Annotated in this window: 201 protein-coding genes, 3 tRNA genes, 3 rRNA genes, 1 other RNA gene, 6 pseudogenes and 2 riboswitches (2 of these 216 cut by a window edge); of the genes and pseudogenes, 133 read left to right on the forward strand and 81 right to left on the reverse strand. The window is 31.8% G+C overall.

Features of this window, described 5'->3' with window-relative positions; translation table 11 throughout:
* The 11 genes from DTL3_RS03550 to tsaA all read left to right on the forward strand — a co-directional run.
* Positions 1-823, forward strand: the 3' portion of a protein-coding gene (locus DTL3_RS03550) for a pseudouridine-5'-phosphate glycosidase (protein WP_045087553.1). The gene continues 101 nt to the left of window position 1, outside the view; only the last 823 of its 924 coding nucleotides appear in the window; its start codon lies off the left edge, out of view; it ends in the stop codon at positions 821-823.
* Between the two features lie 33 nt (positions 824-856).
* Positions 857-1,729: a pyridoxamine kinase gene (locus tag DTL3_RS03555; RefSeq protein ID WP_045087554.1), complete on the forward strand. Its 873-nt coding sequence runs from the start codon at positions 857-859 to the stop codon at positions 1,727-1,729.
* Positions 1,730-2,032: 303 nt separating this feature from the next.
* Positions 2,033-2,818: an ATP phosphoribosyltransferase regulatory subunit gene (locus DTL3_RS03560; RefSeq protein WP_052670330.1), complete on the forward strand. Its 786-nt coding sequence runs from the start codon at positions 2,033-2,035 to the stop codon at positions 2,816-2,818.
* A gap of 6 nt (positions 2,819-2,824) precedes the next feature.
* Positions 2,825-3,430 carry an ATP phosphoribosyltransferase gene (hisG, locus tag DTL3_RS03565; RefSeq protein WP_144403525.1) on the forward strand — a complete coding sequence of 202 codons (606 nt, stop codon included), beginning with the start codon at positions 2,825-2,827 and terminating at the stop codon, positions 3,428-3,430.
* 35 nt (positions 3,431-3,465) lie between these two features.
* Positions 3,466-4,593 carry a histidinol dehydrogenase gene (hisD, locus tag DTL3_RS03570; RefSeq protein ID WP_045087556.1) on the forward strand — a complete coding sequence of 376 codons (1,128 nt, stop codon included), beginning with the start codon at positions 3,466-3,468 and terminating at the stop codon, positions 4,591-4,593.
* Positions 4,590-5,126, forward strand: a complete 537-nt coding sequence (gene hisB, locus DTL3_RS03575; RefSeq protein ID WP_045087557.1) for an imidazoleglycerol-phosphate dehydratase HisB — start codon at positions 4,590-4,592, stop codon at positions 5,124-5,126. Before hisD ends, hisB begins: the two co-directional genes overlap by 4 nt.
* A gap of 514 nt (positions 5,127-5,640) precedes the next feature.
* Positions 5,641-6,360 carry a 1-(5-phosphoribosyl)-5-((5-phosphoribosylamino)methylideneamino)imidazole-4-carboxamide isomerase gene (gene hisA, locus DTL3_RS03585; protein WP_045087559.1) on the forward strand — a complete coding sequence of 240 codons (720 nt, stop codon included), beginning with the start codon at positions 5,641-5,643 and terminating at the stop codon, positions 6,358-6,360.
* Positions 6,329-7,087, forward strand: a complete 759-nt coding sequence (gene hisF, locus DTL3_RS03590) for an imidazole glycerol phosphate synthase subunit HisF (RefSeq protein ID WP_045087560.1) — start codon at positions 6,329-6,331, stop codon at positions 7,085-7,087. The genes hisA and hisF overlap by 32 nt, the downstream gene beginning before the upstream one ends.
* A complete protein-coding gene (gene hisIE, locus DTL3_RS03595) occupies positions 7,074-7,718 on the forward strand; it encodes a bifunctional phosphoribosyl-AMP cyclohydrolase/phosphoribosyl-ATP diphosphatase HisIE (protein ID WP_045087561.1) in 645 nt (214 codons plus the stop codon). The genes hisF and hisIE overlap by 14 nt, the downstream gene beginning before the upstream one ends.
* 6 nt (positions 7,719-7,724) lie before the next feature.
* Positions 7,725-8,798, forward strand: coding sequence for a histidinol-phosphate transaminase (hisC, locus tag DTL3_RS03600; RefSeq protein WP_045087562.1), 1,074 nt, complete (start codon positions 7,725-7,727; stop codon positions 8,796-8,798).
* Between the two features lie 69 nt (positions 8,799-8,867).
* The gene (gene tsaA / locus DTL3_RS03605; protein WP_045087563.1) at positions 8,868-9,353 is read left to right on the forward strand and encodes a tRNA (N6-threonylcarbamoyladenosine(37)-N6)-methyltransferase TrmO; all 486 of its coding nucleotides are present in this window, start codon (positions 8,868-8,870) and stop codon (positions 9,351-9,353) included.
* 94 nt (positions 9,354-9,447) lie between these two features.
* Here the strand turns inward: tsaA and mgtA are convergent, their stop codons facing one another.
* Complete coding sequence (gene mgtA / locus DTL3_RS03610; RefSeq protein ID WP_045087564.1) at positions 9,448-12,153, reverse strand: magnesium-translocating P-type ATPase; 2,706 nt, start codon at positions 12,151-12,153, stop codon at positions 9,448-9,450.
* A gap of 493 nt (positions 12,154-12,646) precedes the next feature.
* Between mgtA and DTL3_RS03615 the strand changes: the two genes are divergently transcribed.
* The 5 genes from DTL3_RS03615 to DTL3_RS03635 all read left to right on the forward strand — a co-directional run bounded on the left by DTL3_RS03615 (position 12,647) and on the right by DTL3_RS03635 (position 17,000).
* Entirely contained in the window at positions 12,647-13,402 is a 756-nt protein-coding gene (locus DTL3_RS03615; protein WP_045087565.1) for an SDR family NAD(P)-dependent oxidoreductase, read from the forward strand.
* A gap of 688 nt (positions 13,403-14,090) precedes the next feature.
* On the forward strand, positions 14,091-14,465 hold the full coding sequence (locus DTL3_RS03620) for a DUF2089 domain-containing protein (RefSeq protein WP_045087566.1): 375 nt from the start codon (positions 14,091-14,093) through the stop codon (positions 14,463-14,465).
* Between the two features lie 11 nt (positions 14,466-14,476).
* Entirely contained in the window at positions 14,477-15,580 is a 1,104-nt protein-coding gene (locus DTL3_RS03625; RefSeq protein WP_045087567.1) for a DUF4097 family beta strand repeat-containing protein, read from the forward strand.
* Between the two features lie 3 nt (positions 15,581-15,583).
* A complete protein-coding gene (locus DTL3_RS03630; protein WP_045087568.1) occupies positions 15,584-16,531 on the forward strand; it encodes a hypothetical protein in 948 nt (315 codons plus the stop codon).
* Between the two features lie 274 nt (positions 16,532-16,805).
* Positions 16,806-17,000 carry a hypothetical protein gene (locus DTL3_RS03635; RefSeq protein WP_045087569.1) on the forward strand — a complete coding sequence of 65 codons (195 nt, stop codon included), beginning with the start codon at positions 16,806-16,808 and terminating at the stop codon, positions 16,998-17,000.
* A gap of 387 nt (positions 17,001-17,387) precedes the next feature.
* Here DTL3_RS03635 and DTL3_RS03640 read toward each other — a convergent pair whose 3' ends face one another.
* Positions 17,388-19,013 carry a hypothetical protein gene (locus DTL3_RS03640; RefSeq protein WP_045087570.1) on the reverse strand — a complete coding sequence of 542 codons (1,626 nt, stop codon included), beginning with the start codon at positions 19,011-19,013 and terminating at the stop codon, positions 17,388-17,390.
* Positions 19,014-19,367: 354 nt separating this feature from the next.
* On the opposite strand from DTL3_RS03640, the gene DTL3_RS09595 reads away from it, so the two are divergent.
* From DTL3_RS09595 to DTL3_RS03660, 5 genes are all read left to right on the forward strand, one after another.
* Positions 19,368-19,511, forward strand: a complete 144-nt coding sequence (locus tag DTL3_RS09595) for a hypothetical protein (protein ID WP_171820579.1) — start codon at positions 19,368-19,370, stop codon at positions 19,509-19,511.
* 717 nt (positions 19,512-20,228) lie between these two features.
* Positions 20,229-20,417, forward strand: a complete 189-nt coding sequence (locus tag DTL3_RS03645; RefSeq protein WP_045087571.1) for a hypothetical protein — start codon at positions 20,229-20,231, stop codon at positions 20,415-20,417.
* 140 nt (positions 20,418-20,557) lie between these two features.
* The gene (locus tag DTL3_RS03650) at positions 20,558-21,964 is read left to right on the forward strand and encodes a radical SAM/SPASM domain-containing protein (RefSeq protein WP_045087572.1); all 1,407 of its coding nucleotides are present in this window, start codon (positions 20,558-20,560) and stop codon (positions 21,962-21,964) included.
* Positions 21,964-23,682, forward strand: a complete 1,719-nt coding sequence (locus DTL3_RS03655) for an ABC transporter ATP-binding protein (protein WP_045087573.1) — start codon at positions 21,964-21,966, stop codon at positions 23,680-23,682. Before DTL3_RS03650 ends, DTL3_RS03655 begins: the two co-directional genes overlap by 1 nt.
* A 252-nt stretch (positions 23,683-23,934) precedes the next feature.
* Entirely contained in the window at positions 23,935-24,108 is a 174-nt protein-coding gene (locus tag DTL3_RS03660; protein WP_171820617.1) for a 2-oxoisovalerate dehydrogenase, read from the forward strand.
* Positions 24,109-24,303: 195 nt separating this feature from the next.
* On the opposite strand, the gene DTL3_RS03665 is transcribed toward DTL3_RS03660, so the two are convergent.
* Complete coding sequence (locus tag DTL3_RS03665; protein WP_045087574.1) at positions 24,304-26,025, reverse strand: hypothetical protein; 1,722 nt, start codon at positions 26,023-26,025, stop codon at positions 24,304-24,306.
* Between the two features lie 370 nt (positions 26,026-26,395).
* On the opposite strand from DTL3_RS03665, the gene DTL3_RS09600 reads away from it, so the two are divergent.
* From DTL3_RS09600 to DTL3_RS09850, 5 genes are all read left to right on the forward strand, one after another.
* Positions 26,396-26,536, forward strand: coding sequence for a hypothetical protein (locus tag DTL3_RS09600; RefSeq protein WP_171820580.1), 141 nt, complete (start codon positions 26,396-26,398; stop codon positions 26,534-26,536).
* A gap of 185 nt (positions 26,537-26,721) precedes the next feature.
* Positions 26,722-28,164 carry a B12-binding domain-containing radical SAM protein gene (locus tag DTL3_RS03670; RefSeq protein WP_045087575.1) on the forward strand — a complete coding sequence of 481 codons (1,443 nt, stop codon included), beginning with the start codon at positions 26,722-26,724 and terminating at the stop codon, positions 28,162-28,164.
* Positions 28,165-28,274: 110 nt separating this feature from the next.
* Positions 28,275-29,510: an MFS transporter gene (locus DTL3_RS03675; RefSeq protein WP_045087576.1), complete on the forward strand. Its 1,236-nt coding sequence runs from the start codon at positions 28,275-28,277 to the stop codon at positions 29,508-29,510.
* Between the two features lie 246 nt (positions 29,511-29,756).
* Positions 29,757-30,239, forward strand: a complete 483-nt coding sequence (locus tag DTL3_RS03680; protein ID WP_144403467.1) for a hypothetical protein — start codon at positions 29,757-29,759, stop codon at positions 30,237-30,239.
* Between the two features lie 19 nt (positions 30,240-30,258).
* Positions 30,259-30,381, forward strand: a complete 123-nt coding sequence (locus DTL3_RS09850) for a hypothetical protein (protein WP_269446384.1) — start codon at positions 30,259-30,261, stop codon at positions 30,379-30,381.
* A 313-nt stretch (positions 30,382-30,694) separates the two neighbouring features.
* On the opposite strand, the gene DTL3_RS03685 is transcribed toward DTL3_RS09850, so the two are convergent.
* Together DTL3_RS03685 and DTL3_RS03690 are read right to left on the reverse strand one after the other, a co-directional pair.
* Positions 30,695-30,940, reverse strand: coding sequence for a DUF2283 domain-containing protein (locus DTL3_RS03685; RefSeq protein WP_045087577.1), 246 nt, complete (start codon positions 30,938-30,940; stop codon positions 30,695-30,697).
* Positions 30,928-31,233 carry a PBECR2 nuclease fold domain-containing protein gene (locus DTL3_RS03690; protein ID WP_045087578.1) on the reverse strand — a complete coding sequence of 102 codons (306 nt, stop codon included), beginning with the start codon at positions 31,231-31,233 and terminating at the stop codon, positions 30,928-30,930. The genes DTL3_RS03685 and DTL3_RS03690 overlap by 13 nt, the downstream gene beginning before the upstream one ends.
* Positions 31,234-31,636: 403 nt before the next feature.
* Here DTL3_RS03690 and DTL3_RS03695 point away from each other — a divergent pair, with 403 nt between their 5' ends.
* On the forward strand, positions 31,637-31,855 hold the full coding sequence (locus tag DTL3_RS03695) for a hypothetical protein (RefSeq protein ID WP_045087579.1): 219 nt from the start codon (positions 31,637-31,639) through the stop codon (positions 31,853-31,855).
* Between the two features lie 160 nt (positions 31,856-32,015).
* Here the strand turns inward: DTL3_RS03695 and DTL3_RS09390 are convergent.
* Positions 32,016-32,129: pseudogene (locus tag DTL3_RS09390) on the reverse strand (zinc ribbon domain-containing protein); the annotation flags it as partial.
* Between the two features lie 74 nt (positions 32,130-32,203).
* Between DTL3_RS09390 and DTL3_RS03700 the strand changes: the two are divergent.
* Positions 32,204-32,377, forward strand: coding sequence for a 2-oxoisovalerate dehydrogenase (locus DTL3_RS03700; protein ID WP_171820617.1), 174 nt, complete (start codon positions 32,204-32,206; stop codon positions 32,375-32,377).
* A gap of 195 nt (positions 32,378-32,572) precedes the next feature.
* Here DTL3_RS03700 and DTL3_RS03705 read toward each other — a convergent pair.
* The 7 genes and pseudogenes from DTL3_RS03705 to DTL3_RS09605 all read right to left on the reverse strand — a co-directional run.
* Positions 32,573-33,880: pseudogene (locus DTL3_RS03705) on the reverse strand (hypothetical protein); the annotation flags it as partial.
* Positions 33,881-34,412: 532 nt separating this feature from the next.
* Positions 34,413-35,666: a hypothetical protein gene (locus tag DTL3_RS03710; RefSeq protein WP_045087581.1), complete on the reverse strand. Its 1,254-nt coding sequence runs from the start codon at positions 35,664-35,666 to the stop codon at positions 34,413-34,415.
* A 207-nt stretch (positions 35,667-35,873) separates the two neighbouring features.
* A complete protein-coding gene (locus DTL3_RS03715; RefSeq protein ID WP_045087582.1) occupies positions 35,874-36,842 on the reverse strand; it encodes a hypothetical protein in 969 nt (322 codons plus the stop codon).
* Between the two features lie 115 nt (positions 36,843-36,957).
* A complete protein-coding gene (locus DTL3_RS09755; RefSeq protein ID WP_045087583.1) occupies positions 36,958-37,236 on the reverse strand; it encodes a hypothetical protein in 279 nt (92 codons plus the stop codon).
* Positions 37,237-37,353: 117 nt separating this feature from the next.
* The gene (locus DTL3_RS09760) at positions 37,354-37,992 is read right to left on the reverse strand and encodes a hypothetical protein (protein ID WP_045087584.1); all 639 of its coding nucleotides are present in this window, start codon (positions 37,990-37,992) and stop codon (positions 37,354-37,356) included.
* A gap of 453 nt (positions 37,993-38,445) precedes the next feature.
* On the reverse strand, positions 38,446-38,907 hold the full coding sequence (locus DTL3_RS03730; RefSeq protein WP_045087585.1) for a hypothetical protein: 462 nt from the start codon (positions 38,905-38,907) through the stop codon (positions 38,446-38,448).
* Positions 38,908-39,065: 158 nt separating this feature from the next.
* Positions 39,066-39,206: a hypothetical protein gene (locus DTL3_RS09605; RefSeq protein WP_171820580.1), complete on the reverse strand. Its 141-nt coding sequence runs from the start codon at positions 39,204-39,206 to the stop codon at positions 39,066-39,068.
* A gap of 338 nt (positions 39,207-39,544) precedes the next feature.
* Here DTL3_RS09605 and DTL3_RS03735 point away from each other — a divergent pair, with 338 nt between their 5' ends.
* A complete protein-coding gene (locus DTL3_RS03735; protein WP_045087586.1) occupies positions 39,545-41,248 on the forward strand; it encodes a hypothetical protein in 1,704 nt (567 codons plus the stop codon).
* Positions 41,249-41,348: 100 nt separating this feature from the next.
* On the opposite strand, the gene DTL3_RS03740 is transcribed toward DTL3_RS03735, so the two are convergent.
* The 5 genes from DTL3_RS03740 to DTL3_RS03760 form a co-directional block, all read right to left on the reverse strand.
* Positions 41,349-43,067 (reverse strand): ABC transporter ATP-binding protein, encoded by a 1,719-nt coding sequence (locus DTL3_RS03740; protein ID WP_045087587.1) that lies wholly within the window; start codon positions 43,065-43,067, stop codon positions 41,349-41,351.
* Between the two features lie 749 nt (positions 43,068-43,816).
* On the reverse strand, positions 43,817-44,503 hold the full coding sequence (locus DTL3_RS03745) for an N-acetylmuramoyl-L-alanine amidase family protein (protein ID WP_084217131.1): 687 nt from the start codon (positions 44,501-44,503) through the stop codon (positions 43,817-43,819).
* A 44-nt stretch (positions 44,504-44,547) separates the two neighbouring features.
* Positions 44,548-45,072, reverse strand: a complete 525-nt coding sequence (locus tag DTL3_RS03750; protein ID WP_197539543.1) for a VanZ family protein — start codon at positions 45,070-45,072, stop codon at positions 44,548-44,550.
* 560 nt (positions 45,073-45,632) lie between these two features.
* The gene (locus DTL3_RS03755) at positions 45,633-46,214 is read right to left on the reverse strand and encodes a GNAT family N-acetyltransferase (RefSeq protein ID WP_231854045.1); all 582 of its coding nucleotides are present in this window, start codon (positions 46,212-46,214) and stop codon (positions 45,633-45,635) included.
* 205 nt (positions 46,215-46,419) lie between these two features.
* The gene (locus DTL3_RS03760; protein WP_045087590.1) at positions 46,420-47,586 is read right to left on the reverse strand and encodes an iron-containing alcohol dehydrogenase; all 1,167 of its coding nucleotides are present in this window, start codon (positions 47,584-47,586) and stop codon (positions 46,420-46,422) included.
* 232 nt (positions 47,587-47,818) lie between these two features.
* On the opposite strand from DTL3_RS03760, the gene DTL3_RS03765 reads away from it, so the two are divergent.
* The 15 genes from DTL3_RS03765 to trhA all read left to right on the forward strand — a co-directional run bounded on the left by DTL3_RS03765 (position 47,819) and on the right by trhA (position 63,919).
* Positions 47,819-49,798 carry a methyl-accepting chemotaxis protein gene (locus tag DTL3_RS03765; protein ID WP_045087591.1) on the forward strand — a complete coding sequence of 660 codons (1,980 nt, stop codon included), beginning with the start codon at positions 47,819-47,821 and terminating at the stop codon, positions 49,796-49,798.
* A gap of 11 nt (positions 49,799-49,809) precedes the next feature.
* Positions 49,810-50,400, forward strand: coding sequence for a hypothetical protein (locus DTL3_RS03770; protein ID WP_045087592.1), 591 nt, complete (start codon positions 49,810-49,812; stop codon positions 50,398-50,400).
* Positions 50,401-50,567: 167 nt separating this feature from the next.
* Positions 50,568-51,584: a 2,4-diaminopentanoate dehydrogenase gene (gene ord, locus DTL3_RS03775; RefSeq protein ID WP_045087593.1), complete on the forward strand. Its 1,017-nt coding sequence runs from the start codon at positions 50,568-50,570 to the stop codon at positions 51,582-51,584.
* Between the two features lie 13 nt (positions 51,585-51,597).
* Positions 51,598-51,900 carry a 2-amino-4-oxopentanoate thiolase subunit OrtA gene (ortA, locus tag DTL3_RS03780; RefSeq protein WP_045087594.1) on the forward strand — a complete coding sequence of 101 codons (303 nt, stop codon included), beginning with the start codon at positions 51,598-51,600 and terminating at the stop codon, positions 51,898-51,900.
* The gene (gene ortB, locus DTL3_RS03785) at positions 51,893-53,302 is read left to right on the forward strand and encodes a 2-amino-4-oxopentanoate thiolase subunit OrtB (RefSeq protein ID WP_045087595.1); all 1,410 of its coding nucleotides are present in this window, start codon (positions 51,893-51,895) and stop codon (positions 53,300-53,302) included. The genes ortA and ortB overlap by 8 nt, the downstream gene beginning before the upstream one ends.
* A gap of 22 nt (positions 53,303-53,324) precedes the next feature.
* Positions 53,325-53,711, forward strand: a complete 387-nt coding sequence (locus DTL3_RS03790) for an ornithine aminomutase subunit alpha (protein ID WP_045087596.1) — start codon at positions 53,325-53,327, stop codon at positions 53,709-53,711.
* On the forward strand, positions 53,692-55,875 hold the full coding sequence (gene oraE / locus DTL3_RS03795; protein WP_045087597.1) for a D-ornithine 4,5-aminomutase subunit OraE: 2,184 nt from the start codon (positions 53,692-53,694) through the stop codon (positions 55,873-55,875). The genes DTL3_RS03790 and oraE overlap by 20 nt, the downstream gene beginning before the upstream one ends.
* Before the next feature lie 366 nt (positions 55,876-56,241).
* Positions 56,242-57,354, forward strand: a complete 1,113-nt coding sequence (dnaN, locus tag DTL3_RS03800) for a DNA polymerase III subunit beta (RefSeq protein WP_045087598.1) — start codon at positions 56,242-56,244, stop codon at positions 57,352-57,354.
* A gap of 4 nt (positions 57,355-57,358) precedes the next feature.
* Positions 57,359-57,847: a 2-C-methyl-D-erythritol 2,4-cyclodiphosphate synthase gene (ispF, locus tag DTL3_RS03805; RefSeq protein ID WP_171820581.1), complete on the forward strand. Its 489-nt coding sequence runs from the start codon at positions 57,359-57,361 to the stop codon at positions 57,845-57,847.
* Positions 57,837-58,511 (forward strand): endonuclease V, encoded by a 675-nt coding sequence (gene nfi, locus DTL3_RS03810; protein WP_045087599.1) that lies wholly within the window; start codon positions 57,837-57,839, stop codon positions 58,509-58,511. Before ispF ends, nfi begins: the two co-directional genes overlap by 11 nt.
* Positions 58,508-59,641, forward strand: coding sequence for an MFS transporter (locus DTL3_RS03815; RefSeq protein WP_045087600.1), 1,134 nt, complete (start codon positions 58,508-58,510; stop codon positions 59,639-59,641). The genes nfi and DTL3_RS03815 overlap by 4 nt, the downstream gene beginning before the upstream one ends.
* 86 nt (positions 59,642-59,727) lie before the next feature.
* Entirely contained in the window at positions 59,728-61,221 is a 1,494-nt protein-coding gene (locus DTL3_RS03820; protein ID WP_045087601.1) for a YifB family Mg chelatase-like AAA ATPase, read from the forward strand.
* Positions 61,222-61,248: 27 nt separating this feature from the next.
* On the forward strand, positions 61,249-61,878 hold the full coding sequence (locus DTL3_RS03825; protein ID WP_045087602.1) for a pyroglutamyl-peptidase I: 630 nt from the start codon (positions 61,249-61,251) through the stop codon (positions 61,876-61,878).
* 194 nt (positions 61,879-62,072) lie between these two features.
* Positions 62,073-63,203 (forward strand): radical SAM/SPASM domain-containing protein, encoded by a 1,131-nt coding sequence (locus DTL3_RS03830; protein ID WP_171820582.1) that lies wholly within the window; start codon positions 62,073-62,075, stop codon positions 63,201-63,203.
* Between the two features lie 77 nt (positions 63,204-63,280).
* On the forward strand, positions 63,281-63,919 hold the full coding sequence (gene trhA, locus DTL3_RS03835) for a PAQR family membrane homeostasis protein TrhA (RefSeq protein ID WP_045088594.1): 639 nt from the start codon (positions 63,281-63,283) through the stop codon (positions 63,917-63,919).
* A 45-nt stretch (positions 63,920-63,964) separates the two neighbouring features.
* Here trhA and DTL3_RS03840 read toward each other — a convergent pair whose 3' ends face one another.
* The 14 genes from DTL3_RS03840 to DTL3_RS03905 all read right to left on the reverse strand — a co-directional run bounded on the left by DTL3_RS03840 (position 63,965) and on the right by DTL3_RS03905 (position 77,276).
* The gene (locus DTL3_RS03840) at positions 63,965-65,353 is read right to left on the reverse strand and encodes an MATE family efflux transporter (RefSeq protein ID WP_045087603.1); all 1,389 of its coding nucleotides are present in this window, start codon (positions 65,351-65,353) and stop codon (positions 63,965-63,967) included.
* Positions 65,354-65,602: 249 nt separating this feature from the next.
* Positions 65,603-67,765, reverse strand: a complete 2,163-nt coding sequence (locus DTL3_RS03845) for a Tex family protein (protein WP_045087604.1) — start codon at positions 67,763-67,765, stop codon at positions 65,603-65,605.
* Between the two features lie 17 nt (positions 67,766-67,782).
* Positions 67,783-70,002 (reverse strand): ribonuclease R, encoded by a 2,220-nt coding sequence (gene rnr / locus DTL3_RS03850; RefSeq protein WP_045087605.1) that lies wholly within the window; start codon positions 70,000-70,002, stop codon positions 67,783-67,785.
* Between the two features lie 16 nt (positions 70,003-70,018).
* Complete coding sequence (dnaB, locus tag DTL3_RS03855; RefSeq protein WP_045087606.1) at positions 70,019-71,392, reverse strand: replicative DNA helicase; 1,374 nt, start codon at positions 71,390-71,392, stop codon at positions 70,019-70,021.
* A 15-nt stretch (positions 71,393-71,407) separates the two neighbouring features.
* Complete coding sequence (locus tag DTL3_RS03860) at positions 71,408-71,617, reverse strand: hypothetical protein (RefSeq protein ID WP_045087607.1); 210 nt, start codon at positions 71,615-71,617, stop codon at positions 71,408-71,410.
* Position 71,618: 1 nt separating this feature from the next.
* A complete protein-coding gene (locus tag DTL3_RS03865; RefSeq protein WP_045087608.1) occupies positions 71,619-72,686 on the reverse strand; it encodes an alanine/ornithine racemase family PLP-dependent enzyme in 1,068 nt (355 codons plus the stop codon).
* A gap of 85 nt (positions 72,687-72,771) precedes the next feature.
* Positions 72,772-73,008, reverse strand: a complete 237-nt coding sequence (locus DTL3_RS03870; RefSeq protein WP_052670339.1) for a hypothetical protein — start codon at positions 73,006-73,008, stop codon at positions 72,772-72,774.
* Between the two features lie 18 nt (positions 73,009-73,026).
* Positions 73,027-73,383, reverse strand: coding sequence for an RnfABCDGE type electron transport complex subunit B (locus tag DTL3_RS03875; RefSeq protein ID WP_084217134.1), 357 nt, complete (start codon positions 73,381-73,383; stop codon positions 73,027-73,029).
* A gap of 55 nt (positions 73,384-73,438) precedes the next feature.
* The gene (locus DTL3_RS03880) at positions 73,439-73,879 is read right to left on the reverse strand and encodes a GatB/YqeY domain-containing protein (RefSeq protein ID WP_045087609.1); all 441 of its coding nucleotides are present in this window, start codon (positions 73,877-73,879) and stop codon (positions 73,439-73,441) included.
* A gap of 32 nt (positions 73,880-73,911) precedes the next feature.
* Positions 73,912-74,289 carry a hypothetical protein gene (locus tag DTL3_RS03885; protein WP_045087610.1) on the reverse strand — a complete coding sequence of 126 codons (378 nt, stop codon included), beginning with the start codon at positions 74,287-74,289 and terminating at the stop codon, positions 73,912-73,914.
* The gene (feoB, locus tag DTL3_RS03890; RefSeq protein ID WP_045087611.1) at positions 74,286-76,337 is read right to left on the reverse strand and encodes a ferrous iron transport protein B; all 2,052 of its coding nucleotides are present in this window, start codon (positions 76,335-76,337) and stop codon (positions 74,286-74,288) included. The genes DTL3_RS03885 and feoB overlap by 4 nt, the downstream gene beginning before the upstream one ends.
* A 25-nt stretch (positions 76,338-76,362) precedes the next feature.
* Positions 76,363-76,596 (reverse strand): hypothetical protein, encoded by a 234-nt coding sequence (locus DTL3_RS03895; protein WP_045087612.1) that lies wholly within the window; start codon positions 76,594-76,596, stop codon positions 76,363-76,365.
* Entirely contained in the window at positions 76,593-77,054 is a 462-nt protein-coding gene (locus DTL3_RS03900; RefSeq protein ID WP_052670341.1) for a FeoA domain-containing protein, read from the reverse strand. Before DTL3_RS03900 ends, DTL3_RS03895 begins: the two co-directional genes overlap by 4 nt.
* A gap of 148 nt (positions 77,055-77,202) precedes the next feature.
* Positions 77,203-77,276, reverse strand: a tRNA-Gln gene (locus DTL3_RS03905).
* A gap of 218 nt (positions 77,277-77,494) precedes the next feature.
* On the opposite strand from DTL3_RS03905, the gene DTL3_RS03910 reads away from it, so the two are divergent.
* Positions 77,495-78,592, forward strand: coding sequence for a GTPase (locus DTL3_RS03910; protein ID WP_045087613.1), 1,098 nt, complete (start codon positions 77,495-77,497; stop codon positions 78,590-78,592).
* Positions 78,593-78,615: 23 nt separating this feature from the next.
* Positions 78,616-79,221, forward strand: coding sequence for a phosphate propanoyltransferase (gene pduL / locus DTL3_RS03915; protein ID WP_045087614.1), 606 nt, complete (start codon positions 78,616-78,618; stop codon positions 79,219-79,221).
* Positions 79,222-79,261: 40 nt separating this feature from the next.
* Here the strand turns inward: pduL and DTL3_RS09400 are convergent.
* Together DTL3_RS09400 and ylqF are read right to left on the reverse strand one after the other, a co-directional pair.
* Positions 79,262-79,750: pseudogene (locus DTL3_RS09400) on the reverse strand (RRXRR domain-containing protein); the annotation flags it as partial.
* A 235-nt stretch (positions 79,751-79,985) separates the two neighbouring features.
* Positions 79,986-80,801, reverse strand: a complete 816-nt coding sequence (ylqF, locus tag DTL3_RS03920; protein WP_045087615.1) for a ribosome biogenesis GTPase YlqF — start codon at positions 80,799-80,801, stop codon at positions 79,986-79,988.
* Between the two features lie 341 nt (positions 80,802-81,142).
* Between ylqF and DTL3_RS03925 the strand changes: the two genes are divergently transcribed.
* The 11 genes from DTL3_RS03925 to DTL3_RS03975 all read left to right on the forward strand — a co-directional run bounded on the left by DTL3_RS03925 (position 81,143) and on the right by DTL3_RS03975 (position 91,963).
* The gene (locus DTL3_RS03925) at positions 81,143-82,114 is read left to right on the forward strand and encodes a PhoH family protein (protein WP_045087616.1); all 972 of its coding nucleotides are present in this window, start codon (positions 81,143-81,145) and stop codon (positions 82,112-82,114) included.
* Positions 82,115-82,137: 23 nt separating this feature from the next.
* Positions 82,138-83,565, forward strand: coding sequence for an HDIG domain-containing metalloprotein (locus tag DTL3_RS03930; protein ID WP_045087617.1), 1,428 nt, complete (start codon positions 82,138-82,140; stop codon positions 83,563-83,565).
* Positions 83,566-83,579: 14 nt separating this feature from the next.
* On the forward strand, positions 83,580-84,008 hold the full coding sequence (ybeY, locus tag DTL3_RS03935; RefSeq protein WP_045087618.1) for an rRNA maturation RNase YbeY: 429 nt from the start codon (positions 83,580-83,582) through the stop codon (positions 84,006-84,008).
* Between the two features lie 54 nt (positions 84,009-84,062).
* Positions 84,063-84,992 (forward strand): ABC transporter substrate-binding protein, encoded by a 930-nt coding sequence (locus DTL3_RS03940; protein WP_045087619.1) that lies wholly within the window; start codon positions 84,063-84,065, stop codon positions 84,990-84,992.
* Positions 84,989-85,723 carry an ABC transporter permease gene (locus DTL3_RS03945; RefSeq protein WP_045087620.1) on the forward strand — a complete coding sequence of 245 codons (735 nt, stop codon included), beginning with the start codon at positions 84,989-84,991 and terminating at the stop codon, positions 85,721-85,723. The genes DTL3_RS03940 and DTL3_RS03945 overlap by 4 nt, the downstream gene beginning before the upstream one ends.
* A complete protein-coding gene (locus DTL3_RS03950) occupies positions 85,708-86,412 on the forward strand; it encodes an ABC transporter ATP-binding protein (RefSeq protein WP_045087621.1) in 705 nt (234 codons plus the stop codon). The genes DTL3_RS03945 and DTL3_RS03950 overlap by 16 nt, the downstream gene beginning before the upstream one ends.
* Positions 86,413-86,487: 75 nt before the next feature.
* On the forward strand, positions 86,488-87,720 hold the full coding sequence (locus DTL3_RS03955) for a DUF1015 domain-containing protein (RefSeq protein ID WP_045087622.1): 1,233 nt from the start codon (positions 86,488-86,490) through the stop codon (positions 87,718-87,720).
* A 62-nt stretch (positions 87,721-87,782) separates the two neighbouring features.
* A complete protein-coding gene (locus tag DTL3_RS09405; RefSeq protein WP_045087623.1) occupies positions 87,783-88,217 on the forward strand; it encodes a PspC domain-containing protein in 435 nt (144 codons plus the stop codon).
* 383 nt (positions 88,218-88,600) lie between these two features.
* Complete coding sequence (locus DTL3_RS03965) at positions 88,601-89,020, forward strand: NADH-quinone oxidoreductase subunit NuoE family protein (RefSeq protein WP_045087624.1); 420 nt, start codon at positions 88,601-88,603, stop codon at positions 89,018-89,020.
* A gap of 22 nt (positions 89,021-89,042) precedes the next feature.
* The gene (locus tag DTL3_RS03970) at positions 89,043-90,254 is read left to right on the forward strand and encodes a complex I 51 kDa subunit family protein (protein WP_045087625.1); all 1,212 of its coding nucleotides are present in this window, start codon (positions 89,043-89,045) and stop codon (positions 90,252-90,254) included.
* Positions 90,254-91,963, forward strand: coding sequence for an NADH-dependent [FeFe] hydrogenase, group A6 (locus DTL3_RS03975; protein WP_084217136.1), 1,710 nt, complete (start codon positions 90,254-90,256; stop codon positions 91,961-91,963). The genes DTL3_RS03970 and DTL3_RS03975 overlap by 1 nt, the downstream gene beginning before the upstream one ends.
* A 27-nt stretch (positions 91,964-91,990) precedes the next feature.
* On the opposite strand, the gene DTL3_RS03980 is transcribed toward DTL3_RS03975, so the two are convergent.
* Positions 91,991-93,214 carry a sensor histidine kinase gene (locus tag DTL3_RS03980; RefSeq protein WP_171820583.1) on the reverse strand — a complete coding sequence of 408 codons (1,224 nt, stop codon included), beginning with the start codon at positions 93,212-93,214 and terminating at the stop codon, positions 91,991-91,993.
* Positions 93,215-93,357: 143 nt separating this feature from the next.
* Positions 93,358-94,026 carry a response regulator transcription factor gene (locus DTL3_RS03985; protein WP_045087628.1) on the reverse strand — a complete coding sequence of 223 codons (669 nt, stop codon included), beginning with the start codon at positions 94,024-94,026 and terminating at the stop codon, positions 93,358-93,360.
* A 172-nt stretch (positions 94,027-94,198) separates the two neighbouring features.
* Between DTL3_RS03985 and DTL3_RS03990 the strand changes: the two genes are divergently transcribed.
* Entirely contained in the window at positions 94,199-94,837 is a 639-nt protein-coding gene (locus DTL3_RS03990; RefSeq protein WP_045087629.1) for a PepSY domain-containing protein, read from the forward strand.
* A gap of 51 nt (positions 94,838-94,888) precedes the next feature.
* Here the strand turns inward: DTL3_RS03990 and DTL3_RS03995 are convergent, their stop codons facing one another.
* The gene (locus DTL3_RS03995; RefSeq protein ID WP_171820584.1) at positions 94,889-96,037 is read right to left on the reverse strand and encodes a glycerol-3-phosphate acyltransferase; all 1,149 of its coding nucleotides are present in this window, start codon (positions 96,035-96,037) and stop codon (positions 94,889-94,891) included.
* A gap of 454 nt (positions 96,038-96,491) precedes the next feature.
* On the opposite strand from DTL3_RS03995, the gene DTL3_RS04000 reads away from it, so the two are divergent.
* The 3 genes from DTL3_RS04000 to DTL3_RS04010 all read left to right on the forward strand — a co-directional run bounded on the left by DTL3_RS04000 (position 96,492) and on the right by DTL3_RS04010 (position 101,917).
* Positions 96,492-97,214, forward strand: a complete 723-nt coding sequence (locus tag DTL3_RS04000; protein ID WP_045087631.1) for a PIG-L deacetylase family protein — start codon at positions 96,492-96,494, stop codon at positions 97,212-97,214.
* Between the two features lie 187 nt (positions 97,215-97,401).
* Entirely contained in the window at positions 97,402-98,703 is a 1,302-nt protein-coding gene (locus DTL3_RS04005) for an MFS transporter (protein ID WP_045087632.1), read from the forward strand.
* A gap of 52 nt (positions 98,704-98,755) precedes the next feature.
* Complete coding sequence (locus DTL3_RS04010; protein ID WP_045087633.1) at positions 98,756-101,917, forward strand: hypothetical protein; 3,162 nt, start codon at positions 98,756-98,758, stop codon at positions 101,915-101,917.
* Here DTL3_RS04010 and DTL3_RS09765 read toward each other — a convergent pair.
* On the reverse strand, positions 101,873-102,265 hold the full coding sequence (locus tag DTL3_RS09765) for a hypothetical protein (protein ID WP_231854083.1): 393 nt from the start codon (positions 102,263-102,265) through the stop codon (positions 101,873-101,875). The two genes, DTL3_RS04010 and DTL3_RS09765, sit on opposite strands and share 45 nt — an antisense overlap.
* Here DTL3_RS09765 and DTL3_RS04015 point away from each other — a divergent pair.
* The 12 genes from DTL3_RS04015 (at position 102,183) to DTL3_RS04070 (ending at position 116,905) form a co-directional block, all read left to right on the forward strand.
* On the forward strand, positions 102,183-102,800 hold the full coding sequence (locus DTL3_RS04015) for a carboxypeptidase regulatory-like domain-containing protein (protein ID WP_231854062.1): 618 nt from the start codon (positions 102,183-102,185) through the stop codon (positions 102,798-102,800). The two genes, DTL3_RS09765 and DTL3_RS04015, sit on opposite strands and share 83 nt — an antisense overlap.
* A gap of 291 nt (positions 102,801-103,091) precedes the next feature.
* On the forward strand, positions 103,092-105,095 hold the full coding sequence (locus DTL3_RS04020) for a methyl-accepting chemotaxis protein (protein WP_052670344.1): 2,004 nt from the start codon (positions 103,092-103,094) through the stop codon (positions 105,093-105,095).
* 159 nt (positions 105,096-105,254) lie between these two features.
* Complete coding sequence (gene aglA, locus DTL3_RS04025) at positions 105,255-106,652, forward strand: alpha-glucosidase AglA (RefSeq protein WP_144403469.1); 1,398 nt, start codon at positions 105,255-105,257, stop codon at positions 106,650-106,652.
* Positions 106,653-106,803: 151 nt separating this feature from the next.
* Complete coding sequence (uxaC, locus tag DTL3_RS04030; RefSeq protein WP_045087635.1) at positions 106,804-108,168, forward strand: glucuronate isomerase; 1,365 nt, start codon at positions 106,804-106,806, stop codon at positions 108,166-108,168.
* Positions 108,169-108,259: 91 nt separating this feature from the next.
* Positions 108,260-109,417, forward strand: a complete 1,158-nt coding sequence (locus DTL3_RS04035; protein ID WP_045087636.1) for an ROK family transcriptional regulator — start codon at positions 108,260-108,262, stop codon at positions 109,415-109,417.
* A gap of 164 nt (positions 109,418-109,581) precedes the next feature.
* A complete protein-coding gene (locus DTL3_RS04040) occupies positions 109,582-110,742 on the forward strand; it encodes a tagaturonate epimerase family protein (RefSeq protein WP_052670347.1) in 1,161 nt (386 codons plus the stop codon).
* Between the two features lie 163 nt (positions 110,743-110,905).
* Positions 110,906-111,781 carry a dihydrodipicolinate synthase family protein gene (locus tag DTL3_RS04045; RefSeq protein WP_045087637.1) on the forward strand — a complete coding sequence of 292 codons (876 nt, stop codon included), beginning with the start codon at positions 110,906-110,908 and terminating at the stop codon, positions 111,779-111,781.
* Between the two features lie 41 nt (positions 111,782-111,822).
* Entirely contained in the window at positions 111,823-112,773 is a 951-nt protein-coding gene (locus DTL3_RS04050; protein ID WP_045087638.1) for a tripartite tricarboxylate transporter substrate binding protein, read from the forward strand.
* A 272-nt stretch (positions 112,774-113,045) separates the two neighbouring features.
* Positions 113,046-113,519, forward strand: coding sequence for a tripartite tricarboxylate transporter TctB family protein (locus DTL3_RS04055; RefSeq protein WP_045087639.1), 474 nt, complete (start codon positions 113,046-113,048; stop codon positions 113,517-113,519).
* 83 nt (positions 113,520-113,602) lie between these two features.
* Positions 113,603-115,084: a tripartite tricarboxylate transporter permease gene (locus DTL3_RS04060; RefSeq protein ID WP_045087640.1), complete on the forward strand. Its 1,482-nt coding sequence runs from the start codon at positions 113,603-113,605 to the stop codon at positions 115,082-115,084.
* Between the two features lie 45 nt (positions 115,085-115,129).
* Positions 115,130-116,080: a sugar kinase gene (locus tag DTL3_RS04065; protein ID WP_045087641.1), complete on the forward strand. Its 951-nt coding sequence runs from the start codon at positions 115,130-115,132 to the stop codon at positions 116,078-116,080.
* 99 nt (positions 116,081-116,179) lie between these two features.
* A complete protein-coding gene (locus DTL3_RS04070) occupies positions 116,180-116,905 on the forward strand; it encodes an IclR family transcriptional regulator (protein WP_269446388.1) in 726 nt (241 codons plus the stop codon).
* Positions 116,906-116,940: 35 nt separating this feature from the next.
* Here DTL3_RS04070 and DTL3_RS04075 read toward each other — a convergent pair whose 3' ends face one another.
* Both DTL3_RS04075 and DTL3_RS09610 read right to left on the reverse strand, forming a co-directional pair.
* Complete coding sequence (locus DTL3_RS04075; protein ID WP_045087643.1) at positions 116,941-118,521, reverse strand: Rqc2 family fibronectin-binding protein; 1,581 nt, start codon at positions 118,519-118,521, stop codon at positions 116,941-116,943.
* A gap of 99 nt (positions 118,522-118,620) precedes the next feature.
* On the reverse strand, positions 118,621-118,785 hold the full coding sequence (locus DTL3_RS09610; RefSeq protein ID WP_171820586.1) for a hypothetical protein: 165 nt from the start codon (positions 118,783-118,785) through the stop codon (positions 118,621-118,623).
* Positions 118,786-119,205: 420 nt separating this feature from the next.
* Here DTL3_RS09610 and DTL3_RS04080 point away from each other — a divergent pair, with 420 nt between their 5' ends.
* The 10 genes from DTL3_RS04080 to DTL3_RS04125 all read left to right on the forward strand — a co-directional run bounded on the left by DTL3_RS04080 (position 119,206) and on the right by DTL3_RS04125 (position 133,658).
* A complete protein-coding gene (locus DTL3_RS04080) occupies positions 119,206-121,569 on the forward strand; it encodes an HD-GYP domain-containing protein (RefSeq protein ID WP_052670351.1) in 2,364 nt (787 codons plus the stop codon).
* Positions 121,551-122,420 (forward strand): VIT1/CCC1 transporter family protein, encoded by an 870-nt coding sequence (locus tag DTL3_RS04085; RefSeq protein WP_144403470.1) that lies wholly within the window; start codon positions 121,551-121,553, stop codon positions 122,418-122,420. The genes DTL3_RS04080 and DTL3_RS04085 overlap by 19 nt, the downstream gene beginning before the upstream one ends.
* Before the next feature lie 138 nt (positions 122,421-122,558).
* Complete coding sequence (locus DTL3_RS04090; RefSeq protein WP_045087645.1) at positions 122,559-124,622, forward strand: methyl-accepting chemotaxis protein; 2,064 nt, start codon at positions 122,559-122,561, stop codon at positions 124,620-124,622.
* Positions 124,623-124,756: 134 nt separating this feature from the next.
* Entirely contained in the window at positions 124,757-125,947 is a 1,191-nt protein-coding gene (locus tag DTL3_RS04095; RefSeq protein WP_045087646.1) for a hypothetical protein, read from the forward strand.
* 38 nt (positions 125,948-125,985) lie between these two features.
* A complete protein-coding gene (gene secA, locus DTL3_RS04100) occupies positions 125,986-128,454 on the forward strand; it encodes a preprotein translocase subunit SecA (protein WP_045087647.1) in 2,469 nt (822 codons plus the stop codon).
* A 76-nt stretch (positions 128,455-128,530) separates the two neighbouring features.
* On the forward strand, positions 128,531-129,628 hold the full coding sequence (gene prfB / locus DTL3_RS04105; RefSeq protein ID WP_045087648.1) for a peptide chain release factor 2: 1,098 nt from the start codon (positions 128,531-128,533) through the stop codon (positions 129,626-129,628).
* A gap of 61 nt (positions 129,629-129,689) precedes the next feature.
* Positions 129,690-130,586, forward strand: a complete 897-nt coding sequence (rsmH, locus tag DTL3_RS04110; protein WP_045088602.1) for a 16S rRNA (cytosine(1402)-N(4))-methyltransferase RsmH — start codon at positions 129,690-129,692, stop codon at positions 130,584-130,586.
* Between the two features lie 25 nt (positions 130,587-130,611).
* Positions 130,612-130,887 carry a hypothetical protein gene (locus DTL3_RS04115; RefSeq protein WP_045087649.1) on the forward strand — a complete coding sequence of 92 codons (276 nt, stop codon included), beginning with the start codon at positions 130,612-130,614 and terminating at the stop codon, positions 130,885-130,887.
* 5 nt (positions 130,888-130,892) lie between these two features.
* Positions 130,893-132,590, forward strand: a complete 1,698-nt coding sequence (locus tag DTL3_RS04120) for a penicillin-binding transpeptidase domain-containing protein (RefSeq protein ID WP_052670354.1) — start codon at positions 130,893-130,895, stop codon at positions 132,588-132,590.
* Between the two features lie 75 nt (positions 132,591-132,665).
* Positions 132,666-133,658, forward strand: coding sequence for a DNA polymerase III subunit delta (locus DTL3_RS04125; protein WP_045087650.1), 993 nt, complete (start codon positions 132,666-132,668; stop codon positions 133,656-133,658).
* On the opposite strand, the gene DTL3_RS04130 is transcribed toward DTL3_RS04125, so the two are convergent.
* The 3 genes from DTL3_RS04130 to DTL3_RS04140 all read right to left on the reverse strand — a co-directional run bounded on the left by DTL3_RS04130 (position 133,655) and on the right by DTL3_RS04140 (position 136,432).
* Positions 133,655-134,890 carry a GAF domain-containing sensor histidine kinase gene (locus DTL3_RS04130; protein WP_045087651.1) on the reverse strand — a complete coding sequence of 412 codons (1,236 nt, stop codon included), beginning with the start codon at positions 134,888-134,890 and terminating at the stop codon, positions 133,655-133,657. The two genes, DTL3_RS04125 and DTL3_RS04130, sit on opposite strands and share 4 nt — an antisense overlap.
* A gap of 432 nt (positions 134,891-135,322) precedes the next feature.
* Positions 135,323-135,949, reverse strand: coding sequence for a hypothetical protein (locus tag DTL3_RS04135; protein WP_052670356.1), 627 nt, complete (start codon positions 135,947-135,949; stop codon positions 135,323-135,325).
* A gap of 406 nt (positions 135,950-136,355) precedes the next feature.
* Positions 136,356-136,432 (reverse strand) — tRNA-Asp (locus DTL3_RS04140).
* Positions 136,433-136,709: 277 nt separating this feature from the next.
* Between DTL3_RS04140 and DTL3_RS04145 the strand changes: the two genes are divergently transcribed.
* From DTL3_RS04145 to DTL3_RS04195, 11 genes are all read left to right on the forward strand, one after another.
* Positions 136,710-136,784, forward strand: a tRNA-Thr gene (locus DTL3_RS04145).
* A gap of 105 nt (positions 136,785-136,889) precedes the next feature.
* Positions 136,890-137,843, forward strand: a complete 954-nt coding sequence (gene tilS, locus DTL3_RS04150; protein WP_045087653.1) for a tRNA lysidine(34) synthetase TilS — start codon at positions 136,890-136,892, stop codon at positions 137,841-137,843.
* 83 nt (positions 137,844-137,926) lie between these two features.
* Positions 137,927-139,810 (forward strand): ATP-dependent zinc metalloprotease FtsH, encoded by a 1,884-nt coding sequence (gene ftsH, locus DTL3_RS04155; protein WP_084217307.1) that lies wholly within the window; start codon positions 137,927-137,929, stop codon positions 139,808-139,810.
* The gene (locus tag DTL3_RS04160; protein ID WP_045087654.1) at positions 139,770-140,207 is read left to right on the forward strand and encodes a thioesterase family protein; all 438 of its coding nucleotides are present in this window, start codon (positions 139,770-139,772) and stop codon (positions 140,205-140,207) included. The genes ftsH and DTL3_RS04160 overlap by 41 nt, the downstream gene beginning before the upstream one ends.
* Before the next feature lie 84 nt (positions 140,208-140,291).
* Positions 140,292-141,020 (forward strand): response regulator transcription factor, encoded by a 729-nt coding sequence (locus DTL3_RS04165; RefSeq protein ID WP_045087655.1) that lies wholly within the window; start codon positions 140,292-140,294, stop codon positions 141,018-141,020.
* Positions 141,021-141,152: 132 nt separating this feature from the next.
* Positions 141,153-142,439 (forward strand): sensor histidine kinase, encoded by a 1,287-nt coding sequence (locus DTL3_RS04170; RefSeq protein WP_045087656.1) that lies wholly within the window; start codon positions 141,153-141,155, stop codon positions 142,437-142,439.
* A gap of 2 nt (positions 142,440-142,441) precedes the next feature.
* The gene (locus tag DTL3_RS04175) at positions 142,442-143,752 is read left to right on the forward strand and encodes a thymidine phosphorylase (RefSeq protein WP_045087657.1); all 1,311 of its coding nucleotides are present in this window, start codon (positions 142,442-142,444) and stop codon (positions 143,750-143,752) included.
* A gap of 114 nt (positions 143,753-143,866) precedes the next feature.
* On the forward strand, positions 143,867-145,558 hold the full coding sequence (locus tag DTL3_RS04180; RefSeq protein WP_045087658.1) for a phosphodiester glycosidase family protein: 1,692 nt from the start codon (positions 143,867-143,869) through the stop codon (positions 145,556-145,558).
* Between the two features lie 21 nt (positions 145,559-145,579).
* Positions 145,580-147,655, forward strand: a complete 2,076-nt coding sequence (locus DTL3_RS04185; RefSeq protein ID WP_045087659.1) for an elongation factor G — start codon at positions 145,580-145,582, stop codon at positions 147,653-147,655.
* A gap of 238 nt (positions 147,656-147,893) precedes the next feature.
* On the forward strand, positions 147,894-148,421 hold the full coding sequence (locus DTL3_RS04190; RefSeq protein WP_045087660.1) for a cob(I)yrinic acid a,c-diamide adenosyltransferase: 528 nt from the start codon (positions 147,894-147,896) through the stop codon (positions 148,419-148,421).
* A gap of 10 nt (positions 148,422-148,431) precedes the next feature.
* Positions 148,432-148,713: a DUF503 domain-containing protein gene (locus DTL3_RS04195; RefSeq protein WP_045087661.1), complete on the forward strand. Its 282-nt coding sequence runs from the start codon at positions 148,432-148,434 to the stop codon at positions 148,711-148,713.
* 83 nt (positions 148,714-148,796) lie between these two features.
* On the opposite strand, the gene DTL3_RS04200 is transcribed toward DTL3_RS04195, so the two are convergent.
* On the reverse strand, positions 148,797-150,080 hold the full coding sequence (locus DTL3_RS04200) for an alkaline phosphatase (protein WP_045087662.1): 1,284 nt from the start codon (positions 150,078-150,080) through the stop codon (positions 148,797-148,799).
* Positions 150,081-150,354: 274 nt separating this feature from the next.
* Here DTL3_RS04200 and DTL3_RS04205 point away from each other — a divergent pair, with 274 nt between their 5' ends.
* On the forward strand, positions 150,355-151,536 hold the full coding sequence (locus tag DTL3_RS04205) for an MFS transporter (protein ID WP_045087663.1): 1,182 nt from the start codon (positions 150,355-150,357) through the stop codon (positions 151,534-151,536).
* Positions 151,537-151,702: 166 nt separating this feature from the next.
* Positions 151,703-152,290, forward strand: a complete 588-nt coding sequence (yqeK, locus tag DTL3_RS04210) for a bis(5'-nucleosyl)-tetraphosphatase (symmetrical) YqeK (RefSeq protein ID WP_052670360.1) — start codon at positions 151,703-151,705, stop codon at positions 152,288-152,290.
* Position 152,291: 1 nt separating this feature from the next.
* Here yqeK and DTL3_RS04215 read toward each other — a convergent pair whose 3' ends face one another.
* A complete protein-coding gene (locus DTL3_RS04215) occupies positions 152,292-153,137 on the reverse strand; it encodes a peptidoglycan DD-metalloendopeptidase family protein (RefSeq protein WP_231854049.1) in 846 nt (281 codons plus the stop codon).
* A 134-nt stretch (positions 153,138-153,271) separates the two neighbouring features.
* Complete coding sequence (locus DTL3_RS04220; protein ID WP_045087664.1) at positions 153,272-154,366, reverse strand: BMP family lipoprotein; 1,095 nt, start codon at positions 154,364-154,366, stop codon at positions 153,272-153,274.
* Between the two features lie 335 nt (positions 154,367-154,701).
* Between DTL3_RS04220 and DTL3_RS04225 the strand changes: the two genes are divergently transcribed.
* Both DTL3_RS04225 and glpK read left to right on the forward strand, forming a co-directional pair.
* The gene (locus tag DTL3_RS04225; RefSeq protein WP_052670362.1) at positions 154,702-155,628 is read left to right on the forward strand and encodes an inorganic phosphate transporter; all 927 of its coding nucleotides are present in this window, start codon (positions 154,702-154,704) and stop codon (positions 155,626-155,628) included.
* A 55-nt stretch (positions 155,629-155,683) separates the two neighbouring features.
* Complete coding sequence (glpK, locus tag DTL3_RS04230; RefSeq protein ID WP_045087665.1) at positions 155,684-157,174, forward strand: glycerol kinase GlpK; 1,491 nt, start codon at positions 155,684-155,686, stop codon at positions 157,172-157,174.
* A 92-nt stretch (positions 157,175-157,266) separates the two neighbouring features.
* On the opposite strand, the gene DTL3_RS04235 is transcribed toward glpK, so the two are convergent.
* Positions 157,267-158,373: an alanyl-tRNA editing protein gene (locus DTL3_RS04235; protein ID WP_171820588.1), complete on the reverse strand. Its 1,107-nt coding sequence runs from the start codon at positions 158,371-158,373 to the stop codon at positions 157,267-157,269.
* A 406-nt stretch (positions 158,374-158,779) separates the two neighbouring features.
* Here DTL3_RS04235 and DTL3_RS09770 point away from each other — a divergent pair, with 406 nt between their 5' ends.
* Both DTL3_RS09770 and DTL3_RS09775 read left to right on the forward strand, forming a co-directional pair.
* Entirely contained in the window at positions 158,780-160,027 is a 1,248-nt protein-coding gene (locus tag DTL3_RS09770; RefSeq protein WP_052670364.1) for a HAMP domain-containing protein, read from the forward strand.
* A gap of 210 nt (positions 160,028-160,237) precedes the next feature.
* Positions 160,238-160,786: a methyl-accepting chemotaxis protein gene (locus DTL3_RS09775; RefSeq protein ID WP_331709056.1), complete on the forward strand. Its 549-nt coding sequence runs from the start codon at positions 160,238-160,240 to the stop codon at positions 160,784-160,786.
* Positions 160,787-160,866: 80 nt separating this feature from the next.
* On the opposite strand, the gene secF is transcribed toward DTL3_RS09775, so the two are convergent.
* From secF to yajC, 3 genes are read right to left on the reverse strand one after another with little or no spacing between them, the layout of a single operon-like run.
* Positions 160,867-161,793, reverse strand: coding sequence for a protein translocase subunit SecF (gene secF / locus DTL3_RS04250; RefSeq protein ID WP_045087667.1), 927 nt, complete (start codon positions 161,791-161,793; stop codon positions 160,867-160,869).
* Positions 161,793-163,211, reverse strand: a complete 1,419-nt coding sequence (gene secD, locus DTL3_RS04255; protein ID WP_045087668.1) for a protein translocase subunit SecD — start codon at positions 163,209-163,211, stop codon at positions 161,793-161,795. The genes secF and secD overlap by 1 nt, the downstream gene beginning before the upstream one ends.
* Positions 163,212-163,264: 53 nt before the next feature.
* Positions 163,265-163,687, reverse strand: a complete 423-nt coding sequence (yajC, locus tag DTL3_RS04260; protein WP_045087669.1) for a preprotein translocase subunit YajC — start codon at positions 163,685-163,687, stop codon at positions 163,265-163,267.
* 237 nt (positions 163,688-163,924) lie between these two features.
* Here yajC and DTL3_RS04265 point away from each other — a divergent pair, with 237 nt between their 5' ends.
* Genes DTL3_RS04265 through mgsA form a run of 5 tightly spaced genes read left to right on the forward strand, consistent with a single transcriptional unit; the run spans position 163,925 to position 168,050 of the window.
* Positions 163,925-164,527 carry a septum site-determining protein MinC gene (locus DTL3_RS04265; protein ID WP_045087670.1) on the forward strand — a complete coding sequence of 201 codons (603 nt, stop codon included), beginning with the start codon at positions 163,925-163,927 and terminating at the stop codon, positions 164,525-164,527.
* Positions 164,528-164,553: 26 nt separating this feature from the next.
* Entirely contained in the window at positions 164,554-165,594 is a 1,041-nt protein-coding gene (locus DTL3_RS04270) for a M20/M25/M40 family metallo-hydrolase (RefSeq protein ID WP_045087671.1), read from the forward strand.
* Complete coding sequence (locus DTL3_RS04275; protein ID WP_045087672.1) at positions 165,591-166,637, forward strand: M42 family metallopeptidase; 1,047 nt, start codon at positions 165,591-165,593, stop codon at positions 166,635-166,637. Before DTL3_RS04270 ends, DTL3_RS04275 begins: the two co-directional genes overlap by 4 nt.
* Positions 166,621-167,625 (forward strand): M42 family metallopeptidase, encoded by a 1,005-nt coding sequence (locus tag DTL3_RS04280; protein ID WP_045087673.1) that lies wholly within the window; start codon positions 166,621-166,623, stop codon positions 167,623-167,625. Before DTL3_RS04275 ends, DTL3_RS04280 begins: the two co-directional genes overlap by 17 nt.
* A gap of 41 nt (positions 167,626-167,666) precedes the next feature.
* Complete coding sequence (gene mgsA, locus DTL3_RS04285; RefSeq protein ID WP_045087674.1) at positions 167,667-168,050, forward strand: methylglyoxal synthase; 384 nt, start codon at positions 167,667-167,669, stop codon at positions 168,048-168,050.
* 43 nt (positions 168,051-168,093) lie between these two features.
* Here mgsA and DTL3_RS04290 read toward each other — a convergent pair whose 3' ends face one another.
* Genes DTL3_RS04290 through DTL3_RS04300 form a run of 3 tightly spaced genes read right to left on the reverse strand, consistent with a single transcriptional unit; the run spans position 168,094 to position 170,583 of the window.
* Positions 168,094-168,732: a methionine ABC transporter permease gene (locus tag DTL3_RS04290; RefSeq protein WP_045087675.1), complete on the reverse strand. Its 639-nt coding sequence runs from the start codon at positions 168,730-168,732 to the stop codon at positions 168,094-168,096.
* 1 nt (position 168,733) lies between these two features.
* A complete protein-coding gene (locus tag DTL3_RS04295) occupies positions 168,734-169,732 on the reverse strand; it encodes a methionine ABC transporter ATP-binding protein (protein WP_045087676.1) in 999 nt (332 codons plus the stop codon).
* Positions 169,733-169,761: 29 nt separating this feature from the next.
* Positions 169,762-170,583, reverse strand: coding sequence for a MetQ/NlpA family ABC transporter substrate-binding protein (locus tag DTL3_RS04300; RefSeq protein WP_045087677.1), 822 nt, complete (start codon positions 170,581-170,583; stop codon positions 169,762-169,764).
* A 398-nt stretch (positions 170,584-170,981) separates the two neighbouring features.
* Positions 170,982-171,092: riboswitch (SAM riboswitch) on the reverse strand.
* Between the two features lie 359 nt (positions 171,093-171,451).
* Here DTL3_RS04300 and DTL3_RS04305 point away from each other — a divergent pair.
* From DTL3_RS04305 to pgl, 3 genes are read left to right on the forward strand one after another with little or no spacing between them, the layout of a single operon-like run.
* Entirely contained in the window at positions 171,452-172,648 is a 1,197-nt protein-coding gene (locus DTL3_RS04305; protein ID WP_045087678.1) for an FprA family A-type flavoprotein, read from the forward strand.
* 33 nt (positions 172,649-172,681) lie between these two features.
* Positions 172,682-174,238, forward strand: a complete 1,557-nt coding sequence (gene zwf, locus DTL3_RS04310) for a glucose-6-phosphate dehydrogenase (protein WP_052670368.1) — start codon at positions 172,682-172,684, stop codon at positions 174,236-174,238.
* Entirely contained in the window at positions 174,228-174,956 is a 729-nt protein-coding gene (gene pgl, locus DTL3_RS04315; RefSeq protein WP_045087679.1) for a 6-phosphogluconolactonase, read from the forward strand. Before zwf ends, pgl begins: the two co-directional genes overlap by 11 nt.
* Before the next feature lie 205 nt (positions 174,957-175,161).
* Here the strand turns inward: pgl and DTL3_RS04320 are convergent, their stop codons facing one another.
* The 6 genes and pseudogenes from DTL3_RS04320 to DTL3_RS09690 form a co-directional block, all read right to left on the reverse strand.
* Entirely contained in the window at positions 175,162-176,436 is a 1,275-nt protein-coding gene (locus DTL3_RS04320) for a glycogen-binding domain-containing protein (protein ID WP_052670371.1), read from the reverse strand.
* Between the two features lie 35 nt (positions 176,437-176,471).
* Positions 176,472-177,857, reverse strand: a complete 1,386-nt coding sequence (locus DTL3_RS04325; RefSeq protein WP_045087680.1) for a hypothetical protein — start codon at positions 177,855-177,857, stop codon at positions 176,472-176,474.
* Positions 177,858-178,580 carry a hypothetical protein gene (locus DTL3_RS04330; protein WP_045087681.1) on the reverse strand — a complete coding sequence of 241 codons (723 nt, stop codon included), beginning with the start codon at positions 178,578-178,580 and terminating at the stop codon, positions 177,858-177,860.
* Between the two features lie 79 nt (positions 178,581-178,659).
* Positions 178,660-180,069, reverse strand: a complete 1,410-nt coding sequence (locus tag DTL3_RS04335; protein ID WP_045087682.1) for an early set domain-containing protein — start codon at positions 180,067-180,069, stop codon at positions 178,660-178,662.
* 49 nt (positions 180,070-180,118) lie between these two features.
* The gene (locus tag DTL3_RS09980) at positions 180,119-180,457 is read right to left on the reverse strand and encodes an alpha-amylase domain-containing protein (protein WP_456236271.1); all 339 of its coding nucleotides are present in this window, start codon (positions 180,455-180,457) and stop codon (positions 180,119-180,121) included.
* 84 nt (positions 180,458-180,541) lie between these two features.
* Positions 180,542-181,512: pseudogene (locus DTL3_RS09690) on the reverse strand (alpha-amylase); the annotation flags it as partial.
* Between the two features lie 529 nt (positions 181,513-182,041).
* Here DTL3_RS09690 and DTL3_RS04345 point away from each other — a divergent pair.
* From DTL3_RS04345 to DTL3_RS04350, 3 genes and pseudogenes are all read left to right on the forward strand, one after another.
* On the forward strand, positions 182,042-182,731 hold the full coding sequence (locus tag DTL3_RS04345) for a DUF554 domain-containing protein (protein ID WP_045087683.1): 690 nt from the start codon (positions 182,042-182,044) through the stop codon (positions 182,729-182,731).
* A gap of 242 nt (positions 182,732-182,973) precedes the next feature.
* Positions 182,974-183,243, forward strand: a pseudogene (locus DTL3_RS09895) (RRXRR domain-containing protein); the annotation flags it as partial.
* Positions 183,244-183,451: 208 nt separating this feature from the next.
* On the forward strand, positions 183,452-184,240 hold the full coding sequence (locus DTL3_RS04350) for a flavodoxin domain-containing protein (RefSeq protein ID WP_045087684.1): 789 nt from the start codon (positions 183,452-183,454) through the stop codon (positions 184,238-184,240).
* Between the two features lie 124 nt (positions 184,241-184,364).
* Here DTL3_RS04350 and DTL3_RS09900 read toward each other — a convergent pair whose 3' ends face one another.
* The 4 genes and pseudogenes from DTL3_RS09900 to DTL3_RS04370 all read right to left on the reverse strand — a co-directional run bounded on the left by DTL3_RS09900 (position 184,365) and on the right by DTL3_RS04370 (position 188,473).
* A complete protein-coding gene (locus tag DTL3_RS09900; RefSeq protein ID WP_045088611.1) occupies positions 184,365-185,384 on the reverse strand; it encodes a tyrosine-protein phosphatase in 1,020 nt (339 codons plus the stop codon).
* Positions 185,370-186,299 (reverse strand): annotated as a pseudogene (locus DTL3_RS09905) (SAM hydrolase/SAM-dependent halogenase family protein); the annotation flags it as partial. The pseudogene DTL3_RS09905 and the gene DTL3_RS09900, both read right to left, overlap by 15 nt.
* A gap of 30 nt (positions 186,300-186,329) precedes the next feature.
* Complete coding sequence (locus DTL3_RS04365; RefSeq protein WP_045087685.1) at positions 186,330-186,956, reverse strand: ribonuclease H1 domain-containing protein; 627 nt, start codon at positions 186,954-186,956, stop codon at positions 186,330-186,332.
* A gap of 32 nt (positions 186,957-186,988) precedes the next feature.
* A complete protein-coding gene (locus DTL3_RS04370; RefSeq protein ID WP_045087686.1) occupies positions 186,989-188,473 on the reverse strand; it encodes a 5'-nucleotidase C-terminal domain-containing protein in 1,485 nt (494 codons plus the stop codon).
* A 733-nt stretch (positions 188,474-189,206) separates the two neighbouring features.
* Here DTL3_RS04370 and DTL3_RS04375 point away from each other — a divergent pair.
* From DTL3_RS04375 to DTL3_RS04390, 4 genes are all read left to right on the forward strand, one after another.
* Positions 189,207-190,718: ribosomal RNA gene (locus DTL3_RS04375) — 16S ribosomal RNA — on the forward strand.
* A 127-nt stretch (positions 190,719-190,845) separates the two neighbouring features.
* Positions 190,846-193,771: ribosomal RNA gene (locus tag DTL3_RS04380) — 23S ribosomal RNA — on the forward strand.
* A 42-nt stretch (positions 193,772-193,813) separates the two neighbouring features.
* Positions 193,814-193,926: ribosomal RNA gene (rrf, locus tag DTL3_RS04385) — 5S ribosomal RNA — on the forward strand.
* Together the 16S, 23S and 5S rRNA genes form the textbook arrangement of a ribosomal RNA operon.
* A 287-nt stretch (positions 193,927-194,213) precedes the next feature.
* Positions 194,214-194,750, forward strand: a complete 537-nt coding sequence (locus DTL3_RS04390) for a GNAT family N-acetyltransferase (RefSeq protein ID WP_045087687.1) — start codon at positions 194,214-194,216, stop codon at positions 194,748-194,750.
* On the opposite strand, the gene DTL3_RS04395 is transcribed toward DTL3_RS04390, so the two are convergent.
* Entirely contained in the window at positions 194,743-195,450 is a 708-nt protein-coding gene (locus DTL3_RS04395) for an aspartate/glutamate racemase family protein (RefSeq protein ID WP_269446389.1), read from the reverse strand. The two genes, DTL3_RS04390 and DTL3_RS04395, sit on opposite strands and share 8 nt — an antisense overlap.
* Before the next feature lie 574 nt (positions 195,451-196,024).
* Here DTL3_RS04395 and DTL3_RS04400 point away from each other — a divergent pair.
* The 6 genes from DTL3_RS04400 to DTL3_RS04425 all read left to right on the forward strand — a co-directional run bounded on the left by DTL3_RS04400 (position 196,025) and on the right by DTL3_RS04425 (position 201,336).
* Positions 196,025-196,441, forward strand: a complete 417-nt coding sequence (locus DTL3_RS04400) for a secondary thiamine-phosphate synthase enzyme YjbQ (RefSeq protein WP_045087689.1) — start codon at positions 196,025-196,027, stop codon at positions 196,439-196,441.
* 30 nt (positions 196,442-196,471) lie between these two features.
* Positions 196,472-197,047 (forward strand): nitroreductase family protein, encoded by a 576-nt coding sequence (locus DTL3_RS04405; protein ID WP_045087690.1) that lies wholly within the window; start codon positions 196,472-196,474, stop codon positions 197,045-197,047.
* A 91-nt stretch (positions 197,048-197,138) separates the two neighbouring features.
* On the forward strand, positions 197,139-198,821 hold the full coding sequence (locus tag DTL3_RS04410) for a phospho-sugar mutase (RefSeq protein ID WP_045087691.1): 1,683 nt from the start codon (positions 197,139-197,141) through the stop codon (positions 198,819-198,821).
* Positions 198,822-198,847: 26 nt separating this feature from the next.
* A complete protein-coding gene (locus tag DTL3_RS04415) occupies positions 198,848-199,435 on the forward strand; it encodes a hypothetical protein (protein WP_045087692.1) in 588 nt (195 codons plus the stop codon).
* Positions 199,436-199,456: 21 nt separating this feature from the next.
* The gene (gene truA, locus DTL3_RS04420) at positions 199,457-200,194 is read left to right on the forward strand and encodes a tRNA pseudouridine(38-40) synthase TruA (protein ID WP_045087693.1); all 738 of its coding nucleotides are present in this window, start codon (positions 199,457-199,459) and stop codon (positions 200,192-200,194) included.
* 83 nt (positions 200,195-200,277) lie between these two features.
* Positions 200,278-201,336, forward strand: a complete 1,059-nt coding sequence (locus tag DTL3_RS04425) for a hypothetical protein (protein ID WP_231854050.1) — start codon at positions 200,278-200,280, stop codon at positions 201,334-201,336.
* A 5-nt stretch (positions 201,337-201,341) separates the two neighbouring features.
* Here the strand turns inward: DTL3_RS04425 and DTL3_RS04430 are convergent, their stop codons facing one another.
* The 9 genes from DTL3_RS04430 to DTL3_RS04460 form a co-directional block, all read right to left on the reverse strand.
* On the reverse strand, positions 201,342-202,070 hold the full coding sequence (locus DTL3_RS04430; RefSeq protein WP_045087695.1) for an ATP-binding cassette domain-containing protein: 729 nt from the start codon (positions 202,068-202,070) through the stop codon (positions 201,342-201,344).
* A 10-nt stretch (positions 202,071-202,080) separates the two neighbouring features.
* The gene (locus DTL3_RS09620; protein ID WP_171820589.1) at positions 202,081-202,257 is read right to left on the reverse strand and encodes a hypothetical protein; all 177 of its coding nucleotides are present in this window, start codon (positions 202,255-202,257) and stop codon (positions 202,081-202,083) included.
* 154 nt (positions 202,258-202,411) lie between these two features.
* Positions 202,412-203,824 (reverse strand): MATE family efflux transporter, encoded by a 1,413-nt coding sequence (locus DTL3_RS04435; protein ID WP_045087696.1) that lies wholly within the window; start codon positions 203,822-203,824, stop codon positions 202,412-202,414.
* A 269-nt stretch (positions 203,825-204,093) separates the two neighbouring features.
* Positions 204,094-204,457, reverse strand: a transfer-messenger RNA (tmRNA) gene (ssrA, locus tag DTL3_RS09355).
* Between the two features lie 55 nt (positions 204,458-204,512).
* Positions 204,513-205,136, reverse strand: a complete 624-nt coding sequence (locus DTL3_RS04440) for a HEAT repeat domain-containing protein (RefSeq protein WP_231854051.1) — start codon at positions 205,134-205,136, stop codon at positions 204,513-204,515.
* 12 nt (positions 205,137-205,148) lie between these two features.
* On the reverse strand, positions 205,149-206,747 hold the full coding sequence (locus DTL3_RS04445) for a DNA repair protein RecN (RefSeq protein WP_045087697.1): 1,599 nt from the start codon (positions 206,745-206,747) through the stop codon (positions 205,149-205,151).
* A gap of 60 nt (positions 206,748-206,807) precedes the next feature.
* Entirely contained in the window at positions 206,808-208,226 is a 1,419-nt protein-coding gene (locus tag DTL3_RS04450) for a glycosyltransferase (RefSeq protein ID WP_045087698.1), read from the reverse strand.
* Positions 208,227-208,236: 10 nt separating this feature from the next.
* Complete coding sequence (locus tag DTL3_RS04455; RefSeq protein ID WP_045087699.1) at positions 208,237-208,764, reverse strand: dihydrofolate reductase family protein; 528 nt, start codon at positions 208,762-208,764, stop codon at positions 208,237-208,239.
* A gap of 13 nt (positions 208,765-208,777) precedes the next feature.
* Positions 208,778-209,710: a carbohydrate kinase family protein gene (locus DTL3_RS04460; RefSeq protein ID WP_045087700.1), complete on the reverse strand. Its 933-nt coding sequence runs from the start codon at positions 209,708-209,710 to the stop codon at positions 208,778-208,780.
* Positions 209,711-210,068: 358 nt separating this feature from the next.
* Here DTL3_RS04460 and DTL3_RS04465 point away from each other — a divergent pair, with 358 nt between their 5' ends.
* The 4 genes from DTL3_RS04465 to DTL3_RS04480 all read left to right on the forward strand — a co-directional run bounded on the left by DTL3_RS04465 (position 210,069) and on the right by DTL3_RS04480 (position 214,540).
* Positions 210,069-211,310 carry an ABC transporter substrate-binding protein gene (locus DTL3_RS04465; protein WP_045087701.1) on the forward strand — a complete coding sequence of 414 codons (1,242 nt, stop codon included), beginning with the start codon at positions 210,069-210,071 and terminating at the stop codon, positions 211,308-211,310.
* Between the two features lie 120 nt (positions 211,311-211,430).
* A complete protein-coding gene (locus DTL3_RS04470; protein ID WP_045087702.1) occupies positions 211,431-212,333 on the forward strand; it encodes a carbohydrate ABC transporter permease in 903 nt (300 codons plus the stop codon).
* A 14-nt stretch (positions 212,334-212,347) separates the two neighbouring features.
* Positions 212,348-213,199 carry a carbohydrate ABC transporter permease gene (locus DTL3_RS04475; protein WP_144403472.1) on the forward strand — a complete coding sequence of 284 codons (852 nt, stop codon included), beginning with the start codon at positions 212,348-212,350 and terminating at the stop codon, positions 213,197-213,199.
* Between the two features lie 15 nt (positions 213,200-213,214).
* Entirely contained in the window at positions 213,215-214,540 is a 1,326-nt protein-coding gene (locus DTL3_RS04480; protein ID WP_045087703.1) for a phosphoglucosamine mutase, read from the forward strand.
* Between the two features lie 66 nt (positions 214,541-214,606).
* On the opposite strand, the gene DTL3_RS04485 is transcribed toward DTL3_RS04480, so the two are convergent.
* The 7 genes from DTL3_RS04485 to DTL3_RS04515 form a co-directional block, all read right to left on the reverse strand.
* Positions 214,607-215,971: a Do family serine endopeptidase gene (locus DTL3_RS04485; protein ID WP_045087704.1), complete on the reverse strand. Its 1,365-nt coding sequence runs from the start codon at positions 215,969-215,971 to the stop codon at positions 214,607-214,609.
* A gap of 108 nt (positions 215,972-216,079) precedes the next feature.
* The gene (gene pyrE, locus DTL3_RS04490; protein WP_045087705.1) at positions 216,080-216,688 is read right to left on the reverse strand and encodes an orotate phosphoribosyltransferase; all 609 of its coding nucleotides are present in this window, start codon (positions 216,686-216,688) and stop codon (positions 216,080-216,082) included.
* A 362-nt stretch (positions 216,689-217,050) separates the two neighbouring features.
* A complete protein-coding gene (locus tag DTL3_RS04495) occupies positions 217,051-217,803 on the reverse strand; it encodes an alpha/beta fold hydrolase (protein WP_045087706.1) in 753 nt (250 codons plus the stop codon).
* Positions 217,804-217,821: 18 nt separating this feature from the next.
* Positions 217,822-219,147 carry a transcription termination factor Rho gene (gene rho, locus DTL3_RS04500; protein WP_084217142.1) on the reverse strand — a complete coding sequence of 442 codons (1,326 nt, stop codon included), beginning with the start codon at positions 219,145-219,147 and terminating at the stop codon, positions 217,822-217,824.
* 503 nt (positions 219,148-219,650) lie between these two features.
* Positions 219,651-220,592: a DUF1385 domain-containing protein gene (locus tag DTL3_RS04505; protein ID WP_407919242.1), complete on the reverse strand. Its 942-nt coding sequence runs from the start codon at positions 220,590-220,592 to the stop codon at positions 219,651-219,653.
* Positions 220,573-220,827, reverse strand: a complete 255-nt coding sequence (locus tag DTL3_RS04510) for a hypothetical protein (RefSeq protein WP_045087708.1) — start codon at positions 220,825-220,827, stop codon at positions 220,573-220,575. The genes DTL3_RS04505 and DTL3_RS04510 overlap by 20 nt, the downstream gene beginning before the upstream one ends.
* Positions 220,828-220,851: 24 nt before the next feature.
* On the reverse strand, positions 220,852-221,172 hold the full coding sequence (locus tag DTL3_RS04515) for a stage V sporulation protein S (RefSeq protein WP_045087709.1): 321 nt from the start codon (positions 221,170-221,172) through the stop codon (positions 220,852-220,854).
* A 128-nt stretch (positions 221,173-221,300) separates the two neighbouring features.
* Positions 221,301-221,474, forward strand: a riboswitch (cobalamin riboswitch).
* A gap of 73 nt (positions 221,475-221,547) precedes the next feature.
* Here DTL3_RS04515 and DTL3_RS04520 point away from each other — a divergent pair.
* Genes DTL3_RS04520 through DTL3_RS04530 form a run of 3 tightly spaced genes read left to right on the forward strand, consistent with a single transcriptional unit; the run spans position 221,548 to position 224,215 of the window.
* Entirely contained in the window at positions 221,548-222,438 is an 891-nt protein-coding gene (locus DTL3_RS04520) for an ABC transporter substrate-binding protein (protein ID WP_045087710.1), read from the forward strand.
* Positions 222,435-223,448 carry a FecCD family ABC transporter permease gene (locus tag DTL3_RS04525; protein ID WP_045087711.1) on the forward strand — a complete coding sequence of 338 codons (1,014 nt, stop codon included), beginning with the start codon at positions 222,435-222,437 and terminating at the stop codon, positions 223,446-223,448. The genes DTL3_RS04520 and DTL3_RS04525 overlap by 4 nt, the downstream gene beginning before the upstream one ends.
* Positions 223,445-224,215: an ABC transporter ATP-binding protein gene (locus DTL3_RS04530; protein ID WP_045087712.1), complete on the forward strand. Its 771-nt coding sequence runs from the start codon at positions 223,445-223,447 to the stop codon at positions 224,213-224,215. The genes DTL3_RS04525 and DTL3_RS04530 overlap by 4 nt, the downstream gene beginning before the upstream one ends.
* A 449-nt stretch (positions 224,216-224,664) precedes the next feature.
* On the opposite strand, the gene DTL3_RS04535 is transcribed toward DTL3_RS04530, so the two are convergent.
* Positions 224,665-226,854, reverse strand: coding sequence for a methyl-accepting chemotaxis protein (locus DTL3_RS04535; protein WP_045087713.1), 2,190 nt, complete (start codon positions 226,852-226,854; stop codon positions 224,665-224,667).
* A gap of 561 nt (positions 226,855-227,415) precedes the next feature.
* Here DTL3_RS04535 and DTL3_RS04540 point away from each other — a divergent pair.
* The 5 genes in view from DTL3_RS04540 to DTL3_RS04560 are tightly spaced (at most 36 nt apart) and all read left to right on the forward strand, a layout consistent with a single transcriptional unit that may run on beyond the window.
* A complete protein-coding gene (locus DTL3_RS04540; RefSeq protein ID WP_045087714.1) occupies positions 227,416-228,357 on the forward strand; it encodes an energy-coupling factor transporter transmembrane component T family protein in 942 nt (313 codons plus the stop codon).
* Between the two features lie 15 nt (positions 228,358-228,372).
* Complete coding sequence (locus DTL3_RS04545) at positions 228,373-228,741, forward strand: GntR family transcriptional regulator (RefSeq protein WP_045087715.1); 369 nt, start codon at positions 228,373-228,375, stop codon at positions 228,739-228,741.
* Entirely contained in the window at positions 228,722-229,312 is a 591-nt protein-coding gene (locus DTL3_RS04550) for a hypothetical protein (RefSeq protein WP_045087716.1), read from the forward strand. The genes DTL3_RS04545 and DTL3_RS04550 overlap by 20 nt, the downstream gene beginning before the upstream one ends.
* Positions 229,309-230,145 carry an ABC transporter ATP-binding protein gene (locus DTL3_RS04555; protein ID WP_045087717.1) on the forward strand — a complete coding sequence of 279 codons (837 nt, stop codon included), beginning with the start codon at positions 229,309-229,311 and terminating at the stop codon, positions 230,143-230,145. Before DTL3_RS04550 ends, DTL3_RS04555 begins: the two co-directional genes overlap by 4 nt.
* A 36-nt stretch (positions 230,146-230,181) precedes the next feature.
* Positions 230,182-230,686: the 5' portion of a hypothetical protein gene (locus DTL3_RS04560; protein WP_045087718.1), read on the forward strand. It continues 503 nt past the right edge of the window; only the first 505 of its 1,008 coding nucleotides appear in the window; it begins with the start codon at positions 230,182-230,184; its stop codon lies off the right edge, out of view.

Consider the following 230,686-nt stretch of genomic DNA (forward strand, 5'->3'; position numbering starts at 1 on the left):
GCCTTATCCACGAAATATCGAAGTTGCTAAAAAATTAGAAGAAACAATACGAGATAGAGGTGTAACTCCTGCTACTATAGCTATAATTGATGGCATAATAAAAATTGGTTTAAACGAAAAAGAGCTTGAATTTATGGGTACAGATAAGAATATATTAAAAGCTAGTAGAATGGATTTACCTATAGTAATAGCCAAAAAGTCAAATGCTGCTACAACAGTTGCAGGAACAATGATAGCTGCAAATCTAGCTGGAATAAAAGTATTTGTCACAGGGGGTATAGGTGGGGTACATAGACACGCTCAAGAAACATTTGATATCTCCGCTGATTTGCAAGAATTATCAAAGACGAATGTTGCAGTTGTTTGTGCCGGTCCAAAGGCCATATTAGATTTATCTCTTACACTAGAGTATCTTGAAACATTTGGTGTACCTTTGGTTGGTTACCAGACTGATGAATTACCCTCTTTTTATTCAAGAAAAAGTGGCATAAAAATCCCTTATCGGGTAGATACAGCTAAAGAAGCTGCTCTAATAATGAAAGCAAAATGGGATTTGGGACTTCAAGGTGGTGTTCTAATCACCAATCCTATTCCGGAAGAATATTCGATGAATGAAGAAGAAATAAAATCTATAATAAACAAAGCCATAGAAGATTCAGAAAAACTAGGAATAAAAGGAAAAGAATTAACTCCATTTCTTTTATCAAGAATAAAAGATTTAAGTAAAGGAGAAAGTTTACAGGCTAATATTGAACTTGTGCTTAATAATGCAAAAGTTGGAGCAGAGATAGCTAAAGAATTCTATAACTTATCCAATTTCTAAGAATAAGAATCTAGCAAAAAAGGAGGACTATATTTGAAAGAAAAACCTATTAAACGGGTTGCTGCTATCCATGATCTATCAGGGTTTGGTAAAGCTTCTTTAAATGTTGTTATCCCTATTCTATCCTCAATGAAGATACATGTATGTCCTGTACCTACAGCAATATTATCAACTCATACAGGTGGTTTTGAAAATTATACCTTTTTGGATTTAACTGATTACATGAAAGAGTACATAAATCATTGGAAAACACTAGATATATCATTTGATGCAATTTACAGTGGTTTTTTAGGTTCTGAAAAACAAATAGACATAGTTTCAGATTTTATTGACTATTTTTCAAAAAATAACGAATCATTAGTAGTTGTTGATCCCGTAATGGGAGATGATGGTGTTCTTTATCCTACAATAACCGCAGATTTAGTAAACCAAATGAGAAAGCTGATTAGTAAATCAGAAGTTATTACCCCTAATTTTACAGAAGCGTGTTTTCTTTTAGGAGAGCACTATAGAGAGTATGTAAACTTAGATATATTAAAAAAATGGCTCAAAGCGCTTTCAAAAAGTGGACCTAAAATAGTTATTATTACAAGTGTTCCAGAAAAAGATTCTACAAGAACCGGGGTTGTAGCTTACAACAGTTATGACGATCGATATTGGAAGGTTACAAATAGACATATAAGAGCATTATATCCTGGAACTGGGGACGCCTTTACTAGTGTAATTGTTGGAAGTCTTTTAAATGGTGATAGCTTATCAATAGCTATTGATAAGGCTACTCAGTTTGTTATTATGTCTTTGAAGGCTAGTTATGGATACAATTATCCAAAAAGAGAAGGAATTCTTCTTGAAAAGGTCTTAGATACGCTTAATATGCCTACGACTTTACAAAGTTATGAAATTTAATGTTGACAAAAGAATTTTTATAGTATATAATTAGAAAAATAAGTACCTTAATGGAGGAAAATGATTTGTCATCACAAGAACTGTGCGTTCTGAAAATTAATAATATATACAACATAAATATGCATCATCATACATGGCGTGGCCGAGTTAATACATGCCATGTATGTCGTTGTTTTAGATAACTTCATACAAGGCGTTGAATTAGCCGGTCACGAAATAACGTGACCGGTTTTTTGTTTTTAAAAAGCTGAAGTAATTAAAAGTATTGAAAACTAATATAAGGTGAGAAGAAAGGAGATTAATATGAAAAAAGATATATTTGCAGAATCAAAAACCTTATCGAATATTGTAAATAAAATGAGAAATATACTCATTCAAAATGGCTATTATGAGCTCTTTCCACCATCTGTAGCACAGTATTCTGAAAATCTGAAAAAAGGTATGAAGTTTTCTGATGGCAAAAACTTTTATTTATTAAAACCGGACGTTACTTCTTGGCTAATAGAAATGGATAAAGTTGAAGAAAAACAAAAGATTTTTTATGTTTCAGAAGTTCTTAACGAAAATCTTAACAGCACATGGCAACTAGGTTTTGAAATTTTGAATGGAGAACACCTAAAAGCAGAAGAAGAGATTATACGATTAACGATCGAACTTCTAAAAAACTTAGAGATAAGTAATTTTTTCGTAGATGTAAGTTCTATTAAAGTATGGAAAAATGTATTAAATAAGGTGGAAAGATACAAGCAAGAAGTTTTAAAAGCTATTGAGGTGAGGAATTTTGGTTTGATTGAGGCTCTGGAAATAGATCAAGAGATAAAAAATGAAATTGGAGAACTATTCAATTTTAGGGGGAAACAATCAAACATTAACAGTTTAAACACCCTTCTTAAATCCATAAATGACGAAAGAATATTCATAGACTTAGGCACAATAAAATATATGGATTATTACGAAGACATTGTTTTTGAGGTTTATGCGCCAGATAATGGTCATCTTTTAGGTAATGGTGGACAATACAGAATTAATGATAAATATGCGTGTGGATTAGCCTTTAATTTAGATGTAATAAAGGAGATGAAAAGATAAATGAAAATATCTATTGCATTGCCTTCCGGAAGATTACTAAAGGATACAAAGTACTTTTTAGAAAATGTTGGGATAAAGGTAAAAGAACCTGATAGCAGGGAACTTATTTCGTCCTTAAATGGTTATACTTTTTACTTTCCACGTGTTTTTGATGTACCTGTATATGTTGAGAACGGGGTTGATTTAGGTATATGCGGAAGTGATATAGTTTTAGAGAGAAAGAATGAGGTTTATGTACCAGTAGATCTTCCATTTGGTAAGTGTAGGATGAGCTTAATTGTACCGAAGGGGAAAAAAATCACTCCTGAAAAAATGGAAGGTTTTAAGATAGCTACAAAATATCCTGAGATTACACAAGACTTTTTTTTAGAAAGGGGAGTAAAAGTAAAAATCTTAAAGTTGAACGGTGCAGTAGAATTAGCTGCAAAGGTAGGTATTGCTGATGCAATTGTAGACATTGTGGATACTGGAAATACCTTAAGGGCTAACGATCTCGAAGAAGTGTATAAAATAATAGACATTTCAGCCGTTTTATTAGTAAATAGGATAACTCAAAAAACCAAGTTCGACTTTGTGAATGACTTAATAACGAAAATTCGGAAAATAAAATAAGACAACCTAAATCAAAAAACTGAGGAGGGATTATATTGAATTTACAAAGGTATGTTTCAGAAATATTAGAAGATTTAAAGATTAATGGACTTGATGCAGTAAAAAAATATTCTCAAAAGTTCGATAATTACCAAGATGAAATATTTTTGAGAGAAGAAGAATGGAATGTAGAATCAGAGATTCCACAAAGCGATAAAAATGCTATAAAACAAATCATAAAAAGATTGCAAGATTATCACTCAAAGCAAAAAACAGAAGACTTAATGTATAAGAATGAATATGGATCTATTTATGGATTAATAAAAGTCCCAATAGATAGAATAGGTGTTTATGTGCCAGGCGGGAAACCACTTCCTTCTAGTTTGTTAATGGTTGCTGTACCTGCTCAGATTGCTGGAGTGAAGGATATAATAATAACCTCATCGCCAAAAGAAGGAAAGGTAAATCCATATATTATATATATCGCAAAAGAACTGGGAATAAGCGAAATATACAAAGTGGGAGGAATCCAGGCAATTGCAGCTATGACGTATGGAATTGGGATGAAAAAGGTTGATAAAATTTTTGGGCCAGGCAATCAGTATGTAAACGAGGCAAAAAGGCAAGTATTTGGTGATGTAGGAATAGACAGTTTAGCAGGCCCGTCTGAAGTTTGTGTAATTGCTGATGAAACAGCAGACAAAGATTACGTATTAAATGATCTTCTTTCCCAGTTAGAACACGGAGCTGAATCAAAGGCATTTTTGGTCACAACTTCTAAACAGATATACGATTATTGTCAAAAAGAAGGTATTGATAGATATTTTTGCAAAGATATATTTGAGTGTGCAGACAAAGCAAATGAAATTGCTCCTGAACATCTAGAAATATTAACAAAAGAACCTGAATTGATCCTATCTTTAATACGAAATGCAGGAGCAGTTTATTTAGGAGAATACACCCCTGTTCCCGCTGCAGATTATTTTTTAGGGGTAAATCACGTTTTACCAACAGGAAAAGCAGCTAGATTTTCTTCTGTTCTAAACCTCAATGATTTTGTAAAGTATATGACGGTTGCAAAGGTTACTAAAGAAGAGTTCCTAAAGGAAAGGTATTTAGGTATTAGAATGGCTGAGATAGAAGGTATGTTACAGCATAAAAAGTCTATGGAGGTAAGAAAATGATAAGGAAAACTAATGAAACATATATAGAGATAATCAATTCAAAAGAAATGAACATTGAAACAGGAGATCCGGTTCTTAATCACCTTCTAAAAACACTTTTTTACTATATGGAAAGAGAAGTTGATATTAAAGCAAAATACGATTTAAAACATCATCTCTGGGAAGACGTGGGAATAACTATAGGAGATTTTTTAAAAGAGGAAATAAAAGATGCAAAGATTAAAAGATTTGGGACTTCTATTTTACCGATGGATGATGCGCTTATTCTTGTAGCAGTTGATATTTCAAGATCTTTTGCTAGTATAGAGCTAAATATTGAAAACCAAGAAGAAGGTTTTGAATTAGGAAACTTCAAAGAATTTGTTTTAGCCTTATCAAGAAGTTTGTCAGCTACAATTCATATGAAACAAATAAATGGTGAAAATGCTCACCACATAATTGAAGCTTGTTTTAAGTCGTTGGGGACAGCTTTAAAACAAGCATTAGAAAAAAGTGAAAGAATAGAAAGCACTAATAAGGTATATAGAGTATAATTAAAAAAGTTATTGAAACTTAAAACATTTCCATGGTACAAGTACCAAAAAGTTTCAATTGTTTATTACTGTTTTTGAATTAACAACGGGTCCAGGGCGAAGCCCTCTACTCCTAGGTACAAGTACCAAAAAAGTTTCAATTGTTTATTACTGTTTTTGAATTAACAACGGGTCCAGGGCGAAGCCCTCTACTCCTAGGTACAAGTACCAAAAAGTTTCAATTGTTTATTACTGTTTTTGAATTAATAACGGGTCCAGGGCGAAGCCCTCTACTCCTAGGTACAAGTACCAAAAAGTTTCAATTGTTTATTACTGTTTTTGAATTAACAACGGGTCCAGGGCGAAGCCCTCTACTCCTAGGTACAAGTACCAAAAAGTTAAAGAAATTAAGAATTAGCGATGATTAGAAGTAGGAAGGTATTTTGTGAAAATAATTAAATCCAAAACATACATATAATAAGCATTTTATAATTTCTAAAGTGAGTAAAAATACAAGAATAAGGAGGCGAAGAAAATGATAAAAAAAATACCTGCCATTGATCTTATGAATAAAAAGGTTGTAAGATTATATAAAGGAGACAAAAAATTTGTTAAAGAATATGGAGACCCCATAATGATTGCAAAAAAACTATCTCAATTTGTTGATCTAATTCATATAGTTGATTTAGATGGAGCTTTTGAAGGATCTCCGAAAAATCTTGATGTAGTTCAAGAGATAATAAAAGAAACAGGATTAAAAGTAGAAGTTGGAGGGGGATTTAGAACGTACGAAAGTATAGAAAAAGCATATAACATAGGTGTAACTTATGTGATCGTTGGTACAGCTGCTTTTGATCTTGAATTTTTAAGAAAAGTAACCCAAGATTTTACTAATATTACAGTAAGTTTGGACGTAGAAAAAGGAAAACTAAAAACCAAAGGTTGGCTCGAAAACTCTAATAAGAATTTAAAAGACGCCTTTGAGGTGTTTAAGCAATATACAAAAAGATTTATATATACTGATACAACTAAAGATGGTACTTTAGAAGGAATATCCTCATATATAAATAAATTTTGGAATGATGAGGAAGTAATATATGCTGGAGGCATTACTAGTGTTGAAGATATAAAGAAATTAGAAATAATTGGCTTTGATGGTGCAATAATAGGTAAGGCGTTGTATGAAGGAAAAATAAAATTAGAAGATTTGAAAGGAGATAAATATGAAGTCAAAGAGAATTATAGCCGCTCTTGACATAAAAGATGCTAAAGTATCAAAAGGAATAAAGTTTGACAAAATTAAAGAAGTTGGTGATCCGGTTGAATTAGCAAAAAAGTATGAAAAGGAAGGAATTGACGAAATTGTACTCTTAGATATTACTGCCTCAAACGAAAAAAGGAAGATAATCAAGGACTTAATTGAAAAGATATCTAAAGAAATATCAGTTCCATTTACTGTTGGAGGAGGCCTAAATACAGTAAGAGATATATTAGAAATAATAGAAAGTGGAGCAGATAAAGCCTTTATTAATACAGCAGCTGTTAAAGATCCTAATTTAGTAAAAGAAGCAGTTAATATTGTGGGTAGTACAAGAATTGTGGTAGCAATAGACGCAAAAAAGGATGAAGCAACGAATAAATATTATGTTTACACGAACGGTGGTCAAAAAAAGACTGATTTAGAGGCAAAAGAATGGGCAAAAAGATGTGAAGATTTAGGTGCGGGTGAATTACTAGTAACTTCTATTGACACCGATGGCATAAGAAAAGGATATGATTTGGAGTTAATTAAAACTATAACTGAATATGTTAAAATACCGGTTATTGCATCAGGTGGAGCGGGAAGTGTTAAAGATTTCTATGATGTTTTTCAAGTTGGAGCAGATGGTGCTCTTGCCGCCTCAATCTTTCATTTTGGCGTTTATACTCCTGTGGAACTAAAAAAGCAACTGAAGGAGATGGGGATTAATGTTCGATTATAAGAGTATTATCGAAAATATTGATTGGAACAAGAATAATGGATTAGTACCAGTAATAATACAAGATTTAGACGGAACCGTTTTAACTTTAGGATATATGAATAAAGAAGCTTTAAATAAAACTTTAGAGACCAATTTAGTCCATTACTATTCTAGAAGTAAAAATAGGATTAGGATGAAAGGAGAAACAAGTGGAAACTATCAAAAAGTCAAAGAAACTTATATAGATTGTGATAATGACACCTTGCTAATTAAAGTTGAACAAATAGGAGCTGCTTGCCATCTAGGTACTAAAAGCTGTTTTAGGAAAATCGAAGAAATAGAGCAACTTCCAGAATCTACTGTTGACTATTCCCTTGACTTTCTAAATGAGTTAAAAGAAACAATTAAAGACAGAAAAAACAATCCAAAAGAAGAATCTTACACAAGTTACCTATTTAAAGAAGGAAAAGAAAAAATATACAAAAAATTTGGAGAAGAAGCAGTAGAAGTCTTAGTTGCACCAAATAGAGAAAGGATTATATACGAGACAGCCGATTTGATTTACCATTTGCTTGTTTTACTTTGCTTTGAAAATATTGAATTTGGAGAAATTGTACAAGAACTCAAAAAAAGGCACAAAGAGGAGGAATAAAAAATAATGAGATTCAATAAAATTTTAAACAGTTTTCCTGAATATAATCCATCTTCAGCAAAATTGTCAAATGATTTGATAGATCTTAGCAAAAATGAAAATCCTTTTGATGTTTCTTATGAGATAAAGCAAATTTTTTACAATAAGATTAATCAAACAAGTTTAAATAGATATCCTGAATTAACTTCTGATAGCATTCGTCAAAGAATTTCAGAATTCTTAAACACGTATTTTAAATCATACTATTTAAATTTAGACAAAAACAATATAGTTGTGGGAAATGGAAGTGACGAATTAATATCATATTTAGTAAAAATATTTGATGGTGAAGAAGTGATTGTTTCTCCTCCAACCTTTGAAATGTACGAATTTTATTCAAAGCTACACAATTTAAATGTCAAAAAAATTCCTTTGGATGAAAACTATGAAATAAACAATTTAGATCAAAAAATAAACGAAAAAACAAGGATAGTTTTCATCTGCTCACCAAATAATCCAACGGGTAACATCCAACCAGAAGAAGAGATAATAAAAGTTCTAGAAAAAGGATTTCCTGTAGTTATAGATGAAGCCTACGCAGATTTTTCAAAAAAAAGCATGATTAAATGCTTAGAAAAATATCCAAACTTAATAATACTTCGAACTTTTTCGAAAGCTTTTGGTCTTGCAGGCATAAGGGCTGGGATTTTAATAGCTAATCAAGAAATAGTAAGACAAATCATGAAAATTAAATCACCATATAGTTTCAATATTTTATCTGAAAAAATGGTAGAAACAATAATAGAAAATTACGAAGATGTTTTAAAAACTATAGACTATATTATAGAAGAAAGAAATACTCTCAGTGAAAAATTAAAAGGGTATGCCTTAAAGAGTGATTCCAATTTCTTACTTATAGATTTAAGTAAGATTTCTGGGTTAAGTGCAGAAGACGCTTACAACTTTTTTCTAGAAAATAAAATAATTGTCAGAAAATATTCAGGTGTTTTAGAAAACAAAATTAGAGTTACTGTGGGTACTAAAGAAGAAAACAAGAAATTTTTAGACTGTTTCAATAGTCTGCTTGATAAGTATTATTGAATTAAAAAATCAGCTTAGATTTCAGGATTTCCAAAATGAATAGTAAAATAATTTAGGAGTGAAAAATTGATGAGAGAAATTATCTATAAGCCAATTGGAATAGTACATTCTCCCTTCAAAGATCCTATAGGAACGCCAATCCAGCCCTCTGCGGCTGCAGGTATTGCTGCAACAGTAGAAATCTTCCAAGAATATGAAGAAGGCTTAAAAGATTTAGAAGGATTTTCTCATATTATACTCTTGTATCATTTCCACTTATCAAAACCATATAAATTAATAGTAAAGCCTTTTATGGATGAAAATTATCATGGTGTTTTTGCCACACGAAGTCCAAGTAGGCCCAATCCAATAGGCATATCAACAGTTAAGTTATTAAAAATAGAAAAAAATATACTTTATATCCAAGATGTAGATGTTCTGGATGAAACACCTATTTTAGATATAAAACCTTATGTGCCAGAATTTGATATGAATGAAGATATAAAAAGAGGTTGGCTAGAAAATAATATACATAAACTTGGGTGTTCAAAAGATGATGGCAGATTTAGTGAATAAAAAATTGATGAAGCAAGTATTAGTATAAAGAAATTGGATATTTCTAATATCCAATTTCTCTCAAAAACTTATTAAATTTTAATGTTCCTTAAAATCATAACAAACTTCCAAATTTGTGTATAAATCTTTCCTTAACATATTGTGCAACTGTTAAATATGCTATTAAAGTGAACATCAAAAATAGGAAGTATATTCCAGGTAAAGGTACGAAACCAAAACTTTCTCCAATCGATGTAAATGGAATAATTGTTCCTATCGTAACGCCGAGTGATGTAAAAATCATAAGTGGCCAAGAAGCAGTACTCTGAATAAACGGCATTTTTTCTGTTCTAAGCATATGTACAACCATAGTTTGAGACCACAAACTTTCTACAAACCAGCCAGTTTGAAATAATGAGGCAAATTGGAGTTTTAGATATTCTGGTAATAAGAAATAAGAGTTACCAATTACCGCAGGACCAACTAAGAAGTACATTAAAATATAGGTAGTTATATCAAAGATAGAACTGATAGGTCCAAACCATATCATGAAACTACTTATTTTTCTAGCATCCCATTTTCTTGGCTTTTTTATATACTCTTTATCCAGCTTATCCCAAGGTACCGTTGACATTGAGATATCATAAACTAGGTTTAAAAACAGTATCTGTAACGGTTGCATTGGTAAAAAAGGTAAAAATGCACTTGCTACTAAAACTGAAAACACATTTCCAAAATTGGAACTTGTGGTTATTGCGAGATATTTCATAATATTTCCAAATATTTTTCGTCCTTCAATTACCCCTTCTTCCAAAACTGTTAAACTTTTTTCTAGAAGAATAATATCAGCAGATTCTTTTGCTATATCTGCAGCCGAATCAACTGAAATGCCCACATCAGATGCTCTCATGGCTGGAGCATCGTTTATTCCATCACCTAAAAATCCAACAACATGACCTTTACTTCTGAGTGCTTTAATTATTTGTGATTTTTGCATTGGGGAAAGTTTTGCAAAAATCGTTGTTTCTTCTACGATTTTTGAAAGTTCATCATCCGTCATCTTTTCAATATCATTGCCTAAAAGGACATTTTTTATTGATAACCCTACTTCTTTGCAGATTTTCTTTGTGACGAGCTCATTATCTCCTGTTAATATTTTGACATCAACGCCTAATTCAAGTAAAGCTTTTATGGCTGCGGGAGCCGATTCTTTTGGAGGGTCTAAAAAAGCTAAAAATCCCATCAAAACCATTTTGTTTTCATCTGCTACACTGAAAACATCTTCGGGAGGAACATCATTTTTTTGAGCAATTGCTAGAATGCGCATACCATCTTTGCTTAATTGATTAACAGTTTCCATTACTTCATTTTTAATTTCCTGGGTTAGTGGAACTACTTTTTCTTTGTATTCTACCCACTCACAAATTGACAAAATTTCCTCTACAGCACCCTTAGTTATAAGTTGCCTTTTGATTGTTTCGCCTTCACTCCTACTTTCTAGCACAACCGACATTCTTTTTCTAACAAAATCAAATGGGATTTCATCGATTTTTCTGTAAATTTTTTCCAACTCTGACCCTTTTATTCCTTTTTCTTCTCCATAATTAATAATAGCTTGATCCATTAAATTTTTTAATCCAGTTTGATAATAGCTATTTAAAAATGCGTGTCTCAATACTCTCTCATCCTCTTCTCCAGCTATATTTAAATGCTTTTCTAAAACTATTTTATTAAGAGTTAAGGTACCTGTTTTATCTGTACATAGTACATCCATTGCTCCAAAATTTTGTATGGAATCCAGCTTTTTAACTATCGTTTTTCGTTTTGCCATTGCTACTGCACCTTTTGCAAGATTTGTAGTAATTATCATTGGGAAAATTTCTGGTGTCAATCCTACTGCTACCGCCAATGCAAAAAGTAGTGCATCCAACCAGCTTCCTTTAGTCAACCAATTTACAATAAAGACAATTGGAAACATAAATGCCATAAACCTTATGAGTAATTTACTAACATCGTCGATACCTTTTTCAAAACTTGTTTTAGATCTTTTTCCTACCAAAGTTTTTGCCATTAAGCCTAAATAAGTATGTTGTCCTGTTAAAAGAACTACACCCATTGCAGAACCGCTGACAACACTTGTTCCCATAAAGCATATATTGTTTAAATCGGTTAAAGTTAAATTGTCTTGATTCAGTTTATCTTTTTTTAAATTTGGATATTTTTCTACAGGTTCTGATTCACCAGTTAAAGTGGCCTGATTTACAAAAAGATCTTTTGATGAAATGATTCTTAAATCGGCAGGTATCATATCTCCAGCAGCTAAATATACAATATCCCCTGGTACAATCTCTTCTATATTGATTTCTTTTACATCTGTTCCTTTTCTCTTAACTGCAGCTGTAGTGTGAATCATAGCTTTTAATTTTTCCGTTTCAATGCTTGAGCGATATTCTTGAATGAAATGCAAAAAACCACTTATTAGAATGATTACAAAAATAATTATAATTGTACTCCAATCTCTGTATTCAGGTGCAATAAAAAGAACGTCAGTAAGATAAGATACAATAGCAAGAAAAACAAGTATCCCTGTAAAAGGATTTATAAATGCTTTTGTAAGTTGAATATACCAGCGTGGAGGTTTTTCATGCGCTAGTTCGTTTCTCCCATAAATTTCAAGTTTTCTTTCGACCTCTTCTTGTGATAAACCATCTTTATCTGTATTCAACTGTCGAAATAATTCTTCAGGACTTTTTGTGGCAAAATCATATAATTGTTTAACAATCGAATGAGCAGTACCGTTTTTCTTTGGAATTTGTAACATTTTTCCACCTTCCAATCGTTATAAAATTATCGTTGTTGTTTTATTATTAATTTGAACTAGTCTATATAAGATTATGTATTAAGATTAAAGTTACAAACGAAAGTGAAAAAAGAGGAGAATTTATCTATGAAAAATAAAAGTAATAATATATAAAACCATCATACATATTTCATTCTATCAGAAAAAAAAGGAGTTAAGATATCATTTTGTTTTAGTCATGGTGACTGTTGAATGACTTTTATATTAAAAGATAAATTTGTGACAAAATGATAATTAGAGAAAAAATTCACAAAAACGAAAAATATTATCATAATTTCTTCATTAAAAAGTCTGTGAAATTTTTCATTAATTCGCTATAATAAAAATAAGAAATTTCAGAACTTTAATTTTTTAAATAAAAAGTGAAAAAAATAACAATCATATAAAAAATAAAAAATAATTTTAGCGTACTAAAAGTATCGAAGAAAGAAAACTAAAAGGAGGCTGGATATTTATGGCTGGAAGATTAAATGGGAAGGTAGCGATAATTACTGGTGCAGCAAGAGGTATGGGTAAAGTTGAAGCAGAACTCTTTGCTAAAGAGGGTGCAAAAGTTGTAGCGGCAGATATTTTAGAAGATGAAGTAAAGAAGGTAGCAGAGGACATTGTCAAGGCTGGACATCAAGCGATTGCTTTTAAACTCGATGTTTCCAAATCTGAAGATTGGAAAAAAGTCGTTGATAAAGTAGTCGAAAAATGGGGAAAGGTTGACGTACTAGTAAACAATGCGGGTATATTTCCAACTTCAGGGATAGAAACAGCTACAGAGGAAGAATGGGATAGAGTTATGAATATCAATGCTAAAGGTCAGTTTTTGGGTATAAAATATGTCTTACCTGCTATGAAAAAAGCTGGAAAAGGTTCAATAATTAATATTTCCTCTATTGCAGGATTGATAGGTACTGGAATGGCTGTTGCATATCATGCTTCAAAAGGTGCTTCAAGACTTTTAACTAAGACAGTTGCAGCCGAACTTGCAAAATACAATATCAGAGTAAATTCAATACATCCAGGCATAATTAGGACTCAAATGGTTCAAGACTTCTTAAAAGACGAAGAAACTACCAAACAAGCCTTAGGAACAACTGTTTTAGGTAGACCTGCAGAACCAATTGAAGTTGCATACGGGGCATTATTCTTAGCATCGGAAGAATCATCTTACATCACTGGAACAGAATTAGTTATAGATGGAGGATATACAGCACTTTAATTTAGAACAGAAATGAACTCGTCCTCTCAATTTTGAGAGGGCGAGTTTTTTTACTTATTTTGAAGAGGTTGAAAAGATTATTAATAACTTTCAATTTACAATTTTCTTGTGTTTTCATAATAAAAATAAAATAAGTCATCTGCTAGATAATCATAAGAAGTATAATAAGATTCAATCTTTTTAATTTTTTTATTGGGTTTTTTCAACATATTAAATCCCCCTTTAAATTTTCTTAGTTAACAATTATAATTCTAAAAAGATTCTATCATGATAAATTAAAAAAGTCAAGATATTATTCAAAATATTAAACATATAAACAAATTTAATAAATATGAAAAGGAAAGACATTGTTAGATAATAAGTAGTATTAATGGTATTTATTCATCAAAAAATATAATAAATTTTAAATATGTAAGTAGGCGGAATAAAATTGGAAAATAAAAATTTTTAAAATATATTGATTTTTTTGAATAAAGATGTTATAATTTTTGTAAGATATTGATTCATATGCTAAAAATTATCTATTTATTATTTAAAAATTTCAAATTACTTTTTTAAAATACTAATTTATCAAAGCTTTAAACAGTAGTTGACTTTTCGTAGTTCAGTGTTGTTGAAGGTGTATTAAATTGTGAATATATGAGTTTTAAAAGTATATAAAAATGTGTTTACTAAAAGGAGGGTCAATATGCCTAAGTATAGATTATCAAAATGTCCAGCATGTGGAGGAAAATTAGAGATTATTAAGTATCAATGTGAGGAATGTGGAACAGAAATTATAGGACACTTTGAACTAGAAGAATTTGCACGATTAACTGATCAACAATTATTATTTTTAAAAATGTTTGTAAAAACTCGGGGTAACTTGTCTGAACTACAAAAAGAACTAGGCATTTCATATCCTACAGCTAAAGCAAGATTAGAAGAATTAGCAATTGCAATGGGATATGAATCAGAAACTATTGAAAGTAGAGAAAAAACGCTTGAAATCCTTGAAAAGATAGAAAGGGGAGAAATTACTCCAGAGGAAGCAAAGGAGATATTAAAAAAATATAAAAAGTGAGGGGAAAGTTAATGCCTAAGCTAGATTTGAGCAAAGCAAAGTCTATCAAAATTGAAGCTAGAAATTTTCATGGAGATATAAAAATTCAATATGCACCAGTTACTAATTTAGAATATCCTGATTCAGACGTAGAAGTCAAAACAGTCTGGAATTCTGACAATAATAGTGTCATAGTCTATATGGATTACGAAAAAGGAGATTTTTTATCAAAGTTTTTCTCTTTTTCACGAACATTTCATGAGGTACCAGTTAATTTGTATATAAATGAAGAAGTAAGCGACTTTAAATTGGACCTTTCTGCTGCAGACTTAAATATTATTTTAAATTCTACAAATGTTGATGTTTTATCAATTAAAACATCAGCTGGTGATTTAGACATTAAAGGTTCTCCAAACTCAAAGTATATGGAAGCTTTTCTTGTTGATACTAAAGCAGGAGATGTTACAATTGATTTAGAAGGGACAAATATTGATGAATTTAAATTAAAAAGTGCAGCCGGTGATTTTGATATATTCAATATAAAAGCTACTAAAGGAGAATTCAGTTTCGCAAGTGGGGATATTTTAATTGAAGACAGTAAGATAGACGATTTATGTATGAGTATGGCCTCGGGCGATATATCAATAAAGAAATCAGTAATTACAAACGCAAAAATAAAAACTGCAAGCGGGGATATTTTAATTGATTCTTTATCCAAAAATTTCTATTGTGAAATAGATTCAGCCTCAGCTGATATAGAATTAATAGTGCAAGGAAAAGACGAAATTAATGTAGTAGGAGCAATAAAAAGGTTTTCATCTTCAATTAAATCAAATGTAGATTTAATTCAAAAGTCTGAGGTTTCTTCAACTCCTAAAGGAAGAATATTAAAAGTCAATGTGATGAGTGGGGATATAACAATTAGAGGGATAGAGTTAAAAGAAGACCCCGAAAAAGAAGGTCAATATGAAGCAGGGACACCTCGTGGAGATGAACTTTTAACTGCCGAAGAAAAGAAAATTTTAGAATTATTAAAGGAAGAAAAAATTTCAAGATCATTTGCAATAGAGCTTTTAGAAGAGCTTGGATATAGTCAAGAAGAAGCAGAAAAATTTTTAAAAGATAGGGGGTTATAGATTATGGAAGGAAGAATAATTCTAATTGCACTTGGAATACTAATATTTATATCGGTTTTATTTAATGAACTTTTTGTCAATTTTGGTTTGATAAAGTTCTTCTTTGGGGTTGTTTTTGTAGCCTTTGGAGTACCTTTTTACAAAAAAAAGAGTGCTGGAACCCTCGGAAACTTAATATTTGGAGCTATTTTAATATTAGATTCGTTTAGGCTTCTTCCTTCACCTCTTAATTTCTGGCAAATTGTATTATTGATGATTGCCTCATATATATTGGCAGCTGGTCTTAGTGGATTATTTCATGTAAGGAAAAAACCACATAAAAAAATAAATAAAGAAATTTTAATTTTTGATATTCCTCCAAATTTTACAGGAGATTCACTTGATCTATCAACAGAGGTTGATTGGAGTTATTTAACCGTAGAATCATCTAAAATTGATTATCCTGTAAGAGCGAAGGCAAGTATAGATGGCGAAATTTATTCATTTAAAAATAGTTATGATGGCGATAAAGTAATGGTTAATAACAAGCTTAAAGTTTCCAATGTAAAAGTACCTAGGAGAGCAAAGATTTCTATATATTTAAAAGAAGGTATTAGTTATAGTTATGTTGGTAAATTAAATGTGAGTGACGGTTTCTTAAACTTTAGACAAATTAACACAAAAGATGTCAGAATAGAAGCAACCGCGTCCAAAGTTGCTATAATACCGTCTGAAGTAGATAATTCAACAATAGATATAAATTCAGAGGTTTCATCAATAAATATAAAATTACCTAATGATGTAGCTTTGGTGTTAAATCAAATAGGAGAATTAAATTTTAAAGACTTGGAGTTGATGACTCAAAGAGAGGATGGGTCGTATGTATCAACTAACTTTTCAGAGGCATTATACACTTGTTACTTGAATATATCTTCGGAGATGTCAAAATTAAACATCGAATTTATAGACTAATTTTTTAAAACTAAACACGACAAGGGGACCCACCTATTGACGAGTTCTGAGTCCCCTTTTTAGAAAAATAAATAAGGGAATCTCATTTTTTCAAAAAAATCGTTTTTATATTAAAACAACTACTTGAATTATTCTCATAAACATTTTATTATATGCACTTGGTGTTATATAATTAAAGAACCATGTGACCTTAGGTTATGATAGAAGAGCATATAAGTGTTGTAAGTATAGGAAACATCTTCTATCCTTATCTTCCCTCCTTATTTTAGGAATTATGAGTGAAATTCTAAATATTAATGAAAATCTCATAATTCAAAGGCGAACAGCAACAGATGCAAGAGGAAAAGTCTTTGGCTTACGTTTCACTATTGGTAATTCTCTAATGCCTTTTTCTTTTGTATTAGCTGGAGTGTTAGCAACTGTATTTCCTTTACAAAGTTTTTTTATTGTTTTTGGGGTATATGTATGATAATAGGACTAATGTATATGTTTATTCCTATTCAATTAAAAAAACAAGAAATGTCGGCAGACTAAAAGCTTTTACGAAATCAATTCTTAAAATGGTTAAGTGGTTTCTTATTTTTCTTACCTTAGCAGTTTTATTAAGAAGTTAAGTTAAACGAATTATTTCTTTTCAATTGGTAGCATATAGTAGTATTAAGAGATGGAGAAATAATAGGAGAAGGAACCCACAACGAATTAATAAAAAGTTCTCCTGTTTACAAAGAAATCATTGAAAGTCAGTTAGTGGTGTGAAAAGAAGGGGTATTGTAGCATTTTAATTTTTTCTAAATTAACGTATGCGATATAATTTAATTGAGTTCATTAGTATAAGAAAGAAGATATAGTATATAAATCACTTAAACACCTTTAACGTTTCAAAAAGTTCTTCTCTTTCTTTTCCTTCAAAAACATAGAAAGAAATTGCTGAGGGTCTTCTTTTTAACGTGTATTTTTTCACAAATACATTGATTTCTTTTGGTACTTTTGGTCTTAATTCTTTTGGTATGTTTTTTATTTCATAATACCTTCCATAGTTCATTATGTACCTTTCTATTATATCTTTCTGCTTTGAATCAGCTTTTAGGTATTTTTCAATGAACTCTTGTAAATGTATCTTATTTAAGTCTTTCATGAACTTTTTTACAAGCTCTTTTCTTGCCAAATAAAAAGGATGTTCTTTGAAAGTTATATCTTTGTTTGTGTAAGTTTTTTGTTCTTGGTTGGTTGTTAGTAATGAATCAACATCTATATTTGGAGGTTTTTCAAATGTTGAGTTTATTAACTCTCTTGTGTAATAATCACATCTTCCTTTGATTAAACTTCCACTTTCTATGTCTTTAATTACTCTTTCTAATTTAACCTCTTGCTTGTAATAATGAACAAGATAAGAAGTAAAAAATTTAGTGAGTTGCTTTTCTACCTCTAACTCCATAAATTTGTAAAAGTTTTCTTCAAACTTCTTGTCTATATCTTTCTTTTTTAGTTCTTTTATTATTGGAATAGCAAGAGAACTGTTTATTTCAAATTCAAGATTGTCTATTATGTTTCTCAATGTATTTGGCTTTATTTGCTTTGTTATTCCAGATAAGAAATTATCTAATGCTCTTTTTGAGATATTTAGTTCTTTAATAGAAACTTGTTCTTTTTCTATTTCTTGTTTTAAAAAATTTCTTAATACCTTTGTGTTTAAATAATAATTGTTATCTAAATTAAAAACAAAGTATTTTAGGTGATTAATACTTTCTCCACATTTTCTTTTTAAAGTATTGTATCTTTCTTTATCAACCTTTGATAAACACTTTGAGAAAATAAAAGCTGTTTCATACATCATTGGATCGTTGCTTTCTTTTTGCACTTGAAAGATAGTATCAAGTGAATTGAAAACATTAAAGTTATCATCATCAAAATAATAACCAAGGTAAAATCCTAATGGAAGAGTAAAGTTTAAAGCAGTATTTTTATCTACATCTTTTAACCACCAACTTATGTTGTTTAAAGCTTGAACTACCCCAGATGGATGAGGTACATCCTTCAATGTCTTAAATGCTTGAATATTTAACTGAGTTGCTTCTACATATTTTTCTTCATTCTTTTTTTCTCTTGCATCAGCCATAAGGATAAATCCCTTATTAACAGGATTGTTTTCGTATGCTTCACTCCAATATCTAATCTTTTCCATACTTTCATTGGAGTCATAATACAATTCTCGTATGTTTCTTAAAGATTCTACAACGAGTCCTCTAACATATTGAGGAATATTACCAAAGTTATCTCTTAATTCTTTGTATATTACTTCAACTTCTTTGACATCTTTTAACCTATTTAAAATAATCAATTTTTGTTCTAAAAAAAGATAATACAAACCACCTTTTGATAATCCTTTTGTTGATTCATTCTTTAGATAATCAACAATATAATTCAAAAATGGCCTTGAAAATTGTCCATAGGTAATTATCTTCACTAAAGATTGAAGAGTCATTTTACTAACCCACCTTAGTCATCTAACGTTTACTATTTTGATACATTCATCTTTTATTGTTTGCTTAAATTCAACTTAGAGAATTTCTCAAAAAAAAGAAGTTTGTAACTCAAAATTAATTATAACATAATATTGATAAAAAGTAAAAAATGCAAGATAATTCCATTAAACAGAATAAAATTTGTCTTAATTAAAGTTTACATAAGCTTTTTTGAGGTAATCTCTAAAAATATATTCTAATCTATATTTGAGCTCAATAAAAAAATCACTTGCTTATCATATAGAAAAGGGTATGATAAACATAGAGTACAGAAGTTTTATTTATCAAAATAAGTTATGGGGGTGAAGAAAAAAGTGAAGAGACTTATTGTAATATTCTTAATCACTATTTTAGTGTTGGGGGGAATATTTGTTTTTGGAGGTGATAATACTTCAGAAGATAGAACAAATGGATTTAAAATTGGAGAAATTATAAGTTATATCGAAGAAAGTTGGTAAGTGTAGAATTTAAACTTTTAAAAAGTATTGTGAAAAGGATCAAAAAGATGAGAAGTGTTTGGTGACGTAGAAAATTATTAAATGGAGAATAAGAATTAAGGTTATTAGCCGGCATATATTAATCCTGCAGGGAAGTAAAATTTAAAACAAGAGGAGGTGTAGAAAGATGATGAAACTAAACACAAGTTCGAGAGTAGTGCCAGCTTGTGGTTGTGGGATCGGTTCTTGTGGAAATAAACCAAAAACTTAGTAATAAAATAAAGTAAAGATCAAGGATTCCTTTCCCGTAAGGAATCCTTGTTAGTGCACCTGGCATGTAACGATAGTTTGGCGGTGAAAGTCCGCTATGGGCTTGGCAGTGGGAAACATTAGCCAAAGGCAAGGGTGTCCACCGTGAGGTGGAATCTGAAGGAAGCTATAGGCAAAATCCTGGCCCGATGAACAAGAACCGCATATAAGGCTGAATTGGAATGGATGAGTTTGCCGAACAAAACGAAGTCCGACACTGCCCGAATTCCATACAGTAAATGCGGCGGGTAGATGGGATGAAAGCAATCGTACTTACCCGGGGAGGTCTGACAGAGAGCCAGGAAGCAGACAGCTACAACCGGCATGCGAAGATGGAGACATCGGAGCTAAAACTGTCAGAAGTCAGCAGAGGCCATAGTACTTAAAAAAAAGATAAGGAAGGGCCAAACGATAGGAGGTATCCAGAAATTGAGCAACACGAAGGGATATGCAGAAAGCAGGCAACTCTCAAAAGGAGGCTACCTGCAAGAAGTAGGGGTGGAACCCCGAGGTAAAGCAGGAGTGCTGAGTATTCCTTCCACGTCAGAAATGGATGGAAACGATGGCAATGAATACATTGGAAGGCTGGTAGAACAATCAGCTTACAATATTCATTAGTCCATTAATTCTATTGAACCGCCGTATACCGAACGGTACGTACGGTTGTGTGAGAGGACGGCTACTCAATTAATGGGTAGCCTCCTACTCGATTAAAGTTTTCAAATTATTAGAAATCATAATTTAAAGGATGTGAATGTATGAGGGAAACAAATGGTTTAAAGATCCCAAAGGAAAATCGGTTAAAAGATTTTTTCTTATTTCAAAAAGATGAATTCGGAATTTTGTGGGATAAATTAACTTTAAATATTTATTCTCTTGATCAAAAACATATAGAAATCTATAAACAACTTTTAAAAATAGAAGATGAAAAAGAAATTGAAAATTTTGTTATCAAAAAAATAAGTGAATTTCCACAATTAAAAAGTGAATTTAACGAATTGTTTCAAGAGTCAAGTTTTAAAGATGAAAGTAAGAATTTACGTAGACTCAACTTATTAATATCTCAACGATGTCCATTAGGATGTCTTTATTGCTACGCCCAGAAGGGAACTTATGGTAATTCTTCATTTATGGCGAAACAAATGGTAAAAAAGAGCTTAGAATCTTTTTTTTCAGTTTTTGATAGTGTAGAAATGGTTCAATTTTTTGGAGGAGAACCTCTATTAAATATAGATCTAATTGAATATACGATAAACTTATTTGAGGAATTGTTTCACAAAAAGATAATTCAAAGAAAACCGAATTTTCTTGTAGAAAGCGGATTAGGAATCTCTAAGGAAAACTTGGAAGAATTTATAGAATTATTAAAAGTTCATCCAGAAATAAAAGTTACGGTTAGCTGTGATGGCCCTGCAGAAATTCATAATTATTTAAGGCCATATGCGAATGGTAATCCATCTTATAACAAGGTTATAGAGAATCTAAATATTTTAAAAGGATATGGACAACCTCATGCAATTGAAGTAACTTATACAAAAATTCATTATGATGTCGGTATATTACCTTCAGATTTGATTAAATATTTTAAAAATGAGTTGGGCTTAAAAGATTCGTTAATATTTGTTGTTCCTGTAATATCAAAAGATCCCTCCTTATCCTTGCCCATAGATATTGAAACAAAGATTTTACATGAATACGAAGCAAATATGATAATGTCTTTAAGAGAAGGAAGTTTTGACGAGAAATACAGCTTAGAAGAACTTAATCAGCATATAGAATATAACATTTTAAGTGCTGCTCCCACAAAATATTTTTGTGATGGAGGAATAGCCAGTTATACGATAGATACATGTGGAAATATTTATCCTTGCCATATGTTGGTTGGGATAGAAAAGTTTAGAATAGGAAACATTAATGAGAGCATTGAAAAGTTTAAAATGGATTTAGTAAATTATGCAAATATGCAAAAAGCAATTGTTGAAAAATCGAAGTATGAACAATGCGAAGGATGTTTTTTACAAAATTATTGTTCAGGATGCCCATCAGCAAACTATTTATTAACTGGAAACATGGATCCCACATTCTCATGCTGTAATATTCAACGACAAGTTATAAAAGATTTATTATTTGAATATATTAAAAATACTGTAAAGGGTGAGAAATAATGAAAAAAGAAAAAAATAAAAGTTATATAAAACTTTTAAAATATTCTAAAAAATATATAAAATATCAAAAAATTCCTCTTATTCTTGCTCCATTATTATTGTTAGTTTCAATCATGACCCCTTTTTTAATTAGATATTTTATTGATGATATAATTGGTAAAAACAAATTTTCTCAGATATTGCCTTTCTTCTTCTTTTTTGTCCTTGTTGTTTTATTAGAAAGAATCATATCTTTTTTTGTTAACTATGGATATTACAAATCTATGAATTTAGTTGTGCGAGACGAACAAATATCCATGTTCAATAAAATTATGATGATTCCCTTAAAAGATTTTTCCCACAACAAAGTTGGGGACTTTATGTCAAGGGTTCTTTCTGACACTTTGGAAGCTTCTTTCTTTCTTGGAACAGGAATCTCTCTAATCTTTTATAATTTTATACAGTTGATCATTGTTTCTTTGGTTTTATTATTTTTAAACTGGCAACTTGCTCTTATCACATTCATTATGATGCCATTTTATTATTTTTCTCTTAGAGCGTTTGACAAAAGTATTCAAAAAAGTTCCGAGTTAGAGAGGAATACGTATAGTGAACTTACAGAAGAATTTAGAGAAAAAGTCGAAGGACTTTGGTCGATAAAGAGTTTTTGCAAAGAGACCTTCTTTTCGAAAGCGTTTTTCAAAAAATCAGAGAGTTGGGTTGGTGCAAAAAACAGATTAAGCAAATTAAATCAAGGTGCAGAAGATTTTATGTCATTTATGTATGAGTTAACTCCAGTTTTAGTATTAGGTTATGGGGGTTATCTAATACTTAAAGGGGATACTACTTTAGGGACCCTTATAGGTTTCTACGCTTATTTAGGATGGATATTTACTCCTATAAGAAATCTCAGTAATTTTTATATCCAAATGCAAAGGGCAGGACAAGTTTCCAATCGTATATTTGAGATACATGATATGCCAGTAGAAGACCGCGGAAAAGGGAAATCTTTTCCTGTCGATGAATATGATATCACTTTTGAAAATATTTGCTTTACATATCAAAATTTGCCTATATTAAAAGATATAAATCTAAGAATTAACGCAAAAGAAAAAGTAGCTATTGTAGGAACAAGTGGAGCAGGTAAATCTTCGCTCGTAAATTTGATACCAAGATTTTACGAACCATCCCAAGGATTGCTTAAGATAGGTAGCTTTGAAGTTAAAGAATATGATCTTGAACAATTGAGAAAAAATGTCAAGATAGTGAGACAAAACGATCCATTATTCAACATGAGTGTAAAAGAAAATATCATGCTAGGTGATGAATTCAGTGAAGAAGAGTTCAACAAAGCCGTCAAAAAAGCAAAGGTAGATAAATTTATAGACCTTTTAGATGAAGGATACGATACAGTAGTAGGAGAAAGAGGGAGTAAGTTATCAGATGGACAAAGACAGAGGGTAGCTATAGCAAGGGCATTGATAAGGAAACCAAAGATATTGATATTAGATGAAGCAACATCGGGAGTAGACTCACAAACAGAAGAAGAGATATTTGAAGAATTAAAAGAATACGATATGACGTTAATAATAATATCTCACAGGTTATCAACGATAAGAAAAGCAGATAAGGTAGTAGTATTAAAAGATGGAGAGATAATAGGTGAAGGAACCCACAATGAATTAGTAGAAAGTTCTCCTGTTTACAAAGAAATCATTGAAAGTCAGTTGGTGATGTAAATATGGGATTTTTTATCTATTACTTTTCATTTTCAAACTTTCTTTTACTAACATTGAGTATGGCATATTTACCTCTTGTAAGGACTGGCGAGTAAAACAAGATGAACATAGAAAAAACAAATCAACAGAACTTTCAATATATTTTCCTCCAATCCCTACAAGGGGTGATTATAATTTCACTCACATGTAGTAAAATATTTGTAAGAAAGAAATTTTTAATATAGTAATAGGTAATAGAAAGGAATGAATATAATGAAAATTAAAGAAATAATATTTTTAGTTGAAGAAGATCCTGAAGGTGGTTACACTGCAAAGGCTTTAGGAGAGTCAATATTTACAGAAGCTGATTCTTTAGAAGAAATAAAAGAAAACATTAAAAACGCAATTAGTTGTCACTTTGACAATGAAGAAGATTTACCTAAATAACATATCAGAATATTTAAAGGTTGCAAAAGAAGAATTAATAAACGAACTTTTTAATAATTAATTTTTTGTTTTCATTTATGTTTTGATGAAGGAAAAGTATAATAAAATATGAAAAATCTTTGTGAATTAAATCCATATAAAACGGTTTATCAAAGTAAAGAGTTTTAATTTCAGTAAAGTGAATTAATTTTATTTTCATTCAAACTCTTCTAAAATCTCAAAAAGTTCTTCTCTTTCTTTTCCTTCAAAAACATAGAAAGAAATTGCTGAGGGTCTTCTTTTTAACGTGTATTTTTTCACAAATACATTAATTTCTTTTGGTACTTTTGGTCTTAATTCTTTTGGTATGTTTTTTATTTCATCATACCTTCCATAGTTCATTATGTACCTTTCTATTATATCTTTCTGCTTTGAATCAGCTTTTAGGTATTTTTCAATGAACTCTTGTAAGTAAGCTTTATTTAAATCTTTAATGAACCTTTTTACAAGAATTTTCCTTGCTGAATAAAAGGGATGTTCTTTGAAAGTTATATCTTTGTTTGTGTAAGTTTTTTGTTCTTGGTTGGTTGTTAGTAATGAATCAACATCTATATTTGGAGGTTTTTCAAATGTTGAGTTTATTAACTCTCTTGTGTAATAATCACATCTTCCTTTGATTAAACTTCCACTTTCTATGTCTTTAATTACTCTTTCTAATTTAACCTCTTGCTTGTAATAATGAACAAGATAAGAAGTAAAAAATTTAGTGAGTTGCTTTTCTACCTCTAACTCCATAAATTTGTAAAAGTTTTCTTCAAACTTCTTGTCTATATCTTTCTTTTTTAGTTCTTTTATTATTGGAATAGCAAGAGAACTGTTTATTTCAAATTCAAGATTGTCTATTATGTTTCTCAATGTATTTGGCTTTATTTGCTTTGTTATTCCAGATAAGAAATTATCTAATGCTCTTTTTGAGATATTTAGTTCTTTAATAGAAACTTGTTCTTTTTCTATTTCTTGTTTTAAAAAATTTCTTAATACCTTTGTGTTTAAATAATAATTGTTATCTAAATTAAAAACAAAGTATTTTAGGTGATTAATACTTTCTCCACATTTTCTTTTTAAAGTATTGTATCTTTCTTTATCAACCTTTGATAAACACTTTGAGAAAATAAAAGCTGTTTCATACATCATTGGATCGTTGTTTTCTTTTTGCACTTGAAAGATAGTATCAAGTGAATTGAAAACATTAAAGTTATCATCATCAAAATAATAACCAAGGTAAAATCCTAATGGAAGAGTAAAGTTTAAAGCAGTATTTTTATCTACATCTTTTAACCACCAACTTATGTTGTTTAAAGCTTGAACTACCCCAGATGGATGAGGTACATCCTTCAATGTCTTAAATGCTTGAATGTTTAACTGAGTTGCTTCTACATATTTTTCTTCATTCTTTTTTTCTCTTGCATCAGCCATAAGGATAAATCCCTTATTAACAGGATTGTTTTCGTATGCTTCACTCCAATGTCTAATCTTTTCCATACTTTCATTGGAGTCATAATACAATTCTCGTATGTTTCTTAAAGATTCTACAACGAGTCCTCTAACATATTGAGGAATATTACCAAAGTTATCTCTTAATTCTTTGTATATTACTTCAACTTCTTTGATATCTTTTAACCTTTTTAAAATAATCAATTTTTGTTCTAAAAAAAGATAATACAAACCACCTTTTGATAATCCTTTTATTCCTTCTTCAATTTTTTCAAGTGCTTCTTCATATTTTGCATCCCATTTTAATTTCAATACATCAATGTAATCAATAAATTCTTCATGTTGTTTTGTTGATTCATTCTTTAGATAATCAACAATATAATTCAAAAATGGCCTTGAAAACTGTCCATAGGTAATTATCTTCACTAAAGATTGAAGAGTCATTTTACTAACCCACCTTAGTCATTTAATATTTACTATTTTGATACATTCATCTTTTATTGTTTACTTAAATTCAACTTAGAGAATTTCTCAAAAGAAGAAGTTTGTAACTCAAAATTAATTATAACATAATATTGATAAAAAGTAAAAAATGCAAGATAATTTCATTAAACAGAATAAAATTTGTCTTAATTAAAGTTTACATAAGGTTTTTTAAGGTAATCTCTAAAAATATATTCTAATCTATATTTGAGCTCAATAAAAAAATCACTTGTTTATCATATAGAAAAGGGTATGATAAAAATAGTGAATGGTCTTTTGAGTTTGTAAGAAAAAGTGTTACACATAACATATTATGTAAAGGGTGAAAAAAGTGAAAAAGTTTGTTGTTATTTTATTGATAGGGGTATTGTTATTAGGAGGCATTGGTTTTGGAGGAGATGAAGAAATAATATCAAGTTTAGAATCAATAAATCCTGAAAAAATTGTAAGCTATGCTGAGGAAAGTTGGTAAGTGTATATTTTAAACTTGTAAAAAGTATTGTGAAAAGGATTAAAAATATGAGAAATGTTTAGAAACGCAGAGGTAAATATTAGATAGAGTAAGAATTAAGATTATTAGCTGGCAAATAGTAATCCTGCAGGAAAATAAAATTGAAAGCGAGAGGAGGTGCAGAAAAGTGAAATTAACTCAGGAAATTGAAGTTAAGAAAGCACTCAATCCGAAAGACCTATGGAATATTAATAAAATCTCCAACCTTGAATAGTATCACACCTTGGAATAGGTCTATACAACCTCCATTGGGTTTGCTATACTTGGCATTAAGCCTTAATACTTTAAATAACAAGATTTTAATTTATGATTTTAATCTTGCTAGACAATTTGAAAATAATATAATAGGAATAATTAAAAGATTTAAACCCGACATACTGGGACTGTCTTTAAAAACAGTAAATTTTCATGATGGTTTAAAAATTTCTTGCATCGCAAAAGAAATTAACCCAAATATTATTACCATAGTTGGAGGCCCTCATATAACAACTTCCATGATGAATGAAAATAACTATCATTTTCAGCTAACATTAATGGAAATGAATAAAAATAAGGCTGATATAGGGGTAATTGGAGAAGGAGAAGAAACCTTCAAAGAGCTTGCAGCAGTCACTTCTTACTCAAATAAAAAAGAGCTTGAAGAAATCAAAGGAATTATTTTCAGAAGTGGTAATAAATGGGTAAAAACTGAAGATAGGCCTCTAATTCAGGACATAGATAATATTCCTTTTCCCGATTATTCATTTTTACCCTATCATTGGACATATGATTCTTATTTAATGATAACTTCACGGGGGTGTCCCTCAAAGTGTTCTTTTTGTGATGCAAGAGTAATATGGGGTGGTGTTTATCGTCAAAGAACTGCAGAAAATATTTTGGCTGAAATTAATTTTCATACTCATACTTTAAAAAAATCAAAGGAATTTTTGATTAGTTTTACAGATGACACTTTCATGGTTGATCAAAAAAGAGTTGCAGAAATTTGCGAAGGCATTCTAAAAAACAATTATAAAATAAATTGGCAATGTGAAGCAAGAGCAGTAGACACTCAAAATTTAAATTTACTTAAATTAATGAGGAAAGCTGGGTGTAAATCAGTATTTTTAGGATTAGAATCCGGGGATGCAAATACTTATAAAAAAGTTTTAAAACCGAACAGTTTTGATCTTGTTTTAAAGGCTGTAAATAACATTAAAGAATCGGGGATGGCAGTAGTTGGTTCTTTTATTATTGATTTCCCATGGGATAACAATAAAACTATTAGGGAAACCATTAAGTTTGCTAAAAGCTTGGAATTAGATTCAATTTCTTGTGCTTTCGCGACACCTTTCCCGGGTACAGATTTTTTTAATAAATATGATCATAATCAAAAAATATATAGGTATTATTCTGACGATTTATATAAAAATTATGATATAGGGATACCCAAATTTTTAAATGATGAATTGACATTAAATAATTTGCTTAATTATCAGAAAGAACTTTATTTTAGTGTTAAGAATTCTTTCATTCCTTTAAAGCGAAAAAATATAAGCAAGGGAAATTTGGAGAATTACTTTTCATCTAGCTGTTTAATTAATCGAAGATAAATTCTACATAATAAAGTAATCTATAAGCAAATATTTTCTCTAACTTTTGTTATAATAATTTGTAAATAATTTTTTATAACTTTGAAAAAATAAGGGGGAAAAAACAAATCATGGAATTACTTTTAAGAAATAAGAATTTCTTATTATTATTTTTGGGAACGTTACTTAGTACTCTTGGGGGATCAATTTTTTTCATATCTGTTGTTTGGACAGCTGCAAGTGAACTTGGTGGAGCCACAGCTGTTAGTGTAGTGCTGAGTTTTCAGGCTCTCCCTATAATTATTACTGCTCCGTTTGTAGGATTGTTTGTTGATAAAAGGAAGAAAAAGAATATATTAGTTAGCTCTTCTCTGATAGACGGATTTGTATTGTTATTTTTTGCCGTATTATTAAAAATGAATATTTTGAATATTTGGATACTTTCAATAACAATTTTTGTTCAACAATTCGTTGGAAGTTTTATGGGATCTTCTTTTCAAACTTTGATTCCTTTGATAGTTAAAGATGAAGATTTGTCAAAAGCTAATTCACTTTTCTCTTCTGCAAATATGCTTGCTCAGTTAGTTGGTTTAGGAATAGGTGGGATATTAGTAGCTTTTTTAGGATTACAAGGTGCTGTAATTTTTAATGGATTACTGTTTATAATTTCTGCAATTTGTGAAATTTTTATAAACTACAAAGAAGAGATAGGAAAAATCGTCACAGAGATTAAAACTTTTACAGGGATAAAAGAAGGGTTCGCATATGCATGGAAAAAGATAGAAATAAAAGGACTTATATTACTCGAAGGTGCTTCAGATTTCTTTGGATTAGCTCTTTTTGTTTTACTCCCTGTAATAACTCAAGAAGTATTAAAAATAGGTGCTGAAGGATATGGAATACTCCAAGCAATGTCTTCAGTTGGAAGTTTAGTATGCGGCATAATGATGTCGTTTATAACAGAAGTAAAGAGAAAATATTTATGGATGGCGATATTTGGGGTAATATTGGGCATTACTTTCTCAATGATCGGAGTAATTAGCTCTTTCTGGATTCTTGCTGTTTTATTGTTTATTCAGGGACTTTTGATTGGTTACGACAATATTATTATAAGCGTTATATTGCAAAGAGAGACTGATCGATACTACAGAGGTAGAGTTTTTTCTTTTAGAAGCATGTTTAACAGCATACTAAGACCTATAGGATATATGTTTGTCAGTCTTTTGCTGTTATTTTTATCTATCAACCAACTGATAATTACTTATGGAATCATTATAGCTATCCTTTCTCTATTCTACCTGTTAATTCCCTATGCATCAAAAAGGGCTAAAGTTGAAGAACAAGGGTCAACCACCCACCGCCTATAGAGGTGGGGGCTTGTAGAAATGCAAGCTCGGTTGATTAGCCTATGTCATTAGCTTTTGCTAATGATTAGTTATAGCAGAATATATAGTCACCGTGGGATGCTCCACAAGTCCCATGCTCTGAGGGTAATGGTTAAACATCTCTGAGGGGTAGGAGAAGTGCTGTTACCATTAAACCTGCTATAACATTGGCGATGTGGACCTACAGGCTTCGGCCTGACTTACCTTGATGGAGGTAAATTGTATGGAATGAAGCCTGTTCAAAAACCATTAAAGGACGCAACATTTATGTCTACTATAAGATGGAAATTGGTCAATGCGCTGATGTGTGACTACACTTACGGTTATATTACAAAATCCAAAAGAGTAAGTCTTGGTTTGGAAAAGACACATTATAACGATGCATTTTGCATAGCAGGTGGAATTAATCAACAGAGAATAGAACCTATCTATTTTGAGCAAATTAGGAGAAACAATCGTTCACTCGAAAAGTTCTATGATGCAAAATATGTTGATATAAGAGATAAGTCTATTAAAACAGGACAAGAGCTTTTCTGTGGTAGAAGGACACGGAACAAAAACTTAAATGAAGAAAATCTTCATAAGTATAGTGGAGCTAAAAAATCAAAAGGCAGAAGAAATATTCGTAAGCAAAGATACGCTTATCAGCCTAAAGATATCGTTATCTTTGGGCAAAAAATATTCAGTTCAAGGTGTACAGAACAAAGGTAAATATATTAAGCTAATGGAAATGTCTAAGCCAGTCAAAATAGATTTAGTTAAGCCCTATATGTTTAGGAAAGGATTTAGTATGTTTTATAACTGCAATTCATCCCCTACTTACAGAAGTGGGAGTCTTCTTGCAGGAAAATGATAAATTTTTAGTACAGCAAAATAATTCAACACATAACAACCCCTTGTAGAGATTGAGAATAAATCGTTTATCAACAGGATTGTTTTGATATTCTTCACACCTATGTCTAATCTTTACCATACTTTCATTGGATTCACAAACAGAAGAAGAGATATTTGAAGAATTAAAAGAATACGATATGACGTTGATAATAATATCTTGCATGTTATCGACGATAAGAAAAGCAAATAAGGTAGTAGTATTATAATCTCTATTGTTTACAAAGAAATTATTGAAAGTCAGTAGGTTGTGTGAATATAGGATTTTTTATATATTACTTTTCATTTTCAAATTTTCTTTTACTAACATTAAGTATAGTTATTCCAACAATTTCTCCTTTTTCGTACCTTATTATTATATCATCGTCAGTAAGTTCAGAATCGTCTGCATGACTTGGTTTTTTGAAATTTATGTATAAAACATCTGCTTCTTTATCGTAAGAAGTCCAAATTCTCGAATAGGGAACTTCTATTAAAATGGGAATTAAGTCTAAAATTTTTTTAATATCTATTTTTCCCATATTTTGGGTCTCCTTTCCAGTTGCTTTTTTCTTTTTGTTAAAAATGAGGTTATTACAAATCCATCTTCTTTACTTGTTTCCTTGTATATAACTACGATATATTTACTTTTCTCAATTTCTTTTACAGCTATAAATTCTCCTTCCCTACCTTTATAAATTACTTCGGGATTTTCAATTGTTTCAAGTATTTCGAAATAGTATCCAGCCATTTCTGAATGTTCTTCTGTAATATGAACCCATCTTTCATCTGTTAATCTAATTGGTACTCTATTTTTTGAAATAACTACATTCATATTATCGATCCTTTTATAATTTTTATTTTAAAAATTATAAACTTATTGCTGTAGATAAATTATATCATATCTTTTGATCATAATTTTTATATACGCAATAGATCATATTAAATGCCCGTTAAAATAGTAGGTTAGATCATATTGAGGCGAACTTTGGGAAACAAGATTTTAAAGATTTAGGGATATGTTGGGGTTGATTTTGTAGAACATAACGGAGAGTCATCCAGTGGACCTTTGCGATGACAAGTGTGTATGTTGATCTTTGTTCACAATGGGTATCAAGAGTAGCAGGATTAGGTAAAAATCAATAGAGCGTTAAGAAGATGAATAATGTAGCTCATTCAAAGATACCTTTTGATGTTATCTGTTACCCCTTGATAACGATAAGACTATTCTTAAAATATTGTTTGATAAAATAAAAGGCAATGATGGAAAGTATCTTTTAAGGAGTAGACCATACAAGAAAAACGATAATGCTCATGTTGAACAAAAAGATGGAGATAAGGTAAGAAAGTTAGTTGGGTATTTTAGATATGATTCAAAAGAAGAAGTAAGTCTGCTCAATGAGATTTACAAGAGAGCAGACTTACTAGACAACTTCTTCATAACCAACGTTTACTAGAAAGTGATTTTCTGACTGAAAAACAAAAGCAAACTCTAAGTGAACTACTCAGCACTTACTCACATTCGTTCGTTGAAGTGGGAGCTTCTTGGTCAATAGCAGCAACCTGCCAAGTTTACCCAAGCTCTAAGGATAGTTCCTACCCCAAATATTACCAAAACTATATTGCTAGTTTCAGCAAGTTTTTACTAGCATTTATGTCTCTATCATGGTGGGTTCTACATTCGGGACAACGCCATTCCCTGAGTACTAAATCTTTTACTTTTGAATTTTGGGAATCCTGTAGTAAAATATTTGTAAGAAAGAAATTTTTAATATAGTAATAGGTAATAGAAAGGAATGAATATAATGAAAATTAAAGAAATAATATTTTTAGTTGAAGAAGATCCTGAAGGTGGTTACACTGCAAAGGCTTTAGGAGAGTCAATATTTACAGAAGCTGATTCTTTAGAAGAAATAAAAGAAAACATTAAAAACGCAATTAGTTGTCACTTTGACAATGAAGAAGATTTACCTAAATAACATATCAGAATATTTAAAGGTTGCAAAAGAAGAATTAATAAACGAACTTTTTAATAATTAATTTTTTGTTTTCATTTATGTTTTGATGAAGGAAAAGTATAATAAAATATGAAAAATCTTTGTGAATTAAATCCATATAAAACGGTTTATCAAAGTAAAGAGTTTTAATTTCAGTAAAGTGAATTAATTTTATTTTCATTCAAACTCTTCTAAAATCTCAAAAAGTTCTTCTCTTTCTTTTCCTTCAAAAACATAGAAAGAAATTGCTGAAGGTCTTCTTTTTAACGTATATTTTTTCACAAATACATTAATTTCTTTTGGTACTTTTGGTCTTAATTCTTTTGGTATGTTTTTTATTTCATCATACCTTCCATAGTTCATTATGTACCTTTCTATTATATCTTTCTGCTTTGAATCAGCTTTTAGGTATTTTTCAATGAACTCTTGTAAGTAAGCTTTATTTAAATCTTTAATGAACCTTTTTACAAGAATTTTCCTTGCTGAATAAAAGGGATGTTCTTTGAAAGTTATATCTTTGTTTGTGTAAGTTTTTTGTTCTTGGTTGGTTGTTAGTAATGAATCAACATCTATATTTGGAGGTTTTTCAAATGTTGAGTTTATTAACTCTCTTGTGTAATAATCACATCTTCCTTTGATTAAACTTCCACTTTCTATGTCTTTAATTACTCTTTCTAATTTAACCTCTTGCTTGTAATAATGAACAAGATAAGAAGTAAAAAATTTAGTGAGTTGCTTTTCTACCTCTAACTCCATAAATTTGTAAAAGTTTTCTTCAAACTTTTTGTCTATATCTTTCTTTTTTAGTTCTTTTATTATTGGAATAGCAAGAGAACTGTTTATTTCAAATTCAAGATTGTCTATTATGTTTCTCAATGTATTTGGCTTTATTTGCTTTGTTATCCCAGATAAGAAATTATCTAATGTTCTTTTTGAGATATTTAATTCTTTAATAGAAACTTGTTCTTTTTCTATTTCTTGTTTTATGAAATTTCTTAATGCCTTTGTGTTTTTGTGATTACCTTTTTTAATATTAATTACAAAGCGTCTAACTTCATAAATTGTGTTTGCATAATCTTTCCATATTATTTGTCTATTTTCATAATCCAATTTTGAAAACACTTTGGAGAAAATAAAAGCTGTTTCATACATCATTGGATCGTTGTTTTCTTTTTGCACTTGAAAGATAGTATCAAGTGAATTGAAAACATTAAAGTTATCATCGTCAAAATAATAACCAAGGTAAAATCCTAATGGAAAGCTAAAGTTTAAAGCGATACTTTTATCTACATCTTTTAACCACCAACTTATGTTATTTAAAGCTTGAACTACCCCAGATGGATGAGGTACATCCTTCAATATCTTAAATGCTTGAATATTTAACTGAGTTGCTTCTACATAATTTCCTTCATTCTTTTTTCCTCTTGCATCAGCCATAAGGATAAATCCTTTATTAACAGGATCGTTTTCGTATGCTTCACTGTATTTGTGAAGAATACTCGTTAAAAAGGAGACCCTCAGCAATTTCGTTCTATGTTTTTGAAGAAAAAGAAAGAGAGAAACTTGTTGAAACGTTAAAGATGTTTAGTTGAGCACAAAAGCAATTTGGAAATTAGACCAAAAATATAGGAAAAATAGAAATAAAAAAGATATTAGACTTAATTTCGATTTTAAGAGAAGTTCCTTACTCGCGAATATGAACCTCTTATACTAAAGAGGCTTATTATACATAATTTTCAAATAACCAAGTCATGCAGACGATTTTGAACTTACTAAAAATGATGTAATAAAAAGGTACGAAAAAGGAGAAATTGTTGGAATAATTGTACTTAATGTTAGTAAAAGAGAGTTTGAAAATTAAAAGTAATAAATATAATTCCCCTATTTACACTACCAACTGACTTTCAGTGATTTCTTTGTAAACAGGAAAGCTTTTTATTAATTCGCTGCGTGTCCTTTCGTCTATTATCTTTCCATCTTTTAATACTGCTACCTTCAAAACCGATTATATTTAAATTTAAAAAGAACTATTTTTTATTAGTTCATATTTTTTTTCTACTGTTTTAATCTCACTTTCGAAAAGAAAACAGTTGAAAACTAAGTTTGCTTTTGTATTTTGAAAAGAAGAAAATAAAGTTAAAAATTCTAAAATTATTTGTAGATTATCTGGATAAGAAGATACTAAATATTTTAATTGTTCTAATTTCATTGAAAGAACTTCAAGGGAAGCGTTTAAATAATTAATACCATTCCAAATATTATAAATATACATTAAATTATTATCATTTTGTTCGATAACTAACAAATTTAAATCTTCCGTTTCTGTAGCTTTGAAAGAAGAAGATGTAGTTTCAAAAAATACTCCTAAAGTAAAATTAAAAGAATCAGTGTAAGATATAGTAACTTCAGGCTTTAAAGAAAATGTATTGTTTAATTCAAATTGGTTGCCGATCCTAAGTGTGTATGATAAATTTGGATATTCTTGATCATAAGTATTTTCATAAGATAAAGTGTTTGAAATTGTTGGAATATTTGTATAGTATTTTGGAGATAAAGTAATAAAATAAAATTCGTTAATATTTTGTGTTTTTCGAACAAATTTTTCTAAATACTCTGAAGTATAGTATGTATTTAAAAAGAATTCAATATATTCTTCAAAAATGAAATTTGATATATTTTCAACTTCTTCACTTTGACTTACTAAAAGGTCGAATTGTTTCTTGTTTAACTCAAACAAATTTTTGATATTATTATAATCAGCTTTATATTGTGAAATTATTATTTTGTTGTCTAGATAACTGTTGTAGTCTATTTGTTTGTTTTTATACTCTTTTTCTATCTCTTTTTCTCGTTTATCAAAATGATAATAATTATCTTCATAAAGATTAACAATATTTTTTAGATACATATAATTTAGAATGGAAGAAAAAATAGATATTATCTGTTCTTTTTCTATATCTATTTTTTGAAATTTTGTTTTCATTATCTCTTTTTCTTTTTCTTGCTTCATTTTACCGATAAACAGTATATTCCTCAAATCATTTGAAAAATTTATATTATAACTATCTTGGTTAATAATCAATCCTATTGAAGGAAGAATATTAAATTTGATATTATCTCGTTCACTAATTTGAGTATTTAATTGATTTTCTATAATTTTTTTATTGTAGGTATCAATTGTTTGGGAAATTTTTTCTATGTTATTGTACACATTAGCTGAAATAGTTAAATTTATTATAATAAACAATATTGTTGAAACTTTTCTAAGCACGTATATTTTTCACCTTCTTTATGCAATAGCATCTTTCAAAGAAAACTTCTTAAAAATGTGCATTTACCTGGATTACTTTCCGCCTTTAATAGTATTTCTTATAAATAAAAAGGTAAATGCACAAGCTAAAATCGTGTTTTTTAAACTATCAGAGTTTTACATAACAAATAATTACAGAAACATTAGAAAATATCAGCAAAAATATAATTATTCAATATTCCACCTCACAACTTTGTGAGGAATAGCAAGATCAAAAAAATATCTTTTCAATTCTCCTTGGTTGTAAATTACAATATATCCCTTAGTTCCATTTTCTTCCTTTAATGCATCAAATTTCGGATAGTAAAAGAATTCTGAACTATTAATGTATAATTTTATATTTAAATCTTTATCAAAAATGTATATTTCAGTTTCACCTTTCGACAAAATCAAGTTATTTTCAAAGTTAATAAAAGAACTGTTTATTATTGAATCTTGCCCTAATTCGACTCCCTTTTCTTCTACATATTTGTTATCTTGTGCTGATAATTTATAAACACCTCTAAAACTTGTTGTACCGTTTTGATCTTCTTTGTCTTCCATATAATATACGTATAGACTGTTATCAATTATTTCTAAATTAGTATATTGAATAAAATTTGATGATTCAACTGACTCGGGGTATATTTTTACAGCTTCCTTTCCCACTATTTTGAAAATTCCTTTGATATAATCTAAGACGTATATTTGTGAATCTAAAATGGCTATGTCGCTCAACATCATTGATTCGTTTAATTCTATTTTATTAAGGAACTTTCCATTAGTATCATACATTTTAATGATGTTAGAATAAGCTACGTACAGTGCTCCATTAGAGTAACTTAATCCTCCAATATATAAAAGTTTTGTGTAGTCTTCTTGATTTATAAGACGTGGAGTTAATTTAGTTAGAGGATGAATTATTTCATCAGTTTGCAAGTCAATAACTCCTTTAATATTTCCTTTTGCATCTAATAGAGCAACTGCTTTGTTTTCCAATAACAAAAAAGTCTGGCTACTTTCGCTCTCTATATTCAAAATTTGGTAATAGACTCCACAATAATTAACGATAAAATTTTCATCGAGCTCTAAATCAACAGCGAATATACTGAAAGATAAAATAATAAAAATACCGATCAAACCAAACTTGTTTTTCATAATGACATCTCCTCATATAAGCAAGCTTTCATGTCTGAAAACTTGCATTGATTTTGTTTGATCTAAATTAATAGTTTAAACTTGTAAGATAAATTATTGAACTCCGATTAAATCTTTAATTTTGTAGTTTTTTTATTATTGGTAAAATTTCATATATTTGGTAATTTTCTTTCGTTACCAATATTAAAAATCCTCTGTAAGCTAACAATTTTATTGGTTCTTCAACGAAAGGTTCTTCACTAATTGCTTTAGTTGAATATTTTCCTTCTTCATTTTGAACAATGACAGATATTTTAAGTTTATTATCTGATACGGAATGATATACTATGAATATATTTTCTAAGGAATCAATTGCAAAACTATGGATCTTATTACCTTTTAATTCTTCTAACAAAATAGTATTTAGAAATCCATCTGTTTTGTATTGGTAAATTCTGTTTGAAGAATCTCTGATATATAAATCTCCTTCTTCCGAGGTTATTGCTTCCTCAAATTGTGCAGTACTTATTCCTTATATGTTAATTTTTTCAGTTGCTGGAAATGATAAAATGATTTCTCCAGTTATATCCATAAGTTTAATTTCATCTTCCTTTTTATCTACGACCCAAAAATCCCCATTTGAAGAATCATAAGCTGTGGATAGTAATAGATCATTTTTAGAGTTTATTCCAACATCTATAGTATTAACTAAATCACCTTCTAAAGAAAAAAATACTATCTCTTTTATTTTTTCTGAGTAGCCAACAATGAAGTTTGAAATTTCATTTGATTGAATAAGGCTTTTTTCTTCCGAAGCGGCGTCTCTTTGCCTAACAAAGATTAAATTACTTATTTCATAATCTTGATATTCTTTTCTAGGAAATATATGTATAATATCGTGCGTTGCAAATTTATTAGGTTGTATAACAGAGTAAATCTCTATATAGGATTCAATTAAAACGTTGTTAGGTTTTGAATATATGTAAAATTTATAATCTCCTAAAGAAAATGCATCTGTAACTGGTATTAGTTTATCTGTTGTAAAAGAAACAGTTGGTGAAAGATTAAAAACAACATTCCCTTTTTCTTCTGCAAACAAAAAATTACACCAAATGATAGAGAATAATACTAATAAAACAAATTTTGTTTTAACTTTTGTAATGCTTTTCACTTTAATCACCTTCTCGCATGATATTTAATCAAGAATCATAAAATTTTCAAGGTTCGAAAAAATTTATTTTCTTCTCTTAGTTAGATTCTTTAGAGTTTGTAAGAATAAATATTCGATTTTTTGAGAAATCTTACTCTTTTATCCAAGAGTCTTATCTATGTTGTTTATTGTGGGCTCGTTGTATTCAGTATATATTCAAAAAATTTTAGCAGTTCTTTTTCCGTTTGGTATTTCCTTAATTTTTTTAATTTAGTTCTTTAGATGATATAAATTTGTTACTTTTTGTGCATTGCTCATATTTTATTTTTTCTACCTACTATTTTTGGAAAAGAACAATTTTTTAACATTAATTTTTGATTGACTGAATAAAAAAGTTATAAATTCGAGTGAGAAGAAGAGAAAATTTACTCTCTTCCACCCTTTCGAATATTACAAGTAGAAAGATTTGATAAGTCAATAGTAAACGTAACCACTAAGTATTGGATATAAAGGAACTGTAGCAGACCATGAACCTGTATCGGTTATATTTCCAAAAATGCCACGATATTGAGCGGAGCCCATATGTTTGTTTATCTGCCAATCAACATACCAATCAACACTACGTAATGGAGGAAGATTAACGGATGAAGAAACCGTATCTGTAATAGTTTGTCCATTAGAATATCCTATGTGAGCTTCCACTACACTTGTGAATCCACCTGATGTGCTTATAGTAACATTCTTAGACACAGACCTACTAAATGTTGCAGTTATATATAAGTCTTGATTGGGATTTCGGTTAGTAGCACTTGGAGATGAAGCGTATTTAGTTTCTTGAGTAGTTGAATGGCTGGTAATTTCCCATCCAGCATAGATGGTGATCGAAAAACTAAGTATGACAACTAAAAATAGTACAATCATAACTTTTTTCATCATCTTTCTGCACCTCCTCTCGCTTTCAATTTTATTTTCCTGTAGGATTAATATATGCCAGCTAATAATCCTTCCCTTTAATAATACATTCCCAACTTACCAAACATTTCTCATATTTTTAATCCTTTTCACAATACTTTTTAAAAGTTTAAAATATACACTTACCAACTTTCCTCAGCATAGCTTACAATTTTTTCAGGATTTATTGATTCTAAACTTGATATTATTTCTTCATCTCCTCCAAAACCAATGCCTCCTAATAACAATACCCCTATCAATAAAATAACAACAAACTTTTTCACTTTTTTCTTACAAACTCAAAAGACCAATCACTATTTTCATCATACACTTTTCCATATGATAAACAAGTGATATTTTTACCGAGCTCAAATATAGATTGGAATATATTTTCAGAGATTGGCTCAAAAAAGCTTATGTAAACTTTAATTTCGATGTTTTTTATCGTGTTTTATACTCTGTTTTCGCTTTCCCTTTTTTGATAAGGGTTATGATACAATAGTTTAAAGATAAAAAAGTAACTGTATATTCACTCGTTAACATTGGAACAAAAGTAAATATTATGTTATTTTTAAATGACAATTGTACAACAAAAACAGGTATTCATAAGGAGATAATTCAAATGCTTTTAAAATTAGTTACCAAGTTATCAACTTACGGACAGTTTGGAAGGCCATTCATGAACTATCTTGAATCAATTTCTTTAAACAATGAAACAATAGAGTATATAGAAATATTGAAATTATTTTGGGATAATAAGTATGATGAAGTCCTTGAGACTATAGAAAGAAACATTTCAAAACTACGAAAAGGTAGTTTGTATTATCTACTTTTATCTATTAAACTGTCAGCTTTGCACAGATTAAAAAGAGAGCAAGAAGTTAAAGAGATTTATGATGAATTAAGAGACAACTTTGGGAATATTCCACGGTATGTAAGAGGAACTGTTGTAGAATCTCTAAGAAATATACGAGAACTGTATTATGACTCCGATGAAAATATTGAAACTATTAGACATTGGAGCGAAATATATGAAAACAATCCTGTTGATAAAGGGTTTATCCTTATGGCTGATGCAAGAGGAAAAAAGAATGAAGGAAATTATATAGAAGCAGCCAAGTTAAACATTCAAGCATTTAAGACATTGAAGAATGTACCTCATCCATCTGGGATGGTAGGGGCTTTAAATAACATAAGTTGGTGGTTAAAAGATGTAGATAAAAACATTTCTTTAAACTTTACATTTCCATTAGGATTTTATGCATCCTATTACTTCGATGATGATAATTACAAAGTTTTCAATTCATTTGATACTACCTTTCAAGTGCAAAAAGAAAACAACGATCCAATGATGTATGAAACAGCTTTTATTTTCTCCAAAGTGTTTTCAAAATTGGATTATGAAAATAGACAAATAATATGGAAAGATTATACAAACACAATTTATGAAGTTAGACGCTTTGTAATTAATATTAAAAAAGGTAATCACAGAAACACAAAGACATTAAGAAACTTTCTAAAACAAGAAATAGAAAAAGAACAAGTTTCTATTAAAGAACTAAACATCTCAAAAAGAACTTTAGATAGTTTCTTATCTGGGATAACAAAGCAAATAAAGTCAAATACATTGAGAAACATAATAGACAATCTTGAATTTGAAATAAACAGTTCTCTTGCTATTCCAATAATAAAAGAATTAAAAAAGAAAGATATAGACAAGAAGTTTGAAGAAAACTTTTACAAATTTATGGAGTTAGAGGTAGAAAAGCAACTCACTAAATTTTTTACTTCTTATCTTGTTCATTATTACAAGCAAGAGGTTAAATTAGAAAGAGTAATTAAAGACATAGAAAGTGGAAGTTTAATCAAAGGAAGATGTGATTATTACACAAGAGAGTTAATAAACTCAACATTTGAAAAACCTCCAAATATAGATGTTGATTCATTACTAACAACCAACCAAGAACAAAAAACTTACACAAACAAAGATATAACTTTCAAAGAACATCCCTTTTATTCAGCAAGGAAAATTCTTGTAAAAAGGTTCATTAAAGATTTAAATAAAGCTTACTTACAAGAGTTCATTGAAAAATACATAAAAGTTGATTCAAAACGAAAAGATATGATAGAAAGGTACATAATGAATTATGGAAGGTATGATGAAATAAAAAACATACCAAAAGAATTAAGACCAAAAGTACCAAAAGAAATCAATGTATTTGTGAAAAAATACACGTTAAAAAGAAGACCCTCAGCAACTTCTTTCTATGTTTTTGAAGAAAAAGAAAGAGAAGAGGTTGTTGAGATGTTAAAGATGTTTGAGTGATTTATACACTATATCTTCTTTCTTATATTAATGAATTCGATTAAATTATATCGCATACGTTAATTTAGAAAAAATTAAAAAACTACAATACCCCTTCTTTTCAAACAATCAACTGACTTTCAATGATTTCTTTGTAAACAGGAGAGCTTTTTATTAATTCGTTGTGTGTTCCTTCTCCTATTATCTCTCCATCTTTTAATACTACTACCTTATCTGCTTTTCTTATCGTCGATAACCTATGAGATATTATTATCAATGTCATATCGTATTCTTTTAATTCTTCAAATATTTCTTCTTCTGTTTGTGAGTCTACTCCTGATGTCGCTTCATCTAATATCAATACCTTTGGATTCCTTATCAATGCCCTTGCTATAGCTACTCTTTCTCTTTGTCCATCTGATAACTTACTTCCTCTTTCTCCTACTATCGTATCGTATCCTTCATCTAATGGGTCTATAAATTTATCTACCTTTGCTTTTTTGACAGCTTTGTTGAACTCTTCTTCACTGAATTCATCACCAAGCATTATGTTTTCTTTCACTGTCATGTTGAATAATGGATCATTTCCTCTTACCAGTTTTATATGTTCTCTTATTTCTTGTAAGTTATAGCCTTTTAAGTTTTTATTGTCTAACAATATCTCACCACTTGTTGGTTCATACAATCTAACAAGCAAATTCATCATAGTACTTTTACCTGAACCACTTGTTCCAACTATGGCCATCTTTTCGTTTTGGTCTATGAATAGGTTTATATCTTTTAAAACTAATTCATCTTTGTATGTGAAAGAAACGTTGTTATATTCGATATTGGAATCTTTAGGGAAAGGCAAAATTCCATCACTTTCTTCTTCAGGGAGATCAAGTATTTCAAAGAACCTTTGGGAGAGTGTATCTGCTCTTTGTAGTTGTGCAAGTTGTTCACTAATTGTTTTAAGGGGAACGAAAAGCCAAGTAGAAAATTGATAAAAAGCAAGCAAAGTTCCCATTGTTAAAATGTTAGACATCATTAGGTATCCTCCAACTCCAAGTATCAATGGTGTGGTGATTGATATAATTAAACTTATTCCTTGATCTAATTTAAGAAAATTCCAAATGTATTTTTTCATGCTACTTTCCCAGTTTTCAGTTTTTTCACTTACCTTTTGATGAAAAAAAGATTCTTTAGTAAGTATTTTTACAGTATTTATGCCTTCTATTTTTTCTCTCAAGGTTTCCATAACTTTGCTATATTCTTGCCTTTCTTCAGATGAAGATTTTTGGAAGCTTTTGCTGCATTTAGTCAAGATTAAATAGTAAAAAGGTATTGTTGCAAGTACTACAACACTCAGTTGCCAACTGAAAAGAAATAAAACGGTTAAAATAAGAGCAAGTTGCAGAAGGTTTAAATATATAGAAGGTTTTGTTAGTACAAGAAAATTAGATATTTCGTTAATGTCTGAAACTATTCTAGTTAAGAAATCACCCAGAAAAGTTTTATCATAAGATAAAAAAGGAACTTTTTGAATTTTGTTGTATAGAACAATTTGTTCTTTTTTTGTCACGTCTATTTGATATACATTCAAGTAATAATCTGTTGTGAATCCAATAAAAAATTGTCCAATTATTATTGCCAGGTATATTATCATTACTGGGAGAATTAAGGAAAACCTTCCAACAGTTATTACATTATCAATTAAGTATCTTAAAATGAAAGGATTTGCAACAAAAAGGAGATAGCTAAAAAACGACAAAAGATAAATATTGAATATTTGTCTTTTATATTTATTAGAATATTCAAATAACCTTTTAACATTTTTAGAAACTATCGGTGAATTCATTAAATACCTCCCTTGGTATTGTTAAGAATATTGTGTAAGCATAGAGGTAACCTTAGATATTGCTTGCAAGAGCAGAATTTTTAATAGATTATTTACTTTTAATTGATTCAGGTTTTGCTTCTTTTGTTTCTCTCCATGTTTTAGAGTTTTTTGAAAAAGCTTTTTTCTTTTAGACCAATTTAACTAACCACTTCTTGCTGTTTCCCGTACCTTTTTTCTTTTATTGAAGAAGTTAATTTTCCAAAAGATTCTCTTTCATTTTTTGAGTAGTTTTGCAATTTCAATTGCGAACTTCTTATAATAATCCAATAAAAGGGTAAAGAAACAAAAACAATCAATGAACTTTTTCACTATTTTTATTATATCCTTTTCTATATGATTTTCAAGCGATTTTTTTATTGAGCTCAAACATTGATTGGAATATATTTTTAGAGATTGACTCAAAAAAGCTTATGTAAACTTTAGCTTTGATATTTTTTCACGAGTTATTATTCGTTGGGGATTTTCCTTTTTTGAAGGTGGTTATGAAGCTATTTTTTTAGAAGATAAAAGGGTTGAATGTTGACTCGTTAACATTGAAATGGATGTAACTTGATTTTTTATTAGTGATATTAGTTTTTTTAAAAATGGGGAAGTTATTTTTCAGAAAGTCCTTAGCAAAGAAAAAATATTGAATATAAAATCCAATATTCTCTAAGCTTATTTTATACTATATTATATTTATACATTGAAAATGATTAATTTCTAAATTAATTTGTAGAATTAAGTAAACTCAATCTAAAATATTCTTCCAATCCATATACTATTGAATCTATTATCTTATTTTTGTAATCATCTGTCAATAGTAGTTTTTCTTCATTTTCGTTGGATATAAATCCACATTCTATTATTACTGCTGGCATCTTGGTTCGATTCAGCACTTTATAATCGTCTCCTTCTATTATTCCTCTATTTCTAGCTCCTGTGCCATTAATTAATGAATTCATTAGAATTTCTGCAAGTTCATAGTTGTTTAAATCACCGAAAGAACTATTTCTATTTGGATAGTATAGCATCTGTATGCCGGTTACGGAATTATCGTTATTCAAAGAATTGCAATGAATGCTAATAAATATTCTAGCATTTTCTTTATTTGCCATCTCGGCTCTTAAGATATTATCTGTATATTTATCGCTATCCCTAGTTAAAATAGCTTTATATCCATTTAGATTTAATTTTTCCTTTAGCATTATGGAAATTTCTAAATTGATATCTTTTTCATATTTTCCACTGAATCCAATACTTCCAGGATCTTCGCCACCATGCCCAGGATCAATTACTATAACTTTTTTTGAAGGTTTAAAAACAGTGTCTCTGAAAACAAACCGTTTAATTGAAAATAATACAACTAAAACTAATAATACAGATAAAACTATAAGTATGATTTTTTTAAGCAGGAAATTCTCCCCCTTTCTCTAATGATCAGCTATAAGTTATATTATTAGTGATTGCTAATAGTAATTATTATTAATAATAAAGTCATAAAAATTGTTCCTATTGTCGCAATTACATTAATAATTTTCTGTGCCTTAACATCGTTTTTGATTATTTTTACAATAACTTTGTATATTGCTATTCCAATAATTCCACCTATCATATTGTTAATTATATCTGTAATATCAGAAGCTCCAACCCCTAAAATAAACTGGGATACTTCACATATAAAGCTGATTAAGAAAACAAAGAATATTTTTCTGCCTGTAGAATACTTTTTAAATAAAATTTCCAAATATATTCCAAGAGGTAAGAAGATCACTGCATTCATAATCATTTCTCTAAAATTGAGTTTGTCATTTATTATTAGAGATTCGCTAAAGGGAATCAAATTTATACTTCTCATATATCCCAGGTTAGAAAATGGAATATCAAATTTGAATATTATTATCCAAAATAACGCAATCATATAAATAATAAATAGTATTTTAGTTAAGTTATTTGTTTTATTATCATCATTTGTTTTACTCACTTTTTTAGTTCACCTTTCTTTTTTAACTTGGACGATACGACGATACTTCGATTGAAGGGGAGATAAGAGGGCACCGCCCTGAACCTACTATAAATCAAAATCTCTTTTTAAAAAGTTGTTTTTAAAGTCAGTAACTTGGACGATACTTCGACTGAATGGGGGATAGGAGGGCTCCGCCCTGAACCTACTATAAATCAAAATCTATTTTAAAACGTTATTTCTAAAGTCAGTAATGAAGATTAGCACTCTCTTCGCTAAAAACATCACTTTTCTTGATGGTTTTCAAATGTGGCATTGTTCTAGTTAACTATAACACATAATTTCTATATTGTCAACTTATAGATAGGGACTTTTGTGAGTTTTGTATAAATGGGAAGATTTTCGTGTTTTTCTACTAAGGTTTTGTGAAAAATAAATAATTAAAAATAGGAGAAGTATACAATAAAAAAATTGAAGATCTAGTAAAGCCTTCTTCTAGTTAGCGAGTGATTCAATAAAGTAGGCACTGCAAAAACTAAATTAATATTGTTTTTTCTTTACTTGAGACCCAATAAAGAATTCTATTCTCTAATATTGAGAAATTCGTCCTTTAATATGTCCATAAAAATAATATCGTATCGTTTATTATTAAAAAATTTTGCTTGTCTCCTTTTACCAATTACTTTACAGCCAACTTTTTCATATGCTTTTATTGCCCTTTTATTATAATCAAATACCTCGAGCATTATATTTTGTAAATTAAGAGCGTTAAAGCCATAGTCTAGAAGTAGTTCCATGGCTTCTGTCCCATATCCTTTTGATAGATATTCTTTGTCCCCTATGAATATACCTAGTGTAGCTGTTTGATTGATATTGTCTACATTGTTAAGTGAGCAATTACCTAGAGGTTTATCGGTGTTAACGTCAACTATTGTAAAAGTTGTGTCGTTGTTTTTTGCCATGTCTTCTAGAATCTCTTTTTCTTTTAGAAGCGAGAATATTTTATCATTGACCAAGAGATTTTGAGATATTTCAGGGTCATTTAGCCATTCGGTATACTTTTCAAAGTCGTCTGGGTTTACCGGTGATAAATAACATTTTGTTCCAACCATCTTTTTAAAGTATCTTGCCATGTTATTCGCCTTCTTTAGTGTTTTCGGCAATTTATAAAATTCTGCTGCTTTCTTCTTTTTGATATTATTTTACACCAGTTATTATATCTTTTCTGTTTTTAATTTTTTAAGATGTTTTTGCCATTTTTAGTTAAGCAAGTTACATTTATTGATTGAAAGTTTTACTGGATGAGAATGAAGTAGAAGTTGTAAAAAAGTGTGTGTTAAAAAATAAAAGGGAGTTTTTATCTCCCTTTTATTTTGCAAGTTTTAAAATATTTAAAACGTCTTCTTTATATAGTTTTACAAAATTTCCTATTGGCCCTTTTTCAGTTGCTTTTTCAGCCATTTCTTCAAATCTATCATCTGGTACTTTTAAACCACTTAAGGTAATAGGTAAATTTAATTCTTCTTTATAGAACTTTTCTAACCTTTTTATCCCTTCAAGAGCTGTTTTTTCAAGATTGAAAAAGTCAGGCTCAACATTCCATACCCTAGTTGCATATTGAGCAAACCTGTTGATGTCATGCCTGTATACATATTTCATCCAGGCTGGGAATAGTACAGCTAAACCTGCTCCATGAGCAACATCGTAAATGCCACTTACTTCATGTTCTATATCGTGAGTTGCCCAATCTTCTTCTCTTCCAGTTCCTAACAAACCGTTGTGTGCGACAGTTCCAGCCCACATGATCTGGGCTCTGACATCGTAGTTATGTGGATCTTTTAAAGCTAGAGGTGCATATTTTATGATTGTTCTCATAGTTGCTTCACTGAGCCTATCTGTTAAATCAACATTTTTTGTGTTAGTAAAATATCTTTCCATCACGTGAGTTAGCATGTCTACTGCTCCAACTGCTGTTTGGAAAGGTGGCAGGGTGTAAGTTAATTCGGGATTCATTATGGCGAATACAGGTCTTAAGATATCGTAGTTGATAGATCTTTTGTACCAACCATCTTCATTAGTAATTACTGATCCCATGCTAGCTTCACTACCAGCTGCTGGTATTGTAAGGATAACCCCTACTGGTAGAGCTTCTTTCAATGTTCCTTTTCCTTCGTATAATTCCCAAATGTCTCCCTCGTATTTTACTCCAGCCGCAATTGCTTTTGCGGAATCTATAACACTTCCTCCTCCGACAGCTAATATAAAATTAATGTTTTCTTTTTTACAGATCTCAATACCTTTTCTTACTAAACTCAATCTAGGATTAGGCTGTACTCCACCAAGTTCAATAAACTCAACATTTGCATTTTTTAATGAGTTTACAACTTTATCGTATAACCCAGTTTTTTTGATACTTCCTTGCCCATAGTGAAGCAAGATTTTATTTGAATATTGTTTAGCAAATTCTCCAACTCTTTCTTCGGTGTTTTTTCCGAAAATTATTCGTGTAGGACATACCCATTCAAAGTTGTTCATATAATATCACCTCTTTATATTTTAGTTTTGTGCCAGGTTTTACCCTTTCATATTTTGAAAAAGTTAATTATAAAAAAATTGTACCATTGCTAAATTACAATATAATTCAGAAATATTGTTTATTTTAAAAATAAAGATCTTTTCATGGTATAATTATTACAATACAATTATATCATTTGAATTTAATTTTTTGCAGGTGGTAACATTTAAAATCCTTTGAGGGGGAGTACATATGAAGTTGAAGTGGAAGATAACGGTCTTAATTTTATTGGTCTTGGCTTTACCTGTGGTAGTTATCATAACTTATTCGACTTTGAACTATGGTGATACCCTTAAAGATAAAGCCGCACAGATAATTCAAGTAAATAACGAAAAATTGGCAGACTTTTTTAGTCAATATATAAGCGACTTAAAAAGGGTGGGTTCTACCATTGCTTCAGATCCAGATGTTTCAAATATCACAAATCAAAGTAATGAGGATACAGAGCGCATGTACTCGAATCTTCAAAATTATTTTGAACAGTATGAAGAATTTATAGCAGTATATGTGGGAACAAAAAATGGAGATATGTTTATGAGGCCCGTTGAGTCAGAAAAGCAACTTCCAGAAGATTTTGATCCTAGGACTAGGCCCTGGTACAAAGATGCTGTAGCAAAGCCTAATGAAGTTATTATTACTGATCCATATATTGATGTTGTAACAAAAGATACCTTGGTTACAGTATCAAAGGCGGTTAAAAGTAGCAAAGGTGAAATTGTTGGTGCAGTTGGAATAGATCTTTCCATGTCAAAGATAAGTGAAATGCTTAAGAAGGATCTAGGATTTAAAGAAACTTTGTTTGTAATAAACAATAAAGGGATAATAATATTTCATCCAGATTCTAAAAGGATTGGGTTAGATATCTCAAACGAAAGTTACTTTAAAAATTTGAAAGGACAGACAAACGTTTCTTATGTTAAAGATGGCCCAGTATTTTATACGTGTACAAAACTTAATGGAATTGATTGGACGTTGATAACTGAGGTTAACGTTAAAAATTTATTTGGTGAAGTTAGATCAATCACTAACGTAAATCTTTTTATAGTTATAATAGTTGCGGTTTTAGCTATATTATTGGGGATATTCTTTACAAACAGGTTTATTACTAAGCCAATTAATCAATTAAAAACTCATATCACTGAAATTGCAAAAGGAGATCTTACACAAAAAGTAGAAATAACTTCAAAAGATGAAATAGGAGAGATGGCAGGGGCATTAAATGAGGCTATTGAAAGTTGGGCAAATTCAATAGTTTCGATAAGAGAAGGCGCTATTAATATAGATGGTTCATCATCAGAGATAATGAATATCTCTAGAAATAGTGCAAAATCCTCTGAAATTTTATCCCAGAAGGCATCGGAAATTAGCGAGAATGCACAAGATACTTCCGCTTCAGTGGAAGAAGTAACATCTGGTATTGAAGAAATAGCTGCTTCTGCACAAAACGTTTCTAGATCGGCTCAAGAGCTTAATCGAGCTGCTTCTGAAACTGAGAATGCTGCTAATGAAGGCTTGAAATCAATAAATTCAATAAGTGAAACAATAAAAAATGCTGTTAATAAGTCAAAAGAAACTCAAAGTGTTGTAAAGGAGTTAATTGAAAGGTCTGTTAATATAGGTAAAATTGTTGAGACCATCAATTCTATAACAGAACAAACTAATCTTTTAGCTTTAAACGCTGCTATAGAAGCGGCAAGAGCAGGAGAAGCAGGAAGAGGGTTTGCGGTAGTAGCAGATGAAATAAGGAGTCTTGCCGAAGAATCAAAAACAGCGACTACTAAAATAGAAGAAATTCTTGATGGAATTAAAGATAGTACAAACATTGTTGATAACTTTACAAATGAGACTGTTGAAATAATAAATCGAATAGATGATCAAATGACAGATATAAGCTCTAATTTTAAAGAGATATTATCTATGGTTAAAAATTTAAATAATGGCATAGATAATCTAACAGCCACTTCACAAGAACAGAGCGCCAGCACAGAAGAGATGAGTTCGGCAATGGATAGGGTCGCTCAAGCAGTTAATTCTATAAGTGAGAGTTTGCATGAGATTTCTAGACTGATTTCTACCCAAAAAGAAGACGCCAAAAAACTTGAACAAAGCGCAAAGACGCTTTCTGAATTAGCAGAAGAACTCTCAGAAAAAATTAAAATGTTTAGAGTATAGGAGAAAGTATTTTGTTTAAACTGTATTTAGCTTATTATTTAGAAGTACTAAGTGATAGTCAATTAGAAACTATATCTAAATTAAAGTTTGAAACTTATGAAAGAGATGGCATTAACAAATTTAGGAAGGAAATAAATTCTAAAAAAGAAACCTACAACGTTCTAAAAATATTTAAAATATTTGAGATAGTTCCAGGATACGCAGTTCAAAAAGAGGATATATATTATGATTTTGACGAAGAATCGCGTGAAAAGAATGATTTAATAATCTCTGAACTAGGGCAAGATTTTTTGATTTTTTTGTTAACACTTTTAGAAAATGAAAAAGATTCTATATTGAAAGCTAGAGAAAATATAGGTTCGATGTTAGAATCTCTTTCGTATGACTATATGGTTCAGATAAGTTTATGGAATAAGTATGGATTCGCAAGGTTGTATATAAAACAAGGTGAAAAAGATCTAGGTTTTATAGATTTGATTAATAGGTGGTATAAAACGGAACAAGAATATAAGATTTTTTTTGAAGATTTACTAAAGGACAATCGAGTAAATAAATTGTCTAGTTATTTTACCAGAAAAGAAGGATATGTTAAAATTTCTTAACAAATTGAATTAAAGTTGAAAAAGCGTTAAGAGCGTCTAATCGTCTTTTATGATGATTAGACGCTTTTATTTTAGGATAACGACTATTTATAGAGATTGAGAAATGTTACTATAAATTGTAAAATGTATTATGAGGATGAAAAATATTTCATAAGGGGGTTATTTTTATGTATAGGGTTGCAATCTGGGGTTTTGGAGCTATGGGAAGTGGAATAGCAAGGAATGTTTTGAGTAAATATGACTTACAATTAGTTGGAGTTTATGATATTAGAGAAGAATATATTAATAGAGATGTAGGAGAACTATTAGGTTTGGGAAAAACAGGAATTAAAGTCTTTGATAATCCCGAAAAAATGATCGTTGAAACTAATCCCGACCTTGTTGTAATAGCAACCTCTTCTTTCATATCGAATGTAAAAGACCAAATAATTACAGTTTTAAGAAATAATGTGAATGTCATTACAATAGCAGAAGAAATGGCTTACCCTTTTTACACGGATATAGAAGCTGCTAATGAAATCAACAATGTAGCTGTTAGACACAATATGAGTGTTTTGGGAACAGGTATAAATCCTGGTTTTGTTCTTGATACGTTAATAATAACCCTGACGGGAGCTTGTTTAAACGTTAGAAAGATAAAGGCTTCAAGAATAAACGATCTTTCTCCTTTTGGGCCCACAGTGATGCAGACTCAAGGTGTAGGTTCGACACCTGAAGAGTTTGAAAAAGGGATTAGAAATGGCTCGATAGTTGGCCATATAGGATTTGAACAATCTATAGATATGATTGCGGATGCTTTAGAATGGAATATTACCCACATTGAAGAAACTAGAGAACCAATAATTTCAAGTGTTGTAAGAGAAACAAAATATGTAAGGGTAGAACCAGGAATGGTTGCTGGTTGTAAGCATATTGCTAAGGCATACTCAGAAGATAAATTGATAATCGAATTAGAACATCCTCAACAAATTCTACCTGAACTTGAAGATATTGAAACTGGTGATTATATTAATATTGAAGGTAATCCTAATATTTCTTTATCAATAAAACCAGAGATTCCTGGAGGTAAGGGTACTATAGCCATTGCTACTAATATGATACCAAGTGTTATAGAAGCGGAACCTGGATTAGTAACTATGTCTGATTTACCTATTCCAAGAACGTTAATAGGGGAATTTTATTGAAAGGGGAGATTTTATGAAAGCCAAAAAAGGAGATTGGGTTCAGATTCACTTTGTTGCTTTGAAACCTCAAGAAAGGTCAGAACACTTACCAGAAGATACAAAAAAAGTTCCTTTTGAAATCCGCATAAAAGGATTTTTACAAAATGATGAAGCTAGTATAGGTGATTTAGTTGTTATAAAAACTCCTATAGGCAGAATTGTTGAAGGGGACTTGGAAAAGATAAATCCGGAATATGAGCATAATTTTGGAGAGCCCATTGCTGAACTTTTAGAAATAACTATGGATTCACTTTTTGAAGGTGATAGAAATGGATAAATCTTATGAAGCTGTAATGAACAGGCAAACAGAAATAATTAGAAAATCAATTGGGGTTGACTACGACAAATTTGAAATTGAAGGTATAGCATTTGATTATCAAAAGATGATGAAAGAAGCTGGTTATACAATAGCAGAAGTACAGAAAATACAAAGAGAAACGGCAGTTGGGAATACACCTTTAGTTGAGTTGAAAAATATAAATGCCTTGGTTAGAAAGCATTCTGATAGAGGCAAAGGTGCGAGAATATTCATAAAAGATGAACAAACAAATCCTTCAGGATCGTTTAAAGATAGAAGAGCATCTGTAAGTGTATATAGGGCTAAAGAATTGGGCTACAAAGGAGTTATTGCCGCAACAAGTGGTAACTATGGTGCAGCTGTTGCATCTCAAGCTGCTAAAAGAGGTTTAAAATCGATAATTGTTCAAGAATGTTTTGATTCAAGGGGTATTGGCCAACCAGAGATTTTAGAGAAAGAAAGGTCATGCGCCTCATATGGAAGCGAGATAGTTCAAACTACAGTTGGACCTGAATTGTTTTATTATACATTGTTGCTTTTGGAAGAGACTGGCTTTTTTAATGCCTCTCTTTATTCTCCTTATGCAATAGCCGGAATAGAGACTTTGGGTTGGGAAATTGCTAAACAAACCCAACAAATTACAGGTAGATTTCCTGATGTTGTTGTTAGCACTCATGCAGGTGGAGGTTTAACCACAGGTACAGCAAGAGGCCTCCAAAAAGCTGGGGCGACTAATACCATAATAGTTGGTGCAAGTGTGGATCTTAGAGGTCTTCATATGGCTTCTGATAATGATTTTAATAGAAAATCATTTACAACAGGACACACAGGGTTTGGTATTCCTTTTGCAGTGTTTCCAGATAGATCTGATGTTCCAAGAAATGCTGCTAGAGTTCTCAGATATATGGACAGATATGTCCTTGTTACACAAGGAGAAGTCTTCTATATGACAGAATTGCTTGCAAAGTTAGAAGGGCTTCAAAGGGGACCTGCTGGAAATACCTCATTAGCTGCTGCTTTTGCCTTAGCAAGAGAAATGAACGAAGATGAGATAATAGTTGTTAATGAAACTGAATATACAGGCGCAGGAAAATTACCTAGTGCTCAATTAACATTTGCAAAACAAAACAACATCGAAGTAAAAAAAGGAGATCCGATAAAAGAGGATAAACCCGGCGAAAGGATAGTAATTCCAGAGAGTCCTTTACAGATCGGTTATATAGAAATACCAATGATGCAATTAAAAGAATCATATATAAATCAACTTTTTAAAAGATTAAATAAAACAGAATTTACTAGAAAAGAAATAGAATTTATTGCAGAAGACATCAGAGAAAGTGTTGGAACGGTCCAAAAATTGATAGAAAAACTAAGGGCATAATTTTTTATGTGAGGTGTTGTTTATGAAAGAAAGACCAGATGATTTTATTGAGAGGTCAGAGAAACTGCAACACATGACAGATGAAGAGTTGAATAAATACTTTTGGGAACTTGCAGAAAGGGTGGTAGAACCTTTAGTAGAACTAGCTCAAACGCATACTTCTCCCTCAATAGAGAGATCTGTGCTGCTTAGAATGGGATTCAACTCGTTGCAAGCAAAGGCTCTTGTTGAAAGAATTTCTCAAGAAAGACTTTTGTCAAAAGGTGCGGGTAATGTTGTATATCAACTTGCGAATCTAAAAAATATTGATATCTTGCAAGCTGGAGAAGAACTAATAAAAGGAAATTATTGGGAAGAAGTAGAAAATTTATTCAAAGGTGGGAGTACAGATGAAACTTCAACCAAATGAAAAGATAAATATAGAAGAAATATTAAAAGATCTAGAAAATTATTCCCCAAAAAGAAAAGGGTGGACTTGGAGAAAAAAATTACCAGAAGGGATAAAAAAAAGTGATTTTGAATATTATCAAATAAGTGAAGATTTAAAAAATTCTATTCCCCTACCTTCTGCTCACTATTTTGAAAGCATTGATCCACAACCTGATACTGTAATAACGTCAGAAATAGCCTCAGGCAGATTTGAAGAGGATATACGAAGGATGAGAATGGCTGCATGGCATGGAGCAGATCATATAATGGTTATTAGAACATTAGGTCAAAGTCATGTTGATGGTCTTCTAGAAGGAACTCCAGAAGGAACTGGGGGTATACCAATAACTAGGAAGCAGCTTAGAGCTACTAGAAAGGCTTTAGATCTCATAGAAGAGGAGGTAGGTAGAGAAATAAATCTTCATAGTTATGTATCAGGGGTAGCGGGTCCCGAGATTGCTGTTCTTTTTGCTGAAGAGGGAGTAAATGGGGCACACCAAGATCCCCAATATAACATCTTGTATAGAGGGATAAATCCTGTAAGGTCTATTGTAGACGCTGCTGTTGCAAAGAAGATTATGGCTTGTGCTAATATGCTTCAAATAGATGGGGCACATAACGCCAATGCTTCTGCTAAAAAAGCCAGAAATGTGATGCCAGAATTACTTGTACAGCATGCAATAAATTCGTTATTTTCTTTAAAAGTTGGAATGAAGAAAGAAAATATTGCTTTGTCAACCGTGCCACCGGTTGTTTCGCCTTCACCAGAATTTAGAATAAATTTAGTGTATGCAGTAACCTTAAGGGAATTATTTAATGGATATAAATTTAGGGCCCAAATGAACACAAGGTATATTGAGTCAGATTTGTTTGATGCTACCAGGATTCATGTTTTAAATACAATGATATCAAGATTAACATCTGCTGATATACAATCAACAATTACCCCTGACGAAGGTCGAAACGTTCCATGGCATATTAATTCTATAAGAGGGGTTGAAACCGCAAAACATACCTTAATATCTGCAGATGGGATAAAAAAATATGTCAAACTTGATGAGGGAAAAATAAGGGAAGAAGTTAGAGAGTTGAAAAAGCGTGCTATATTAATGTTTGAAGAAATTATAGAAATGGGAGGTTATTTTGAGGCCCTTGAAAAAGGTATGTTTGTTGACAATGGTTTTTATCCAGAGAGATCTGGAGACGGAATTGTTAGATCAACAAATGGAGAAATTGCTGCAGGAACTGTTGTACCAAGAGATGAAGATTATATGGCACCAGTATGTGAACATTTTGGGTACAATAATTTACCAAAAAATATTGAAAAACCTTGTGATTTAATTGATGGATGTACTTTGCATAAAAGGGAAAAAATACAATATATAGATGAGTTAGACGAAGAAGATAATGTTAAAAAAAGGCTTTCTGAAATAAAAGAGTATAAGAGCCAAAATCTTATAAAACCGGAAGTTGAGTGGAGATATGATGGATGGATACAAATAGATATGACAATACCAGAACAAGAAGATTATGCACAAGCGGCCGCAATAGAAATATGTAAAAGAATGGGCCTAGAAGAGATACAAGTTATAGGTAAAAAAATTTTGCATCCTGCAGAAGGCACTTATTTAGAGTTGAAAGGGAAAGTTCCTTTTTTTATTAAAAAAGATGAATTGCAACTTCCAAAGAAAGAAGAATTACTTGATGACGATGAACTTTTCAACTTTTTTAGTAAACATAAAGTCAAAGTTGTGGCAGGTACCATCGGAAATGACGAACATAATATTGGAATAAGGGAAATTTTAGATATAAAACATGGTGGTATAGAAAAATATGGCATAAGTTATGTATACTTAGGTACCTCAGTTCCGCCAGAAAAGATTATAGATGCAGCAATAGAAGTAGGTGCACAAGCAATACTGGCTTCTATGATAATTACCCATAACGATGTTCATATTCAGAACATGATAAAATTACATCAAATAGCCGTTGAAAAAGGAGTAAGAGATAAAATATTAATAATAGTAGGAGGGACTCAAATAACTAATGATTTAGCTGTTAAAAACTATATGGATGCAGGGTTTGGAAGAGGTACTACCGGTAAACATGTTGCAACTTTTTTAGCTAAAAAGTTAAAAGATTAAACTGTTTAAAAAAACAATATAAATAAATATTTTTTAAATATAATTAGGGTCTTTCGGTCCCTAATTATATTTTTCGTATGTAAATACAGAATTTTAGCCATTATATCATTTATTTTTGATATAATAAAATAAATATAAAATTTTTATATTTATTTTAGCCTAATTAGCCATAGAAGTCACCCACTTCTATAAGGGAAGTAGTTCACAAATAGATCTAATATTATTAAAGTGTTGAGAAATGATTTTAATTAGTTAAGAAGAGTTCTCGACGGGCAACAATTAAGGTTCTGAACAATGTGACGATCTTATAGAGTATTTCCATAACCCAAGTGGGTAAGGTATATTTTTAAAAGGAGGAGGAAAATAATGGGTTTTCAAATAAACACTAAAGTTCTGAGAGATGCGGTGGAACTTGCTAATAATGCAGTTTCAAGAAAAACTACCAACCCTATTTTAAGTGGTGTAAAATTATATATTGAAGATAATGTTTTGCATATCTATACAACTGATTTGCAAACAGGTTTTCACAAGTGGCTAAAGGTTGAAGATGTAGATGGGCCCTTTTCGACCGTGGTTGAGCAGAAAGTTTTTTTAGAGATATTATCAAGTCTTTCTTCAGAGACGGTGCGAGTAGACTTAGACGGAGTGGTTAGATTGACCGGAGGAAATTCTAATTTTAAACTTCCAATAATGGATCCCGAAGAGTTTCCTGCTTTGACTTTTGATGTTTCCGGAAATGCTATATTCTTAGATAAAAATATTGTTTCTAAAATGATAGATAAAGTGTTATTCTGCGTTCTAAAAGATAGTTCTCCTTTATCAAGAAATCTTAACTCTGTTTATTGGGATTTTCGAAGAAGTGGGTTTTTAAACCTGGTAACTTCAGATTCTTTTAGATTAGCTTTATCAGAAATTGAAGTGGGGGAAGAAAATCTTCTATCTCCTTTTCTATTATCCTTAAGAAGTATGGAAGAGTTAAGATTGATATTATCTTCTTCTAAAACCGAAAAGATAGAAATCATTCAAAGTGGTTCGCAAGTGCTTTTTAATTTTGAAGATGATGATCTTCAATTAATTTTTAATACTGTAGAGGCAGAATTTCCAGATTATCTAGCTATTATCCCTCAAAGTTTTATAACTAAAATTAAGGCTAGGACATCTGATTTTTTATATATAATGAAGAGGATGTCTATAGTTTCTGGAAAAGAAGAATACACATTAATGAATATAAAAGATGGGTTAATAGTTTGTTATGCTAGTTCACCAGATATTGGTGAAGCTAAAGAAGAGATAAAGGTTGAACAAGAAGGAGAAAACATTGAAATAGCTTATTCTCCAAGGTTTTTTAGAGAGGCTTTAGAAAAAATAGAGACAGTTGAGTTTGAATTTAATATTTCAGGTGAGGAACTTCCTACTATTTTAAAACCTCTTGAAGATAATAGTTACATGTATATTATTATGCCGAAAAGGAAAGCTTAAATTAATGTTGAAGATAGGCTTTGGTTACGATGTTCATCCTTTTGAACAAAATAGAAAATTGATAGTAGGTGGCGTGGAAATTAAACATCCTAAAGGTATTGGATTATATGGGCATTCAGATGCCGACGTTTTGTTTCATGCTTTAATAGATGCGTTATTAGGAATGTGTGGGATGGGTTCAATTGGAGAATTATTTCCTGAGACTGATGAATATAAAAACATTAATAGTAGTGTTCTTTTAGATAAGACATGTTTATTTATAAGCAAGAAATATAGAATGACTATAAACAACATAGACTGTATAATTATTTCAAAGAGCGTGAGAATTGCACCATTGGTAGAAGATATGAAAAATAATATATCTCAAATAATTAAGATACCTACGAATATAATTAGTATAAAAGGAAAAAGTGGGAATGGGCTTGGAATTGGAGGAACTGATCAAGGAATAGAGGTGTATTGTGTAATTTTGGGTGATATAATTGAAATATAAAAAAATTCATGATTTTGAATTAACAAGAGAAGAAATGATTCTCATTCAAGAAAAACTATCACAAGAAGTTGAAATTATTTCTTACAAAGGCGTTCCCAAGATAGTTAGTGGAGTAGATCTATCTTTCCAAAGAGATAAGGCGATTGCTGTTATCGTAACGTTTGACTATGAAAGCCTTTCTTTGATAGATTTGACATGGGCAATCGATTTTGTAAAGGTTTCATATATGCCTGGATTTCTCGCTTTCAGAGAATTGCCAATATTTTTAAAGGCTTGGGAAAAACTTCAATGTGAGCCGGATATTGTATTTTTTGACGGTCAGGGTTATGCCCATCCTCGAAGAATGGGGCTTGCTACTCATGCTTCTTTTTTTATTGAAAAACCTACAATTGGAATAGCAAAATCGAAATTAATTGGTGATTATGTGGAACCAGGATACAAAAAAGGAGATTACTCTTTTTTGTATCATAAAAATGAGAAGATAGGTATTGTTTTAAGAACCAAAGATAAAGTTAAACCCATTTTTATTTCACCGGGAAATTGGATTGATTTTAGGGACTCACTAGAGTATACATTGAATTTTTGTACAAAGTATAGAATTCCAGAGATAACAAGGCAAGCACATTTATATACTCAAAATTTAAAAGAGAGGGGACCTTTGTGAACCAAAAAAATTCAAGAAATTTTATTTACTTTACAATGGTTATTTTTTCAATGGTTATGAATACCCTAGCACCCCTCATGACATCTATCCAAGAACGATTTTCAATTTCAGTAGCTGTATCTTCAATACTTCCATTTATAAGTACTTTAGGAACTATGATTTCTAACTTTGTTGGAGGATTTTTCATAGCACAGATAGGATATAATTTTTTTATAATAGGTGCAATTATTATTCAGATTGTGGGTTTAATCTTGTTTGCTTTTGCGGTTAATTTTCCTATGATAGTCATTGCAGTTTTTCTACTAGGCTTTGCTACTGGAGGTGTTTTTCTTACTCTAACCTCTTCATATTCACACTTAGATGGAAAATATCAAAATTTTGGTATTTATAATGCTTTCTTTGGTTTTGGAGGTATCTTTGCGCCCCTTTTGGTTAGCCTTTTTTTAAGATTAAATTTGGATTTTAGGTTCATCTATTTTTTCCATTTAGTGTTAGCTATTGTTATATTGATTTGGGTGTTATCCCTTAAACCTATCCCGAATATTAGATACGAAACAATTAAGTTTAAAGAAGCGCTTAATATAATAAGTAATAAATTTGTTTATTTGTCGTTACTTATATTTTTGTTGTATTCAGGAACAGAAATAGGAATAATTACATGGAGTGGTAATTTATTCTACAATGTTTTCAATTATTCAAAAGAATTTTCTTCGATTGTCCTTAGTTTATTTTGGATAGTTTTTACATTTGGAAGATTACTTACAGAGTTTTTGAATAAAAAATTTACAGAATTGGGAACAATTATTTACTTTTCATCTTCAGTTATAATCAGCATTGCTCTTTTACTAATATTCAAACATTATATATTCTTTTTATTTGTTGGTTTCAGCTTATCGGCAATATTTCCTACCATTCAAAAATATACAAATCAACATCTTCCAAAGAAATGGTTAGGTATGTATAATGGGCTTGCATTTGGTTCAACTGGTGTTGGGGCTATGATTATATCAACATCTATGGGTGTTGTTGGTGAAAGAAACTTTGTTATATCGTATTTGATACCCTTTATAACCTTTGCTTTAATTATTCTTGCTGCACAAAAATTAAGGATAGAAAAAGCACCTGAGTAATAACTTAAACTAAGAATCACATAATTCAATCAGATAATAAGATCGAATAAAATAGTTTTTGAAAAATCAAAAGGAGCTTAAAATGGATGAAGTATTCTAAGATTCAAACGGGATGTATAGACGGATTTAAGGTAGAAAATATACTTGTAGAAATAGATATAAACTCACGGTCAACCCAGCAGACTTTTAAAATTGTTGGTATGCCATCTACTTCAGTTTTAGAAAGCGAAAAGAGAGTTTTAAGTGCGATAAGAAATACCGGCTTTTCTATCCCAAATGGCTCTATAGTTGCTAATCTTTCTCCTACTTCTATGAAAAAAGAAGGTTCTCATTTTGATTTACCAATAGCTATCTCTCTTCTAGAAGCTTCTAGGCAGATAAAAGAGCTTGACAAGAACTATTTTATTTTTGGAGAACTTGGATTAAATGGAGAAGTTAGACCAGTTCATGGTATAGCTTTATTTTTAATGTTTATTAAAGAATTGAATAAAGAAGCAAAGTTTATAATTCCAAAAGGTAATCAAGAAGAAAGCGCATTTGTGAGCAAAAAAGATGTTTTAGTAATTGAGAATCTACGAGATATTGAAAGTATTTCTCTTGGAATTATAGACAAGTTCGAACCTTTTTATGAACGATCGAATGAAATTTTCTATGATATAGATTTTCAAGAGATAAGGGGACAAATCTTTGCAAAAAGAGCCGTGGAGATAGCTGCTAGTGGCTTTCACAATGTTTTAATGAAGGGGACACCTGGTTCAGGAAAAACAATGATTGCGAAAAGAGTACCTACAATTTTACCAGACATGACTAGAGAAGAGATCATAGAATCAACTATGCTCTATTCTGTGGCAGGTTATATGAATTTTATAGTTAACAGAAGACCTTTTAGATCTCCTCACCATACCGCATCAAGTGCATCAATAATCGGTGGTGGCGCTATACCTAAACCAGGAGAGATAAGTTTGGCACACAATGGAGTTCTTTTTATGGATGAATTTCCGGAATATAGAGCAGATGTAATAGAGGCTTTAAGGCAGCCTTTAGAAGATGGGGAAGTTGTAGTAACAAGGGCTAAGTCAGTTGCAAAGTTTCCAGCTAAGTTTATGTTGATAGCATCGCAAAATCCTTGTCCTTGTGGTTATTATGGTGACAAAGAGATTGAATGTACTTGCTCTATGAATCAAATAGTTAATTATAACAAAAAGATCTCTGGTCCTATTATGGACAGAATAGATATAAGAATAGATGTGCCGAGAGTAAAAATAGAAGAGTTGATGTCTAAAGAGGAAGGGGAGAGCTCTAAAAAGATTAAAGAAAGAGTTTCAAAAACCGCTCAAATTCAAATAAGAAGGCAAGGCAAATTGAATGGAAAACTATCTAATAAAGAGCTAAAGAAGGTAGCAAATCTTACAGATAAAGCTGAAAATTTTTTAAAACAAGCCTCGATGAATTTGAAATTAACTGCTAGATCAGTTAATAGGATTATAAAAATCTCACGTACTATAGCTGATTCATTTGAATCTAGAAATATAGAAATTAATCATGTGTCTGAAGCTTTGAATTACAGAGGTACAAGGTAGTTTTTTAAGTTTATTGGAGGATTAACTATGAAGAAACTATTAGTTACGGGTTTTGAACCTTTTGGAGAAGACAAGATTAATCCCACTCAAGTTCTTATAAACGCTTTGAAGGAAGAAAAGTTTGAGTGTACACAAATATATTTAGAGGTGTTACCTGTTTCATTTAAAAAGGTTAATAAGTTTTTGAAAGAATTGTTCGACAAGATAAAGCCAGATTATGCAATACACTTAGGGTTAGCAGGAGGAAGAAGTGGTATAAGTATAGAAAGGGTAGCCGTAAATATTATGGATGCAAGGATTCCAGATAATGACAACTTTCAGCCAATTGATGAACCAATAATAGAAGATGGACCTTCTGCTTACTTTTCAACATTGCCTGTGAAAGAAGTTTTGTACGAGCTAAGAAATAAAGGTATTCCTACTGTAATTTCTAATAGTGCAGGATTGTATGTGTGTAATGAGGTTATGTATTTGAGTTTATATTATTCAGATAAGTTGGGATATCCAGCTAAGACAGGTTTTATCCATGTTCCATATTTTCCTGAACAGGTAGTTCAAAAATTTTCTGATTTAGGGCAAAATTTACCGAGTATGTCATTTGACTTACAATTAAAGGCTGTTCAATTCATAATTAAAAAAACATTAGAAAAGCATTAAATTTTTGATTAATTTAGAAGAGGTTTAGTAAGTTTTGAACATAGAAAGTTGATAGTTGATAAAAGTTTTCAACATAGCCTAAAAAAGTTCATAACTTTTAAAAATACGAATTGTAAGTGTTCATAAATTACTGATTATTATGAGTGATATCTTTATCAACAAATAGTTATCAACATGTTGAATAAATATAGGTGGTGTTTTATATTAATAATATATTTAAAGTTTTCGAACTTAAAAAAGCTTTGAATTCTGTAAATCCAAATTTAAGTAAAATATTTTTGCCTTTTGTTTTGCAAAATCCAGAATATTTTTTGAAGAGTTATCCCATAGTAAAAAATTACTGGTGTTCAAATGAAATAAGAAGAGAATTATTGGATAAAGAAGGTATAAAAGTTCCTCCCATAATGATTTTAAGTGTTACTCCAAGCTGTAACTTAAGCTGTCAGGGATGTTTTGCATTTAACATAGGAAATGTAAACCAAGATATTTCTTCCGCTAAACATTCCTTGAGAAAAGAAGATTGGATAAATTTTATAGATGAATCAAATAAATTAGGAGTTTTTTCATATTTAATTGCCGGTGGAGAACCCTTTATGATTCCTAATCTTTTGGACATTTGTAAGTCATACAAGAATAATTTATTTTTGATTTTCACAAATGGAACTCTAATTAATGATTCCATCTTTTCTGAGCTTGAAAAACTAGTTAATACCCTTTTAATAGTAAGTTTAGAGGGAAATGATTATTTGACAGATAAAAGAAGAGGAGCAGATACTTTCAATAAAGCATTTTCTACAATAAATAAACTTAATGAGAAAAATATTCTATCAGGTGTTTCAGTTACCATAACAAAAGATAACTATCTTTATTGGATGGAAGAAGATAATTTACAGAAGTTAATTGATAAAGATATTAAAATAGCTTTTTTTATAGAATATATTGAAACGGAAGCTTCACCAGAAAAGTTATACTCTTTAAATTTAGAGCAACGAAAGATATTTAGAGAAAAAATATTATATTATAAAAAAAATAAAAATATATTTATCATTCATTCTCCAGGAGATGAGGATGCATTTGGCGGTTGTGTTTCATCAGGGATAGGGTTTGCTCATATAAATCCTTATGGAGATGTTACGCCATGTCCGGTAACTAATGTATCTTCTCACAATATAAAAACTTCTTCTTTTAAAGAAGCCTTAAAAAGTGATTTTTTTGTGGCGATAAGAGAGAATAAAAAATTGCTTGAAAATAATGATAGCGCTTGTTCACTTGCCTTAAAAGTTAAGGAACTAGAACAATTAAAAAATCGAAAGTTTGATAGTTAATAATAAAATAGTGAAGATTTTCTTGTAGATTAATAACGAATCTCTAAACAGAGAAAGGGGTGCAACACTTGAAAGATTTGGATAATATTGAAAAATATTCAATTGGAGAGGAGATCGCTAATGCAGTAATTCATGGTATTGGTGCCTTACTCAGTATAGCAGCCTTGGTGCTGTTGATTGTGTTTTCTGCAATCAATAAGGAGCCTTGGAGCATATTTAGCTCGATTATCTATGGTTCTTCCCTTATTATTTTGTACCTGTCTTCGACTTTGTACCATAGTTTTCAAAATAAAAAGGTTAAAGATTTGTTTGAAATTTTTGATCATTCGGCTATATATATTTTGATAGCGGGTACATATACTCCCTTTACACTTATTACGTTACATGGCAAAACTGGATGGATACTTTTTTCAACAGTTTGGATATTAGCTGCTATTGGAATAGTATTTAAAATATTTTTTGTTAAAAAGTTTAGAATTCTTTCAACACTTTTGTATATAGCAATGGGTTGGCTAGTAGTAGTTGCGCTTAAACCTTTAGTAGCTAATTTGGAATTTTGGGGGCTTTTTTGGTTAGTTCTTGGAGGTGTTTTGTATACAGTAGGAACCATATTTTATGTATGGAGAAAAATTCCTTATCATCATGCTTTGTGGCACTTGATTGTTTTAGCAGGAAGTATATGTCATTTCTTTGCAATATTTTTTTATGTAATATAATTAAATCTCCCAGAAAAGGGAGATTTTTTTGTTATCCTAAGTTATTTAGCTGTCTTGGTCTTCTTTTAATTTGAGTCTTTCTTCAATAACGGGCTCTTTCCATTTTCCAAAGATTAAAAATAACAGACCCAAAACCATTGCTGAAAAATTACTAATAATCATAGCTATAAATACACCGATATAGCCATGTGTTTCTGAAAAATAGATTACCAAAGGTACCCTTATCCCCCATAATCTTATTATATCAACAATAGTTGATTGGGTTGTATGTCCTGTTCCTCGTAATGCACCTAAAAATATAGATACTAATGAGAAGAACGGCAGAGAAAAAGAAACATATCTAAAGAATTCTTCTCCGACTTTTATTACCTCAGGATCGTTGATAAAAAATTGTGTAATATTATGTCCATAAACAAACATAAGCATAGATGTTATAAAAACAATTGTAAAGGAGGCTATAGAAGCTTTTTTAACAGTTTCAACAGCTTTATCCTGTTTGTTTGCTCCTACAAATTGTCCCACCATTGTTGCAGTAGCAAGTGCCATTCCACCAGAGAACATAGTGATTAAATTGTTCATTCTGTTGCCTATACCATAACCACTTATTACAACCTCTCCAAACTGTGCAATTACACTCATAATAATTGCAAAACCTATTGCAGTAAAAGATTCTCCTATTGATGCTGGGAGACCAACAGAAAAAACCTTTTTTATAATATGTTTATCAGGAACAAAATCTTTGAAATGTAATTTGAATCCAGTTTTTCCTCTTATTAAGACAATAAAAAATAGAACAGACATAATTGCTTGAGCTAGCATCGTTGCAAGTGCTGCACCATAAACTCCTAGATCAAAGGTGAATATGAATATAGGATCTAATATGACATTTAAAATTACTGAAATTCCATTAAATTTTAGCGAAATAATCGAGTTTCCCCAACCTCTAAATATACCAGATATTGTTTGCATTAAAAAACTAAAAGGCATACCAATCGCTATTAATTTAACATAAACACTACTTAGTTCGAATAACGAACCCTCTAGTTTTAATAAACCTGATAATAATGGTTTAGTAAAGATTAGGAATATTATCATAATTGCAAAAGAAAGGGCGAGCATAGCTAATATAGTTTGGGCAGCTGATTTTTCTGCTTTTCTCTTATCTCCGTAACCTGTATATTGAGCGACTAAAGAGGTTCCAGCATATGAAAAACCAGTAGCTAAGGAAACAAAAACATATATCAGTGGCCAAACAACAGTAGGGACTGACAATTCTAATGGCCCTAATTTTCCTAAAAAGTATGCATCTGTAATGTTATAAAGAGCTTGCATCATGTTTGTTAAGATTAGAGGCCAGGCAAGACTAAATAATGATTTCCATATTGGATCATTTAAAATATCTATTTTATTGTTTGTTTTTTCTTTTGATTTCATCCACTGAATCCCTCTTTTTGTAATAATCGATTTTATTCACTTTAGAAATTCAAAATTTTTTAGAACGTTTTTATTTCTAAAGCCCAAATAATTGATTTGTTTTCCTAACCAATAATATCAAAATTATTGATAATAATGATAAGTAAGATGTTAAACGTGGGTTAAATATATGAAAATTAATTAGAGGTAATTAAAATAATAATGAGTCGTAGAAATACGACTCATTATTTTGCAATTAAGAATACTTATTTATTTTTTAACTTCAATTAATTTCAAACCTATTCTTTTTCGTTCTTCTTCAATACTTAAAATTTCAACCTCCACAATATCGTTTATTTCAAGAACTTCTGAGGGATGTCTAACAAACTTTTCAGATAGATTAGATTTATGGATCAATCCATTTTCCTTTATTCCAATATCAACGAAGGCTCCAAAATCAGTGATGTTGGTTATTTTTCCTGATAATTTCATTCCTTCTTTCAAATCTTCAAACTTTAAAATATCATCCATTAATTGTGGTTGTGGCATTTCATCACGAGGATCTCTTCCAGGTTTTTGCAATTCTTTGAGTATGTCAATTAATGTGTATTCTCCAACGTCTAATTCCTTAATTAAGGCACTTAAGTTTTCTTTGTTGTTTAAAATTTCAGAGATTTTTTGCTTTATAAGCTCCAGTGTTTCTTTATCTTTTAAGTCTTCTATCTTAAAGCCTAGAATAGTTATCAATCTTTCGGTTATTTCATAACTTTCGGGATGAATGCCGGTCATTTCTAAAGGATTATTTCCATCGAGAATTCTTAAAAAACCAGCAGCTTGTTCGAATGTTTTTTCTCCTAACCCTTTTATATTAAATAGTTCTTTTCTTTCTGAAAAAGGGCCGTTTTCTTCACGATATTTCACAATTTTTTTTGCAACACTATTTGTAATTCCAGAAACATATTGTAATAATGAATAAGATGCCGTATTTAAGTTAACTCCTACGTTATTGACAACGCTTACTACTGTTGCGTCTAGTTTTTCTTTTAGCTTTTTTTGATTTACGTCGTGTTGATATTGGCCTACACCAAGAGACTTTGGATCTATTTTAACTAACTCTGCCAGTGGATCTTGAACCCTTCTACCCAAGCTTATCGCACCTCTTATTGTAACATCAAGGTTTGGGAATTCTTCTTTTGCAAGTTTGGAGGCTGAGTACACAGAAGCACCAGATTCATCAACAAAAATATATTTTAAATCTAACTTATTCTTCTTGATTAGGTCAACGATGAATTGTTGAGTTTCGCGCGAGGCTGTTCCGTTTCCTATAACTATCAAATTAATTTTGTGTTTTTTTATCATTTCTAAGACAATTTTCTCAGATTTTTCTATTTCGTTCTCTGGTGGAACTGGAAATATCGTATTGTGTTCAAGAAATTTTCCTAGTTCGTCTAAAGCAACTACCTTACAACCTGTTCTATAACCAGGATCAATTGCCAAAATTTTTTTGTTTTTTAGTGGAGGGGTAAGCAATAATTGTCTTAAGTTACGTGCAAAAAGCTCGATAGCATCGTCTTCTGCCCTTTGAGTAAGGTTTTGTCTAATTTCTCTTTCTATAGAAGGGTTTAACATGTTTTTAAAACCATAATCTATTCCGTCAAATATTATTTTATTGCAGATTTCATTTTCTGTTTTGAATCTTCTTTTGGCGTCTTCTAACCATTGATCATCTATTACTAATTTGACAGTTAATACTCCTTCTTTTTCCCCTCTGTTTAGAGCTAATACTCTGTAATTGTATATTTTAGATATTTCTTGCTTAAATTCATGATACATGTCGTATTTTGTTGGTTTATCTATAAATTCTTTTTTCTTTTCAGATTGTACATATCCATTTTTTTCATAATATTTTCTTAAACTTTCTCTGTTGTCTTTATCATGGGCGAATGTTTGACCAATAATGTGTGAAATACCTTCACAGACTTTTTCAATAGTATCGTAATCTTTTGTGATAAATTCTTGGAGTTCTTCTAGATCTTTTAGACTTCCAACTAAAACCTTGATGGAGGCCGGTTCGAGCCCGGCTTCTACAGCTTTATCTGCGTTTGTTTTCTTTCGTTTTTTGTAAGGAAGGTATAAATCTTCCAGTTCTGTCATCTTTTTTGTTTCTAATATTTTAGTTTTAAGATTAGGCGTTAATTTTCCTTGTTCTTCAATACTTTTTAAAACAGTTTTTTTGTATTCCTCAAGATTTTTATAATAGTTAAAAAGTTCTTCTATTTGACGTATTTTTTCTTCATCTAAGTTTCCAGTAACTTCTTTTCTGTATCTGCTTATAAATGGAACGGTGTTACCGTTGTTAAGAAGTTCTATGGTATTTTCTGTTTGATATCTTTTTATATTTAATTCTTCTGTAATTGTAGCTACTATATCCAATTTGATACCTCCGTAACTTATTTTTTTCTTTTTTTACTTATTTTGTTATTCTTTTTAAGTCCTTTTATTTTTGCGTTCGGATACTGTTGGGAATACTTTGCTAATTCGTCTTCTACATAAGGAACAAAATCAACTTCCATTCTGAGTTTGTCTGCTCTAACTACTACTGCTTCCAATTTGTCTCCTATTCTATATATCTTTCCTGTTCTTTCACCAATAAGAGAATTTGTTTTTTCATCGTAATTATAATAATCATCATGAAGTTCTGATATATGTATTAGTCCGCTTATCATTTTTGTTGGTACTTCAACAAACAATCCAAAACGAGTAACTCCTGTTATATATACTTCGTAAACATCCCCTATGTGTCTAGAAATATATTCTACCTTTTTCATGTCTATAAGATCCCATTCTGCTTGATCTGCAATTTTTTCTCTTTCAGATGAATGTAGTGCTACTTTAGGTAGTAGGTATGAATATTTTTTAATTTCTTTATTTGATAAGGAGCCTTTATGTCTCATGAATTCTTTTAATAATCTATGAACGATTAAGTCTGGATATCTTCGAATTGGCGACGTAAAATGTGTGTAAGATGTAGAAGCAAGACCAAAGTGCCCTATATTTGTTTCTGAATATAGTGCCCTTTTCATAGTTCTTACCAGCATCATTTGTATGTTTTTACTTAAAGGATGATCTTTCGTTCTTTCTAAGATTTCTTGAAGGAATTTTGGTTGAATCGTAGCAGGCATTTTTACCTTTATTCCTAAAAGTTCAAGATAATTATGTAATTGTAAGATAAGATCCGGATCGGGGTATTCATGAACTCTATATAAAAATGGTAATTCTTTAACATCAAAATAAGAGGCTACAGTTTCGTTTGCTAAAACCATGAATTCTTCAATCATTTGTTCGGATACACCACGTTCAACAGGAAGAATGTCTTTAACGTATCCCTTTTCATCGAATATAAATTGTACCTCATGGCTTTCTATGTCAATAATAGAGCCCCTTTCTTTTCTTTTTTTGCTTAGAATTTCCATCAATTCTTTCATCATTTCTAGGTCGGGTTTTAAGAAACCTATATCTTTTTCAACTTCAGGACTGCAATTATCAGAAAGTAATTCGTTTACTTTGCTATAAGTCAATCTTTTAACGCTTCTGATTACACCATTGTATATTCTTGAATTGACCAGGTGTCCATAAGGGTCTATTTCCATTATTAATGACATAGTCAATCTATCTTGCCCTTCGTTTAAAGAGCATATTTCGTTTGATAGTTTGAATGGAAGCATTGGAATAACCGTATCAATTAAGTAAACACTTGTACCTCTTTTATAGGCTTCCTTTTCAATTTCACTGCCTTCTTTTACATAATGAGATACATCTGCTATGTGAACACCAAGTAGATAATTTCCATTTTTTAATTTTTTTATACCGACTGCATCATCAAAATCTTTAGCTGTATCGCCGTCTATTGTAAAGATTCTTTCTTTTCTAAAATCTTTTCTTCCTTTTAATTCTTCGGGTAAAACTTTATCCGGTAATTTATCAGCTTCTTCTAAAACTTTTTTTGGAAAATATCCGGGTTCTGGTAAATCATGTTTAAATATGACGATAGGTAAATCTATTGACGGGTCATCTTTATCTCCTAATACCTCAACAATCTCTACTTCGGGATTTTTTGTAGGAGATTGATATCGTATGATCTTCGCTTTTACTATTTGACCGTTTTTGGCTAATCCTATATGTTCTGGAGAGACGTAGAAGTCCATGTTAATTTTTCCATCGATTGGTACAACAAAACCAAATATTCCTTTTCTTTCAAACTCACCTATTACATACTTCAATCCTCGTTTTAATATTCTAATTACCTTACCTTCGGGTAATTCTTTCCACGTTCCAATTATCTCGACTGCTACCTCATCTTTATGTAAACTTATACCGGAATTTTCTACTTTTACCGCAATTTTTCTTCCATCTTCACATTCAACAAATGCCATACTACCTCTTTTTGTAAAATTGATAATCCCTATTGCTAGGTTTTCATCAACTTTACAATATCTATTACGTGAATCTTTGTATATTTTACCTTCCTCTTGAAGCTCTTTTAGCGCATTCCTTATAGCTTCTTTTTCTGTTTTTGAGTGAGCCTTAAAAGACTCGTATATTTCTTTTTGTAATAATGGATTTTTATCGATTCTTTTTAAAATTTCTTCTTTTAAGTTTTTATCATTCATCTTTTCAACTCCTTTATCATTCTAATCTACTGTAATCTATTTCATAAAAAGTAGCTAATTTTGGATTAAACATTAATTTAAGAGTGCCTACAGGTCCGTTTCTTTGTTTACCAATTATTAATTCAGCTTCATGAGGTTCATTTAAGATCATTTTATCTTCACTTTCTTTTTTTCGTTTGTAATATGCATCTCTGTATAAGAACATTACTAGGTCTGCGTCCTGTTCTATTGCACCAGATTCTCTTAAATCGCTTAATCTAGGTCTTTTATCTTCTCTTTGTTCAACTGCACGGGAGAGTTGTGAAAGAGCTACAACGGTAATTTTAAGTTCTCTTGCTAATAATTTTAATGATCTAGATATTTCGGTTATTTCTTGTTGACGACTTTCGTAGTTTCTTGATCTTGAAGTCATTAATTGAAGATAATCAACAAAAATAACCTCGATGCCATATTCTCTTTTCATTCTTCTAGCCTTTGCTCTTAATAATCTGGGGGTTAGGTCTGGCTCATCATCAAAAATTAATTTGGATTTAGATAGGTCGCCTGCAGCTTGAACTAATCGTTCCCATTCTTCGTCGGATATTTGACCAGTTCGAACCTTTTGGAGATCTACCATAGCCTCCGAACATAAAATTCTATTTGCCAGTTGTTCCTTGGACATTTCTAAACTAAATATTGCAACAGGCACGTCATATTTTAAAGCCATTTGAGTGGCTAAATTAGCTGCAAACGAGGATTTACCCATAGAAGGTCTTGCTGCGATAATAACTAGTTCTGATCTGTGAAACCCCGATGAAATTTTATCTAGTTGTTTAAATCCAGTAGGGATACCTGTAACTAACTCTCCTTCACCTTTCTGTGCTCGATTTTTTAAATCTTCTATTTGAACAAATACATCGTGCATAACGTTTGATAACAGATCATATGTTCTTGTAGCTCTAGCTTCTGTAATGGAAAAAATTCTTTTTTCTGCATATTCAAGTACTTCTTGTGCATCACCAATAGTCCTAACTGCATCGACTATTTCTGAGGATGCATTTATCAGGGCTCTCATTAGAGCTTTTTCTTTAATTATTTGAGTGTAATACATAACATTAGCTGTAGTGGGTACTATTTGAGCTAAGTAAATAATCGTTTCTTCTCCTCCGATTTTCTCGAGGAGTTTTGATTGTCTTAAATTTTCTAATACAGAAACAGTATCTACAGGAATACCTCTATCAAAAAGGTCTTCCATACATTTAAAGATTATCCTATTTTTTTCATAGTAAAAATCTTCCCATCTTATTTCTTCAATTATGTCAGGAAGCACAGATGGGTCTAAAAAAATACTTCCTAAAACAGCTTCCTCTGCCTCTTTGTTATTTGGAGGAGTTAATGAAGTAATGTCCATTTTTGCACACCTCTGTTAAACAATTAAACTTAGAATATAAGAGATTAAAAAAATTCCTACACTAACCGTTAGCGTAATAATACCTCTTTTATCCCACTTTTTGACATCTCCATCACTTTTTTTGTTTCCATTTCTTATCATTTTAGCTGACTTCCACAAAAACACAATCGATGCAATAAAAGTAATTACAGCAATTATGAAAAGAATGTTAATGAAGATGTACATATTACAAAATCACCTTTTCTACGTATGAACTGGTAAAAGCTCTTAAAACTGATGAATATCCTAATGTGAATCTAATCTTGTCTCCAACTTTATATTTGAATTTAGATTTGGTTAGATCTATTATCATGTGATCGCTGCTTGCATGCAACACTTCAATATCTTTATCATCTAAGGGATAAGTTGTCGATGGAGAAATATCTTGTTCACCAACAGCTAATATGCCTTTCAATCGCATGCCTTGGTCAATAAATGATGGTTTTCTGCCAAAGGCGTCGTGTCCAATCTTTCCATAAGGTACAGAAGGTTTTTCTTTTATTTCTACTATTTCTGCTTCTAAAACTATTGCATCTTGCCGAGTTCCTGGAACAATTCTGCGGTTTGTAGCGTCGGTTCCACAAATTATTGACTCCCCTAATCGAAACTGATTTATCCCTTTTGGTAAGTTTTTATCTTCAATCAGCGGTAAAGTTGCAGAGGTACCTCCGGATACTACAGATAGGATAATACCAGTATTTTTTTCTATTTCAGATTTTATGTCAAGTAATTTTTGCATATTATCTTTACTTGGAATAACTCCTCCGAAACATCCTAAATTCGTTCCAATACCTACTACCTCAATGCCTTTAATGTTTAAGGCTTCTGAAACTTCTGATACGGCATTGTCAAACCAAACGCCTTCTCTTAGGTCTCCTATGTCAACCATATATATAACTTTAATTTTTTTATTGAAGAATTTTGATACTTCCCCTAGAGTTCTTGCGGTTTTTAACTCGCTTATTAAAGTATAATCTACAAATCTTACAACGTTATCAAGTTCAGATAACATTGGAATTCTTAATAGCATATATTCTGCTTTGATACCATTATCGATCATGTTTTTGATGTTTTGAATTCTGGAATCACCCAATATTGAGATACCACTATCCACAAATGTTTGTGCGATGTGTGGCTCCGCACAAACTACCTTTGTGACCCCTACTATGTTTACTCCATAATTATTACATAAATTATTTAAATAACGGGCATTTTCATAAATTCTCTCTAAGTATACATAAACTTTAGGATACAATGAGATCCTCCTTTTAATATCGTTTTCATAAAAATTGCGGGCAAATCAGCCCGCAATTTTTGAAATAACTCTAGTTACAGATCTTTTAAGCTAACAGATTTAGATTGCTTCCTTCGTATAGTGCCCCAACTGTTCGTACTAATCTTAAAGATATGCCAGTTTGTTTATACATTGCAAAAGACATAAGCTTCTCCATTTCTTCTTTTGACATCACTGGGTTATTGGCAACTTTTGGGGCTTGGCTATTTGTTGTTTGTTGGTTACTAACATTGTAATTGATATATAAGGGTTCATAGTTTTGGGAGGAAATCTTGTCTATCAACCTATCATCTCCCTTTTGTTATTTTTTGGACAAAATAGCAACTATCTTTGTCTTATTTCCCTGAGATTCTTCGTATATTTTATTTATTTCTTCATCTGAAAGTTTTGATATCTTTTCTAAAAGCTCGGGTACACCATCTGCTTTTCCTGGAATACAGCCATCTTTGCTTATTTCTCCATTAACAAATGCTTTTGCAAAGCCCGCACAACCAGGATAACCACACGATCCACAGTCTACACCTGGTAATATAGATTTAACAATTTCTACTCTGTGATCTTCTTGAACCTTGAATTTTTCGGCAACAAAAGATAGGAAAACGCCAGATGCAAAACCAATTACTCCCAGCAGTAGCATAGAATTTATTATGACTGACAACTATAACACCTCCGAAGATATTCTAAGATAATTATAACATATTTTTGTACCAAAATTAGCCTAGTTTTTTAGAAATTAATTCACTAATTTTTTTGTTGTCGGCTCTTCCTTGTACTTTTTGTATTACTTCTTTGATAACTCTTCCAAAATCTTTTTTTGAAGAGGCGTTAAGCTCTTTTATTGTTTCTTGTATAATTTTATCTAATTCTTCATCAGTAAGATCTTCTGGTAGATACTTTTTAAGTATCTCTATTTCTTGTGCTTCTTTATTAGCTAAATCGTCTCTTCCTGCAGATTTAAATTGTTGTATGGAATCTTCTCTTGTTTTTATCTGTTTCCTAATAATTTGAAGTATCTCCTCATCTGTAAGTTCTGAATTTTTTTCGATCTCTTTATTTTTTATATCGGCTATAACTAATCTTACAGTATTTAGTGCTAGAGTATTTTTTTCTTTCATGTATTTTTTAAGATCTTCATTAAGCTTTTCTTTTAACATTTTTTAAAATCTCCTTTTCCTAAAAAATTGATTTAGAGGGATTTTTTTCTTTTAGCCTCTTGCTCAATTTTTTTTAGGTAGTTTAATTCTTCAATAAATATTACTATACTAATTATACCAAAAATTATAACATAAATATTTGGTTTTATATTTGAAAGTTCTGAAGAAATAAGTGAAAATAGGATTCCTAAAAGTTCATAAGCCATAGTAAAAATACCTAACAAAGAGGATACCATTATGTGTGCAGATTTATGGTACCATACCTCATTTTCACCTGAAAAACCATAGAATGCTGTAATAGAAATCAAAAGAAATGCAAAGACATAGAAAAAATTTATTGATATATTTAGAATCATAAAAATCAGAGAAAGTATAGATATAATTAACAAAATAATATTTTTATTTTTCATATAAAAATACCTCCAATGAAGAATACTACATTAGCTATTAAATATGCTATAACGGTTGTATAAAATAAAGTAAAAATAGGCCATTTCCAGCTATTAGTTTCGCTTTTAATCGTAGCAAGTGTTGCAAAACAAGGTACATAAGCTAGAACAAAGAAAATTAAAGCTAACGCTGAAGCTGGAGTAAGTACATTTTGCAGAGCAAAACTTAAGGATCCTTCACCAACATTAAATAGAGTCGAATAAGAAGAAACAACCACTTCTTTTGCAGCAATACCAAAGACTAACCCTGTATTTATTCGCCAATCCCAACCTAAATGTTTAGTTAATGGTTCAAAGACTTTTCCAATACCTGCAGCGTAGCTACTGTTTATATCTTGCCCAAAGTTTGGGAAGAACGATAAAGCCCAAATTATTATTGTAGCAACCAGTATTATTCCTCCAGCCTTTTGCAAGAAATGTTTGCCCCTGTTCCATGTGTATATTGCCAAATTCTTAAATGTTGGCATTCTAAATCTTGGAAGTTCTATAATAAAAGGAATATCTTCTGACTGAGTTATAAATCTTTGTAAAAATTTTGAAGAAACTAGTACCAGAACGATACTTGATAAGTAGATCAAAAGTAGAACAAGAGCGGCATTTGATGAGAAAAATGTACCTATTAATAGTATGTAGACCGGCAGTTTTGCGCTGCAAGATGCAAAAGGAAGGCTCAGAATAAGAGCCAATCGTTCTTTTTTATTTGCAATAGTTTTAGTAGAAATTATGGCAGGCACATTGCAACCGAATCCCAAAATTATGGACATAAATGAACGTCCGCTTAAGCCAAAGCTTCTGGCTATTCTGTCTACAAGAAAAGCAGCTCTTGGAAGATATCCAGATTCTTCTAAAAAACCAAGAAAAAAGAACAAGATAAAAATTTGTGGGATAAAAACTAATACTCCACCAACTCCACCAATTACCCCTTCGACAACTAAAGAGTTTAACCATGGTATGGGAATAACCTTAGAAAGGTAATTACCAGCAGAGGTAAAGGCTAATTCTAATAAATCAGAAAGTGGTTGTGCAAGATTGAACGTTAGCGAAAAAACAGCGAACATTGCAAATATGTATATAAGAATACCTAAGACCTTATGAGTTAGAACGTGATCTAAAATATCTCTTAAAGACCAATCGATTCCTTCATTTATTATTGAAGAACTGACTAAATACGATATAAAATCTAGCTTCCACTTTGTGTATTCGGCTCTTAAATTGTCTAAATCAAAAAGAGTTTCTAGCTCTTTTAAAAAACTTTTAGGTAAGTTTAAATCTTCGTTTCCAAATTCCAAGAAATAAACAGGCAACCAATTATTTTCTAGATAATTTGAGTAATTTATTTTTATTTCTGGATAATTAGATGCTAGCTCCATAAATGATTGTATAAACTTATCAATGTTAGGTGGATATTTAATTCTAGTTTTTACACGACTTTTGGTTTTAGATAGAGAGTATTTATAAATTACTTCTAATAATTCGTCTATTCCTTCACCTGTTCGAGCAGAGGTTAGTACTACAGGAATATTTAATGTTTTAATTATTGGTGATGGGACTATAATTCTACCCTTTTCTTTTGCTTCATCAATCGCATTTATTGCAAGTATTATATTGACGTTCATCTCTAAAAGTTGTAATAATAAAAACATCGAACTTTCTAGGTTTAGTGCATCAGCAACCAAAATAACTATTTCATAGTTTTTGTTTATAATATAGTCTTTAGCGACTTTTTCATCCTCACTTTTTGAAGAAAGCGTATAAACCCCCGGAAGGTCAACTAACTTAAATGTGGCATCTTTATATTTGAATGTACCAACCTTTTTTTCTACAGTTACCCCTGGCCAATTGGCAACGTATTGTTTAGCACCTGTTAATATATTGAATAATGAGGTTTTACCAACGTTTGGGTTTCCTATAATAGAAATTTCTATATTTTGATTTTGTCCTGTATCTAAGGTTAATACATTGGTATTGCTTGATTCATGATCTTGGCTTTGATCATGACCTTTATTCATAATACTTTCCTCCTCACGTTTTTAATTAATTACAACATCCAAGATCCTTTTCTGACTTTTTTTTACAAGAATTATTTAAAGGACATTCTTCACAAATTGAATGAATTTCATTTACAGTTTTTAGGGGTATTCCAAAGGTAATTAAAAATGGTTTTAAAACCTTTATTTCGCTTTCTGATAAATTAAACTTTTCTTTTATGTCAAGTAGACTTAACTCTTTATTTTCTTTAATATATTCTTTAATCTGTTCTAAGTTCATTCTTGAGCCACCTTTTTACAAAAAATTTTTTGTGCCCTTCCTTTTCCAATTGCGTATTTTTTACCTTCAACTTCTATAAGCGTTTTGTGACCGTTACGACCTAAAATAGTTACTATTTTTCCTTCTCTTATTCCTAGGTTTCTCATCTCTTCTTTGAAATGATGCCCCCCACAAACACTGATTATTTGATGCTTTCCTAAGTCTGATTCAAATAAACTTTCTATTTTGTATTCAACTTCTACAAAAATATTTTCTGCTTCAGAAAGTCTTAATACTATTTTTTTATCCCCTACTTTAAAGACTAAAGGGTCACCAAAAGGTGAAATGTGAGCTAACTCGATTTCTTTTCCAGGAATAAAACCCATAGCAATCAATCGATTTTTATCTTCTTCTTTTAAATCTATACTTATTATTTTTCCTTTTTGCCCTAAGAATAAATCTGTCAAAGGTATGATCATTCCTATTCCTCCAAAAAATAAAGATGTATAAAAGTCATTTGCTTATACCTTACTAATTATATCACTTATAAAAAAGTTAGGCAAACCTTAAAATTAACATTTAAATAAGTTTATGTAAAAAAAAGGAATCCTTAGGATTCCTTTTTTATGGCTGGGGGAAGAGGATTCGAACCTCTACTCGTGGAGTCAGAGTCCACTGTCCTGCCGTTAGACGATCCCCCAAGAATGTTATTTGCATAGTAATTATATCATAATTTTTTTGTGCTGGCAAATGAAATTATACCCTATATTATTAAGAAAAGAGCCATTAGCTAAGTAATATTTTATATCTAAAATATATTCACCTTCGTTTCAATTATATGAAACGATATTATGAGAAAATTGAATTAGTTATAACAAATCTGTTTATTATGATCTAAAGGAGTTGAATTTAATTATTTATGAAGTGTGAGGGATGTGGAATAGAAATTCAAAGTTCAGATCCTAAGATGGCTGGTTATATTCCTGAAGAAGTGCTAAAAGAGAGAATTGAAAATAACGAAAAAGTTGTTTGTCAAAGGTGTTTTAAATTAAAACATTATAATTATTTGATGCCTATAAAGATAGAATCTGATTTTTCAGGAGAATTAGATAGGATTCTTACGAATTTTAATACAATATTATGGATTGTGGATGTAATAGATTTTGAGGGAACTTTCAGGTCTGAAATTGCAGAAAAGTTGAAGGGAAAGGATGTAATATTAGTTGTGAACAAAGTGGATTTACTTCCGAGGAGTACTTCTTATTCACAACTAAAAGAATGGCTAATAAATAGGCTAAAATTGTCTTCATTAAATATACCGAGCGATAACATTGTGATTGCTAGTTCAAAAACAGGATTAGGAATAGGAAAAACTAAACAGCTTTTATCTCGAATTAGTGAAAAAAAGGCACTTATACTTGGAGTTACAAATGTAGGTAAGTCTTCATTTTTAAATAAGTTAACAAGTAAAGATGTTACAGTTAGCGCATTTGTAGGTACAACTCTAGAGTTACTTAAAACAGAGATACCTGACTTAGGCATAGAGGTTTATGATACCCCAGGTATCTTTACAAATGATAGATTGTGTGATTTTTTTGATATTTTTTCTCAAGTTAAAATGGTTCCGTCAAAAAAAATTAATACAAAAACTCATACAATTGCAAAAGGGAATGTACTTTTCATAAGCAGTTTGTTTTGGGTAGATGTTGTTGAGAATGGTGTTAGGGGTTTGCCACCAATTACGACAATTTTTTTGCCAGAAGGAATTTCAACTCACAGGGCAAAAAGAGAGAGAGTATCTGAATTATTGTATAATAGAAAAGTGTTGTATCCTCCTTATGACGATAAATTTGATTTTGGAAAGATTGAATTTGAAAAGGTAAAAGTAAGAGTTGATAAAGGAAATGATATTGCCATAGCTGGGGCAGGATGGTTTTCTGTTAAACGTGGACCACTCATTGCAGAAATTTCGAAACCTAAACAACTGAAGTTTTGTATTAGGCAATCAATGAAGTAAGATTATCTAAGATATAAATAATTATGGAGGTGTGTATCTTGCAACTAAAAGAACCTGGAATTGTAGTAGGGGTATCAAATAGGCATGTACATTTGTCTCAAGAGGATTTGGAGAGGCTTTTTGGTAAAGGTTACAAATTAACTCCAACCAAAGATCTTGGTCAACCCGGACAATTTGCTTGTGATGAACGAGTAGATTTAGTAGGTCCTAAGGGGACAATCGAAAATGTTAGAATATTAGGACCTGTACGAAAGAATTCACAAGTAGAAATTTCAAGAACTGATTCTTTTAAATTAGGTATAAATGCCCCTGTCCGTGATTCTGGAGATGTCCAAGGGACTCCTGGAATAAAAATTAAAGGACCTAATGGAGAAATTGAACTAGCTAAAGGTGTTATAATTGCCAAGAGACATATTCATATGCTTCCTAGTCAAGCTGAACACTATGGAGTAAAGGACAAAGATCTTGTATCTGTTTACTGTGATAAAGAAGGTAGAAGATTGATATTCCAAGATGTTTTGGTTAGAGTGAGTGAGAAGTATGCCTTAGAATTTCATGTAGATACCGATGAAGCTAATGCCGCTTTGTTAAATAATGGAGATTATGTAAAAATAGTGGAAAAATTTTAAATTGAACAACAAAAAGCTAGGATTTTTCCTAGCTTTTTTATCATTTTCCTGCAAGAAGACTCCCACTTCTGTAAGTGGGTGATGAATTGCAGTTATAAAACATACTAAATCCTTTCCTAAACATATAGGGCTTAACTAAATCTGTTTTAACTGGCTTAGACATTTCCATTAGCTTAATATATTTACCTTTGTTCTGTACACCTTGAACTGAATATTTTTTGCTCTCATTAGATGAAATTCTGTTATCAAATCTAGGTTTCCTATATCTAAGTCTATTGCGCCTAATTCTACGATACATCCGTCTTTCTTTAAGAAGCTCAGATATATCATTTCTTAGTTTAACTTCACCACATATTAATTCCTCTTTTTCTGTGACAGCAGAGAAACCTATGTAGTTATAACCACTATCTATACCAAGTGTGATATTTTGTGTATAGCTAGTAGTTTCATATAATAGCTGAATAGTGAAAGGTTTAACTTTAACTACTTTAGCAAGCTGTTGTTTTAAGGGGCGTCTAACTTTGCCATGCCTTTTAGTAGGTCCACATCGCCAATGTTATAGCAGGTTTAATGGTAACAGCACTTCTCCTACCCCTCAGAGATGTTTAACCATTACCCTCAGAGCATGGGACTTGTGGAGCATCCCACGGTGACTATATATTCTGCTATAACTAATCATTAGCAAAATCTAATGTCATAGACTAATCAACCGAGCTTGTATTTCTACAAGCCCCCGCCTCTAGGGGCGGTGGGTAATTGACTTTTTAACTAAATTCTGAAGGTAATTCATATGTTATTCCGCCGTATTTTCCTATTGACAATTCGTTTAAGAATGTGTTTCTTCCTCTTTCATAGTCAAATAGGTTGCCTTTCTTTAAGAAATTTCTTTTGCTACAGAATAATTCTATGAACTCATATGCATTTTCACAAGTATGCCAATCTTCGATGATGTTGTCTAAAACCTGAGGATACTCAGCTTTTAGAAAATTGAAAGCAAAGTAAGCTGCTTCATCTAATTCTTCGTCCATTGCTTTTAGCGAACCAATGATTATTAATTTGTTAATCATCTTTTTATTGAAAAGTTTTGGGTACAATACACCTGGTGTATCTAAAACTTTTAATTTGTTACTTACATTTATCCATTGAATGCCTTTTGTTATTCCAGGCTGAGCTCCAACAGCTGCAGTTTTTTTACCCCTTAAACTGTTAATGAATGTAGATTTTCCAACATTGGGTATTCCAACTATCATAACGCGCCGTTCGTTGAATTTTTCTGGGACTAAAGGGTATATATTTTTGACAAAGAAATCTTTTACATTTAAATTTTTAGAAGTTATACTGAATACATTTCCAACATTTTGTCTGTAAAAATCTTCCCATTGTTTTGTTTTTTGTTTGTCACATATGTCATATTTATTTAATAGAATTATCCGCTTTTTATTTCTGAATAATTCTTCCTCTTCGTATGCTCTACTTGTGTAAGGAGCTCTAGCGTCTAATACCTCTATAACAGCATCAACTAATTTTAAATTCTGTTTTATTAATGATTTGGCTTTTTCAATATGTCCTGGATACCACATTATAGAAATCCTTTCTAATTTAACTTTTTTTATTATTTTATGATATAATTACTATGAATAAAATAGCATGTATAAAAAATGTTTATCAATTTTATGCGTATTTATAAGATTATACAATATTTTTTATATATAATAATTACAAATTGGTAAAAACCACAACGCTCAGTTATAAAGTGAATTTGAGCAATTATTGTAGTGGTTAATTTTTTGTGTATCTACTTAACAGATTTAATAAGATTAGATAAGCATTAGGGAGTATTAAGTTTATCATTAATACATAAAAAATATAATTATGAAATAAAAAAAGCTTTTTAGAAAAGAGTGAGGAGGGATAAGTTATTTTGAGAAACACCATTACTATTCCTAATAACATTGAACCGATAGAAATATTTGGTGCATATGATAGCCGTACCAAATATTTAAAAAAGGAATTGGATGTTGAGATCCGATATAAAAATAGAAAGATTTATATTGAAGGAAAAGATGATGAATCGGTAGACAAAACTTCAAAAATATTATTCGAGCTTTTTGAGTTGCTAGACTCCGGGCATTTGCTAGATTGGGATCAATTTCAATATGTTGTATCCCGTTATAAAAACGATGGAAATGGTGAAAATAAGAGAATTAATCACAAGTCTATGAAAGAAGTCGTTAATACGGGTATTTTGGGGTCCAGAGTTTTTGCAAAAACAGAAGGTCAAGCAAAATACATAGAGGAACTACAGAGAAATGAAATAGTTTTTAGTATAGGGCCAGCAGGAACTGGAAAGACGTATCTAGCGGTTGCAATGGCTGTTGATTGTTTAAGATCTGGAAAAGTTCAGCGTTTAATTTTGACTCGACCTGCTGTAGAAGCAGGAGAAAAGTTAGGCTTCTTACCGGGGACTTTATATGAAAAAGTTGATCCTTATTTGAGGCCATTATATGATGCATTGTTAGATTTTCTTGATTCAGAGAAAATTATAGCCTATAGGGAAAAAGGAATTATCGAAATTCTTCCTCTTGCATATATGAGAGGTAGGACCCTAAACAATTCATTTATTATATTAGATGAGGCACAAAATACAACCTATCAGCAGATGAAGATGTTTTTAACGAGAATTGGTTTTAATTCAAGAGTAGTAGTTACTGGAGATATTACTCAAATAGATTTAGAAAAAAGAAATGATTCGGGTCTATTATCAATAAAGAAGGTTTTGGGAGAAAATATTGAAGGTATTAAGTTTATAGAATTACAAGAAGAAGATGTTGTTAGAAATCCTTTAGTAAGAAGAATCATTAAAGCCTACGACAATTATGAGAATAACAAATAAAACTGGGAAGTGGTCTTATTTAAATGAGAAAAAAATATTCTAAACTTTTTTTAAATTCCAAAAAAGAAAATAAAGTTGGAATTTATCAAAAGTTCAAGCATTTTATGCACAAAAATAAAGGATTTATATATAGAATTATTATTTTTATAGCTTTAATAGTGTTTTCTGAATTAGTGTTATTTCGGAGAGTTACGTGGCGCATTCAAATTCAGTTTTACATAGTTTTTTTCTCAGTATGGATAGGTATTGGGGAATTCTTTCTTGGTAAAAACAAAATGTTTAAACTACATCCAACAAATTTCTGGGCGGCTTTTTTAACGCCGCTCATTTTCAATATTGTTTTAAATCTTGCAGTATACAAATATGTTAATATGTTTGCATTAACTGCTATCTTAAGTACGTTGATCATTACATTACTCATAGATTACTCTTCAGGGATAATCTCTGCATTGATGTTCGCTCTTTTTTTTGGTATTTTATTTGGATATGACTTAAAGTTTACTGTTTATTTATTTTTACCCTCTTTAATAGCAGCTTTTTCCTCGAGAAAGATTAAAAGAAGGGTGGAAATTATTTTACCTTTCATTTTTGCATCTATTTCACAAATAATTATTTTGTATGCGACTAACTTATCTTACAATGCTATAGATTATTTATATATTCCTATAAGTAATTTTTTGGGAATTCTAATAATGATGGGTGTGTTGCCTTTCTTTGAATATTTGACTAGGGTTTATTCAGACATAGGCCTTTTAGAGTTAGGAAATTTGAACAACCCTATTTTAAAGGAATTATCCTTAAAAGCACCAGGAACCTATTATCATAGTATGATCATTTCAAACTTAGCAGAAAGTGCAAGCGAAGTCGTTATGGGAAATACTACATTGGCAAGAGTAGGGTCATACTTTCATGATATAGGAAAAATCTGGAGGCCCCAATTTTTCTCAGAAAATCAAAAATCTAAGAATCCTCATGTGGATATCAGTCCAAAGTTGAGTTCCTTAATTTTAAATAATCATGTAACCTATGGAGTTGAATTAGCAAGAAAGTACAGGCTTCCAATACTAATTGAAGATATGATTCTTCAACATCATGGAACAAGAGTTAAACAGTTTTTCTATGATGAGTACTATAAAGAAACAGGCATTAAAGATACAAACATGTTCAGATATCCCGGGCCTATCCCTCAATTTAAAGAGGCTGCAATTCTTATGATAGCTGATGTAACAGAGGCCACAACTAGAAGTATGCAAGAAATAGAACCAGCTGAATTGAGTCAAAAACTTGACGAGTTAATCTCTTCACTTTTTTTTGAGGGACAATTTGATGATTGTGGATTAACTATGAGAGAAATTAAAAAAATCAAAGGTAAAATAATGAGAACTATTTTGGAAATGAATCATAAGAGGATTAGTTATCCTAAAATAGATGTAAAAGAACTTAAAGAATAAGGGGCAAAAAAAATATGAAAGTAAACGTTATTAATGATCAAAATATAAAAAAAATAGATATAAAAAAAATTAAAGAAGTAGTTAAAACAGTTTTAAAACAGGAGATTGGAGATCGTTCCTTTGAAATAAATATTTTGATTACGAATGACAACACTATTAAGGAGTATAATATCTACAGAGGGAAAAATGAACCTACAGATGTTTTGTCTTTTGCATATGGTTTAGATGAAGAGGTAATAGGCGATATAGTTGTTTCTGTAGAAACTATAGACAGACAGTGTATGGAATTTGGGAACTCTTTTGAAGAAGAATTTTTCTATATATTAATTCACGGAGTACTTCATATAGTTGGATATGACCATGAAACCTCTGATCAAGATGCCCAAACAATGTTTGAGCTTCAAGACAATTACTTTAAACAATTAATAAAACTCTCTAATTAGGAATAATGGGTTAGGAGATTTCTTAGCGTTTGGTAAAAGAGGAGGGAAAAACAAGTGAAAAAATTAGCAATCACAACATTATTTATTCTTTCGGTGCTCTTTGTATTTTCTGTTACTATTACGAATCCGATGGGACCAGCGGTTATACCTGTTACTGGATTATTAGGTAATGTGGTTGATACTCAAGGTGTAGAGATAGAAGTAAGTTTTTGGAAAGATGAAAGTGAGGCTGTAGCCTTGTTAGTTTCAAATCAAGCAGATTTTGCAGTTTTACCTATTACTGTAGGAGCAAATCTTTATGCTCAAGGCATGGATTTAACTTTAGTAGGAGTTCATGAATGGAAAGCTTTCTATTTAATTGTTGATGATGTTTCTAAATTTACTGACTTAAGTAGTTTAAAAGGGAAAGAGGTTTATTCTCCTCATGGTAGAGGACAGACAGTTGATGTGCTTCTTAGATATTTATTGGTAGTTAATGGATTAGCTCCGGATAAAGATGTTAAATTTTATTATCTACCACCTCAAGAGATAGTTTCTCTTTATAAGGCAGGTAAAATAGAATATGCAGCCTTACCCGAACCTTTTTCAACCCTTGCTGTACAGGGCACCCAAGGAGGTATTGTTTTAGACTTTCAAGAGGAGTGGAATAAAGTAGCTAACTCAAATTATGGTTTGCCAATAGCTGGGTTGTTTGTAAAAAAAGAGATATTAGACAAGAATCCCAAACTAGTTGAAAAAGTTGAAAGGGCATTTTCGGAGAGTGTAACCTGGGCTAATACCAATTTAGATGAAGCTCTGAAAATTACTAATAAATATCTAACTATCCCAATTTCTGTGTTAAAGGAGGCTATGAAAAGACTTAAATTCGAATATATTAATATATCACAATGTAAGGATGAAGTAATGTTCTTTTTGAATACTATGCATGATTTTTATCCTGAGGGGTTACCTTCATTACCTGATGGAGGATTTTATTATAAATGAAAACTTTTTATGGTATATTATTAATTATTGTGATTTGGTATTTTTTATCTTTTGTCATTGGGTCATCTTTTGTTTTACCTTCTCCTCATTTGGTTATAGATACGTTGATTGAACAATTAAAAACTCCAAGAGTATATTCTGCTTTGTGGAGTACTGTTTGGAAAACACTGGTTGTTTTACTTCTTGGTACATTAATAGGTATTGTTATTGGTTTTTTTATGGGAATAAACGATACTGTATATGAGATAGTTAGGCCTTTGTTCATGGTAATACAATCAATTCCAGTTGTTTCCTGGCTTGCTTTTGTAGTTTTTTTATGGGGAGTTGGATTTAAGGGACCTATTTTAATCAGTACTCTGTCAATTCTTCCAGATATAGTTTTTACAACAGCGTCAGGTATAAAAAATATAGATGGAAAGCTTTTAGAAATGGTTAAATTGTACAAAGTATCTTTTGGAAAGATATTTCGTCATCTTTATTTGGCTTCAATAGTTCCTTTTATAATTGCAGCTGTAGAAATTTCAATAGGAAATGTCTGGAAGGTTGTTCTTGTAACGGAGTTTTTGGTAGGTGGAAGTGGGTTAGGAGTGGAATTAGCTTGGGCTAGACAATATGTTGATGTTCCAAGAATTTATGCAATAACTTTAATTGCTGTTGTGCTTGGATTAGCTACAGAACGATTGTTTAAAACTATTTCAAAGAGGATGCTGAAACGTTGGGAAATATACTAAAAGTTAGTAATTTATCGAAAAATTATGGTAACCTACAAGTTATAAATGGATGGGATATTGAGTTAGAAGAGGGCGAAAAAGTAGTTTTAGTAGGTCCTTCAGGTTGTGGAAAAACAACTTTTTTTAGGATTATTTCAGGTTTGGAAAAAGCGACAGGTGGAACAGTTGATGTTTTTGCTCAAAAAGTAGGATACGTATTTCAGGAACCAAGACTTTTTCCCTGGCGCACTGTATTTGATAACTTAAGAATAATAAGAGACGAAGAAGACAAGATTGAAGAAGTAATAAAAATGATGAGTCTAGAGGGTTTTGAGCAACTTATTCCTTCAAAATTAAGTGGTGGAATGAAACAAAGGGTCAACTTGGCTAGGGCTTTATTGATAGAACCTGATTTTTTAATCTTAGATGAGCCTTTTAGTTCTTTGGATTTAAAGATTAAATTAGCTATAATGAATGATATAGAAAAGTTATGGTCAAAATATAAATTTTCTTTATTAATGGTTACACATGACTTAAAAGAGGCTATTTTTTTGGCGGATAAAGTTATAATATTGTCTTCTAGGCCTTCAAAAATACTTAGAACTTTTGATATCAACTTAGAAATGAATGAGAGAGACATTACTGATAAGCATTTTTTGGAATTGGAAAGTAAGATTACAAGATTTATTATTAACGAGACTGAAAGTTAATTCATCCTGGGGTGTTGAATTTTTGTTCATTTTTGGAGTAAGAATCATAATTTGTAAAAAATGGGAGGGGTAGCGTTGGCGACTATAAGACCTTTTAAGGCTTTTAGACCTATTAATGGTATTGAACAATGTTTTTCTTGTCTACCATATGATGTGTTTGAAGAAGAGGAAGTTAGGGAAATAATCAAACGAAATCCCAATACTTTTTTAAAAGTAACTAGGTCTGATGCAGATATTAGTGATCCTTCATATGAAGATGTGTATCAAAAAGCAAAAGAAAATTTAGACGATTTTATATCAAGAGGATGTCTAATAGAAGAAGATAAGCCATATATATATATTTATCGAGAGACTTGGAAAGGGGCATCTCAAACAGGTTTTTTTGCTACTTTTAGTATATCTGAATATGATGAAGGAATCATTAAAAAACATGAATTGACTAGAAAAGAAAAAGAAGAAGATAGGACCAAACATATTGTAACTTTGAAAGCTCAAACAGGACCAGTTTTTTTAAGCTTCAAATCATTTCCCAAGGCAAAAGAAATTACTAACAAAATAATAGAAAACACAGAAATACTGTACTGTTTTTATGACGAAAATAATGTAAAACACGAACTTTGGAGAATACAAAATGAGAATGATATGGCTCAGATTGAACATATTTTTAGCAATATAGATTACCTTTATATTGTTGATGGACATCATAGAGCTGCATCATCCTCAAGGGCTCAAAAAATACTGAAAGAACAAGATACTAATTATACTAACGAAAAGCCTTATAATTATTTTATGGCAGTTGCTTTTCCCCATGATGAACTACGGATACTTCCTTATAACAGGATTGTCAAAGACTTGAATAACTTAACAAAAGAGGAGTTTTTAGAAAGATTAAGTGAGCATTTCGAGGTTGAAGAAGCTCCTTGTTCACCATATTCTCCTGAGAATATGCATAATTTTGGGATGTATTTAGATAAACATTGGTACAAACTTAGGTTTAAAACTACTGGAAATCTAGATCCAGTTAAAAATCTAGATGTTCAAATACTACAAGATTTTGTTTTAGATCCAATTTTGTCAATAAAAGATCCAAGAAGTGATTCTAGAATCCATTTTATAGGAGGAATAAGAGGTTTAAAAGAGTTGGAAAAGTGGGTAGATGAAAAAGGTTGGAAGGTTGCTTTTTCTATGTATCCCACGCAAATGGACCAACTTTTTGAGATAGCAGATAATAACAAGATAATGCCTCCAAAATCAACTTGGTTTGAACCTAAATTAAGAAGTGGTTTGTTAATAAACAAGTTTGATTAAGTTCGAAAGGAAGTATTATTAGAACTACTCACAAAAAAATAAATATAGGGTGGTGCAATATTATGAAGAAATTGTACAGATCTCGTGACAACAAAGTTTTAGCGGGAGTTTGTGGAGGTATAGGTGAATATTTTGAGATAGATCCAGTTATTATCAGATTAATTTGGATTGTATTGACAATGATTTGGGGTTTTGGTCTTTTTTTGTATATAATAGCCATCTTTTTAATTCCTTTAGAGCCTAAAGAAATAAAGATTCAAGATGTAGGTACAACAACGCAAGAGTCTAAAAAAGATTATCGACATTTAGAAGATAACGATAGAAATATAGTTATAACATTGATAGCTTTGTTTTTTATAGTTTTAGGAATTATGGTTGTAATAAGTATTATAGCTCCGTCTACTTATATTTTTAGAAACATCATTAAAGGCATTTTAGGTGTTGCAATGATAATTATAGGAATATATTTGGTTTTTAAATCTAAAAAAGATTACTAATTATCTTTTCTTTAAATTTCAATTAGTCTAGGATATGAGTTAATTAATAAGTTGTTTTGATTGGGGTGGGACTATCTTAGACTTCTTCTTAACTTCGTTTCTTAGACATACTAATTTCCCTGCCTTTTTAAATTAATACATTATATAGGGCATTATCCCTAGCCTTCTTGTATAGTTTAATAGCCACAACTTCATCTTATACGATAGTTTCTTGAATTGATTTAAAATAAGAATGTGAAATATATAACAAAACAGCTTAGATTTTGCTGGTGCAAGATTAATTATATATATATATCTTTATAAAGCTGCATAGATATGTGAAAAACATAGAATTTTTGAATTTCTAAAATGGGTAAATAATAAAAAATAAAGGAGGGGTACATATGGAAAAATATTATGAAAAAGAGCTTTTAGAGGAACTTCACGATATTCAGGAAACGTATGGCTTTATTTCAGAAGAAGATATTTTAAGAATTTCTGAAAAAAGAGATATTCCTAAAGCCCATTTATATGGAGTGATTAGTTTTTATTCTATGTTTCATCTAAAGCCCACTGGCAAATATATAATTAAGGTATGTGACAGTGTGTCTTGTAGTTTGAACCATTCTGCAGATATAGTAAAAGTTATAAAAGAACATTTAGGTATTGGAGAAAATGAAACTACAAGGGATAAGAAATTTTCTCTTGAAGTTGTAGAATGTCTTGGGCACTGCGATGAAGGTCCTGTAATGATAATTAATGACACATATTATACGCATCTTACTACAAATAAAGTTGTTCAAATTCTTGAAAATTTGGACTAAGGGAAAGGGGGAATATCCAATAATGGAGAAAATCTTTTTAAAAAGTGATCTTGGGAAAAGCTTTGAGGATTATGAGTTTTCAGGTTTAAAAAATTCATTAAAAATGGAACAAACTCAAGTTATTGATAAGATTAAGGATAGCGTATTAAAAGGAAGAGGTGGCGCAGGGTTTCCAGCTGGTATAAAATGGGAAACTGCATATCATGTAGAAGATGACATTAAGTTTGTTGTTTGTAATGCTGATGAAGGTGAACCAGGAACTTTCAAAGATAGGTTTCTGATGGAAAATCTTCCATATAAAGTAATAGAAGGTATTGTAATATGTGGATATGCAGTTGGTTCTAAATATGGGTACATATATATAAGAGGTGAATATACCGAAGCAATAAAAATTATAAGAAAAACTATACAAAAAATGTATGAAAAAAAGTATTTAGGGAATAATATCTTGGGCACTGATTTTTCATTTGATTTAAAGTTAGTTAGAGGTGCTGGGGCTTATGTTTGTGGTGATGAAACCTCTTTAATTAATTCAATAGAAGGCGAAAGGGGAATGTCTAGAATTAAACCTCCATTACCGGTTTTTGAAGGATTATACGGTAAACCTACTGTTGTTAATAATGTTGAGACATTGAGTGCCGCAGCAGAAATTATGAAATATGATAATAATCCATATCTTCATATGGGAACAGAGAAAAGCAAAGGAACTAAGTTAGTTTCTATAAGTGGAGATGTATATAAGCCAGGGGTATATGAAGTTGAATTTGGAAAAATGACCGTAAAACAAATCGTGAATGAATTAGCTGGTGGGGTCAAAGGCAGTGAAATAGGTTTTGTAATACCTGGTGGAATCTCTACAGAAGTGTTAACTAAGAATGAGTGGGATGTTCCATACACTTATGAAGATTTGTACAAGATTGGCACTAATATAGGTTCTGGTGGAATGATAGTTGTTTCTAAGGATAGAAACTATCTTGAAATCATAAAAAATGTTTCAGATTTTTTTAGAGATGAAACTTGTGGAACGTGTTTTCCATGTAGAGAAGGAAATAAAAACATTAACAAAATGGTTTCAGAGATATATGAAAGAGGTTATCCTACGAAAAAAGAAATTGAAATAATATCAGACATAAAAAATGCTGTTAGTTTAGCTGCAAGATGTGGGTTTGGAGAAGCTTCTGTTAATTTAATTTTATCGATTCTTGAAAACTTTTATGCAAAGAAGGTGAAATGATGAAAGTTAAGATTAACAATAAAGAATATGAGTTTCAAGAAGAACTGAGTATTTTAGATGCTGTAAAAAAAGCTCATATAATAATTCCAACTCTTTGTTATTCTGAAAAATTAAAACCATTTGGAAGTTGCAGGCTTTGTTCAGTAGAAATAAAAGGTGAGAGGACGTTAAAACCGGCTTGTGTAACTAAAATATCAAATGGGATGGAAATCTATACTCATTCAGAAAAAGTTAGAAAAGTTAGAAGTACTATAATGGAATTAATAATTGCGTCTCATGGTATTTCCTGTAATTTAAACTGTTTAACTTGCCCAAAATCTTCCAGTTGTGAGATAAAAGTTATAGCAGAAGAAATTGGAATCATGGAGGTAAGAATTCCTACCATTTCAAGCAAGATACCTGAAGATAGAAGCAGTTATTCAATTGTTAGAGAACCTCAAAAGTGTATAGTTTGTGACAGATGTGTAAGAAAGTGTGCGGAGGTTCAGTCTGTAAACATATTAACTATAGCGAATAGAGGTCCTGATACTTATGTAACCACTTTTCTAGATAAAGGTATGGGAAATGTTGATTGTGTAAATTGTGGCCAATGTGTTATTGAGTGTCCAACGGGTGCTTTACACGAGGTTTATCAAACTGATCAGGTGTGGAATGTAATTTCAGATAATTCTAAATATGTTATTGTTCAAACTGCCCCTGCAGTAAGGGTGGCAATTGCCGAAGAATTTGGAGCTGAACCCGGTAGAATTGTTACGAAACAATTAGTAGCTGGTTTGCGATTATTAGGTTTTGATAAAGTTTTTGATACCAATTTTGCTGCAGATCTAACCATTATGGAAGAGGCAAGTGAATTTCTAGAAAGGTTTAAAAATGGTGGAAAACTTCCTTTATTTACTTCATGTAGTCCTGGTTGGATAAAGTTCATAGAACACAATTATCCTGAATTTCTTGATAATCTTTCAACTTGTAAATCTCCTCAACAAATGTTTGGTGCTATTGCAAAAACTTATTATGCTGATAAAATAGGTATTCCACGTGAGGATATGATAGTCGTTTCCATTATGCCTTGTACAGCAAAAAAATATGAACGAGTAAGACCAGAGATGAAGGGTGATGTGGATTATGTGTTAACAACAAGAGAATTAGCTAAGATGTTTAAATTAGCTGGTATTGATTTGTTGAATCTACCATCTGAAGAGTATGACGAACCGTTAGGAATTACTACAGGAGCAGCGGCAATATTTGGTGCAACGGGTGGTGTAATGGAAGCTGCACTTAGGACAGCATATGAAGTTATTACCGGGAAAAACTTGGAAAGATTGGATTTTGAATCTGTTCGTGGAATTGAAGGTATAAAAGAAGCAGTTATCGAAATTGACGGTTTAAAATTAAATGTAGCAGTTGTTAATGGCCTTGGAAATGCTAGAAAAATGTTGGATATGATAAAAAATGGTGAAAAAGATTATCATTTTATTGAATTTATGGCATGTCCAGGTGGATGCATAGGTGGTGGTGGACAGCCTATTCCTACGACCAAAGAAATCCTTTCTAAAAGAATGAAGGCAATATATGAAATTGACAAATCGTTTGAAATAAGAAAATCACATGAGAATCCGGCAATTCAAGCCTTGTATAAAGAATTTTTAGGTGAGCCTTTAAGTGAAAAGTCACACGAATTATTGCATACAACATATATTGCGAGAAGTTAAAGAACAAGGGCTAATAAGCCCTTGTTTTTAATCAAAAATTATAGGTAAAATTATATAAAAAGTTGTTCCTTCTCCTTCTTTACTCTTTACCTCTATTTGACCATTGTGGACCTCAATAATTTCTTTTACGATCGCAAGACCTAGACCTGTACTTTGTTCACTGTTAGATCTCGCTTTATCTACTCGATAGAATCGGTCAAAAATTAGAGGTAGATCATTTTCTGGGATCCCGGGCCCAGTATCTGAGATAGATACTACAGCTTTTTTATTTTTGCTATATAGTGAAACGGAGACTTTTCCGGATTTTGTGTATTTTAGCGCATTATCCAAGATATTCAAAATTGCTTCTTTTAACTTTTCTTTGTCGCCTCGAATACATAGATTTTCTTGCAATTCGTAATCTAATTCCAAATGTTTCTGTTGGAACAACGGCTTCATTTTTTGAATAAGTTCTTCAAGCAAATCTTTTAAATCAAGAGAAGTAAAGTTATAATACTGACTTTTACTGTCACTTCGCGCAAGAAATAGTAATTTATCGATAATAGAAGACATATAAAGTACTTCGTTTTGAATTAGTTGCAATGATTTTTTGTATTCCTCGGTTGTTCTATCTCTTTTCAAAGTTAAACTTGTTTCTGCTTGAATTATTGATAAAGGTGTTCGCAAATCATGAGATACATCTGCGGTGAACTGTTTTTGTTGTTCAAAAGCTCTTTCAAGACGTGAAATCATTTGATTTAGGGTAGAAGCAAGTCTGCCTAATTCATCTTCACTTTGAACTTCAATTCTTTCGTTTAGATTAGTTTCTTCAATGCGCTGGGCAGTGTCAATTATTTTTGAAACAGGTTTAAAAGATCTATCAGCTAAAATAAATCCCCCTATTCCTGCTAACAACAAAACAAATATTCCGGTAAAAATCAGGATCTTTTTTAAACGAGATAAAACAGTAAGTATTTCATCTATGAATCTTCCAATTATAATTATGAAAGGAGTTTCATTTACTGTAGTACTAGATACATAAAATCTGGCATTCCAGTTGTAATCTGTTGTAGTAGAGATATAAAAGCTTTCACCCTTGGAAACCCTATCTTTTATTTGTGAAAAGTTTGGGATGTCTACGAAAAACCCATAAAACCTCATTAATTTACCGTCATAACTATAAATAAATATCATTTCATTCGGCATACTTTTCAGTTGATTAATCTGTTCAATGTTTTCTGAACTTTGTAAATTGATTTGGATTTCATTCATTCGTGAGACAAGTACGTTATCAGTGTTTTCATATAAACTATAACGTAGTGCATAATAAGAACTTAGCCCAAATACTAGAAGTAGTATTGACATGATGAGAAGATACCAAATGGTTAATTTAAATTTTATACTTTTGAAAAATTTTATGAAATTGTTAACCTATAACCAGCTCCCCTAACTGTTTCTATAATTTTACCATCTTTATCTCCTATTTTCTTTCGTAATCTTCTAATATATACGTCAATTATGTTTGAACTTCCTTCAAAATCAAGGTCCCATATCTTTTCTTCAAGCATCGTTCGAGTTACAACTATTTTAGGATTTCTCATAAAATATTCTAGTATATTATACTCTTTTGGTGTTAACTCCAATTTTTCATTTCCTTTCCATACTTCTCTCGTTAAAGTGTCTAAAACTAGGTCTCCTACCTGTATTCTAGGATTTTTTGTAAAAGATTCTCTGCGTAACAAGGATCTAACTCTAGCAAATAGTTCATTAAAATCAAAAGGTTTAACCAGATAATCGTCTGCTCCTGAGTCAAGTCCCTTTACTCTGTCTTCTATACTGTCTTTAGCTGTTAGCATTAATATTGGAACATTAATGCCTTGTTCTCTTAGACTTTTACATACAGAAAAACCATCTTTTACAGGAATCATAATATCTAAAATGATTAAATCGTAAGAAACGTATTTAGCATAATCTTCGCCTTCTTCACCATCATAAGCTACATCTACTAAATAGCCTTCTTCTTCTAATCCTCTTTTTATAATATTAGCAAGTTTCTCTTCGTCTTCCACTACCAATATTTTCATTTTTCATCACCTCACCTCTGGCTATTATTTTATGAAAAAAAGATTAAAATTTTATGAAAAAGAATAATAATTTATTTCTTTTTTATTTTCATTTAAGATTAATTTTTTTTTCATGAGTGTTTCAGCACTCAGATATATACTAATTACTAGAAAACTGTAGGAGGTGAAAAAAGTGAAGAAAAAGCTAACCGGATACTTTTGTTTATTGGTTATATTGATAGGTAGTGTAGCTTTCACGCAATTTGTAGATCAACCACCAGTTGAAGTTCCAACTATCCCTGAAGAAGAACTAGAGATTCCTGTGGATCAACTAGTTACTGTAGCTAAAAGTTTGGATTTGGGTACTGCTATAGTTTCCATAGAAAGGGATAAAGGATTATTTGGAGGAGAAAAGGGAACTTATACCTTCAAGTTTGAAAATGGTGCTGAAGTTCAACTCGATAGTAAGACCGGGGAAGTACTAAAATCAAAGGAAGGTAAAAAGCAAGACGAACAAATAATGAAGCTATTATCCATGACAGGCGTTTCTTTGGAAGATACCCTCAAAACGGTTATGGAAGTATTCCAAGAAAACAAACTTGAATCTGCTAAATTGCAAGCAGACGAGATTGGTAACCCTATATACCTATTCATCTTTGAGGACTTAACAGTTGAAGTTGATGCAACATCTGGTGAAATTATAAATCCTCCAGTAGAAATCCCATCCGTGCCTGAAAATGAACAAATGCCTGAGCAAATAGAAGAAACACCAGAGGAAACACCTATTGACGAAAATGAATTAATTTTCCCAGAAAATCCAGGAAATTTCTAGGACTTACTTAATATACCCCCCATGTCCTTAACGGGGGGTATATTATTTATTTCATAATATTTTTGAAAACAACCACATAGTCAAAGCTGCAGCAGGTGCCATCGTTAGATTGTCATTCAACCACTTTCCTAATCCCTCAACTATGGTAATTACAATTACTCCTATTAAAAGATTGAGATAATTTATAGGCATATTGATTAAATTCATATAGACAGCCCCAGATGCAAAAGCTATAGCAAAACAAGCTAAACTTCCTTCTATAGATTTTCCTTCTAGCCATTTGTGTTTCCCCCAGCGTTGTCCAATTAACACTGCCCATGAATCACCTAAAGTAAGCATTACAATAGAAATTAAAGAATATGGAATAGGAAAAAGGCCTGCAATTGCGCTTCCCATAAGAAAGTAGCTCGTTCCAGAAATCTTGTATGCTTCCTCACTTTTACCAACAGGTTTGAAAAGTTTTTTTAGGAATTCATTGACGGTTTTAGAATACCTTCTGATTAGTTCAAGAAAAAAAGCAATTAACCCTGAAATTACTATTATATATCTGAATGCTACAGGGCCCCACAGTGGGTAGGCTAATCCGGGATATAATAAAGCAAGATAACGCCATAATTTTCTTTTGACGAAATTATCTTTCAAAGGTTCTTTAAATTCCATAAAGCTACTTTTTAGATTGTTCCAGCCTCTAATGAACAACCATGAAACTAAAAGGAGGGTCATAATAGCACCTAGAAAATCAATAGTACCTCTTAAATATCCTATCAATATTACAAAAGGCCACAAAAGAGAGATTATAAACATTATTCCTTTTTTAAAAGTAAGCCATAATGTTCCTGCAATTATCCCAAAAGCAGCCGATTCGAGAGGAAATAACACAACAAAGGAACCCACTGCAGCAGCTACTCCTACCCCACCTTTACCTTTTAACCAAATGGGAAAGGAATGACCAATAATGGCAATTAATGAAAAAAGTGGCCACCAACTTTTACTAATTCCGAATAGATAAGCGATAAGAATAGCTAAAACTCCTTTAGTAGAATCACCTATGAAAGATAAAATTCCGGCGATAGGTCCACCTTCTTTCCATGCGTTAGTGGAACCGACATTTTTTGTCCCTACTTTTCTTAAATCCTTACCAGAAAAAAGTTTTGTAAATAAATAACTCCACGGAATGGATCCTAAAAAATAACTGAGCACCAAGGTTATGAAAAAGGTCATAATCATCGCCCCTTAATTTTATTGTCACTTTAATTATATATCTTTTAACCTTCTTAAATTATATGAAAAAACTATGTTTTTTAGTATATCTTAATTTAAATTTCGTAAATGAGGTGTGATTAAATAAAACAAAAGTTGTCTATTTATTAAAAAATGATTTAAAATATAGTAAAATATATATATAATAGGCTAATAAGTAAAATAAATATAATTTTGAATTAATAATGGGTCAAGGGCGAAGCCCTTCACTCCTCGGTACAAGTACCAAAAAGTTTAAGTAGATAATTATTGTTTTTGAATTTAAAAGGGTAACAGGGGGGTAGCCCTCTCCCATTTCTTAGCTACAAGTACCAAAAAGTTTAAAGAAATAAAGATTTTCTAAAAGTAAGCAATTCTAAAACATATATATAAGTGAGTAAATGGAGGCTATTATATGGAAGAAAAAATTGTACAAAGCTTGAAGAAAATGCTTCCTATTCCCAAAATAGAAGAGAGACATAATGTGTTATGTATTCTTCCTCATCCAGATGATGGAGAAATTGGGGCTGGAGGAACCATCGCTAAATTAAAGGCATCTGGTTCAAATGTTACTTATCTCATGGTTACAGAAGGAGGGGCAGGAATAAAAGGGAAAAGCCGTGAAGAAACAGTAAATATAAGAAAAAAAGAACAAGAAGATGCAGCAAGATTATTAGGAGTAGATAAAATTATATGGCTAAACTATCCTGATGGTGGAAGATATGACATAAATGATGTAAGAGAAGATATAAAGAAACATATAGAAAATATTGATCCCGATTTAATTTTAACTGTAGATCCTTTTTTACCTTATGAAACTCATCAAGATCACAAAAATTGTGGGTTAGCTGCTGCACAAGCAGCATCTAGTAGCTTAAATTCTAACGCTTTAATAGCTTTTTTCTTTACAGCTTATCCCAATCAATACGTTTCAGTGGATGATTATTGGGATAAAAAAATTGAAGCTATTAAAATTCATGAAAGCCAAATTACTGAAGAATTTATTTTGATTATTCAGCAGTATTTTGGATTAAAAGCAAAAGTATATGGAGAAAAAATAGGATGTGAGTATGCTGAAAATTTTAAGGTCTTATTTCCAATAATGTTGCATTGTTTTGAAGAAGCCATGTGGATATGATCCTGATATATATAATTAACTTTATATAGATAATAACATATAAATAAATTTGAATTTATAACGGCTCCAGGGCGGAGTCCCCACTCCTTGGTACGATTACCGAAAAGTTTAAAAAAATGAAGATTTTCTAAAAATAGAATTTTGAATTTATAAAGTGAGCAAGAATTAATTCAAAAGGAGGAAAACAATGAGTATAATGAACGAACTTACTTATCGTAAAACTCATCCTTTTCCGTACGCCTTAGGGATGTTAGGCATTACAATTCCGGGGCAGATGATAGGAGCCTATTTAGTGTTTTTTTATAACGATGTTTTGGGTATTCCGTTAGCGATGATATCCTTGATTACAGTATTTGCTACTATTTGGGATGCTATAAATGACCCTCTTTTTGGGTATCTTTCTGACCGCACACGTACCAAGATTGGTAGGCGTAAGCCTTGGATGTTAATATGTATACCGTTATATTGTATATCCTATATCTTTTTATTTTCACCTCCTTTGTCAGTCCAAAAAGGTTATTTGTTAGTTGTTTATTATGCAGTTTTCTCTATGTTGACAGAAACGTTGACAACAATTTCTTCGGTTAATTATCATTCACTATTTCCAGAACTTTTTATAGATAGTAGAATAAGGACAAGATCTAATGCTCTAAGGCAAGCTTTTCAACTTGTTGGTTTAATAGTAGGAGTAACATTAGCGCCCATATTAATTGAAAAATATGGATATTCCATAACAGCAACTTTTATGATCTTGGTAGGTATGTTTTTTTATCTAATTGCAGCTTTCAGTGTTCATGAAAGACCAGAATATATAGAAAGTGAAGTTCCAAAATTAAAAGATTCTTTAAAGGCTGTGATGACAAACAAAAATTTTTGGACGGTAAGTTTAACTAACTTTTTTTATCAAGCTTCGCTTGCTTTGTTACTGTTGAGTATCCCTTATTTTATCAAGTATACCTTAGGATTAAGCGAGGCTAATGCAGCTTATTTAACCGGAGCTGTATTCATAACAGCGATTCCAGCGATGTATTTGTGGGTTAAAGTAATAGATTGGTTTGGAGCTATGACTGCATGGAGATCTTCTTTGATATTTTTAGGAATAGCAGTTATACCGACCTTCTTTGTTGACACTTTAGTTTCTTCTATGATTGCAGGTGCCTTTATAGGTATTGGGATTGCAGGAGTTACTGCTAATATTGATTTGATATATGCAAAAGTGATAGATGCAGATGCAAAAGCTTCAAACCTTAGACGTGAAGGAATATATTTTAGTGGTTTTCAATTTATTATACATTTTTCAGGGTTAGCAAAAAGTTTAGTGTTATTACTAGTTACACTTATATTTGGTTTTGTTGATGGTAATAATCCAGGCGAACATCCTGATTTAGCAGCACGTTTTATGATGTCAGTTTTTCCTGCAATATTGATGGCTATTTCCTTTATTATTTCTTTTTTCGTAAAGTTTAAAGATGAAAAAGAATCCAAATAATATTATAGTGTAAAGAATATCAGTAAATTATTAGAATTAAGGTGGGTTTTATATGGAGATTATGAACTTTATTTTTAAACACCCTCAAATAAAGGAAGATTACCTGTTTCGGGATAAAATAATTAATAAATTAATTAAGAATAAAGAGAAAAAAATAATTTTTTTAAGAGCTCCGTTTGGTTATGGTAAGACAATTGCCTTAAGTATGTTTTATGAAGAAATACACGATAAAAAATTATGGATTAACTGTCCTTCATATTTATTTGAATTTGATGATTTTTTGAATCATCTTATTTTTGGTTTAAGCAACGTATACGAATTTGAGTTTTCAAAAAACAAAAATATTTATCTCTATTTTAACGAAGAAGAAAAGATTGTTGAACTGGTGAATGAACTGTCTAAAGTAGAAGAAGATATCTATATTTTCGTTGATTCGCTCGAAAATATGACTTTAGCTGAAAATTATAAAAGTTTGTTTAATATTTTAATAAATTTTTCTAATAAAAATGTTCATTATGTTTTTTCATCTAGAGAAGACTTTCCTATTTCTGTAGTTAAGCTTGAAATGAGTGATGATTATTATGAAATTAAAGAAAAAGAATTAAGGTTTTCCTTAGAAGAATTCAAAGAGTATCTCAATCAAAGAAAAATAGAGATAGATGAAGAAAAAATTTTAGAGTTGTATGAACTTAGTAACGGCTGGCCCGGTTTTATAAACGTTATTATTACATATATCACAGATAATCAAGATATAAATGGTAATTATATTAGTTCGGTAACTAATATAAGTGAATATCTAGAAGCTATAATAAAAAATCTTTCTAAAGATTTAAAAGAATTTTTATTCTTTATAAGTTTATTAAACCAAATCACCCTACATGTTTGTAAAGAGTACTTTAGTTACATGGGAGAGTATAAAATTCATCAATGCTTTGAAAGGCTTTTGGATTTAAATATTATAGAAAAGTTAGATGAAGAAAATTTTTACATGCACGATATTTTTAAACAAGAAATATCAAAAAAAGTTCCTGAAGATTTAAAGAAAAAAATATACAACGAACTATTTGAGATCTATAAAAAATCTGAAAACTATAAGGAACAATTTTATTGTCTAATACAATTAGGAGATATTGAAAAAATTATTGATTTTTTTCTTATACATTCACAAATCTTAGTCAGAGATTTTTCCTCAGTAGAAAAATGGCTACATTCTATTCCTCAATCTTTCTATGAAAATGATTACACACTGTATTTTTATAGAGGTATCATTAAGGAAAAGTACTCTAAGTTTGATGAAGCTCTCGAGGATTATATAATTGTAAGAAATAATATAGAAAAATTAAAAGATACAAAACTTTCTGTATTTGAGGTAGAAATTCAAATAATAGGTATTTATTGGCATAAAGAAGAATATGAAAAGGTCGTTGAATTAGGATTAGAATTATTGAAAAAAATCCCCAATGAGGATTATAATGATTTAATTTCTCTGTACAATCTTTTAGGTTCTAGTCTGTCTTATTTGTCAAAGATTGAAGAAGGTGAAGAATATCTAAACAAGGCTCTGTACTTGTGTGAAAAAAATCGAATAAACGAAATGAAGCCTTGGATATTAAACAATCTATCTTACAACATTTATACAATAAAAGGAGAAATAAAAAAGGCAGAAGACTATTACCTTAATGCTTTAGAGATGTTTAAAAATATGGATGATGATTATGGGAAAGCACTTTTATATGCCAACCTTGCCGACTTTTATTTGTTGGTAAATAAGACATCAAAATCCCAAGAAATGATGAACTACTTTAAAGATATATATATAAAAACGCAAAATGTTGCTTATTTACCCATCTTATATATTTTGCAGGCAAAAATAAATATTATCAAAGGAAGTTTAAAAGAGGCTGATAATAATTTAAAATCAGCTGAAAGATTTTATGCTCGTTCAAAATTTCTTACCTCTAACTTTTTTTCAGTTAAAGCCGAGTATCTTTTTAAGGTAGGAAAAAATGAAGAAGCGCTCATGGCTTTAGAAAAAGCCTTAAAAATTGGTAACACTTTTTTCAATAGATACCAAATATTAGATTTTAAATTACAAAAGGTAAAGATATTGATATATGGGAAACAATTTGAAACTGCTATCCCAATTATAGAAGATGTTATAAAAACGGCCGCCGAAGGTGGAGCAAAATTGATATTGTTTGAAGCGTTGTATTATAAGATGGCTTTAAGTTATTTTATAAAAGTGCTTACTTCAAAAGAAGATCAAAGAACCTTCTTAACTCTTTTAGAAGCGAATGACTTTCATTTTGTTTTTGAAAAAACTCCTTATTTATCAAAGTATGTTTGTGAGATGTTGGGCAATAAAGTAGAGTTAAATAATATGTATATAGAAACTCCAAAGATCACTTTTTTAGAGGAGTCTTTCAAACTATCTCATGAAGAAAAAGCTTATACATATTATCCGAAAATTTATTTATTTGGTGAATTTATAGTATTTTCCGGTGATAATATTTTAACAATAAAAAACATTAAAAATAAAAAAGCCCTTGATTTATTTAAATTTCTAACTTTGAATTATAATCAGTGGATTACTCAAGATATAATAATAGAATATTTTTGGAAAGATCTCCCTTTTGATAGCGCTCGTCAAAATTTGTATGTTGCGCTTCATGATATGAGAAAAAGGTTTAAAGATATGGGATTGAAAGATGAATATATTTTATCTAATAACAAAAATTATAAATTTAATACGGATAAACCTTATTATTTAGATTATGAAGATTTCTTTGAAGTTAATAAAGAAGCTATAAAATTATTTAACAATAAACTATATTCAAAGTCAAAAGATAGCTTTTTGATAGCTAAAAAAATTTATAAAAATGGTTTATTACCTTCAAATATTTATGATGACTGGGCGATACCGAAAATAAACCATGCTGAAAAAACATATTTACAAATATTATCGAAACTATATTTGATTGAAAAAGAAAATAGCATAGAAAAAGCAAAATCCATATTAGAAGAGTATCTTAATATTGATCCTTATTCATATGAAATGAATACAGAATATATAAAACTTTTACTTAAACAAAGAGAAATCAAAAAAGCTGTAGATTACTACAACTATATAAAAGAACTATTTGCTAGTGAATTAGGAGAAGAATTTACCTCAAAAGAGGTATCTAATTTTATAAAAGAGATTCAGTTTTCTTAAAATATGATAACTTCTTTCTTTTCCCTTTTCTTGTTTTAGATTTTTTTTAGATCCCTTTTTTATAATTTCAGTGACTTCAAAGAAAAGGGAGGAAGTTATCATGAAGAAAAGGGTTAAGTATATTGCATTATTGCTAGTTTCACTTGTGTTTATTTTGAGCGCATGTACACCGTTTGATTTTAACGGTTTATTAGGAGGTAAAACTGCAACGGTTGGAGGAACTGTTACTGATGCAACAACTGGTCTGCCATTATCTGGAGTTACTGTGAAATCTGGTAATGTCTCTGGAACAACTGATTCAGCAGGTAAGTACGCTTTATACAAGGTCCCAATCGCCAATACCTCCATCAGTGCCTCCAAGTCCGGCTATGTAACCAACACGCAAACTTTGTCTTTGGTTGCAGATGAACAAAAAACTGTTAATTTTACACTTTCACCAGAACTGGCTCAAGATGAAGAATTGAGAATCGTTCTAACTTGGGGTGAGAGTCCAAGTGACTTAGATAGTCACCTTCTTGTTCCACCGGACGCAAGTCATCTTAATGGTTATGAAGTTGACTACCGGACTAAAGGTATCGATGATCCCGATGAATATCCATATGCATTCTTAGATGTCGATGATACAAGTAGCTATGGTCCCGAAACGATAACTATCTTTAATACTCTCAACCATACTTATAAATATTTTGTGCATAACTACAGTGGAAGTCCAGAAATAACCACCTCCAATGCAATAGTGCAAGTATATGATAGAAACGGCTTACGCAAAACATATAACATTCCCACTAGCGGTAATGGTCGTTATTGGTATGTTTTTGATATTGATGCAAGTGGTGGAATAATCAATAGAAACGTAATACAAGAAGTGGCACCAGCATTATAAAAACACAAAAAACGAAAAAGTAAAAAATGACCCGCTGACTAAAAACGCCCGAAAAGGGCGTTTTTAGTTTTTAGATAACTTACAAGAAAATTAAGCAAAATCATAATATATGAGTTTATTCATTGTTATTTTTCTTAAAGATAATTTATTTAAGAAAAATAACGTTTTGTTTTTTATTGTTTTTGGTTTAGAATTTAGTATAATAAATTCAATCTTAGAATGAATTAATAAATTCAAATTCAAAAAACTAAAAAAAAGATTAAATAATTAAATACAGGAGGGGATTTATGTATGATAAATAATTCTGTAAAAAGTAGAATTATCAGCATTATTTTAATTGTGTTTGTTTTATTTGGAATAACTGTAATATTTAATATCAATTCGCTTAACGTTTCTAATGTAGGTTTAAAATCTTTTGAAAGTTTATCTGACGAAGTTGCTAGTATTTCTGAAATGGAAGTGAATTTTTTTGATTCAGTTCTGAATTATAAAGATTACCTTATAAATAGCATTGAAGAACATGAGAATTCCTTTAAAAATAATTTATCAGAGATGAAAGATCAGATAAACGAGCTTTTATCTACTACCCAAAATAATTTAAATCTGCTTGATTTAAATGAACTTCTTATTTCTTATGAGCAAAATTTTTATCTGCTTGTTACATTAAATACAGAGTTCAATGAGTGCTCAAATGAATTCAACACACTGTCAGAATCACTTATTCAAAAATTGCTTGAATTTGATACGGTTACCATGCATTTAGCTTTTTATGCTTTTTCTGAAAATCCTGTAGATATTGTAAATAATATTAATGATATCGTAGGAGAATATATCTCTTCGAAATCAAGCTCTGCAAAAAATAATGTTATAAATTTGTTTTCAACTCTAAAAAATAATCTATCATTAGTTGGTCCAAGTTTGACTAAAGAAGAGCACAAAACAGTTTTTTTACAAGTTGCAGAACTTGCAGATGAGCTTGAAAGTAAATTCAATCAAATAATCGATTTAGTTGAAACCCAAGAGAATTTAACTCGGCAGATGGAACAATTAAGGTTAGAAATATTAAATCTGTTAGAAGAACAAAGAGCTCAATTAAAAGAACAACAAGACACGCTTGGTCCACAACTAATAGAAAAGAACAACAGATCGATTGTACTAACAATAATATTAACAGTAGTGGCCTTTGTAGTAGCAATAATTATGGTCATATACCTAATACGAAGTATAACCAAACCATTACTTGAATTAAGGAACAAGATAAACCAATTCAAAGAAGGAGACCTAACAGTAGACTTTCAAGTAAAAAGTAAAGATGAAATAGGACAGATGGGATTAGCCTTATCAGAGATGAGTAAAGAACTAAGGAACTCAATGGGCTCAATAAGAGAAGCTTCAGACAAAGTACAAAAATCATCAGTTAATTTAACCAATACCTCTCAAGAAAGTAGAGAAAACTCAGAAGAATTAAAACGACAAATGGATACGATACAGGCATATGCAGAAGAGACAGCAGAAAATGTAGAAGAAGTAACGTCAGGGGTAGACGAAGTAGCCAGGGCAGCGCAAGGGGTATCTCGAGATGCCCAAAGATTAAGTGAAGAAGCAGAAAATACAAACAAAGCAGCGCAAGAAGGAAGTCAAACAATAATAAGCATAAGTGAGATAGTAAAAGAAGCGGTAGAAAGGACAAAAGAAAGCCAAAAAGAAGTGACCCAACTAGCGACGAATGCGAAAGATGTTCAAAGCATAGTAGAAACAATAAACTCGATAACGGAACAAACGAACCTTCTAGCGCTAAATGCAGCGATAGAAGCAGCAAGGGCAGGAGAAGCAGGAAGAGGCTTTGCAGTAGTAGCGGATGAGATAAGAAAGTTAGCTGAAGAATCAAGAAATGCGACAGATGAAATAAGTCAAATACTAACAAACATAACGCAAGGTACAAAGAAAGTGAACGAGTCAACGAACAAGGTAGTAGAAACGATAGAAGAAGTAAACGAAAAGATGGTAAATGTACTAAAAAGTTTTAACAACATAAGAGAACGAATAGAAAAGATGAATCAAGGGATAGAAAACATGACAGCGAGTGCAGAAGAACAAAGTGCAAGTGCCGAAGAGATGAGTTCAGCGATAGAGCGAGTAGCAAGGGCGGTATCAGAGATAAGTGAACAACTAGAAAACTCAAGAAAGGTAATAGACAGGCAACTAAATCAATCGGTAGAGATAAACGAAAGTGCAAAAGAGTTGAGTGAATTATCTTCTGAACTAGAGGCTTTAGTTAAGAGGTTTAAGATATAAAAGTAACCCTCAAAATAGCAGTTATTTGCTAATATTCTAAACTAAAAGTCTATAATTAAATAAGGTTGCTATAAATAGAGTTTTTATTTATAATGATTTTGGATTATAATAGATAAATAATTCGAGCATAGAATGAATTAATTAAAGGGGGAGACGAAAATGTCAATAAAAATATCTTTTATAGGGGCAGGAAGTGTAAGGTACACAGTTAAGTTGGTTGGAGATTTAGCGAAAACAAAGGAGCTTAATGATAGTTTAGTTTCACTCATGGATATAGATGAAGAAAGGCTAGAAGCAGTATATAACTTGTGTAAAAGGTACAATGAAGAAATTGGAGGAAATTTGAAATTTGAAAAAACTTTAAATAGAGAAGAGTCTCTTAAAGGCGCTGATTTTGTAATAAATACAGCGTTATATAGAGCACCAGGACACGAAGATGGTTATGTCAGTTATGAAATTATGAGAGATGTTGCAGAAAATTACGGCTACTACAGAGGGATAGATAGTCAAGAGTTTAATATGATATCAGACTATTACACTTTTACAAATTATAATCATTTAAAAATGTCACTTGACATAGCTAGATCCGTAGAAAAAATATGTCCGAACGCGTGGCTCATTCAAACAGCGAATCCTGTTTTTGAAATAACTCAATTAATAAAAAGACTAACAAACGTTAAAGTAATTGGATTTTGTCATGGGGTAGAAGGTATTTTTGAGGTTTTAAAGGCATTAGGAATAGACAAAAAAGATACAGATTGGCAAGTTGCTGGAGTTAACCACGGGATTTGGTTGAACAGATTTGTCTACAAAGGGGAAAATGCCTATCCTTTGTTAGATGAGTGGATAGAAAAAGAGTCAAAACATTGGGAACCAAAAAGCCCTTGGGATACGCACCTATGTCCAGCAGTTATTGACATGTACCGATTTTATGGAAGGTTACCTATTGGAGATACGACGCGTAATGGTTCTTGGAAATATCATCACAGTTTAGAAGCTAAAAAGCGATGGTATGGAAAATTTGGAGGAATAGACAATGAAATAGAGCGTCCAAAGTTTTATGAAGAACTAAGACAAATAAAAAGGATGATTATAGAGGTATCAAAAAATCCCAAAATAAAAATTACAGAAAATTGGCCCGAAGAGTTTCCAAAAGAAAAATTAAGTGGAGAACAACAAATACCTTTTATAAATGCTTTAACTAATAATATTGAAGTGAGATTATTTTTAAATGTTCTAAACAACGGAACAATACAGGGAATTCCTGATGATATAGTTGTTGAAGTTCCTGTTAAGGTTAATAAAAATGGAATATTTCCTGAAAAGATAGAGCCGGACCTACCAGAAAAAATTAAGAAATACTATCTAACCCCTCGTATAATGAGAATGGGAATGGCGTTAGATGCTTTTATTACAGGAGATAGAAAAATTTTGGAAGAGGTTTTGGTAAGAGATCCACGAACTAAAAATTATGATTATATACCCAAACTATGGGATGAGATATTTAACTTACCTTTTAATAAGGAAATGAAGGAACATTATAATAAATATAAATAAGGCGTAGAGTTTATAGTGTGTTTAGGGTCAAGTACAAAGCCCTTCCCGTTTTCTTCGATCAAAAAGAATTAAACAGCTTGGTGAGATTAAAATTCTTATTTTGAAATTTCTAAAGTGAGTATAAGTCAAACATATAAAGGAGGAATTTGAATTGGCATTTTTAGATGAGAATTATCTACTACAAAATGAGACCTCAAAGGTACTATATGAATCAGTAAAAGATCTTCCAATTTTGGACGCACACAACCATGGAGACGTTAAAGAGATTGTTGAGAATAGAGGTTGGACAGACATATGGCAGGTTGAAGCTGAGACAGATCATTACGTTTGGGAACTTATGCGAAAAAGAGGTGTACCAGAAGAAAAAATTACTGGTAAGGCTTCGAATAAAGAAAAGTGGATGGCATTAGCAGAAGTATTTCCAAATTTTGTAGGAAATCCAACCTATGAATGGATTCATCTAGATTTAAAAAGAAGGTTTCATATTGAGGATGTTATTTCAAAGTATACTGCAGAAAAGATTTGGCAAGATACTTCAATTGCCTTAAAACAGCAAAGCATGAAACCTCAGGAGTTACTAAAAAGTATGAATGTTGAAGTAATGTGTACCACAAACGATATAACAGATGATCTTTATTACCACCAAAAAGCAAAAGAAAAGATTGAAGGAATTAGAATACTTCCTACCTGGCGGCCAGACAAGGCTATGAACATAGAAAAAAAAGGTTGGAAGGAGTTCGTTATAGATTTAGGAGAAGTAACAAACGAAAATGTAAGTACTTTTGAGGGATTTATGAATGCATTATATAAGACTCATAAAAAATTTCAAGAATTAGGGGGAGTAGCTAGTGACCATGGAATATACGAACCAATTTCTTATTTTGTAGAAAAAGAAAAGGTTAAAAATATTTACAAAAAAGCTATGGAATCAAAAGAATTATCTGCAGAAGAGATCCGTGATTTTAAAGCTTATCTTTTTATTGAGTATGGGAAAATGAATTCAGAAAGTAATTGGGTTATGCAGCTTCATATTGGAGCAGTTAGAGATTATCGCGATAAATTATATAATAGATTAGGTCCAGATTCTGGAGGAGATGTTTCAACAAATATTATCAATATGGCTGAGGGGCTAAAGTATTTTTTAAATGAATTTGACGAAAAATTAAAAATAGTTCTTTATTGTTTAGATCCTTCTTTATATCCAACAGCTGCTACATTAGCTCGCGCCTTTCCAAATGTTAGTCTAGGTGCACCATGGTGGTTTAATGACAGTCCCTTTGGAATGGAAACCTACTTGAAATATGTAGCAACTGTTGACCTTTTAGGTAATTTGGCAGGAATGGTTACAGATTCACGAAAACTAATGTCATATGGTTCTAGAACTGAAATGTTTAGAAGAGAACTTTCAAATGTTGTTGGAGAAATGGTTGAAAAAGGTCAGATACCTGTAAGAGAGGCGTTCAATTTAGTACGGGGAATTTGTTATTATAGACCAAAAGAATTGTTCTTTGATTGATTATAATTAACTAAAAAAAAGATTTTTTATGGGATAATATACATACGAGCAATTAAGCGTTAAAAGAAATACAATATGGAGGTTACAAAAAATGAAGAAAGCATCCCTATCTTCTTTAAAAGAAAACAACGCAGCATTAATTTTTGAATGTTTACGTAACAATGGTCCGATGACACGAGCTAACATTGCAAGGCAAACGAACTTAATGCCATCTACAGTGAGTTATATTACCAATTTTCTAATTCAAAAAAATGTTATAAGAGAGATTGGTAGTGAAGAAGTTGAACGAGTAGGGAAAAAAGGTGTTTTATTGGATGTGAATTATGATGATTTTCTTTTTATTGGTTACGATGTTGGAACTGCATATTCAAGAGTTATCGTATCTGATGGAAAAGGAAATCTTCATTATTCAAAAAGATTTAAAACGAAGACTGGTGAACAATTACTACAGCAGATATTTGACAATATAAGGAACATAATTGAAAAATATAATGTTACAGGTATAGGTATGGCTTTTCCAGGTTTTGTAGATTATGAAAGAGGTGTGGTAATAAGGGCTCACAACTTAGAAATAAAAGAATTAGAAATAAAAAAAATAATCAAAAAAGAGTTTAAATTAACTGCCTACGTTGATCATAATACAATAATGATGGCTAGAGACTTACTGATAAACAACTCCTCAAAAGAAAAGGACTTTGTTGTAGTAAATATTGGTCCTGGAATAGGTGTTGGGATAGTAAGTAATGAAAGAATTATACGGGGTTATAAAAATGCTGCCGGTGAATTAGGACATATTACCGTTAATTCTGAGGGAAGATTGTGCAACTGTGGGAAAAGAGGTTGTTTAGAAACCGAAAGCTCTAGTAAAGGAATAGTAAAAAACTATGCTGAATTATCGGGTAAAAATTTTGATTGTGAAGAAGATTGTGAATCTTTAGCTATTTATCAATTAGCTAAAAAAGGAGATCAAAATGCGATAAAGGCCTTTGAAAGAGCCGGCCACTACTTAGGTATAGGTATTTCAGCACTTGTAAATATATTAAACCCTGAAAAGGTATATATAGCTGGCGGTGTTGCATATGGTTGGGAATTTTTGAAAGACGCTGTTGAGAAAAGCTACGAAGAGAATATATTTTATGCAAATAGCGATACAAAGATCGAAGTTTCACCAATAGGAGACTATATAACAGCCTTAGGTGCTGCAACTTTTGCTTTTGAAAAGTATATAAAAGAAGAGATTATTGCTTAAATTTCTAATTGATAAGTTTAGAAATTATAATTTTCAAAAAAAACATTTTTTGAATTTAAAAGGGTAACAGGGCGTAGCCCTCCCCCCTTTCCTAGCTACAAGTACCAAAAAAAAGATTTTAGAATTTCTAAAGTAAGTAATATGAATTTATAGGAGGTTATACGATGTTCTCAAAATTACCTAAACAAGGAATTTCATTAGGTCTTGGAGATAGAGTAGGTTTAGCAACGCCAGGTCATATAAAGGTGGCCAAACGACATGAGTTCTTTCCCGTTTTTGCACAACAAAGTATTAGAGAATTGAACTTTACTGGAAGGACTTTTCACGATGTTAAAAAAGATGTCGAAAATGCTGTAATTAAAGAAAATTATGAAGGTAAGAGTGGTTTTGATGGTGATCATCTAAAAACAGATGAAGAGATAAAAATGGCAATAGATTCTGGAATAACAATGTTAACCTTAGATTGTTCGGAATACATGGGTGTTGTTTCGAAGATTAAAGAAAAGATCTATAAGGGATTTTATGGAAAAACATTCAAGGTAAAAGATTTAGACTTAGAATATTCCCAAGAAGAACTTGAGAAGATTTTATCTATCTATTCAGGGGTAATTGAAAGAATAATTTATATATGGAATAACTTTCCAAAAGTAAAAAACAAAGATGTATCTTTTGAGGTTTCTATAGATGAAACAAATATTCCAACAGATGAAAAAACACATTTTTTGTTATCAAAGTACCTATATGATGAAGGAATTACAATTGATACACTAGCTCCAAGATTTCCAGGTGAATTTCAAAAGGGTATCGACTATATTGGAAATATTAAAGAATTTAAAAATTCGTTGATGAAGCATCATAAAATAGCAAGTTACTTTGGGTATAGACTTTCAATTCATTCTGGAAGTGATAAATTTTCTATATATCCTTATGTATCTCAAATTACTCAAGGAAACTATCATCTTAAAACTTCTGGAACTAGTTACTTACAGGCACTAAAAATAATAGCTCAAAAAGCCCCCGATTTTTTTAAAGAAATATGGAAAACCTGTCTAGATAAACGAACAGAAATGGATAAATATTATCATCTATCCTGCGATCCTTTTTCTGTTCCTAAAGATTTAAAACCTATAGAGTATTTAAACAATCCCGATGCGAGACAAACCCTGCATGTTTCTTATATGTTTGTACTGAATCCAAAATACGATTTCAGAAATAGGTTCTTTGAAATACTAACTAAATATGAAAATGAATACCATATTGAAGTAGCTGAACATATTAAAAGACATGTTAAAGAATTAAAGATCCCTGAAAAAATACAAAACTAAGAGAATAGGAGTTTTTTAAAGTTAAAATCTAATAAATGCTTATAAACAAATTTAATCACCGAAAATTAGAGTTGACAAATATTATTATATTATTTATAATTTTTTTAGTTTATTAAAGAGAAAGCATATTTCATATTATGAAAATATATTATGGAGGTAAAAAATGTTTGAAGGTATATTTACTTCGTTAATTACACCTTTTAATGAAGAAAATAAAGTAGACTTGGAAAGATTGAATAATCTCTTATTTTATCTAAATGATAAGGTCCATGGATTTTTTATTTTAGGTACCTATGGTTCAACTGCTTTATTGTGTGAAGATGAAAAAAAAGAGATAATAAAACATGTTTTAAAAAACTCGTCAAATAAAAAAGTTATTGTTCATGCAGGGGAAAGTAATCCCGATACTTCTGTTAAACTAGCACAATTTGCGCAAAGTCAAGGAGCTAATGCTGTAGCATTTGTTCCACCTTATTTTTATGGCTATAGTGAAGAAGAAATTATATTGTATTTTCAAAAAATTTTAAGAGAAATAACTATTCCTGTGTTTGTATATCTTAATCCTCCACGTGTTGGATATAATCTTTCTGTTCAATGCATACATCAATTAGCAGAAATAGGTATATATGGTATTAAAGATACTACTAATAATTTAAATTATTTTTACGATTTATCAACAAACGTTGATTTAGAGAAGTTTAATTATTTAAGTGGGTCAGAAATGTATTTAAATCCTACAATGTTTCATGGTGGGAAAGGGGCTATTTCAGCTATGTCAAACGTTTTTCCTGAATATGTTGTTAATGTTTATGATTCTTTAAAGAATAGAAATATGGAATCTTATAAGGAATCAATGAAATATTTGTTTGCCTACAGAAAAATAAGGAAAGTAGGACAGGGAATTCCAGTTGTTCATGCAATGTTGAATTTAAAAGGAATAGATGTTGGTTATCCTAGATTTCCTTTTAAGTATGATGAAGGGTTAGTCAATAAAGTAAGTGAGTTAATAAAATGCTTAAGAACTAATCAGATTGACTGAATTTATTAATTTGTTTACAAATTTATTTTGGAGGTGAGAAAATGAAAAAGTATTTAGTTACTTTTTTAGTATTAGTTCTATTATTTTTGAGTTCTTTTGCAAACTATCCTACAAAAGCGGTAACGATCATTTGTCCATGGTCAGCTGGTGGAGGAAGTGATAGAATAGCAAGGGTTATTGCAAATGGATTAGAAGAAGAATTTGGTAAACCTTTTGTAGTATTGAATAAACCAGGTGGAGGAGGAGCAGTAGGGCACACTGCTGGAGCATATGCAAAACCGGATGGTTATACTTTAACATTTGTAACTCAAGAATTGGCAACACTTCATTGGCTCGGTTTTGCTAAAGTAAATTATGAAAATTTTGAGTACATAATTCAAGTAAATGAAGATCCTGCCGGTGTAGTTGTAAGAAAAGATGCTCCTTGGAATACAATAAACGATTTACTTCAGGATATAAAAGCTAATCCCGGAAAATATAAATTCTCTGGTTCTGGACCAGCTTCAGTATGGGACCTGAGTCGTGTTGGTATGTTGGACAAAGCAGGCATTTCTCCAAGTAATGTATTGTGGGTTCCAACAGATGGAGCTGCCCCCGCTTTGGTTGAATTATTAGGCGGACATGTTGACGTCATTACTTGTAGTATTGCAGAAGTTTCCCCTCAGATTAAAGCTGGAGAAGTAAGAGCTTTGGCAGTAATGTCTGATGAACGTCTCTCTGAATTTCCTGATGTGCCTACATTAAAAGAGCAAGGGATAGATTGGTCTTCAGGAACTTGGAGAGGATTGGCTGCTCCAAAAGGAACTCCAAAAGAAATTATTAATATAATTTATCAAAACATGCTGAAAGTAGTCAACAAAGAGAATTTTATTGATTTTATGAAGAAAAATGGTTTTGGTATAAAAATAAGAGATCCAGAATCTTTTTTTGAATTTGTAAAAAAAGAAGATGGTGAATGGAAGTACCTTCTTCAATTGGGAGGATATATTTAATTAAATTACGAAGATTTAAAACTCATTGCTTTTTTTGGAAAAATAGAAATGAATAATATTTTTATTTATAATTTAATTGTATCTAATTGTCAAGCATTTATCTTCTTAAAAATTAATGAAACGTAACTATGTTTATTATACAAAAATTAATACAATATAAAAGAAGATAAATGCCTTTTTGTATACTAGAATTGAGAAATTATTCATTTGTCGACCTATACTTAAATTAGATTATAAAAATTTTTCCAGAAATGATAAATGGAGGATTATAAATGAAAAAACAAAAGGGTAATTTTTGGTTTGGGTTAACACTTGTTTTAATAGCTATTATCGATTTTTATCAAACAATAAAGTTCCCCTCTTTTGAAGTAAGTGGTATAAGATTACCTGGCCCAGCATTTTTTCCAGTAATTCTAGGGATAGTTTTTTTTATAGGTGGTGTGTATGAAATAATATGCTCCTTCATGAGTGGAAATACTTTTAAAATAAATTTAGGTTGGTTCAAAAGTTGGGAAAATAGAAATATTATTTTTTTTCTTCTTTCTTCATTAATATATGTTATTTTACTTAATTATTTTGGTTTTATAATATGTACATTAATTTTATTAGTAATATTAATGTTAAGATTAAGGGTCAAATTTTTAACAAGTATTGGTATTTCCCTAATTGTATTGGCTATCATTTTAGTTGTCTTTCAGTTTTTCTTTAATGTATCGTTTCCAACTGGAATATTTAGTTTCATTTGAAATTAATAAAAAATGGTTAAAAAAGCTTTGCTAATTAATAGAGTTGAAAAGGTCAAATCAAAAGATTGATAAGGAGGACGACGATGACTATTATGGATCTTTTTTCTCCAGAAATTTTGATTCCATGGATTTTATCAATGTTTTTAGGTGTATTTGTAGGTGGAATTCCCGGACTAACTGCTACTATGGCTGTTGCTTTAATTGCTCCAATCAGTTACTATATGAATCCATTAGCAGGTTTTGCTATGGTTCTAGGAGTTTCTTTTACTTCAATCTTTGCTGGAGATATACCAGCGACTCTTTTAAAAATGCCTGGAACACCTTCTTCTGGTGCTGCAATTTTAGATGGCTATGAATTGGCAAAACAAGGTAAGGGAGGTTTAGCCTTAACTATAGACCTTATCTGTTCAGCGTTAGGTGGATTGGTCGGAGTGTTAGCTTTAATATTATTAGCTCCTTTTTTGGCTAACTTTGCCTTGAAATTTACACACTATGAATATTTTTGGCTTGGGATTTTTGGGCTTAGTATAGCAGCAATTCTTTCTAAAGGAAATACTATAAGAGGTTTGATTTCTGCTTGTCTGGGTTTGTTTATTTCAACTATAGGAATGGATGCAACAACAGGATATCCTAGATTTACTTTTGGAAGTATTGAATTACTAGGAGGAATTGAATTTATTCCTGCTATGATTGGATTATTTGGATTTTCTGAAGTGTTAAATATTGTAAGCTCAAAATCAGAATTGAAACACTCTGGTGTGAAAGGAAAGTTTAAATTACCTTTTAAGGAAGCTCTAACAATTATATGGAAAAACAAATGGACTTTTATTAAATCTTCAGTTATAGGGACTTTTATTGGAGCACTTCCTGGAGCTGGTGCTGATATTGCTGCATGGGTTTCTTACGGAGTTGCAAAAAATAGTTCAAAAGAACCAGAAAAGTTTGGAACAGGGAGTATGGAGGGGGTTATAGCTCCTACATCTGCAAATAATGCCGCATTAGGGGGAACATGGATTCCTGCTCTTGTTTTTGGTATACCGGGAGATTCAATAACAGCGATTGTTCTAGGAATCATGCTAATGTATAATTTACAACCTGGTCCATTAGTTTTTCAAAATAATCCTGAGATAATTAAGGCATTATTTTCCATAGCAATAATTTCACAGTTATTCCTCATTATTGTTGGATATATTGGAATTAAATTATTTGGTATTGTATTAAAACTTCCACAAAATATTATTGCTCCAATTGTAACTGTATTTTCATTTGTAGGAGCTTATGCAATTAGAAACAGTGTGTTTGACATTGTGGTTATGATAATTTTTGGATTAATTGGTTATTTATTAAATAAAATAAATGTTCCAACTCCTCCAATGATTTTAGGAATTATTTTGGGTCCTATGGTTGAGAATAATTTAAGAATTGGGTTAATCAAGTCTAATGGAAGTTTTTTACCGTTTTTGGCCAGACCAATTTCAGCTATTTTAGTTATTATAATAGTTGTTTTGTATTCTGCTCCCTACATATTTAAACTATTTAGCAATAGTAAAAAAAGTGTTAATTAAAAATATTAACTAGTATTTTTGGTATTATTAATGGTGGTGATTATAATGGATGTAGTAACTTTAGGTGAAACAATGGTTCTTTTTGTGCCTACAGAAACTGGCCCTTTAAAATATATCTATCAATTTAATAAACATATTGGAGGCGCAGAATCAAACGTTGCTATAGGTCTTTCAAAATTGGGTGTTAAAGCTGGATGGATCAGTAAGTTAGGAAAAGATGGATTTGGGGATTATATCGAATCTTTTATTAGAGGTGAAGGTGTCGATGTATCACAAGTAAAAAGAGATGAAGAGCATCCTACAGGAGTATTTTTTAAAGAGAGGGTTGAAATTGGAGAAAGTAGGATATACTATTATAGGAAAGGCTCTGCTGCTAGTTTTATGGATGAGAACGACTTAGACGAACAATATATTGCCCAGGCAAAGTATTTGCATATAACGGGCATAACTCCAGGCTTAAGCGAATCATGTTTTAGAGCCGTTTATAAAGCTATAGAAATAGCAAAAAAACATAATTTAAAAATAGTATTTGATCCAAACATTAGGTTTAAAGTGTGGAACGATAAAGAACAAATGAAAAAAATTATCTTAGATATAGCAAGTAAATCTGATATATTACTTCCAGGATTAAGTGAGGCAAAAATCTTGTTAGAATTATCTGACGAAATTGATATATTAAATAGATTTTTAGATCTTGGTCCTGAGATAGTTGTATTAAAGGTTGGAGAAGATGGGGCATATTTAGGTACAAGGGAAGAAATAACTCATATTTCTGGATATAAAGTTGAAAGAATAGTAGATCCAATTGGTGCAGGAGATGCCTTTGCTGCAGGATTTTTAGCGGGGTTAATTAATGGATATACGTTAAAAGATGCCGTAAGATTAGCAAATGCTGCAGGTGCCTTTGCTCTGACTGTAAAGGGTGATGTGGAGGGGTTACCTACCTGGGGAGATCTAGAAGCTTTTTTTGGAAATAATGATGGATTTACAAGGTAGAATGACAATTATTTACTATTTATTTAATAATATATAGTATAATTGTTTTTAGAATATTTTTTAGGAAGGTGAATATTAATTCAAACTGTAAGAAATGTTATAGCCATACTCGATTATATTGTTAATTCTCCTACGCCAGTAAGTGCTACAGAAATTGCTCGTGAATTTGAGATGTCGATATCTAATGCATATAAATACTTAGATGATTTGTATAGAGGAGAACTGTTAACTAAAAATAAAGATAGAACATATATTCCCAGCTTTAAACTTGTGGAATATGGTAGTATAATCCTGAAAAAAATAAACCTCAGAGATTTAGCCCAACCACATCTAGTTGATTTAATGGTCAAAACTGGTCAAACTGTTCACTTAGTTGTAAAAGATGGTGACGAAGGGGTATATATAGAAAAGATTGAAGGTCCTCATTCTTTGCCTATGATGTCAAAGATAGGAATGAGAATGAACTTATATGCAACTGGTTTTGGGAAGGCAATTTTAGCCTATTTACCTCAACAAGAATTGGAAGAATATTTAAGAACGGCCCAGTTAGAAAAAAGGGCAAAAAACACAATTACAGATCCAGAAAAATTAAAAAAGCAATTATCAGAAATAAGAAAAATGGGCTACGCAGTAGATAATGAAGAAAATGAAAACGGTATTTTTTGTATTGGGGCACCCATTTTTAATTATGACAATCAAGTTATTGGGGCTGTTAGTATTTCTATGAGTACATCTCAAGCTAAAGAGACAAAAGTTGACGAATATGCAAGGTTTGTCGTGGATTGTACGAGAAAAATATCTCGTTTGTTAGGTTATAAAGAATAAATATCAAACATATTTATATTTAAAAAGGTCAATAATTAAAATATGTCCTTTAATGGCTCAACTATAATTGTTTCATAGTTTTCATATAGCCACATCCCGGGTTTAGCTCCTTTGGGTTTCCATACGTTTTTTCTTTGAGTATAATCAACAGCTACATTAGAGGACATTTTAGCCTTTGAAAATGTAGCAGCTATTCGTGCTGCATACTTGATTACTTGCTCTGGTACGGCTCTTCCAGCAGATTTAATTATCACATGAGAACCCGGAATTTCATGTGTATGGAGCCAAATGTCTTCTCTTGATGCTGATCTTGTTAAATCATCATTTTGTTTATTATTTTTACCCACTAATATTTCAAAACCTTCATACTCATATTTTCTGTAAGATGTTTCGAACTTTTTTTCTCTTTTAGGTTTTTTAGTTTCTCTAATTAAACCTTGTTCTTTCATTTCTTCCCTTATTTCTATTAAAGTTTCAAGGTCTTGGGCTGAGGTAATTGTTTCTAAAAGCTGATAAAGATACTCCAACTCATTATTAACTTCCTTAATTCTTTTCTTAGCAAACTCAACTTTGTTCTTGATTCGTTTTATCTCTTTGTAGTATTTTTCTAAATTTTGTGTTGGAGATAATAAAGGATCTATTTCTATAACAATCTCCAACCCACTGTTCCAATCAATTACAGGAAGATATTTGTCTCCTTTTTTTATTTTAAATAAATAGCTCTGAAGCAATTTACCTTTTGTTTCAAGTTCTTCCAAAAGCTCTTCTTCAGATAAATCCTTTAAAATCAGATCTTTAGTTTTTTCTGATCTTTCAATAAAGTTATTCACATTTTTTTCTAGATACCTCTTTATCTCCAAAAATCTAGACTGGTTAGCCCTTTCCTGAAAAACCTTAAGTATAGCCTCTGAAGGAGTTAACTTTTCATAAGAATAATTGTTAGGTGTTATAGCAACTGCATCAAATTTGTTATTATCTTTAAAGAAGTATAAATGAGAATCATTAAGATCTTGAATTGCTTTTTCAACACCAATAATTTTGAGAAAATCTTTAGATTTCTTTGAAAATCCCATTAGATTATTTAAAAATGAATCATCTAAAATTGATACATTATCCCTCAAAATATTTAATTTTGAATCATCATAATAAGGAATAAATTTAGCACCGGGTAAAATGGGTCTAAAGTCATCATGTACGTGTTTGTATGCCTCCTCGATTTTACCTTCTTCGTTAACTAAAATTAAGTTGGAATTTCTACCCATCAATTCAAAATATAACTTATATATGACTTTTTCTGATCTTTCATCGTCATAGCTTTCTATTTCAATAAAACCCAGTCTATCTAAGCCTAGTTGTTCAACTTGTAAAATTCTACCGTTTCTAATTCTTTTTCTTAGAAACTGAGCAAAATGTGCTGGTTCCATAGGTATATCGGGTTTCTCAGCTAATAAGAGCATATAAGAAGGGTTTTGCAGAGAAAATAACAAATAATTATTTGATAACTGTAATAATACTTGATAATAGACAGGTTGGTAAATGTTTCTAATTCTTTCACCTATAACATGTTCTTTTACTTCTCGTAAAACCTTATACAATACTAAACCATCAAATGGCACATGACCACCTCTTTTGAGTGTATAACTAAAACAAAAAGGGCATCTATATCGCCCTTTTTGTGTTATCTATTTTTATGCTATATATTTTTTGTTGCCTTACTATGAACTCTTTTTACCTTTATCAGTTGCTCCGACTATTAATCCAATAACTCCTACTACTAAATCAATCCATGCATGCCAATTTGGCATTGAAGCCACAAACAAACCAACAATCCCCATCAGTAGTAAGTATATACCAATAGTAATTAACCAACCCTTTGACATATTACCCCCTCCTTATCTTCTAAGGTTTTGATGATTCATCACTCAAAATCCACTTGATAAGAGCATATTAGGTCACAAGGATAGATCAACTTTTGCATATAAATTAAAATAACAATGCTCACCATTATCATAAAAAAAATAAATTACAAGGATAATAAGAATAGAATAATATTATGTTAACGATCTATTCCTTTAGTATAGATAAGGACTTTAACTTAAAATGATATAAATAAATGAACAATATATCACCATCTTTTTCTTTTAATTACTTAATATTGTCTGAAAGATGTTATAATTGTATATAATGGCATCAAAATATCTTTAATTTTGGTATATGAATTACAGAACCTTATAAAAACCAAAAAGGGTGTTTTTAGGACTAAAAGGGAGGTATTTATAATTAAATACTCAAAAATATGGATGCTTATTTTATTTTGTATACTGATAAGTTCAACTATCTTTTCTCAAAACTCTTTGTTGGTTCTAAATTCTTATAATCCTGGTTTATCTTGGTCTGATGAAGAATTAAACGGACTTTTTTCGGTGTTAAACAATCGTGAAGATCTTGAAGTTTACGTAGAATTTTTAGATTCAAAAAGGTTCGGAGATGATGATTCTTTAGAGATATTCAAGGATTATTTATTTAAAAAATTAGGAAATATTCAATTCAAAGCTGTCGTTGCCGTAGATAATGATGCCTTCGATTTTGTTTTAGAAAATTACGAGTCTTTTTTTAAGGGGCTTCCTATTGTATTTTGTGGAATCAATTATTTTCAAGAATATGACCTAGAAAATAAAGATTTTGTGAGTGGGATTGTAGAAATACTAGATATCAAAGATACATTATCTACAGCATTAAATTTGCATAAAGACACAAAACATGTTTATGTAGTGATAGACAACTATACAAAAACAAGTATTCTTGTAAGGCAAGAGATGGAAAAGGAAGTAATTCCATATTTTTCAGACATAGATTTTATATTTTTAAGTGATTTTTTAGAAGAGATACATGAAAATCTTAGTAACCCACTAGATGATTCTATCGCCATTTTTTTAGGATTTAATAGAGATAAAAATGGTGTTTTTTATAGTTTTGATGAAATTGGAGATTTCATAAATAAGTATGATCAGATTCCTATATACACAACTCTAAGTGTATATATGGATTATAACATTGTGGGCGGTCGAATTACAAGTGCATTCGAACAAGGAGAAAAAGCAGGAGAAATTGTTTTAAACATTTTATCAGGAACGAATATTGCAAATTTGCCAAGGTTTTATCGTTTAGAGAATAAATATATCTTTAATTATCCACAACTTAAAAAGTTTAAGATATCATTAAATGCACTTCCAGCTGGATCAATAATTAAAAACGAACCAATATCGTTTTATGAAAAATATCCCATTTTATTTTGGATTGGTATAGTTTCAATAATATTTTTAATTGTCATAAACATAATTATATATAGTAAAAACAAGAAAGTTACTGCACTACTAAAACAGTTAAGAGAAAGTGAGTTAGATTTGCAAAATTATTCTGAAGAACTAGCGGCTGCAAATGAACAACTAATATCTTCAAATGAACAATTAATCGCTCAAAATGAGGAATTGAGAGAAAGTTATGAAAATATTGAAACTTTAAGAAAAAAGATCGATAATTTATTGATGATTATTTCTGAAATAGGAAATGAGGAAGTACCTGTAGATATCTTTTTTCATGAATTTTTACAAATTTTAATTGCAGAGGTTCCTGAGGCAGATTATGGAAGTGTTTCATTAATAGAAGGAGACGAGTGGCGGTTTTTAGCAGCTATTGGGCATGATGTGACTGGTTTAAATAATCTTTCACTAAAACGTGAACACGCTTTTTTTACCGAAGAAGTGAGGGTAGTAGAGAATATTAAGGCCCTGAACAACGAGAGGATGCCACAAGATATTATAAATAAGATTGAAAGATATTCAAAGCCAACAAAATCAACAATAATAAAAGTAATCAAGATTGACGAAAAGAGGTATTTAGATATCACTTTAGATATAGCAGAAGGAAGCAATAAAGTCTTTTCTCAAGAGTCTGTTGAGTTTTTTGATAATTTTATAAATTTAGCAAAAATATTTCTATTAAATCGGTTAAAAGCCGAACAAATTAGGAATGCATACATTGATTTTGCAAATAATCTTGCCCTTATTGCAGAATCACATGACGAGAATAGTTATATGCATATTTTTCGCGTTAGTGAACTCTCTGCTTTTCTTGCTAAAAAATATGGGTTGCCAGATGAAGAAGTAGAAAAGATTAGAATTTTTTCTCCTTTGCACGATGTTGGAAAGCTGTTGATTTCGCCAGACATTCTTAATAAAGAGGGACAATTAAGCCCTGAAGAATGGGAAGAAATCAAAAAACATCCTTTGTATGCGGAAAATTTGTTGACAGGGGATTATTTTGAAACTGCCAGAAAGATTGCTTTATACCATCATGAACACTATGATGGAAGCGGTTATCCTTTCGGTCTTAAAGATGGAGAAATTCCTATTGAGGCTCAGATAGTTGGTTTAGTTGATATTTACGATGCATTACGATCAAAAAGAAGTTATAAAGACTCCTTTTCTCATGAACAAAGTTTAGAAATTCTATTCAAAGGCGACGCAAGGACCAAGCCCGAACATTTTAATCCTAAATTGTTAGAGATCTTTAAAATATATGAAAAAGAGATAAAAGAAATTTACGAAAGTTTTGAAAATGATGAAAAATGGGAGGGAAGATACCGATGGCTAAAGAAAATATAAAAGATAAGCTGTTAATTTTTCAAAAGAATGAAATTACTGAATATGAGATTTATAGAAAAATAGCTAAATCAACAAAAGATGAGAACAATAAGAAAGTCTTAGAAAAGATAGCTCAAGAGGAGTTAAATCATTATAATATATGGAAAAGTTATACAGGAATTGATGTAAAACCAAATAAAGTAAAGATTGTTTTTTATGTTTTTCTTTCAAAGATACTAGGTTTAACGTTTAGCCTTAAACTAATGGAAAAAGGTGAAGAAAGGGCTCAAGTTAATTACAAGGAGGTATTTGATGTAATTCCTGAGGCTCAAAAAATTGAAGAACAAGAACAAGAGCACGAAGCTGAGTTATTATCAATGATAGAAGAAGATAAGTTAAACTATATAGGCTCTATAGTGTTAGGATTGAACGATGCTTTGGTAGAATTGACGGGCGCTTTAGCTGGTTTAACCTTTGCATTACAAAATGGTCTTTTAATTGCATCTTCTGGATTGATAACAGGTATAGCTGCATCTTTATCTATGGCAGCTTCGGAATATCTCTCTCAAAGAGCAGAAGGAAATGAAAATGCTCTAAAATCTGCAGTTTATACTGGAATAACTTATATAATTACAGTGTTTTTATTAATTCTGCCCTATTTGTTAATCCCTAAAAATTATTTTTTAAGTTTGATATTAACCTTAATAATTGCTGTTATAATCATATTGGGTTTTAATTTTTATATTTCTGTAGCGAAGGATCTTCCTTTCAAAAAAAGATTTTTAGAAATGGCTGGTATAAGTTTTGGTGTTGCTGGTTTAACGTTTTTTATAGGGTTCCTTGTTAGAGTAACGTTGGGTATAGAGATATAGGTTCAAAAATAAAAAGTTATTAAAAAAGGTAACGTACATTATTAAATTAGGTATTTTATAATCTTTTTTATATTTTCTGAATATACGCTTCAGAAATAGTAATGTTTTTATTTCTCCTTAGAAAAGGGGGTTTATAAATTGAAAAAGATAAGTACAAAAATCATTTTAACTTCTGTCTTGCTGGTTCTTTCATTTTTAATATTGGTGAGTTTTATAACTATTTTTCAAGCATCATCTTTATTGGAGAATTATGCATTAGAAAGTGTGAAAAATCTCACTTCTAGCATCGCCTCTAATCTTAACTCTCAAATAAAGATTATTGAAATAACAATTGATAGTTTCGCTGATTCTGCTTTTTTAGGGTTTGATCCTTTCTTAGCAAGTTTTTCAAATGCGGAAGTCGTAAGATTTATGGATAAAGTAAAAAATGTTCCAAAAGACTATTCCTTAAAATTAGATGGTAATGTTAGTACGTTTATTGTTTTTAACCCAGATATGCTAAGTACGAAAGAACTATATTCATTATTCTATATAAAAAAAGATGATCAAACAATAAAAAATGAATTTCTAAAATATGATGAAACTTTTACCCCTGAAAATGAGAAACTAAAATGGTTTTTTCATGCTAAAGAGCAAAATATGGGTGTATGGTCAAATATATATTATGACGATTATTTAGGTAGTAACGTTATTACATATTCCAAACCTTATGTTGATGAAAAGAGTGGTACCTTGGTTGGAGTTGTAGGGGCAAGTTTTCCAGTTGAATTTTTTTCAAGTCAAGTTGGGGATATTTCAAATTATAAAGATTCGTATGCCTTTATATTGGATAATCAATTAAATGTTATATTTCATCCAAAATATGATACATCTACAAATCTTCAAAAAGAATTTGAAGAATACATTGAAATAATAAAAAGTGAAAAACAAGGTAATTTTAAAAAAGAAATTGATAAAGAAACATATTTATCAAATTATGAAACATTGACTAATGGTTGGTTTGTATTTCTTGAATTACCAGAAAAAGTTGTCTACGAAAAGATGAATAAACTTATTTTCGTAATTTTGTTAATAACTTTTATAGGTATAGGGCTAGCAATAGTTATTTCCTATTTTGTTGGAAAGAATATTGCAAAACCTATAAGAGAATTATCTAAAACACTTGTTAAGGTGGGTGAAGGTAATTTAAATGTTTACTTTGAAACAAAGGCGAAAGATGAAGTTGGAGAAATGGCAGAATCTTTCAATAAGATGTTGGATAAGTTTAGAGAGGCAATAAGTGCAGTAAAAGATACCTCTAATAGACTTAATCGTTCATCAACTGAATTAAACGAATTATCTAATCTTTCTCAAAAGATTAGTAAAGAAGTTTTAGAAAAAACTGAAAAAATTGAGATAGTCTCTGAAGAAAGTGCCTCATCGGTGGAAGAAATGACTTCAGGTATAGAAGAAATAGCCTCTTCGGCTCAAGGATTAGCAAGTGCTGCCCAAGAATTGGCAAATCTGGCCGATGGAACACAAAAAGAGGCTAACAAGGGTATACAAAGTATAGAAAATATAGTTAAGAAGATTGATGAAGGGTCAAAACAATCGATAGATACTCAAAAAATTGTAGAAAACCTTTTAACAAAAGCTGACAATATAGAAAAAATAATATACAGTATAAATGCTATAACCGAGCAAACAAATCTTTTGGCTTTAAACGCTGCAATAGAAGCTGCTAGAGCAGGAGAAGCCGGAAGAGGATTTGCAGTAGTGGCTGAGGAGATTCGAAAACTCGCAGAGAACAGTAGTCAAGCCACTAATGAAATAGCGAGTATATTAGAAGAGTTGAAAAATGGGACAATTGAAGTAAACAAATCAACAGAAAAAACTGTAAATACAATAACAGAAATAAACGAAGAAGCCCAAAAAATAAGTGTTCAATTTAGTTTAATACAAAACGAAATTAATAAAATGATAACAGAGGTTGAAAATGTGACTGCGGGTTCTCAGCAGCAAAGTGCTAGTACTCAAGAAATGAGTACTTCTGCTGAAAGAATAGCTAGAACAGTAAATGAAATAAATGAACAAATTAAAGAAATACGAGAATCTATAGAACAACAAACTAAAAGTGCTTATACTTTAAGTCAAAAAGCAAGAGAGTTAGAGATCCTTTCTGAAAACCTAAACGAAGAAATTTCAAGGTTTAAAATGAAGTAAGAACTATCTTATGAAGTTAGTTATTGATATAGTCTAAATAGCGTATTCTTTACTGATTTTTTTGTTGAGAATGGAGGTGTTAAATTATAAAGAAACTTTTACTTGTTTTTGTTATAGTAACTTGTGTTTCTCTATTGTTTTCTGCAACTGTTATAAAATTCAATAATTTATTAAAAACGTATAATGAAATTTATACCTCAGTTCCTTTTTTTAGATTTGTAAATTCAACCGAAGGATTGGGCTTGGATTATTTAAAAGAATTCTATAAATTAATTTTAGATGTTGAAGAAGATAGTATCCAAAGATTTCTTAACTCATCTGTTGTTTTTTATCCTAAAAAAGATTACAGTATAAATGATATACTTAATCCAAATTATTTTAATTTGTTATATAAGCTTACTATTGATGCAGAAAAAATAGCTATATATTCTACAGAATATGAAGTTTTTGATCAAATATTCACAAAAGTTTTTGGAGCCACTAAACTGACAGATGTTTTATATAAGTTAGAAGATAAAAGTTATAGGGTAATAAAAAACGACAGTGGGATTTTTTTAAACATGGAACCTGATATTGTTGATATCGATGAAAAATACCTGTTAACCGGAAGTACGAAAAATATTTATAATAAAAATGAAGATTGGGATTTTTATGTTTCAGTTGAGGATAGAACTTTAGTAATTACATTTGAGTCTAATAATTATGGAAATAGCAAAAAATTCTTTAATCTATCTCAATTAGAGAATAAAGTTATTTTTGGTGAAGCAATAGAGATGGAATTGATAGACAAAAGTTCATTTGTTTCATATTTTAATAAATTTATGCTACCATTAGACAAAGAAACTGAAGAATCATTGCACTTTATCAACGAAATAATCGAAAAAGAAGAGTTTGTAGTAGTTACTTCACGAGGGATAACTAATGAAGAGTTGTTTTTATTCTTTCAAACACCTTTAGATAAAGAAAAAATAGTCAAATTTGCCCTTGATAGAAATCTACAAAAAGGTGAGATAGGACATTATCTATTTTATCTTTTTAGTAGTGAAACCAATGGAAACTTAGTTTATTTATATATATCAGACGATGAATTTATTTTTTCAAACGTTGAACCTAAAAAAGTTAACAAATATTTTTCACAATTACCACTTTTAAAAAATACTTCTTATTATAAAATAGTGGATGAAAAAGAAAAGTTATGTAATTTTTTTGTTTTAAATTTATCACAATATTTATCGAACAATTTTTATGCCTCTTTGGACAGTTTTATTGTGAGACAGGAATTTGAAAAAAACAACAATTATATAATTAAAATAAAGACTAGATAGATATATTCAAAATGGAGTGAAGACGAGGTGATACATTGATGTTATTCGGATTTCTTGACAAAAATAAAAGTTTACTTAAAAAGTATGAAAAGATTACCAACACTGTGAATGAGTTTGAAAAAGAAATGATGTCTTTAAGTGACAATGAACTAGCGGGAAAAACTGAAGAGTTCAAAAAGAGAATAAATAACGGTGAGAGTTTAGATGATATTCTTCCAGAGGCTTTTGCAGTTGTTAGGGAGGCTTCAAGAAGAATATTAAATATGAGACACTTTGACGTACAAATTATGGGTGGAATTGCGTTACATGAAGGAAAAATAACAGAAATGAAAACAGGAGAAGGTAAAACACTTGTTGCGACACTACCCATTTATTTGAATGCATTAACAGGAAAAAATGTACACCTTGCTACACACAACGATTATTTAGCAAAAAGAGATGCTAAGTGGATGGGTCCGGTGTACGAATTTTTAGGATTGACAGTAGGTTTCATTCAAGCAAATATGAAACCAGAGGATAGAAAAAAAGCATATCAGGCTAATGTAACCTATGGAACTGCTAATGAATTTGGATTTGATTATCTAAGAGACAACCTTGTATATGATAAATCAGATAAGGTACAAAGAGGTCATTTTTATGCTATTGTTGACGAAGCTGATTCAATATTAATTGATGAAGCAAGAACACCTTTAATAATATCTGGACCTGCCGACACCCCTTCTGATTTATACAGAAGGTTTGCAAGTCAAGCCAAAAAATTTATTCCCGAGAAAGACTACACAATAGATGAAAAGCAAAAAACAATTGCTTTAACAGAAGAAGGTATTTTAAAGGCTGAAAGGATGTTGTCAATTGATAACTTGTATGATCCCAACAACATTCAATATCTATTTCATTTACTTAACGCATTAAAAGCGTTAAATTTCTTCAAAAAAGATAGAGATTACATTATTCAAGACGGCGAAATTATCATCGTTGATGAATTTACCGGTAGATTACTTCCGGGAAGAAGGTATTCAGAAGGGTTGCACCAAGCTATTGAGGCAAAAGAAGGAGTAAAAATAAAAGAAGAAAGCATGACTTTTGCTACAATAACCTTCCAAAATTATTTCAGGATGTATGAAAAATTGGCAGGAATGACAGGAACTGCTAAAACTGAGGAAGACGAGTTTAAGTCAATTTATAACACAGAGGTTGTAGTTATTCCCACCAACGAACCCGTTATTCGTGAAGATAAAAATGATTTAATTTATAAAACAAAAGAAGAAAAATATAAGGCGATTGTAGATGAGATAGTTAAGAGATACGAAAAGGGACAACCTGTACTAGTTGGAACAACCTCTATTGAAAACAGTGAACTTTTAAGTGAAATGCTGAAAAAAAGAGGGATACCTCACGAGGTTTTAAATGCCAAATATCATGAAAGAGAAGCAGAAATTGTTGCTAAAGCAGGTCAAAAGCATGCAGTTACTATTGCTACAAATATGGCAGGAAGAGGAACTGATATAAAATTAGGAGAAGGCGTCACAGAATTAGGTGGACTTTTTGTCCTAGGAACCGAGAGACATGAAAGTCGAAGAATTGACAATCAGTTAATTGGAAGGGCAGGAAGGCAAGGAGACCCTGGAGAATCTAGATTCATTCTGTCTTTTGAAGATGATTTGTTAAGATTATTTGGTGGAGACAGGATGAAAAATATGATGAATACACTAAAAATTGAAGATGGTCAACCTATAGAACACAAAATGTTGACCCATATTATACAGGACTCACAGAAAAAAGTTGAAGGTATACATTTTTCTATAAGAAAAAGATTATATGAGTTCGATTCAGTGATGGATAAACAAAGAACTGTTATATACAATCATAGAGACTGGATATTAGAGCAAGGTAACTATGATGAACATATGAAAGAAATAATTGCAGATGTTGTAGATAGATTAGTAGATGCATGCTGGAACGAAAGTGAAGAAAAAATTGATAAAGCGGTATTATCTCAAAAGTTAAAACAATATTTAATTATAGCTGATTTGAAGGGAGATAATACAGAAGAGGTAAAAGAAGAAGTTTTCAATCTTTTCTGGAGAAGATATTCTGAGAAAAAAGAGGAATTTGGAGAAGATTTCAATAAAGTTGCAAAATTTGTTATGTTGAGAATAATAGATGATAAATGGAGACACCATCTTGATTCAATAGAGGCGCTTAAAGAATCAGTGAATTTAAGGTCTTATGGTCAAAAAGACCCTGTTATGGAATTCAAGAGAGAATCTTATATACTATTTGATAAAATGGTTGATAGTATTTATGATGATATAATTAATTATTTAATGAGAATTGTAAGGGTTATCCCCGAAAAAGAAGAAAAAGAAGCCATGAAGGCTTATTCAAACCTTAGTTTTATACACAATGATATGTCTGCTATTGATGGCAAGGATGGTAAATCTAAAGAGAAAGAAAGTAATTTTTCAGGAAATAAAATAAGAAAAAGATACAAAGTTAAGAAATAAAGTTTAAATTCAAAAGGGTTTCACATACATTTGTTTTGCGGTTCTTTATAGGTAAATGAGTTTATGAGGTGATTAAATGATAGAATATGAAGTAAAAGTAAAGATAGACGAACTGAAAGAAAAATTTGAAGACTTGAAAAAAGTATTTAATTTAGAAAAAAAAGAACAAGAGGTTAAAGAATTAGATAATATAATGGCAGAACCAGAATTTTGGAGTGATTTAGATAAGGCTCAAAAAGTTTCAAAAAAAGCGCAAAATTTAAAAGATGAAATAGAAGATTTTAAAAAACTTGAGTCTATATTTGAAGATTTAGACGCTGCATTAGAGCTTTCAGAAGAAGATTCTTCTATGATTGAACAGGTAGATGAAATCTTAAAAGTTATCGAAAACAAAGTTGATAAATTCCAATTAAAAATGCTTCTTTCTGGAAAGTATGACCATGCTAATGCCTTTTTAACCATTCATCCGGGCGCTGGGGGTACCGAATCTCAAGATTGGGCGTCAATGCTTTTAAGAATGTATATAAGATGGGCTGAAAAAAATGGTTATGAGATTGAGATGCTAGATTATCAAGATGGTGAAGAAGCAGGAATAAAAAGTGCCACTATTAAAATAGATGGTTTATATGTATACGGTAAATTAAAATATGAAAAAGGGGTTCATAGATTAGTTAGAATTTCACCGTTTGATGCTAATGGAAGAAGACATACATCATTTGCATCTGTATCTGTTGTACCAGAAATAGACGATGATATTGAAATAGAATTAAAGCCTGATGATTTAAGAATAGATACCTATAGGTCAGGTGGCGCTGGAGGACAGCACGTTAACAAAACCGATTCTGCAGTACGAATTACTCATATACCAACAGGTATAGTTGTTGCTGTCCAAAGTGAAAGATCACAACATCAAAACAAGGCAAATGCTCTTAAAATTCTTAAAGCTAAATTGTATGATTTAGAACAACAAAAAAAGTTAGAAGAAAAAATGAAACTTATGGGTGAAGTAAAAGATATTTCTTGGGGGAACCAAATTAGATCTTATGTACTTTATCCATACACACTTGTTAAGGATCATAGAACAAACCATGAAACATCAAATGCAGAGGCAGTTTTAGATGGAGAAATAGACGATTTCATAGAAGCAGAATTGTTATATTTTGCTAAAATCTAATAAAATTTACTTTAAGTTTATTTAAAATTCATTATTAATTGTAACAAGAGAGGTGTATAATATAAGAGAGTATCAAGATTCGCATATAAGTGTACTGGTAGATGAATGTATTCATTATTTAGTTACCAAAAAAGATGGAATTTATGTTGATTGTACTGCAGGAGAGGGAGGACATATTAAAGCTATTTGTGAGTTTTGTGAAGATCAAGCACAAATAGTGGGTGTTGATATAGATCATGAAGTTTTGCAAATATCCGAACAAAAGTTAAAAGATCATTTGAAAAATGTTAAACTAATAAAAGCACCTTATCAAAATATAGATATTGTTTTAGCAGGATTAGGAATAGAAAGAGTAGACGGATTTTTGATGGATTTAGGTGTGTCAACCTTTCAATTGAAAGCTGAAGACCGCGGATTTTCTTTTTCTAAAGACGAACCTTTAGATATGAGAATGGATCCAGAAAGCGAAGTTACAGCTGCAGATATAGTCAATAATTATCCCGAGGAAAAATTAAGACAGATAATATTTGAATATGGCGAAGAAAAAAGATTTGCTCATAAAATTGCAAAAAGCATAGTAAGAAATCGACCAATAAATACAACTTTTGAACTTGTAAACGCAATAAGAAAGGCATTACCGAGTTCTGAGGTGTACAAGAGAAAGATACATTTTGCGACCAAAACTTTTCAAGCCATAAGAATAGAAGTAAATAATGAGTTGAAAAACTTAGAAGAAGCCCTTTCTAAATTTGAAAAACTATTGAATAAAAATGGCAGAGTGGTAATAATAACATTTCATTCTTTAGAAGATAGGATAGTTAAAAACTTTTTCAAAAATAATGATCATTACAAGCTTATTACTACTAAACCTTTACTGCCCTCAGAACAAGAGCAAAACAAAAACCCTAGAAGTAGGAGTGCTAAATTGAGAGTTGCTGAATTTATAGGTACCGATTAAAAACACTTCAATTGGGGGAATTTTTATGCCAGACAGAACTATTGATAAAACTCAGGGACTAGAAAGAGCGCAGTCAAAAGTTAAAACTATTGATATTGTGCTAATATTACTAATTTTTTTATCTTTTCTTGCAGTTAGTATATGGCTAACATTATTTCTTAACTTTGGAAAAAATATTGAAAACTACAAAACTATTATTTCCAGGTCAGAAATGGATGTACAAGACATGGAAGATAAAATAATTTCATTAGATAAGCAGATTGCAAACTACATAGAAATATTAAAAATAATGGAGCCATAAAAGGAATGAACTTTAAACAAAAAGTTTTTTCTATTGTTTTATTTCTTTCATATATTTTCTTATTAGTCGTCATCTTTGTTTATAATAACCCTTTGGAAAAAGATTTTCAAGAACTAGCCTCCACTTTACAAGACAAAAAAATAGCGACCCTTGTTGATGACAAGGGTCATTTTATTGTTGCAAATGAAGACAAATTTGAAGCATGGATTGATTTGGATTTTATGAAACGAAGAAATAAATATTATCAATATAAGTTTTTATTGAATCAAAGGTTTAATGATGATGAATTAAAAGATAAAAAATTTTTAAAGTGGGGGAGTTATGAAACTTATGCACAGGCATATTTAGACTTAGGAGTATTAAATAAATTTTCAAGAATTTATCCAATAAATGTACGTGTTTATAACGAAATCTTTTCTCTGCCACAGGTGATAGGAAAATTAGACAAAACCATGTACGGGATAGAACCCTTCTTATATGAAAATAAATTGTTAGAAACCAGTGATACTGTCAAATTGAGCATTGATTTAAAAATGCAGCAGATTGCTTATGAAGAGGTACTCAATGCAGTAAAAAAAGAAGAAGCAGAAGGTGGAATTGCCATAATAATGGAAACAAATACCGGAAAAATAAAGGCCAGTGCCTCAATTTATCCATGGAATATTGGTTACATGGGATATATTGAACCGGGTTCAACCCTGAAACCAATTCTTATGGCTATTGCGATAGATCAAAATATTATTAATATAAATGATAAATTTTATTCTGGTCTTGAGTATGTACCATTAAGCAATATAGATTTTGTGGTTACAGAATCACAAGGATATGGTTTTGGTGAAATAGGGTTAAAAGAAACCTTGGTTTATTCATCAAACATAGTAATTTCAAAGATTATGACGAAAATTCTTCAAGAATATTCTAATCTCTGGCTTTATGAACAACTTTTAAACTTTGGATTTGGAAACAAAACAGGAATAGAATTTAAAGGAGAAATTAATGGAGTGTTTCCTCATCCTTCAGAATGGTATGCGATTACCCCATACCAGATATCACTAGGTCAAGGTATAGGAATAACCCCTATTCAACTAATAACAGCGTTTAATGTTATTCCAAACAAAGGAAAGTACGTTAAACCTTCTTTTTTAAATGATAGTATACCAAAAGAAAGGCTAGTAATATCGGAACCTACCGCTGAAATGGTAAAAGATTGGCTTGGTTACACAGTTTTAAAAGGAACAGCTAAAAGGGCATACAAAGAAGGTTTAAAAATTGGTGGAAAAACAGGAACTGCTCAAAAAGCTCAAGGTGGAGTAGGATACATTGAAGGAAATTATTATTCATTATTTGTAGGCTTTTATCCTGTAGTAAATCCAAAATATACAGCACTTGTAATAATAGATAATCCTAAAAACGAATTTTATGGTGGAGAAATCGCTGCACCTGTGGTAACAAATGTTTTTTATCGTTACTTTAAACCTAGTGAAAATAATTATACAGACAATGGCAAGTTATATTTTAAAGATATTATGCCTAATCTTGTAGGATATACTCCAAAGGAAGCTTATAATATCCTGTTAAATCTAGGTATTGATGAAAATGCTATAATAATTACTGGAAACGGTGATAAAGTAGTATCTCAATCTATAGAACCATATTCTTATATCGATGATTTTAAAATAATTCAGTTGCATACATTAAAATAGAAAAAGGAGTTAAGGTAATACCCCTTCCCCATTTCTTAGTTCAAATCAGCTTTTATAAACGGAGGATTCATATCAATGGAAACAATTTTAATGTTGGGAGATTCAAAAATTCTAAAAAACAAAAAGATAGAAGAAATAATAGATAATAACAAAAATGCAGAACTGGTAAGAATTTCTTCTGAAAATTATGATGACGAGGTACTCGATAAGACTTTTACTATGGGTAGTCTATTTGCAAAAGAAAAAACGATTATTTTTTCTGAATTTACTGAGTTCAAAATACCTCAACAAGAAAAAATTTCTAGATTTCTTTCTAAACAGAAAGAGACGTTTATTGGAACGGTAATTATAGATGCCAAAAGAGAAAGTAAAGCTCTTTCAAACATCAAATTTGATAAAAAGTTTGAATTTCCTTTACCCCTTCCATGGCAAGATGATCTTTGGATTAAATTTGTAAAAAATATATCAACGATGTTTGGTAAAAATATTGATGATGAAACAGTCTACAGATTACTTGAACTTATTGGAAAAAATGAAGAATTACTATATGAAGAGATTAGAAAAGTGTCTATATATACAGACAAAGAGAAAATAAGCTATGAAGAGGTAAAAGATATACTATCTTCTTTTCCAACGATAACTTATGAAGAACTTTGTTATAGTCTAGCGAAAAAAAACTTTGTACAAACACTAGACAAATTCACAACCCTAACAAATTCACCACAATTTTCTCCCATAGCACTTAATAGTTACTTATTCAATTATTACTTAGATTTTTTATCTGTTATGTTGAATACTGAAACAAAATTCTCGTATTCTTGGCCAGAAATATCTAAAATAAGCAAAGACTCAGAAGTATCGCAACAGCGAGTAGCTAGCTTTTTAGGCTTTAACTTTAAAACTGATAAGGAAAGAAAAATTAACTTAAAAAAACTATACACGTCAGCTTCAATAGAAAACATACTTTTAAAGATAGAAGAAATAGATAGACTTTTAAAAATGGGAGAAAACCCAAAAGTGTTATTCTCCAATCTTTTTCATTATATCTGTTATGAAGATAAACACTAATTTACTAGAGTACTTAAAAAGGCAGGTATTTTTATTCTAAATGTTGTTCCAACGGATAGTTCTGACTCTACTTCAATATCTCCTTTTAATATATCAATATTTTTTTTCACAATGGCTAAACCAAGCCCACTTCCAGGTTTATCTTTTGAGAGTCTTAAAAATGGTCTGAATATATCTTTTAAATTTTCTTTAGGTATTCCAGGTCCAGTATCTTGGATAGTTACAATAAAGTGTTTTGTATTATTTTCATAATTAACGTCTATTCGAACGTATCCTTTATTAGTATATTTAATAGCATTTTCAATGATATTCATAAAAACTTGTTTGAGTTTTGTACTGTCAGTCTCTATTTCTGTTGGAATATCCGCAGGATAATTGAATACAATTTCAACCTCAGGGGAAGCAGATACCTCTAAAATAGATAAAACTTCATAGATAATTCTTTTTAAATTAACCTTTTCTAAATGAAGCGTTGTTTCTCTGTTTAATTTATTGAAGGTTGAAATATCTTCTATTAAAGAATTCATATGCTTAGCAGATAAAAGAATCTTCTTAACAATATTGATTATTTCCTTCTTTGGCAAATCCTTGTTTGCCAAAATCGTTTCTGCAAAGCCTATAATAGCAGTTAACGGTGTTCTAAGTTCATGACTTATAAAACTTAGATAGTTAGTATTCAATTCTGTACTTTCTCTTTCAGAATCTCTTAAAAACTTCAGGGTTAAAAAAGTTGAAGCTAGATTGCTGAACATCTCAAGCATCTTTTTAGAACCTTCATCAAAAGAATCAACGTGAAAACTATCTATGTATATATGACCTGCTACATTATCGCCATATTTTAAGGTAGCAATTAAGGTAACCATATTTTTATTATTTTTATGCATCGTTCGACTTATTTTGTGCAATTCAGTTTCCGGAGTGTTATAATCCATGATGTTCTTTACTTCTAATATATCTGATTTCATATATTTATTAACAAAGGCTTCACTCAATGGGACTTCCATTTTTGATAATAATTCTTGATCATACCCTTCGCCAACAATAGCTTTATATAAGGCACCTTTAATTAACCAAATAGAACCACATTCAGCCTCGGGTATTATCTTAATGGCAATTTTCAAGAGTTTGTCTAGAAAATCCTTTTCACTAGCATCCCAATTGATTTGCTGAAATAGTTGTGCCATCTCTTGTAGGTTCTCAATGTAAAAGTCGTAATTTATCTCGCGTTGCATATATATTAATCCTCCTTCATTAATTTATAAATGATAAGCTATACTAAGTATCAAAGGAAAAGATAGTGCTAAAGCCCTTAAAACAGTTAAAAAAATAATTAAAATCAATTAGCTAATACTGAACTGTAATAAGCACCAAAAAAGAACAGATAAAACCACAAAATTGCTTGTTATAACTTTCTACTTTAAGAATAAGATAATTTAGTAACAAGCTTTCTACATTGCCAAATTCCTCGATTTAACATGATTTGTAAATCACCTTTGTAAAATATCTGTCACCTTAATTATATCACAAATTAAATATATTTATACAAAATTATTATGATTTTTAACTTAATATTTCTTATTAATCCATTAATAAAAATAATACATAAAGTTTAAATTAAGCTTAAAGAAAAACCAAACTTATCTAACTAGTAAAGAATATATTTATCATTTTCCTGCAAGAAGACTCCCACTTCTGTAAGCGTGGGATGAATTGCAGTTATAAAACACACTAAATCCTTTCCTAAACATATAGGGCTTAACTAAATCTGTTTTAACTGGCTTAGACATTTCCATTAGCTTAATATATTTACCTTTGTTCTGTACACCTTGAACTGAATATTTTTTGCTCTCAAAGATAACGATATCTTTAGGCTGATAAGCGTATCTTTGCTTACGAATATTTCTTCTGCCTTTTGATTTTTTAGCTCCACGATACTTATGAAGATTTTCTTCATTTAAGTTTTTGTTCCGTGTCCTTATACCACAGAAAAGCTCTTGTCCTGTTTTAATAGACTTATCTCTTATATCAACATATTTTGCATCATAGAACTTTTCGAGTGAACGATTGTTTCTCCTAATTTGCTCAAAATAGATAGGTTCTATTCTCTGTTGATTAATTCCACCTGCTATGCAAAATGCATCGTTATAATGTGTCTTTTCCAAACCAAGACTTACTCTTTTGGATTTTGTAATATAACCGTAAGTGTAGTCACACATCAGCGCATTGACCAATTTCCATCTTATAGTAGACATAAATGTTGCGTCCTTTAATGGTTTTTGAACAGGCTTCATTCCATATAATTTACCTCCATCAAGGTAAGTCAGGCCGAAGCCTGTAGGTCCACATCGCCAATGTTATAGCAGGTTTAATGGTAACAGCACTTCTCCTACCCCTCAGAGATGTTTAACCATTACCCTCAGAGCATGGGACTTGTGGAGCATCCCACGGTGACTATATATTCTGCTATAACTAATCATTAGCGAAAGCTAATGACATAGGCTAATCAACCGAGCTTGCATTTCTACAAGCCCCCGCCTCTATAGGCGGTGGGTGGTTGACAATAGATTCTAACATAAAAACAAAAAGACGCCCAACCGGGCGTCCTAAAAAATTTAGAAACCAAAAAATACGAAATAGGGGTAAATAGTACAAATGCAAAAAAGGCTTGAAAAAGCCGATAAGCAATATTATATGAAATGGCGGGGACGACGGGACTCGAACCCGCGGCCACCGGTGTGACAGACCGGCATGATAACCAGCTTCACCACGTCCCCAGTTTAATTACTCAACTTATTATATCATAAATATATTTTTTTGTAAAGAGTACTTACTGAATCATATTATTAGCCTATAAAATAGTGAAATAAAAGAGATAAAAGAGATATGTATTTCTGAAATAAGAATAAAGAATTTAAAATTAAATATACGTGTTATTAAATAGTGTTGTGAAACGTAAAATGTGTAAACTCACCATAGTTGACAAAATATTAAAATGTAGTATAATATAAACAGTACGTTAATAAAGCTTATTGTCGTTTATTAATTTTTTTTGCCGGCGTAGCTCAACGGAAGAGCGGCTCATTCGTAATGAGTAGGTTGGGGGTTCAAATCCCTTCGCCGGCTCCAACAATTTAAAATATTCTCAGATTAGAGGCGTCCATAGACGCTAAGGTTTTTCTTGTTTGGCTATAAAATTTAAGGTAATTTATGTTTTGTTGGGGGAAATGACACATGGTTCTTCAAGATTTTGAAAAAAAGATTTTTAAATTTATCAAAGACTATAAAATTTTTAACAAATATGATAAAATATTACTAGGCGTATCTGGAGGTAAAGATTCTATATCTTTACTCAATTGTATGTCAAAATTATCGCATATTTATGAACTTGAATTATCTGTAGCTCATTTAAATCACGGAATGCGAGAAGAAGCAGGCCGTGATGAAGATTTTGTGAGGCAAATATGTAAAAAATTAAATGTTCCTTTCTTTGTAGAAAAAAAAGAAGTTTTTAAATATGCATCCGAAAAGAAAGTTGGTGTTGAGGTAGCAGGAAGGGACTTAAGATATGACTTTTTTTTCAGAACATTAAAAGAGCTGAATTACGATAAGATCGCAACAGCTCATCATATGGATGATCTTGCAGAAACAATAATTTATAGAATAATTCGTGGAACAGGTATATATGGATTAGCAGGCATGGTTCCGTTAGAAGGCGTATTAGCTAAGCCTATGTTGTGTGTAAGTTTGGAAGAAATAGAAAATTATGTTACAATAAATAATATCCCATATGTAGAAGATAAATATAATTATTCACTTGAGTATTCAAGAAATAAAATCAGGTATGAAATATCTCCAAAAATGAAAGAAATAAACCCAAGTTTTCAAAAAAGTTTTTTTAGACTTGCTAGTACAGTGTGGGAATATCGAGATGAAGTTGAAAAAAAGTTCAATGAACGAGTTCATAAAACAGATGAAAACAGTTATAAAATTAAGCTAGAAAACGATTTTTTTGATTCGGAAGTTTTAAGATTGACTTTTTTAAAATTTCAAAAATATCCTCCCAATATGGAGGAAACTAAGAAAGTGTTACTTATGAAAAACAAAGGTTATAGAAATTTAAAAGGTTTGAAAATTGTTAAAGAAAAAGACTTTTTAATAGTAACAAAAGATAATAATGCAGCATAATCTGAATATAATGAATATTTTTGAATTGAAGAAGGGAGGATTAATTTTTGCAAAGAAAAAATAATGTTTTTGGTTTATTTATCATGTACACAATAATAGCTCTTTTTATATATCTTGGAATCAGTAGCCTTTTGAATACTCAAGATGTTACAAAAATTGAGTATAGTGAGCTTGTTCAGATGGTAGAAAATAATGAAATCTTATCCATTGAAATTGATGATTCTGGATATATAAGGGCTAAAAGTAAAGACGGTATTTTCTATAAGACTTATGCACCAAGTCTTTTAGTTGATCAACAATATGTTTATGGATTAGCAAACCAAGGTATAGAAATAAAATACGTAAAAAGTTTTGGTAATAGTTGGTGGGTTACTTTACTAACTATATTTTTACCGTTAGTTATTTTTATAATTATGATTAACTTCATGCTTCGACCTGCTAAAGGTTCTGCTAATGAAGGTATGACTTTTATCAGAAGTCCTGCAAAAAAATATGCAGGATCAAAGAGTAAAGTAACGTTTGATGATGTTGCGGGAGTAAAAGAAGCAAAAGAAGAGCTTGAAGACATTATTAAATATTTAAAGGATCCAAAGGCATTTACTAAGTTAGGAGCAAGAATGCCAAAAGGCGTGTTATTAGTTGGACCACCAGGTACTGGAAAAACATTGCTTGCTAGAGCTGTTGCTGGTGAAGCAAATGTTCCTTTCTTTTACATAAGTGGTTCTGATTTTGTTGAACTTTTTGTAGGAGTCGGTGCAGCTAGGGTTAGGGATCTTTTCAATCAAGCCAAAGCCAATGCCCCAGCTATTATATTTATTGACGAAATAGATGCTGTTGGTAGACAAAGAGGAGCAGGGCTAGGAGGCGGTCATGATGAGAGGGAACAAACCTTAAACGCAATATTAGTTGAAATGGATGGATTTGAACCTAATAGTGGTGTGGTAGTCATGGCAGCTACAAACAGGCCTGATGTATTAGATAAAGCTCTATTGCGGCCAGGAAGATTTGACAAAAAAGTCGTTGTAGATATACCAGATGTTGAAGGAAGAAAAGACATATTAAAGATACACTTTAGAGGAAAGAAAGTTGCTCCAGATGTTGATTTAGAAGTTCTGGCTAGAGCAACGCCTGGTTTTGTAGGTGCGGATCTAGAAAATTTAGTTAATGAAGCTGCACTTTTAGCTGCTCGAAGTGGAGATAAATATATAACTATGGCTCATTGTGAAGAGGCTATTGAGAGGGTTATTGCTGGACCTGAGAGAAAAACGAGGATTTTGTCTCAAGAAGAGAAAGAGGTAGTTGCATATCATGAACTTGGTCATGCAATCTTAGCGACTTTTCTTCCTAATTCAGATCCTGTTCATAAGGTTACAATAATTCCGCGAGGTTATGCAGCTTTAGGATATACTCTACAGTTACCTACTGAAGATAAATATTTGATTAGTAAGTCTGAAATTTTAGATGATCTTGTAGTGTTGTTGGGAGGACGGGCAGCTGAAGAAATTGTATTTAAAGATATTACAACAGGAGCAGAAAATGACCTTAAAAGGGCTACCCAAATAGCTAGGAAGGTTGTTGCCGAATTAGGTATGAGCGAAAAGATAGGGCCTGTTTCGTGGAGTGATGAAAGCGAAGAGACATTCTTAGCTAGAGAGTTATTTCAAGAGGTAAACTATTCTGATGAAACAGCAAAAGAAATAGATCTTGAAATTAAAAGGTTAATAAACGAAAGCTATGAAAAGGCTAAAACTATGTTGTTAGAGCAAAAAGAAAAATTAGATTTAATTGCGAATTATTTGCTAGACAAAGAAACAATTTCTGGTGAAGAGTTGAAAAACCTACTTGATAAAGATGTAAATGAACTAAAGACTTTGATAGATAGTTTGTTGAATCCAAAATCACCAGAATATGAAAGGGTGCCTCATTATGAATACTTCATTAGAAAAAATAAGTTCATTGAAGGGTAAAGAATTTAATTACTCATTTAAGGTTAGAGATGATGCTTATATCTGGTCTGAAGATAGTGATGTGATTGACTTTTACATTCTGAGCCCTGTATCTCTCTTAGAAGAGATACAGAAATGTTGTTATGATATCCTTAGAGGATATTTAGACAATAGTTTTGTATCTGTAGTTTCATATAGTAAGATAGAGCATATTTCATTCACTCCTTATTCTTTTAAGGTGTTCATAAAAATAAAAGTTACTGAAGTAATCGAAAATAGGGTTTATTTTTCTGGTGAAGTTTATGATGAAATAGAAAAGGTTGCTCAGTTTGAGGTAGTAAGAAATATAGTCTCTAAAAAGATATTAAAAAAGAACATAAATGAGAAGATTAATTGTACAAACTTATCAGAGATCTAGAACAATAGATAAGTGTATATACAAATAGCTTTATATGGCTAAATCAAAAAAGAAAATAAAAATATCCCAAAAGGGGGGAGTAAGTTGGCAAAAAAGACCATTATGATTGTCGAAGACGATCCTGCGATCTCTGAAATGTTATCCTTAAATTTAACAAAGGAAGGTTATGAAGTAGTAACAGCCATTTCCGCTGACGAGGCATTAAAGAAATTGGAGGAAAAGGACGTCGACTTCTTTATCATCGATATTATGTTACCGGGTTCAATGGATGGATTTGATTTGATTAGAGTATTAAAATCCAATGAAAATTATCGTACCACCCCTGTACTCATATTAAGTGCTAAAGATGATGCGGCTGATAAAGTTGCTGGTTTAGAACTGGGCAGCGACGATTATGTGACTAAACCTTTCAATGTAAGAGAACTTCTTGCAAGGATAAAAAGTATATTTAGAAGACAAGCCGCTTCTGCTCAAATGAAAGAAGAAGGTCCAAAAAAGATTACAGCAAAAGATTTAGTAATCGATACAGAAAGATTGGAAGTTTGGGTAAGAAATCAACCAGTGAGTTTAACACCGCTAGAATTTGATTTACTTGTATTCCTTGCAAAAAATGAAGGAAAGGTTTTCAGCCGAGATGTATTACTAGATAAATTGTGGGGTTATGATTATTATGGAGATACCCGAACAGTTGATGTCCATATAAGAAGGTTAAGAACCAAAATTGAAGAAGATCCTTCTAATCCAAAATACATAATAACAGTCAGAGGAAAAGGCTATAAGTTCAGAGATCCTGGAAAAGAAAGAGAGTTTTAATTAAAATAGCAGAGGATTATTCCTCTGCTATTTTTTTAAGTTAAATATTTCTTTCTATTTATTAAACTTCGTGTTGATTTTTGTTAATCTTTCTTCTCTTTCTAATTTTCAAGATAAGTCAGGTGAGAATCGTTGGAGGAAATTTACATATTTGTCATAGTTTTACTAAGCATTCTAAACGTTATCACATTATATCTTTATTTTAAAAAAAGAAAAAATGAAAAATCATATAAAAAATTCAAGGATGAGATTGCTAAAATTCTAAACATAAATATAAACAATCCTTTGGATGATTTTTTGTTGCATCAACTTAACCACCACATCAATTCCTTAGAAGAAAAATATAAATTAGAAAAGTATAAAAGAAGAAACATTTTTTCAATACTTGATACCCTTTCCGAAGGAGTAATATTAGTATCTTCTAAGGGTCCTGATATTGCAAGAATAGACTTTGCAAATAATGTTGCAAGATATCTTTTTAATAGTGAGGATTATGTAGGAAGGTCATTAACTGCTGTTATAGACAACCATAATCTAGTTGATTTAGTGATCCAAAGTTTTAAGGAAAATGAAGATTTAGAAGAAGACATTTTGTTTTATTACCCAGAAAAAAGATTTTTTAATTGTAAAGTAAAATCTATTAACGTAGAGAATTATCGCGTTATAATATTAGCGGACATTACTAAAGAGATTAATTTAGAGAATCTCAGGAAAGAATTTTTGACTATTATGTCTCATGAGATGAGAACTCCGCTATCTGTAATAAATGGATATTTGGAAATTTTGTTGAATGAAAAAGGTTTAGACCCAAAGATTCATTCCTATTTAAGAAAAATAGAAGAAGAAACGGCTCGATTAACTAGAATGTTTAACGATCTTTTAGATATTCAAAGATTAGAAAAGGCTGTTGGAGAAGAAAAAAAGTTTGAGAGGCTTAATTTTTCAGATACCGTTAAAAAGGCATATGACTTTTTTAAAATAGTTGCTAAAAAAGCTAATATTGAATTCATTGCAGAAATTGAAGATGGCATATACATTTTAGGCAATGAAGATAGGTTGCTACAGGCTGTATACAATATTTTAGATAATGCTTTTAAATATACGGCGTTAAAAGAAAAAGGCGATAAAAAAGTTTGGTTGAGATTATACACAGAAAATAACGAGGTAATATTTGAAGTTGAGGACAGTGGAATAGGAATTCCATCAAAAGAATTGAAAAAGATATTTAATATTTTCTATAGAGTTGATAAATCACGAACTAGACAAGTACCAGGGTTTGGATTAGGGCTATACATAGTAAAGACCATTTTAGATAATCATGGGGCTAGAGTGTTTTTGGACAGTGAAGAAAACAATGGAACTTTATTTAGAGTGATCTTCCCTGTTCATTCAGATAATATTTATGAAAGGGAGATATGAAGTTGAGACCATACGATATTATTAAGAAAAAACGCGATGGTGGAGTGAATACAAAAGAAGAGATTGAGTATATGATTAATGGATATTTAAATGAAGAGATACCAGATTATCAAGTTGCTGCGTGGCTGATGGCAATTTTTTTCAGGCATATGCAGGAGGAAGAAAGCTATAACCTTGCTGAAATAATGCTTAAAAGTGGAGATACGATTGATCTTTCTGAAATCAAAGGAAAAAAGATTGACAAACATTCTACAGGTGGGGTAGGAGATAAAACTACGATAGCTATTGCCCCAATGGTAGCCTCTTTAGGCTTGAAAGTTGCAAAGCTATCAGGAAGATCTTTAGGTCATACTGGAGGAACAATAGACAAATTAGAAGCCATTCCTGGTTTTAAGACAGATTTACAAGTAAAAGATTTTTATAGAATTGCAAATGAAGTTGGGATAGTGGTAGCAGGTCAAACCGCCAATATCGCACCAGCAGATAAAAAAATATATGCTTTACGAGATGCAACCGCAACAGTCGAAGAACTTTCATTAATTGCATCAAGTATAATGAGTAAGAAACTAGCTGTATTAAGTGATGGAATTGTATTAGATGTGAAAGTAGGTTCAGGGGCTTTCATGAAAGATATTGATGAAGCTAAAGAACTAGCAGTAATTATGTTGGCTATAGCAAAGAGACACAAAAGAAGTGCAAAAGCCTTAATTACGAATATGAATCAGCCTTTAGGCGAAACTGTGGGAAATTCTTTAGAGGTATTAGAAGCAGTGAATACTGTTAAAGGTAATGGACCAAAAGATTTTACAAAACTATGTATCGAAATTTCTTCACATATGGCAGATTTGTCTGGTATAATATCTTATCAAGAAGCTAAGAAAAAGTTAGTTGAAAACATAAAAAATGGTGTTGTTTCTAGAAAAATGAAAGAATGGATAAAAGCTCAGGGAGGAAATGAAGAAGTTGTTGATCATCCTAGCAATGTTTTAAATATTTCCAAAGAAATTATAGATTTTAAAGCAGACAGAGCGGGATATATTACCTATATTGACACAGAAAAAGTTGGAATGGCGTCTATGTATCTAGGTGCTGGTAGGCAAAAGAAGGAAGATTCAATAGACTTATCAGTTGGACTGAAGATCCTAAAAAAATTAGGAGACAAAGTACAAGACGGAGAAACTATCGCAAGGTTGTTTGTTTCTGAAAATAGTAATGTGGAATTTGCATTAGACTTATTGAGACAAGCTTACTCAATTCAAAAAGAAGCCTCTTTGAACATTTGTAATGACATAATATTTGATGTACTAGAATAGTAGTGAGTAAAAAATGGCAGACAGATTACCAATTAAATCTATATAATTTTATAACATATGTGTATCTTTTAACTTTTTTAATTAATTTTCAAAAGCGGCGTGGGAGGAAAAGTAATGGAAAAAATTATCTCGATACTTCTTTTTTTGTTGTTAGTTACAAATATTTTTGCTGCACAAGCCGTTTTTATTTCCCAAAGTAAAACACCAATTTATATTGACGCCATAAAAAATCAGGCATATTATTATATTAACGTTGATGAACTTGCAAAATACGATTCCATGGTAATTAATAAGACGTCAAGGATTATCTATGTTATATATAAAAAAGATGTGCTAGAAATTAGCTTAAATGATTATTATTCTAAAATTAATTTTATCGATAAGTATAATGACTCTGTTATTAGTATGAACGGTAAAGTGTATATTAGAAATGATGTTTTAGCCTCTTTTTTGAAGTTACAGTATTTTGAAAATTATGATAATATATTTTTCTTTTCTTCTTTACCTCAAATAACAGAATTAAAGGTTTTAACAAACGAGATATCTGTAACTTTTGATAGTTATTTAAATGAGCTCTCAATAAATCTAAACAAGATATCTGATGCTGGGGATTATTTGTTAACTATAAAACCAGTTGCACCTGTAACGAAAATCCCTTCTAATGCTGATTGTACTTATTCAAATAATACCTTTTATCTTCGATTTAGAAGCGATTTAAAATATAGCCTTAACATAGAAGGAAAAAGTCTTCAAGTTAAGTTAAATGGTAAAACTACAGAAGATAGTAAGCAAACAACTCAGCAAGTAGTAGTTCCTAAAACAAAGGATGGGATATCTTATTCAGAAAGAATAGAAACATTTAATGAACAACGAATTAAAATTTATCAATTATCCGTAGATCCAAAAAAATATAAGTTAAAGGTTGATCTTAATAACTTAGGAACCTATTCGAATGTAAGTACATTTTTGAAAAAGGAAAATCCTATTTTCTCAGTTAATGCCTCTTTTTTTGATACTCAGACTTTAGAACCAATAGGGAACATTATTTCTGAAGGAGAACTTTTACATTTAAGCTCTTATTCAAGGCCTGCATTGTTTATTAACGATAAGAATGAAGTTGATATTGACTATGTAAAATTAGAGTATCAAATTGAAATAGAAGGACTTCTTTTCTGGGTTAAATCGATAAACTCAAATTGGAAAGGCGATGTGAAATTATATACTAATCATTATAAAGGGAAGATTGAAGAAAGTGAAGATGCTTATATATTTCTCTTATTTAATGAAAAGAATCAACTAATATCAAAGGGCAAAACTACTCCAAAAGAAGGAGAAAAGCTCGTTCTTATAGACAAGAAGTATGAGAAATATCTGTCAAAAATAACAACAGGGTCTAAGATTAGCTTCTTATTAAAAAAGAGTGAGAATATAATCGGAAATCCGATTTTGTTACTAGAAGGTGGTCCTATTTTGTTGTATCCCAATTTTACTCAAGAACAGTATGAAAGCGAGAAGAGAAGTTATTCAAATGGTATAATATATGGGAAGACATCTAGAACTTTGGTTGCTATTGATCAAAAAGATATAATTACGTTTATGGTTATTGAAGGATATGATAATCCTGAATCTGGTTTAACTTATGATGAAGTGAGAAAATTCTTACTCAACATTGGAAGCTATGAAAAAGCTATGCTGTTAGATGGCGGGAGTTCTTCTATAGTTTTTTATAACTCGGATATACAAAACTATAAAGACGGAAAAACAAGAAATTATATTCCTGTATTATTAAGTGTATACGAAAATTAGATAATAAAACGGAGGGATACCATGAGCATTAACAATCCTAACAACAAAAGAATAGTCGGATTTTTTGGTCATCATTGGTGTGGAAAAACTACGATGACAGACGCTCTCTTGATGAGTTACGCTACGGCGGACAGAATAGGTCAAAGATTTTTAGACAGAGATCCAGTTGAAAAAGAAAAAGAAGGAACATTTTCGAATCATATATTTTCTTTGGATGTGAATGATACGAGATATTATTTTTTTGATACGCCTGGTTCAGCAGAATTTATTGGAGAAATTCAAGTAGCTTTAACAGCGGTAGATAATGTGGTAATTGTTATCAATGCATCTTCAGGTGTTGAAGTTACTACAGAAAGAATTTGGCATATGGCACAAGATTTAAACAAGCCAATAATGTTTTTTGTAAATCAAATGGACAAAGATGGTGTAAATTTTCAACATATAATAAAAGATTTAAAAGAAAATTTTGGAGATAGCATTAAGATTGCACCACTGCAATTACCAGTTGGGCAAGGATCATCTTTCAATGGGGTTACCGATCTTTTAACTAAAGAAACCTATATATACTCAGACATAAAAGGTCATCCCACAAAACAGCAAGAAATACCTCAAGATATTGAGAAACTTTTTAACGAATATCATTCTGAACTAATCGAAGATATAGTAGTAAATAGTGAAGAGTTAATGGAGAAATATTTTGAAACTGGCGAAGAAGGCTTAACTATAGAGGAAATAAAGTCAGCCTTTCATAATGCTTATGTAAACCATGAGGTCGCCCCAGTGCTTTTTGGATCAGGGGTTAAGAACATTGGATTAGATAGATTAATAGAGTCCATTAAAGATTTAGGAGCACTCCCTTTAGAAAGAGTATTCTATTCGAAAGATGATCAAGAAATAGACTTGAAAAATGAAGACACTCTTTTGGGATTTATAGTAAAAAATGAAGTTGATCCTTTTGTTGGTAAAATGACTTATATAAGGATTTTAAGAGGATCTTTAAAAGGTGGATCGACAATCTACATAGTTGAAGAAAATGCAAAGGAAAAGATCTCCCATATATATCTTCCAAAATATGAAAAAAACGAAGAAATAGAAGAGGCAACTGCGGGAGATATAGTTGTAATACCAAAATTAAAAACTAGTAAAATTAATCAGACCGTGTCTTCAATAGAAATTCCTTTTACGATAAAGCTACCTGAATTTCCTGAACCAATGATTTCTAAATCTATCACCCCAAAATCAAAGAATGAGATAGATAAAATTACAGATTCTTTAGCAAAAATTGCCGAATCCGATCCTACGTTTAAATGGGAGTTTGACCCTGAAACTGGAGAAACAGTTATAAGTGGCATGGGGACAGTCCACCTTGAGGTTATGATTGAAAAATTAAAGAAAAATTTTGGTATAAACTTTGAAGTTGGGAAACCTAAAATTGCTTACAAAGAAACCGTAAGAAGTAAGTCACAAGCAGAATATAAGCATAAAAAGCAAACCGGTGGACATGGTCAATATGGACATGTTAAGATTGAAATAGAACCTTTAGAAAGAGGTCAAGGATATGAATTTGTAGATAAAATTGTAGGAGGAGTCATTCCTCGAAACTTCATACCTTCTGTTGACAAAGGGATAAGGGAAGCAATGAAAAAAGGAGTTTTGGCCGGTTATCCAGTTGTTGATGTGAGAGTAACATTGTTTGATGGGTCATATCACGAAGTCGATTCTTCTGATATCTCTTTCCAAATTGCTGCTAGAAACGCTTTTAAAATAGCAATGGAAAATGATTCACCTGTGATTCTTGAACCTATAATGTTTGTGGAAATTTTCGTTCCTAATCAATATACAGGAGATGTTATAGGTGAAGTCACTGCAAGAAGAGGAAGACCTATGGGAATGGAATCGGTAGGAAAAGGCTATGATAAAATAATGGCAGAAGTTCCTTTGTCTGAGATGCTGGATTTTTCACCTAGACTCAGTTCCATTTCATCAGGTAAAGGATACTTTAATATGAAACTTTCACATTACTCTGAGGTGAGCCCTGATATACAAAACAAAATAATCGAAGAAAAAAGAAGGGAAGAAGAAGCACAAAACAAATAATAAAAAAGGGCGAAAGCCCTTTTTTTAATATAAGCAGGTTAAAAGCTTATATTTGTTACTTAAGTTCAAGAACATCGATCCTCACTACTCTTTAGTATAAAATAAGGTATTTTTGAAAAAAAATCTCTATATTTAAGAATTTTAAAAATGAAGATTCTCTAAGAATGGAATTTTGAATTTATAATGGGCCTAGGGCTGAGCCCTCCCCTTTCTAATTAAAAAGGAGGCATTAAAAAATATGTCTATATATACAAAGACAGGGGATAGTGGAGAAACTGCTCTTTGGAGTGGTGAACGTGTATCTAAAGACGATCTGAGAGTAGAATCATATGGTACAATAGATGAATTGAGTGCGTTTATTTCTGAAGCTACTCATTATGTTAATTCACAAGAAATTAGAAAGATTTTGAAAGAACTTCAAAATGATTTATTCAAAGTTGGAGGAGAATTAGCTTCAAAAGGCAAGCAATATATACATCCAATTGAAGAATCTGATGTAGAAAGAATTACAAATTATGTTGATTATTTTGAAAAAAGGATACAGTTAAAAAGTTTTGTAATTCAGGGGAGCACGCCTCAATCGTCCAAACTTGACATTTGTAGAACTATTGCTAGGCGTGCAGAACGAAGAATAATTTCTTTAGACAAAAAGGAAACAGTATCTCCTACTATAAAAAAGTATATTAATAGATTATCTGATTTATTATATGTTATGGCAAGATTTGAAGAGTTCTTACAAAATAAAATTGAATATAAGAGATGGTGAGACAATAAAGATGTTTTGCTTAAAATTAGAATTAAAGATAAAACTTTTTGGGTTGAATTCATTAAAAGATAAAAGATCGATAGTAAAGAATTTGACCAATAGATTAAGAAAGAAATATAATATCTCAATTATTGAAGGGAACTTCAATGATTCCAAGAATCACCTTGAAATCTATATTTCTTCGGTTAGTAAAAATAAAGATTATCTCTTAGATTTAATCGAACAAATTGAACAAGATATAGAGTTAATGTTTGGGTTAGAAGTAGAGGGAGAAGACTATATTATTTTTTAATAAGTGAGTAATATTATAAAAAAAAAGGAGGCAATAATGCCTCCTTTCTTAATACATATTAAGTTATGAGTATATAGTTTCTTTTAATTCTGTGGAACGATCTGAATCAAATCTGGAAAAGTTACTTCTAATAAATATGCTATCTTTTTTGGAAATTCTGTGTTATCCATTATTCCTGTAAATTCTTCTGAACCAGATCCAAAAGCTAAAATAGGTACCAATGCCCCGGTATGGTCGTGGGTAGTCCAACCCATATTTGCCTTTTTACTTATTACTTCTGACAATGATTCAATTTTATTTGAGCTGTTTTCCACATACTTTAATTCGTTATCAGCTAATTCGTATCCATAAAATTTTTTCACATTCTCTTTTAATTTTGATGAAGTACTTGAATTAGCTATTATCCAATCTGTTGTTTTTTGATAACTTCTTACCATTTCTAAGTTCATAGGACTACCTGTTGATAAACCTAATCCCCCTGTTTCATGGTCGGCTGTGACAATTATTAAGGTGTCAGGATGATCTTTAGCAAAATCTAAAGCTACTTTTACAGCTTGATCTAATTCTACAACTTCCTTCCAAACGCCGTAAACATCATTGTCGTGACCCTCCCAATCAATTTGAGACCCTTCAACCATTAAAAAGAAAGGAGTACCCTCTTTTGAAAGAATTTCTAAAGCTTTTGCAGTCATTTCTGGTAATAAAGGTTCATTGTCAGATCTTTCTGTAACGCTATTCATATGATTTGAATTGAATAATCCAAGAACCTTATCTCCACTATAGCTATTTAATTCTTGCTTAGATGTAATATAATCAAAACCGTTTTCTTTAGCTACAGCTATTAAATCTTTTCCATCTTTCCTAGTAGTTGGATTAAAATTTTTTGAGCCGCCACCCAAAACAACTGACAAGTTACTATTTACTAGTTGTTCTGCGAGTTTATCCTCATCATCCCTATCCAATACGTGACCATAATAAGAAGCTGGTGTTGCGTGAGTAATTCTTGATGTAGCTATAATTCCGGTTTTATAACCTTCTTTTGCTAAAACTTCTGATATTGTTGAAACTATCTCACCGTTTGGAAGTATTCCAATCATACCGTTGTTTGTTTTATATCCTGTAGCTAATGCTGTTCCAGCAGCTGCTGAATCTGTGACATTGCTATCAGCTGAATACGTTAAAGCATAACCAGTATATGGTGCTTTCATCATAGTTAACTCATAACCTTCTAAATAACTTGCTAACAACATATGATTTGCTCCCATACCGTCGCCTATGAAAAAAATAACGTTATTTACTCCACTAGCAAAAGAAAGCAAAGAAACTAGAAAAACTAATAATACCAATAAAATGCTTCTTTTCTTCATCCTTATCCCTCCTGTAAGTTTGGTAATAATTTTGATTACTAGATTTATTATATAAATATAATTTATGGTATATATTAAATAATATAAAGAAATATAAAGCCATTTTATCCATAGTTTTATGTACTAAGAAAATAAAAGCAGCTTAAAAGATAGTCGATAAAGGGTTAAAATAATTAAACGATTTTATTATTAAGTAGAAAACAATTGATATGAAATAAATAAAAAATGATATAATGTACAAAGTAGGAAGTTTAGATTAAAAGAGGAGAAATACATGCTAGCTTTACTCATAATTATCTATATATCTTTTATTAGTCTTGGTTTACCTGATTCCCTTTTAGGTTCTGCTTGGCCAGTGATGTATGAAGAATTATCTGTTCCTGTTTCACATGCTGGGATACTTTCTATGATAGTTTCATTAGGAACAGTTGTGTCTAGTTTTTTGAGTGCAAAGTTAATAGAAAGGTTTGGAACTGGAAGAGTAACCTTAGTAAGTGTAGCAATGACAGCTATTGCTTTAATTGGTTTTGGATTGTCTCATTCATTTATCCCTTTGCTGTTTTTTGCAATTCCTCTTGGGTTAGGTGCAGGTTCAGTTGACGCGGCTTTAAATAACTTTGTTGCCTTGCATTATAAAGCAAAACATATGAATTGGTTGCATAGTTTTTGGGGTGTTGGGGCAACTACGGGACCTGTAATTATGTCTTTTTGGCTTGCAAAGAAAAATAATTGGAACATGGGTTATATAACAATAGGCATTATCCAAAGCTTTTTAGTAATTGCCTTAATGTTTTCTCTTCCACTTTGGAATAACTCTCAAATAGAAAAAAAGGGAACACAAAACAAAGATAATAAAAAAGATGATATTAAAGTATTGTCTTTACCAAAGATTTTTCAAATTCCTAAAGCCAAAATGGCTTTACTTGCTTTTTTTTCTTACTGTTCTTTAGAATTAACAACAGGACTTTGGGTAGGTAGCTATGCGGTAAATAATTATGGAGTGTCATCAGAGGTTGCTGCTTTTTGGACATCCATTTATTATTTAGGAATAACCATAGGTCGCTTTTTATCAGGATTTATGTCTGTTAGATTTTCAAATACCAAGCTAATTAAAATAGGACTGAGCGGTATTTTCATTGGAATAACGTTAATCGTTCTTCCTTTACCTGTTTGGAAAATTCCTATAGGTTTATCTCTTATAGGATTAGGATGCGCACCTATTTATCCTAGCATGCTTCATCAAACTCCTAGAATATTTGGTAAGGAGCTTTCACAATCAATGATGGGAATTCAAATGGCTTTTGCTTATATTGGTTCTACCTTTACGCCTCCCTTATTTGGTTTTGTTGCCGAACACATTGGTATTTCGTTATTTCCTTTTTTTCTTTTGATGTTAGCCTTTGTTCTTTTTTTTGCAACCGAAACCGTATCTAGCAAAGTTTTTGTTCATGAATAAAGATTTTTTATTTTATCCTTATAAGTACCTTAGAAAAGGTAGTTTATCGAAAAAGGCGGTTGGAAAATTATAGTTGTTCAAGGAATAGCTCCTCAACACTTTTTTAGCAGATGGCATCGAGTTGAGATTAGCATTAATGAGATTTCAATTTTTAGGAGGTTGAATCTTGAATATAAATAAAATTATTCTCGAAATAGAGCAATATTTAAAACTAATGATAAATTCTAAGGAAAGGTTGAATCACATATATAGTGTGGTAGATTTTTCTAATAAATTGGCAGAAGTACACAACATCTCACAAGAAAGGGTAAAAATAGCAGCACTAGGGCATGACTTATTTCGTGATGTGAAGCCTTCAAAACTCATCACAATTGCAAGAATATATAATATTCCTATAACTCAGATCGAGTTAGCTGCTCCTATACTCTTACATGGAATGATCAGTGCGGAGTTTTTAAAGCGAAAATATGGAATAGATGAAGAAATTTATGAAGCAATATATTATCACACAAGTGGTTATGAATATATGGGAGATATTGGGAGAATCCTTGTCATCTCCGATTCTGCAGGAGATGACAGGGAATATAGAGGGGTGAAAAAGTTACGTCAAGAATCTATAAAATCTCTAAATCTAGGCTATAAACTTGCTATAAAAAATAAGATCCAGTATGCTATAAAGAAAGATAGGTATGTTTTAGAACAAACATATAAAACATGGAATAGAATATTATTGAATAAAGTTGAAAATTATTAATTTATTCTCCTCCAACACCGTATGCACTTTCTCTTTCATCCAGAACGTAAATATTGTTGCGAGATGGAAGTAGAACCAAAGGATCATAAAGCTTATCTTCTCGCCTAACCTCAAAATGTAAGTGAGGTCCAGTGCTAACTCCAGTACTTCCAACCCTTCCTATTAGTTGACCTTTTTTAACATATTGTCCTTTGTAAACGTTAATTTGAGATAAATGACCATAAATAAAAGTATTAGAATTTGAATCAATTTGTATCATTAGACCGTAACCGTTATTTTCTCCTACAAACTCAACAACACCATCTTCAGAAGCAAAAACGGGTGTTCCAGTAGGGGCGGCTATATCTACACCTTTGTGAAGCGTATACTCTTTTGATATAGGGTTTACTCTGTAACCATATAATGATGAAATTGTTCCATAAGTTGGCCAAATGATGCTTTTTTCATTATTAAATCCTTTACCAATTGCGCTATTTGGGATAAAGATTTTTTGACCTGGAACGATTGTACTAGAAGTAAGGCCGTTAATCTTTTTTATGTCTTCTACATCAGCAAAAAAAAGCTTAGCGATAGACGAAAGTGTGTCACCCTTTTTAACTTCGTATAAATAACCATCCGGTTGAGGTATTTTTAGTGATTGCCCAACTCTTAACGAGTTAGGTGAAATTCCCGGATTCCAATCCAAAATTGTAGAAATAGATACGTTATATTTGATAGAAATACTGAAAAGAGTTTCATTTTGTTGGATCTTATGAGTAACAACCGAATAACTTGCAAAAGAAGATACTAGCAAGATAAGATAAAAAAAGGTTAATATGCGCCTTTTTCTGGAATGACACAGATTCAAGCTAAATTCCCCCTTCCAAGAAAAAATATAATAATCAATCAAAACATTATAACACAAAATTAATTATTTTGTGTAGTGTGAAGTACAAGATTTTACAATATTTTATATATTACCCAAGAAAGCTTTAAATAATCTTAAAAAGGAAACTCAATATCGCTAAAATCGACGGCACTTAATTCTGCTTCAGACTTTGGTATAATAAGTTCGCCGTTTTTTACGATATTTTTTAGCATGACTAATTCTGCTAAAACTTCATTAGGGACAAGCCCTTTAGTATATTTCATTTGAGAAATACCAACGCCATCTTCTGCTAAGCCTAAAACCTGAACTCCTGATTTAAAAATACGATCTTCCTTAGCAGACTTGATTCCATTAAATGTTGCAACATCAACTTTTTTTCTAGAACTTACTAGAACATAACCTGGTGCCATATAGTCTTGATCCATATCGTATCCGATTACAAAATAACCTCGTCCTTTTTCAAAATAAGCATCGATTATACTGTTTAAAGGAGCATTATTATTCAATCCGTAGAAATAAGAACCTTTCTCTTTTGCGGCATCGATTACCGCCCCAGTAGTGACCCCAGTAAATATTATATCTGCACCGCGTTCATACTGTGAAAGAGCAATTTGTTTGGTTTTTGAAGCATCTGTAAAACTTCCAACATAACCTGTTATACATTCTACACTTGCATTTTTTATCTGGTTATATGCTTTTATTCCTGTTCTATATCCTATTTCATATCTCTTAACAGGAGGCACTTCTAACCCACCAATGAATCCAACTGTATTTGTCTTAGACATTGAAGCTGCTATATATCCAAGTAAAAATCCACCCTCTTCTTCCTTAAAAGTGTATAATGCAAGATTAGGTGGAACGTTTTGACCCGGAGATGGTTCGATATCAATTCCTATAAAATATGTATCAGGATATTGTGCAGCCACATTGAACAGTATATCAGACATTAAAAATCCCACGCCTATAACAACATCTGCCTGTTCAGCGGCTTTAGTAAGATTTTGTAAATAGTCTGTTTGTTCTTTAGAAACAAAGACGTCTCCTTCGACACCATCTAACTCTCTGATCGCCATTTGTATGCCTTCCCAAGTACCGTCGTTAAAAGATCTGTCTCCTAAACCACCAGCGTCAGTAACCATAATAGCTTTAAAACCGAAAGCAGAAACAATACAAGCAACTAAACAGAAGATCACTAGGCTTTTTTTCATTTTTTAACCTCCACTAGATGATATGAATAATATAGTGTTTATAAAATTACATACCTAATTATTATATCATTTTTCAAGCAAAATGTGAAAATATGAAAGAATCCTCAAAATTGCCACATAAACGATTTTAATCGTTTATGTTTTAGTATAATTAGTTATATTTAACTTTGACACAAGTTAAATAAAATGATAGAATAAAGAAACTTTTAATGTTTACTAATATTAAGATTATGGCTAGTGATTGAGAGAAAAGCCTATTATTGCTAGATAATATAGCAAAAGTAGGCTTTTTTTATTGATATTATTATTGATTTCTGAGGGAGGAACTTTCCAGGATGATTTTTTTATATATTATACCTTCTCTTTTATTAGGTTGGTCCTTAGGTACCAACAATGCTGGACATATATTTGGACCACCTGTAGTATCGGGGCTCGTTTCTTATAAAAAGGTAAGAATTGTTGCCTCAATTTTTGTTTTTATAGGCGCTATTATCGGAGGAGGTGCAGGTTTAAAGACACTGGGTCAATTAACAAATCTTGAAGTAGGATATCTTTCATTATCAATGTTTAGCGCTTTTTTGACTATGATGATAATGACCTTATTAGCTCTTCCTGCCTCTGCAACTCAAGCAGTTGTTGGAGCATTAATAGGGGCGAGTATTTTAAAAGGGCAAGTGAATCTTGGTTTATTAGTAGGAATATTTGTATCTTGGTTATTAACGCCTTTAGGTGCTATATTTTTTTCTTATATTTTATATAGAGTTATTGCTTTTTTCTTTAGAAAATTTTTAACTCTAGCAACTCAAGATATGTTTATAAGAGTGTTAACATGGTTTGTTATTGTCTATAGCTCTTATTCATTAGGTGCTAACAACGTAGCAAATGTTACAGGAGTATTTACCGATGTATTGTTAAGTCCATTGATTTTAAGCATAATTGGAGGTTTATCTATTGCAGTAGGTATATTTACAACAAATCAAAAAGTATTATATACTGTGGGAAAAGGTATTTTGGAGATGGACCACTTTTCATCTGCTATATCTATTTTTGGTGTTTCTGTGTCGTTATGGTTATTCTCACTAATAGGTATACCTGTTAGTGCCTCACAGGCAATTATAGGTTCAATCATTGGTGTAGGGTTAGCGACTGGTACTAAAACTTTTGACTATAAGCTGATATTAAAGATCGTATTTGGATGGATAGGAACACCACTTGCTTCTGGGTTAATATCAGTTCTATTGATAAGGATTTTTAAATTATAGATGCTTAAAAAAGATTTTAAAGTGCGTAAATTTTTTTGGTCAGGAGGTTGAAAAATTGAACAAATATATATTATCAATCGATCAGGGTACAACAAGTTCAAGAGCCATCATATTTGATCATGAAGGAAACATAGTAAATTCTTCGCAACGTGAATTTTCTCAACTTTATCCAAAACCAGGATGGGTGGAACATAATCCTGATGAAATTTGGGGAACAACTATAGGTGTAATAGCAAATGTTTTAGGGGTTTCTAATATACAACCTGAGCAAATATCAGCGATAGGGATTACCAATCAAAGAGAGACTACCATTATTTGGGATGCAAAAACTGGAGAGCCTGTGTACAATGCTATAGTGTGGCAAGACAGAAGAACATCGTCAATTTGTGATGGGTTAAGAGAAAAAGGTTATGAAGAATTGATTAGAAATAAAACAGGTTTATTAATAGATGCATATTTTTCAGGTACAAAAATCAAGTGGATTTTAGACAATGTTGAAGGAGTTAGAAAAAGAGCTGAAAATGGTGAATTGAGATTTGGAACTGTAGATTCTTGGATAATCTGGAAGCTTACAAGAGGGAAAGTACACGTAACTGACTACACTAATGCCTCAAGGACAATGATATATAACATCTTTGATTTAAAATGGGATGATGATTTACTAAATATGTTAGATATTCCAAGATCATTACTTCCAGTGGTTAAAGAATCTAGTGAAATATATGGCTATACTGACTCAAGTGTTTTCGGTGCAAATGTTCCCATAAGTGGAATTGCCGGAGACCAGCAAGCTGCTACCTTTGGACAACTATGTTTTGAGAAAGGCATGGCAAAAAATACTTACGGCACAGGTTGTTTCATGTTATTGAATACCTCTGAGGTACCCGTCAAATCAAAAAGCGGTTTATTAACAACAATTGCTTGGGGATTAAACGGAAAAGTTGAATATGCATTAGAAGGATCGGTGTTTGTAGCAGGTGCCGCTATTCAATGGTTAAGAGATCAGTTGAGATTAATTGATACATCTGCTGATTCTGAATATTTTGCTACAAAGGTTGAAGATAATGGCGGAGTTTATTTTGTTCCAGCTTTTACAGGTCTAGGTGCTCCATATTGGGATATGTATGCAAGAGGAGCTATATTTGGGTTAACGCGTGGTTCAAGAAAAGAACATATAATCAGAGCCACTCTAGAATCGATTGCTTACAGTACAAAAGATGTTTTAGAAGCGATGGAAAAAGATTCGGGACTTTCCTTAAAAAAGTTAAGAGCAGATGGTGGCGCTTCAGAAAATAATTTTCTTATGCAATTTCAAGCAGATATATTAGGAATTGAGGTTGAAAGGCCTTTGATTGTTGAAACTACTGCTTTAGGTGCAGCTTTTTTAGCAGGACTAGCTGTAGGTTATTGGAAAGATAGAGAAGAACTGAAGAAGATATGGAGATGCGAAAAATGTTTTCAACCAAACATGATAGAAGAAGATAGAGAGAAGTTGTATGCGGGTTGGAAAAAGTCTGTAGATAGGGTTAAAAATTGGGAAAAATAACAGGTTAGTAATAATTATAATTATAGTAAAACGTTAATAATTTTGGGCGATTCGAGTTTGGTGGTGTTATTTACCTCGTTTCGCCCGCTTAGTTATTTTAGATTATCAATTATTTGATCTAGACTTATTTTTCCTTTTATGTTTCCTCGTACCTCGCTTCCTCCACCTTTTATATCATATTTTTCTTTTAATCTATTAATAAATTCTTTACAATTAATCTTCTTTGAAAAAATGATAAAAGTACTGTTTTCTTGATCTTCAACGATTAAAGTGTATTCATTTAAGTCAACAAGATTACTAATAAAATCAGCAATATCATTTTCTTTTTTATAATAAATAATTTTGTGTTCTTTTACAATTAAAGGAGTTTTAATTATTTCATTTACAATGAAAGGCGCGGCATACTCACAAATTTTTTTAATTTTATTTTTGTATTCCTTGTTCTCTTGGATTAATATCTCAATTTTTTCATCTAATTGAGAGATACCAGATGTAAGTTTCAAAGAGAGTTTTTCTATTAAGTTATGTTTTAAGGAGTAATCTTGTAAAGCCCTTTTTCCAGCCACAAAGTATATCCTAGTTAAGTTTCCTTTAACTTTCTCGGTATTAATGATTTTAAGTAAATTAATATTACCTGTATTTTTAACATGAAAGCCTCCGCATGCAGACTCATCAAACTCTCCAATTTTTATAATTCTTACGGGTCCTTCTACCTTCTCGCTTAAAGGTTTTCGTAAAGTAAAATGATTTGCCTCTTCTTTACTCGTAGTTATCTCTTCAACTATGATGCATTCTGCGATTATTTTATTAGAAAGATTTTCAGCTTCGCTAAAAATTTTATCGTCAATATCTATTCCATTTAAGTCAATGGTGGAATGTTCCTCACCCATTTTAAAACCAACTGTTTTTAAATCGGCAATTTTCTCAAAAGCAGCTGATAAAATGTGTTGAGCTGTATGTTGTTGAGATATTTCAAATCTTCTATCTTCATCAATCTCAAATGCATGTTCTCCAATATTGATTTCTCTATCTAGCAACAATCCATCATCTCGAACCTCAACTATCTTAGCTTCTCCTACAAAACCTCTATCTCCAATTTGTCCTCCTTTTCCATCTGGATAAAATGGAGAATGGTTTATTTTTGCGAAATAGTACTGTTTTTCTTTTTTTACCTCAATAATTTCTATCTTTCCTTGCAAAATCATTACCTCCTTTTACCTAATCACTGCCTACTTTAGAAATTCTAAAATCTTTTTTTTGGTACTTGTATCAGGAAAGGGAAAAGGGCTCTGCCCTAGACCCAGCATAAATTCAAAAAAAAATAATTAATAATAGCGAACTTTTTTGGTACTTGTATTGGGAAAGGAAAAGGGCTCCGCCCTAGACCCAGTATAAATTCAAAAAACTAATTAATGGTATTAATGAAATTTTTAACCAATTGATTTATTTTTATTTCATTTATATATTATAATACAATATAGAATAAAGTAATTACAAAAAAACCTTATCGTTTTTTGTTTATACGTATCGAAACAATTTTATATCAAAATTTTTAATATACAAAGTCAGAATTAAAAACTTTTTATGGATAAGGGGGTTAGTTAAATGGTTCTAAAAACTATTAAAGGCAGGATCATTTTAATTATTTCGGTAATGTTGGTATTCTTTGGTGTTACGGTTATTTTTAATATCTTTTCATTGATTAAATCGAACGATGGATTAGAAAGTTACACAGTCTTTTCTGATCGAACGGCTGTGATTTCCCAAGTAGAAATTAACTTTTTTAATGCCTCACTAGCTTTAAAGGATTATGTTGTTAGTTACGATAATCAAATGGCAAAAAGTTTTCTTCAAAGTATTTCATATGTTAAGGATGCTATTTCTAATTCTACAGGAGAAGCCAGCGAACTTCAAAATTTGATAGATAAAATAAATATTTATGAGAGTTCTTTTAATAGTATAGTTCAATTAAATAATGAAAAGGAAAGGCTCATAAATCAAGATTTTAGCAATATGTATATAGAATTATCTCAATATATAGCTGAATTTAAAGATTTAGCCCAGAAAAATTTTGTATCGACTTTAGTATTTTATTCTGACAGTTTCCTACAAAGTTTAGATAGTCTTGTTGAAGTTTCTTCTACATATTTTCAATCGAAGTCTCAGGGGGATAAAAATTCAGTTTTAGCAGCTTTTAATCAATTGGATTCATATTTATTGACTATGCAATACGGTATTACTACAGACGATTTAAAACAAAAGTTTGCCGAAATTCAAGAATTTGTGACTCAATTTAAGAATACTTTTGAAAAGATTGTTCAAGCAATCGAATCTCAAGACCCAATAATCCAAGAAATGGAACAATTAAGGGTAGAAATACTAAACCTGTTAGAAGAACAAAGGGCTCAATTAAAAGAACAACAAGATACACTAGGTTCTCGGTTTATAAAAGAAAATAACAGATCTATTCTACTAACAATAATACTGACAGTAATAGCCTTTGTAGTAGCAATAATAACGGTCATATATCTAATACGCAGTATAACCAAACCATTACTTGAACTAAGAAACAAGATAAACCAATTCAAAGAAGGAGACTTAACAGTAGACTTTCAAGTAAAAAGCAAAGATGAGATAGGACAAATGGCGTTAGCTCTATCAGAGATGAGTAAAGAACTAAGAAATTCAATGGGATCGATAAGACAAGCTTCAGACAAAGTACAAGAATCCTCAGTCAACCTAACCAAGACCTCCCAAGAAAGCAGAGAAAACTCAGAAGAACTAAAAAGACAAATGGATACGATACAGACATATGCAGAAGAGACAGCAGGAAATGTAGAAGAAGTAACCTAAGGAGTAGATGAAGTAGCAAGAGCGGCGCAAGGAGTATCGCGAGATGCCCAAAGATTAAGTGAAGAAGCAGAAAACACAAACAAAGCAGCCCAAGAAGGAAGTCAAACAATACTAAGCATAAGTGAAATAGTAAAAGAAGCAGTAGAAAGGACAAAAGAAAGCCAAGAAGAAGTAACCCAACTAGCAACGAACGCAAAAGATGTACAAAGCATAGTAGAAACGATAAACTCGATAACGGAACAAACGAATCTACTAGCCTTAAATGCAGCGATAGAAGCAGCAAGGGCAGGAGAAGCTGGAAGAGGATTTGCAGTAGTAGCAGATGAAATAAGAAAGTTAGCCGAAGAGTCAAGAAACGCGACAGACGAAATAAGTCAGATACTAACAAACATAACGCAAGGGACAAAGAAAGTAAACGACTCAACAAACAAAGTAGTAGAAACGATAGAAGAAGTGAACAAAAAAATGGACAATGTACTAGAGAGTTTCAATAACATAAGAGAAAGAATAGAAAAGATGAATCAAGGGATAGAAAACATGACAGCAAGTGCAGAAGAACAAAGTGCAAGTGCACAAGAGATGAGTTCAGCGATAGAAAGGGTAGCCAGGGCAGTCTCAGAGATAAGTGAACAACTAGAAAACTCAAGAAAGGTAATAGACAGACAACTAAATCAATCGGTAGAGATAAACGAAAGTGCAAAAGAGTTGAGTGAATTATCATCTGAACTAGAGGCTTTAGTTAAGAGATTTAAGATATAATAACAAACAATAGAATCAAAAATAAAAGAGCCCGGATAAATAAGGGCTCTTTTATTTTAACGTACAATATAAAAAATAGATTAACGGCTTTTTGAAGAAGATTTTTTGGTACCCTTCTTTTTGTCTTTCATCATTGGAATTACAATAGGGCTTGCTATAAATATCGAAGAATAAGTTCCAACTACAACGCCCATAGTTAAACCAAAGGCAAACGAAGCAATAGATCTTCCTCCCATTAATAACATCAAAAATACAACAATAAAGGTTGTTATAGAGGTATGCAAACATCTTACCAAAACATCATTGATGCTTTGATTCATCACTTCTTCTATAGGTGTTGCTCGACTTTTTGCTCGATTTTCCCTGATTCTGTCATAAACAACGATAGTGTTATTAAGTGAATACCCTACTAATGTTAGAAATGCGGCGATAGCCATTAAATTCATTTCTATTCCAAATAATGAGTAGAAACCTAAAGTTACTATTACATCATGGGCTAAAGCAAGAATAGCCCCAATTGCAAATGAAAATTGGAATCTAATGGTAATATAAATTAGAAGTACGGCTAACGTAGCAATTATTGCATACCATGCAAATGATCGAATTTCTTTTGCTGCATAACCAGATACGTCATTAAACTGTTCCACTTCTAAATCAGAAGATTGTAGATAAGTGGAAAGTGAGTTTATAAATTCATCTTTTATCTGAGAAGAAGGGAATGAATCTTTGACGGTTATAACATAAAAATTCTTTGTAATCTCTTCATCGGATGGTTTTACAGAAACTATTTTTGCTGTTGCATATGAAGGGTCAATTTTTTGTAAAGCATCTCTTAATTGGTCTATAGTGTAAGTTTCCTGGGTTGAAATTACAATCTCACTTCCTCCAGAAAAATCAACTCCGAAGTTGAATCCTTTAACAAAAATTACTATAACAAAAAAAATAATAAAAGCTAATGAGAGATAAATGAATATTTTTCTTTTTCCAACTATATTTAAGTTAGGCATTATTCATTCCCCCCTTTTCCTACCACTATACCTTTTAAATATTTTTCAGGTTTGATCATATTTGAGGATCCTTCTAATATGACTCTTGTGACTACTAAGTTTGTAAACATAGAACCTAAAACTCCTATTATCAAGGTAACAGCGAATCCTCTAATACTTCCAGAAGTTAAAAAGTATAGAACTATGCCAGCTAAGACTGTTGTTATATTGGCATCAAGAATAGTTGAAAAGACCTTGTCAAATCCAAATTTAATAGCAGTCAAAGGAGGTCTACCTACTCTCATCTCTTCTTTTATTCTTTCATAAATTATTACATTTCCATCGACCGTAGTTCCAAAGGTTAGAATTATACCTGCAAGACCAGGTAACGTAAGAATTGCGCCTGACCAGCTTAAGACTCCAAGTAATAATAAAGTGTTGTATAGAAGTGCTATATCGGCAACAAATCCCATCCAACCATAAAAAATAATCAAATAAACCATGACAATTACAAGACCTATAATTCCTGCATTTACTATTGTAGTTACGACATCTCTACCTAAAGTTGGGCCAATAGTATTTTCTTGGAATTTAATTAAATCAACAGGTAGATTACCAGATTTAATTAATACAGCAATATTTTGGGCCTCTTGTACGCTTTCTATTCCGCTTATTTCCGCCCTACCTTCAGAGATTTTATCTCTAACTACTGGGGCAATTATTACCTCATCGTCTAATATAATTGCAATTTGTTTACCAATTAAGTTAGCTGTTGCTAATTCAAATTTATTTTTTCCTTGATTACTAAAACTTAAATTGACGACAAAACCGCCGCCTTGTGGATTTAAAGAGGCACGTGCATCTGTAACATCTAGACCAGTTATTTGAAAAGGTTCAGTACCGAATTCGAACACATTTTTTACACGATACCATACATTTGGATTTCTGCTATCTCTAACATAACTATATAAATCAATCTCTTCTCCATCAACTTTAACCTTTCTATTCCTTGTTATTTGAGGTGGAGTAGATGATTCTATCGTTTCAATAACTTCTGCAAAATACAATTTTCCTTTGCTTCCTATAAGTTCTTCCGCTCTTCTGGTATCTGAAATTCCGGGTATTTCTACTCTTACCCGTCTTTCTCCCCCTACAACAACTTCTGAAACAACTGCTTCTGTGTAGCCTGCACTGTCTAATCTTCTTCTTAAAACAGCTATGACGTTATTAACTATCTCTTCAGCACGAGCGCCTTCAGGAATCGCCATGCTGTACTCTAGAGAGCTTCCTCCTTGAATGTCAAGACCCAACTTAATGTTAGGTAAATATTTAAAGATACTAATATTATTTTTATTTTCTGAAAGAGGAAGAACTATCCCAAGTAAAGCAAAAATGAATACTGCCACAGAGAGTATTAGTAGTATTCTTCGACTTTTCAACTATTTCACCCCTTTTCAATAAAAAATAAAAAACAAAAAAGAAATAGGAAATATTATTTTTTCTTTTCTACGTCTTCTTTTTCATCAGGGTTTTCTTCTTCTGAAACTTTTTCTTCAGCAGAAGATTTTGAAGATAAAATACCAGCCACTGCATTCTTGGTTATATCTATTTCGGTCCTATCTCCTGTAGCTATTCGTATAGTGTCATTTGAAATAGAAACAATTTTACCTATAATACCTGCAGAAGTAACAATCTTATCTCCTTTTTTTAGAGAGGAAATCATTTCCTTATGCTTTTTTTCTTGTCTTCTTTGAGGTAAAAATAACATTACCCACATCAACACAAGAATAACTAGTAGAAAAATAAGGCTACCAAAACCTCCACCGGGTGCTGCTTGAGCTTGCTCGGTGACTCCTTGAGCATCTGAGGCGCCAGCAGGACCAAAGTTTACAAAATTAAGGATCTTTTCGTACATAAAACACCTCCAAAATATGCGTTAGTTTTATAAAACATAACAAACATTTTTTATCTTTTATTTCTAATAAAAATCTTTTCTGTAAGATTGTATCACATTTTTAAATCAGGGTCAATCTTTTCTTTTGGGCTTGAAATCTGTAATTAAATTTTTAAATTTCAGCATCTTTTACAAAAAATTGTGTTATTATATATGTAGTTTCTATTAAAAAATTTGGTATGGTTAGGAGGGGTTAGAATGGATGAACTAGTATACGCAAAAATAATAGATGGTGAAATTATATTTTATTTTGCAAAAGGTCATACACAAAAAGACCTCTTCGAGAGTTTTAAAAAAGAACTTGTTAAGATGAAAAGTTTTTTTAACATAGGTGACAGCTTTTATGTTTACTTTGAAGATGGATCGCAATACAATCTAATAAACAGCATAATCAAATTTGCCAAAAATTTTGACTTGAATGTCGCAGGTGCTTATTTTGGTAAGTTGCCAGAAGGTAAAGTAGGAAACAAAGAACTAACCCTTTCCAGTACGAAGATATATAGAAAACATTTACGATCAGGTCAAGTAGTACAAAATCCTGGAGACATAATAATTTTTGGTAATGTCAATCAAGGAGCTGAGGTCAACGCAGGGGGAAGTGTGATAATATTTGGAAAAGTGTTTGGTACAGTCAGAGCCGGTATAACAAACAAGAAAAATGTCTTCATAATCGCCTACGAGATGGAATCACCATTAGTCGAGATTGCAGGTATTCCCTTCTACAACTATGAATGGCCAAAAACCCCCATATCAATAAGAGTAGAAGGAGATAAAGCGTTAGTCGAAACTCTAGAACTATAAGTCAACGACTCATAAGGAGGGGAATAATGGACACTAAAGACTTAATTAAAAATCTTTCCGATTCTTTTGGAGTTACCTCTTTTGAAAACTGTACATTTCCATTAATTGAACAGTTTTTGCTAGAAATAAATCAAGATATCAAGTTAGAAAAAATAGGAATAGGTAATTTAGTAGCTACTTATGGCCAAGGTAATCCTAAGATTGCCTTTTTTGCTCATGTTGATGAAATTGGGATAGTTATTTCCAATATTATAGATGACACGTTTGCACGAATCGAAGCAGTTGGTGGAGTAGATCCTAGAACCTTGGTAGGTAAACGGGTGTGTTTTAGAACTGAGAATGGGGAAAAATTAGGGGTAATAGGATTTTTGGCACCTCATTTACAAAAGCCTGAAGATAAAGATAAATCTCCCTCTTTTGATGAGCTTTTTGTAGATTTCTCAGTTTCAGGTGGAACGAAAGATATAAATGTAGGTGATATTGGTGTTATTAATGTTGAGGCAAAAGATTTAGAGAACGACCAGATAGTTGGAAAGGCAATAGATAATAGAGCAGGCGTTGCCGTTCTTATTAAATCGTTTGAATATCTACAAAATCTTAAATTTGATGGACAATTGATGCTTTCTTTTAACAAAGGAGAAGAGGTAGGATTAGTTGGGGCAAAAGGGGCTGCTGAATATCTGCAACCTGACTATGCTGTAGTTGTGGATGTAACTTTTGGAGAGAGACTTCCTGAAAATGTTGAATCTTTTAAAATAGGTGAAGGTCCCGTAATTACTATAGGAGCACCGATTAACAGATGTGTATATGATGATTTAGTAAAAACTGCCAAAGATAATAATATAAAATATCAGATAGAAGCGGTTCCTAGTAGAAGTGGAACTGAAACGGATATTGTACAAATTGTTGGGCAGGGAATAAAAACAGGTTTAGTTTCCGTACCTATTCTAAATATGCATTCACCAAGTGAAGTTGTAAATATAAACGATATTGATAGAGCAGCCAAATTACTTGCTATGTTCGCATTAAATATGAGTCTAAAAACGAAGGGAAGTTTGAACGTATGAGAAAATATCTAAAAGATCTTACCGAATTATCTGGGATATCGTCTCGAGAAGAAAAGGTTAGAGAATATATAAAATCACAAGTAGAAGGTAAAGTCAACAATATAACTATTGACAATTTAGGCAACTTAATTTGCTTTGTTAAAGGAAAGGATTCATCCAAAAAGATGATGGTAGATGCACACATGGATGAAGTAGGATTTATGGTTACGAAAATAAATGATGATGGCACTTTAGGAATTTCTCCAGTTGGTGGGGTTGATCCTCGTGTTATTAAAAGTCAACGATTAAAGATAGAAGGAGTTTTGAATGCGGTAGTTAATTCAACTCCTATCCATTTAGATAAAGATATCAAAAGAGTGGTTAAATACGAAGAAATAAAAGTTTATGCGGGATTTTCTAGCAAAGAGGAAGCAAGTAAAAAAGTTAATTTAGGTGACATGGTTACCTTTGATACAACCTATGTTGAAGAAGGTAATTATGCTTTATCAAAGGCTTTTGATGATCGTGTTGGTTGTTCTATTATGCTAGATATAATTGATTATATCTATGAAAACAAATTACAACCAGCATTTGATACCTATTTCAACTTTGCAACTCAAGAAGAAGTTGGATTAAGAGGAACAGGAGTTGCAGCCGCAAGAATTAAACCTGATTTTGCACTTGTATTAGAAGGAACAACCGCTGGAGACAATCCTGAAAATCCGCCTGAAAAGTGGGCGACTCATATAGGAAATGGTCCAGTTATTACTTTTATGCACAGTGGTTTGGTAATAAAAAAAGAAATGTTTGAAACAATTGTAAATGCTGCAAAGGCTTTAAACATCAAATTTCAATATAAAATGAGAACAGCAGGAGGCACGAATGCTGCGAAACTTGCTAAGACCATGTATGGAATTCCAGCTGGAGTAATATCTGTGCCTTGTAGATATATACATTCGCCACTAGCAATACTGAATATAGATGATTATAATAATACTTATTCATTGGTAAAAGAATTAGTTACTAACAATGAAAGGTGGGTAAATTATGAAAGAGCTCATTAAAAATATAACCGAACTATATGGACCAAGCGGCAGAGAACATGAAGTTAGAGAGTTTATTAAAAAAGAAATAGAAGATTATGTAGATGAAATTAAGATTGACAAATTAGGAAATCTTATAGCAATAAAAAAAGGGCACTCCGGAAAAACCATATTATTTGATGCACATATGGATGAAATTGGGGTAGTAGTTACTCATATAATAGATGGGGGATTCTTAAAGATAGAACAAGTTGGGGGGCAATTTCCTCTTAATCTTGTTGGAGCTAGATTGAATTTTAAAGGAAGAATAGGTGTTGTAGGTATTGAAGGTGAGACTGATAAAGAACTGAGAGAAAACTATAAAAATGTGTCTTTAGACAATATTTATGTGGATATAGGTGTTTCTTCAAAAGAAGAAGCTGAAAAGTATGCCCCTATAGGTACATTTGGGGTATTTGCCGATGGATTTGTTGACTATGGAGAATACTGCTTATCTAAAGCATTAGATGATAGAATTGGATGCGCTTCACTTATAGAAACTATAAAACAAATGAAAGACAATAAACATACTGTTATTTTCGCATTCACTGTACAGGAAGAGGTTGGACTAGTAGGTGCATTCGTCTCAGCTTACGATTATAATGTAGATAGGGCTATTGCTATAGATGTCACAGATTCATTAGATACACCTAAAGCGCTAAAGAGAATGAGCATGAAACTTGGATATGGACCTTGTATAAAAATTAAAGATCTAGCTTCTGTTAGTGACAGAGAAGTCGTTGATTGGATAAAAGATACTGCAGTTAATAATAACATAAAATATCAACTTGAGGTGCTAACTTTAGGAGGTACAAATGCAGCAGGATATCAAAGAACAAAATCTGGGATTCCTAGTTGTACTATTTCTATTCCTACAAGATACATACATTCTCCTCATGAAATGATTTGCTATAGTGATGTAGTTGATACTGTAGAACTTATTTTAGCCTTAAGCGAAGCGGATTTTTAATTTCGTTAATAAGCTTTTAATGTAAAGGGGGATTAGTTAAAATGGTAAACGTTGCACTTATTGCTCATGACAAGAAAAAATTAGATCTTGTGATGTTTGTTAAAGAATGGAAAAATGTCTTTTCTCAGTGCAAACTCTATGCTACAAAAACAACAGGCTCGGTTTTAAAAGATAAAGTAGGTCTTGAAATACAAACCTTTGAGTCTGGTCCATTAGGGGGAGACTTACAGATAGGTGCTTTGGCAGTATCTGGTAAAATTGATTTCGTGCTTTTCTTAAGAGATCCACTAACTGCTCAACCACATGAGCCTGATGTATCTGCAGTATTGAGAATATGTGATGTACATAACATCCCTCTTGCAACAAATTTAGCTACAGCAGAGGCACTTGTTCTAGAAATAGAGAAAAAATTTACAAATAAATAGATTTTAAAATATATTAACAAAAAGCCAGGATTTCCCTGGCTTTTTATTTTCTAAGAGAATTAGCTATTTTTGTTCCGGCAAACTGTATAACTTGAGTTAAAAGTACCAATATAATAACATCATAAATTAAAACATCCATCCTGAACCTTTGGTATCCATAGTTAATTGCCATGGCTCCTAAGCCACCTGCGCCAACTGCTCCAGCTATTGCTGTATAAGTTATCAGGTTAATTATAAGGAGTGTGATGTTTGCGACCATTTCTGAGGCAGTTTCAGGCAATAATACTTTCGAGATAAACTGCCAATTTGTCATACCCATAGACACAGCAGTATCCCAAAGCCCTTGTGAGAGGTTGTTAAAAGAATTCTCTGCTAATCTTGCCATAAATGGGATAGCAGCTATGCTTAAAGGTACTATTGCAGCTGTTGACCCGATTATTGTTCCTGTAAGCAATCGAGTTAATGGAATTATAAGTATTATTAATATAATGAATGGGATAGATCTAAATATATTTACAACCCAATCAAGGACAGAGTAAAAGGTTTTTGATGACTTTTTCTCACTCTTAGATAACATATACAAAGCAATTCCTAAAGGTATACCTAGTAATATTGCAAATAGTGCTGATACTAAAGTCATATACAAGGTTTCTAAAGTAGCAAAAATAAGATCTTGGACCATTTTAGTTCAACACCTCAACTTTATACACATTCTCTGATAACTCTTTCAAAAAATTTTCGACATGAGAATTATCAGAATTAATAGCAATAATCATTGTTCCGTAAGGACTATCTTTTAAATGTTCTATTTTTCCGTACAAAATATTTACACTTACATCATATTTTTTAGCAACGTCGTACAAAACAGGCTCGTGGGTTTTACTTCCCCAAAATACTATTTTTAATAGCTTTTGATTTTTATTTCGTACCATCTCCCAAGTCTTGCTCCAGTCAATATTGATTTCTTGATAAAATTCATTGTTTAATTCTGTTTCTTTTTCAATGAAAAATTCGTGAACAGGCCCTACAAAGTTTACATAACCATTTTTTAAATATACTACTTTGTCACAAATTTTTTTAATCACGTCCATTTCATGAGTTACGATTAATATAGATTTCCTAGTAGATTGGTTAATTTCCAAAATCAAATCAAGTATCTTTTGAGTAGTCTTAGGATCTAGCGATGAAGTTGGTTCATCGAACAATATAATATCAGGATTACTTATTAGTGCTCGAGCTATAGCAGTTCTTTGTTTTTCACCACCAGATAATTGTGATGGATAGGCGTCTTTTCTTGGGATAAGATTCATGCTTTCAAGCATTTTATTCACTTTTTCTTCAATTTCTTTTTTTGAAAGATCTTCAATTTCAAGTGGTAAAGCAACATTTTGAAAGACTGTTCTAGAGCTTAATAGATTAAAGTGTTGAAATACTATGCTAATTTTTTTTCTAATCTTTCGTAACTCTTCTTTATCTAAAGATGTTAGATCTACACCGTCTAATAAGATTTTACCAGAAGTAGGAACCTGGAGCAGGTTCAAGGTTCTCAAAAGAGATGTTTTTCCTGCTCCAGAAAGCCCAATAATGCCAACGATTTCTCCATCTTCAACTTTAAAGTTAATATCCTTTAGAACATGGTAATTATCTTCGTATATTAGGTTTAAGTCTTTTATTTCTAACAATTACCTATCTCCTTTTATATTAAAATTAACTAAAAAACAGGGACTACAGCTCCATTATATTTTTCGAGTATAAAATTTCTGACTTTATCAGTTGTTAAAACTTCTATTAGAGCCTTAACTAATTCATCGTTTAGTCTTTCCTCGCGAACAGCTATTATATTTGCGTATGGAGATTCTGCTCCCTCAAAAAACACAGCATCTTTTAGAGGATTTAAATCAGCTTCCATTGCATAATTTGTGTTTATTACTGCACCAACTACGTTTTTATCGGTTTTGTATGTTCTTGGTAAATAAGGCGCTTCAAGTTCTTTAAAGGTCAAATTATATGGATTTTCAACTATGTCTTTTACTGTAGCAACTAAAGGATCTTCTCTTTCTCTAAGTTTTATTAAGTCATGTTGTTCCAAAAGCAAAAGAGCCCTTCCTTCATTAGTAACATCATTTGGAATTATAATTATATCGCCTTTTTTAAGGTCTTTTAAATCCTTTTTTAGGTAAAAACCCATAGGTTCAACATGAATCTTTGCAGCACAGACTAAACCTTCAATTTTACGTTCTTTGACAAAGGTTAGTAAGTATGGTTCATGTTGAAAATAATTTGCATCAATTGAACCGTCTGCTAGAGCTAGATTTGGTTGAACATAATCAGTAAAAATAATGATGTCTAATTTAACCCCGGTTTTTTGTTCGAAATCATCTTTGACGAATTCTAAAATTTCTGCATGTGGAACTGGAGAGGCACCAACTTTAAAACTCTTACTTTTTGCTGCAGAAAATCCAACAACAGAAAATAATACTACAAGAAGAATCAGTGATACAAAAACCTTTCCTAATGTTTTACTCTTTTTCATTTAATCTCCCTCCTAGTGATTAATTACGTTCTTATTTTTGTATTATAAGCGGAAAATTATGGATAAATTGTTAGGGCTGCCGCCCTGTAACCCGCTAAATATTCCAATATTGTAATTAAAGCGTTCTTATTTTTGTATTATAAGTGGAAAATTATGGATAAGTTGTTAGGGCTGCCGCCCTGTAACCCGCTAAATATTCCAATATTGTAATTAAAGCGTTCTTATTTTTGTATTATAAGTGGAAATTATAGATAAGTTGTTAGGGCTGCCGCCCTGTAATCCACTAAACTCCAGATTTTGTAACATTTATTTTGACTGTAGAGTAATATTCGCAAGGTACAAAAAAACCTCTTCCGGTTATTGCTTGGAAGAGGTTAATTATTTTCTTATTTTCCCTCTCCTTATCTCCCGGAAAACTTCCTGCAGGATTTGGCACCTTTGCATAAATTGTTTTTATGCAGGTTGCCGTGGTTTCACAGGGCCAGTCCCTCCACCACTCTTGATAAGGAAATCATCTATTTATTTTTTCAATCATAACATATTTAGTTGGCAATGTCAAGGAGATAGAAAAAATAAAAGTAAAAGTTTACATGAGTTTTTTAAGAATTGTTCAATATTTTAATGATTATTATGTTATAATAATCATTAGAAACGTGGATTAATAACGTTAAATTTAGAGTTGGTCCAGAGCGAATCCCTCCCCCCATTTTATTTGTACAAGCACCCAACATGTTAAAGAAATTAAGAATTAGAGAAGATTAGAAGTCGGTGGGGTATTTTGTAACAAAATCAAATACAAAACGTATGTAAAATGAGCTTTTTAGAATTTCTAAACTGAGTATAATAATGATTTTAGGAGGAGATAGTTATGAATAGTTCTGTAAAAATTACCGATGATATTTATTATGTAGGTGTTAATGACAGAGATACAGCACTTTTTGAAAATCTTTGGCCTCTTGATAAAGGTGTAAGTTATAATTCTTATTTAATTTTAGATGAGAAAACAGCATTGATAGATACTGTTAAAGAAAGTAAAATCTCAGAATTTTTTGATAAGATCAGACATCTTCTTAATGGTAGGGCTTTGGATTACTTAATAATAAACCATATGGAGCCCGATCACTCAGGTTCTATTCCTGAATTATTACAAGAATTTCCTGGAATTAAAATTGTAGGAAACAAGACTACCTTTCAATTTATTAAGGATCTATACAAGGTAGAAGACAATTTTCAAGAAATAAAAGATGGTTCTGTTTTAAATTTAGGTAAGCATACATTGAAATTTTATCTCACACCAATGGTTCACTGGCCTGAAACTATGATGACGTATGATGAAAAAGATAAGATACTTTTTTCAGGAGATGCCTTTGGTGGATTTGGAACTTTAGATGGCGGGATTTTTGATGATGAAGTAAGAATCGATTTTTTTGAAGATGAGATAAGAAGATATTTTTCGAATATTATTGGAAAATACACAAAGATGGTTCAAAGGGCTTTAAACAAGTTAAAAGATGCAAACATTGATATAGATATAATTGCAGCAACTCATGGTCCTGTTTGGAGAAAAGATCCAAAAAGAATCATAGATTTGTACGATAAATGGAGTAGATGTGAAACAGAAAAAGGTGTAGTAATTGCATATGGCTCTATGTACGGAAATACAGAAGAAATGGCCGAATATGTTGCAAGAAGGTTAGCAGAAGAAGGAATAAAAGAGATAAAAATAATGAGTGTATCAAAAACGCATATTTCTTATATTATCAATGAAATATGGAAGTACAAAGGTGTAATATTAGGGAGTTGTACATATAATCAAGGGTTATTTCCTTACATGGAATCGTTAGTACAGTGGTTAGCTCACAATGACATAAAGAACCACGTTTTAGGAATATTTGGAACTTATGGTTGGAGTGGAGGAGGGGTTTCTACTTTAGTTAAATACAACGAACAGATGAAATGGCCTTTAGTATATGAACCAGTTGAGGCGAAGTTGTCTGCTAAATCTGAAGATTTTAAAAAGTTAGATGAATTAGCAAAGGCTATGGCAAGAGAAATTAACTCGTAAAAAGCAATAAGTACTCGTTGAGGTGAAAAATCTATGGAACAATTAATTAAAAAAAGTTTAACAAGGGCTCAAATATGTGAAGAAGTAAGGCCCGGACCCTCATCTATCATCATCTTTGGAGCGTCTGGCGACCTCACGTTTAGAAAATTAATTCCTTCAATATTTGCCTTATTTAAAAAAGAGTTGCTACCGAAACAATTTTACCTGTTGGGGGTTGCAAGAACAAAGTATACTGATGAAGAATACAGGAATGAAATAAAAAGGTGGCTTTTAAATGAAAACGAAGCTCTAAATAGCGTCTTATCGTTTATAGAAAGAATATTTTATATATCAGGTAACTACGACGATGATTCACTTTACAAGTTACTACAAGAGAAATTAAACTCTCTAGATAAGATGTTTGAGACACAACAAAATCATATTTTTTATCTAGCAACGCCACCAAGTGTCTATCTAGAAATTATAAGACGGTTAGGGCAGTTTGAACTAACAAAAGAAAACTCAGGTGGTTATTCCCGAGTTATTATAGAAAAACCATTTGGGAGTAATTTAGAAACTGCTATCGAATTAGATAAGGAATTACACAAGTACTTAAAAGAATCACAAGTATATCGAATAGATCATTATCTTGGTAAAGAAACTGTTCAAAATATAATGATGCTTAGATTTGCAAATATTGTATTTGAACCAATTTGGAATTACAAGTATATAGACAACGTTCAAATCACAGTGGCTGAAACTCTAGGAATTGAGCATCGAGCAGGATATTTTGAACAAGCCGGGTTATTAAGGGACATGTTTCAAAATCATATGATACAATTATTGACGTTGGTTGCTATGGAACCGCCAGCTTCTTTAGAGGATTCTAGTGTACGGGATGAAAAAACAAAACTTCTAAAATCTATACGCATGTATGATACTTACGAAATTGATAAATATTTTGTTAGAGGTCAGTATGTCAGAGGAACCGTTAACGGCAAAGAAGTCCCTGGCTACCGAGAGGAACGGAATGTGAATCCTAACTCCTACGTTGAAACCTTTGTAGCTGGAAAATTTCTCATTGACAATTGGAGATGGAGTGGCGTACCTTTTTATTTACGTGCAGGAAAAAGATTAAAAAAGAAAATCAGTGAGATTGCCATTATCTTTAAAGAGGTTCCTCATTCGATTTTTTTCAAAAATAATGTAGAACTTGAACAAAATGTTTTGATACTGAATATTCAACCTGACGAAGGATTTTCTTTGAAGATTCAGGCAAAGCAACCCGGTTCAAAGTTATGTTTAAATACCTTAACTATGGACTTTAAATACAACGAATTCTTTAATTTTAAAGGGCCAGATGCCTATGAAAGATTGCTGTTAGATGCGATGGTTGGGGATCAAACTTTATTTGTAAGAAGTGATGCGATGGAGTTAGCTTGGAAATTATTGACTCCAATTTTAAATAAATGGGAACAAGACAAAGAAAAAGGCCTTTTATTTTATGAAGCAGGCAGTTGGGGACCAAAAGAAGCAAATGAGTTAATTGCTAGAGATGGCAGAGAATGGAGAGATTTAGAAGCTGAGGGAGAAATAGAAGATGGTTTTTAAATTGTTCGAAAGCTTAGAAGAGTTTTTAGATGAATCAGCAAATTTGATATTTAAGATATACAAAGAGAGTATAACCAAATACAATCAATTTTCTCTTATGCTTTCTGGAGGTAACACCCCAAAACCACTATTTGAAAAAATTGCTAAAGATTACAACGATAAAATCAATTGGGAAAGAGTTTTTGTGTTTTGGGCTGATGAAAGATACGTCGACAAAGAAAGTGATGATAGTAATTATAAATGGGCTTATAAATTGCTACTTTCCAAGGTAAATATACCTCAAAACAATATTTATCGAATAAAAACTGAACTACCACTTGAAAAAGCGGCGGAAGAATATGAAAAGGAAATAATCAACTTTTTTCAAGGTAAAGAACCTGCTTTTGATCTTATCTTACTTGGAATTGGGAAAGATGGCCATACTGCATCTTTGTTTCCAAACAGCGATTTACTAACTGAAAACAATCGATTAGTAGCACCTGTTTCCCCAGCAGGAGAGCCATATGTTCCAAGAATAACAGTTACATACAAAGTTCTCAATAATGCAAAAAATATATTATTTTTAAGTTCGTATAATGATAAAAAGAATATTATAGATGAGATAATCACAAACAAAGAAAAAGCAAAAGAAAAATACCCTGCTGCAAGGGTAGAAGCAAGGAGAATTTACTTTTTCTCATGTCAATTACCCACCGCCCCTAGAGGCGGGGGCTTGTAGAAATACAAGCTCGGTTGATTAGCCTAAGTCATTAGTTTTTGCTAATGATTAGTTATAGCAGAATATATAGTCACCGTGGGATGCTCCACAAGTCCCATGCTCTGAGGGTACAAGTTGTAAAAAATGAGAGGCTTAAGTTAAAAAGCCTCTCAATTTTAAATCTATAACACAAAGTAAAAGGGGATTACTTCAACAAAATAAACGATTAAAATTCTGCCGCAACAGATAATGTGAAGTATTTATCGGGATCGAAAGGTTTTGCGTCGACTCTAATGTCATTACCAAAACCTACTTTTACCTTAACCGGAAAATCTTCGCTTTCTAGTTTAAAGCTCAAATTAAATCCGGACTTACCCTCACCGTTAAAGTAAAGGTCTCCTCCTATTCTATAGCTTTCTAATAATGTGTAACCGCCACCTATCTTAAAGGCGTAGAAATTATCTTCTTCTGTTTCATAATATACTGCGCCATCCAAATCAAAGTCTTTGTAAACACCAAAACCTTTTACCGTTAAAGATTTATCCAACGCAGCATATAAAAAACTTGCCCCAAAGCTATCCTCTTTTTCGTATCCTGCTAAAACGCTGTTAAATTCCCAATCTTCAAGATTGAACTCTGTGAAGAAGTCATAAGCCTCTCCTCTAATAACTAACGATGTTGCATCTACGGTATCAAACAATAAGCCAACCCTAAAATCATAAAAGCTGCAATCAGCAAATGTCAAAAATTTAACTTTATTTTCTTGAGTTAGTAAGTCAACACCTGCGTATAAATCCGCATAATTGAATAAGAACCCAAATCCTGGAAGTTTCGTTTCAGGATTTTCATAATCAAAATTATAATTAGGGTTTATCGTTGTTTTATAAAAAGCACCCAAAGAAATGTGTTCTTGCATCCATAAAGCTTTCATTCCATAAACTTTGAATTGAAAACTATCATTGTCAGAGGAAGCACCTATCTTCAATTCCAAATCTGCATTTTGTATATTAGGATTTATGCTTAAAACAACCTCGTTTGTTACTTGCGGGCTTGCAAAAAAAACCGTATCATCTTCTAGTTTTGTTTTTAAGCCAAATTCATATTTTCCAGAGATAATAGAAGCTTTGTCTTCTCTTGCCTCTGCCCCAACGATTTTTAGTTCCCCATCTTCTAAAACTAACTCAAATTTTGAATTTCTTCCACCATATGGATCAGGAACATAGTCTGGGGATTCTGGATCTTCGTACCAATCTGTTCCATTTACAACATATTTGTATTCATAAACGCCAGGCTGTAATTCTGCTATGTATACCCAAACTCCATCATAATATTCCATTTCCCAAGCACTAGTACTCCAATTATTAAAAGAACCAGCAACAAAGACGCTATTAGCAGTTCTATCTTCATATTCAAAAACGACCATCCCATCCTCAACGTAAACTTTTGAAAAGGTAAATACGATTATTAAAGAAAATAATATAACAGAAATAATTTTTTTCATCTTGCCACCTCCAAAATTTATCTATTGTTTTAAAATTAGAAATAAAAAGTGGTTGTTACACCGATTTGTTTTTTGAATTGTAAAGTATTTTCAAAATCTCCATCTCCAACATAGAACTTTATGTTACCGTTTGGAAGGTTGTAGCCAACTTCTGCATATGCAGTAAAACGTTTTTCTACAATACCTTGAATAAATTGCAATTTTCCCATGACTGAAAATTGATTAATGTTTCTTGAAATATCTATGTAATAAAGTTCACCCAATGCTTGAAAGAATTCATCAGACACAGGGTTACCAAAGATATATTTCATATTACCAGAAAAGCCAAGTGCTTTATAATTCCCCTCTAAATATACTCTAAAGGGTTTATAATGCTTTATATCTTTCCAGTCATCTTCTGGTCCTTGTTTATACAACGAAACTTTGTACCAAGTGAAAAAAGGAATAGAAAGGTCATGACTGTAAGTTACTGACATTTCAGAACCATCTATATTAAAGTCTGAAAATGATCCATCAAAGTCTGGCGAAACATATAACTCAAAATTGTTTATGTATAAATTTGTTCTCAACCTATCAATGTAGTTTTCTTCACCAAATTCAAGCTCTAATTTATTAGTAAGTCGAACGTTCTTGTATGCGGTTTCTAAGAAAATATTTTCCGCTAAACTATCTGGTGAATAACTTTTATTGAAATCATCTGCAATATACGTTGTGTTGAAATTATAGGAAAAATCTCCAACTTTACCCCTAACTCCACCAAATAGGAGATAATTATCAGAAACATCATAAGATGCGGTATAAATATCTTGTTGGAAAGAGACAACTACTTCTCCGTATGGTTTAAAGGCATCAAATGAACCAATATCAAAGTCAAAACCCATGAGTTCATTGTAGGTTCTCTTGCTCATATCTTTATAATCTTTTAGATACAATACACTTGAATTTATACCCGCAAGATCCGCAAATCTGTAATGAAGCAAGTTAAATAAATATCCATTTCTATCAGCAGCATAGAAATTTAACTTACCAAACTTATCTAAATCAGAATATACTTTAACACCATTAACTGCCCCAACTTTTTCGTTGTTGACAATTTTTAGCCAATCGTCTGTTGAGACACTTTTTCTGTTCCAATATGTAGTCAAATCAATATGGTTAAGATTAAATGTGAATTTAGAGGAAGAAACCCAGAGTTTATCATCTGAAGCTTTATTTAAATTGAACTCGCCCCTTAACCCATCACCAAAAAATTTAAAATAAAGGTCGGCTTTATTGAAATTATTGTAAAAACTCGATTCTTCCTCTTCAGGAAATTCATAGTTTAAATTAAATTCTACACTTCCGCCAAGATCAACAGATCCAAAGAAAAGAGTTATGGATAATACAATTATCAAAATTAAAAATAATTTCTTAGCTTTCACTTAATTCACCTCGCTTTCTTCAAACCAAACATAACTTATTTTAGGATCAAAATAAACGGTTAGTTCATTCGTATCGCTTTTTAGAGTGTATTCAGCATTAGAAGAATCTCTTGAATATATTTCGGCGTTGAAAGTCATGCTCCATGGACGCCAATTCTCACTTGGTTTTATCTTATATTCTATTTTATCTCCTTCACTAAAATTTTTATGTACTTTTGCTACTAGTGTGTTATTTTCATTTTGGAATTTAACAGCGTCTTCATCCCACGTTTTTTCTCCCCAATTTCCAGCAAAGTACCAATCTTGTAAAAGTTTTGTATCATCACCAACTCCAATTGCTCTACCATCTTTCATTTTTTTAGTGTCAACGTAAATAGTTATTGTTTCAATATTATTAGCCTCGACTATATCCTTCCAGATTGGAATAGAGGAACTCACAACATTTCCATCATCTTTTACATGAAAAATTTTATAATAGCTAAGATAATATTTAGTACCATCTTCATCTATCTCTGAATAGGTGAGGTCTGATGCGTTTATGGTGATTTTGTATAAACTTTCATCATAGGTTAATTGATCTTCTAAATCTGGAACATTGCTATTTTTTGAGTATCCTAGATAAATACCAGGATCAAGAGTAATGTCTAATAAGTTCATCATACATCCTGATAAAACAAACAAAAGAGAAAAACCAAGTAGGACGTATAAATACTTTTTTCTCAAAAAACTCACCTCCGTTTATAAAATAGGCTTGGAAACTTTTCCCCAAACCTTTCAAATTCTTGTATTTACATTATTGATATTAATTTTTCCATCCTTCTACCAAACAGGTGATCGTACTATCATCTGTTAAGATTGCAATCCTATTTGCACCGACATTCTCCTCATAATTCCAATCATCTTTTCTCAAGAATTTAAATTCTAGAAGAGTATATGATTTTGCGGTAACTTCACAAGTATATGTACCATCTTCAGTTTTCTCTAATGGTGTACCACCATCGTCATTACCCCAATTATTAAATGATCCTCTTACATATATTTTGCCATTGTCATCTTCTGTACCTTCTGGAACATGGCCAATAAAAGTTACAGTAATATCTTTTTGTAAATCAGTATAATCAATGAGTTCTTTACCTTTCCAATTTAACACAACTTCTTGTATATCCGCCGTTGGCTTAAAGTCTATTCTTCTATTTGTAGGAAGGCCTGTTCCATCTGCTTTGGCTTCTTCATAATCCCAACCAGGACCTACTGTGTATTTATATTCAAGCGGAAACTCAGTTGCCTGTAATTCAAACTCTGCATATTTTTTATTTTCTGTATCTACTTTTACTTCAGAAGTAGCTGCATTATCAAACTCCCATCCACAATAACTACCTATTATATATATCGTTGCACCATCTGGTGTATTTTCTGGTAAATATGCTTTAATATTAACTATTGTAGGCTCTTCACTCGGTGGCGTTGGAATTGCTGCCCAACTTGCCACTGTGTCTATAACTACCCCTTCAGGAGCAGAGTCTATTTTTCTGTTACCGTCTAAGTCATTTCCATCTGCTTTGACTTCTACATATTTCCAATCAGGACCTACTGTGTATTTATATTCAAGCGGAAACTCAGTTGCCTGTAATTCAAACTCTGCATATTTTTTATTTTCTGTATCTACTTTTACTTCAGAAGTAGCTGCATTATCAAACTCCCATCCACAATAACTACCTATTATATATATCGTTGCACCATCTGGTGTATTTTCTGGTAAATATGCTTTAATATTAACTATCGTAGGCTCTTCACTCGGTGGCGTTGGAATTGCTGCCCAACTTGCCACTGTGTCTATAACTACCTCTTCAGGAGCAGATTCAATTACTCTGTCGCCAATTTCATTACCCTCAGCATCTTTTTCTACATATTTCCAATCAGGACCCACTGTGTATTTGTATTGAAGCGGGAATTCTGCTACCTGTAATTCAAACTCTGCGTATTTTTGTCCATTGTCAGTTTTTACCTCAGAAGTTTTAGCTCCACCAAAATCCCAGTTACAATAATTACCTATAATATATATCGTTGCATCATCTGGTGTATTTTCTGGTAAATATGCCTTAAATGATACAACAGGAACAGGCGGTTCTTGTCCTGCTGTTTTTGGCAAACAGCCTGTTAAAGCAAAGACTATTGAAAGTAAAATTAGCATATAAAACAGACTTTTCTTCAAAACACATACCCCCTTTACAGTAAAATACTTTTTTCTATGTTCATATCACTTACTTCTTAATTACAGGTACCCAAACAGACCAACCCTCATTTTCGCTTTTTCTTACTTTAAAATCGCCATACCCCCTTTCGTCAGTAATTATCTTTCCTTGCACATGTCCAGTATAGTCATAAAAAGTTGTGTTAGGTTGCCTTGAGTTGATTCTTTTAGAAATTATTTCTCCTGCTTCACCATCAGATATCATTAAAACTAAGCCATCGCCTTCTACTTCTTCTAATCCTTCTCTTACATAAGAATAAACATCTTCATCGTTATTATCAACTTCATAACCTGGACCATAAGCAAAGTACTTTCTTACTTCTAAAAGTTTGTCTAACTCATTTATCATGTTATAAATGTAATAATCTTTCCAATAAACAACAGGTATACCATGTTCTCTAGTTAGTATATATGCATATGCTTGATATTTTCTTCTGTATATTCCTGGATCTTTTCCGTCTCTATTTGTATCGTGATTATCTACAAAAGTGACAGCTCTATTTTTATAACCTTCTTTATTTACCAACCCTGTATATTGAAGAGTTCTCATATCTGTACCGTTAATCATATCTACGAAAGAACTTCTTAAAGGAAAATCGAATACTTTTAAATCGTCATTATTTACAGTATCAAGAAATTTTGCTAAAGTGTTTATATCTTCAATCCATGCTTCTCCCACAAAAAAAAATCTTTGCTTGAACTTTTTTGAACATCGTTTATAAACTGATTAATAAATCTGGAATCGATATGTTTTACAGCGTCTAAGCGAAATCCGTCAAAGCCTATCTCGTTTATTATCCAATTTCCCCAGTTAGTTACGTCTTCTTGTACTTCAAGATTTTCGTAATCTACATCTGCTCCCATCAGATAATCGTCATCCCATATAAAGGTGTAATCCCAACTTTTGCCTTCAAACAAAAATTTTCCAGATGTTTTTGTTTTTTCATCCCAATCTACACCATCAAAACATTGCCAGTTCCATTGAAAGTCACTATATTTATTTTTTCTTCCAGGAAAAGTAAACTTTGTCCAAGCTAAAATTGTTTGACCAGGTTTGTCTGGACTATTTAAACTTAATTTCACTGTTTCTGTAGAGTCTGCTCCCATTCTATGATTTAATATAGCATCATAATAGACTTTTATTCCGTCATTATGAAGTGCTGTTATGGCATTTTCTAATTCCTCTTTTGTTCCATACTTAGTTCTAACTGTACCTTTTTGATTGAATTCTCCTAAATCCCATAGATCATAAGTTGCGTATCCTACATCCCTTTTTCCACCCATCGCCTTATTAGCGGGAGGTAGCCATACAGCAGTGAATCCAACTTCTGATAATTCAGGAGCCTTTTGAACCAAAAGACACCATAGATTTTTTTCTTCTTCTGGATAATCTGCTTCACCCATTTCCCAATAAAAAGCCTGTAAAATGGTTTCATTTTTATTCAAAACAGACAGAAACCCATCGTTTTTATTTGGGTTGTATACACATCCACCTAAAATCGTATTTATTACAAGGGTTAATGAAAGTAGATATAAAATCGTTTTTTTCAAGCTTAGTACTCCTTGATTAATATAAATTTTTATTAATTGAAAGAATATTGAAAGATATTTATTTTCTAAAAATAAGAATAAGAATATATATAATAGAAAACGTTTCCTTTTTTATTATACTAAAATGGAAACATTTTCACTAATCTAAATAACTGTGATTAGGAGCATTTAATGAAAAATAAAGCTGTTTAATTGCGATTAACTTAAATAATCTTACAATTTCATAAAATTGTATTAATTTAGATGGAAATGTGATTAACTAATGTAGTAAGAAATGACTTATTTTTGATATAATTATTTTTAATTGGTTGTTTGTAAAGAGACTATTTAAAAGGTCTCAAAATATTGTAAGAAAGATAAATTTAACTGTTGGGGGAGACATATGCTTAATATTGCTGTTATTGTTAATACTTTGGCGGTACTTTTAGGATCTGTATTAGGAACTTTTATTGGTAATAAACTTCCAGAAAATATTCGAAAGATCCTTTTTTCAGCCGTTGGATTAACTACTTTGATAATTGGAGTTGATATGGGGTTAGAGGCGAGTAATTTAATAGTGGTTCTTGTATCTTTGGCTTTAGGGGGGGTTATCGGAGAATTATTAAAAATAGAACAAGGTCTTGGAAAATTAGCTAATTTAGTTGAAAATTCAGAGGGCGAAACACCTTTTGTTAAAGGCTTTATAACAGCCACTGTGTTGTTTGTTATTGGACCTATGACCATAATAGGCTGTTTAAATGCAGGCCTGGTAGGAGATAATTCTATTATCTTTTTAAAATCAGTGTTAGACGGTATTTCAGCGATGGTTTTAGCATCAGCTTATGGTACTGGGGTTATTTTTTCTACCCTCAGTGTTTATTTAATACAAGGATTAATAGTTAGTTTAGCAGGTATGTTGTCTTTTCTTTCTAATCCATATTATTTAAATGATTTTACAGCAGTAGGCGGGGCAATGGTGATAGCTGTTGGTATAAGATTACTAGAAATAAAGGATATAAAAGTTGGAAACTTTCTCCCTTCTTTAATTATTGTGGTGCTAATTAATTATATTCTAACCTTTTTTGTGTTATAGATTAAATAAAGTCAATTACCCACCGCCCCTAGAGGCGGGGGCTTGTAGAAATACAAGCTCGGTTGATTAGCCTATGTCATTAGTTTTTGCTAATGATTAGTTATAGCAGAATATATAGTCACCGTGGGATGCTCCACAAGTCCCATGCTCTGAGGGTAATGGTTAAACATCTCTGAGGGGTAGGAGAAGTGCTGTTACCATTAAACCTGCTATAACATTGGCGATGTGGACCTACTAAAAGGCATGGCAAAGTTAGACGTCTCTTAAAACAACAGCTTGCTAAAGTAGTTAAAGTTAAACCTTTCACTATTCAGCTATTATATGAAACTACTAGCTATACACAAAATATCACACTTGGTATAGATAGTGGTTATAACTACATAGGTTTCTCTGCTGTCACAGAAAAAGAGGAATTAATATGTGGTGAAGTTAAACGAAGAAATGATATATCTGAAACTTTTATGTTTAAAATAGAGACTTTAGAAGCGGAGATTTTTGAAAAAAGCTTTTGAAATTATAGTGGGTCTAAGGCGGAGCCCTTTCCCTTCTTCTTTGCTACACGTAGCGAAAAAATAAAGAAATTCAGAGTTAGTAAGAAAGAGTTATATGTGTATTTTTATAAAAGTTAACTTAAAATATATATAAAATCCAAGTTTTATAATCTCTAAAGAGGGTAAATTTGAGAGTTGTGAAGGATATAATAAAAATGGGGTGGAAATAGTGAATGAGGAAGTACTAATTATTGAAGAGTCTATATTTAATGATCAAACTAAAAGGTTAGCAAAAGCTATGGCAAATCAACTTGATTGTCGGTGTGTCACAACAAATGAGGCTAAATCACTTAATGTAGATGATTATAAGGTAGTTGGATTTGGTTCAGGAATTTACTTTGGTATGCACCATCCAAAAATTATTGAATTTGTAAATCAACTTCCCGTAAAAGATCAAAAATCATTTATCTTCTCTACTCACGGAAGCCCCATATTAGGTAAATATCATGATGCTTTACGTCTCGCCTTGATCCAAAGAGGGCGAACTGTTATTGGAGAATTTGATACAGTTGGATATGACGGAACAGGGCCTTTTATGATCTTTGGAGGTGGACATAAGGGACGTCCTCATGAAGGTGATTGTAAACGTGCAAAGCAGTTTGTTCGAAAGCTTTTACCAGAGTATGATATTACCGATTTATATCTTACCAAGCTTGAGAAAAAGAATAAGATTACTGAAGGACATCCAAATGTATACAAAATAGATTCTGTTATTTTGGTTGGAGATAAAGTAACAGTAAATCAGAATAGATGTATTGGATGTGGCGTGTGTACCGAAAAGTGTCCGTTGTCTGTGTTTGATATATCTGATGGTAAAGCTATACCTAATAGGGAACTTGACTGTGTTTTTTGTCAAAAATGCCTAACTTTCTGCAATTATCGTGCAATTACGCTTCATGGTAGTAACTATGATTATATTAGAGTAGCTATAAGACATAGAAAAAAGTTTGGGCTTTAATTTAAATTATATGTTGTTTAAAATGATGAAAATAATAGTTTTTTATTTTTTGTAATATTAATCAAACAAACAAAAAACAAGCCCTCGTTTATGAGGGCTTGTTGGAATTTAAGATAAAGTGTTTCTATTTAAGTTTTTCTTGAAGTTGTGCAATTTGTTCTTGGGTTAACCCTACTTTTTCTGTAAGGTATTTCATAGCAACTTGTTTTATGTTTGAGTCATCAACAGGTTTTCCATTGTTTATTTCTTTGAATAGATCTGCTATTATTTTTTCGATTGCGTCATAAGCTGGGGTACCCGGTTTTACATGGAAGTAGTTTTCATAAGATTTGACATAATCTTTGTAAATTTCTTCAACAGAGGCGTCCATAATCGCTTCAAGTAATGCAACTGTAATTCCAGCCCTGTCTTTTCCTTCGACACAATGTATTAAATAAGGGGGTTCTTTTTCTATCATAAACAACAGCCCTTCTCTTAACTTGTTAGCAAAATCTTCACTCATTGGATCGACTCCCATGTTTAAAGCAATTAAATTCCCTTTTTCATAGATTGATCTATAGTAATCAGAATATTGTAGATTGTTTAGTAGTTCTTCTTGAGAGTCCGATAAATTGATAACGGTTCTTATGCCTGCTTTTTTCATCAATTGACTAGCATAAGATGAACGTGGATCATCAATAGATGGATGAGAAGATCTGTACAGTTTTCCCTTTCCTATCTTTCCAACAGTTACTTCACGGAAGTTTGCGAATACTTCGTCGCTTTCATAATCTTGCCTATTATTAGTTTTTACCAGATGGCGAATTTCTAGTTCTGATTTGTAGGCACCTTTTTTTAGTAGTTGAATGGTCACAGGATCTCCAACTTCTAAGCTATAAGTTTCACCAAAATTTCCATAATTGATAGCTAATGTTAAATAATTATCAGATATTCTTATTAACGGTTTTCCTCTGTCAACATCACCATAAGTGGTCACAAAAGGAGCTTGAATGAGATGATCGTTGACTTTTATTACTACAATGTCACCAACTTCAAATCCTTCTTTAGTTAGAGCGTCTGCAGGTATATCAGTTCTTACGTTTCCATATTTATCAATTTGGCTTACAGTTCCTGAAACTTCTGACAGTATTTTTGTTAATTTGATTGTCCATTCTGGGCCAGAATAAACACCGTAGACTTCAGAAAAATTATCCATGTTTATAGCGACAGATACATTTAGCAGACTATTGTAATATATCAAGGTGTCTCCTTCAGGAACATCTCCAAAACTATTGACAAATGGCATTTCTCCTTCAAAGACTAAATTATTATCTTCAAAGATTTCTACATAAAATAGATCTCCAAACTGTGGATTTAACATTTCAAAGAGTTCGTCTGGAATATTAGACCATACGTTTCCATATTGGATGTCTAATACTGGAATATTTCCCATAACCGTATTACCTTCGATAGTAGGTTTCTGGTAAGGTATTGTGACTATGTCGCCTTCTAGTACAGGTCCTACATCTTCGAATTTGATTTGCCCAGAAGCTAATCTTGCCCCAACATACGCAAAAATATCTCTTCCATGGAAAGTATATGATTTTTCAGAACCAGGTAATCTTTGTTTTTCTACATCTATTATTCTTACCTCTTCAATTCCCATATCTTCGGCTACTAGACTGAATAATCCATTATCGGGTCCTACTAAGTAGTAACCCGTCTTTGTTTTTAAGACGATTGGATTTCTTTCGGTACCAACCCCAGGATCTACAACACAAACAAAGACCGTGTTTGTAGGCCAGTATTCAACTGTTTGTTTGAGACGATAAGCGCCTTCCCAAACACTAAATGCAGGGATATCATGAGTTACATCAAACATTCTTAAATCAGGATCAACTCCAAATGCTACCCCTTTCATTGCAGAAACGGCTCCATCTTTTAAACCAAAATCAGTTAAAAAGAGTAAGGCATTTGGACGCCCAGCGGCGAACAACATACTTAGTGTTGATAAAATCACCAACAAAGCAACAATAACTTTTGTAAAACTTGAGTTTTTAGAACCTTGACATTGTAACATGTAATGCACCCCCTTATATAATGATGATATTTACTGTAAATACTTGGTAATCAAATCTTTGAAGTTTTTCTCAGTTAGTGCTTTTTTTGCAAGTTTATCAGCCAATTCATTATAATAATCACCAGAATGTGATTTAATCCATACAAATTGTATATTTAATAACTTACTAAATATATCATAACAATTTTTGTAGGCTATCGTTATTTTTTTGTTTGCCTTCCAGTCTGCTTTTGCCCATTTTTCTAGTCCTATATAATCATGATTTATTATTAGTCTTTGATATTTATTAGTTTGTGTATATTCCATAGCATAAATAGCTGCACTTATTTCTCCTGCAACGTTTCTGCTCTTTGCATATTCGGGATTGTTTCCTGCAAAGCTATAAGTTTTGTTATCTTCGTTTTCAAGAAGCACAACCCCACTACCATAGATTTTAGAAGTGGAGTCGTAACTGCCGTCCACATAAGAAATTAAGGTTCTTGCTGGGTATTTTTTACTAGAATTACTACCTGTTAAGTAGTTTATAGCGTCTTCTTTTGATTTAAAACTTTTAAATTCAGAGTTTGGAAAGCCATAAACTTGATCTTTGCATTCTTCCCATGTTTCAAAAATGCCCGTTTTTCGTCCTTTTTTAACTGCATAATACTTTTTTTGCATTTTTAACCTCAAAATTAATTTGTTTTGTATACCTAGTCTATATTTATTATATTTTTTTCATGAGGGTATTGTTCAATGGTTCCCAAATACATAATATATTCTGCTAATGCATCTGCATCTGTAAATCCAGTATCGTACCCTGGCTTACCTTTTAACATAATGTATCCATCGCCACCTGAAGCAAGGTAGTTATTAGTAACCATCTTATATGTTTTATTTAAATCAAGTTTTTCTCCATTTATTTTAACTTCAACTGGTTTTTCATCCTTAACTTCAACTGTCAAACCTGCAAAAACAGGGGTTCCTCCACCACCAGTAACTACGGCATAATTTAAAAGTTCAAGTATATCTTCGCCAGTAAGTTCTAGTATATATAATGTATTTCCAAAAGGAAGTACCGTTAAAACATCCCTATATGTTATTTCACCGGGATCAATTGGTGCTCTAATTCCGCCACTGTTCATTAAGGCAAAATCAGCTCCGCTTTTCCATACCATACTATCTGCGATCAACCTTCCAAGATCTCCTTCAAAGCTATTTTTTTGAAGGAAAACTTTTGTTTCACCGATAACCTCATTAAGCGCTTGACCGCCTAATTGATAAAACATATCAGCAAACATTTTTATGAAAGGATCTTCTGGAATGTCAGCTGTAATTGGGATCAAACTTCCTTTCCAGTTGATGATTACGCCTTCATCTACCCAAAGATCTATCCTTCCTAAATACTGTGAATTTCCGCCAGCTTGAGCTATAATTACATCATTAATAACAACGGGAGGATCGAGTTTTGTATGAGTATGTCCATCTATTATTACATCAATTCCATCGACAGCTTGGGCAAGTTCGTTTGATGTTGTGTATTCTACAGGAAGTATAGTTTTTCCATGTGGATAATATCCTAAATGTGAAAGAACAACAACTACATCAGCTTTTTCACGAACAATAGGCAAATATTTTTCTAAAGTTTCTTTTGAATTGTAAAAAACTATTCCATCTTTACTTAGATGTAGTGGTTCTAAAACAGTTGTTTGTTCTGTTGCTAACCCTATTATTCCTACCCTTAAGTTTCCGTAATCCTTTATTATATATGGTTCAAAGATAGGACCGCCATTTTTTTCGTCTATCACATTTGCCGCTACGAACGGAAATTTTCCTATTTTCTGTTGCATTTTAATTATTTCAAGTGGATTGTCAAACTCATGATTTCCTAGTGTCATGGCGTCTAAACCCATGTAATTTAAAATCAAAAAATCCGGAACCGCTTTAAGTTGATCTGATTCAGGTATTCCTGTGTTTGCATCGCCGGCATGTAAGAATAATACATGTCCACCTTCATTATATACCTCTTTCCGTGTTTGATTAACAATGTAAGATATTCTTGCGAAACCTCCACCTTTATTCGTGCCCCATACATGAGCATGAGTGTCGTTTATATGAAAGATTACTAAGTGAACAGGTTGAGCAAAAATGGTTAAAACGCAGAATAAAACAAGAAAGATAGTTAAAAGTTTTTTCATGGGTCTGTTTCCTCCTTTGAATATTTTTATTTCTAAAGCCAATTGATCTTTTTAAATTGCCTCGGTATCTCCTACCGAAGAAGGTTAGGGGACTTCGCCCCAAACCCACTCTAGATTAAAAAATTGGGTAAAGTTAAGATATATAAGATATAATTGTAAAAGAAAGATGTAAGAGGGATTTTTTTGTAACCATTAAAATTAAAAAAACTAATAGATATTTCAATTAATATTATAACATTTATAGTTTAAAGAATTAGTACAAGTACTGAAATAGAAAAGAAGGATTTCTAAAAATGGAATTTTTAATTTATAACGGGTCAAGGGCGTAGCCCTCTTCCTTTCTTAGTACAAGTACTGAAAATTTTAAAAGAATTAATGAGGATTAGAAGTAGGAAAGCATTTTGAGATAAAATCAAACCAAAAAAATAAAAATCATAAGAATTTTGGGATTTTTAAAGCAGGGATTAATCAATAAAAAGTAAGAAGGATAAGCATTAATCAACAGAGGGAAGAGATGAATTAACAGTAAATTATATATAACTTCACAAAAAAGCAATTGACAAGACAGATAGAAATATGATAAGATATAGAACGTTGAGGGAAACATAGGATGAAAGAGAAATGGAAAAGAAATAAAAAAGGACGAACAAACAAATGTGGTAAGGCCGCATATTAGATTTTTGCGGAAAAAAGTAGAGATCATTGAAAAGTAGATAGAGGGAAAAGAAGAGTTAGGATGAAGGGTTTGATCCTGGCTCAGGGTTAACGCTGGCGGCGTGCCTAACACATGCAAGTCGAACGGTTCTAAGCGCGAGCTTAGGATAGTGGCGAACGGGTGAGTAAAAGGTAGGAATCTACCCCTTGGACGGAGATAGCTACTGGAAACGGTAGGTAAACTTCGATAAGCCCGAGAGGGGAAAGTGGTGAGACAGCCGAGGGATGAGCCTACTCTCCATCAGGTAGTTGGTGAGATAAAAGCTTACCAAGCCGATGACGGATAACCGGTGTGAGAGCATGAACGGTCACAAGGGCACTGAGAGACGGGCCCTACTCCTACGGGAGGCAGCAGTGGGGAATCTTGGACAATGGGCGAAAGCCTGATCCAGCGACGCCGCGTGGAGGAAGAAGTCCTTCGGGATGTAAACTTCTGAACTAGCCGAATAAAAGGCCTGTGGACACACAGGAGAAGAAAGTAGGCTAGGAAAAGTCCCGGCTAACTACGTGCCAGCAGCCGCGGTAAGACGTAGGGGGCAAGCGTTACCCGGAATTACTGGGCGTAAAGGGGGCGTAGGCGGTAAAAGAAGTCATCTGTGAAAACCTATTGCTCAACGATAGGCTAGCGGATGAAACTGAATTACTTGAGGGCACCAGAGGTAGACGGAATTACCCGAGTAGGGGTGAAATCCGCAGATACGGGTAGGAACGCCGGTGGAGAAGTCGGTCTACTGGGGTGCACCAGACGCTGAGGCCCGAAAGCTAGGGGAGCAAACCGGATTAGATACCCGGGTAGTCCTAGCCGTAAACGATGCTCACTAGGTGTAGGGAGTGATAAACTCTCTGTGCTGAAGCGAACGCGCTAAGTGAGCCGCCTGGGGAGTACGTCCGCAAGGATGAAACTCAAAGGAATTGACGGGGGTCCGCACAAGCGGTGGAGCATGTGGTTTAATTCGATGGTAACCGAAGAACCTTACCAGGGATTGACATGTAACTGAAGGTAGAGAAATCTACTGGCCTGCTGCAAAGCGGGAGGTTACACAGGTGGTGCACGGCCGTCGTCAGCTCGTGCCGTGAGGTGTTGGGTTAAGTCCCGCAACGAGCGCAACCCCTACGATTAGTTACTAACGCGGAAAGGCGAGGACTCTAATCGGACTGCCGCCGACGAGGCGGAGGAAGGAGGGGATGACGTCAGGTAAGCGTGCCCCTTATACTCTGGGCGACACACGTGCTACAATGGAGGGGACAAAGGGAAGCGAAGCCGAGAGGTGGAGCGGATCCTAAAAAAACTCTCCGAAATACGGATTGTAGGCTGCAACCCGCCTACATGAAGTCGGAATCGCTAGTAATCGCAGGTCAGCCAAACTGCGGTGAATACGTTCCCGGGCCTTGTACACACCGCCCGTCACGCCACCCGAGTTGGGAACACCTGAAGGCAGTACGGGAGGTACTGTTGAAGGTGGGCTTGGCGAGGGGGGCGAAGTCGTAACAAGGTAGGTGTACCGGAAGGTGCGCCTGGATCACCTCCTTTCTAAGGAGATATATACACAAATAAAAATAATTTTTGTTTAACTCCCTCTATCTACTTTTGAGTGATTTATCTTTGTTCATTAAAACGCAGAATAAAAACGATTGTTCATTGACAAGTGCATAGGTTAGTCCAAAGTAATAAGGGCATACGGTGGATGCCTAGCCAGCTAGAGGCGAAGAAGGACGTGGCCAGCTGCGAAAAGCTGCGGGGAGCTGCAAGCGAGCAAAGATCCGCAGATATCCGAATGGGGAAACCTGCCGAAAGGCATCCTGAAAAGGAAGCGAAACTGGGGAAGGGAAACATCTTAGTACCCAGGCGAAAAGAAATCAAACGAGATTCCCTAAGTAGTGGCGAGCGAAAGGGGAAGAGCCCAAACACATACGATGGAAAAGCGGACAGGCGTTGTCGTATGTGGGTAGAGGGATCCAGCTACCCGACTGTCCGATAGGGGGCTGAGGAAATAAGGTAAGTGGAAAGGATTGGGAAATCCTACCGAAGAGGGTGAAAGTCCCGTACACGTAAACTTATGACACAGCTGCTGGAATCCCAAGTAGCGTGGGACACGAGAAATCCCGCGTGAATCCGGGTGGACCTCCATCCAAGGCTAAATACTCTAGCAGAGCGATAGAGGATAAGTACCGTGAGGGAAAGGTGAAAAGCACCCCGGGAGGGGAGTGAAAGAGAACCTGAAACCGTATGCCTACAGGAAGCGGGAGCGGAAGTGACCGCGTTCCTTTTGATTAATGAGCCTGCGAGTTATGTTTAATGGCGAGGTTAAGCCGGAGAAGGTGAAGCCGCAGGGAAACCGAGTATGAATAGTGCGAAAGTCATTAGACATAGACCCGAAGCCAGGTGAGCTACCCATGCGCAGGGTGAAGCTTGGGTAAAACCAAGTGGAGGCCCGAACTGGTGGATAGTGAAAAATTCTCAGATGACGTGTGGGTAGGAGTGAAAAGCTAAACGAACCTGGAGATAGCTGGTTCTCCCCGAAACGTGTGTAGGCACGGCCTCTGTAGAAGAAAGTTAAGGAGGTAGAGCACTGGATGGCGTAGGGGGGTGACCTCTGAAACCAACCAAACTCCGAATGCCTTAACTGGATGACAGGGAGAAAGACTGTGGGGTATAAGCTTCATGGTCGAGAGGGAAAAAGCCCAGACCGACAGCTAAGGTTCCGAAGAAGTGGCTAAGTGGGAAAGGAAGTGGACCTCTTGAGACAGTCGGGAGGTTGGCTTAGAAGCAGCCAACCTTTAAAGAGTGCGTAACAGCTCACCGATAGAAGGGGACTGCGCCGAAAATGAAACGGAGCTAAAGCCACACACCGAAGCTACGGTATAACCGAAAGGTTATAGGTAGGGGAGCGTTGTGCGATAGGGAGAAGGGTGATTGAGAAGTCATCTGGACGAAGCACAAGAGAGAATGCAGGCATGAGTAACGAGATGGGAGTGAGAATCTCCCACCCCTAAAGTCTAAGGGTACCTGGGGAAGGGTCGTCCGCCCAGGGTAAGCCGGGACCTAAGGTGAACTCGAAAGAGGTAACCGATGGACAACGGGTAAAGAATCCCGTGCCTGTATATAACGAGTTACAAGGGGTGACACAGGAGGTGAAGCTGCCGAGATTAAGTTGCAAGTCTTCCAAGCGACGATGCCTGAGAAGCCGGTAGGGAAAACCGCCGGTGGAGGAGGAGTCGTGATGGGGAGGCCGTAAGGCCAACGGTGGCTAATCAAACTGTCGAGAAAAGCCTCGTGTAGCGTATGAGTTATATACAGCCCGTTCTGCAAACCGACACAGGTAGACTGGCTTAGAAGGCTAAGGGGAGCGGAATAACCTTCGTTAAGGAACTAGGCAAAAAGGCCCCGTAACTTCGGGAGAAGGGGTGGACTGTGCTGGTGGAAACGCTGGTACAGAGCCGCAGTGACAAGTCCCTAGCGACTGTTTACCAAAAACACAGGTCTCTGCGAACACGGAAGTGGACGTATAGGGACTGACGCCTGCCCAGTGCCGGAAGGTTAAGGGGAGGGGTGAAAGCTCCGAACTGAAGCCCCGGTAAACGGCGGCCGTAACTATAACGGTCCTAAGGTAGCGAAATTCCTTGTCGGGTAAGTTCCGACCTGCATGAATGGCGTAACGACTGGGGAGCTGTCTTAACGAAGGATCCGGTGAAATTACAGTCTCGGTGAAGATGCCGAGGACCCGCAGCTAGACGGAAAGACCCCGTGGAGTTTTACTGTAACCTGACATTGTAATCTATCGCTGTATGTACAGGATAGGCGGGAGGCTGAGAACCCTGGTCGCCAGGCTAGGGGGAGCCGGCAGTGGGATACCGCCCTTACAGTGGTGGGTTACTAACGGAGTAAAGTGAAGAGCTTGATCCGGACAGTGTTAGGCGGGCAGTTTAACTGGGGCGGTTGCCTCCTAAAAGGTAACGGAGGTGCTCGAAGGTAGGCTCAAGTGGGTTGGTAATCCACTGAAGAGTGCAAAGGCAAAAGCCTGCCTGACTGAGAGACTGACAGGTCGAACAGGAGGGAAACCTGGACTTAGTGACCCGGCGGTTCTGAGAGGAAGGGCCGTCGATCAACGGATAAAAGTTACCCCGGGGATAACAGGCTAATCACGCCCGAGAGTTCACATCGACGGCGTGGATTGGCACCTCGATGTCGGCTCATCGCAACCTGGGGCTGAAGTCGGTCCCAAGGGTTGGGCTGTTCGCCCATTAAAGCGGTACGTGAGCTGGGTTCAGAACGTCGTAAGACAGTTCGGTCCCTATCTGCTGCGGGCGCAGGAAGCTTGAAGGGGGTTGCTCCTAGTACGAGAGGACCGGAGTGAGTATGTCACTGGTGAATCAGCTGTCATGCAAGTGGCAAAAGCTGAGTAGCCAACACATATAACCGATAACCGCTGAAAGCATCTAAGCGGGAAACGGGCCCTAAGAAGAGGCTTCCCACTCTTGAAAAAGAGGTAAGGGCAGTTCGAGAAGAGGACATAGATAGGCCGCAAGTGTAAGTGTCGAGAGGCATTGAGCTGAGCGGTACTAATAGCCCGAGGCTTTGGACGGAACCTATGCACTTATGAGTGAACAAAAATGAAAAGAATAATGGGGGGTGAAGATAACGGTACGGGACACACCCAGCTCCATTCCGAACCTGACGGTTAAGCCGTATCGTGCCGATGGTAGTACGGTAAAACGTGCGAGAGTAGGTATTGCCCCCCTTTCAATTTTAGATATGCGATGTTGAACGTAACTTTTTTCATACCATATTTCCCCATATGTCCCACCCCTTTAAATAGAAATACCGCGTTTTCATAACGCGGTATTTTTTTTGCTATTTCGTTCGTTTTTATTTTTGTGTGTTATAATAATTAATATAAATTTTGTAAGTACCAAATTAGAAATAAAGGTATTTTAGAAATATTATTTTTAGATTTATAATGGGTCAAGGGCGAAGCCCTCACTCATTTCTTGGCACAAGTACTAAATTATAAACGAGGGATTAAGTATGAAAATATGTAAATTAAAAAACGGAAAAGAATTGGTAATAAGGAAAGCAGTACGAGAAGATGCTTCTAAGATAATCGATTTTACAAAAACTGTATTTGGAGAAACAACTTATTTGACACGTACTCCAGAGGAGTTTCTAATTACTGTTGAAGAGGAAGAAAAATTTATAGAAGAAACAAACAAAAAGAATAACTGCATTTTTTTAGTTGCAGAAGTTGATAATGAAATTGTTGGGACCTTAACTTTTAGTGCATCTAGTTCACATCGAACAAGACATATAGGTGAATTTGGGATGTCTGTTAAAAAGGCATATTGGGGTTTAGGTATCGGATCAAACTTGTTAGCTTACCTTATTGATTGGGCTAGAGAGACAGGGGTAATTAGAAAAATTAATTTAAAAATGAGAGAGGATAATGTTAGAGCCCGTGCGTTGTATGAAAAATTTGGTTTTAAAACAGAAGGGATAATTACCCGATATTTTTATATTGAGGGAAAATTTTACAATGTAATAGAAATGGGTTTGGAAGTCAACTAAATAATCCTTTTAACCAAAAATCAATACAACCATCTGCTAGAGCTTCTAGACTTGAAATCATAAGGTCTGTTGGCAGGTTAGCTTCTTTGTATGCGAGGGGGAGTTCAGTACATCCGGCAATTATTGGGACATTTTTTTCTTTCCATAACTTTTTTAGTAACGGTTCTAGCCTTTTTCCACTTTCTTTTATGTTTCCAGCTTTTACCAAATCAACGGCTTTTTGAATATCTTCTAGTAATTTCCAATCTGGATAAAATAGTATATAATCTTCTTTTCTTGCATATTTACCGTATAAATTTGTTTTTCTAGTTGACAATGTAGAAATTATCCATGCACCATTTGGAGAAATCCTTTTGGCTTTGATAATTGTTTGTTCTATTATGTGTATAAAAGGAGTATTAAGTTCATCAATAAAAGTGTCAATAAAATAGTGAGCTGCGTTACATGGTACAGCTAAAAAGTCTGCACCCCATTTTTTTAAAGTGTATAAGCCTTCTTTTAAATATGGAGTAGGGTTTTCTCCATTTTCAAATAATGCTTTGTTTCGATCTGGTATTTGAGGATTCATAAGAAGAAAGATCTTTGGATATTCTTGATCACAATTAGCGGGATATTTTGTTATTAAAATATTCAAAAATTCAACTGTAGCTGCTGGTCCCATTCCGCCTAAAACACCTAAAATTTTTTGAGTTTGATTAATTAAATAATTTGTCGTAGATCGTCACCTCAATTTTTAAATGTAAATTGAGAAATAAAAGGCCATTTAATATTTGGATTTAATGAATTTTTGACTTGATTTTCTATTAATTTTATGATATTCTCTATAAAAAGATTACCTTATATTTAATCTTTTGTCAAGTATTATTAACGTTAAAAGATTGAGATTTTAATCATAAAACTAAAATCATGATTAAACCATGAGACGCCCATATAGGTCGTCTCTACAAAGGTCAAAACCATGAGACACCCATGTAGGTCGTCTCTACAAAGGTCAAAACCTTGAGACGCCATGTAGGTTGTCTCTACAAAGGTCAAAACCATGAGACGCCCATATAGGTCGTCTCTACAAAGGTCAACACCATGAGACACCCAGTAGGTCGTCTCTACAAAGGTCAAAACCTTGAGACGCCATGTAGGTTGTCTCTACAAAGGTCAAAACCATGAGACGCCCATATAGGTCGTCTCTACAAAGGTCAAAACCATGAGACGCCCATGTAGGTCGTCTCTACAAAAATTCATAAATGATTTTAACTACGATTAAAGGAGGTTTAATAGTGAAATCATATAGAAAAGAACTTTGGTTTAATACTGAAAAAAGAAGAGAGTTTATAAACATAACGCCTCTTGTAGAAGAATGTTTAAGAGAAAGTGGGATAAAGGATGGCTTACTGTTATGTAATGCTATGCATATTACTGCAAGTGTGTTTATTAACGATGATGAAAGAGGGTTACTGCAAGATTTTGAAAATTTTTTAGAAAAACTTGCTCCAGAAAAGCCTTATAGTCAATATAGGCATAACACTTTAGAAGATAACGCTGATGCACACTTAAAAAGGACAATTATGGGTAGAGAGGTTGTTGTTGCAGTTACTGATGGAAGATTAGATTTTGGCCCCTGGGAACAGATATTTTATGGAGAATTTGATGGAAAGAGGAATAAAAGAGTATTAGTAAAAATAATAGGTGAATAAAAATCAAAAAACAGGAGGTTGATCTTTAGGATGGATATAAGAGAAATTATCAAGCAAAGAAGAACTATTAGAAGGTTTAAACAAGATCCTGTTCCTCAAGAGATTCTAATAGATTTGGTTGATTGCGCAAGATTAGCTCCTAGTGCCTCAAATATGCAGCCACTTGAATATGTAGTAGTGTCTAAGAAAGAAATTTGTGATAAGATTTTTGAAAATTTATCTTGGGCTGGATATATTGCTCCAAAAGGCACACCAAAAGATGATGAAAAGCCTACTGCCTATATTGTTATATTGGTAAATAAAGCACGATCTACAAAGTGGATCGGTCATGATATTGGTGCTGCTTTTGAAAACATACTGTTAGCAGCATGGGGATTAGGTATAGGTAGCTGTGTTATTGGGTCAGCAAACAGAAAAAATATTAGAGAAATACTGGATATTCCTTTTGAGTATGAAATTGATACTGTTATAGCTTTAGGTTATAAGGCCCATGAATCGTTCGTTGAGGATAACGACGAGACAGTTAGATATTATTTAGATGAAGAGGGTAACTACCATGTTCCTAAAAGGCCTTTAGAAAAAATCATTCATTTTGATGCTTTCTAATTTTTTGTTTTGAAGGTATGATATAATTTGAATGATAAAGTCAATGTTTTCTAATAAACAATAATTTGTTCTACAAAAGGAGGTGCAAGCTATGGATGATGTTGTTGAAAAAGCGTTTGAATCGTATCGTTTATGGCTTGAAAATATTGATGATGTTGAACTGAAGGAAGAATTATTGAGCTTAAAAGGTAATGAAGAGGAGATAATAGATAGATTTTACAAAGATTTAGAATTTGGGACAGGAGGGTTAAGAGGGAAAATTGGTGCAGGAAGTAATAGAATGAATGTTTACACAGTTGCGCGCGCAACTCAGGGATATGCAAATTACCTAAAAAAGTATAAAGATTTTCCTAGTGTAGTTATTGCATATGATACGAGAAGATATTCAGACCTTTTTGCAAGGGTTGCCTCTAGTGTTTTGGCCGCAAACAATATTATTGTATATATTTTTGATCAAGTTGCTCCTACCCCCTTATTGTCTTATGCTGTTAGGAGATTAAAAACTGATGGTGGTATTATTATAACAGCTAGCCACAATCCTCCTGAATATAATGGATATAAGGTTTATACTGCTGATGGGACACAAGCTGTTCCAAGATATGCAAATGAGATAACAAATGAGATTGAAAAATTAGATTATTTTAAGGATATTAATATAGTATCCTTTGAAGAAGGTATTCAATCAGATAAGATAATTATACTTAATGAAGAGATATTTAATGATTATTTGGATGAAATTGAAGGATACATAAGAAGTTTAAATCCTAACCTTAATGTAAAACCTGTAATAGTTTATACCCCCTTGTATGGAGCGGGGTTAAAGTTAGCGCATGATATATTAACTAGATTAGGGTTTGAAGTTAATCTTGTTGAAGAGCAATCGAAAGTCGATCCTGATTTTCCAACTCTAAAGGTGCCTAATCCTGAAGAAAAAGATGCCTTCGAATTGGCATTAAAGAAGGCCAAAAAGGTTAATGCAAATTTAGTTCTTGCAACCGATCCTGATGGAGATAGAATAGGTGTATACGAGAAGTTTAATGATGAGTACGTAACTTTTACAGGAAACCATGTAGGAGTAATGTTAACCCATTTTCTGTTGAGAAAATTCTACGATTATTCTTCTATAAAACCAGGTGATTATGTTGTAAAAACTATCGTCACAACAGATATGGTAAAACCAATAGCGCAAGAGTTTGGGGTAGAAGTTGAAGAGACTTTAACGGGATTTAAGTTTATCGGAGAAAAGATCGAAAAAAATAAAAAGAAAGGTAAAAAGTTCTTGTTTGGTTTTGAAGAAAGTTATGGCTATTTAGCTAATGATCATGTTAGAGATAAGGATGCAATTATTACCGCAGCACTTATTGCCGTTATGTCGTCTGAGTTATTAGCGGTTAACAAAACACTCACTGAATATTTAAAAGAACTGAAAGAACGTTATGGTTTTTATGAAGAAAAATTACTGTCTTTTACCTATGAAGGTTTTCTAGGGATTCAAAAAATAAATAGGATCATGAGCAAGATGAGAAAGATGCCTCCAGTAAAAATAGGTGAGTATGAGCTTAAAGAAACACTTGATTATTTGAAAGGTGTGGAGGGATTTCCTAAGTCAAATGTTGTAGAATTAAGATATGGAAAGGTTAAACTAATAGGAAGGCCATCTGGTACCGAACCGAAAATAAAATTTTATATTATGGTAAATGGTCAATCTGAAGAAGAGGCTAAACAACTTATCAATGAAGCGGAAAAGGCTGTTTTTGAGATTGTAAATGTGTAAGAGATAAAAAGTTAGGGGTGGTTTTTATGGAGTTTCATTATCTCTTGTTTTCACATGACGGAGACTTTGTGGAAGTAAAAGATGTAAATTATCAAGAACCTAATATTTTAGTTATCAACGACAGTTTTCTTAAACAGTTGAAAAATAAGAAAAACCGGCAAGACTATGATTACATAGGATATTTTTTGGTTGAAGAAGACAATAACGATCTTTCTGGTATTGTTCGACATTTGAAGGTAGATTCGCGTGGAAAAGGGCCTTTAAAAGCTGTTTATACAGATCATATTTCTGATATGGTTAGAGAACTGTATGGGGATTTTGTTGAAATAATTTCAAGGTTTATAGGATTAAGAAAAGTGATAGCATCTTTTAACGAGCTTATCGTTGAAAACAACATTTTAAATTCATATGATTTTTGGCTTGAGAATATAATTATAGATGTTGATTTTGATCAACAAGATTTAATTGCACAGCGTGTAACTAAGTTTGTCAACCTATATTTGATAAGAATATATGAGGGATTATTTAGGAAGAATATTGATTTATTAAAAAAATACGAATCACAAATTACATATAAGATTCTTGAAACTGGAATAATGCAAAAAATATTATAGTGTTTTTAGGAGGAAAAATTTGTGAGATGGGTTGCAGCAACGATCGCATACGATGGTACTAATTTTTTTGGGTATCAAAGTCAAAGTGGTTACAGAACAGTTCAAGGTGAGTTAGAAAAGACGTTAGAAATAATATTTAAAGAAAAGATAACAACTTATGGTTGTGGAAGAACAGACACAGGTGTTCATGCTCTCGGACAGGTAGTTTCATTCCCAGTTTTAAATGATAATATGACAGATAAAAACGTTAAAGATGCTTTAAACGCTATTCTTCCAGAAGATATATATGTAAGAGAAATAAAACAAGTTAGAGATAATTTTAATCCCCGAGCAGAAGCTACTAAAAGGATTTATTTTTATTTAATATATACAAATAAAGAACCAGATATTTTTTTAAGAAATAGGGTTTGGTGGATGCCTTTTGATTTAGATATAGCAAAGATGAGACATGCAGCAAGGTATTTTGAAGGAGAACATGACTTTACAACCTTCAAAACTGGTAATGATGAACGAAACCCTATAAGAATGATTTATAGAATTCGCATTATTAATTATAATAAAAACATTATCTGTATTAGAATAGAAGGAAAATCATTTCTAAGAAGGATGATTAGAAACATAGTTGGAGCTTTAGTGAAGGTAGGGACGGATGCATGGGAACCAGAAAGGATAAAAATTATACTCGAGGCAAAGCAAAGATCTTTAGCTCCAGCCTCTGCCCCTGCACAAGGGCTGTATTTTTATTCAGCGTTATTTTAATTAGTAGTTTAACGATAGCTCAAACAAAAGTGGGACTTGTATACGATGGTCCCGCAAGTTTTTTTAATGATATTTTTTATTTAGTGTACAAATATGCAGATATATCTATTCCTCCTGATCCTAACTACCCAACTTTAAAAATAAAATATGAAGATGGATATTTTGATGTGGAGTATCTTGGACAAAAAGAATCTGCTTCATTTGAAAATATAGAGTCAGTGATACATAATCTCATAAACGAATACCAAAAGAGCATCTTTGTTATTGCTGAAAACTCTTTAATTATTACGCCAGAAGGAACTAGAACTTCTGGATTTTTACCCTGGGATAAGAAAATAACAGTTGATCTTATGGTAGGAGATATTATCTTCACACATGAGTTTACGCCGCCTTTAGGCGAATTTATTATAAATATTCCAACTAGGTGGATAGATTTAGAAATAACTGGTTTAAATTCAGCGAAAGTCAACGGAGTAGATTTAGATTTACCAACCAAGATTTCTGTTCCCCCTTCAAAAGTACTTATAGAATACGGCTTTGAAAAAATCGAGTTAGATTTGACTAATTACAGTGAACAAATATATTCAGTTGATCTTCAACGACAAGATTTATACAAAAGTGTTGAAACAAAAATAAAAAAAGTTTTTGAGCTTGAAAGTGGCATATATTTTTACGGTACACCGATTTCTGTGTGGATACCTAAAAAAGGTGAACCTATTGTTACAAAATCCAGATTTTATTGTGATTATGGAGATATGGAAGAAAAAAGTAAGACATATTATATAGACGGAGAAATTGTCTTTGCATATGAAAAAGAAAAAACGGTCTATTTGATATCAAGTTCTGGACATTTTTTTACTTTAGGAAACAAGACTTTAAATAAAGATTTCGGCCGTTCTCCTTTATCTATAGTTTTGACCTCAAACTATATTCAAGTTACAACATTTGGTTTAGAAAATTATAAGATTGATTTTTCTGGAGGTATTTATAAGCAAGGAAATGCATTTAACGTATTGTTAGACCTGCCTGATTATTCAGTTAAAGAGGTCTACAATATTCAAGATTATACAATAGAAGTTAAAGATAATATAATAAACATATACAACAATAAACGTGAGATTACTGACAACGCCGCTCAATAAAAAGCTCAAACAGGAAAACTTAACATGAAATCTTGAATATCTCCCGTAAATAATATTTCTCCGTTAGCTATAAACCCTATTTTTTGAGCGATATCAGAGAATAATTTGATGATTCTAGTAGAAATAATAAGGGTCTTATCTTTTTTTGTTTCATAAAGAAATTCTTTTATATTGTTGAGTAAGAAATCATCTAAATGGTCAAGAATAGAATCGAATATAAATACTTGAGGATTTCTTGCAATATTTAAGAAGATTATGAAAGAAATTTTATCTCCAATTGTCCATTCATCAAAATGTTCATATGATTTTAGAGTGTTTCTATCAGCAAAGATATGTGATAAATTAAGCTTTTCTAACAGTAAAAATTGATCTTTAGTAATGTCAGATACCTTTAAACCTAAAGCTAAATATAGGACCTCGCTTAAGGTTAAAAAATTGATATTGTCTATGAATGTTGGCTCACAATAAGAAATCTGAGAACGTAAATATTGTCCCTCAAGATTAACAATATTCTCGCCTTGAAATAAAATTGCCCCGCTACTTTTAACATTCCTGAAAAGCTCGTTATTAAGATCTACTATTGATCTTAATAACAGAGACTTCCCAGAGTTGCGGGGGCCATAGACTAAAAAAGTTTCATTTTCAGCAAATTCCAGGTTTATGTTTTTTAAGAGTGTTTTGTTACTTATTTCCATCGAATAATCTACAAACTGAATTACAGATGCTTTATGCATTTTGCTACCTTTAATACGAATCGTTTTTTCTACTAAAATTATTTAACAACAGATCTTCTTTTTTTGAAACAAGTTCTTCTAAACTTTTGTGATCTTTCGCATTTTTAATTAGTCTAATAAAATCAATTTGAGAACATAATTTTAAATTTGTTTCCTGATGGTATTTCTTGTCTCTCTTGCTTCTCATTTTTTCCACCGCCTTATTCTATTGAAGAATAATATTATGGTGGTACCCACATCGTCTAACTAATGATACACTTTTTTCTATACGAAAAAAGGAACTTACTTTACAATTCTTTATCAATTAGCTAGCAAATAGGGAAACAATTTATAAATTAAGGCTATTCTTCTTGTTTTACGGTCAAAGCCCTCTTATATTTCCATTTATCCGATCGAAAACGTAAAAATACAATAAAAGAGCGTATATATTGGTCAATAACCATAGCAGTCCATGCACCTATAAGTCCCCAACCAAAAATTCGAACGAATATGTGGGATAAGACAACACGAATACCCCAAATACCAGCTAGAGAAGCAATTAAAGGATATGTGGTGTCTCCTGCTCCTCTTAAGGCACCTGACAATATTAGTTGAGTAGATTGCCCTGGTTGTGCTAACGCCATAATTTTTAAAACCGTTCCTGCCATAGCTGCAACAACTAAATCGTCCGTATACAAACGGGCTATTGGATGAGAAAATATAATAAACCCAAGGCCAACGCCACAAGCAACTATTAACCCAACTTTGTGAATAATGTTTGCGTATTGTTCTGCTTTTTTTGGGTCGTTTGCGCCTAAGCTCTGACCTACTAGAGTTGTAGAAGCAACACCAAATGCTTGGCTAGGTGAGAATGTTAATCCATTTATGTTTAGACCAATTTGATGGGCAGCATAAACTGAAGTACCTAACCCTGCAACAATTCGTCCGAAAAACATTAGACCACTTTGTATTACCAACTGTTCAAGAGCAGATGGTATTCCTATAGAGAAAATCTTTTTTATAATACCAGAATCTAACCCTCTGCTTTCTTTGACTTCCGAGTATTTTAAAGCTAACATGCTTCTTTTTGAAAAATAAAGTACATAGAAAGCTGCAAGACATCCAAGTAAACGAGATACTACTGTAGAAATAGCGGCTCCTGCAACCTCCAATCTTGGGAATCCTAATTTACCATATATAAGGACCCAATTTCCAAACACATTAAACAAGTTAGCCGCTAAGTTGTAGAACATAGGAATTTTTGTTTCTCCTGCGCCCCTTAAAGCTGCAGTTATAACCATGTTTAGTACTAAAAATATTAAACCAGAACTAACGATTTGAAAATACTGGGTAGCAAGTGGAAATGTATCTTCTTGAGCCCCCATAAAGGTAATAACTGCTGGTGCAGCTATAACGCCAAGAACACTAAAAATAATCCCTAGAATTAATCCCATTTTCAGAGATTGTCTAGTAACTTCTTGGGCATCTTTTACGCTGTGAGATCCTATATTCCAGGCTACCAAAGCTGTAGTCCCAACATTCAAAGCAGCAAAAACCGCAATTAACAAGTTAAAAGGTTGATTAGTTAATCCAACTGCTGCAATGGCGCTTGGTGATATTCTTCCAACCATTATCATGTCTACCATCCCAAAAAGGGTTGACATGACTAGCTCTACGAATGCAGGTCCCGCAATCCTTAAAGATTCTTTCAGTAAAGGATTTGAAAGAGATAATTTTGTAGCTTTTTCTTCTTTTGTTAACTTTTCCTTTTTCAACTGATCTTCCTTCTCCTCTTCAAAAATAGTTTATTAATTAGCTTAACTAATTATATTGTACTACATTATAAATGACAAAAAACGAAAAAAAATAAATAGTATGTAAAATAAACTTTGAATTTGTGAATATTCCAAATTTAATTTCTATTAATTATTTTAAGTATTAATTTGAATGTTAAGAACATGTATTATTTCTCATAATAAAAATAAAAAAGCGCCATAATTTAGCGCTTCACAGTTTACTCATATTGCTTTAATATTGAAAATAATGGTGGAGACGGCGGGAGTCGAACCCGCGTCCGAAGATAGTTGACCTCGGCTTCTCCGAGCGCAGTCCGCAATCGTTTTTTGGGAATTGTGACTTTGCGGACAGAGTCTCAACTCCCTAGTGCACTTTTGTTACTTTTTGAGTCCGAGCACTAGACTCAAAAAGTGAAGCCTTTTTCTGACGCCTCATTCCTCAAGAAAGGCTTCTTAAACTTGAGGAGAGACGAGCTGTGCGCTATATTAGGCAGCAGCTAAAGCTAATTCTGGTTGTTCGGCATTTCAAATTGTTCTGCTTTTTTTCGAGGTTGCAGACCCTCGGCTCGCTTCCCGAAACCAACCTATCCCCGTCGAATCCGGAACGTCCCCATATGTCAGTCTACATTTGTATGCATCTATATTATACCACAAATTCACATTAATTTCAATATTTTTTGATATGCCATTCTATTTTTTCATAGATATCACTGTCTTTTTCTCTTAAATATGGTACTAAGTCAAAGTTATTTGTAAGTATTTTTGTCATTGAATCTAGTATTAGTAATTTAAGAGAGTTATCATTGGTCTTATAATATTTTTCTAAAAGAATATCTATAGACTTTTTAGAGGGTAATTCAGTAACTGCCATTATGCAAATTTCTTCTACATCAATATCTTCACCATCTAGGTAAGTCTTAAGTAAGTCCAAGTATTTTTCATCCTGAGTTACTTTTAATAAATTTTCTAAAATAAGAGGAAATGCCCTTTCATCAGAAAATCTATTGAACATCGTTTCAAGATCTTCTTTTATTTCAGAACATCTATAATCAGAAAGTAACTCAGCAAGGTAAAGTAATACAACATCATCTTGTAGATTCATTCTAAACCGCTTTTTAAATTCTTTAAGAAGATAGTCTTTACCCTCAGGAGCAAGTATACTTAAAGCTTCCATTGCTAGTTCTCTCACTTCTGGATTTTCATCTTCAAGCAGTTCAATCAAGTTTGGTATTGCTTTAATACCTTTTTCTTCAATTATTTTTAAAATAACTTCATCACGACTATACAACACAGACACTTCCTCTCAATAGATGATACTTCCGTACATTTCTTTAATTTCTTTTTGTTTTTCGTCTTGATTCAAATGGATAATTTCAGAGTTTATGTCATCTTCGTTCAAAGATTTAATTATTTTAAAATGTGTATCAGCTAAGTTAGCTACCTGAGGCATATGTGTAATTACTATTATCTGCTTATTTTTTGATAATTCTTTTAGTTTTTTACCAACTACATCTGCCATTCTTGGACCTACCCCTGAATCGATTTCATCAAATATCATAGTATCAATTGTGTGAGTGTTCCCTAGAACAACTTCAAGCGCTAATATAATCCTTGATAATTCACCACCCGATGCTATCTCTGAAAGAGGTAAAAAGTCACTTTTTGGATTAGTTTTCAACAAGAAACATATACGATGTGCGCCTTCTTTTTTAGGTTCTTTCAATTTTTCAATACTAAAATCTATTTCTGCGTTTCCCATATTTAAGTCTTTTAAATGTTCTTCTATACTGTCTTTTAAGTTGTTTAGAAAAGGTTTGGTTTTATCTATAATATTTTCACTTTCTTCTATAAGTTCTTTGGATAACTTATTTAATTTAGGTTCTAACTCGTTGAAATCTTTCTTAATTTCTTCTAGATCTTCTTTTTCTTTTTTATACTTTTCAAGATTTTCTAACACATCTTCAAGTGTTGGTCCATATTTTCTTTTTAAATCCATAATTTTATTTAATCTGTCGGAAATAGTCTGTAATTCTTGTGGATCTAAATCTAGGTCATCTACCTTACTTTGTAATATGTTATATAGGAAATCTATTTGCTCTTGCATACTCAAGGCCATATTATACTCATCTTTAAAACCAAAGTCCGCTATTTTTGAAAGGTTAAATACCACAGTACCTATATCGATGTCCATGTTGTGAACTTCATTATCTTTAAGTATGTTTAATGACTCATATATTTTTTCTTTTATCTCTTCCTTATTATTTAGAGTCTTAAAACGCTCAGAAAGTTCATCATCTTCAAATGGTTTTGGATCAACTTCTTCTATAACCTTTATTTGATAATCTAACAAATCGATATTTCTTAAAACTTCATTAATATTTGAAGGTAAATTATCATACCTTTTTTTCAATCGTAGGTATTCTTGATATTTGAGATCATAGGATTCAAAATAATCGGGAAAATTCTCTCTCAAAACTTTAAAAATCAAGGAATTTTGATAGGTTTCATCTCTTAGTGCGATGTTAGACTCTTGAGAATGTAATTCAATAAGAAACTTGGAAATTTCCTGTACAATATCTCTTGGAACTATGGTATCGTTAATCCTGAAAAGCGTTTTTTTGGGGGTAAAGTTAACCGATAATATCAGCTCATTCTCTTGAACAGGTGCATATTCTTGCACAATTTCTTTGATTTGATTGTTGACTATAAAAAAAGCAGATACAGATCCTTCAGTAGTTTTTAAGTTTTGGGGGACATTTCCAGTTAAAAAAACGTTTATCGAATTTAAAAACATTGATTTACCAGTTCCGGATTCTCCAGTTATAACATTAAATGAATCACTAAAATCTATATTTGCTTTTTTGAAAAGACCAAAGTTATTCATTGAAAGAGATACTAGCATGCCATCCACCGACCTCAAAAGTTAGCCATTTTTATCATTTCTACTACGATTATATCATATTTATTCCCTATCCTTTAAGTACTTAAGTATGAGTTCTTTTGCGTTTAATTCAAAATTTGAGAGGTTAATTTTGGGTGTTTTATTTTTTATTCCTTCTTTAATTACTTCTAAATAACCTTCTGCAGTTTTTTTCCAGGTATACTTTTGTAGCACTCGATTTTTCACCTTTTTAGAGTATATTTCAAAATTTTGTAGTGCTTCTACTAGTCCTCTTTCGATATCTTCAATATCAAATGGATCTACCAATACCCCAGAACCATCGGAGAATATCTCGCTAGGTCCACCATTTTTTGTGGCAACTACAGCAAGTCCGCATGCCCCAGCTTCTATTGGGGCTAAACCAAAAGGTTCGTAGAAAGCTGTAATTGCAAATATGGATTTTAACTGTGCAAAGTATTTGTAGGCTGAGGCGAGGGCTTTTTGTGATCTAAAATCAAAAAAATACACCTTATCTTCTATTTTTGCTTCTTTAATCACCTGAAGAATTGGTTTTAATATACCTTGCTCCTTTTCACTTAGGTGATTAATATCTTCAAAAGGGTTAGAGATACCACGTAAAAAAATTCCTAAATTGGCTATTTCTTGTAGCCTTTTTGAGCTCGCATAAGCCTTAACAACACCTATGTGATTCTTCTTTTCATCTAATCTACTTGAAAGTATTATAAAAGGTTTGAATATCCCCTTTGTCTTTTCTGTTATCTTTTGTATTGTGTCTTCATCTATCTCTTTAAAATTATCATTAAATATTTGAGTATTTACGCCTGGAGGAACAACTTTAAATTTATTATCGTTATTTACATCTGAGACATCTATGTAAAGTGGGTGAGAGTATTGCTCAAATCTTTCCATATTAGTAGAAACAATGATTTTGTAGGCATATTTCATTGCTAATCTTTCTGCCATTATTCTTTTTGAAAAGTTATATTCTGTGTCAAACTTTTCAAAATTCTCATAATTTACCCCCATTTTATCCATCTTTTGGGCACCTAAAGAGTGTCCTGTGAATGAAAAATCGATATCTTTTTTTGATTTTAATAAGACACCAGCATATCCACCATCAGCATAATGAGTTGTTACAAAGTCTATTTTCTCGCCATTATAGAAAGTTATTATATTCTCAACGTACTCATTCAAAAAAGGCCAGAGAAGCTCTTTATTTAAGAATTTTTTTCCACCAAAGGCAATCCGTATAATCCGAGGGTTCTTTGTATCATCAAAATAGTCAATAGTTTTAGCAAATTCTGGCCAATTTTCGTCAATTATTTGACGTGTAACAATATCAACAGATACATTCATTTTTGCTAATTCCCTAGAAACCTCTTTTACGTAAACAAGTTGACCTCCAAAGTCTGGATGCTCAGTTAAATGCGAATCGTGTTTATCAAAGTTTCCTTGCGGGTTAAGAAATAAAACCTTCATAAAATTTTTCCTACCTTCCTTGCTGTTTTTGATATTTCAATAAAATAGCATCATTATTCAAATTTATTACTTCGTTCAGCTTAAATTGATATGTACCTTGAACGTATGAAAATAATGACAGATCTCCTTCGATAATTACGGGTTCGATAGTAAGATATATTTCATCAATCAGATTTTTTTCTAAAAATAAGGCGTTAATTGTTGGACCACCAATCAGGGCTACTGTTTGATAGCCTTCTTTTTCCAAACGATTTAAAAGAGATTCTGGTTTTTCATCAGTAAAGAATAATGAACCTTGATAAGTCTTTTCAAGTTTTTGATACTTTTCAGGTTCACCAGTAAGAACTATATTTTTCCTTTTGTCTAAAGGTTTACCTATTTCTTCAAAGGTCTTTCTACCCATTATTACAACCCCAATTTCCTTTGTAACCTTTGAAAAATGCTTTTTATCCTCTTGTGATGACCAGGGCTGATTTTTATTTATTATTAGTCTAACCTTACCGTTAATACTTTGAACCATAATAAGTATTACCTTCATTTTGTCGCCTTCTTTAATAGATATTATATTTGTTTACTAATTCTTTGTAATTGCCAATTTCTGAAATGGCTCCAACATGTTTTAACTTTTCGGCAGAAAAAGCATTTCCAAGTTTTGACGCAGTAAAGATATCATAGCCTTCGATTAATCCTATGTATAATCCTGACCAAAAAGCATCTCCTGCCCCAGTTGTATCTACTACATTAGTAGCTAAAGAGTCTAGATGCATCATTTTTGAACCGTCAGATACAGTGGCTCCTTTTTCTCCCAAGGTCAATACAACATATTTAACACCTAGACTATGAAAGGTTTCTATATAATATTTTTCATCTTTTTTTGTAGTAGAAAAAAGATGATAACAATCATCTAAAGATGGTTTTATTATGTCTACATAAGGAAGTACTATTTTAAGGACATCTTCTATGTCTAAAGAAGTTTTCCACAATATTTTTCTGTAGTTTGGATCAAAACCAGTTAAAACATTGTTCTTTTTTGCATTTTTCAATAGATATATAGCATTTTTTAAGTTGTAATCAGTTGAAATTGACCATGAAGACAAGTGAAAAGCTTGAGTATTTTTAATCATATCTGAAGAGTTACTGGGTAAATCTAAGTGTAATGAGGCAGATCTATATGCACAAAATTCAGGAGATAATATTGATTTTAATACATAAACAACATCAGTTTGAAATAGATTATCCTGAATGACTGTACTTGTATCTACTTTATATTTTTTTAATTGAGAAATTATATAATCACCAAATGGATCATACCCAACTCTAGAAATAATAGCTGTATTAAAACCTTGTTTGGCTATATTTACTGCAATGTTGCTAGGAGAACCTCCTAAAAATTTGCTAAACGAGCTTGCGTCTTTTAAGGTATTCACGTAGTCGGTAGATATAAAATCTATCAATACCTCGCCAAAAGATATAAGATCGTACATAAGGTGCCTCCTCTATTTTTTTTACGATAATGATTTCTAAAATATATTATAACAAATCTTTACAGGTTTAAGAAAAGATGAGATTTTTTAAAATAATCACGTTTAAAAGTCAATAATTTGAAATAAACAGTCCTAGTTATTAATAATACGATTTTTTATTTTATGTTAATAATATTATAATAGTAAGTAGAAGGAAATGTTTTCTACAAGGTCAATTCACACAAAGATAGTGTTTTTAGCAATATGATAAAACCATTGTTTATATCTAGATTATTTACTCACCGATATTATACGGTGTTATTTTTTTAGAGTAATCATTTCAAAGTATCTAACAATAAACACTTAGGAGGTGTTGTGGATGAAGAAAGTATTTGCCTTACTTGTGATTCTAGTACTAGCTTTTTCAGCATTTTCTGTAACTATCACCATGACTGCCGGAGCTGTTGGAACAGAATTAGAAACTCTCTACAAACAGATTGATATGTTTATGCAAGAAAATCCAGATATTACTGTTCAAGTAATGCCTATGCCGAACAGTTCAACTGATAGGCATGATTTATATGTAACATATTTGGCTTCTGGTGTACCTGATCCAGATGTTTTAATGTTAGATGTTATTTGGCCAGCTGAGTTTGCTCCATTTTTGGTAGATCTAACAGATGATTATAATTATTTTGAATTAGACGAGTTTTTCCCTGGTACCGTTGATTCAAATACAGTTGATGGAAGATTAGTATCTGTTCCTTGGTTTACAGATGCAGGTATTTTGTACTATAGAAAAGATTTATTACAAAAATACGGATACGATGTTCCAAAAACATGGGACGAACTATTTAATATTGCAAAAGATATCTCTGCAAAAGAAGGAATTAATGGATTTGTATGGCAAGGTGCAAGATATGAAGGTTTAACCTGTGATGTTATGGAATTTGTTCACAGTTTTGGTGGAGAAATAATTGAAAGTGGAGATGTAGTAGTAGATGATCCAAGATATTTTGATAAAAATGTCGCTGCTATTGCCTTCATGAAAAAATTAGTAGATGATGGAGTAACCCCAAAGGGTGTTACAACATATATGGAAGAAGAAGCAAGAAGAGTTTTCCAAAATGGCGATGCCGTATTTATGAGAAATTGGCCTTACGCATGGTCATTAGCTAATGCACCTGATTCCCCAGTTGCGGGTAAAGTTGGAATTACTGTATTACCAAAAGGTCCAGAACCTGATGGAAGAAATTCTGCTACTCTAGGTGGATGGAATTTGGGTATCAATAGAAATTCTTCAAAGGCTGAAATAGAGGCTGCTAAGAAGTTAATAAAGTTCTTGACAAGCCATGAACAGCAAGTTTTCAAAGCAGTTCACGCTGGACAAACCCCAACAAGAATTTCTGCATACAACGATCCCAGAACGCTTGAAGCTAATGATTTCTATGCTGAAATTTTAGATGTTTTCTTGAGTGCAGAACCAAGACCAATTTCACCTATCTACAATGAAATTTCTTATGAAATTCAAGTTGCTGTCCATTCTGTATTAACCGGACAAGCTCAACCAAAAGCAGCTGTTGAAAGTTTAGCAAAGAATCTAAAAAGTTTAGTTTACTGAAGCGAAAAGTAAATTAAAAGGGCGGTAATAATTACCCGCCCTTTTTTTATAATCTATTTCAATTTTCATCTATTTTATTGTATAATTATCTTAGTTATATTCTAAGACGGGGGTGTAAAAATGAATGTGAAAGGGAAGTATAAGAGACAAGACATGAACCTTGCTTTTTGGCTTATCTTACCTACTCTACTCGCTATAGGTATAACCGCATTTTATCCCTTAGGTCAAACTATTTATGATAGCTTTTTCAAATGGTCTTTAAGGCCCGGTTTTCAAAGAGAATTTGTTGGATTTCAAAATTATATTAATTTATTTAAAGACCAACGTTTTTTATCAGCTTTATGGAATACAATATACTTTACAATATTTTCAGTACTAATAGAGTTTATACTAGGATTGGCAACTGCGTTAGTTTTAAATGCTGATTTTAAACTCAGAGGATTGGTAAGGGCTGCTGTGCTAATTCCTTGGGCTATACCAACAGCAGTATCTTCGCAGATGTGGAAATGGATGTATAACGATCAATATGGCGTTATTAGTTTAATGTTGTATAACATAGGTCTTCTTGAACCAGGTACTCCCATTTTAGGAACCCCAGGACTTGCTATGGCTGCTATTATTGCTGTTGATGTCTGGAAAACCACCCCTTTTGTGGCACTTTTACTACTAGCAGGGCTTCAAACAATATCAACTGAACTATACGAAGCTGCTCGAATAGATGGGGCAGGTTTATGGAAACAATTTACTTCAATTACGCTACCCATTTTAAGACCAACAATAGGTGTTACTTTGATATTTAGAACATTAGATGCCTTGAGAGTTTTTGACGTTGTCTACATAATGACACAAGGAGCCGTAGGAACCGAAACTCTAGCCGTGTATAACAGATCTCTTCTTATGGATAATATATTCTCGCCTAGAGGTTTATTTGGCTATGGATCTGCTTTATCTGTGGTTATTTTCTTGATAATCGGCGTATTTACTATTATTTATATGCGCTCTTTGAACATCAAATTGGATTGAGGAGTTGATGAATTATGAGATGGGGAATGAAAGCAAAAAAGACAACGCAAAAAACTATTCTTTACATAATTGTGATTTTAATGGTGATTTTCTATATATTTCCATTTTATTGGGCTATTAAAAGTTCTTTTACTTCAGATAAATTTTTATTTACAAAAGATATAAAGTTTTGGCCTCAGGGCTTTACTTTTGAAAATTATAAGAAGGTATTTACTGAAAGACCTTTCGGTTTAAACATTCTAAACTCTATTATAGTAGCAGGTGCTACAACTATCTTTTCTCTCATAGTAGGTTCATTTTCTGCTTATGCAATAGCTCGTTTAAAAATTCCAGGCAAATCTGCACTAATGCTCTTAATTTTGGCTGTTAGTATGTTTCCACAAGTTTCTATTTTGGGTGGATTGTTTCAATTATTAAGAAAAATGGGTTTGATCAATTCTTATCCAGGGTTGATAATACCATATATTGCTTTGAATTTACCTTTGACTACATGGATATTGCAAAACTTTTTTAGGGAGCTTCCCAAAGAAATTGAAGAATCCGCATATATAGATGGTTGTTCAAAGTTTGAAACTCTCTGGAGAATAGTATTACCTCTTTCTGCACCCGGGCTTGTTACAACTGGTTTGTTGGCGTTTATTCAAGCATGGAATGAATTCTTATTTGCACTTACATTTATGCAAACTCCTGAGAAGTATACCGTTCCAGTTGCAATAGCCATGTTCACAGGAAAAACTTTTTATGAAGTACCATGGGGACAATTGATGGCGGCCTCTGTTATTGTTACGACTCCTTTAGTTGTTCTTGTTTTGATTTTTCAAAACAAGATAGTTCAGGGGTTGACAGCAGGTAGTGTTAAAGGATAGGAGGGTAATTATTGTATGAAATCACTTTTTGGAACTGATGGGATAAGAGATGTTGTAAATGAAAAGTTAACGTGTGAATTAGCAATGAAACTAGGCAATGCTGTAGCAAACCTTTTTAGTAATAAGTACAAAAAATTGTATTTAGCAAGAGATACAAGGAATTCTGGTAAAATGTTAGAACTTGCTATAGCAAGCGGCGCTTTAGCAGGAGGTATGAACGTTGAATCGTGTGGTGTTTTAACTACCCCTGCACTTGCATACATTACACATAAAGAAAGAGCTTTAGGTATTGTTATATCTGCATCTCACAATCCGCCTATATACAATGGATTAAAGGTAATATGTGAAGGGTATAAAATATCTGATGAGATTGAAGAAAAATTAGAAGAGATAATGTTAGGTGGGTTATTAAAGTACTGTAACTACACAGAAATTGGAACATATATTGAAGACTCTTCTAAACAAGAATATATAAATTACATACTTTCAACCTACAATAATAAGTTATCTTCAATAAACTACAAAATAGCGGTTGATGTTGCTAACGGTGCTGCAGGCGCTATAATAGATGATGTTTTTGGAAGACTTGGATTAAGTTATGACGTGTATTTTAATACTCCAAATGGCTTAAATATAAACGATAATTGTGGTTCTACCTCTTGGAAAAGTCTATCAAACATTGTCAAAGAAGATGGTTATGATCTTGGAATTTTGTTTGACGGAGACGCAGATAGATGTCTATTTTTAGACAGTCAAGGTAACCTTGTAGATGGAGATGCGTTAATAGCTATTAATGCTTTAAAATTAAAAGAACAAGGCAGATTAAATAACAATATCGTAGTAACAACTGTAATGAGCAATCTAGGATTAGAATATTACTTAAAGTCCCATGGTCTAATTCTTTTAAGAGCGGATGTTGGGGATAAATATGTTTTTGAGTTAATGACACAAAAAAACGGAACAATAGGCGGCGAACAATCAGGGCATATAATATTCCTTGATAGATCTACAACAGGAGACGGTATTATAACAGCTTTAGAAACTTTAGAAACACTAAAATTTTTCTCTAAATCTATAGAAGATTTAGTGGCAGAACTTCCAAAATTTCCGCAAGATTTGGAGAATATCACTGTTAAAGATAAAATAAAAATTATGAAGGATAAAAGATTAGAAGAACTAAAGAGAAAGTACGAACATATAGACAATTTTAGGGTTCTTGTTAGACCTTCTGGAACAGAGCATATTATCAGGGTTATGAGTGAAGGGACAGATAAAAATATAGTCAAGCAATGTATAAATGAGTTTAGTCAATTAATACGAAAGTTAGATAGCGAATATTAACTAACTACAATATAAAAAACCCGGGAGATTTTACCCCGGGTTTTAATTTATGTTTATTGTAAAATATTATCTATAGAAAAATTGAATAACATATCTAACATTACTTCTATAAACGATCAAGGCTACATAACTGTTTTTCTCAACAGAAGAAGCTATTTTTTCCCAATCACTGACATTTTTAATGTCATAATATACCCCGTTAACTGCTATTTCTGTTATAACATCACCAACTTTTAGGCCTAAAACGTACTTATTATCAACTATTTCTTCTACCAGGACGCCTTGAATATCTTTTTTAATGTTATACGTCTTTCTATCTTCATCTGTAATGTTTCTAACCCTTATTCCAAAATATTCTTGAGCTTTTGCGACAGCGGTTTGCCCTTCAAGTTTAACCTTAAAGGTTAATCTTTCTCCGAATCTATCAACGACAACTTCTACCTCAGTACCAGCAGGATAGGTTGAAACTAAAGAACTAAGGTCATTCATAGTCTCAATCTTTTTACCGTCAAATTCAATAATAACGTCCTGTGGTTGAATACCACTTTTTTCAGCTGCACTACCCTGATCTACATGGGTTACATATGCTCCGTAGTCTACTTTTAATCCTAATGATTTCTTAAGATCTTCAGTTACATTTTGAATGTGAACTCCTAGGTATCCTCTCTGAAAAGTGCCTATTTCCATTACAGAAAGAGCAAATCTCTTTGCAATATTAATAGGTATTGCAAAACCTATATTTACATTACCCAACTCAGGATCTACAGCAATAGCTGTGTTTATCCCAATTACTTCTCCATGAATATTTAAAAGAGGTCCACCACTATTTCCTGGGTTAATAGAGGCATCTGTTTGTAAAAGTCCGTAGTAGCTTCCATCTCCTTCAGGCTTTGTAATAGTTCTGTTAGTTGCGCTTAAAACTCCAACCGTTACGGTATTTTGAAGTCCCAAAGGATTTCCAATTGCGATAACCCATTCACCTATTTTCACGTTATCAGAATTTCCTAATTCTAAAATAGGGAGTTTTTCATCGGTTTTAAGTTTTATTATAGCTAAATCAAGGTCAGAATCTCCACCAATTAATTCAGCTTCATATTTTTTCCCATTTGATAAAGTAACAGTGATTTCTTTTGCTTTTTCTATTACATGATAATTAGTCAGTATATAACCATCTTCATGGAAAATAAAACCTGATCCTAGACCTTTTGTTTGATATTCAGGAATATCTAATCCAAAAAAGCGTTCAAAAAAATATTGTGTAAATGGGTCAATTTGAACAGCAACTGTTCGAGTTGTTTCAATATTTACAACAGCCGGTGCAGCAACTTCAACTACATTTACTATAGGGCTTTCATAATCCAAGTTAACTGCAGCAAAAGAAGTCAGCGAGATAAGAATAGCCATTATTACTACCATAAACGATTTTTTCATATTAACACCTCCATTAATTATATTCTAATATAATTATATAATCTCCTCTTAAAAGAAACTTAAAAAGAGAATTAAATCGAGTAAAGTGTTTGTGGGATTAACGAAGATTTATTCTGGATTTATCATTTTCCTGCTTCCGGGTTTTACTAATTCATACCCTTTTTTACATAAAGGACAAACGTCAGGGGTGTATATGTTTGTTTTGATATTAACTAAAGAAATTATTTTACGATCAAGAAGAGTAGATTTTTCAGACCTATTAACTATACAGGAAAAAAGCACGACCTCACCTTCAGATTCATTAACCACTTTTGCTACTTCAAGAGAAGATTTTCCGGTAGTTATAACATCTTCAACTATAACAACTTTTAAACCTTTATCTATTTTTTGACCTCTTCTAAGTGTCATATCGCCACTTTCTTCTCTTTCTGTAAAAATAAAAGGGACTTTTAAAGCCCTTGCAACTTCATAACCAATTATAATTCCACCTAAAGCGGGAGATACTACTAAGTCTATTTTTGTGTTAATTTGATTAGCAATTAATCGACCAAATAATTCTGCATACTTAGGATACTGTAAAACCTTAGCACACTGAATATATGTATCAGAATGCAACCCAGAAGATAACAAAAAATGACCTTGTAAAAAAGCCTCTGTCTCTTTTAATATAGCTAAAACATCAGATTCTTTATAATCCGTCTTCTCATTTTGTGTCATATAATAAATAATCCCTCCTGTATGTTATTAATACTCACTAAAAAATTCAAAACAATTAATTTTAAATTATTAATGATTTTTGTAGAGACGACCTATATGGGCGTCTCATGGTTTTGATCATAGTTAAAATCAATGTATAAATTATTTTTATATGGCTTGATTGTTGAAATCTATTTCAAATCTCGGAGACGCGCGTATAGCACGTCTCTACAACTAATAATCAACGCTGGTTTATAATAAAACGAAATGAGCGTATAGCACGTCTCTACAACTTAAAATAAATTCTTTTAATCACAAACAAATCAGGTAAATTATTAGAGTAGTAAGAAAGTTGCATATAGAAATGTTGTGGATATTTTTAACTAACTTGAAAGATAAAAATTTAATATTGTTTCTAAAAACTTATTTTTATTATATACACACTCAAATAATTCATGCTTTCCTTTATTAAAAGAGATAATATTTATATTTGGATTTTGAATTTTTTCATATTCGCTTATATTGACAACTTTATCGTCAGTTCCATATAGTAATAATGTTTGGACATCAATCTTGTCTATATCTTTTAATGCGAGTTCTGCTTGTGCAAACATTCCAATAGCAGATTCAACTGTAATTTTATCGTGAACAAGTGGATCCCTTTTATATTCTTCACAGACTTTTCTGTTTGTTGATAAATCAAAGGGATCTATTCTATTAGAAAAAGTTAGTTTTGGAAAAACAGAAAGCATATTAAGAAGCCACTTCATTTGACTGATGTCGCCTAAAGCTGGGGATGAAAGCACAAGTTTTTTTGGTTTGTTTTCTGTTATTTCAACAAACCGTGCAGCTAATAAACCACCTAACGAATGACCAAATAAAAAATAATCTTCTTGAATATAATTTTCTAGGAAATAGTAAATTTCATAAAAATTACCTATATCTCCTTTTTTCCCATACGAATAACCATGACCTGGCAAGTCGAAGATAAATACATCAAAACCCAATTCATTAAAGATTTTGATGAATTTTTCGTACCTGCCAGAATATTCACCTAAACCATGGACTATATACAATTTTGGTTGTTCATTTTTAGAAGGTTTATTTGAGATAAAATATCTGTAAAATATTCTCATAACATTATTATAACATAGTTAAAACACTTTTTGGTTTTCTATAGAAGCCATAATTTCATCATTGGTTTTAAATTTTTTCATTAGGCTTAAAATAAATTCTAAGGCTTCTTTTGGAGACATATCATTAATAAATTTTCGCAAAATAATGACATTTTTGAGTTCATTTTTAGAGTATAATAATTCTTCTTTTCTAGTTCCTGATAGTTTTAAATTAATAGCTGGAAAGATTCTTTCGTTAGCTAGTTCTCTAGCAAGAACAAGCTCCATATTACCTGTTCCTTTAAATTCTTCGAAGATAACTTCATCCATTTTAGAACCGGTTTCTACTAAAGCGGTTGCAATCATGGTTAAGCTTCCGCCTTCCCTTATTTTTCTTGCAGCACCGAAGAATTTTTTAGGAAAGATTATAGCAGCCGGATCTAAACCACCACTCAACAACTTACCACTAGAAGGAACATATAAATTATATTCTCTAGCAAAACGGGTTAAACTGTCAATCAATACTACAACGTCATGACCAAACTCTACCAACCTTTTAAAATGATCAAGTGCCATTTCAGTAATTTTAATTTGATTTTGTGGATCCATATCAAAAGGTGCCGCTATAACATGAGCATCTACAGTATCTCTGATATCTGTTACTTCCTCAGGTCTTTCATCGATTAGAAGAATGTATCTTCGCGTTTCAGGATAATTTGCTGCAATAGAATTAGCAATATCCTTAAGCAAGGTAGTTTTTCCGGCTTTTGGTGGAGCAACGATAAGACCTCTCTGACCAAAACCAACTGGTGAGAATAGATCAATTATTCTAGAACTCAAAGGACTATTTTTATGTTCTAGAACCATTCTTTCGGTAGGATATTCGGGAGTTAGATTTTCAAAAGATATCCTGTCTCTTGCATTTTCAGGAGGCAAAGAGTTTATAGCCTCTATTCTAAGAAGCGCAAAGAATCTTTCTCCTTCTTTTGGCGGTCTTACTTGACCAGCTACTATATCGCCAGTAAATAGGTTAAACTTTTTAATCTGAGACTGTGACACATACACATCATCAGATCCTGGTAGCAGTGAATTGTCAATACTTCTTAAAAAGCCGTAACCGTCTGGAAGAATTTCAAGTATGCCTTCGTAGAAAAAATAACCGATTGACTCCGTTTGTTTTCTTAAGATTGCAAATTTCAACTCATTTTTTGTCATTTTAGAATAATTAGCGATTTCAAATTTTCTGGCTAGATCGTAAAGATCTTTCCTTGACATCTCGTTTAATTTAGCCATATCAATTTCAACGGCTTGTATGTTGTCTTTAGTTTGCTTTTTAGAAACTAAGTTACTATCTGTTTCATCCATTCTAGTAAACCTCCTTAAAAAATCTTTTTTGCTCACTTTAGAAATTCTAAAATTCGTCTTATATGTATGTTTTGGATTTAGTTATTTTAATAGATCCGCAACTTTTTGGTATTTGTAACAAGGGGATGAGGGCTGAGCCCTAGACCCACACAATAAATTCAGTATTTTTGCAATTTTAGAGAAGCACGAATTACGTAACTTATGGTTTTAAATGATTTACATTCAATACTAGCGATCTGCTAATTATCAAAAATCATAAAGAGATAAAAGGCATTATTATATAACACACAGCCTACACGCAAGTAGTAACTACTTGTTCAATAGCAAAAACCTATAGATTTAAATATATCTATCAGATTTTCTTAAACAATCATAATTAATGATTTTATCAGTATAAATTAGGAAAATAAGTCATAAAAGATAAAAATAGCAGAAAACAAGAAGAAATTAATCATATAATATACTAACTATTATGAAAAAATAATTAACCAAAAGATGAAGAACTATTTTGTTAGGGTTGTGCCAGGAATAGCAGTAACCGGGGTAATGGTATTAGTAGCTAAATCCAACACTATTTCGCCTTCAAAATTTTCATCTAGGGCATAATTTAAAGACACTAAAGCTATTTTTAATTGTTCATCATCAGGTTCTTTGGTTGTCAGCTTTTGAAGCATTAACCCAGGATATGCAAGAATCTTACCTATCTTTGTATTAATAATCTTTGCTGTAAATCGTTGAAACTCATAAGCTACTCCAGCAACTACTGGTAACAATACAATCCTTGAAATAATCTTTTCTATCGTAGAGTTCCATCCAAGACCACCAGATATTGCAAACACAACAACTGAAGCGAAAACGGTTATTATTAGAAAGCTTGTACCACACCTAGGATGAAGTGTTGTATACTTTTTAGCATGAGTTACATCTAAAGGTTCACCATTTTCATAGGTGTAAACACTCTTATGTTCTGCCCCATGATACTGAAAAACTCGTTTGATATCTTTCATAAACGAGATTGCCCAAATATAAGCTAAAACAAGAAAAGCTCTAATAAGTCCTTCTATAAGGGCAAACAAAAACTCCGATTCAATGTGAAAAGGCTTGGTAACAAGAACCGGCAAGACACCAAAACCTAAAGTAGCAACAACTACAGCAATTAATATAGCAAAGACCATATCCTTTGTTGTTAATTCTTCTTCATCTTCACCAGACACCTTTGCAGAATACGATAAGGCACCCATCCCTATAATCATTGAATGAATCAAAACAAAAATTCCTCGTATAAACGGTATTTTTTCCCATATTCCCCATGAATCATCATTTATTTTTTTAACAGCAATTTTTCCATCGCTTCTTTTAACAGCAACAACGGTATTGACACCTTTCATCATTACGCCTTCAATGACCGCTTGTCCGCCTACTGTTTTAGGTTTCTCTTTTGACACCATTTATCCTCCTCAAAATCTCTTCTGCAGCATTTTCTTCGGTTATAAAATAATAAAACTTTAATGCCTCCTTGTCTATTCCATTTTCTCTTTTTAGAATTTTGGAAGCACGTTTGCGAAACTCATATCTTTTAGTAGATTCCATCTCAGCAATTTTTTTAACTATTTCTAATAGTTCTTGATTCTTTTGGCAAACATCACTGATTTCTTCAATGAGTTGCTCATAATCCGACATTTTGGTTACAAAATCTCTTTTACATTATTGTTCTTCGTTTACTTTATTTACTTCTGCTTCCTTTTCTTCTACCGCTTCACCTGTTGATTTTGCAACAACTTTAAATTTAATACCCGTCCTTTTTTCTGAACCAACTTCCACTTCCACAAATCCTGGTATAACATAAATTTCTTTGCCTTTTGCTTCAACAAATCTCTTAGCAATGGCAATAGCCTTAACAGCCTGATTTACAGCACCTGCTCCAATAGCTTGTAACTCAACCTCATCAGTCTTTGATAGAACTCCCGCAATTGCTCCAGCAACCTTGTTAGGTGCGGATGAATGACTAACTTTTAATACTTCCATGTCTTAGTTCTCCTCCTTTTTGGTAAGGCTATTAACTATATTTTACCATAAATTTTAAATAAGTCAAAGAAGTAATTATAATTTATGCAAAAAAAGATTATTCTATGATAAAATATTAAAAGAAAACATTAAACAATTCAATAATCACTGTACTTATACAAGGGAAAACGGTGAGAAACCGTTACGGTCGCGCCACCGTGATCGGGGACGAAACTTACAAAAGCCACTGGGTTTAACCTGGGAAGGCGTAAGGAGTAGAATGATCCGTAAGTCGGGAGACCTGTATAAGTATGAAATATATGTTCTATCTCTTCGCGCCAAAGAGATAGAAAAAATCATTTCAATGGCGTAATAATATTTTAGGAGGCCATTATCATGAAAAAAGGTATAAAAAAGTACGTAGTGTTACTATTGTTAACTGTTTTATCAGTTCTAACTTTTGCTCAACTTGCTTTAGTCGACGATCTAGGAAGGTTTGTCAAGTTTGATTCTCAAGTTCAAAGAGTTGTAAGTGCGGCACCTTTAGTATCTGACTATATTAAGTACTTAGGATTAGAAGAGAAAGTTGTTGGAGTAACAGACTGGGACACAAGTATTGAAAGTGAAAAAATAGGTGACATGTTCCCTTTGAATATCGAAAAAATAATTTCATTAAATCCCGACCTAGTGTTCTTAAGTGGAGGTTTTCAGGAACCTGAAATTGAAAGATTACAACGCTATAATATCAAATCATTTGTAATTAATCCAGTTGGTTTTAATGATATATATAAAACAATTACAATAATCGGATCGATATTAGGTGAGCCAGAAAGGGCGGTAGAAATATCTAATAAATTCAGACAGCAATACTTAGGAATAGCCAAAAACGCCTTTTTATGGACTAAAAAACCAACTGTTTTGTACTTAATGGTACAAAATAACGTAGGAGAAATGTGGACAGCCGGTACGGGATCTTACATCAACGAGCTAATAGCCTATGCAGGCGGATTAAATTTAGCAGCGCCTTATTCTGGAAACAACGGCTTTTTCCAGATAGGCCCCGAATTTGTAGTTGCTCAAAATCCGGATATAATCATAGTTGATGCTTATTTTGAAGGTGATGAAACAGCTAAAAACACATTATTAAACGCCCCACAGTTAAAGAACGTAAAGGCTATAAAAAATGGAAAAATAGTCACGGTAGATGGAAATAAAATGTCTCAAGCTTCACCTTCTATTATAGATGTATTATCTCAATTAAATCAATATTTTGGTGATAATAGATGAAATCAACACAAAAACAAGGGGGGCAACTACCCCTTGTTTTATTTTTAGTGTTTATCAGTTTTGTTCTAATAATTGTTTTTACTTCTTTTGGGAGTGTAAAAATTGATGCAAAAGATGTTTTCTTGTCTCTAATAGGAAAGCAAGAAAATGAAATCTATAAAAATTTAATTGTAAATATAAGGCTGCCTAGAGTAATCGGTACATTTATAGTAGGAGCAATACTTGCTGTTTCTGGTAATGTACTACAACTTTTGGTTCAAAATCCTTTAGCAGATCCATATATGCTTGGAATTTCTTCAGGAGCTAGCTTTGGTGCTGTATTGTACACGGCATTAAACAGTATATATGGATTTACATTGTTTCTTGGTTTAGAAGGATTTTCTTTTTTGTTTGCGGTACTATCTACTTTTATAGTATTATTGATAGCTCGCCAGGGAAAAAGACTTCCAATACTCTCGTTAATATTAAGTGGTGTAATAGTCAGCTTTTTATTTAATTCTTTCACAACACTTTTCACAGTTATGTATTGGAAAAATCTCATTCACGTTAACTTATGGCTTATGGGAAGTACAGGAAACCTTGCGTGGAATTCAAATTTAAAACTACTAACAATACTACTAGTGCAGTTTTTTATTGCATTATTATTTTCAAAAGAATTAAATGTGTTAGCTATGGGAGAAGAGATGGCAGTTTATTCAGGACTCAATCCAGAAAGTGTAAAAATGTTATTAATATTAACAACGGTTTTAGCAGTATCATTTACTGTTTCACAAGTAGGAATTATAGGATTTGTAGGCCTTATAATCCCACACATAGTTAGGATGATTAAAGGACCGTACTCTTTTATCTCAAACCTCTACTCCGTATTTTTTGGAGGAATATTTTTAATGTTTGCAGATTTTATAGCTAGAACATTATTTGCTCCAACAGAGTTACCCATAGGGGTAGTCACTTCTATTGTGGGTGCACCAATTTTCATCTATGTTATGAGGAGAAAAGAAAGATTATGATAGATATTGACAAACTACAATTTACTTACAATAATGGTTTTAACTTATATATAAAAAAGTTAGACATAAAAAAAGGAGACATAGTCTCAATAATAGGACCTAACGGAGCAGGAAAAAGCACATTAATAAAAATAATTAGCAAAATAATAAAAAATTATACAGGTAAGATAATGATAGAAAACAAAGAACTTAGCAATTATTCGTATAAGGAATTATCAAGAAAAATAGCAATAGTTCCACAAGAATTTAATACAACCTTTGAATATGATGTTGAAAGTGTGATTTCAACAGCACGACTTCCGTATTCCAGAAGATTTAGTTTTTTTGAAACACAAGAAGACAAAAAGATAATCAACGAAGTACTTGAATTAGTAGGACTTGTTAAATACAAAAACAAACCTTTTTCCCAACTATCTGGAGGAGAAAAACAGAAGGTAATGATAGCAAGAGCATTTGCTCAAAAAACCCCAATATTACTACTTGATGAATTCTCTTCACACTTAGACCCTGGCTACACACAAAACTTATTAAAACTTGTAAAATCAATGGCAGAAAAAGAAGGGAAAACAGTGTTAGCAGTGTTTCATGACATAAACAGCGCAGCAATATTTTCGGATAAGATCGTAGTTATGAAAGATGGAGAGATTAAATATCAAGGAACACCAAAAGAAATTTTCAAAGAAACACTAATGAAAGAAATTTTTGATATAGAAGTCTATATTATAGAACATCCAATAAAAAAAATACCCCAAATACTATATAAATAAACTAATATAAACCAGCGTTGATTATTAGTTGTAGAGACGTGCTATACGCGCGTCTCGTTTTATTATATTTAGCGTTGATTATTAGTAGTAGAGACGTGCTACACGTGCGTCTCCTGAATTTGATGTTAAACCATGAGACGCCCATATAGGTCGTCTCTACAAAAATCACAAATAATTTTAAATTAATGATTTGAATTTGATAACAATAAATTATATTTAGCGTTGATTATTAGTAGTAGAGACGTGCTACACGCGCGTCTCCTAAATTTGATGTTAAACCATGAGACGCCCATGTAGGTCGTCTCTACAAAAATCATAAATAATTTTAACTACGAATAAACCTAGAGACGCCCATATAGGTCGTCTCTACAAAAAATCATAAAAAATTTAACTACGAATAAACCATGAGACGCCCATATAGGTCGTCTCTACAAAAATCATAAATAATTTTATATTTTAAATATTTCGAATTGATTTTTAAGTTCAGTAGCAAGTATTGTGAGTTCTTGAATGTTTTTACTTATTTCAGAGGTTTGTTTATCTTGTTCTTCTATATCTTTAGCAATTTTGTTGATTCTTTCTGATATATTTGAAACAGAGGTTGAAGCTTTATCCATTGCTTGGGCTATTTCATTAGTTATTTTGGCTTGTTGATCAAAACTGACTGTTATTTCATTAATACTTTCGTTGATTCCTTGAACGTTTTCTAATATGTTATTGAAATGTTCTAAGATAGAAGCGGTTTTTTCTGATGTTTCTTTTACAGTATCATAGGTTTCGTCTGTTGAATTGCTTGCTTCTTGTGTATATTTTCTTATGGTTTCAAGTATTTTAGATATTTTTTCTGTAGAATTTCTGCTTTCTTCAGCAAGTTTTCTTATTTCATCTGCTACTACTGCAAAACCTCTTCCGGCTTCTCCTGCTCTAGCTGCTTCTATTGCAGCGTTTAGGGCTAATAAATTGGTTTGGTCAGTAATAGCGTTTATTGTTTCTACTATATTTCCAACATCTAGCGCATTTTTTGATAGTGCTTTTACTATTTCTGAGGTATCTTTAGTTTTATCTACAGATTTTTTTAGGGTATCCCTCATTTCATCTATTTTCTTCCTGCCTTGTTGGGCGTCTTTTGCTAGTTTTTGAGAGTTTTGTAGTAAGATGTTTAAATCGCCTAGGACCTTTTCAGAGGTTGCGCTAACTTGTTCAATTCCTGCTGATACTTCTTCTAGTGATACAGCGGTATCTTCTGTTTCTTTGTTGGTTTTTTGTGTTTCAAGGGTTAAGGCTTTTGAATTTTCTTCGAGTACTGTAAAAAAACTTTTTAGTTCATTTGATAGATTTTGTATCTTTTTTGAGAATGTCATTATATTTTCTATGGAATTTTTTAATGATAGTGACATTTCGTTGAGTGCCTTAGACATTTCGCCTATTTCATCATCGCTTTCAATCTCAAAACTTGTTGTTAGATCACCTTTTGCAAAGTTTTGTATTTTATTTGTTATTTGTTTAATGGGTTTTACAGTGGCCCTTGAGAAGGCTATTGAACTAATTATAACTGCAATTGTTATTAATCCGAAGATAAGTATGGTGATTTTGGAGAATGAGTTAATTTGTTCTTTTATGTTTGTATATTTAGTTTCTCCTATCATTGCCCAGTTGATTTCTTTATATTTAAAGGGTTGATAGACTGCTAGAACGGATTCTCCTGTGTAATCTGTGCTTTTTATCCAACCTTCTTCCCCATTTAGCGCTTTTATTACCTGTGCTGTTTCAACTTTTTGGGTTAGTATTGTTGGTGTATCGGAGTATATTGAATTACTTCTCATTAATAGGTCTTCGCCAACAACATACATTTGAGTTAGTTCGTTCATGCCAGTTGTATCTTGCATGATTTTATCAATTTGTTCAATTGAGATTTCAAATATGAGATATCCCATTGGGTAGCCAATTGCATTTAGCATAGCTTTGCCTGCAAACGCTTCGGGTTTACCGGTTGGGGGGTATTCAGCAAAGTCGACAAATTTTACGGTTGTATCTTCGGATTGTGTTAGTGAATTGAAGAGTTGATTCAGATTTGTTTCTGAAAGGTCTTGAATTACGTTACAGCCTATATCGTTATTTTTTGATGTAGTGTATATTATGTCACCGTTTGTAGTAATGAAGAGAATATCGTCGTACTCTTTTTCTTTTAGAAGAATATTTAGTTCGGGGTGTACTTTTTCATGTTGGGCACCGTATTCTCTTACTATTGAGTACGATTCGATGAGTTCAAAATTTTTTATGTCTAGTAACGAGTTTAGTTCATTCCTATTTTCAAAAGGGTTATTTGTGATGTACATGTCTTGAAGATATTGTTTTGCATTATTTGAGTATCTTTTGTTTATATTATTGAATTGGAAAAGAAGTAGGTTTAGATTGTTGCTTAAGTCTGGCCTATTTGAAATTATATTTAGATCTTTTTCAATATTATTAAAGAAATTCTCAAAATATTGTTTCTTTAATTCTGAAGAAATTATCAGTTTTTCTGCGCTGTTGTCGACTATGTAGTTGGTAATGGAATATAGTATGATTATTAAGAATGCTATAAAACCAGCGACAAAGAGAATTACATTTCTAGAGACTAACTTTCCTTGAATTTTCAAAGAGGATACCTCCCTTAGTATTTTGGAATTGTTCGGAGAAATAATCCTATATAAGCATAGAGGCAGATGCTTTGTAATCTTTTTTACAATATTGAGCTTATGAGGGATGAATCTGTTATTTGGGTAAGCTGTAATTTTACTGTTTATTTAAGATATTATAACAAATTTTTGTTTGTTAAGTCTATAGGTATTCTTTTTAATACTTGGTAGTAAGGGGAAGAGAAGGGCTCCGCCCTGGACCCATTTATAAAAGCGCTATTTTTGAAATCTTTATTTTGATAGTTATTCTTTTTAATACTTGCTAGCATGGCGAGGAGAGGGCTCCGCCCTGGACCCATTTATAAAAGCGCTATTTTTGAAATCTTTATTTTGATATTTATTCTTTTTAATACTTGCTAGTATGGCGAGGATAAGGGCTCCGCCCTGGACCCATTTATAAACACTACCTAATATTCAATTATTAATAATTTAGTTTGAGAAAAATTAATTTATGTATTGACTTTTTTTCTGTTTTGTGTTATAGTTAACTATAACAATTAGACATGTGAGGTGAGTTAATAAGTGAAAAGAGTTGAGTACTTGTTAAAATTAGTTTTTGCGTTGGTTTTAGGTGTTCTGGCTTTGTTTGCACCTTCAGTTTTTTTAAAAGCTATTTTATCTATTGTTGCTTTAATTCTTTTAGCAACGAATATGAGAAATTACAAGATTTTATTTTTAATTTTATCAATTGTTCTTTTTATAGTCCCTGCTAGTTTCTTTTCTAACTATATTAGCAATAGATCTTTTTGGCGATGGATTAATAGTGATAATTTTTTTCAGAGTTCAAACAATGGTGAAACTTTAAAACCCGATACATATATTGATGCTGCAGATAATTTGATAATATCGGGTCCGGGTTTTAGGATTTTATTTGATGAAACTTCAGATAAGATTTATATTCCTCATGAGATTAAGCAAAGTCGTAGTGGAGATACGTTGAGCTTAAGTTCAAATTCTGTAAATAAAAGTGCTTTTATTGAAGTAGGGACAAAAAGTCCATATAATAGTATAAGAATTGAAGCATCAGGTTTGTCTATTAGTGGGAATCTTACTGTTAAGGATATGAATATACAGACTTTGGGTCTTAGTTCTTATGTTGATCTTCAGGCTACTAATTTTATTGTTAATTGTGCAGGGTTAGATTTAGGTGGCGAGTTATCTGTCGATAATATTGAAATTAATGCAACAGGTGTTAGCTGGAAAGGGACAGTTGATGCCCAGAAAGTTAAGGTTCAAGGTATAGGTATGGATATTAATTTGTTAGTTAAGAGAGCAGAAGATATTGTTATTCAAGCAACTGCATTGAATGGATCTCTTAAATATTTAGATGAGTGGGCAGGTACTAGAAACATGTCAATTTATGTAACTCATGGTAATTTTACTTTAATTGAACCGTCTGATAACGAAGGTTCTTTGGAACTCAATATTAGCGGTATGATAAACGTTGATCGTAAAAAATATTGAGAGGAAGTTGTATATATGTTTTATGAAGTTGACAAACACAGTGGAATTCCGTCTTACATTCAAATAATGAATCAGATTAAGAAGGAGATTATTATAGGTAATCTTAAGAAAGGCGATAGTTTGCCGCCTGTTAGAGAGCTTAGTAAAATTTTCAATGTTAATGTAAATACTATCTTGAGAGCCTTGGAAAGGTTAGAATTTGAAGGTTATTTAGAGGCTCAACACGGAGTTGGATATTTTGTGCGTACAGATATGGATTTGAAGAATAGTGTTTTTAATGAAGTGAGTAGTTTTGTTGAAAAGATGAAAAAAGAAAATATAGATCTTGAGACTATCAAATTACTTTTAGAGGAGGTTTGGAGGAATGAACAATTTTCTGAATAAGTTAGAGGTATTTATTCAAAAAGAGTTTACTGAAAAAAGTGGAAGGATATTTTTGTTCTCATTAATTTTTTTGTTTGTTATACCTCTTCATATTTCGTTTTTGACCTGGTTTTTTGTGTTTTTATTTTTAACAAATATGCTTGGAAGTGATATTAAAAATAAGAAATTTTCGCTTATAATTTCTCTTCCATATTCGTATGCGGAAGTGTTCTTTTCGTCATATATATTTTCACTTTTGATGATTTTAATTCCAGGAACTATTGGAGTAGCGTTTATTAATTTTAGTGCAGTAACAGCTTTTTTAAATATTCTTCGTGCGCTAATCTTTGCGACAGCTTATTATGGTGTTATTTTAATCTCTGTTACTTTAGGTGGAGATAATTTTGGTATTCCTTTTTTAATATTATTGGCAGATTTGATTTTAGGCAGTTTTGGTTCTGGCTATAATGTCAATCCTTACAGGCTTATCAGCCCATATTATCAAGGAAATATATGGGGTAGCTTGATTTTTTCATTAGTTATTTTGTCGTTATCTTTGTATTTATTTGAGAAGAGAGGTGTGAATAAATGATTATAGAAGTGAATGATTTGGTTAAGAATTTTAATTCAAAGCCTGTATTGAATAAGATTAATTTTAAGGTTGACGTTGGAGAGATATTTTCTTTAATTGGTCCTAATGGTGCGGGCAAAACTACTACGTTAAGATGTTTGTATGGCGAATTAAAGCCAGATAGTGGTAGTATAAGATTGTTTTCTGATGAGTTAAACTCGAAAATAAAAACAAAAATATCTGTAATGACTGAAGATAGATTGACTTTCTCAAACTTTAAAGGCAGTGATTATCATAAGGTTTGGAGGATGTTGTATCCAAATTTCGACGATGAAACATTTTCAAATTTTGTGTTGCATTACAATCTAGATATGTCTCAGAAGGTAGAGAGATATTCAATGGGTATGAAAACCTTGTTTTATATAGCGTTGACTATTTCAAGTGGTGCCGATCTGTTGTTGTTAGATGAACCAACTCAAAATCTTGATCCTGTAATACGAGCAGAGATATTAAGTGTTTTGAGAAAGTATGCAAATGAAGCCAACAAAACAATTGTTATTTCTTCTCATGAAATATATGAACTTGAGGAAATATCAAGCTCTTTTGCAATTATTAGAGAAGGAAAGATCTTATATACTGATGATGTGGATTTGGCAAAGGAAAAACATAGAATGATAAGAAAGGGAGAGACAATACCAAGTGGTGAGGTTGTAGCAAACTTTGAGCAAGAGGTATTGGTAAAAACTGATGAAGATATAGGAAGATTCCCAACATTCAATGAAATAGTCTTGGCATATTTAAAGAGCTCTCAAACCTTTGACCCATTTGGGGTTAAAAAGTCATTGGAGAGTTAATTGGTAAGTTATCATCCGAAGGGGGGTGAATAAGATTTGAAAAAGAACATTTATTTGAGTAATTTTATTTTTGCTTTGGTATTAGCTGTGTTAGCTGTTTTGGTACCGCAGGTAGGCTTGAAAGCTATACTAGGAATTTGTTCAGTTTTGTTTTTTGGGTGGAATATGAAAAATCATAAATTTGCTTTTGTTATTTTGGCGTTGATCTTTTTAATAATCCCATCTGTTTCTTTTGCTATTTTGAAGAGCATGGATGTGTCATGGTCTTCACTTTGGGAAAGATGGGGTAAGAATATTTTTTCTAATCAAAACGATTACATGGTTTTAGAACCAGATACCTATATAGATAGTGCAGAAAACGTTTATATTAAAGGGGTAAGTTTAGAAATAACTTTTGATGAAAACTCAGATCAAATCTATATTCCTCACCAAGTACGTCAAAATAGGATTTCTAATACTTTAAACTTAACCTCTGATATTAATAATCGTCATAAGTCTATTATTGTTATAGGGACCAAAAATCCATACAATACAATTCAAA

The organism is Defluviitoga tunisiensis, from assembly GCF_000953715.1.
Classification (GTDB): Bacteria; Thermotogota; Thermotogae; order Petrotogales; family Petrotogaceae; genus Defluviitoga; species Defluviitoga tunisiensis.

Excerpts from the sequence above, each read along its gene's own strand:
- DTL3_RS03560 (WP_052670330.1), top strand. The coding sequence starts at position 2,033 with ATGAAAAAAGATATATTTGCAGAATCAAAAACCTTATCGAATATTGTA.
- hisB (WP_045087557.1), top strand. The coding sequence starts at position 4,590 with ATGATAAGGAAAACTAATGAAACATATATAGAGATAATCAATTCAAAA.
- hisA (WP_045087559.1), top strand. The coding sequence starts at position 5,641 with ATGATAAAAAAAATACCTGCCATTGATCTTATGAATAAAAAGGTTGTA.
- hisF (WP_045087560.1), top strand. The coding sequence starts at position 6,329 with ATGAAGTCAAAGAGAATTATAGCCGCTCTTGACATAAAAGATGCTAAA.
- hisIE (WP_045087561.1), top strand. The coding sequence starts at position 7,074 with ATGTTCGATTATAAGAGTATTATCGAAAATATTGATTGGAACAAGAAT.
- hisC (WP_045087562.1), top strand. The coding sequence starts at position 7,725 with ATGAGATTCAATAAAATTTTAAACAGTTTTCCTGAATATAATCCATCT.
- tsaA (WP_045087563.1), top strand. The coding sequence starts at position 8,868 with ATGAGAGAAATTATCTATAAGCCAATTGGAATAGTACATTCTCCCTTC.
- mgtA (WP_045087564.1), bottom strand. The coding sequence starts at position 12,153 with ATGTTACAAATTCCAAAGAAAAACGGTACTGCTCATTCGATTGTTAAA.
- DTL3_RS03615 (WP_045087565.1), top strand. The coding sequence starts at position 12,647 with ATGGCTGGAAGATTAAATGGGAAGGTAGCGATAATTACTGGTGCAGCA.
- DTL3_RS03620 (WP_045087566.1), top strand. The coding sequence starts at position 14,091 with ATGCCTAAGTATAGATTATCAAAATGTCCAGCATGTGGAGGAAAATTA.
- DTL3_RS03625 (WP_045087567.1), top strand. The coding sequence starts at position 14,477 with ATGCCTAAGCTAGATTTGAGCAAAGCAAAGTCTATCAAAATTGAAGCT.
- DTL3_RS03630 (WP_045087568.1), top strand. The coding sequence starts at position 15,584 with ATGGAAGGAAGAATAATTCTAATTGCACTTGGAATACTAATATTTATA.
- DTL3_RS03635 (WP_045087569.1), top strand. The coding sequence starts at position 16,806 with ATGAGTGAAATTCTAAATATTAATGAAAATCTCATAATTCAAAGGCGA.
- DTL3_RS03640 (WP_045087570.1), bottom strand. The coding sequence starts at position 19,013 with ATGACTCTTCAATCTTTAGTGAAGATAATTACCTATGGACAATTTTCA.
- DTL3_RS03650 (WP_045087572.1), top strand. The coding sequence starts at position 20,558 with ATGAGGGAAACAAATGGTTTAAAGATCCCAAAGGAAAATCGGTTAAAA.
- DTL3_RS03655 (WP_045087573.1), top strand. The coding sequence starts at position 21,964 with ATGAAAAAAGAAAAAAATAAAAGTTATATAAAACTTTTAAAATATTCT.
- DTL3_RS03660 (WP_171820617.1), top strand. The coding sequence starts at position 23,935 with ATGAAAATTAAAGAAATAATATTTTTAGTTGAAGAAGATCCTGAAGGT.
- DTL3_RS03665 (WP_045087574.1), bottom strand. The coding sequence starts at position 26,025 with ATGACTCTTCAATCTTTAGTGAAGATAATTACCTATGGACAGTTTTCA.
- DTL3_RS03675 (WP_045087576.1), top strand. The coding sequence starts at position 28,275 with ATGGAATTACTTTTAAGAAATAAGAATTTCTTATTATTATTTTTGGGA.
- DTL3_RS03680 (WP_144403467.1), top strand. The coding sequence starts at position 29,757 with ATGAAGCCTGTTCAAAAACCATTAAAGGACGCAACATTTATGTCTACT.
- DTL3_RS09850 (WP_269446384.1), top strand. The coding sequence starts at position 30,259 with ATGTCTAAGCCAGTCAAAATAGATTTAGTTAAGCCCTATATGTTTAGG.
- DTL3_RS03685 (WP_045087577.1), bottom strand. The coding sequence starts at position 30,940 with ATGGGAAAAATAGATATTAAAAAAATTTTAGACTTAATTCCCATTTTA.
- DTL3_RS03690 (WP_045087578.1), bottom strand. The coding sequence starts at position 31,233 with ATGAATGTAGTTATTTCAAAAAATAGAGTACCAATTAGATTAACAGAT.
- DTL3_RS03700 (WP_171820617.1), top strand. The coding sequence starts at position 32,204 with ATGAAAATTAAAGAAATAATATTTTTAGTTGAAGAAGATCCTGAAGGT.
- DTL3_RS03715 (WP_045087582.1), bottom strand. The coding sequence starts at position 36,842 with ATGAAAAACAAGTTTGGTTTGATCGGTATTTTTATTATTTTATCTTTC.
- DTL3_RS03730 (WP_045087585.1), bottom strand. The coding sequence starts at position 38,907 with ATGATGAAAAAAGTTATGATTGTACTATTTTTAGTTGTCATACTTAGT.
- DTL3_RS03735 (WP_045087586.1), top strand. The coding sequence starts at position 39,545 with ATGCTTTTAAAATTAGTTACCAAGTTATCAACTTACGGACAGTTTGGA.
- DTL3_RS03740 (WP_045087587.1), bottom strand. The coding sequence starts at position 43,067 with ATGAATTCACCGATAGTTTCTAAAAATGTTAAAAGGTTATTTGAATAT.
- DTL3_RS03760 (WP_045087590.1), bottom strand. The coding sequence starts at position 47,586 with ATGAACAACTTTGAATGGGTATGTCCTACACGAATAATTTTCGGAAAA.
- DTL3_RS03765 (WP_045087591.1), top strand. The coding sequence starts at position 47,819 with ATGAAGTTGAAGTGGAAGATAACGGTCTTAATTTTATTGGTCTTGGCT.
- ord (WP_045087593.1), top strand. The coding sequence starts at position 50,568 with ATGTATAGGGTTGCAATCTGGGGTTTTGGAGCTATGGGAAGTGGAATA.
- ortA (WP_045087594.1), top strand. The coding sequence starts at position 51,598 with ATGAAAGCCAAAAAAGGAGATTGGGTTCAGATTCACTTTGTTGCTTTG.
- ortB (WP_045087595.1), top strand. The coding sequence starts at position 51,893 with ATGGATAAATCTTATGAAGCTGTAATGAACAGGCAAACAGAAATAATT.
- DTL3_RS03790 (WP_045087596.1), top strand. The coding sequence starts at position 53,325 with ATGAAAGAAAGACCAGATGATTTTATTGAGAGGTCAGAGAAACTGCAA.
- oraE (WP_045087597.1), top strand. The coding sequence starts at position 53,692 with ATGAAACTTCAACCAAATGAAAAGATAAATATAGAAGAAATATTAAAA.
- dnaN (WP_045087598.1), top strand. The coding sequence starts at position 56,242 with ATGGGTTTTCAAATAAACACTAAAGTTCTGAGAGATGCGGTGGAACTT.
- ispF (WP_171820581.1), top strand. The coding sequence starts at position 57,359 with ATGTTGAAGATAGGCTTTGGTTACGATGTTCATCCTTTTGAACAAAAT.
- DTL3_RS03820 (WP_045087601.1), top strand. The coding sequence starts at position 59,728 with ATGAAGTATTCTAAGATTCAAACGGGATGTATAGACGGATTTAAGGTA.
- DTL3_RS03825 (WP_045087602.1), top strand. The coding sequence starts at position 61,249 with ATGAAGAAACTATTAGTTACGGGTTTTGAACCTTTTGGAGAAGACAAG.
- DTL3_RS03840 (WP_045087603.1), bottom strand. The coding sequence starts at position 65,353 with ATGAAATCAAAAGAAAAAACAAACAATAAAATAGATATTTTAAATGAT.
- rnr (WP_045087605.1), bottom strand. The coding sequence starts at position 70,002 with ATGAATGATAAAAACTTAAAAGAAGAAATTTTAAAAAGAATCGATAAA.
- dnaB (WP_045087606.1), bottom strand. The coding sequence starts at position 71,392 with ATGGACATTACTTCATTAACTCCTCCAAATAACAAAGAGGCAGAGGAA.
- DTL3_RS03860 (WP_045087607.1), bottom strand. The coding sequence starts at position 71,617 with ATGTACATCTTCATTAACATTCTTTTCATAATTGCTGTAATTACTTTT.
- DTL3_RS03880 (WP_045087609.1), bottom strand. The coding sequence starts at position 73,879 with ATGTTAAAAGAAAAGCTTAATGAAGATCTTAAAAAATACATGAAAGAA.
- DTL3_RS03885 (WP_045087610.1), bottom strand. The coding sequence starts at position 74,289 with ATGAAAAATAAAAATATTATTTTGTTAATTATATCTATACTTTCTCTG.
- feoB (WP_045087611.1), bottom strand. The coding sequence starts at position 76,337 with ATGAATAAAGGTCATGATCAAAGCCAAGATCATGAATCAAGCAATACC.
- DTL3_RS03895 (WP_045087612.1), bottom strand. The coding sequence starts at position 76,596 with ATGAACTTAGAACAGATTAAAGAATATATTAAAGAAAATAAAGAGTTA.
- DTL3_RS03900 (WP_052670341.1), bottom strand. The coding sequence starts at position 77,054 with ATGATCATACCTTTGACAGATTTATTCTTAGGGCAAAAAGGAAAAATA.
- DTL3_RS03910 (WP_045087613.1), top strand. The coding sequence starts at position 77,495 with ATGAAGTGTGAGGGATGTGGAATAGAAATTCAAAGTTCAGATCCTAAG.
- pduL (WP_045087614.1), top strand. The coding sequence starts at position 78,616 with ATGGAGGTGTGTATCTTGCAACTAAAAGAACCTGGAATTGTAGTAGGG.
- ylqF (WP_045087615.1), bottom strand. The coding sequence starts at position 80,801 with ATGTGGTATCCAGGACATATTGAAAAAGCCAAATCATTAATAAAACAG.
- DTL3_RS03930 (WP_045087617.1), top strand. The coding sequence starts at position 82,138 with ATGAGAAAAAAATATTCTAAACTTTTTTTAAATTCCAAAAAAGAAAAT.
- ybeY (WP_045087618.1), top strand. The coding sequence starts at position 83,580 with ATGAAAGTAAACGTTATTAATGATCAAAATATAAAAAAAATAGATATA.
- DTL3_RS03945 (WP_045087620.1), top strand. The coding sequence starts at position 84,989 with ATGAAAACTTTTTATGGTATATTATTAATTATTGTGATTTGGTATTTT.
- DTL3_RS09405 (WP_045087623.1), top strand. The coding sequence starts at position 87,783 with ATGAAGAAATTGTACAGATCTCGTGACAACAAAGTTTTAGCGGGAGTT.
- DTL3_RS03965 (WP_045087624.1), top strand. The coding sequence starts at position 88,601 with ATGGAAAAATATTATGAAAAAGAGCTTTTAGAGGAACTTCACGATATT.
- DTL3_RS03970 (WP_045087625.1), top strand. The coding sequence starts at position 89,043 with ATGGAGAAAATCTTTTTAAAAAGTGATCTTGGGAAAAGCTTTGAGGAT.
- DTL3_RS03975 (WP_084217136.1), top strand. The coding sequence starts at position 90,254 with ATGAAAGTTAAGATTAACAATAAAGAATATGAGTTTCAAGAAGAACTG.
- DTL3_RS03980 (WP_171820583.1), bottom strand. The coding sequence starts at position 93,214 with ATGAATGAAATCCAAATCAATTTACAAAGTTCAGAAAACATTGAACAG.
- DTL3_RS03985 (WP_045087628.1), bottom strand. The coding sequence starts at position 94,026 with ATGAAAATATTGGTAGTGGAAGACGAAGAGAAACTTGCTAATATTATA.
- DTL3_RS04000 (WP_045087631.1), top strand. The coding sequence starts at position 96,492 with ATGGAAGAAAAAATTGTACAAAGCTTGAAGAAAATGCTTCCTATTCCC.
- DTL3_RS04005 (WP_045087632.1), top strand. The coding sequence starts at position 97,402 with ATGAGTATAATGAACGAACTTACTTATCGTAAAACTCATCCTTTTCCG.
- DTL3_RS04010 (WP_045087633.1), top strand. The coding sequence starts at position 98,756 with ATGGAGATTATGAACTTTATTTTTAAACACCCTCAAATAAAGGAAGAT.
- DTL3_RS09765 (WP_231854083.1), bottom strand. The coding sequence starts at position 102,265 with ATGGAGGTATTGGCGATTGGGACCTTGTATAAAGCGTACTTACCTGCT.
- DTL3_RS04020 (WP_052670344.1), top strand. The coding sequence starts at position 103,092 with ATGATAAATAATTCTGTAAAAAGTAGAATTATCAGCATTATTTTAATT.
- aglA (WP_144403469.1), top strand. The coding sequence starts at position 105,255 with ATGTCAATAAAAATATCTTTTATAGGGGCAGGAAGTGTAAGGTACACA.
- DTL3_RS04035 (WP_045087636.1), top strand. The coding sequence starts at position 108,260 with ATGAAGAAAGCATCCCTATCTTCTTTAAAAGAAAACAACGCAGCATTA.
- DTL3_RS04040 (WP_052670347.1), top strand. The coding sequence starts at position 109,582 with ATGTTCTCAAAATTACCTAAACAAGGAATTTCATTAGGTCTTGGAGAT.
- DTL3_RS04045 (WP_045087637.1), top strand. The coding sequence starts at position 110,906 with ATGTTTGAAGGTATATTTACTTCGTTAATTACACCTTTTAATGAAGAA.
- DTL3_RS04050 (WP_045087638.1), top strand. The coding sequence starts at position 111,823 with ATGAAAAAGTATTTAGTTACTTTTTTAGTATTAGTTCTATTATTTTTG.
- DTL3_RS04055 (WP_045087639.1), top strand. The coding sequence starts at position 113,046 with ATGAAAAAACAAAAGGGTAATTTTTGGTTTGGGTTAACACTTGTTTTA.
- DTL3_RS04060 (WP_045087640.1), top strand. The coding sequence starts at position 113,603 with ATGACTATTATGGATCTTTTTTCTCCAGAAATTTTGATTCCATGGATT.
- DTL3_RS04065 (WP_045087641.1), top strand. The coding sequence starts at position 115,130 with ATGGATGTAGTAACTTTAGGTGAAACAATGGTTCTTTTTGTGCCTACA.
- DTL3_RS09610 (WP_171820586.1), bottom strand. The coding sequence starts at position 118,785 with ATGTCAAAGGGTTGGTTAATTACTATTGGTATATACTTACTACTGATG.
- DTL3_RS04080 (WP_052670351.1), top strand. The coding sequence starts at position 119,206 with ATGCTTATTTTATTTTGTATACTGATAAGTTCAACTATCTTTTCTCAA.
- DTL3_RS04085 (WP_144403470.1), top strand. The coding sequence starts at position 121,551 with ATGGCTAAAGAAAATATAAAAGATAAGCTGTTAATTTTTCAAAAGAAT.
- secA (WP_045087647.1), top strand. The coding sequence starts at position 125,986 with ATGTTATTCGGATTTCTTGACAAAAATAAAAGTTTACTTAAAAAGTAT.
- prfB (WP_045087648.1), top strand. The coding sequence starts at position 128,531 with ATGATAGAATATGAAGTAAAAGTAAAGATAGACGAACTGAAAGAAAAA.
- DTL3_RS04115 (WP_045087649.1), top strand. The coding sequence starts at position 130,612 with ATGCCAGACAGAACTATTGATAAAACTCAGGGACTAGAAAGAGCGCAG.
- DTL3_RS04120 (WP_052670354.1), top strand. The coding sequence starts at position 130,893 with ATGAACTTTAAACAAAAAGTTTTTTCTATTGTTTTATTTCTTTCATAT.
- DTL3_RS04125 (WP_045087650.1), top strand. The coding sequence starts at position 132,666 with ATGGAAACAATTTTAATGTTGGGAGATTCAAAAATTCTAAAAAACAAA.
- DTL3_RS04130 (WP_045087651.1), bottom strand. The coding sequence starts at position 134,890 with ATGCAACGCGAGATAAATTACGACTTTTACATTGAGAACCTACAAGAG.
- DTL3_RS04135 (WP_052670356.1), bottom strand. The coding sequence starts at position 135,949 with ATGAAGCCTGTTCAAAAACCATTAAAGGACGCAACATTTATGTCTACT.
- tilS (WP_045087653.1), top strand. The coding sequence starts at position 136,890 with ATGGTTCTTCAAGATTTTGAAAAAAAGATTTTTAAATTTATCAAAGAC.
- ftsH (WP_084217307.1), top strand. The coding sequence starts at position 137,927 with ATGTACACAATAATAGCTCTTTTTATATATCTTGGAATCAGTAGCCTT.
- DTL3_RS04160 (WP_045087654.1), top strand. The coding sequence starts at position 139,770 with ATGAATACTTCATTAGAAAAAATAAGTTCATTGAAGGGTAAAGAATTT.
- DTL3_RS04180 (WP_045087658.1), top strand. The coding sequence starts at position 143,867 with ATGGAAAAAATTATCTCGATACTTCTTTTTTTGTTGTTAGTTACAAAT.
- DTL3_RS04185 (WP_045087659.1), top strand. The coding sequence starts at position 145,580 with ATGAGCATTAACAATCCTAACAACAAAAGAATAGTCGGATTTTTTGGT.
- DTL3_RS04190 (WP_045087660.1), top strand. The coding sequence starts at position 147,894 with ATGTCTATATATACAAAGACAGGGGATAGTGGAGAAACTGCTCTTTGG.
- DTL3_RS04195 (WP_045087661.1), top strand. The coding sequence starts at position 148,432 with ATGTTTTGCTTAAAATTAGAATTAAAGATAAAACTTTTTGGGTTGAAT.
- DTL3_RS04200 (WP_045087662.1), bottom strand. The coding sequence starts at position 150,080 with ATGAAGAAAAGAAGCATTTTATTGGTATTATTAGTTTTTCTAGTTTCT.
- DTL3_RS04205 (WP_045087663.1), top strand. The coding sequence starts at position 150,355 with ATGCTAGCTTTACTCATAATTATCTATATATCTTTTATTAGTCTTGGT.
- DTL3_RS04220 (WP_045087664.1), bottom strand. The coding sequence starts at position 154,366 with ATGAAAAAAAGCCTAGTGATCTTCTGTTTAGTTGCTTGTATTGTTTCT.
- DTL3_RS04225 (WP_052670362.1), top strand. The coding sequence starts at position 154,702 with ATGATTTTTTTATATATTATACCTTCTCTTTTATTAGGTTGGTCCTTA.
- DTL3_RS09770 (WP_052670364.1), top strand. The coding sequence starts at position 158,780 with ATGGTTCTAAAAACTATTAAAGGCAGGATCATTTTAATTATTTCGGTA.
- secF (WP_045087667.1), bottom strand. The coding sequence starts at position 161,793 with ATGCCTAACTTAAATATAGTTGGAAAAAGAAAAATATTCATTTATCTC.
- yajC (WP_045087669.1), bottom strand. The coding sequence starts at position 163,687 with ATGTACGAAAAGATCCTTAATTTTGTAAACTTTGGTCCTGCTGGCGCC.
- DTL3_RS04265 (WP_045087670.1), top strand. The coding sequence starts at position 163,925 with ATGGATGAACTAGTATACGCAAAAATAATAGATGGTGAAATTATATTT.
- DTL3_RS04270 (WP_045087671.1), top strand. The coding sequence starts at position 164,554 with ATGGACACTAAAGACTTAATTAAAAATCTTTCCGATTCTTTTGGAGTT.
- DTL3_RS04275 (WP_045087672.1), top strand. The coding sequence starts at position 165,591 with ATGAGAAAATATCTAAAAGATCTTACCGAATTATCTGGGATATCGTCT.
- DTL3_RS04280 (WP_045087673.1), top strand. The coding sequence starts at position 166,621 with ATGAAAGAGCTCATTAAAAATATAACCGAACTATATGGACCAAGCGGC.
- mgsA (WP_045087674.1), top strand. The coding sequence starts at position 167,667 with ATGGTAAACGTTGCACTTATTGCTCATGACAAGAAAAAATTAGATCTT.
- DTL3_RS04290 (WP_045087675.1), bottom strand. The coding sequence starts at position 168,732 with ATGGTCCAAGATCTTATTTTTGCTACTTTAGAAACCTTGTATATGACT.
- DTL3_RS04300 (WP_045087677.1), bottom strand. The coding sequence starts at position 170,583 with ATGAAAAAGAGTAAAACATTAGGAAAGGTTTTTGTATCACTGATTCTT.
- DTL3_RS04305 (WP_045087678.1), top strand. The coding sequence starts at position 171,452 with ATGAATAGTTCTGTAAAAATTACCGATGATATTTATTATGTAGGTGTT.
- zwf (WP_052670368.1), top strand. The coding sequence starts at position 172,682 with ATGGAACAATTAATTAAAAAAAGTTTAACAAGGGCTCAAATATGTGAA.
- pgl (WP_045087679.1), top strand. The coding sequence starts at position 174,228 with ATGGTTTTTAAATTGTTCGAAAGCTTAGAAGAGTTTTTAGATGAATCA.
- DTL3_RS04320 (WP_052670371.1), bottom strand. The coding sequence starts at position 176,436 with ATGAAAAAAATTATTTCTGTTATATTATTTTCTTTAATAATCGTATTT.
- DTL3_RS09980 (WP_456236271.1), bottom strand. The coding sequence starts at position 180,457 with ATGATAAATGAGTTAGACAAACTTTTAGAAGTAAGAAAGTACTTTGCT.
- DTL3_RS04345 (WP_045087683.1), top strand. The coding sequence starts at position 182,042 with ATGCTTAATATTGCTGTTATTGTTAATACTTTGGCGGTACTTTTAGGA.
- DTL3_RS04365 (WP_045087685.1), bottom strand. The coding sequence starts at position 186,956 with ATGCAAAAAAAGTATTATGCAGTTAAAAAAGGACGAAAAACGGGCATT.
- DTL3_RS04370 (WP_045087686.1), bottom strand. The coding sequence starts at position 188,473 with ATGAAAAAACTTTTAACTATCTTTCTTGTTTTATTCTGCGTTTTAACC.
- DTL3_RS04390 (WP_045087687.1), top strand. The coding sequence starts at position 194,214 with ATGAAAATATGTAAATTAAAAAACGGAAAAGAATTGGTAATAAGGAAA.
- DTL3_RS04405 (WP_045087690.1), top strand. The coding sequence starts at position 196,472 with ATGGATATAAGAGAAATTATCAAGCAAAGAAGAACTATTAGAAGGTTT.
- DTL3_RS04410 (WP_045087691.1), top strand. The coding sequence starts at position 197,139 with ATGGATGATGTTGTTGAAAAAGCGTTTGAATCGTATCGTTTATGGCTT.
- DTL3_RS04415 (WP_045087692.1), top strand. The coding sequence starts at position 198,848 with ATGGAGTTTCATTATCTCTTGTTTTCACATGACGGAGACTTTGTGGAA.
- DTL3_RS04430 (WP_045087695.1), bottom strand. The coding sequence starts at position 202,070 with ATGCATAAAGCATCTGTAATTCAGTTTGTAGATTATTCGATGGAAATA.
- DTL3_RS09620 (WP_171820589.1), bottom strand. The coding sequence starts at position 202,257 with ATGAGAAGCAAGAGAGACAAGAAATACCATCAGGAAACAAATTTAAAA.
- DTL3_RS04445 (WP_045087697.1), bottom strand. The coding sequence starts at position 206,747 with ATGCTAGTATCTCTTTCAATGAATAACTTTGGTCTTTTCAAAAAAGCA.
- DTL3_RS04450 (WP_045087698.1), bottom strand. The coding sequence starts at position 208,226 with ATGAAGGTTTTATTTCTTAACCCGCAAGGAAACTTTGATAAACACGAT.
- DTL3_RS04455 (WP_045087699.1), bottom strand. The coding sequence starts at position 208,764 with ATGAAGGTAATACTTATTATGGTTCAAAGTATTAACGGTAAGGTTAGA.
- DTL3_RS04460 (WP_045087700.1), bottom strand. The coding sequence starts at position 209,710 with ATGTACGATCTTATATCTTTTGGCGAGGTATTGATAGATTTTATATCT.
- DTL3_RS04465 (WP_045087701.1), top strand. The coding sequence starts at position 210,069 with ATGAAGAAAGTATTTGCCTTACTTGTGATTCTAGTACTAGCTTTTTCA.
- DTL3_RS04470 (WP_045087702.1), top strand. The coding sequence starts at position 211,431 with ATGAATGTGAAAGGGAAGTATAAGAGACAAGACATGAACCTTGCTTTT.
- DTL3_RS04475 (WP_144403472.1), top strand. The coding sequence starts at position 212,348 with ATGAGATGGGGAATGAAAGCAAAAAAGACAACGCAAAAAACTATTCTT.
- DTL3_RS04480 (WP_045087703.1), top strand. The coding sequence starts at position 213,215 with ATGAAATCACTTTTTGGAACTGATGGGATAAGAGATGTTGTAAATGAA.
- DTL3_RS04485 (WP_045087704.1), bottom strand. The coding sequence starts at position 215,971 with ATGAAAAAATCGTTTATGGTAGTAATAATGGCTATTCTTATCTCGCTG.
- pyrE (WP_045087705.1), bottom strand. The coding sequence starts at position 216,688 with ATGACACAAAATGAGAAGACGGATTATAAAGAATCTGATGTTTTAGCT.
- DTL3_RS04495 (WP_045087706.1), bottom strand. The coding sequence starts at position 217,803 with ATGAGAATATTTTACAGATATTTTATCTCAAATAAACCTTCTAAAAAT.
- rho (WP_084217142.1), bottom strand. The coding sequence starts at position 219,147 with ATGGATGAAACAGATAGTAACTTAGTTTCTAAAAAGCAAACTAAAGAC.
- DTL3_RS04510 (WP_045087708.1), bottom strand. The coding sequence starts at position 220,827 with ATGTCGGATTATGAGCAACTCATTGAAGAAATCAGTGATGTTTGCCAA.
- DTL3_RS04515 (WP_045087709.1), bottom strand. The coding sequence starts at position 221,172 with ATGGAAGTATTAAAAGTTAGTCATTCATCCGCACCTAACAAGGTTGCT.
- DTL3_RS04520 (WP_045087710.1), top strand. The coding sequence starts at position 221,548 with ATGAAAAAAGGTATAAAAAAGTACGTAGTGTTACTATTGTTAACTGTT.
- DTL3_RS04525 (WP_045087711.1), top strand. The coding sequence starts at position 222,435 with ATGAAATCAACACAAAAACAAGGGGGGCAACTACCCCTTGTTTTATTT.
- DTL3_RS04530 (WP_045087712.1), top strand. The coding sequence starts at position 223,445 with ATGATAGATATTGACAAACTACAATTTACTTACAATAATGGTTTTAAC.
- DTL3_RS04545 (WP_045087715.1), top strand. The coding sequence starts at position 228,373 with ATGTTTTATGAAGTTGACAAACACAGTGGAATTCCGTCTTACATTCAA.
- DTL3_RS04550 (WP_045087716.1), top strand. The coding sequence starts at position 228,722 with ATGAACAATTTTCTGAATAAGTTAGAGGTATTTATTCAAAAAGAGTTT.
- DTL3_RS04555 (WP_045087717.1), top strand. The coding sequence starts at position 229,309 with ATGATTATAGAAGTGAATGATTTGGTTAAGAATTTTAATTCAAAGCCT.